Below are 230,686 nucleotides of genomic sequence, written 5' to 3'. Positions count from 1 at the left end.
ATTAGCATGAATCATATACATTAAGGCATCACTAAATCTACCTTTTATTTTAGATACAAAGTTTTCTTGAGTATTAAACCATTGAGAGATATGTTTAGTATCTTGTGAATAATTAAATCTTAAATATATATGCCAATGAGGGGATTTAATATCTCCAATTTTTTTACCATTCAATTGAGCTTCTTTTTCATTTTGATAAATATCTTTATCGTGAAGAATAAAAGCATAATTTTGAATGGCTTTTTTTTTAGCTTCTAAAATATTTTCAATTTTTGATTGATTAATTAAATTACTATTAATAACAAGTTCGCATATTCGTAATTTCATTTTATTAGATTCCTTTTAATATTTTTTAATTATTGACTCTCCAACCTACTCCTTTATCGTCTAACACGACAAAGGCGGTTGGTTCGTTCTCGCTACTCCTTTATCGTCTAACACGACAAAGGCGCGAAAAGTAAATTATAAAAAGTGGACAGATTTACCTTTTGGTATAGAGTTACCCCCCCTAAAGAAAAAAATAAAGAATTTATATATATAAAAAAATGTTAAAATAAAAATATCGAAAAATATAAAATGTTAGGTAAAAAAATATGAATAAATTTAATGAACTTTCAAAAATTTATGACTTAGAATCATTTAAAGATAACGAAATTAAAAAAGAAATAATAATTTTTTTTGAAAAACAAAACGATCAAACATATCCTAAAAATCTCATCATAGAATATCGTTCAAGAATAGGAGTTCGTTCTTTGTGCAACAGTATAATGAATAAATTTAATTTATCTTATAATATAATTTTAGGAGGAAATATTAATAGTTCTTTTTTTAAAAGCCAATATTATAATAATAATAAAAATATAAATATATTTTTTCATGAAGATAAAGAATTAATTAAAAATAATTTTTTAGAAAAAATACTAAATAGAGAAGATTTTATAATCAAACCTCTATATGAACAATCAAAAATAATTAGTATGCAAGAAAAATTAAATATTTTTTTATGTGATTTTTAACCATTTCTTCATAATATTAAAAATATTAAAATTATTAATTATGTAAACAAAAAAATGTAAATTTATTAAAATTGATTATGAAAAAATAGCGAATTTGGGTATAAAAAAACCAACCCCTAAATCCCCAAAGGGGACTTTATAGGAGGAGGGTAAGAGTTAATTTGGTTGTACTTCGGCTGGCCGCCTAGTTCGCTACGCTCGTCTTTGAATACTAATCATATTATATAATAATTTAATAAATATATTTTAAAATTAATTTTTAATGCATTTTTTAGTTATAATTATTTTTGGAATTAATAAAAAATATTAAGATAATTGGTGTTAATAATGCAAAAATTAAAGAAAAAAATAAGATTATTATAAAATATGATTTCTCACATTAAAACTATTAATAAAAAAATAGTTTTTCAATTGGTTAAACAATTTGTTAAAGACCTAAATTTAACTACCATTTTAAAAACAATTCGTATTAATCGAAGTACTTATTATTATTGGCTAAAAATTGAAAAAAAGTTAAAATTAAAAGAAACAAAATATTTTTTGCAACAACAACGTATTCAAACTTTATGTTTACAACATGAATATTTTTACGGTCATCGTAAAATTACTGATTTATACCAAGAAATTTTTAATGAATTTATTACTAAGAAAAAAGTTTATCTTGTCATGAAAGAAAATAATATTTGTTGTAAGTTAAGGCCTAAAAAAAATAAATATTATTATAAAAATTTAAAATCTAACCTCAAAGTAATCCCAAATTTAATTAATCAAAACTTTACTACCTCCCAACCCATGCAAAAACTATTTACCGAAGTTACTTATTTTCCCACTCCCCAAGGATTTATTTATTTTTCGTGTATTATTGATTCTTTTAATAATCAAATTATTGCCTCCCACACTTCAAACCGACAAAATAAAGAATTAATTTTAAATACAATCAAAAAAATTCCTACTTTAAAAAACCCTTGTATTATTCATTCTGACCAAGGTAAAGTTTATCAATCTCTAAAAGTACAAAAAAAATTAACTAAAAAAGGGTTTTTAATTAGTATGTCTCGCAAAGCAAACCCACGTGATAACGCTGTCATTGAAAATCTTTTGGCCAGATGAAAAGTATTTTATTCAACCAACATCCTTTTTTATTTCAAAAAACCTCAACTAAAATCAAAAAAATTATCAATCAATTTCCTTCTTTTTGGAATAATAAATGGTTATTAACTAAATTAAATAATTTATCACCCTTACAGTATTTGCAAAATAGATAATATTTGTTAATAATATATAAACTTATAACCTTTGGAAAAAGGTTGTTTTTTTTCATACATTTTTTTCTACCAAAAACAATAAATTCCGCATTATTGTGTAAAAAAATTTAATCTATGTCTTTTTCATGGTGAGTTTTTTGTTATTTTGCCCTAACTATATAGTGTAAGGATAAATATTAAAAAAATATCTTTTGAAACTAGCAAATTATTAAAAAACATTAGACACTTTTTAAGTTTAATGAAATTATTTGTTAATTTGAAAAGATATGAAATTATCTATTTAATTTTAAGTCTTAAAGAGTAATTTTGAAATAAAAAAATGTCTAAAAAAACGGAACAGCGCAATCTTCATTTTCGCTGTCTCTTAAATAATGTGTTTCAGATATTTTTATATTATTTTCATCATATTCGGCATCATAAGTTTCATCATTTTCCCAATCTACTTTTTTTATCATCTTCTATTGTATAACGTCTTTGTTTTTTTATATTGTTATTTTCATCTTGTTCCAAGACTTCTTTTTAGAATCATCTACAAATGTAATTACCACATTATCATCCTTATTACCAAAGGAATCCAAAGGTACAAAGCCACCATCATCTTCAGAATTCACATCCATAGAAGCATCGCCATCTGCAAGAACCACATTCATAGAACTATCATCATCTTCGGAACTTGAACTATAACTGGTTGTCTTTTTGCTTCCATCTGAATTAAAAAATGTTTGTTTTGTCATTTCATTATCTTGATATTCTTTATTCCAAGTTTCTTTATGTTCCCAATAAATATCATCTTCTGAGGTTTTAAAATGTCTTTGTTTTAATGTATGTCCACTATTATCATCTAAAGTTCTATTCCAAGTATTAGGGCTTTTCCAATTTATTTCTTTATTGTCATTGAGGTAACTTCTTTTATTTAATTTATAAGGTCTATTATTAATAATTTTTAATTCTATATCATAAGTTTTATCGTGATTCCAATTAACTATTTTTTTATATTCTTTGCTATTTGATGTGTAATGCCTTTCAGTTAATATATATTCTTCAGCTTGAACTTCTTCTGCAAAGTTGCCATCATAATACGTTTTATCCCAAGTTTTATCGCGATCCCAATTAACTTGTTTGTTATCTTCGTCGCTGCCTTCTTTAAAATATCTTTTTGAAATTTGTTTATTATTAGAATCATAAACTTTATCCCAAGTATTAGGATTTCCCCAGTCTACTTGTTTTTCTTCGCCTTCATTATGAGGTTTATATGTTCTACTGGATGAAGTGTATGTTTGTGTTTCCTTATTAGTTGTTGCAAAAACATAAGTAATTTTTAATATAAAAAATAATAAAGAAATTAATAAATATAATTTAGATACTTTTAAATAAAATTATTTTTTTCTTTTTGCATTATTCATTTTTATAATATAGATCCTTTTTTATTTTATGTTTTTTAAAAAAAATAAAAATAATTGTAATCATTAAAACTAAAAAAATTAAATAATAATATATATTTTTTTAAAACCAAAAAGTAAATATTGAAATGAAAAAATAATTGTTATTTTGTATGTACATTTTTACATTTTTTTAACCCCATCTTTTTACAAATTTGCCACAGCAGTTCAAAAAAATAAAAAACTTGCTATTAATGTCATTTTATCACAAAAAAACAAGTTTTTGCTCACTAATCTGTATATCATGAGTGTTTTCCTTGCAATTTTATATATAAAAAAAGAGACTTCAAAAGTCTCTTTTTGGGATTATTTAATTTTTTTAAAAATATTTTTACTTTTTTTGTCAATCGATTTTTTCTAAATTGCGTTCTGCCTGGGTTTTGGTTAAGTAGTTAGGAACTAATAAATGGCAATTGGAAACAATTTTTGCAAATTGTTTGATGGTGCAAAAATCTATTTTGATAGTAGTTGGTTCAATTAATAAATGATTAGGAAAAGATTGCAAGAAACTGCTTTCAAATCTATCTTCGTTTAAGTAAATGTGGTTTTCTTTGAGGCTTAAAGCAAAAAAAGCATTACTTCTAGCATCAATTAAAGGAGTAAGTGAAGCATAAGAATAACCACTAGATAAAAGTAATAGACTGCTTATTTGGTATAAAGGGATTTGTAAGTTGAAGGCTAACATTTTGGCTGTAAGAACTGCTACACGAGTGCCAGTATAAGAACCAGGCCCCACACCAACTATTAAAGCATCTAAGTTGGTTAGACCTAAATTATTTTCTTGTAAGACACTTTCAATTAAAGGAATCATGCAAGGAACATAATCGTTTTTGCCAAGGCGGGATTTGAAAGTAGTAATTTTTCCTTGGATAACTAAAATAACTATTTGGCTTTTGGTGGCAGTATCTAGAATTAAAATGTTTTTGTGATTCATTGTCGTATCGCTTTCAAAAGTTTGGTTAGAGATTTGCAAAAAAATTTAAAGGTTGTTTTTGGAATAAGTATTTTGCATATCATTTTGATCCACTTTTATTTTTATTATCAAGGTTGCTATTTTGATAGATAGTAATTTTTCTTTGAATTTCATTTAAAAATGTCATTTCTACTAAAAAAGCAAAATCAGGAAAAAGGTAACTGCAATTTTGAAAATATTCTACTATAACAAAATCTTGATAAGTAAGGTCTTCTAATAGTTCTTCTAAAAATTCAGTCTCAAGGTCTGTGCTATATAAATCAAGATGATAAATAGTGTGCAATTTGTTCTTGTAGGTTTTAGAAATGACAAAAGTAGGACTACAAACATTTTGATGGATGACAAAACTTTTAATAAAACCCTTAGTAAAGATAGTTTTTCCACAACCCAAAGAGCCTTGTAATAAAATGATTGTTTTGCTTTGTTTTTCTTTGGGAGTGTTTTTTTTTTGATTGATGAGTTTTTTTCCTAAATTGTAACCTAATATTTGGGTTTCTTTTGGGGTATTAGTAATTGTTTCTAAATATATTTTGGTTTTCATATGCGTTTAGACCTTTAATTATGAGATTAAAATAATATGATAAGACCTTTGTTCTTTTTTCTTTGGTGTTTTGTCTTTTGTTGTTGGTTTAAAATTAATTTTCTACGCCATCTACATCAAGTACTTCTTTTTTGACAACTGCTACTGAAACTGCTTTATGACCTGTTTTTAATTTGATGATGCGCGTTCCTTGGGTAGCTTTGTTTTTGGTTTTGGTAATTTGGTCAATTGCTACTCTTACTACTTGTCCTTTGTCAGAAGAAACAATAAGATCATCTGTAGGAAGGACAACTTGTAGGGTAATAAGTCTTCCTTTTTGGTCGTTTACTTTGATAGTTTTAGAGCCTTTGCCACTACGCGCTTGAATGCGGTATTGATTGACATTGGTGATTTTCCCAAAGCCGTTTTCAGTCATTACTAAAATGTTTTGTTCTTTGGAATCAGTGTCAAATAAAGCAGCTCCTACTAAGAATTCATCACTTCCAAGACGCATTCCAATTACACCCATGCTGTTGCGACTAATACTTTTAATTTTGGTTTCACAAAAACAAATAGCATTGCCATTGTTAGATGCTAGAATGATATTTTTAGTGCCTGTGGTTTTGTTTACTGTAAGGACTTCATCGTTTTCTTTTAACCTAATTGCAATAAGACCTCTTTTGGAAATGTGGCTGTATTCTTTGAGAGGTGTTTTTTTGACTATGCCTTTTTTGGTAGCAAAGAATAAGTAATCTTGGGATTGATCAAAGTTTTTAACACTGGTAAAAGAAGTTAAAAATTCGTCTTTTTCGAATGGTAAGAAATTAACAAGATGGCTTCCTTTGGATTGTCTTTGACCTAAAGGAATTTCGTAGCCTTTGAGTTGATAGACTTTGCCTTTGTTAGTAAAAAATAAGTGATAATCGTGAGTAGAAGTAATTGCTAGATGTTCAATAAAGTCTTCTTCGTAGATTTTCATACCAGAAACGCCTTGCCCACCTCTTTTTTGTTGTTTGTAAGTATCAATATCCATGCTTTTGATGTAGCCTTTGTTAGTAATTGTAATAATGATAGTTTTTTCTTCGATTAAGTCTTCGTCTTCAAAGTTTAGGGGAGCATCAAAATTGAGGGTAGTTTTTCTGTCATCTTGGTATTTTTTCTTCATTTCTAGAAGTTCTTTTTCTAAAATGCGTTCTTTTTTCTTTTGGGAATCAATGATACTTTGGCATTCTAAAATTTCTTGATTGAGGTTTTTTTCTTCAGTGATAAGTTTTTGAGTTTCTTGGTTAGCAAGTCTTTGGAGGCTCATTTCTAAAATGGCTTTGCTTTGTATTTCATCAAAATTGTACCTTTGCATTAATTTGCTTTGGGCTTCTTTGACATCTGTAGAAGTTTTGATGAGTTTAATAGCAGTTTCGATGTCTTCTAAAATAGTGATAAGAGCTGTTACTAAATGTTTTCTTGCGCTTGCTTTTTTGAGTTCAAAGCTTTTTTGGCGGTTAATAACTTCGATGCGGAAATTGAAAAAAGCTTCTAAGATTTGTTTTAAAGAAACTAATTGGGGAGTTTTTCCAACTAAGGCAACCATATTGATACCAAAAGAAATTCTTAATTGGGAATGTTTGTAAAGCTTGTTAAGAATAATTTTACTGTTTGCGTCTCTTTTAAGTTCGATTACAATTTTCATTCCTTTGCGACTGGATTCGTCTCTAAGGTCTGTGATTCCTTCTACTATTTTGTTTTTAACTAGAAAAGCAATTTTTTCAATTAGATCAGTTTTTTTGACTTGATAAGGAATTTCTGTAACAATGATTGAAGTTTTTCCTCTTTCTTCCGAAACGTGACTTTTAGCCTTTAAGATAACAGCTCCTTGTCCGGTGTGATAAGCGCTTTTTAAACTTTGTAAGCCTAAAAGTTCGCCACCAGTAGGAAAATCAGGTCCTTTGATGTGTTGCATTAATTCATCAATGGAAACGTCTTTATTATTAATGTAGTTAATTAAACCATCAATGACTTCGCCTAAATTATGAGTAGGGATTTTGGTTGCCATTCCTACTGCAATTCCTGTAGCTCCGTTAATTAATAAGTTGGGAAGAGCTGTTGGAAGTACTAATGGTTCTTTTTCAGTACCATCGTAATTATCAACAAAATCAATTGTGTCTTTGTCAATGTTTTTGATTAGTTCCATTGCCATTTTTGCCATTTTAACTTCAGTATAACGCATAGCTGCTGCTTTGTCGCCATCAATTGAACCAAAGTTTCCATGACCGTCTACTAAAGGATAACGGTAACTAAAATCTTGAGCCATTCTTACCATTGCATCATAAATGCTTGGGCCTCCATGAGGATGGTATTTACCCATAATATCCCCAACTACACGAGCTGCTTTTTTGTAGCTTGCGTGACTGTAGACGCCTAATTCTTTCATACTATATAAAATACGTCTTTGGACTGGTTTTAAGCCATCTTTAATGTCTGGTAAAGCTCTTGATACAATTACGCTCATTGCATAACTTAAGAAGGATTTTTTCATCTCCTCGCTTAAGTTTACTTCTTGAATGTTGCCATGATCGTGGTCTTTGTTGTTGTTGGCTTCATTGTTTTGAGTTTTTTGGTCGCTCATTTTTAACCTCTTTTTAAATATATATTAGTTGTTATTTAATGTTATAGTTTGTTAGTTTTAGTTGTATAAAATAATTATTTATAATTAAACGTCTAAATCAGCTTCTAAGGCTTTTTCTAAGATGAAGTTTTTTCTTGGTAAGACTTTTTCTCCCATTAACATGTTAAAAGTTTGGTCTGCTTCCATTAAGGCTTCTTCATCACTTAAAGCATTAAGGGCATTTTTGAGGCTTGCTTTGAGAAGAGTACGAGTTTCTGGGTCCATAGTTGTTTCCCAAAGTTGATTAGGATTCATTTCTCCAAGTCCTTTGTATCTTTGGAAACCATCTTTTAAGTTGTTTTTAGTTGCAAAAGTTTGTTTGGCTTTTTCATCATAAAAATATTTTGGAGCGCCTTTTCCTTTTTGGTATTTGTATAAAGGAGGACGAGCAAAATAGATGTAGCCTTTTTCAATTAATTTACGGAAATGTCTGAAAAAGAAAGTTAATAGTAAAGTTCTTATGTGAGCTCCATCAACATCGGCATCTGTCATAATGATAATTTTGTGATAACGGATTTTATCCATATTAAAGTCTTTGCCTTTACCAATGTTAATTCCTGCACCAATTGCTTGTATTAAGGATTTAATTTCTTTATTGGTAAGAATTTTGGCATCTAGACTTTTTTCTACATTAAGGACTTTACCACGTAAAGGAAGGATAGCTTGAAAACGTGAGTCTCTTCCTTGTTTAGCAGAACCGCCCGCTGAATCTCCTTCGACAATGTAGAGTTCAGAAATATGAGGGTCTTTACTTCTACAATCAGCTAATTTGGAGGCAAAACCTAAAGAATCAAGGGGTTTGTTTCTTACTACTTCACGAGCACGTTTAGCAGCTAGACGGGCATTTGCAGAAAGAAGACATTTATCAATTATTTTTCTTGAATCTTGGGGATGTTCTAATAAATATTTTTCTAAAAATTCGCCAAATAATTGGGATGTAATTTGTCTTACTTCAGTATTTGCTAGTTTGGCTTTAGTTTGTCCTTCAAATTGAGGGTCTTGATGTTTTAAAGAAATAATAACAGTAATTCCTTCTAAGATGTCTTCACTTAATAAATGTTCGTCTTTTTTTAAAAGATTGAATTCCTTAGCATATTTAGAAATAACACGGTTTAGGGCTAGTTTAAAGCCTTCTTCGTGAGTTCCTCCTTCATGAGTAGGAATATTGTTAACAAAAGAAAAGATTTTTTGGCTTTGGGTGTAGTTAGGAATAGCATCTTTGCCTTCTTTTTCTTCTATTTCGTTTCCTTGTGCATCTTTTTTAGGGGGACGAATTTTGGTAGTGTATTCAAAGACAATTTCAAAAACTAGTTTTTGGGATTCTTTTTCCAGATAAAAAATTTCGTGAAAAGGAGTTTGTTTGTGACTAGTGTTAATAAAATCTAGGTAGTCTTGCAAACCTTTTTCATGGTAAAAGTTAAAAACAATTTCTTTTTCGTATCTTTTGTCAGCAATGTTTAATTTAAGACCTTTGTTTAAAAAAGATAATTGTTGCATTCTTTCTTTGAGAGTATCAAAGTTATAAATGGTAGTTTCTTGGAAAATTTCAGGGTCTGCTAAAAATTGGATAGTAGTTCCTCGTTTGTTAGTTTTTCCAATTACTTCCAAAGGCGAAACTGCAATTCCTTTTTCGTATTTTTGAAAATAGATTTGCTTATTGAGATGAATTTCTACAGTAAACCAAGTAGAAAGAGCATTTACCACAGAGGCTCCTACACCATGAAGTCCTCCTGAAACTTTGTAAGAAGAACTGTCAAATTTTCCTCCAGCATGAAGAGTAGTTAGAATTGTTTCTACTGCTGGTTTTCCTGTTTTGGGGTGAATATCAACTGGGATTCCTCTACCGTTGTCAGAAACACTAATAATTTCTCCAGGTAGGATTTCTAAAGTAATGTTGTTAGCGTGTCCTGCTAAAGCTTCATCAATGGAATTATCAACGATTTCCCAGACTAAATGATGAAGTCCTTTTTGAGCGGTTGAACCAATATACATTCCTGGTCGTTTGCGAACTGCTTCCAAACCTTCTAAAATTTGAATACTATCGGCATTGTAATTTTTCAAAAGAATAGCTCCTTTTTTGTAAATTTATAAAATATTAAAAATAGATTAAAGAATAAAGAATAAAAATAAAATTGTAAAACATGAAAAACATGTAAAAAGATAAATAAAAAAACTTTGCAAATAGCAAAATATTAATTATGAAAAACATTTACCAATTATTTTTTTAATTCATTATTTTTGGTAAAACATTTATTATTGTTTTTGATAATTTGGATAAAAAGATGATATTTTATACAACTTAATCACAACATATTATAACATAAAAACTAGTTATTTTGTGGTTTTTACAATTATTGAGTAAAAACATACTCTAAATTGGCTGAGGTGTTCCATTTTTTTAGACACTTTTTTATTTCAACATTACTCTTTAAGACTTAAAATTAAATAGATAATTTCATATCTTTTCAAACTAACAAATAATTTCATTAAACTTAAAAAGTGTCTAATGTTTTTTCATAATTTGCTAGTTTCAAAAGATATTTTTTTTTAATATTTTATCCCTACACTATATATATAGGTCGAAAAAACGAAAAAGTTGCTATAAAAACGACATGGGTTTCATTTTTTTACACAATAATGGGGAATTTTTGATTTTAGGTCGGTTATGCTATATAATAACAGGGTTAAATGGCAAAATGCTCACCATAAACACTAGCGATTTTGTCTGGAAGAGACAAAAAAATGAAAAAAAGTTGTCAAAAATAGATCAAAAAATCTCCCTTAAAAATAAAAAAAATGACCCCTCAAATGAGGGGGTCTAAATTAGTTTTAAAAAAATGATCCGTTTTAATTTATGCCAAAATTGTAAAAATTAAAAGTAAGTTTTTCCTAAGTTTTTGAGGACTGCTTTATCAAGAAATTGAATTTAAAAGGGGGGTCTAAATTAGATTTAGGGTTTTATTTACCCTAATTGGAATTAAATCAAAGCAAGAGGGGCAAAATAATGCGTTTAAGAGCATTCCTGATTTAGGGGGGTATTTTAAAATAGTCAGTAGAAGAAATTATAATTATAATGTTTGTTGTAAAAATTAATCTTAATGGGTGTGTGTTTAATTTATTAGATCGATGAGTTAAAAAATACAATTTTATTTTATTTTTTTTAAAAATTCTTGAAAACGATGGATATTGAATAAAACATTGGTTTCCGTTAAGGTTTTTTTCCAACAAAGATGCGTTTTTTTTCAAACCTGGACTTTCTATCACATAAATAAATTGAATATTTTTGAATTTATTGATAGTTTTACTAAATTCTACCAAACGCTTTAATTCGCTATTAATTTTGGAGCCTGAAGTGTTAAAAAAACTACATTCTAAAAGATAATTTATATTATTATGTTTAAAAACAAAATCCACTCTTTTTGTTTCTTTTAATTCAAAACCTTTTAAAATGTCTGTTAAAAGAACTTCTTCTTGGAAATTGAAATTATTTGTTTTTAAAAGAGTTTTAATTAAATTAGGCAACAAAACTCCTGATTTATTTTTTCTTGAGTTAGAATCCAACCCCACCAAAACCCCAAAAATATAATCTTTAATATTTTGATTAAAATTTGAATTTACAAAAACATTAGTTAGAAGTTTTGATTCTTTAATAAAATTAATGACAACTTCTTTATCTTGGTGGTCAAAAGTAATTTCTTCATTTTGGTTTATAAAATGATTAACTTTTTCCCACGAAACATAATCCTTTAAAAAATAAGATGTAGATTTTAACTCTTTGAAAAACAATAAATTATTTATTTGTTTAATTTGGTCATCTCTTAATGTAAAATTCGTAATAATTGTTTCGTAGGTTTTATTTTTCCGATTGCAGCTTTGGGAATTGATAAAACGATTAACAGGAATTCTTATAAAATTAAAATCTTTGTATAAGTGGTTAATTAATTGAGTGTCGTGATTAGTTAAAACCCATTTAACTCCTCTTAAATGAGCTGCTTTTAAAGATTCAAACAAATCTTTTTGGTTTGTTTGATTAAAAGGGGATGCATTATAGCTGTTAAAAGTTTGAGTATCTGAATCATAAGGAGGATCACAAAACAATAAATCATTAATTTGTGTTTGAGCAACTATTGTTGCGTAATCTTGGTTTTGGATTTTAATTTCATTCTTTTTTAAGAATAATGTGATATTTTTTAAGATTAGATTCGTTAATGATAGTTGATAAACAAACATCATTTTTTCCATTAAACGGAGAGTTAAATTGATTTTTAGAATTAACACGATAAAGACCATTAAAACGAGTTTTATTAAGAAAAATAAAGCGAGCAGTTTTTGAAATATTATCCAACGAAGAGGTTTTTTTGGTCGCGCAATTGATAATAAAAATCTTTTTTTTCTAATTTTAAACGTTTAATATATGTTTTTAATAAATTAACAACATCACGAGATTGTGATTTTAAAGTATGCCAAGCAGTTATCAATTCTTCATTAATATCAGACAAAACAGCTTTTTGAGGTTCCAAACTAAAAAAAACACTCCCGCCTCCTAAAAAAAGTTCAAAATAAGTTTCATATTTAACATTCATAACAACTTTCAAAAAAAGGCCAAAGTTGGGGTTCCACCCGCCCATTTGACAAATGGTTTTAGTTTTAATGTATTTGACATTTTGATAACCTCTTTCTTGTTTTTTAACTATTTTTCTACAACTTAAAATTTTAAGATAAATAGAGGCATTTACCCTACTTAATTAAAATTATTTATATAAACTATCCTAATTATACCTCAAATCATAACAATAACATGAAAATTTTGATTAACTCTTTAATAAAATATATTATTAACATCCAAAGTTGCGTTTTAATTTATACACTTTTTAATACTTCCTTAATTAACATCACATAATCAGGGTTTATTTCAATACCAATATAATTTAGATTTTTCTTTTTAGCAACTAAACATTCTGAACCCGAACCAGTAAAAGGAATTAAAACATTACCTTTTTGATTTTCATAATCACTGAATCAATTAATTTAGTAGTTAACATTTGGGGTTTTTGAGTAGGATGAATAATAGTTTGATGAGGTTTTTGATGATTTTTTAGTTCTTTAGAACTAAAAATTTTACAATCACAAGTTTTACATAAAAAGAACCGTTCTTTTAATCCTGCACCACCTGCTAAAGCAGGAACTTTAATGATATCACGTGTGAGAGCTCCTTTTTCGTTTACGCGATACAAAGTTTCAGAATTACCAAAACGTCCTAAAGTACCAATTCTTTTTTTTCCATCACACTTCAAAAAATTGTAGGTATAAGGTTCTCTAATTTGATCGATATTAATTTCAGGTTTTTTGTTATTCCAAAGACATAAAATTGATTCATAAGAACGTTGCCAAAAATTACAAGAAGGCATGTTTTTATTAGTATAATGCCAAGCTAAAATTCTTTTTTTTCGTAAGGAAATTGAGCCGCAACCCGAGCTAAAATTTCGGGATAATCATACATATAAAAAATACCATCTGGAGTCAATAATTTAAGGCATTGTTGAATCCAATCCAAAGACCATTTTAAATACCCATCTATTTCTAACAAATCGCGGTTATTACCAAAATTTTTACCAATAATATTATAAGGTGGGTCAGCGATAACAATATTGAATTTAATATTTTGAAGTTGTGGTAAAAACTCACAAACATCGCCTAAAATAATATGAGAAAAAGAATCAATTTTATCAATAAATTCGTTTTATTTGTTAAAATATTATTTTGAAATTTTACTATATCGATATGTGGATATTCAATTTCAAGTTGAGTAATTATTTTTTTTTTAAGTCTGTATCGTAATTTTTAGGAATAGATTGTTGTTTTTCCCAACGTTTGATAGTACCTTTATGAACTTGGAGGCAATTTAAGATAAAATCTATTCCTTTGATTTTTTTGATACTTAAAAATGCATCAAAAGAAGTCATATTTTTCATTTTTTTACCCTTCTTTCTTCTTAAATATTGTATCATAGTTTGTTTCTATTTCTGATTTGAATTATATTAGTTTAAAAAATGACCCCTCAAATGAAGGGGATATTTTTTTTATTTTTTTCACTTTTTTTATCTCTTCTGTCATCATTTCGCTAGTGTTTATGGTCGGGTTTTGTCATTTAACCCTGTTATTATATGGCATAAATAGCCAAAAGTGGAGAATTCCGCATTATTGTGTAAAAAAATTTAATCCATGTCGTTTTGTATGCAACTTTTTCGTTTTTTTGCCCTATATATAGTGTAGGGATAAAATATTTAAAAAAATATCTTTTGAAACTAGCAAATTATGAAAAACATTAGACACTTTTTAGTGTAATGAAAACTACTTTGTTAGTTTGAAAAGATATGAAATTATCTATTTAATTTTAAGTCTTAAAGAGTAATTTTGAAATAAAAAAATGTCTAAAAAAACGGAACACTTCAGAACAAACAAAATATTATAATGAGAATTTTTTAAAACCAGCTACCCAAGATTATATACAAATAAAACAATCAAATAATTCTAATGGTGATAAAAAAACTGAAATTACTTTTTGGCAAAAAGTTTGGGAAACATTACCAACTTATAAAAAACCGTTTGTTTTTTTCTTTTATGGTGGCTATTGATAGTATTATTTTAGGATTTTTAATTACTTTGCTTTTTGTTAAAATTAAGATTTATGCAGAAAAACAAAATAAAAAAAATAATTCTTTATTAGCTTTTTATCTTTATAAAGGGCTATCTAAATTAATTGATAAGTTATTTATTTTTCTAAATGCTGTTCCTATTATGGTTCAAGCATTGTTATGTTGGAATTTATTATCCTTATTTGGTTATTTAAAAAAATCCTCCTTATCCTTTTTTAGCTATTCCTTTTATTACTACTTTATTAGTTATTTCTCTAAATACTATTGCTAATTTAACTAATTTATTCATGCATAATATTAAAATGTTGGATAAAGGACAAATTGAGGCTGCTTATTTATTAGGAATGAATCAAAAACAAGTCTTTAAATATATTTTATTTGAACAAGGATTACAAAGAACTAAACCTTTTATTTGGCAACAATTTATTCTAAATATTAAAGATACTGCATTATTTTCTGTTGTTGGATTTATGGGCTTTATTTGGCAAGCAGATAGAAATAAAGTATTTGATTATGATCAAATTACTCCTTATTTTATTGTAAGTATCATTTATTTATTTTTAGTAAGAATTACAAATTATTTAGATAAAAAAACTAAAAAGAAAATGATATAATAAGAAAAAAGCATTTTTTAACATTTTAATAAATATTTATTTTACTTCTTTTATAAATTAAAATCAAAAAACCACCAAACAACCAAACAACCAAACCACACAACCAACAAAATAATTAACTTTTACTATTAAGAAAGTATTTAAAAATAAGGAGATATTAAAATTGAGAATTATACCTTATGAACTTTATCCTTATGCCTCTGATCTTGCTTTATGTGCTTTAAGAAAAGAATTTGGTATGTATGATCATTGTTTAAATACTTGCAAAAATAATAAAGCTATGCAACCGTTTTTAGATATGAAAAGAAATTATTTTTATTTATCATTTGATTTATGGGTATTAGAGATGCAACAAAGAAAGCATTATATTAATAGTTTTCATTTGTTTTATGCCAATAAACACAAATATTGCCTTATTAACACTGATTTTATCTTGATATTGGAGTGTTGTATTCAATGGGAAATAAAAGGATTTATGCCTTACAACACTTCTTTATCTTGGTTTTTGGTGGCATTAAAATGTTTAGAACAACAACAACAAGTAGCCAAATCCCAAACCAACCCCCATCCCAACTTTGTACCAACTCCATCCACTAATTATTATCTAGATTTTTGTATCTATCAAAAGTTATTATTGTGGTACAAACAAACCTTTATGCAAGCGAACGAAAAAGGGAACCTCAAACCTAAACAACTCAATATGGAAGAAGTAAAAAGTTATTTCCAAACACAATTAAAACGAATATAGACTTTCAAATAACAACAATCCATCAATGGATTGTTTTTTTATTTTTAAGGTTTTTTATTTGTTTAAAGAAACGCAACGCAACAGTTAGACAACAACAAAACGAACAAAACGCTTTTAGTGGTTCTCAAAGTTTTATTTAAAAATATACCATCTCCTTTTTGATCTTTTTTTAATAACAAATTTTTCATCGATATCCCAAAACATTTACAAAAAAATATAATTTTACACAAAATTTAACAAAAGTATTTTTTTATTTGCCAAATCCTAAAATGTTTGTTATAATATTATAGTAATTATGTTGTGCGTTTTTGAAGCGCAATTTCGACAGACCAAATTTGCCGGAATTCAATCTTAAAACCATCCAAACATTTGCCATTTATTTAGCAATTATTTTGCCAAATTTCAATTATTTTTTTAATTTTGAAAAAAAAGCAACAAAACATTTGCTATTTGTTTTTTTATGTGATATAATAAAAAAGGTATTGCGATTTTATTTGCTTTGAAAACATTTTTTGAAAGCAAAAACAACAACTTTTAATTATTTTTTAATTATTTGTAACTTGCTAAATTGCATATTTTGATTGTTTATTCTTAATTTATTTTTTCACAATTTTTTACCAAAACTACCTTAATCTTTGAAAACTGAAGATGATAATTAACGAATATTTTTAATTATTTTTTAACACCTTAAAATTGACACCAAAAAGCAATTTTTGATGCATCAATTTTGTAACATACGAAGAGTTTGATCCTGGCTCAGGATTAACGCTGGCGGCGTGCCTAATACATGCAAGTCGAACGGAAGTTTAAGCAATTAAACTTTAGTGGCGAACGGGTGAGTAACGCGTAAGCAATCTGCCCCTAAGACGAGGATAACAGTTGGAAACGACTGCTAAGACTGGATAGGAGACAAGAAGGCATCTTCTTGTTTTTAAAAGACCTAGCAATAGGTATGCTTAGGTAGGAGCTTGCGTCACATTAGTTAGTTGGTGGGGTAAAGGCCTACCAAGACTATGATGTGTAGCCGGGCTGAGAGGTTGAACGGCCACATTGGGACTGAGACACGGCCCAAACTCCTACGGGAGGCAGCAGTAGGGAATTTTCGGCAATGGAGGAAACTCTGACCGAGCAACGCCGCGTGAACGATGAAGTATTTCGGTACGTAAAGTTCTTTTATTAGGGAAGAATAAATGATGGAAAAATCATTCTGACGGTACCTAATGAATAAGCCCCGGCTAACTATGTGCCAGCAGCCGCGGTAATACATAGGGGGCAAGCGTTATCCGGAATTATTGGGCGTAAAGGGTGCGTAGGCGGTTAAATAAGTTTGTGGTCTAAGTGCAATGCTCAACATTGTGATGCTATAAAAACTGTTTAGCTAGAGTAAGATAGAGGCAAGTGGAATTCCATGTGTAGTGGTAAAATGCGTAAATATATGGAGGAACACCAGTAGCGAAGGCGGCTTGCTGGGTCTTTACTGACGCTGAGGCACGAAAGCGTGGGGAGCAAACAGGATTAGATACCCTGGTAGTCCACGCCGTAAACGATGAGTACTAAACGTTGGGTAAAACCAGTGTTGAAGTTAACACATTAAGTACTCCGCCTGAGTAGTACGTACGCAAGTATGAAACTTAAAGGAATTGACGGGACTCCGCACAAGCGGTGGATCATGTTGTTTAATTCGAAGGTACCCGAAAAACCTCACCAGGTCTTGACATGCTTCTGCAAAGCTGTAGAAACACAGTGGAGGTTATCAGTTGCACAGGTGGTGCATGGTTGTCGTCAGCTCGTGTCGTGAGATGTTGGGTTAAGTCCCGCAACGAGCGCAACCCTTATTGTTAGTTACCAGCACGTAATGGTGGGGACTTTAGCAAGACTGCCAGTGATAAATTGGAGGAAGGTGGGGACGACGTCAAATCATCATGCCCCTTATGACCTGGGCTACAAACGTGATACAATGGCTGTTACAAAGGGTAGCTGAAGCGCAAGTTTTTGGCGAATCTCAAAAAAACAGTCTCAGTTCGGATTGAAGTCTGCAACTCGACTTCATGAAGTTGGAATCGCTAGTAATCGCGAATCAGCATGTCGCGGTGAATACGTTCTCGGGGTTTGTACACACCGCCCGTCAAACCACGAAAGTTGGCAATACCCAAAGCCGGTGGCCTAACTTCGCAAGAAGAGGGAACCGTCTAAGGTAGGGTCGATGATTGGGGTTAAGTCGTAACAAGGTATCCCTACCGGAAGGTGGGGATGGATCACCTCCTTTCTAAGGAAACAATTATCATCTTCAGTTTTGAGAGACTTAAGAAAGTTTTTCATTTTAACTTGCTTGCAAATTGTATTTGCAACATTTTAATCTTTTTAAGATTAAGGGCCTATAGCTCAGTTGGTTAGAGCACACGCCTGATAAGCGTGAGGTCGGTGGTTCAAGTCCATTTAGGCCCACCATAACCACAAATAAGGCAAAATCTTAAAAAAGCTCTTTGAAAAGTAGATAAACGAAGGTTAAAAAATCAAAGGAACTAAGGGCGCACAGTGGATGCCTTGGCACTAAGAGCCGATGAAGGACGCAATTAACGGCGAAACGCCACGGGAAGCTGTAAATAAGTGAAGATCCGTGGGTCTCCGAATGGGGAAACCCATTACATTGAAGATGTAATATTCTTCTAATACGATTTATCTTGTTAGAAGAAAGGAAACGCGGCGAACTGAAATATCTAAGTAACCGCAGGAAAAGAAAGTAATAACGATTCTGGTAGTAGTGACGAGCGAACCCGGAACAGCCTGATACCATTTCTAGTTACAAAATTTTAACGAAGTAGAAGCTTTTGGAAAGAAGCACCAAAGAAGGTGACAGTCCCGTAAACGTAAGTTAAAATCTAGGGTATCAATAAGTACGGCGAGACACGAGAAATCTTGTCGGAAGATGGGAGGACCATCTCCTAAGGCTAAATACTTCTTAGTGACCGATAGTGAACTAGTACCGTGAGGGAAAGGTGAAAAGAACCCCGAAAGGGGAGTGAAATAGATCCTGAAACTGTGTGCCTACAATTAGTCAAAGCACGTTAATGTGTGATGGCTTGCCTTTTGCAGAATGAACCGGCGAGTTATGATATGGAGCAAGGTTAAGTTTTAAGGAACGGAGCCGTAGCGAAAGCGAGTCTTAATAGGGCGTTTATAGTTGCATGTCATAGACCCGAAACTGAAGTGAGCTAGCCATGAGCAGGTTGAAGTTTAGGTAAAACTAAATGGAGGACCGAACCAGGACACGTTGAAAAGTGTTTGGATGACTTGTGGCTAGGGGTGAAATTCCAATCGAACTCAGAGATAGCTGGTTCTCCCCGAAATAGCTTTAGGGCTAGCGTTGATTTAGTAATTTGGTGAAGGTAGAGCACTGAATGAGTAAGGGCTCCACCTCGGGGTACCGAACTCAATCAAACTCCGAATGTTACCAAATAAAATTAGCAGTCAGACTGTGGGTGATAAGGTCCATGGTCAAAAGGGAAATAGCCCAGACCGTCAGCTAAGGTCCCAAAATTGATGTTAAGTGGCAAAGGAAGTGAAGACGTTTAAACAACTAGGAGGTTGGCTTAGAAGCAGCCATCCTTTAAAGAGTGCGTAATAGCTCACTAGTCGAATGACTCTGCGCCGAAAATGTACCGGGGCTAAAACATCATACCGAAGCTACGGATTCAAATAACTTCTTAGTTATTTGAATGGTAGGGGAAGCGTTCTGACATCAGTGAAGCCATAGCGGAAGCAGTGGTGGAGAGGTCAGAAGTGAGAATGCCGGTGTAAGTAACGAAAAGATAGGTGAGAATCCTATCCGTCAAAAACCCAAGGTTTCCAGGGCCAGGTTCGTCCTCCCTGGGTTAGTCGGGTCCTAAGGTGAGGGAGAAATCCGTAATCGATGGCAAGCAGGCTGAGATTCCTGCACTAGTTAATCAACTGACGGAGGGACAAAGCAGGCTAAACACGCCCCTTATTGGATTGGGGTAGAAAAACTAAGTCTGAGAAGACAGGCAAATCCGTTTTCTCATTTAAAGACAAGGTTTGAAAGTAAAGTGATTGATGTCATACTTTCAAGAAAAGCTTCTAGGGCTAATTGATTAACTACCCGTACCGCAAACCGACACAGGTGGGTAGGTAGAGTATACTAAGACGCGCGAGCAAACTCTTGTTAAGGAACTCGGCAAAATTACTCCGTAACTTAGGGATAAGGAGAGCTTTTATTAAAACTAAAAGCCGCAGAGAATAGGCCCAAGCGACTGTTTATCAAAAACATAGGTCTCTGCTAAACCGCAAGGTGATGTATAGGGGCTGATGCCTGCCCGGTGCTGGAAGATTAAAAGGAGATGTCAGGCAACGAAGCATCGAATTGAAGTCCCAGTAAACGGCGGCCGTAACTATAACGGTCCTAAGGTAGCGAAATTCCTTGTCGGGTAAGTTCCGACCCGCACGAAAGGCATAACGATTTGGGCGCTGTCTCAACAAGAGCCTCGGTGAAATCAAATTACCGGTGAAAATGCCGGTTACCCGCGACAGGACGAAAAGACCCCATGGAGCTTTACTGCAACTTAATATTGAAATTGGAAATAAGATGTACAGGATAGGTGGGAAACTGTGAGAGAAAAACGCTAGTTTTTCTGGAGTTATCCTTGGGATACCACCCTTGTTATTTTTAGTTTCTAACCTGCACATGTGTAATGTGAGGGACAGTGTTTGGTGGGCAGTTTGACTGGGGCGGTCGCCTCCTAAAGAGTAACGGAGGCGTTCGAAGGTTCCTTCAAAATGGTTGGAAATCATTTGTAGAGCATAAAGGCACAAGGGAGCTTGACTGCAAGACTTACAAGTCGAGCAGGGACGAAAGTCGGACTTAGTGATCTTACGGTACCGAATGGAAGGGCCGTGACTCAACGGATAAAAGCTACCCTGGGGATAACAGGCTTATCGCTTCCAAGCGTTCACAGCGACGAAGCGGTTTGGCACCTCGATGTCGGCTCATCGCATCCTGGAGCTGGAGAAGGTTCCAAGGGTTGGGCTGTTCGCCCATTAAAGCGGAACGCGAGCTGGGTTCAGAACGTCGTGAGACAGTTCGGTCTCTATCCGTCGTGGGCGTTGGAAATTTGAAAGGAACTGTCCCTAGTATGAGAAGACCGGGATGGATATACCGCTGGTGTTTCAGTTGGTTCGCCAGAGCCACAGCTGAGTAGCTATGTATAGAAGGGATAAACACTGAAAGCATCTAAGTGTGAAGCCTCCCTTAAGATGAGATTTCCCTATGAGGTCCCTGAAAGACTATCAGGTTGATAGGCTAGAGGTGTAAGAAGAGTGATCTTTTCAGCTGACTAGTACTAATAGACCCATTGACTTTGATTTTTTAAATACCAACGTTTATCTAGTTTTGAAAGATCCTTGGTGCATAAAACTAAGGGGCAACACCTGTTCCCATCCCGAACACAGCAGTTAAGTCCTTAGTACTGACAATAGTTCTTTATTGAGCGAAGATAGGGAGTGCCAAGGTTTGCTTTATAAAAAAGAATAAAAAAGAGGATTAGCTCAGTTGGGAGAGCGTCTGCCTTACAAGCAGAATGTCGTGGGTTCAAGTCCCTCATCCTCTACCAAATAATTACTATCTTTTTTATTCTTTTTTTATAGAAAAACAATAATTTTATTGCCAAAATAGCTCAATAGGTAGAGCAACTGATTTGTAATCAGTAGGTTACGGGTTCGATTCCTGTTTTTGGCACCACTTTATTGTCCCGTTAGCTCAGCTGGTAGAGCACTTGACTTTTAATCAAGGTGTCGAAGGTTCGACTCCTTCACGGGATACCACTTTTTATTAATCTTTTTTTTCTTTTTTTATTTTTATACAAAATACGAAAAATGTTTATATGTTTGCCTGGATGGTGGAATCGGTAGACACGTGGGACTTAAAATCCCATGGTTTATAGCCGTGTCGGTTCAAGTCCGACTCCAGGTACCATTTTGGGGCTTTAGCTCAGCTGGAAGAGCATCTGTCTTGCACACAGAAGGTCAGCGGTTCGATCCCGCTAAGCTCCACCATAAAAACATTAACATTAATATATTAATCTTAAAATGATGGCGGTGTAGCTCAGCTGGCGAGAGTGTACGGTTCATACCCGTGAGGTCGAGGGTTCGAATCCCTCTGCCGCTACCATGGACCTGTAGCTCAGCTGGTCAGAGCTACCGGCTCATAACCGGTTGGTCGTAGGTTCAAATCCTACCGGGTCCACCATTTTTTTTTGGAGGAATACCCAAGTCCGGTTGAAGGGGTCAGTCTTGAAAACTGAGAGGTCCGAAAGGACGCGGGGGTTCGAATCCCTCTTCCTCCGCCATCAATTAAATATTATATCGCGGGGTAGAGCAGTTTGGTAGCTCGTCGGGCTCATAATCCGAAGGTCATAGGTTCGAATCCTATCCCCGCAACCAAAATTGGTCCGGTGGTGTAGTGGTTAACATGCTTGCCTGTCACGCAGGAGATCGCGGGTTCAAGTCCCGTCCGGACCGCCATAGGCTCTGTAGCTCAGTCGGTAGAGCAGTGGCCTGAAGAGCCTCGTGTCGACAGTTCGATTCTGTCCGGAGCCACCATATTATTTTCTGATTTTATTTTTTTAACTATATCTTTCTTAAGCCAAATAAACAAATGAGTAGCCCCAAAAAGGCTACTTTTATCTTTTTATATTGTCTTTTATTAAATATTATAACTATTTTAAAATTATTTCCATATGAGACTACAGAATATAAAATTAAAACCACCTTTTGGGGTGGTTTTTTTATTAATATAAATTATAAATACAACTTAAAATTAACATTCGTCTACATTTTTGATTTGTTCCAAATGTCCTAAAAGTTCATTTTTTATTTTATCTATTTGTTTGATTTTTTTTCTATTATTTCTTTAGTCTTAGTTTCTTTGGTTTGTTTTTCTAAATTTTCCAAATATGAAGGAAAATCTTGTAGATAAAAAAGCAGATCATTTTTGCTTCCCATATAATATGGATTTGCATTCAAGACACAACTAAAATTATTAATTTCTTCTTGCTTTTGTATTAGAAAGTTATATAAATGGGTTACATATAGTTTCGGTTTTACACATCATTACAAAACAATTATTAGTAGCAAAAATAGGTTCATTGTGATAAACAAATATTTTTTGGTTTCCTCCTCTTGTAATTGTTACGCTATAAGAGCCTGTATTATATTTATTACAATATTCCTTTTTTTTCCTTTTCCTCCATGGGTCCATAAGTATTTGCCAGATGGTTCAGGTTTTTGATTTTCTCCGTGAATATTTTTAATTGTAAAATATTTTTGCAAAGAAATGTTACTTAAAAAAACATTTAATATATTGTTCAAAAAAAATTCTAAATCTTTGGTTTTAATATTTTTACCTTTTTTATTTAAGTTTTTTAATTTTTTAATGCCTTTTTGATTTTTTTGTAATAATTTATATAAAGTTTGATATTCTAAATCTTTTATATTTTTTGTATTTATAATAAAACAATTACTCAATGCCCAAAAAGTTTTTTTCGTGATAATGAACATATCCGCTATCTCTTCCTATGGTTATAGTTCCTGCGTTTTGATTTGCTCTTTCACTTTTACCTTTTGAATATGTTTTTGTTTTTTTATTTCCTCCCATTATTGGGTATTTACCATTTGGACTTTTAGGAGGTTTTTTCTCTCCAGAATCAATTTTTATGAATTTATTTTTTTATATTTGTTTTATTAGAAGACATTTTTTACCTCTCTTTTATGATTGAACTTTTTATAAATATATCTACATTATTAAATATTTTATCTTTTTTTATCTTTATTTTATTAAAGCAAAATATTTAATAATATTTATATACTTTTTTAAATTACACTTTCACTATTAATATTATATAAACAAATGGAAAAATAAAATTATTTTTTTGTACATAATTTTATTTTCTATCACTTATTTTTTCTATTTTTTTCAATAACAAAGAAACTAATAACACCAAAACTAAATAAACAAAGACAGGCACTATTAAAGCCAATATTTTTGCATTTGTACTTGCAACAGATGCGTTTACTGTGCTTCCTGCATTATAAAGTTCATTTATGCCAATAACTCCAAAAACACTACTATCTTTGATATTAACAATAAATTCATTAGAAATTCTTAATAAAGATTTACGGACAACTTGGGGACACACAACCTTTTTAAAGGTTTGTGTTTGTGTCATCCCCAAAGATAATGATGCTTCAATTTGTCCAGAGTCAAAAAATTCCATATTTTTAATCATAACTTCAGCAAGATAAGCAGCTGAGTTAAAAATAATTACAAATAAACCAGATTGCAATGGAGTTAACCATTTAAAATAACCAGTTCCTTTGAGTCCGAAATGAAAAAACATTGCTTGCAACATCATAGGAATACTTTTAATAATAAAAATATAAACATTAATGCTTTTATCAAGTATTTTAAAGAAATATTGTTTTTTTAAACTCATTTTTGTATGTTTATTAAGAGTTATGATTCCTTTAATATAAAGCACACATAAAGATACTATAAAAGCTCCTATGGTACCAAAGAAAGCAATTTTAAATGTGGTTTCAAAGCCTTCTTTATATAATGGATAATATATTTTTAATAATTTTTTTAATAAATTAAACCAATTAAAAATATTTGACATTATTATAAATTAGCATTTTCATCTTTTGCATATTGAACAGCTTTTAATTTTAATGCTTGAGTTTTTTGGTTATCTTGTGTAAAATGTAGTTCTTCTAATGCTTTATTGACCTCTTTTGTTAATTTTTCATTTTCTTTTTTGATTGCTATATGTGATTGTTTGGTGTTTTGGAAAGTTTGGCATTCTTCTTTTGTAAGTTGAGGGTTTGAGTCATAATATTCTTTGATTTTTTCCATTAATTGGTTATCGATGTTTGGAACTGATTTTGCTAATTTTGGATTTTTTGATATAAATAATTCTGCAAAATCAGATTCTACAATATAACCATCAATTGTTTTTGCTGGCAATCCTAAATTAAAAGCATTTAAATCTTGTAATTCTTGAGGATGATCGCTTATCATTTTTGCTTTTTTTCGTGTGCAGAATCTTTTTGGTAAGCTATTTTTTTTCTTTTAAATCTGCAAGATAGTTTACTTCCAAATCTTTGTGTAAGATAACTTTAACTGATCCAAAATGATAAGGGTCTGAAAAAGCAACTGTTTCTTCTCTTTCAGGGGTTTTGGTATGTCCTGCAATAACTAAATCTACTTCATTACTTGTTAAAGCATTAAATAATCCATCAAAATTTATTTTTTTAATAATTATTTTTTTACTTAACTTTTTAGCTAATTTTTTAGCAATTGCTACATTATAACCACAAGCAAATCCATTTTTTGTTCCTTGAATAGGATGTATTTGGTCTTTGTATTGTTCGTTGTTTCCCATAGTAACCCATTCTAAAGGAGCGTATTCAAGTTCCATTCCTACTACTAAATCGCCATTTAATGCAATTTCTTCGGTTGGGGTGGTTTGAGTAGTTGTTTTATTTTTTGTTAGTTGCGACCATACAATTCCTCCTATTATGCCTAAAATTACAAAAGTACCAACAACTAAACTAATAATTAAATTTTTATTCTGTTTCATTTTATTGCCTCTTTTGGGATTATATTTTTTTATTAATAAAAGTTTTTGTAATTAAAAAAATTATACTTATAATATTTATTTAGTCAATTATAAAATTATCACTTTTGTTATTTGCTCGTTTTTATTAAAACGCCTTATTTAATATTTTTTTTGATTATAGTTTTTCTTTTTGGCTTGCCTATTTTAAATTTATTATTTTTGAATCATTTGTATTTATTAAAAGAAGCATCTTTGAGAAAAGTTTTTAATTTATCACTTTGAGGGTTGCTAAGGATTTGTTGTGTAGTTCCTTCTTCTAAAATTATGCCATCTGCCATAAAAACAATTCTATCAGAAATTTTTTGAGCAAATGCAATTTCATGAGTTACTAAAATAATAGTTATTTTTTCATGAGTTAAATTAGTCATAATATCAAGAACTTCTTTATTTAATTGTGGATCCAAAGAAGCGGTAGGTTCATCAAATAAAATTATTTCTGGATTCATACATAAGGCTCTTGCAATTGCAACCCGTTGTTTTTGTCCTCCTGAAAGTGTTTGAATGCTTTGAGATGCTACATCTAAGAGTCCTACTTTTTGTAATTTTTTGCGTGCTATTGTTTGTGCTTCTTCTTTGCTTTTTTTAAATACTTCTGTGAGTGCCAAAGTGCAATTATTCAAGACATTTTTGTGGGCAAATAAATTGAAATGTTGAAAAACCATGCCAATTTTTTTTCTTAAATTATACACATTATATTTTGGATTTAAGATATTTGTGCCTTCAAATAAAATAGTGCCAAAATCAGGTTCTTCCAATAAATTAAGACATCTTAAAAGAGAAGATTTACCAGCTCCTGAAGGCCCTATTAAAGTAATAATTTCGTTTTGTTTGATTTTTAAATTAATGTCTTTTAAAACAACTTTAGTGCCATATTTTTTTTGGAGATTTGTAATTTCGATGATATTATGCATTTTTATTACCTAATTTGGTTTCTAATTTTTTTAAAAGATAAGAAGAGATGAAAATTAAAATTATATATATTAAAGATGCGTTGATTAAAAAACCAAAATTATTTGATGTTCTATAATTGTTTTTGCTAAAAGTAAAAATATCTACAACTGTAATTACATAAAAAACACAAATATCTTTGATATTTAGAATAAATTCATTGATAATTCGCAGTAAAGATTGATGGATTACTTGAGGACATATAACGCGTTTAAAAGCTTGCTTGCGAGTCATTCCTAAAGCTAGGGATGCCTCAATTTGACCAGGGTCAAAAAAGGACATATTTTTAATCATAAATTCTGCTAACATAGCGCAAGAATTAAAAATAAGGATAAATAGTGCGGCTTGAAAAGGTTCTAACCATTCAAAATAACCAGTTCTTCTAAGTCCATAAAAAACAAGCATTGCTTGTAACATTATAGGGACACTTTTAACAAAAAAGATATAAAAATATAAGATAATATCTATTGTTTTGTAAAAATATCTCTCATAAAATCTTATTCGTTTCTTTTTTCTGATTCCTTTGATATAAAGGAGCCATAAAGATAACAAAAAAGCCCCTAATGTTCCTAAAAAAAGCAAGGCTTATAGTAGTACAAATTACATTCCAATATGAGGGTAGATTATTTATAAATAAATTATAGCAGTTTTTCATAGGATCGTTCCACAGTTTCTTCCTTTATTGTATTTTTTGATATAATTTTATACAATTTTACTTAAATTATTTGTTATTTTCTTTGGTTTTGATGTAAGATAATAAATTTCATAATATTTTTTAAAATTCACTTTGTGAATTAGTTAATTTAATAGTTATTGAATTTATTAATGTTTTTCAAAAGAAAAAATATTTCATTTAAGTTTTAATGTCTTTATTATAACACATTATTTGTTTGGTGATGGTGTTTTTTTACATAATTATTGTTTTTTGATATTTTTGTGAAATGAAATTGATAAAATAAAAACCATTTACGCGAATGCTGTAAATGGTTGTTTTCAATAATTTAATTTATAATTTTAATATTTTTTTATGAAGTTTTAGATGGCCAAAGACTCTTTACTGTATCTTGTATCCAACTTGCAAAAAGTTTATCATTTAATTGTTCTACTAAAATAAGACAAGATTCTTCTACATTGTCTAAAAGTGTTTTAGCTTCTTTAAAAATCATTGTTAATATACTTATTAAATTTGCTTTTGTACTAACATCATCATCATATGTACATCTATCAAAACTGTCTACTTCTACATCTTCCCAATAATCAACTCCTAGAACGCTAGAATATAGAAACTCTACAATTGTTCCAACTTCACTTTGAGATTTAGGATTTTTGTCTTTTAAATATAATTTCATTTTGTAAGCCACACAAGAACATGATAATGATGTTTTTGTATTTAAAGAATCTTGAACGTTTTGAACTAAATCATAATCTGTTACCTCTAATTTTAGTTCTTGTGATTGTGGTGATTCAGATACAGGAGTTGTTTTTTCTTTTGGATCTTTTTTGTCATCTGCAAAAGCACTTGGAATAAATGCTGATAAGAAACATGAAATAAACACAAATGTAATTACTATCAAGAAAATTAAATAATTGTTTTTAACTGATTTTTTTAACAATTATAAAACCTCCTAATTAAAATATACAAACTTTAAAGTAATGAGGTGTTCCAAAAGTTTAGACACTTTTTTGTTTTTTAAAAATTCTTTAAGGCTAACTATTAAGTTAGTCTTTTTTTCTTTTCAAGACTAAAATAATTTCATATCTTTTCTAAAAACGTTTTTAGGAAGGAATAAAATGTTAAGAGAAGAATTATTTAAAGATTTTTTAAAAAATAAAAAGAATTTAGCAATTCGCGATCAATTAATCGAAATGCATTTACCATTAGTAAAAAAAATAGTTAAAAAATTTAAATATTTCCCTAAAGCACTTCAAAGAGAGGATTTATACCAAGAAGGGGTTTTAGGATTAATCAAAGCTTTAAATAATTACCAAGATTTAGGTTATGATTTTATTGTCTATGCTACCCCGACAATTAAAGGTGAAATCACAGAACTTATTAGAGGCCTACAAACTACTTCAACTTCCAGAGAGGTTTTTCGAAAAGAAAAACAAGTAAGTAATATTCCTTTTGAAGAAACACAACCTCAAACTATTAATATCAACATTCTAAACCCCCATCAAATTTGGTTAAAGCAAGTTAATCATGAATTGTTTATTCAAAAAATTAAATCCATTTTAAATACCCAAGAATTCGAGATTATTAGATTAAATTTTGGGATTCCTTTAAAAAACCAAAACCAATACCCTCAAATTGAGTATTCCAACAAAGACATAGGTAAAATGTTGAATTTATCTTCAAGGCAAGTAGAAATTACCAAAACCAAAGCAATTAATAAATTAAAAAAAATAATAAAAAGGAAATAAATAATATGAATTATCAAAAAAATACAACCACTTATTATAATGCTGATGGTAAAAAAATTTGTGGTATTCACGAACATGACCCTGATACATGGAATTTTATTAAAACAACATGGTTTAATAAAGATGGCAAAACAATTGACTGCATTACTGAATATGATCCCATAACAGAAGAAACAATCAAGGAGACCTATTACAATTCTGACGGAACAATTGAAAAAATTAAAACTTTTTAATCAATATAGAAACTAAACCCCTTTTTAAGGGGTATTTTTTATACCCAAATTAAAAAAAGGAGTTAGAAAGATGATTGAAGCCGAACGCGCTTTGTTGGGGGTTGTCCTTTTAAACCCCGAAACAATTTCTTTAGTTTTTAATGAAATTACAGAAACTGACTTTTACAGTCCTCATCATAAAAATATTTTTAAAGCCATGAAAATATTACATCAAAATAATAAAGAAATTGATTATGCTTCTATAAGTGCTATTTTAGAAAATGAAAAATTATTAAAACAAATAGGAGGAATTAATTATTTAAATGAATTATCTGATTTGATGCCTTCTCCACATCACTTAGAAACATACATTGATTTAATTAAAGAAACATCTTTAAAAAGAGAAATTGGCGGTATTGTTGCTAAATTATCCCAAATTGCAAGAAGCAAAATAACTCCCCAAGAGATTTTAGAATTAATAGAAACAAATACTGCAAAATTAAGAAAAAAACTCACTCCCAAGTTTAAAGATTTAAAAAGTTGTGTTTCTAAAGTAATCAAAGACATTTTGGAAAACCACAATAAAAATAATTTAGTTGGAGTTAAAACAGGATTTAATAATATAGATGATTTAATTGGAGGTTTTAAACCAGGACAATTAAATATTTTAGCCGCAAGAACTGGAATGGGTAAAACTGCCTTTATGTTAAATTTGGCTGTCAATATTGCTAAAGTTTTTCAAAATATCCCTAAAAAACATAATATTTTGATATTTAGTTTAGAAATGACATCTGAAGAACTAATTAAACGTTTAATCAGTTGTGAATCTCAGATTAGTATCAAAAAAATGGAACAGCAACAATTAACTCGCGAAGAAAAGTTGCAATTATTGCAAACAGAAGAAAAATTAACTGAATTGAATATTTTAATTGATGATGACAGAAATACCAAAATAGAAGAAGTTAAAAGAAAATGCCGTCAATTAAAATTTCACCAAGGACTTGATATAGTTTTCATTGATTATCTACACCTTTTAAGAGATGACCAATTTCTGAATTTAAATCAAGCAATTGGGATTATTACTCGTGAATTGAAAAAATTAGCAATGGAATTACAAATTCCTATTATTGCGTTAAGCCAAATGAACCGCGCAACTTTAATGAGAGAATCTAAAACCCCTAATCTTTCAGATTTAAGAGATTCAGGTTCAATCGAACAAGATGCCGATATGGTTATGTTTTTGCATCGCGAAAGTTATTATGAAAAAGATCAATTTACAAATGTTGTAGAAGATTTTACCCAATTTATTGTTGCTAAAAATAGGGCAGGTAAATTAGGCCAATGTTACTTTAATTTTGATAAAGAAATCCAAAGAATTGAGGAAAAATAATGTTAATTTCAGATAAAATTTTATCCCAACTCAAACCTGATAATTACTTTAAATATCCTTTTAATCAATATATGCAATTTAATCATCAAAGTTTGAATCATTATTTTCAAATTACCAAATCAACTTCCCAAAAGCAAAAAGTACTGCGTGGTAAAATCAATGAATATCTAATTTTAATTTATTTTCGGCATTATGGAATCACCAAACAATATCCTCAAACATATTTATTTTTTATTCCTGATATCAAATTTGATTTAGTATTGTTTACCCAAAACAAACGAATTGTTGCTTTTAATTTTAAAACTTGTCTCCGTGAACGTTATAAACAAGCCATCATTGAAGCCCAACAATTAAAAAAATTAGACACACGTTTTGAATATTACTTATTAACTAATAATGCTATCGAATCCCAAAGGCTCAACAATAAAATTAAAAACGGCAAAGTCCAAGGAATTGATAAAGTAATTGATTGTTTTTCTCAAAAAGCTAATATCTTTGTAAATACCTTATTCCAAAGACAATTTATTTCTTTTAAAGATATTAATTTAATCAAAAATACGAAAGGAAATATTAAGAATGGTTAATAAATTAATTGTTTTTGAAGGAATCGATGGTTGTGGGAAAACCACTTTAATAAATAAATTAAAAAAATCTTTAATTAATAAAGGACATAAAGTCAAAGTTTTTCAAGGTTTAGGAAGTAGTTCTATTGGAAAGGAAATAAGAAATTTATTTTTATATCAAATAAAAACAAGCCCTAAAAGTAAATATTTTCTTAGTTTCGCCAATATGATTCAGACCCAAGATGAGTTGATAATGCCCGCTTTACTAAGTGGTTTTATTGTTATAGTTGACCGTTGGTATGATTCTACTTTAGCATATCAAAGCAATGCTAATTATATTGATTATGAAGATGAAATAACTTCCAAAATCATAAGTCGTTTCTTAATTAAACCAGCATTAACTTTCTATCTAGATATTGACCCCCAAAACAGCTTACAACGAAAACAAACACAACCTAATCATAAATTAGACATCATCGAACAAAAACCCTTAAAATATTTTGAAAATGTTCGCCAAAATTATTTAAATCAACATAAATATTGCAATAATCCCAATTGCAAACATCAAAATTGCAACAGTTTTTTAATTAATGCAACAAACTCACAACAAGGAAATTTAGAACAAATAATTCAAACATTAATTACTAAAAAAATATTATAAACAAATAAGGAGAATAATTAAAATGATTTTAAAATCGAAAAATATTTCAATAATATTGACTTTAACATATTTAGGATTTATAATAACAAATTTAATGACTCTGTTTTTTGATTTTAATTTAGGAATTAAAGCAAACATTACAATTAGTCTTGTTTCTGATATTGTTTTTTTAATATACATTTGGTTAAAGGAGTTTCAAAATGCAAATTAATTGGATTGGAACCAAAAAGAAAATGATGCCGCAATTGTTATGTCAAATTCCAACAAATTATAATAATTATTTTGAGCCTTTTTTAGGTGGTGGGGCTTTATTCCAAACTATTACACCCCCAACCGCAATTTTGAATGATAACGACAATAATTTAATGGAACTTTGGCAAAATATGTTAGCCAAACCAGAATTGTTTTGTAATTGTGTGCGTAAATTTGAAGACACAATATATACAAATAAAGATCAAAAGACGCAAAAAAAAACATTTAAACTTTTCGTAGATAGATTTAACAAAAGTAATTTTGGAGTTTTCAAAAGTGCTCTTTTTTATACTTTATTAAAATATGCTTTTCGGGGCATTTTCCGTTATCGTCCTGATGGAACCATTCATTTATCATACGGATTTAAGTCGCGAATTAAAAAACCTATTATTGATTTTTTAGAATTACAAAGAATAAAAACTAATGTTAAAAATTTAAAATTGTTAAATGGTGATTTTGGAAGTGTCATCACCCAAGCCCAAAGCAATGATTTTATTTTCATTGATCCCCCTTATTACCGCGAAGGTATTAAAGATAAAGATTTTTACCAACACCCTTTTACATTTGAAGATCATATAAGGCTTTATAAATATTTAAAAGAGGCAAATCATCGCAATGTAAAATGGTTGTATACTAATTACAATTCAGCAAAAATAATTAAATTGTTTGAGGATTTTAACATTCAAACAATTAAAACCACTACCAGTCATGCTTTAACCTCACAAAGAGGGTTGCAAGAAGTTATTATCAAAAATTATTAAAAAAAATCGTAAGGAGAATATTAAAATGTGAGCGATGCTATGACTGAAATTTACCGCGGTACTTATTTCAAAAACCGCAGCCAATTAAAACTCAAAATAAAAAATAATAAAAAATTAAATAACAAGGAGAAAAAGAAAAATGAATAAAAAAGAATTAATCAAAGAAGTTGCAAAGCAACTAAAAACTTCAGTTGTGAAAACTGAAGAATTTTACAATTCATTTGAAAATGCCCTCATGAAAGCTATCACATCAAATGAAGAAGTGGTTTTATCCTCTAAAATTGGCAAATTCATCTTAAAAACTAGAAAAGCCCACACAACCCCCGAAACTAAATTCATCATCAATAAACAAACAGGCAAAAAAACAGGAAAAAGAACTGGTAAAAACTTAAAAATACCCGCAAAAACGGTTGTTAGTTTTAAAATGTCAAAATCACTTAAAGATAAAGTCAAAACCCTTAAATTAAAATAAAAAGGAGATAAAAACATGAGTGATGGAATGACAGAAGCATGCAATGAAATTTATTTTAAATCCCAAAACAAACTAAACAAAAAAATAATCAACAAATACCGACATCCAAAAGGAAAATGGGTTAATTTATATTATCCCAACAAAATTGTACCAAACAAAAAGAAAACATTTAAAAACAAACGAATCAAAGTTATTAAAAATTATTCAGAAAGGTAAAAAAATATGTGGTTATTTCCAATATTTGCAACAATTATCAATTTTATTCTAAATTATACCAAAGGATTTAGCACTACCGAAATACTTGAACGAAGAATGGATGGAATCCAAACAACGCTTTTCACTATTCTTATTGTTTCTGGGTTCAAACCTATTTTTAAATTAATTACAAACACTTTAATTTTCATCAAAAATATGATTTTAGGTATCTTTTTCCCCAACAAAAAACTACAAAATTTAGAAATTAAAAGTGCCAGACAAGAATACCTAGAACAACAATTATTACAAAAAATAGATAAAATCAATGCAAATCAAGAAAAACTCCAATCCCAAATAGAAGTACAAAAAGTCAAAGTTGCTAATTGGAAAGAGAAAAAAAGAAGAAAAAAACAACTTAAATCAAAAAACACCAATCCAATTAATGAAAAGGAGGAAGAAAATGAATGATCTAAATTTCTCTATTGGATTTATCGTTGGCGCTCTATTTACAACTTCTTTAATGTTTATCATTAAAAAAATATTTTTTAATTCAATTTCATCGCCAGAAATCAATAAAAAAAATGAGCCAAAAAAAGAAAATAAAACTAAAAGTTTATTTTCAATTATTACAAATCCAAATAACGAATCAAAAGAAAAAAACAATCCAATTAATGAAAAGGAGGATGGAAATGAATAACAAAAATTTATTTTATATCAATTTAATAATACTTATTTTAACAGCATCCATAATTGGGTATCTTTTTCATAAACACTATCCTCATTTATATTATTACAAAAACCCATAAAAGCAAAAGAAAGGAAATTTAATTTAAAATGAGAAAAATCCAAAAAAAAGTTATTAACAAAAAAAATATTCGAACTAAAAGATATTTTTTCAATCTCTTTTTACTTTTAATAATGATAATTTTAATTATAGGAGGAGTTAGTTATTACTTTATTAGAAAAAATAATAATCCTATTTGTGAAAATATTGTCAACAACCAAACTCCACCATCAACAGGGACCGAAAACAACGATAACAAAGTTAACGATTCAAAAACTCCACCACCAAATAAAGAAGATAAAGAACAAGAACCAACTAAAGAAGTTAAACCAAAACATGAATAATAAAAAAAGAAAGGAAAAAATATGAAATTAAAAAAAATTTATTTAACTTTTTTGGGTGTTTGTATTTTGGTAGTTTTGGGTTTATGGATTTACGGTTTTCTTTCCCAAACTTCCAAACAAAACGATTTGCCGCAAAATAATTCGTTAACACCTCAAAAAAAACAAGAATTAGATGAAATATCAAAATATCTCGAAGAATTAAAAAAAACTAATGAAGCACAAATCGAAGAACAAAGAAAAAACCTTCAACAAATACAACATTTAGACCAACAAATTAAATTAAATTTAGATATAATAAGTGATTGCAATATAGAAGTCCAAACCTTAACAACAAAAAAAGAAACAAAAGAAACTAATCTTAAAAACAAAGACTTAAAAGAAGAAAATAAAACCAAATTACAAGAAGAAATTAACTCTTTAACCCAAAAACTCCAAGAAAATAAAGATAAAAAAGAATCTATTAATAAAAAAACTTTAGACTTAATCGAACAAAAAAAACAATTATTAACTACAAAAAATAATAACCAAGAAAAAATTAAAACTATTACTTCTCAAATCACCAAAACTAGTAAAAATTTATTTATTAATGAAAAACTTCAAAGTTTGAAAGAAGCAATGGTTTTGAATAACGCCAATAAAAACATCATTAAAGATTTAATGATTCAAAACAAAGATAATGTTGAAGAATTCCAAAATTTAAAAAGTTATGATTTGTTTTTAGACGGTCAATTGATCCAATTTGATAAACAAATTAAACAAATGCAAGAAGAAATCAAAGCTTTACAAAATAACACTTCTTATCAAGGTGAAAAAAAGAAAGTTATGTTTTCTGATGTCTATGGAATGAAACAAGAAAAAGAAGAGTTAGAAGATTTAATAGAATATTTTAAAGACGACAATGCTTCTATGGTTAATTTTGACAAATTAATTCCTAGAGGATATTTATTATATGGTCCTCCTGGCACTGGAAAAAGTTTTTTAATTAAAGCTTTATGCAATGAATTAGGAATACACTATATTGAATTAGAACCATCAAGATTTGATAAGACTTACGTTGGTGAAGGCAACGAAGAATTAGAAAAAATATGGCAAGAAGCAGAAAATCATGATAAAACTATTATATTTATTGATGAAATTAGTGGACTTGCCAATCGCGCAGATAACCAATCTAACAAAACAAGTATTAATATTATTAATAATTTATTAACTAAATTAGATGGCTTTAAAAGAAGTAATAAAAAAATTGTCTTAATGGGAGCAACTAACCATTTAGACAAAATTGATAGTGCTTTAAGAAGTAGATTTAGCAAAGAAATTAAAATTGATTTATTAAAAGATGATGAAATTGAAGGCTTTTTACAATTTTTAGTAGCTGATTATCAAATTAGTTATCATACTTATCTTCATTTGAAAGAAATTGCTAATAGATGCAAAGGCAAAAGCTATTCTACTAGAAACTTAAAAGAAAAAATAATTGATAGTGCTTATATTAAAGCCAAAAAATACAAACGTAAAAACCCTAATCATGAAGTTATGTTAGCTTCTGATTTAGATGAAGCTATAAACACTTTCCAAAATATTAAAGTTTCTGAAACAACTAAAGAAGCTAGAAGAAAAGAATGTGAAGATCAATATGTAGAATGGAAAAAAGGTTTATTAAAATACTTAAAACCACCCAAAGATAACACCCAAGTAAAAATCAAATACACCTTCTATGGCTTAGATGGTTTAGGCAAGGGACAACACCAAGAATATGAACCAACTGACATCCCACCTTTTTACAAAAATCCTTTCAATAAATGGAAATATAAAAACGACCAAATTGATTATTTTGAAACTTTTAGCGACCAACGTAAACGCGAAGATTCACAATTCATAGTATCATTAATCCCACGCACAACCAATCACACTATAGAAATCCAATATAAGGGACCAAAATGGTTATTTGAAGAAGATAAAGATTTTTACATAGATGAATTTAAATGTGATGAATTTGAAAGTATTGAAAACTTTGATGGTAAAATTAGATACAAAAACTACTATCTTCACTTCAACCCAGTCAAACAATACATTACCCTTTATACCAAGAAATTTAATACTAAAAATGATGAAAATAAATAAAAATTAGAAAGAGAGAGAATAACATGGCTAAAAAAATAATTAAATCAAAAAAACCAAAAAAACAATCAAAACTTCAAAAAAATGTTGTTAAAAAAAATAAAATAACTAAACCTTCAAAAACTATCATCAAAAAAATTATCAACCAACCAACTCCAAAAATTACTTCCCCCCAAAAGGTTATTATTACAAAACCAAAAAAAACAGTTAAAAAAACAACCACCAAACCAACTATAATTAAAAAAACTTCAACAAGAATTACTAAAACAACCCCAAAAACTACAAAACCAATTCCCAAAACCACCCCACCACAACCTACAAAAATAATTGTAGAAACTCAACAAAAACATGATAATTGGTTTAAAAGAATCCTCAAATCAATTAGAAATACTATTTTTGTTATATTACCACTTATTTTAATAATAGTTGCTTTATGGTTTATTATTGCTAATTTCTTCCCTGAAGCGGCTGCTAAAATAGACCCAGTTATTAAAGGCGCTTGGGAAAATGCTAAAAATTTAGCTAATTGGCTAAATGAAAAAGGAACAAATTTTTTAAAATGGTTAGGATGCTTACCAAAAGTTGCTAGTTTGATATTTAGTGGTATTATTATCACAATTGGCCTTATTTTAGGGCTAGCTTGTTTTGGTATTCCAGTGATAGGACCCTTTATAGGGAGCACAATATTAATTGCAACAGCTATTTATACAGGAATAATTGTTGGGGATAATCAAACAACCCCTAAAGAAGACTCCCCGCCAAAACCCTTAGTAGAAGTTTATGATCTAGATGCTATTAAAAAAGAAGAAGAAGCGAAACTAAAACAAGAATTAAAAGAATACGCAACCGAATTGCAAAAACAAGGTAAATCATCAGAAGAAAATGAAAAACAAACCAACAATAAAAAAGAAGAACTATTACAAGATCTTCAAAAAAAAAAAAAATAAATCAACCGAATTAAATGATGAAACCCTAACTCCTCAGCCAACTTTAAAACAACCAATTCATAAACAAAACCTAATTACCAATAAAACAAATACCAAAAGTTTATTAAATCCCAACATTCAACAACAAGTAGATGAAATATTACAACAAGAAAAAGAAAAACAAAAGATTTTACAACAAGAAAAAGAATATTTAAACCTCAATTTTCAAGCGCAACAATTAGAAAAAGCATCCCTTGAAGATAAAATAATAAATTTAGAAGCCAACATTAAATCTAAAGAAACAACATTACAAGAAACTAAAGATTTATCTGATGAAGAAAAAGCTAAATTACAAGAAGAAATTGCATCAATTAAAAATAATCTTAAAAATCAAAAAGATCTAATAATAAAAAAAGATAATGAATTAGTTGCATCAAAAGAAAAAATATCAATTTTAGAAAAACAATTGGCTTCTAATATTCAAGATGTAGAACAATTAAAAGCAGAAATTACCAAAAAACAACAACAATTAGAAGAAAAAGAACAAAAATTAAGCGAACAAAAAGACTTATCAGCAAACGAAGTTAAGCAATTAAATGAAGAAATTAATAATTTAAAAAATAACATCGAACAAAAACAAGTAAATTATCAAGCTCATTTATTAATTAAAGAAGAAGAAATCAAACAATTACAAGAAAACGAAAAAAACTTAAAAGAACAATTAACTAAAAAACAAGAAGAAACCAAAAACCTAAGAGAACAACATGTGAAAACTTTGGAAGAAATCCAAAGACAAATTACAAATTACAAAAAAACCGTTTCTGAACTTGAAAACGAAACCTTGAAACTAAAAGAACAAATTGAAAAAAATAAAGAAAACGCTAAACAATTACAACAAGAATTATTAAATAAACAAACACAAATAAACACTATTAATCAAGAATTAGTTAACCTTTCAAATCAACAAACCTCTTTACAACAAGAATTAAGTAACCTAACTCAAACTTATGATGAATGGCAAACAACTTGCGACCTCAAAGCTAATCAGGATATTAATGAAGATAGGATTAAAGATGAAGCAATATACTATTCTCCTGTCCCTTTTGCAGTTGAAATAACCCCAACTGTAAAACTAGACAGAAATAATCAACAAATACCAATAGGCAAGACACGAACAATAGAAAGTCTACCAATAGAAATTAATGGAGTCACTTTTTATTATATAAGACCTTGTTTTACTTCAGATAAAATATACTTCATCGATAAAAACAGGAGCGTTTGGAGTAATTATATCGATAAATTGATAGGTGGAAATCGTTGGCAATTAAAGTTTAATCAAAATGTAAGCACCACCCCTCCACCAAATAAACTCAATAATTATCAATCTGTATTGCAACAAAAAACAAACAATTTGAATGAAATTACACAAAAATTATCAAATAAGCAACAAGAATTAAATAAATATCAACAAGAAATAAATGATTTAATTAATAACCAACAGCCTGATGATATTTTACAACAGGAATTAAATAATAAAGAAACTCATATTAAAACTTTAAAAGGCGAAATGCAACAACTAGAAATCCAAGAACAAGGTTTTAGAAGTGAAATTGATACTTTAAAATTAGAAAATAAAAACCTAAAAGAAAAATATAATAATTATTTAAACAAAATCAAACAAGAACTTGATGCAACTAAAACCGAAAACAAACAACTAGAAAAAGAAATGCAAGAGATACAAGATGAATTAGTTAAAAACGGTAATGCTGATAAAACATTAGTTAAACAACTAAACGAAAAACAATCTAAAATCAAAGAGCTAAATGGTAAAATTAATAACTTAGAAACCAATGAGGAACAATTACAAACAATCATCAAACAAAAAGATGAAGAAATAAATAAACTACAACAAACTATCCAACTTCAAGCCCAAGAAATTCAAAGATTAACAATTGAATTGGAACGTCAAATAGATCTTTTCGCCGAACGAGGTAAAAAGATTTTACAATTAGAAGGAACAATTAAAGCCTTAGAAGATGCCAATAGTGGCTTAAGTGGAACTAATAAAGAATTACAACACCAAATTGATAAGTTAAAAAACGAATTAGAAACCGAAAAATTAGCACATAAAGATACCAAAATAACATTGGGAAACCAAATAACTGACTTAAATTCCAAAATATCTGATTTAGACAATAAAAAAGAACAATTAAAAGATTCCTCAATAACTTGGGGAACAACTGTAGATAGCACAATAACAGCAGCAAACATCGGAGGAGCTACATACTCAGGAGCTAAATCAGGAGCTATAATTGGAAGTGCACTTTTACCTGGTCTCGGAACGGCTGCAGGTGGTTTTTTGGGAGGCATAATTGGTGGCGGAACTGCTATAGCTACTAAATGGGACACAGTTAAAAGGTGGTGGCCTTGGTAAATGTTAACAATAAAGCTATCTAATTTAGTATTTGTGATAAAATAAGTTTGTTAGTTTTTGTATTATTTAGTAATTAGTAAAAAATTAAAAAAAGGAAATTAATTATGTATATTATAGGAATAATAGTTATTTTAAGTTTAATTGGGGGGTTATTTGTGGTGGCTCCTTTATGGATATATTTTATCTCAAAAAATGTCAATAATAAATTAAATAACTTAGAAAATATAAAAAAACAAATTGAAATTAATCAAGAAAAATTAAATCAAAAAATAACTGAATTATCAAATAATAAAGTTTTATCACCACAAGATAAAACTTTATTACAAATTGAAATAAATTCAATCCAAACTGAATTAAACCAACAACAAACAGATTTATCTCAAATTCAGTTTTCACTCGGCAAATTAAAAATAAAAAACTTTAAAAAAACAAATCCTAAAAAAATTATAATTATATATTATGGTATTGTGCTAAGTATATTTGCTATTTTTGGTGGTTTTATATTTTTAGACAATAAATACGACATAACAAACTCCAAACCTAAAATTTATCCCATCCCTGATAAAACAACTGAAGTAAAAGAAGAATATTTTTACGGTCATCAAATTCATGAACGATACCCAATTGACAAAAAATACCCCATACCTTCAAATGAAAAACCATATTTAGGAGCTGATGGAAAAACATGGTATTTATATAAAAATTCAACTGAAACTCTTAAAGGTATCCCAATGATTGTCATAAAATACACCTTCTATGGCTTAGATGGTTTAGGCAAGGGACAACACCAAGAATATGAACCAACTGACATCCCACCTTTTTACAAAAATCCTTTCAATAAATGGAAATATAAAAACGACCAAATTGATTATTTTGAAACTTTTAGCGACCAACGTAAACGCGAAGATTCACAATTCATAGTATCATTAATCCCACGCACAACCAATCACACTTTAGAAATCCAATATAAAGGGCCAAAATGGTTATTTGAAGAAGATAAAGATTTTTACATAGATGAATTTAAATGTGATGAATTTGAAAGTATTGAAAACTTTGATGGTAAAATTAGATACAAAAACTACTATCTTCACTTCAACCCAGTCAAACAATACATTACCCTTTATACCAAGAAATTTAATACTAAAAATGATGAAAATAAATAATAATTAAGACCAACTATAAAGTTGGTCTTTTTCATTAATTTGAATGAAATGTGATATCTTCTTAAATAAACAATCTAAATTTTAATTTTAAAATACCACCCCTAAATCAGGAATGCTCTTAAACGCATTATTTTGCCCCTCTCGCTGCGTTTAAATCAATCCTAGGGTAATAACCCTAGGATTGATTTAGACCCCCTTTAAATTCAATTTAGCCTCTAAGTGACCTTCAAAAACCCTTGTAAATACGTACTTTTATTTTTTACAATTTTGACATAAATTAAAACGAATCATTTTTTAACCTAATTTAGACCCCCTCATTTGAGGGGTCATTTTTTTATTTTTAAGGGAGATTTTTTTGATCGTTTTTTGACAACTTTTTTTCATTTTTTCGGCCTAACTATATAGTGTAGGGATAAAATATTTAAAAAAATATATTAAAATATATAATATAAAGAATAAGAAAGGAAATAAATATGAAAACATCAAACATTCCCAACAAAAACCAAATTAACGTTTTTGATGTTGCTCTTTACATTGTTAAAAATAATCCTCATCCAACTACTAAAATGAAACTAAATAAAATGATTTATTACGCTCACGCAAAATATTTAGTACAAACAAAAAAACCTCTTGTAAAAGAACAAATCCAAGCTTGGATTTATGGTCCTGTTTTTCCTGAATTGTGCGCACAAGTGAAAGAATTTACTTATAAACCGTTAAATCCCGATTCTTTATCAATGGGAGATGAAACTAAAATAAATGCCACTCAAAAACAAATCCTTGATGATATTATTTCATTATACGGCAATAAAGAAGCCAGTTTTTTAACTCAACAAACTCACGAAGAAGACCCATGGAAAAACATATATTATATCAATTCCGATTGGTCTAAAAACATTATTAAAAACAAAGATATTTTAGAATATTTTTCTAAAAATACTAAACACATTTGTTAATATGGAACAAACAGTTAATATTTTTTTTCGTTATCGATTCGATCAAAATTTAACAGATATTTCAAGTTTTAAAACAATAAAAGGTTTTAAACAATTTTTAGAAAAAGTTATCTCTCCTTTAAATAAATATATTGAGTATACATGGTATCAAATCAAAAAAACACATAATAAAGGTCCTAGATATCATGTAGTCCAACCTAGCACCCTTTCTCGAAAAGGGTTTGCTCGTGTTGTTAATCTTTCTGAAGATGAACTTATTTTCCAAATATCTCTTAATTTGCAAGAACGTGTTTATGGTATAACTGTTGGTGAATATTTTGTTATTATCGCCTATGATCCAAACCATAAAGGAAATACAAAGAAAAAATAATTAACCAACCCAAACTCGATCAAATGATAAATAATATTAAAAAAATAGAAAAGCAATTAAGAAACATAAAAAAATATGTTAAAATATATAATATAAAGAGGGTTCAAATACTTTAGAACAAACAACTCATTTAATCACTATCGTTAGCATCCACAAGAAGAAGTTTCAAACATCTTAATGAAGGTGATTATAATGGAAAAAATAATTACAAAAAAGATACCCCCTAAATCAGGAATGCTCTTAAACGCCCCTGATTTTGGATTTCTCCCTTTTGGGACCCTCAGATAACCCAGTAAAAGCCTCACTTTCAATTTGAGCATTTTGAGGTTAATTTAAAACGGATCGTTTTTTTAAAACTAATTTAGACCCCCCCCTCATTTGAGGGGGTATTTTTTTATTTTTTTTCACTTTTTTTTATTTTTTATCTCTTATGTCATCATTTCGCTAATGTTTATGGTCGGGCTTTTGTCATTTAACCTTATTAGAAACATATATCATTAATATTATTTTATTTAATATTAAATAAAATAATATTAATGATACTAATTAAATATAAAAACCCTTAATAGGTTTTTATATTTAATTAGTATATATAAATTTATTATAATATATCACAATTTATAATGTTTAGATAAAGTATATTGTCTAACCAGGTGCCCGCCAAATTATTAAATTTGGCGGGCAAATTAAAAACCCCCTAAATCCCCAAAGGGGACTTTATAGGAGGAGGGTAAGAGTTAATTTGGCTGTACTTCGGCGGCCGCCTAGTTCGCTCTGCTCGTCTTAGAATACTAATCATATTATATAATAATTTAATTAATACAATATTTACAAATAAATATTATAAAATTTAAAATATAGAAGGATGCTAAATATGATATAATTGATATATATATTATAACTTATTATTATACAAATAAAAAAATAAAGGAGTTGAGATTATGAAAAACAAAAACCAAATCAATGTTTTTGATGTGGCAAATTATATTATTGAAAACAATCCACATAAAACCACTCATATGAAATTACACAAAATGATTTATTATGCTTATGCTAAATATTTAGTAAAATGTGGTTCACTTGATAGTTTTAAAGATTCTTTTAGAGCTTGGGTGTATGGTCCAGTTTTACCTGAATTATATAAAGAATTTAAAGAATTTACTTATTTACCTATTAATAAGCTATCCCCAAAAGGAAACATTAAAAAAATAAATACTTCGGTTGATTGGAAAAATGTTATTGATAGTATTATTGAATTGTATGGTAGTGCAACTGGCAATGAATTATCAGATTTAACTCATCAAGAATTACCATGGCAGCTGGGTTATAATAGCGGTGGTAGTTGGGATGAAAATGTTATTTCAGATGAAATTATTTATAAATATTTTAAAAACAATTTAAATAGGATTCAAAAATAAAATGGTTTGATAGGTTTGGCGGCAAAAAATTTATTTATTCTTTTGATAAAGAATTGACTATATTATCTTATTTTAAGAAAATGAAAATTAAAAACTTATTTGAAGAGGTTTTATTTCCTCTAAATTATCACATTTCACACAAGAATTTTTCTGATGTTTTTAATAATAAAAATCATTTTCATAAAGTGAAAAGTGAAAATTTAAAAAATCATTTTAGTGATATTTTATCTAAAGCAAACGATAATGATGTTTATCAATTAGGACTCGGTAAACAAAAGCGTCTACTTGGAATTATTATCAATTATGTTTTTCATATTATTGGATTAGACTCAGAACATATAATTTAAACAATTTCTATTTTTATATTTTTCAACATATAAATTAACTCCTTTCTCTTGGTGCTTTGACACTTTCCAAAAGAATTATTCAACATCTTAATGAAGGTGATTATAATTGAAAAAATAATTACAAAAAAGATACCCCCTAAATCCCAAATGCCTCTTAAACGCATTATTTTGCCCCTCTCGCTTTGATTTAAATACAATTAGGGTAATAACCCTAGTCTTAATTTATACCCCCTTTAAATTCAATTTGTTGATAAAGCAGTCCTCAAAACCCTAGGAAAACACTTACTTTTAATTTTTACAATTTTGACATAAATTAAAACGAATCATTTTTTAACCTAATTTAGACCCCCTCATTTGAGGGGTATTTTTTTATTTTTGAGGAAGATTTTTTTGATCGTTTTTTGACAACTTTTTTTCATTTTTTTGTCTCTTCCAGGAAAAATCGCTAGTGTTTATGGTGGCGATATTGCCCTTTAACCCTGTTATTATATAGCATAACCGACCTAAAATTAAAAACTCCGCATTATTGTGTAAAAAAATTTAACCCATGTCGTTTTATAGGAGAGTTTTTCGTTTTTTCGGCCTATATATATAATGGTATGTTTCTAATAAGGTTAAACCCGTGGGAAAACCTAAACACCAATTCAAAAAGCCCTCTAAGGCTGTTTTGAATTGGGTTGTGATAGATAATACTTAATTCGGGTTTAACCTTATTAGAAACATATATCATTAATATTATTTTATTTAATATTAAATAAAATAATATTAATGATACTAATTAAATATAAAAACCTATTAAGGGTTTTTATATTTAATTAGTATATATAAATTTATTATATTATATCACAATTTATAATGTTTAGATAAAGTATATTGTCTAACCAGGTGCCCGTCAAATTATTAAATTTGGCGGGCAAATTAAAAACCCCCTAAATCCCCAAAGGGGACTTTATAGGAGGGTGTAATAGATTAATTGTAATATTCCTCGGCTGGCCGCCTAGTTCGCTCTGCTCGTCTTAGAATACTAATCATATTATATAATAATTTAATTAATACAATATTTACAAATAAATATTATAAAATTTAAAATATAGAAGGATGCTAAATATGATATAATTGATATATATATTATAACTTATTATTATACAAATAAAAAAATAAAGGAGTTGAGATTATGAAAAACAAAAACCAAATCAATGTTTTTGATGTGGCAAATTATATTATTGAAAACAATCCACATAAAACCACTCATATGAAATTACACAAAATGATTTATTATGCTTATGCTAAATATTTAGTAAAATGTGGTTCACTTGATAGTTTTAAAGATTCTTTTAGAGCTTGGGTGTATGGTCCAGTTTTACCTGAATTATATAAAGAATTTAAAGAATTTACTTATTTACCTATTAATAAGCTATCCCCAAAAGGAAACATTAAAAAAATAAATACTTCGGTTGATTGGAAAAATGTTATTGATAGTATTATTGAATTGTATGGTAGTGCAACTGGCAATGAATTATCAGATTTAACTCATCAAGAATTACCATGGCAGCTGGGTTATAATAGCGGTGGTAGTTGGGATGAAAATGTTATTTCAGATGAAATTATTTATAAATATTTTAAAAACAATTTAAATAGGATTCAAAAATAAAATGGTTTGATAGGTTTGGCGGCAAAAAATTTATTTATTCTTTTGATAAAGAATTGACTATATTATCTTATTTTAAGAAAATGAAAATTAAAAACTTATTTGAAGAGGTTTTATTTCCTCTAAATTATCACATTTCACACAAGAATTTTTCTGATGTTTTTAATAATAAAAATCATTTTCATAAAGTGAAAAGTGAAAATTTAAAAAATCATTTTAGTGATATTTTATCTAAAGCAAACGATAATGATGTTTATCAATTAGGACTCGGTAAACAAAAGCGTCTACTTGGAATTATTATCAATTATGTTTTTCATATTATTGGATTAGACTCAGAACATATAATTTAAACAATTTCTATTTTTATATTTTTCAACATATAAATTAACTCCTTTCTCTTGGTGCTTTGACACTTTCCAAAAGAATTATTCAACATCTTAATGAAGGTGATTATAATTGAAAAAATAATTACAAAAAAGATACCCCCTAAATCCCAAATGCCTCTTAAACGCATTATTTTGCCCCTCTCGCTTTGATTTAAATACAATTAGGGTAATAACCCTAGTCTTAATTTATACCCCCTTTAAATTCAATTTGTTGATAAAGCAGTCCTCAAAACCCTAGGAAAACACTTACTTTTAATTTTTACAATTTTGACATAAATTAAAACGAATCATTTTTTAACCTAATTTAGACCCCCTCATTTGAGGGGTATTTTTTTATTTTTGAGGAAGATTTTTTTGATCGTTTTTTGACAACTTTTTTTCATTTTTTTGTCTCTTCCAGGAAAAATCGCTAGTGTTTATGGTGGCGATATTGCCCTTTAACCCTGTTATTATATAGCATAACCGACCTAAAATTAAAAACTCCGCATTATTGTGTAAAAAAATTTAACCCATGTCGTTTTATAGGAGAGTTTTTCGTTTTTTCGGCCTATATATATAATGGTATGTTTCTAATAAGGTTAAACCCGTGGGAAAACCTAAACACCAATTCAAAAAGCCCTCTAAGGCTGTTTTGAATTGGGTTGTGATAGATAATACTTAATTCGGGTTTAACCTTATTAGAAACATATATCATTAATATTATTTTATTTAATATTAAATAAAATAATATTAATGATACTAATTAAATATAAAAACCTATTAAGGGTTTTTATATTTAATTAGTATATATAAATTTATTATATTATATCACAATTTATAATGTTTAGATAAAGTATATTGTCTAACCAGGTGCCCGTCAAATTATTAAATTTGGCGGGCAAATTAAAAACCCCCTAAATCCCCAAAGGGGACTTTATAGGAGGGTGTAATAGATTAATTGTAATATTCCTCGGCTGGCCGCCTAGTTCGCTACGCTCGTCTTTGAATACTGATCATATTATATAATAATTTAATAAATATATTTTAAAATTAATTTTTAATGCATTTTTGAGTTATAATTGTTTTTGTAATTAAAAAAATATTAAGATAATTGGTGTTAATAATGCAAAAATTAAAACAAAAAATTAAATTATTACAAAATATGATTTTCCATATTCAAACCATTAATAAAAAAATTGTTTTTAAACTGGTTAAACAATTTGTCAAAGATCTCAATTTAACTACTATTTTAAAAACAATTCGTATTAATCGCAGTACTTATTATTATTGGTTAAAAATTAAAGAAAAAATAAAATTAAAACAAGAAAAATATCTTTTGCAACAACAACGTATTCAAACTTTATGTTTGCAACATGAATATTTTTACGGTCATCGCAAAATTACTGATTTATACCAAGAAATTTTTAACGAATTTATTACTAAGAAAAAAGTTTATCTTATCATGAAAGAAAATAATATTTGTTGTAAGTTAAGACCTAAGAAAAATAAATATTATTATCATAAAAATTTAAAATCTAACCTCAAAGTAGTCCCAAATTTAATTAATCAAAACTTTAATACCTCCCAGCCCATGAAAAAACTATTTACCGATATTACTTATTTTCCCACTCCCCAAGGATTTATTTATTTTTCGTGTATTATTGATTCTTTTAATAATCAAATTATTGCCTCCCACACTTCAAACCGACAAAATAAAGAATTAATTTTAAATACAATCAAAAAAATTCCCACTTTAAAAACCCCTTGTATTATTCATTCAGACCAAGGTAAAGTTTATCAATCTCTAAAAGTACAAAAAGTTTTAACTAAAAAAGGGTTTTTAATTAGCATGTCTCGTAAAGCAACCCCACGTGATAACGCTGTCATTGAAAATCTTTTTGGCCAGATGAAAAGTATTTTATCCAACCAACATCCCCTTTTATTCCAAAAAACCTCAACTAAAATCAAAAAAATTATCAATCAATTCCCTTCTTTTTGGAATAATAAATGGATTTTAACTAAATTAAACAATTTATCTCCTTTGAAATACTTTCAAACTTTTAGATAAATATTTAATTATGGATATATAAACTTATAACCTTTGAAAAAGGTTGTTTTGTCATGCATTTTTTTCTACCCAAAACAATAAATTCCGCATTATTGTGTAAAAAAATGAAACCCATGTCGTTTTATAGGTGAGTTTTTCGTTTTTTCGGCCTATATATATAGTGTAGGGATAAAATATTTTAAAAAATATCTTTTGAAACTAGCAAATTATGAAAAAACATTAGACACTTTTTAAGTGTAATGAAATTACTTTGTTAGTTTGAAAAGATATGGAATTATGCCTTTAATATTGGTTCTTAAAGGGTTTTTTTAAAACCAAAAGTTGTATTAAAAAAAGGAACACCTCATAAATATCATCCTGTAGGTTTATTATATCATAATTTAAATGTTTTGTATCTAAAAAACCGTTTTAAAATGCCCTGAATTCATTATTCTTTTAATATTTAATTAATTTTTAATCGAGATTTAGTTTGTTAAAATTGCATAAAATGCAGTGATTTTATTATAATATTACATTTTTTAACTTTAATTTGTGTTATAATTAGCATGAGAATAAATACATTTTTTGATGATTCTACAAAGATGATTTTTAAAATTTATTTATTTTCTATTTTTGTATTTGCCTTTTTAATTTTTTAAATTTTATTTCAATGTTAAGTTGGAAATAAAATCATATAAAGAAAGCAGGTGATATATAAATTATGGTAAAACTCAAAAAACATAAAGCAAAACTGTTAATATTTGCTGGCTTTTGGGCTATTTTGCTATTTTTAAATCACAATTATTTAATTTTTGCTGACCAAGATGATGATATTGAAAACGTGATAACTCTAATTGAAACTAAAGAGAATCAAACAGAACAAATAAAAATACAATGTCAAGATTTATTGCAAAAGGGCGAGAAAGATGCCTAATTTCTTAGTAAATTAACCACTTACAACTGCAATTAGTAATGCAGTACAACATATTTTTGGTCTATTTTGTGAAAGCAAGATAGATTATAGCAGAAAATAAAAGCAAAAAAAACGAGGAACTGTTTATCGTTTGGATTTGCGAGTTGAAAATAGTCATGGAAAAGCTTTGCAATAAGCCTAAGAGAAAAAACGGGCAGTAGCTATAAGGGAAAACAGTTGATACCTTATATTTTAGGGCAGTTTATATATTTTTTGCGTATATAAAATTTACTAACACTTATTGATTTAAGTGGCAAGCAAAATTGCTAAACCTAAAACCACCACAACCACATAATTTTTTTATTTTTGTATATTAATTGTGGTTATCTCTCCTAAAACTATTAAGGTAAGAAATTAGAGTAACTTCTATCTTCCTAAAAGTTATTTGCTAAAAGAAAGTTATTTGATAAAAGTATAAAAGCATCTAAAATAAACTTAAGTGTTTAGGCTCAAGGAAAAAGCAGAATCGTAGTAGTCGTAAGAAATTCAAAGCTTAGCTGGAATGCATAAGTGGACTGACTTACCAAGGAATTTGGGAAAACCAAATACAAGGCGAAAGAAGAAATATATTTTATATAAACGCTGTATGCTTGGAAACTTGCTTGTACGGTGTTGTGCGAGGCTCAAAAAAACCTAATTATTAGCTATAATAATTAAGGCGTTTTGTTTCTATCGCGATAATTACTCAAATCAAAACTGAAATTAATAAATTAGCAGTTAATAATCAAACAGAAATTCAAAAATATTTAAATGATCCCATTTTTATAAATATCCTAGAATTAATTAAAAAAAAAGAAGTAGGAGCCCAACAACAAGTAATTGATTATTTGGAACAAATATATAATTGGGTACAAAAATTAAATACAGATGTTAATAGTATTTTAACATCATTTAAAATATTGACATCAAAAACATTAAAATTTAAAGAAGTTTCTAAAGAGTACGATAATGTTTTAGACAAAATTACAAATATTTTTTCATATATGAAATCAATATCCACATTAAATGATAAAATATATGAACAAGATTCACAAAGCAATGTTTCTGATGAATCATCTAATTTAGATGCAAAAGTACAAGAAGCTTTAGAACAATTGGGTGGAATTAACAAATTAAAAGATCAAAAAGTTCATGTAGATCAATTAAATACTCAATTTAATATTTTAAAAGATCAAAATCCTTTAACTCCTTCAGGTGGTTCCGGTTCTTCTGATGCTTCTGGTGGTGATTCTGATACTTCTCAAAATAATAATTCTAATGTAACCAATAGTTTTTTATTTTTTTTCTTTGTAATATTTATTTTATTATTTGTTGTTTTGATATTGTATTTTATTTTTCAAAATTTTGCAAACACAAAATAACAATTAGTTTTTTAAAATTATAAATATTATTTTTACTAAAATCAAGACTAAATTTCCCAAAACTAAATATTTATGATAATATAAAGACCAACTTCAAAGTTGGTCTTTTTTTATTTTGGGGCTTTTTCAAGGAACAAAACTAGTTTAGTATTTTGTAACAATATAATGGATTGTTTCTGAAATTTCTTCTTTTTCGTTGTATTTATCTATGTAATCAATATCAATGCCGTTTTTAAGATAGTAAGTATGAGAAATCTTTTTTCCATTTTGAAGGCTATATTTAGCTTCATTGTCTATTTTGTTATTGTCTTGGTAATAAATTATTTTTGTTATTTTTTTAGTATTTTGATCAAGATATATGACACAAAATAAAGTCCCTTGTTGTGTAAAGTGTTTTATTTGGAGGCATTTTTTAGTTTGGGGGTTGTATTTTTCAATGAAATTAATAGTTTTTTGATTTGGGTAAAAAGTAGTTTTTTTGATTAAATTGTTTGTTATTGAATCGTATATATTTATCATTTGGGTATTTTCGTTTGAGTTTGTAACAATTAAATTATTTTCGTTTGAAATTAATTTATTTTGGTTAACTATTTCATTATTATTTTCTTTATTTGGTTTATTTTCTTGGATAATCGGATTTGGTAGTTTTGTTGATTCTTTTTTTTGAGTAAATATTTTATCTTTGTGTTCTTTGTTATATAAAATAAAACTACTTAAAAACATTATAATAACCATTAAAATAAGGCACAATATGTGAATTAATTGCCATTTATGCTTTTTTTGTTTGTGTTTGTCTTTGTGTTCTTTGGGAGTTGTTGTGTCTTTTTGGTCTTTTGTTTCTTTTTTTACAAATTTCATAAAATTACTTTTCTTTTTTGTTATAACTTATCAAACCCCATTTATGCTACAACTTATTTATAAAATTATAAATTATAAAATTGCTAAATTACCAAATTATCATTGCTAAATCTTTAAATCTTAAAACAAAAAGCACAAATCATAGATTACAAATAAGTACTCTTATTATACAACATATATTGTTATTTGCATTAATATTTTTAAAATTACTCAATATTTTAATATTTTAGCAGTTTTTATTTGTAAATTGATGGAAAAATACAAATATTTAAAATAAATAAGCATATTTGTTGTTTTTTTTTTTTTTTTGATGTTAAAATATAGTTAATTAACAATTTGTTTTTTCCTTTTTTGTTATTTGTTAAAAATTAGATTAAAAATATTATTTGTAATTGTATATTTATAAATTAATAGATATAAGTATATTTATAAGTAATTTTATAATTATAATTAATATTTGCAAATCGTTAAGTTATTAATGCTTAATATACAACAAAAATAAAAGAAAGGATTTTTTTTATGTAAAAGTAATAATTTCACTATATTAATTTACAAACTGGCTTGCATAATATCTAAGTTTTTCCAAATGCTGCAAAAATAGCTAAATTGAGCTTTATAAGTTTTTAAATATTTTAAATTGTTTATCTTTTGGAAACTGATCATCATATTAAAAATTTATTATTTTTACATTTTGACAATAAAAAACAATTTCTTATTTAGGATAAGAAGAAAGGCAGTTGTTTTAAAAGTGACACAACAAAAACAAAAAACAATTATTATGTCTAGTTGTAATTATATCTGGATTTTTATTTGTATTATTAGCTATTCTTATTATTGATCCTTTTGGATGGTTTAAAAAAACAAAAACACTACCTCAAACTCATTTAGAAACTACATATAATCCCCCATATCCTTTTGTTGCACCAGAAACATTTAGTCTGGATTATGATAAATTAAATGTAGAACAAACTATTAATAAAGTCAATGATATTTTAGAAGAAACATCATTAGAAGAAAATAATATAAAAATAATTAAATTAGATAATGAAATAATTAAAAATAACTTTAATGAAATTCCTAAAAATAAATTAGAAACTGATTATTTGGAAAGAAAAAGAAAAGATTATATTGAAGATAAACAAGCTCAAAATAAAGAAAAGATAGAGAATTTAACAACAGAAAAGAATCAAAAAGTAAATAATAAAGACGAATTACATAATCAAATAATTCCTTTGAAAAATCAAGAATTAGAAGCAAAAAGCAAAAAAACACAATTAGAAAACAATTTAGAAACTTTAAAAAATAACAATACTACTTTGCAAGGACAAATTACAAATTTGGGAAATTAAATCCAAAACGAACCAAATTCTACATCAAAAAATTACTCAGAAAGCAATTTAGAAGAAATAAGAAGGAATAATAGTGATATTCAAGAACGAATTGGAAATATATAAAGCGCCGTTCAATCTAATCAAACTCAAATCAATAATATTACAAATAACGAACTTCCCCCAATTCAAACTCAAATTACAAATGTTCAAGAAAACTTAAGTCCTTTAGTGAAAGAACACAAACATTTAATAGAAGAAATAAAAGAATTAGAATCACAAATAAAATGTTTAAATAAATTTAATAAAAAACTTGAATCTTTTGATATATACCAATATAGCGAAAAACCCCAAAACCATTTTAAAAAATGTCAAACTTGTCAACAATGGAAAAATTGCATAGACAGCGAATTTAAAACAACTTTTTATCCTATGGTTAAAAAAGAAAGAGATGCTTTATTATTTCAAGTAACCCTTATTAAAACTAAATATCTTTTATTAGCTATTAAAAAAATAAGTAAATATTACTTTGAATTAAAACATTTATTAGACTATAAAAAAGAAGAAATAAAAAAAATTGTTTTGCAGGCCAAAATTCTATTTTATATTTAGAAACTACTTTTTATCAAACTCAACATCATCTTATTTCTTTAATGTCAATGTTAAAAGGAATTGAAAAAGCAAATAAAGAAAAAAACCTTCTTTTGAATATGATGATTTATTTTCTAAAACAGTTAGATTTTTAAATATAATTGATTCTCTTTCAAAAGATGAATCACTTAAACATCAATTTGAAAAAGAAGAACCAAACCTACAAAGTAAAAACTTGCAAAACGATAAACTCGATAAATTGTTGCAAGACAGAGCAAATGACCGTTATTTACCACCAATTAGAAATCCACAATAACAAAATGCATTTATAAATAAATTCAAACAAATCTTTATGGATGAAGAATTTCAAGAAGACGAATCTAAACCCGAACCTGCATTTATACAAACTTTTAAAAAAAATCAATTTTTTAATAAAAATAAATCTGAATCTTGAGGTGTTCCGTTTTTTTAGACACTTTTTTATTTCAAAATTACTCTTTAAGACTTAAAATTAAATAGATAATTTCTTATCTTTTCAAACTAACAAATAATTTCATTAAACTTAAAAAGTGTCTAATGTTTTTTCATAATTTGCTAGTTTCAAAAGATATTTTTTTTAATATTTTATCCCTACACTATATATATAGGTCGAAAAAATGAAAAACTCTCCTATAAAACGACATGGGGTTCATTTTTTTACACAATAATGCGGAATTTGTGATTTTTATAGAAAAAAATGTACAACAAAACAACCTTTTTCCAAAGGTTATAATTTTATATATCCATAATTAAATATTTATCTAAAAGTTTGAAAGTATTGCAAAGGAGATAAATTGTTTAATTTAGTTAATAACCATTTATTATTCCAAAAAGAAGGGAATTGGTTGATAATTTTTTTGATTTTACTTGGTGTTTTTTGGAATAAAAAGGGATGTTGGTTGAATAAAATACTTTTCATCTGGCCAAAAAGATTTTCAATGACAGCGTTATCACGTGGGGTTGCTTTACGAGACATACTAATTAAAAACCCTTTTTTAGTTAAAACTTTTTGTACTTTTAGAGATTGATAAACTTTACCTTGGTCTGAATGAATAATACAAGGGTTTTTTAAAGTAGGGATTTTTTTGATTGTATTTAAAATTAATTCTTTATTTTGTCGGTTTGAAGTGTGGGAGGCAATAATTTGATTATTAAAAGAATCAATAATACAGGAAAAATAAATAAATCCTTGGGGAGTGGGAAAATAAGTAATATCGGTAAATAGTTTTTTCATGGGTTGGGAGGTAGTAAAGTTTTGATTAATTAAATTTGGGACTACTTTGAGGTTAGATTCTAAATTTTTATAATAATATTTATTTTTTTTAGGCCTTAACTTAAAACAAATATTATTTTCTTTCATGATAAGATAAACTTTTTTCTTAGTAATAAATTCATTAAAAATTTCTTGGTATAAATCAGTAATTTTACGATGACCGTAAAAATATTCATGTTGTAAACATAAAGTTTGAATACGTTGTTGTTGCAAAATATGCTTTGTTTCTTTTAATTTTAACTTTTTTTCAATTTTTAGCCAATAATAATAAGTACTTCGATTAATACGAATTGTTTTTAAAATGGTAGTTAAATTTAGGTCTTTTGCAAATTGTTTAACCAGTTTAAAAACTATTTTTTTATTAATAGTTTGAATGTGAGAAACCATATTTTGTAATAATTTTATTTTTTTCTTTAATTTTTGCATCATTAACCCCAATTATCTTAATATTTTTTATTCATTACAAAAATAATTATAACTAAAAAATGCATTAAAAATTAATTTTAAAATATATTTATTAAATTATTATATAATATGATTAGTATTCTAAGACGAGCAGAGCGAAGTAGGCGGCCAGCCGAAGTACACTACAATTAACTATTACCCTTGTCCTATGAAGTCCCCTTTGGGGATTTAGGGGTTTTTTAATTTGACCGTTAAATTTTTTAATTTGACGGGCACATGGTTAGATAATATATTTTATCTAAACATTATATGTCATGATATAATATAATAAATTTATTATTTATAATTAAATATAAAAACCTATCAAGGGTTTTTATATTTAATTATTATCATTAATATTATTATATTTAATATTAATGATAAATCTTTCTTATTAGGTTAAACCCGAATTAAGTATTATCTATCACAACCCAATTCAAAACAGCCTTGGAGGGCTTTTTGAATTGGTGTTTAGGTTTACCCACGGGTTTAACCTAATAAGAAAGATGTACATTATATATATAGGTCGAAAAAATGAAAAACTCTCCTATAAAACGACATGGGGTTCATTTTTTTACACAATAATGCGGAGTTTTTGATTTTAGGTCGGTTATGCCAGATAATAACAGGGTTAAATGGTAATATAACTATCATAAACACTAGCGATTTTTCCTGAAAGAGACAAAAAAATGAAAAAAAGTTGTCAAAAAACGATCAAAAAAATCTCCCTTAAAAATAAAAAAATGACCCCTCATTTGAGGGGGTCTAAATTAGGTTAAAAAAATGATTCGTTTTAATTTATGTCAAAATTGGAAAAAATAAAAGTAAGTGTTTTCCTAGGGTTTTGAGGACTGCTTTTTCATTAAATTGAATTTAAAGGGGGCATAAATTAAGACTAGGGTTTTATAATTCACCCTAATTGGAATTAAATCAAAGCGAGAGGGGCAAAATAATGCGTTTAAGAGGCATTTGGGATTTTGTAGCTTTCATTTTTTAACCACTTTTAGGTTCTGCTTAATCCGCCATTCTTTCGTTTGGTTGACCGACCGCATGACCTCACGGAATAATCAAGTCCGTGGCAGTTGGTTAGGCTGCTGTAATTAAGCGTGTATTTGCTCCCAATTTGTAATAATAGTTCCGTAGATGTCGTTTTTTCAATCTCGGGGTTGATATTAATAATATAAATATTTTTTTAATTCACTGTTTTTTTAAAATCTTTCTTAGATTACGATGCTTATAAACTAATTTTTGAATTGTATCATAAGTTAAATTACTAATTTGCAAAAACTTATAAAGATGTTTCAAAGCAATTTGATTTAAATTTTTGTTAGATTCACAAAAATTATATTTATGAAAAGGATCATATAAAAAAACATTAAAATACCAAATATCTTGTTGTTTAATAAAATAACCAATAACTCGTTGACATTTATCAATACTTATTTTAAAAATATTTTGTTCAGAAAGAAGATCTTTAATATCGTTTGTTAAATTACAAAATTTTTTTATTTTACTTAAAGGTTCTTTTAACAATTTACAATGTTTGGTTTTTTTAATTTCATCAAACGTTTTGTTATTAAAAAATTTTAAAAGTTTATTTTTTAATTTATCAAAATCTAAACAAAAACATTTGTTAACAAAATATATCATTTGGATTTTTTCAATATTTTCTTGAATTGCTTTGATTTTTATCATAATTTAAATTGCATTGCCCTTTTTAGAATAATATTTTAAAATAACTTCATTCGTAATAGAATTTAAATTCCAATCTTTTGAGATAAAACAATTACACCATGGTGATAGATCTTTATGAGTTAATTTAACTAAAAAACTTGAAGTTCGGCTTCCATATCGCTTTAATATATGATTTATTATTTTTTTTGTTCAGAAGTAAAACAATCTTCTTTAAAATTTTCTTTTATTTGATCACTTTTTTGAAATCCAGAAGTATAAGATAAAGTTTTTAAATATAACTTTGGGGAAACAGGACCATACTCCCATGCTTCGAAATCATTAGGAAATAATTCTTTTTTATAATCTACATAATACTTACAATAAACTAAAAAAACCAACTTTTGAAGTTTCATTTTAGTATAATCACTTTTATTTTGATAATTAATAATATATTGTGCTACATCTAGGATATCAATTTGAATTTGTTTTTGCATTGCTTGCCCCTTTTTATAATAATTTTGCATATTGGTATTATAACACAATTGTTTAATTAACCCTAATTCTTTTTTTAATTTATTAAGTTGCTTCAATAGTTTTTTAATTTGATATTTCATTTCATTCTCCTTACTTTATTTTTTGATGAACTTTTTTTGTTGTAATCATTTTTTGGGTATTAAATAAAAAAAGGTTCCTCTTAAAGGAACCTTTTTATGGTATTAAATGTGTTTGGTGTTTTTTAAAAATAGTTTTATTCAATTACAAAATATAATTATAATGTTTGTTGTAAAAATTAATCTTAATGGGTGTGTGTTTAATTTATTAGATCGATGAGTTAAAAAATACAATTTTGTTTTATTTTTTTTAAAAATTCTTGAAAACGATGGATATTGAATAAAACATTGGTTTCCGTTAAGGTTTTTTCCAACAAAGATGTGTTTTTTTTCAAACCTGGACCTTCTATCACATAAATAAATTGAATATTTTTAAATTTATTGATAGTTTTACTAAATTCTACCAAACGTTTTAATTCGCTATTAATTTTGGAGCCTGAAGTGTTAAAAAAACTACATTCTAAAAGATAATTTATATTATTATGTTTAATTGATGTTTCTACTTCTTCTTGAATAAAATTAAATTTTTCACAAAATTTTTTAATTTTATTTAAAGTTTTTTTATCTTTAATATTGAAATTTTCCAAATTTTGTTTTAATTGTTCTTTATATTTTGTTTTATAATTTATATCTTTTTCATAAATGCTATCCTCATTTATATTATTACAACAATCAATAAAAGCCTTTGTTAAAATATTTCTAGCTAAATGAAAATCTAACCTACGTCTACGTTGATTATCTTTGTTATTTCCTTTGAATGGAGACAACAAAACATCCTTAGTTTGTGTTCTAAATATATTTAAAATTTGATTTGCGTTAATAATTATTTTTTCAATTTTTGAATCATCTAAATATTTAAATTCTTCACTGTTAACTATAGTAATCGCACGAGACGAAGTTTTTATATTTGAAATATTATATTTTAATTTATTTTTATGAATGAATTTAATTTTTTTTTCAGGATTTGTGGAATCTACACCCAACAACGCAATAAATCCATTAACATCGTTAAATCGTAATTTTTTTAAAAACTCACTTTTTTCTTTAACAAAAATTTTTAATTTTTTTAATTCTTGTAAAGAACCAATTTTATCGTCATTTTTATAAATAATTTGTTTTTCTAATTTGGTGCCATTAAAACAAACAATACAAATAGGTACGGTAGTATCTTCAAAAGGATTGGGTTCAATGATAATAATTCTGTTAACATTGGTTTTATCAAATTTTGAATTAATAAAAGTTTCTGGGACAATTGCAAAACCTGGTTGATTTGTGGATATCATCTTACTTAAAGCTAATAAATAAAGATCATCAAAATTAGATGTTTTAAAATAGTCTTTATAAGTTTGTGTATATTTTTTACGATAACAACTATTCTTTGCTAAATACGGAGGATTTGTTGATATAAAATATTTATGTTTTTTTTTCATAAGGTATATTTTTTAAAGAATCATTCATTTTATATTTAACAAATTTCTTATCAATGTCATACCCTATAAAATTTAAATTATTAATTTTATTTTTAAAATAATATTTTAAAAAATTTAAAATATCCCCTTCGCCAGCGAAGGGATCTAAGATAATATGATTTTCTTTTAAATTATCAAAAATAAATTCTTCTAATGGTTTTGTGAACCAATTTTGTTTTTTAGTAAAAAATTGACCGAATTGAATTTTATTTTTCATTTTTTTACCCTTCTTTCTTCTTAAATATTGCATCATAGTTTGGTTCATTTTTAACTTATAACTCCTTATTTTTATTTATCCCTCAGTTGGTGTGATTTCATAGAGGGAGTTTAGTTTAGAAATAATTTAATTTTTGCATCATTAACCCCAATTATCTTAATATTTTTTTTGATTTTAACAAAAAACCCCCAAAATGAAAAAAGACCTTCGTTATAAGGTCTTAATACCAATTAATATATATCCATTGATGTTTCTTGGGTGGTGGTATAGTATCTAAATGATGGTTATATGTGCGAGCGCATTCATTGCCGTCAATATACCAATTATCAAAGAAAAATCCCCCAACATATTTATAATAATGGGTGTTACCATTTTCATCATAAATGGTTCGGGAAAAACGTCCAAATTTATTTCGGACTTCGTCGCCTGTATAATAATTGCCAGATATAATGCAACATTGCTTTAACCAATTAATATATTCAGAACTATAATTATTGAAAATACGTTCTTTGGCTTTTTCATCTTTACAAGAAATAATAAATTTTTCCTTTTTGGTTTCAAAAATATTTTGAAATTGGAGAAGTTCACACGATATAGTCTCTTTTCTATTTGGAGATGTTGACAATACCACTTTCATGCTACCAGTTTGGCGTATAAATTCACCTTCATAATCAAATAAATTATTATCTCTTTTCCATGTTCGAATGGCTTGGTAAGGATCAATAGCATCAGGTAATTCGATGCTTTTAATTCTTTTTTGGGTGTTAAAAGTGAAAAGATAAACATTTTTAGCACCATTTGATAATTTCAGCAAATCTTCAATGGTATAAGTTAGTTGGGGGAGGAGGCGGATTCCATCATCGAAATATACAGCCTCAATTTTAAAACCATACCAATCATCTGATGGCAAAGGTGCTACCAAACCCGTATCAGGGGTTATGTTATAACAACCTAATTTAATTAGTTTGGGTTGGTTGATAATTTGGTTTTTGATTAAGTAATTATTAATCGCTTCTTCTTTACTTTGGTCAACAAAGAGATTGATGTTGATTAATTCCACATTGACCTTTTCTTCCTGAGTTTTTTGTTGAGCATCCCAAAATACGAAAGCTTCTTCGATAGCGATTTCGTATTTTAAGAGATCTTCTAAAGTGTATTTATTATCAAAAGAAGGATATTTAATATTAAAGGGATTAGAGCGGGGTTTAAAATAGACATCCATGAGTCCTTCTGGCGGATCTTTTAGGAACCACCAGAAGTAACCTTCGGCATAATCATTGTAGGCAGGTTCTGGTAAATCACGTTCATCAAATTCAATGTTGAAATATTTTAGGATTTCAGGGATACTTTTTTTGGATAAAACGCTGATATCATACCTTTTCATTTTAGGTTGGAAGGTTAACCATTCTTGTTGGAGGGTTTGGTAATCTGCTAATTTAATTTTGGTTTCGTTTTGATTATGAAAAAAAGAAGAATGAGCATTGATGGAAAGGACAAAATTGAAATTAATAATTAATAACATAATTATTAATTTTTTAGATACAGGGAATTTTAATTACTTTAGACATTATTTAATAACCTCCTAATTCTTTTTTAATTATTCTTGCCTGACAAATGGTAAAAAGGGATAAAAAAAAGACTCTTGTTTAAAGAAGTCTTGTTATTTGGATGAGTAAGTATGGTTAAATAAAAAAACCCCTTTTGGAAAGGGGTTTTTTATAAAAAAGATAATTTTTATGTTGATAATATTTTTAGTTATTTTCATCATTTAAATTGTTTAAAAGGTTTTTATAAGTTTTTAATTGTTCTTTTTGATTATCAATTAATTGTTTGTAATTTTCTTTTAATTTTAAGAGATTTTCTTTTTGATTATCAGTGATACTTCCTTGTAATTCTTTATCTATGTTTGTTATTTTGGTTGCATTATCATAAATTTTCTGTTTTAAATTAATTATGTTTTCTTCAATAGTAAAGTTCTGATTAACAGGTTGCCTGCTACTAGTTTCTGGAAGTTTTGGATCCGTTGCCATAACTGGATTAATATTGATGAAAGCGAATAATCCTAAAAAACTCATTAAAAATAATGGTAAAAGATGTAATTTATTTTTTATTTGCATCATTTTAACTTATAACTCCTTATTTATTTATTTATTCTTCTAATTGCTTTTTTTTTGCAAAATTATTATTTATAATATTTATTTAATTGAAAAAAATTGTTTATCTAAGTCATGGAATTTAACGCGTTTTTCTTCTTCTTGTTTTAATAAATCTTGTGGATTTTGTCTCATGTTTATTGAGGTTATAATTTTTTTTCTAATTTCTTTTAATTCATAAATTAATTTTCCTTGTTGTTCAGTAATTTGAATTAACGAACCTAATTTCATGGATAATGAAAATAATATTTGATAGGATTCTGGATTTATATTTTTATTCATATTTTGAATCTTTAAAACTACATTTTTCCATGTTCCAGCGAGTTGCCAATTTCGTTCATTAATAAAAACTGATTGCGTTTCTAAAAAAAAATCACAAGAATTATTTAAAATGTAATTATTATTTTGCGATGAAGAACTATTATCATCCATTGCCATGACTTGATGATTGTTAGTAATTAAAAATAATCCTAAAAAACGAATAAAACTATTTTAAATAAAAGTAAATGTTTTTTAATTTAAACATTAATTCATAACTCCTTTAATTTTTTTATTTCTCAGCTGAGGTGATGTCGTAAAGTTTTTGAAGGTCGGTGATTGTTTGGTTTTGATAATCTTTTTGAGATTTATCATAATTGTGTTTTATTGAATATTTTAGTTTGAATTGAGATAACACAAAAGACTCTCTTTATGAGAGTCTATTAAAATTTTAGTTTTCTTCTGGAATTGTATTTAAATCTAATTTTCGTTTTTTATTGTTATTATTTGTTTGTTGTTGGTTTATGTTAAAAGATAAGAAATTTTCTATTTCTTTTATGGAAGCATTTTTTAAATGAGGGTATTTTTGTTTTAGTTGTTTGATATTTTCTTGACTTTTTTTTACTAATTTAAAAAAATTATTAATTTCTTGATCGCTCGGTTCATCATTTAAAATTTGTTTTCCTTTGTTGTTTTCCATTGCCATGACTTGATGATTGTTAGCAATTAAAAATAATCCCAAAACCAAAAACAAAACTATTTTAAATAAAAGTAAATGTTTTTTTAATTTAAACATTAATTCATAACTCCTTTAATTTTTTTATTTCTCAGCTGAGGCGATGTCGTAAAGTTTTTGAAGGTCGGTGATTGTTTGGTTTTGATAATCTTTTTGAGATTTATCATAATTGTGTTTTATTGAATATTTTAGTTTGAATTGAGATAACACAAAAGACTCTCTTTATGAGAGTCTATTAAAATTTTAGTTTTCTTCTGGAATTGTATTTAAATCTAATTTTCGTTTTTTATTGTTATTATTTGTTTGTTGTTGGTTTATGTTAAAAGATAAGAAATTTTCTATTTCTTTTATGGAAGCATTTTTTAAATGAGGGTATTTTTGTTTTAGTTGTTTGATATTTTCTTGACTTTTTTTTACTAATTTAAAAAAATTATTAATTTCTTGATCGCTCGGTTCATCATTTAAAATTTGTTTTCCTTTGTTGTTTTCCATTGCCATGACTTGATGATTGTTAGCAATTAAAAATAATCCCAAAACCAAAAACAAAACTATTTTAAATAAAAGTAAATGTTTTTTTAATTTAAACATTAATTCATAACTCCTTTAATTTTTTTATTTCTCAGTTGAGGTGATATTATAGAGGGATTTAAGGGAGGAGATGGTTTGTTTTTGATCATCTTTTTGAGATTTATCATAATCTCGTTGTAATGAATCTCTTAGTTTTATAGCGTTAGATAGCATATCTTCATACTTTTTTTGGGCGGCTTCTAATTTGCCGATTTCAATTTTAACTTGTCTAATTTGTTTGATTATTTCAATTTCTTCGTCTTGTAATTTAGATATTTCAGCTTGTAATTTATCAATTTCAGGATTATTATAAATTGATATTCCTTGAGTTTGCAGTTGTGATTTTTTATTTTGTAATTGTGATTTTACTTGATTGATTTCTTGTACTTTGTCATCGTGTTTTTTTTGTAAATTAGTTTGTTGAGTTTTTAATGAAGGAAATTTATCTTTAATTTCTTTAATTTCGTGATTATAATTATCACATTTTTGTTGGTATTCATCGATGTTTTTTTGATCTTTTTTTATAAATCCTAAAATTTGTTCCCAAGATTTTCTAATTTTATCAATTTCTATTTTTTCTTCTTGGGAAAGATTATTTGGTAATAAAGATTTGTCATCAGTTTCTGAAAGAACATAAGCTTCAACTTGGTTGAAATGAGATTGAGTTGTTTTAAATTTAAGTTTTGGAGGTTCGGTTTCGCGTTGGGGTCTTGAAGGTGTTGATTGATTAAATTCATGTTTTAATGATGGTGATTTTCCTAATTCTCGTTCTTTTTTAATATCGTTAGTTCTTTGGTAAAGACAAATTAATAATAACAATCCAAGAAGTGAAATAATCGCGATAGTTACTAAACATTTTTTAAAAAAATTATTATTCATAAATTTCATTTCCTTTCCGATAATAGTGATTATTATCAAATATTGAAATATGAATATATCACTATTATACAATTTTATATATTAAATGTCCAATAAAAAAGTTATTAGGTTAAATTTAATGATTATTAATTAGTAATTGGTTGACAAAATTTAGCATATCGTTTTTCTTTTTGTTTTTCTTCGTAGCGTTTTTGAGCGCGAGCGTAACTAGGATTTTTTTGTTTTAATTCTTCTTTTGCGGTTTCGATTTCTTCGTTTTTTTGTTCTAGTTGTTGTTTTAAATTAACGTGTTTTTTAAATAAATTTTCTGGATTCGAAACTTCTTTTAGTTTGTTTGTTAAATCTTCGGTTATGGTTGTGTATTCTTTGATTACAGATTCGTCTTGTTGTTTAAATTCAGTTAATTGGTTTTTCTCTGTTTGTATTTCTTTCTTTAAATTTACAGTTTCTTGACGAGTTTCATATTCTTCTTTTTTCTTTTTATAGTCTTTGTAATCGGCATCAAGTTTGTCTTTATCTCGGTCAATACGCGAACAAATAGAGTCATAAGTTTCTTTTGACATCATTTTAGGTGTTCCATCTTCATTAACAAATAGGTCTTTGGCTAAATTAATTACTCGATGAGTTTCGTGAATTATTAATCCTGCTTTTGCTATGCCTCCAGCTACTTTTTTAGTTATACCACCGCCAGTTGCTGTTAGCGCGATACGTCCTCCAAAGGCATCTAAATAAAGTTCTGCACCTTGAAAAAGCGCGTCTCGAAGGTTGCCAAAACTAAATTCGTGTTTTTTATCCCAGTCATCAAGAGCAGTTTTGGCTGTTTCTGCACCTTGGCGTAAAATTTCTAATTGTTTTCTTTCTATTTCGATAGTTGCTGTTTTGACATCGATTTCATCAATGTTTTTTTGAATTTCAGCTCTACGATCCTCCTCGTTTTTGATTTTAGTGAAAAGTTGTTGTTCGCCTGATGTTAATTCATTAAAATCGCGTTGTATTGACTCTTTTAGTTTGATAGCGTTAGATAGCATATCTTCATACTTTTTTTGGGCGGCTTCTAATTTGCCGATTTCAATTTTAACTTGTCTAATTTGTTTGATTATTTCAATTTCTTCGTCTTGTAATTTAGATATTTCAGCTTGTAATCTTATTTTGTCATCGGGGGATGCTAATTTTTCTTCTTCTTGTTTTTGTTTAATTTCTTTTTCTTTGGCTTCTTTGTCTTGTTCTAATTGTAAAAGTTTACCTTTTAGGATAGCGATATTACCTGTATTATCTTTTAATTGTTCTTTTAGTTCTTTAATTTTTCCTTCGTTTTTATCTAAGGCTTCTTTTATTTTTTCTTTTTGCTCTTGGGTTATTTCTTTGGCTTTATATAATTCTTTTAATTCGGTTTCAACTTTGTTTAATTCTTTTTCCCAGTCGCCTTTAAGGCCGTGATAATTATTAATTGTTTCATCGTATTTGTCAATTGCTTTATCGATTTGGTCGATTAATTGATTGGCGTATTTACTTGATGGTTCTTTTGGTTGATGGAAAAAACAAAAATAAATGAAACCTAATATTGTTATAAAAATTAAAAATATTAGTAAATAACCTTTCCAGGTTAGAGGTTGTTTTGTTGTAGTATTTTCGAGGTTTTTTGTGGTTGTTTTAGTATTTTGATATTGATTAATTTTTCTTTTAATAAAGAAAAAAGAACCAACAAGTGTAGGAACTATTAAAATCCAAGGTAAATACGATTTAAAGGTAAAATAATTTTTAATTAAATCTAATGGTGTTAACATATAATTAACACCTCCTTTCTTTTGGTTTTTTGTTTTTAGTTATTTATTATTTTTCTTTATGTTTGTTTTGTAAAAATAAGCCACTTTTTAAAGTGGCTGTAGTTTATTATGTTCCTGTAGGTGGTGAATTTATTGGTTTGTTTAGGTTTGTGATATTTTCTTCGATTTGGTCTAATATATCACTATTTTGAGGAACAATCATTTGATAAGCTTGTTTTAGATCATCTTTGTTAACAGACTCTCTTTTATTTTCTTTCGTTCCTCTATTTCGTGCGAAAATACTTACTGTTGTTTTTAGTATGTTTTCTAAGGTTCGATTAGCTTTTAAGAATTGTTGATTGTATGGCGTTCTTTCCAAGGCTTCATTGATAACTGTAAATAAATATTGTTTAGCTTCGTCGCTATAAGGGTTTTTGCGTTTTTCAATTAAAAATTCTAAGAATTGTTTTCTTTCTTCTTTATTTCCTGGTTTTACTTCAATGTTGTAAGTAAAACGTGATTTAATTGCTTCGTCAATTTGTTCTTCGTGATTTGTTGCACCAATAATAAAAATTGGTTTATCAGGGTCGTTTTCAAATGATGTCATTTCAGTTTTGAATTGATTTACTACATTAGCGATTTCGGATCCTGTTTCTAATGAACTTAAATCAGTAAAAATAGTTTCACATTCATCTAAAAAGATAATGGCACCATTGTTTTTTTCAGCTTCTTCTCTAGCTGCTTCAAATAAATCTTTAACCATTTGTGGAGCTAAGCCTTTATATTTTTGTGAAAATAAAGAGCTACTTACTTCAAAGAATGGGAGATTGGTTTCTTTAGCTAAAGCTCTCGCAAGAGTAGTTTTCCCTGTTCCTGGAACTCCGTATAACAAGATACCTAATGGAGGTTCCACGTCACCAATACCTTGGTAGTTTTCAGGGTTTTTTAAATAATCAATAAATCCTTGAACTGCTTTTAATTCTTCTTTAAACCCAATTAATTTGTCAAAACCTATAAATTTTTGAGAGTCAGCAGGTTGAAAAACAACTCCTTCTGCTTTTAATTGTTTTGGGTTTGTTGAAGAATTATTATCAATTTCTTCAGTTTGTTCTTTCTTTTTGGTTTCTGCTTGTTGTAATTCTTGCTTTAATATATTTTTTTGTTCTTCACTTAAAGTTTGGGTGGCTTCTAATTTTTTTTTAAAAGAAATAATTTGTTTTTCGGTTTGACTTAAAGTTTGGTGATGAATCCAGACATAAGTTGCTAACCAAAATAAAAGAAACAAAATGATGATTGTCATTGCTTTTAAGAAAAGTGGTTGGGTGGAAGTTTGTTTTTTGTTTTTCATAATTTATTTCCTTTCTAAAATAAGACTAAGTTTTCTTAACTTAGTCTTATTTTTTTATTTAAGCTAAATTTGTAATTTTGTTTTTTAGAGTGGTGCCACTACCGCTAAATGTGTTTCCATTTTTATCCACTAATTCATAGTCAAGAACTAAGGTTAATTGTGGATTTGTTGCTTGAACAAAGTCGTTTTGTTCTAATTTAATTTGAATATTGATATTGCATTTGCCATCATTATCGATAACCATTTGTTTGCGATTGGTGTCATCATAGAGTGTGTTATTATTTTTAACTTCTAAGTTAAAGAGTGGTTCAGGATTTAAAAAAGTGTTATGAGTGTCATATTTTGGAGTTATTTTTAGATATAAAGGAACACTAATGTCAAATCCATTTGTTTTCAAAATGGCTTGATGATTGATAGTCACTGTGTGATGAAATTTATTTGGATTTAAATTAGGCATAGGCAAAGGGATAAGGGTTTTATCTTCATTATTACCGCTTACTCTATTTACTTCAAATAAAGGGGCATCATTTTTACTCATTAATTTAATGTTTTCTTGTCTTTGGCGTGAGAAATAATTATTAAGAGCCACGCAAGAACTAATTGCAAAACAAGAACAAATTAAAATTGTCAGGACAATTATAATTTTGTTATTTTGATTTTGGTTTGTTTTTTTCATGATTATTTACCTCCTAAGGTTGATTTAATGATATCAATTAAATTATTTATACCTGTGGTTAACCAAGGGATTTGTTTTTGGTAATAAATAACGTTGACATGTAAAATAAAATATAAAACGATAGTTAAAAATTGAAATGTTTTTAATAAATTGACTTTGTTGTTATTGGAAGTTGTTTGAGTTGGTTGTTTTTCTGGGGTGGTTGGTACTTTTACTACCATTGTTTTGCTTGGTGGACTTGATTTTGAATTTATTACTTTTTTATTTTTTAATTCGGTTGATTTTTTATTTGTTTTTTTGGTTTTTATTATTTTTTTGATCATGTTTTTTCTCCTTTGTATTAATTATTTATTTCTTTGTTACTTTCTAAATTGTTTTTTTCTTTTGATTCGTTATTTGGATTTGGAATAATTGAAAATGATTTTTTGGGTTTACTTTCTTTTTGTGTTTCATTTTTTTGATTGATTTCTGGCAATGGTACAAAATTAAAAAATATTTTTTTAATGATAAACATTAAAGAAGTTGTAAATAGAGCGCCAACGATAAATCCAATAGAGAAATTTAGATCATTCATTTTCATCCTCCTTGTTTATAATTGAATTGGTGTTTTTTTGATTTAAGTTGTTTTTTCTTCTTTTTTTCTCTTTCCAATTAGCAACTTTGACTTTTTGTACTTTTATTTGGGATTGGAGTTTTTCTTGGGTTTCATTGATTTTATCTATTTTTTGTAATAATTTTTGCTCTAAATATTCTTGTCTGGCATTTTGGATTTCTAAGTTTTGTAGTTTTTTGTTGGGGAAAAAGATAGCCAAAATTATATCTTTGATGAAAATTAAAGTGTTTGTAATTAATTTAAAAATAGGTTTGAACCCAGAAACAATAAGAATAGTGAAAATTGTTGTTTGGATTCCATCCATTCTTCGTTCAAGTATTTCGGTAGTGCTAAATCCTTTGGTATAATTTAATATAAAATTGCTAATTATTGTAAATATTGAAAAAATCCACATATTTTTTTACCTTTCTTAATAATTTTTAAGAATTTTTCTTTGTTTTTTAAACGATTTCTTTTTGTTTTTAAAAGTTTTATTGGGGTGGTCTAAATTAAGCCATTTGCCTTTGGGTTGGCGGTATTTGTTGATTTTTTTCTTGGTTATTGGTTTGCTACAGTCTTTGAAATAAGTCCCACGGTATGCTTCTGTCATTCCATCACTCATGTTTTTATCTCCTTTTTATTCTAATTTAAGGGTTTTGACTTTATCTTTGAGGTTTTTTGATGATTTGAAAGTTACCACAGTTTTTGAAGGGATTTTGATTTCCTTACCTGTTTGGGGGTTTCGTCCCACGCGTGCATTGCGGGATTTGAGGACGAATTTACCAAGTTGGGGTGATAAAACTACCTCTTCGTTGGATGTGATTGATTTAATTAAGGTATTTTCAAATGAATTGTAAAATTCTTCGGTTTTTGCAACTGAAGTTTTTAGTTGCTTTGCAACTTCTTTGATTAATTCTTTCTTAGTCATTGTTTTGTTGTCTCCTTATTATTTAATTTTTTAATTATTTTCTTTCTTTTAATAATTTTTGATAATAATTTCTTGTAACCCTCCTTTTCGGGTTAAAAAATGATTAGTAGTGGTTTTAATTGTTTGAATATTAAAATCCTCAAACAATTTAATTATTTTTGGTGAATTAAAATTAGTATACAACCACTTTACATTGCGATGATGCGCACTTTTTAGTGTTTTATAAAGCCTTATATGGTCGTCAAATGTAAAAGGGTGTTGGTAAAAAACTTTATTTTTAATACCTTCGTGGTAATAAGGAGGATCAACGAAAATAAAATCATTGCTTTGGCTTGGGTGATGACGCTTCCAAAATCATCATTTAACAATTTTAAATTTTTAACATTAGTTTTTATTCTTTGTAATTCTAACAAATCAATAATAGGTTTTTGGTATCGCGATCTAAACCCGTATGATAAATGAATGGTTCCATCAGAACGATATCTGTGGATGCTCCGAAAGGAATATTTTAATAAAGTATAAAAAAGGGCACTTTTGGAAACACCAAAATTACTTTTATTAAATCTATCTACGAAAAGTTTAAATGATTCTTTTTGCGTCTTTTGATCTTTATTTATATATATTGTATCTTCAAATTTACACACACAATTACAAAACAATTCTGATTTGGCTAACATATTTTGCCAAAGTTCTATTAAATTAATATCATTATCATTCAAAATTGCTTTTGTAGGTTTAAGAGTTTGAAATAATACTCCACTCCCAAGGAAGGGTTCATAATAATTATTGTAATTTGTGGGAATGTTATTTAATAGTTGAGGCAACATTTTCTTTTTACAACCTATCCAGTTAATTTTCATTTTTTAAACTCCTTTAACCAAATATATATTAAAAAAACAATATCAGAAACAAGGCTTATTGCAGTGTTTGCTTTAATTCCTAAATTGAAATCAAAAAATAAAGTCATTAAATTTGTTATTATAAAACCTAAATATGTTAAAGACAATATTATTAAAATATTTTTTGGTTTTAAAATCATTTTAATTATTCTCCTTTTTGTTTATAATATTTTTTTATTAATTAAAGTTTTAATTATTTGGGTTAAATTATCTTTTTGTGAGTTGGTTGCATTAATTAAAAAATACTTGCAATTTTGGTGTTTACAATTTACATCATTACAGTATTTATGTTGATTTAAATAATTTTGACGAACATTTTCAAAATAAATTAGTGGTTTTTGTTCGATTAAGTCTAATTTATGATGGGGGATTGATTGTTTTCGGTGTAATCCAATTTGGGGGTCAATATCTAGATAGAAAGTTAAATGAGGTTTGAGTAAATATTTATTAATAATTTTTGATGTTATTTCATCATCATCTATGGAATTACTATTGCTTTGATAAGCTAAAGTAGAATCATACCAACGGTCAACTATAACAAGATGGCCACTAAGTAGATTAGGTATTATTAATTCATCTTGGGTTTGCATCATGTTGGAAAAACTAAGAAAATATTTAGTTTTTGTACTTGTTTTTTTTGGTATAAAAACAAATTTCTTATTTCGTTTCCAATAGAACTACTTCCTAAACCTTGGTAAACTTTTACTTTTTGTCCTTTATTAATTAAAGATTTTTTTAATTTATTAATCAAAGTAGTTTTGCCACTTCCATCTAGCCCTTCAAAAACTATTAATTTATTCCACATTTAAATTATTTCCTTTCGTATTTTTGATTAAATTAATATCTTTAAAAGATATAAATTGTCTTTGGAATAAGGTATTTACAAAGATATTAGCTTTTTGAGAAAAACAATCAATTACTTGATCAATTCCTTGGACTTTGCCGTTTTTAATTTTATTGTTGAGCCTTTGGGATTCGATAGCATCATTTGTTAATAAGTAATATTCAAAACGCGTATCGAGTTTTTTAGTTGTTGAGCTTCGATGATAGCTTGTTTGTAACGTTCACGGAGGCAAGTTTTAAAATTAAAGGCAACAATTCGTTTGTTTTGGGTAAACAATACTAAATCAAATTTGATATCAGGAATAAAAAATAAATATGTTTGGGGATATTGTTTGGTGATTCCACGATGTCGAAAATAAATTAAAATTAGATATTCGTTAATTTTACCACGCAGTACTTTTTGCTTTTGGAAAGTTGATTTGGTAATTTGAAAATAATGATTTAAACTTTGATGATTTAATTGCATATATCGATTAAAAGGGTATTTAAAGTAATTATCAGGTTTAATGTGGGATAAAATATTTTTTGAAATTAACATTAATTTTCCTCGATTCTTTGGATTTCTTTATCAAAATTAAAATTGCATTGTCCTAATTTACCTGCCCTATTTTTAGCAACAATAAATTGGGTAAAATCTTCTACATTATTTGCAAATGGATCTTTTTCATAATAACTTTCGCGATGCAAAAACATAACCATATCGGCGTCTTGTTCAATTGAACCTGAATCTCTTAAATCTGAAAGATTAGGGAGTTTAGATTCTCTCATTAAAGTTGCGCGGTTCATTTGGCTTAAAGCAATAATAGGAATTTGTAATTCCATCGCTAACTTTTTCAATTCACGAGTAATAATCCCAATTGCTTGATTTAGATTGAGGATTTGATCGCCTCTTAAAAGGTGTAGATAATCAATGAAAACTATATCAAGTCCTTGGTGAAATTTTAATTGACGGCATTTTCTTTTAACTTCTTCTATTTTGGTATTTCTGTCATCATCAATTAAAATATTCAATTCAGTTAAACTTTCTTCTGTTTGCAATAATTGTAACTTTTCTTCACGAGTTAATTGTTGTTGTTCCATTTTTTTTGATACTAATCTGAGATTCACAACTAATTAAACGTTTGATTAATTCTTCAGATGTCATTTCTAAACTAAAAATCAAAATATTATGTTTTTTAGGAATATTTTGAAAAACTTTAGCAATATTGACAGCCAAATTTAACATAAAAGCAGTTTTTCCCATTCCTGTTCTTGCGGCTAAAATATTTAATTGTCCTGGTTTAAAACCTCCAATTAAATCATCTATATTATTAAATCCTGTTTTAACTCCAACTAAATTATTTTTATTGTGGTTTTCCAAAATGTCTTTGATTACTTTAGAAACACAACTTTTTAAATCTTTAAACTTGGGAGTGAGTTTTTTTCTTAATTTTGCAGTATTTGTTTCTATTAATTCTAAAATCTCTTGTGGAGCTATTTTGCTTCTTGCAATTTGGGATAATTTAGCAATAATACCGCCAATTTCTCTTTTTAAAGATGTTTCTTTAATTAAATCAATGTATGTTTCTAAGTGCCGAGGAGAAGGCATCAAATCAGATAATTCATTTAAATAATTAATTCCTCCTATTTGTTTTAATAATTTTTCATTTTCTAAAATAGCACTTACTGAAGAATAATCAATTTCTTTATTATTTTGATGTAATATTTTCATGGCTTTAAAAATATTTTTATGATGAGGATTGTAAAAGTCAGTTTCTGTAATTTCATTAAAAACTAAAGAAATTGTTTCGGGGTTTAAAAGTAAAACCCCCAACAAAGCACGTTCTGCTTCAATCATCTTTCTAACTCCTTTTTTTAATTTGGGTATAAAAAATACCCCTTAAAAAAGGGGTTTAGTTTCTATATTGATTAAAAAGTTTGTACCATTTTAATTGTACCGTCAGAATTGTATAAGGTATACTTGGTTCTATTCTCTATTTGGGGGTCGTACTCGATGATGGAGTCAATTGTTTTACCATCTTTTTTGTAAGCGATATACTTGATTTCATTACCTGTTTGGGGGTTGTATTCGGTGATGTAGCTGATTTTACCGTTAGAATAGTATAAGGTCTTCTTGATTAAGTTCCTAGTTTTGGAATCGTACTCGGTGATGGAGTAGATTGTTTTACCGTCATAACTGTATATGGTATCTTTGGTTCTATTCTCTGTTTGGGGTCGTACTCGATGATGCGGTCAATTGTACCGTCTGGGTTGTACCAGGTTGTTTTAATAAAATTCCATGTATCAGAGGCATGTTCATGAATACCACAAATTTTTTTACCATCAACATTATAATAAGTAGTTGTATTTTTTTGATAATTCATATTATTTATTTCCTTTTTATTATTTTTTTTAATTTATTAATTGCTTTGCTTTTGGTGGTTTCTACTTGCCTTGAAGATAAATGCAACATTTTGCCTATATTTTTGTTGGAATACTCAATTTGAGGGTATTGGTTTTGGTTTTTTAAAGGAATCCCAAAACTTAATCTAATAATTTCAAATTCTTGTTTATTTAAAATGGATTTGATTTTTTGAATAAACAATTCGTGATTAACTTGGTTTAACCAAATTTGATGAGGGGTTAGATTGTTGATATTAATAGTTTGAGGTTGCGTTTCTTCAAAAGGAATATTACTTACTTGTTTTTCTTTCCGAAAAACATGTATGGAAGTAGAAGTAGCTTGTAGACCTCTAATAAGTTCTGTGATTCCACCTTTAATTGTTGGGGTAGCATAGACAATAAAATCACATCCTAAATCTTGGTAATTATTTAAAGCTTTGATTAGACCTAAAATTCCTTCTTGGTATAAATCTTCTCTTTGAAGTGCTTTAGGGAAATATTTAAATTGTTTAACTATTTTTTTTACTAATGGTAAATGCATTTCGATTAATTGATCGCGAATTGTTAAATTGTTTTTACTTTTTGAAAAATCTTTAAATAATTTTTGTCTTAACATTTTATTCCTTTCTAAAAATATTTTTAGAAAAGATAAGAAATTTTTTTAGTCTTGAAAAGAAAAAAAGACTAACTTAATAGTTAGTCTTAAAAAATTTTTAAAAAGTAAAAAGTTGTCCAAAGTTTTGGAACACCTCAACATCATTATCGTTTGCTTTAGATAAAATATCACTAAAATGATTTTTTAAATTTTCACTTTTCACTTTATGAAAATGATTTTTATTATTAAAAACATCAGAAAAATTCTTGTGTGAAATGTGATAATTTAGAGGAAATAAAACCTCTTCAAATAAGTTTTTAATTTTCATTTTCTTAAAATAAGATAATATAGTCAATTCTTTATCAAAAGAATAAATAAATTTTTTGCCGCCAAACCTATCAACCATTTTATTTTTGAATCCTATTTAAATTGTTTTTAAAATATTTATAAATAATTTCATCTGAAATAACATTTTCATCCCAACTACCACCGCTATTATAACCCAGCTGCCATGGTAATTCTTGATGAGTTAAATCTGATAATTCATTGCCAGTTGCACTACCATACAATTCAATAATACTATCAATAACATTTTTCCAATCAACCGAAGTATTTATTTTTTTAATGTTTCCTTTTGGGGATAGCTTATTAATAGGTAAATAAGTAAATTCTTTAAATTCTTTATATAATTCAGGTAAAACTGGACCATACACCCAAGCTCTAAAAGAATCTTTAAAACTATCAAGTGAACCACATTTTACTAAATATTTAGCATAAGCATAATAAATCATTTTGTGTAATTTCATATGAGTGGTTTTATGTGGATTGTTTTCAATAATATAATTTGCCACATCAAAAACATTGATTTGGTTTTTGTTTTTCATAATCTCAACTCCTTTATTTTTTTATTTGTATAATAATAAGTTATAATATATATATCAATTATATCATATTTAGCATCCTTCTATATTTTAAATTTTATAATATTTATTTGTAAATATTGTATTAATTAAATTATTATATAATATGATTAGTATTCTAAGACGAGCGTAGCGAACTAGGCGGCCAGCCGAAGTACAGCCAAATTAACTCTTACCCTCCTCCTATAAAGTCCCCTTTGGGGATTTAGGGGTTTTTAATATGTCCGTCAAATTTAAAAATTTGACGGGCACCTGGTTAGACAATATACTTTATCTAAACATTATAAATTGTGATATATTATAATAAATTTATATATACTAATTAAATATAAAAACCTATTAAGGGTTTTTATATTTAATTAGTATCATTAATATTATTTTATTTAATATTAAATAAAATAATATTAATGATATATGTTTCTAATAAGGTTAAATGACAAAAACCCGACCATAAACACTAGCGAATTTGTCTGGAAGAGACAAAAAAATGGAAAAAAGTTGTCAAAAAACGATCAAAAAATAACCCTTAAAAAATAAAAAGATACCCCCTCATTTGAGGGGGTCTAAATTAGGTTAAAAAAATGATTCGTTTTAATTTATGCCAAAATTGTAAAAAATAAAAGTAAGTGTTTTCCTAGGGTTTTGAGGACTGCTTTATCAACAAATTGAATTTAATAGGGGGTATAAATTAAGACTAGGGTAATTACCCTAATTGTAATTAAATCAAAGCGAGAGGGGCAAAATAACGCGTTTAAAGGGCATTCCTGATTTGGGGGGGTATTTTAAAATTAAAATTTTGATTGTTTATTTAAGAAGATATCACATTTCATTCAAATTAATGAAAAAGACCAACTTTATAGTTGGTCTTAATTATTATTTATTTTCATCATTTTTAGTATTAAATTTCTTGGTATAAAGGGTAATGTATTGTTTGACTGGGTTGAAGTGAAGGTAGTAGTTTTTGTACTTAAAATCATCCTTAAAGTTTTTAATACTTTCAAATTCACGACATTTAAATTCATCTATATAAAAATCTTTATCTTCTTCAATTAACCATTTTGGTCCTTCGTAGTTAAGTTCTATAGTGTGGTCGGTTGGGTCAGGGAGTAATGATACTTTGAATTGTGAATCTCTGCGTTTATGTTGGGTGAAAAAAGAGCCAAAATGATCGATTTGGGAGTTTTTATATTTCCATTTATTGAAAGGATTTTTGTAAAAAGGTGGGATGTCAGTTGGTTCATATTCTTGGTGTTGTCCCTTGCCTAAACCATCTAAGCCATAGAAGGTGTATTTTATGACAATCATTGGGATACCTTTAAGAGTTTCAGTTGAATTTTTATATAAATACCATGTTTTTCCATCAGCTCCTAAATATGGTTTTTCATTTGAAGGTATGGGGTATTTTTTGTCAATTGGGTATCGTTCATGAATTTGATGACCGTAAAAATATTCTTCTTTTACTTCAGTTGTTTTATCGGGGATGGGATAAATTTTAGGTTTGGAGTTTGTTATGTCGTATTTATTGTCTAAAAATATAAAACCACCAAAAATAGCAAATATACTTAGCATAATACCATAATATATAATTATAATTTTTTTAGGATTTGTTTTTTTAAAGTTTTTTATTTTTAATTTGCCGAGTGAAAACTGAATTTGAGATAAATCTGTTTGTTGTTGGTTTAATTCAGTTTGGATTGAATTTATTTCAGTTTGTAATTTTGTTTTATCTTGGGGTGATAAAATTTTATTATTTGATAATTCAGTTATTTTTTGATTTAATTTTTCTTGATTAATTTCAATTTGTTTTTTTATATTTTCTAAGTTATTTATTTTATTATTGACATTTTTTGAGATAAAATATATCCACAAAGGAGCCACCACAAATGACCCCCCAATTAAACTTAAAATAACTATTATTCCTATAATATACATAATTAATTTCCTTTTTTCATTTTTTTACTAATTACTAAATAATACAAAAACTAACAAACTTATTTTATCACAAATACTAAATTAGATAGCTTTATTGTTAATATTTACCAAGGCCACCACCTTTTAACTGTGTCCCACTTAGTAGCTATAGCAGTTCCTCCACCAATTATGCCTCCCAAAAAACCACCTGCAGCCGTTCCGAGACCAGGTAAAAGTGCACTTCCAATTATAGCTCCTGATTTAGCTCCTGAGTATGTAGCTCCTCCGATGTTTGCTGCTGTTATTGTACTATCTACAGTTGTTCCCCAAGTTTCTGAGGATTTGTCTAATTGAACTTTGTTTTTTTCTAACTTAGATACTTCGGAGTTTAATTCAGTTATTTCTTTGCCCAAAGTTATTTTGGTGTTTTTATGTGCTAATTTTTCGGTTTCTAATTCGTTTTTTAACTTATCAATTTGGTGTTGTAATTCTTTATTAGTTCCACTTAAGCCACTATTGGCATCTTCTAAGGCTTTAATTGTTCCTTCTAATTGTAAAATCTTTTTACCTCGTTCGGCGAAAAGATCTATTTGACGTTCCAATTCAATTGTTAATCTTTGAATTTCTTGGGCTTGAAGTTGGATAGTTTGTTGTAGTTTATTTATTTCTTCATCTTTTTGTTTGATGATTGTTTGTAATTGTTCCTCATTGGTTTCTAAGTTATTAATTTTACCATTTAGCTCTTTGATTTTAGATTGTTTTTCGTTTAGTTGTTTAACTAATGTTTTATCAGCGTTGCCGTTTTTAACTAATTCATCTTGTATCTCTTGCATTTCTTTTTCTAGTTGTTTGTTTTCGGTTTTAGTTGCATCAAGTTTTTGTTTGATTTTATTTAAATCATTAGTATATTTTTCTTTTAGGTTTTTATTTTCTAATTTTAAAGTATCAATTTCACTTCTAAAACCTTGTTCTTTGATTTCTAGTTGTTGCATTTCGCCTTTTAAAGTTTTAATATGAGTTTCTTTATTATTTAATTCCTGTTGCAAAGTATCATCAGGCTGTTGGTTATTAATTAAATCATTTATTTCTTGTTGATAAATATTTAATTCGTATTTCTTATGTTCTAATTTTTCCTCAATTTCATTCAAATTTTTCTTTTTTTGGAGCAATAACAATTTATAATTATTGAGTTTATTTGGTGGTGGGGTGGTACTTACATTTTGATTAAACTTAAATCGCCAACGGGTTCCAGCTACCAATTTATTTCTATAATTATCCCAATCGTTCCTGTTTTTATCGGTGAAGTATATTCTCTTTGAAGTAAAGCAAGGTCTTATATAATAAAAAGTGGCTCCATTAATTTCTATTGGTTGACTTTTTATTGTTCGTGGAGGGCCTATTTGTTCTTGTTGTTTATCTCTTTCGGTTAATTCAACTTCAAAAGGGACAGGGGAATAGTATATTGCTTCATCTTTAATCCTATCTTCATTAATATCCTGATTAGCTTTGATTTCGCAAGTTGTTTGCCATTCATCATAAGTTTGAGTTAGGTTGCTTAATTCTTGTTGTAAAGAGGTTTGTTGATTTGAAAGGTTAACTAATTCTTGATTAATAGTGTTTATTTTTGTTTGTTTATTTAATAATTCTTGTTGTAATTGTTTAGCGTTTTCTTTATTTTTTTCAATTTGTTCTTTTAGTTTCAAGGTTTCGTTTTCAAGTTCAGAAACGGTTTTTTTGTAATTTGTAATTTGTCTTTGGATTTCTTCCAAAGTTTTCACATGTTGTTCTCTTAGGTTTTTGGTTTCTTCTTGTTTTTTAGTTAATTGTTCTTTTAAGTTTTTTTCGTTTTCTTGTAATTGTTTGATTTCTTCTTCTTTAATTGATAAATGAGCTTGATAATTTACTTGTTTTTGTTCGATGTTATTTTTTAAATTATTAATTTCTTCATTTAATTGCTTAACTTCGTTTGCTGATAAGTCTTTTTGTTCGCTTAATTTTTGTTCTTTTTCTTCTAATTGTTGTTGTTTTTTGGTAATTTCTGCTTTTAATTGTTCTACATCTTGAATATTAGAAGCCAATTGTTTTTCTAAAATTGATATTTTTTCTTTTGATGCAACTAATTCATTATCTTTTTTTATTATTAGATCTTTTTGATTTTTAAGATTATTTTTAATTGATGCAATTTCTTCTTGTAATTTAGCTTTTTCTTCATCAGATAAATCTTTAGTTTCTTGTAATGTTGTTTCTTTAGATTTAATGTTGGCTTCTAAATTTATTATTTTATCTTCAAGGGATGCTTTTTCTAATTGTTGCGCTTGAAAATTGATGTTTAAATATTCTTTTTCTTGTTGTAAAATCTTTTGTTTTTCTTTTTCTTGTTGTAATATTTCATCTACTTGTTGTTGAATGTTGGGATTTAATAAACTTTTGGTATTTGTTTTATTGGTAATTAGGTTTTGTTTATGAATTGGTTGTTTTAAAGTTGGCTGAGGAGTTAGGGTTTCATCATTTAATTCAGTTGATTTGTTGTTTTTTTTTTTTTTGAAGATCTTGTAATAGTTCTTCTTTTTTATTTTTGGTTTGTTTTTCGATTTCTTCTGATGATTTACCTTGTTTTTGCAATTCGGTTGCATATTCTTTTAATTCTTGTTTTAGTTTTTCTTCTTGTTCTTTTTTAATAGCATCTAGATCATAAACTTCTACTAAGGGTTTTGGTGGGGAGTCTTCTTTAGGGGTTGTTTGATTATCCCCACCAATTATTCCTGTATAAATAGCTGTTGCAATTAATATTGTGCTCCCTATAAAGGGTCCTATCACTGGAATACCAAAACAAGCTAGCCCTAAAATCAGGCCAATTGTGATAATAATACCACTAAATATCAAACTAGCAACTTTTGGTAAGCATCCTAACCATTTTAGAAAATTTGTTCCTTTTTCATTTAGCCAATTAGCTAAATTTTTAGCATTTTCCCAAGCGCCTTTAATAACTGGGTCTATTTTAGCAGCCGCTTCAGGGAAAAAATTAATAATAATAAACCATAAAGCAACTGCGATTAAAATAAAAGGTAATATAACAAAAATAGTATTTCTAATTGAATTGAGGATTCTTTTAAACCAATGTTCTTGTTTTTCTTTAACAAAAATTTCTAATTTTGGGTTGGTTAGGTTTTTATTTATCTTTTTAATAAGATTCTTTTTTATTTTTGGTTTTGAAATAATAACCTTTTGGGAGGAAGTAATTTTTGGAGTTGGTTGGTTTATAGTTTTTTTGATGATAGTTTTTGAAGGTTTAGTTATTTTATTTTTTTTAACAACATTTTTTTGAAGTTTGGATTGTTTTTTTGGTTTTTTTGATTTAATTATTTTTTTAGCCATGTTATTCTCTCTCTTTCTAATTTTTATTTATTTTCATCATTTTTAGTATTAAATTTCTTGGTATAAAGGGTAATGTATTGTTTGACTGGGTTGAAGTGAAGGTAGTAGTTTTTGTACTTAAAATCATCCTTAAAGTTTTTAATACTTTCAAATTCACGACATTTAAATTCATCTATATAAAAATCTTTATCTTCTTCAATTAACCATTTTGGTCCTTCGTAGTTAAGTTCTATAGTGTGGTCGGTTGGGTCAGGGAGTAATGATACTTTGAATTGTGAATCTCTGCGTTTATGTTGGGTGAAAAAAGAGCCAAAATGATCGATTTGGGAGTTTTTATATTTCCATTTATTGAAAGGATTTTTGTAAAAAGGTGGGATGTCAGTTGGTTCATATTCTTGGTGTTGTCCCTTGCCTAAACCATCTAAGCCATAGAAGGTGTATTTTATATTAATTTGAGTGTTATCTTTGGTAGGTTTTAAGTATTTTAACAACCCTTGTTTCCATTCTACATATTGATTTTCACATTCTTTTCTTCTAGCTTCTTTAGTTGTTTCAGAAACTTTAATATTTTGGAAAAGATTAATAGCTTCATCTAAATCAGAAGCTAACATAACTTCATGATTAGGATTTTTACGTTTGTATTTTTTGGCTTTAATATAAGCACTATCAATTATTTTTTCTTTTAAGTTTCTAGTAGAATAGCTTTTGCCTTTGCATCTATTAGCAATTTCTTTCAAATGAAGATAAGTATGATAACTAATTTGATAATCAGATACTAAAAATTGTAAAAAGCCTTCAATTTCATCATCTTTTAATAAATCAATTTTAATTTCTTTGCTAAATCTACTTCTTAAGGCACTATCAATTTTGTCTAAATGATTGGTAGCGCCCATTAAGACAATTTTTTTATTACTTCTTTTAAAGCCATCTAATTTAGTTAATAAATTATTAATAATATTAATACTTGTTTTGTTAGATTGGTTATCTTCGCGATTGGCAAGTCCGCTAATTTCATCAATAAAAATAATAGTTTTATCATGATTTTCTGCTTCTTGCCATATTTTTTCTAATTCTTCGTTGCCTTCACCAACGTAAGTCTTATCAAATCTTGATGGTTCTAATTCAATATAGTGTATTCCTAATTCATTGCATAAAGCTTGAATTAACAAACTTTTTCCAGTGCCAGGAGGACCATATAATAAATATCCTCTAGGAATTAATTTATCAAAATTAACCATAGAAGTGTTGTCGTCTTGAAAATATTCTATTAAATCTTCTAACTCTTCTTTTTCTTGTTTCATTCCATAAACATCAGAAAACATAACTTTCTTTTTTTCACCTTGATAAGAAGTGTTATTTTGTAAAGCTTTGATTTCTTCTTGCAGTTGTTTGATTTGTTTATCAAATTGGATTAATTGACCGTCTAAAAACAAATCATAACTTTTTAAATTTTGGAATTCTTCAACATTATCTTTGTTTTGAATCATTAAATCTTTAATGATGTTTTTATTAGCGTTATTCAAAACCATTGCTTCTTCCAAAATCTGAAGTTTTTCATTAATAAATAAATTTTTACTAGTTTTGGTGATTTGAGAAGTAATAGTTTTAATTTTTTCTTGGTTGTTATTTTTTGTAGTTAATAATTGTTTTTTTTGTTCGATTAAGTCTAAAGTTTTTTTATTAATAGATTCTTTTTTATCTTTATTTTCTTGGAGTTTTTGGGTTAAAGAGTTAATTTCTTCTTGTAATTTGGTTTTATCTTCTTCTTTTAAGTCTTTGTTTTTAAGATTAGTTTCTTTTGTTTCTTTTTTTGTTGTTAAGGTTTGGACTTCTATATTGCAATCACTTATTATATCTAAATTTAATTTAATTTGTTGGTCTAAATGTTGTATTTGTTGAAGGTTTTTTCTTTGTTCTTTGATTTGTGCTTCATTAGTTTTTTTTAATTCTTCGAGATATTTTGATATTTCATCTAATTCTTGTTTTTTTTGAGGTGTTAACGAATTATTTTGCGGCAAATCGTTTTGTTTGGAAGTTTGGGAAAGAAAACCGTAAATCCATAAACCCAAAACCGCTAAAATACAAACACCCAAAAAAGTTAAATAAATTTTTTTTAATTTCATATTTTTTCCTTTCTTTTTTTATTATTCATGTTTTGGTTTAACTTCTTTAGTTGGTTCTTGTTCTTTTAGTTTTAACTTTTGTTCTAGTTTTTTGGTAATTGCTGCTTTGAATTCTGCGATTTCTTTTTGTTGTTTGATTATTTCTTCTTCATGTTTGATTATTTCTTCTTGGAATTCTTTGAAGTCTTCTGCATCTAATTTATCTTCTTCAGCTTCTATTTGTTTTATAATAGAATTATATGTTTTTTCTTCTTCTTCTTTATCTTCTTTATTTGGTGGTGGAGTTTTTGAATCGTTAACTTTGTTATCATTGTTTTCGGTTCCTGTTAATGGTGGGGTTTGGTTGTTGACAATATTTTCACAAATAGGATTATTATTTTTTCTAATAAAGTAATAACTAACTCCTCCTATAATTAAAATTATCATTATTAAAAGTAAAAAGAGATTGAAAAAATATCTTTTAGTTCGAATATTTTTTTTGTTAATAACTTTTTTTTGGATTTTTCTCATTTTAAATTAAATTTCCTTTCTTTTGCTTTTATGGGTTTTTGTAATAATATAAATGAGGATAGTGTTTATGAAAAAGATACCCAATTATGGATGCTGTTAAAATAAGTATTATTAAATTGATATAAAATAAATTTTTGTTATTCATTTCCATCCTCCTTTTCATTAATTGGATTGTTTTTTTCTTTTGATTCGTTATTTGGATTTGTAATAATTGAAAATAAACTTTTAGTTTTATTTTCTTTTTTTGGCTCATTTTTTTTATTGATTTCTGGCGATGAAATTGAATTAAAAAATATTTTTTTAATGATAAACATTAAAGAAGTTGTAAATAGAGCGCCAACGATAAATCCAATAGAGAAATTTAGATCATTCATTTTCTTCCTCCTTTTCATTAATTGGATTGGTGTTTTTTGATTTAAGTTGTTTTTTTCTTCTTTTTTTCTCTTTCCAATTAGCAACTTTGACTTTTTGTACTTCTATTTGGGATTGGAGTTTTTCTTGATTTGCATTGATTTTATCTATTTTTTGTAATAATTGTTGTTCTAGGTATTCTTGTCTGGCACTTTTAATTTCTAAATTTTGTAGTTTTTTGTTGGGGAAAAAGATACCTAAAATCATATTTTTGATGAAAATTAAAGTGTTTGTAATTAATTTAAAAATAGGTTTGAACCCAGAAACAATAAGAATAGTGAAAAGCGTTGTTTGGATTCCATCCATTCTTCGTTCAAGTATTTCGGTAGTGCTAAATCCTTTGGTATAATTTAGAATAAAATTGATAATTGTTGCAAATATTGGAAATAACCACATATTTTTTTACCTTTCTGAATAATTTTTAATAACTTTGATTCGTTTGTTTTTAAATGTTTTCTTTTTGTTTGGTACAGTTTTGTTGGGATAATATAAATTAACCCATTTTCCTTTTGGATGTCGGTATTTGTTGATTATTTTTTTGTTTAGTTTGTTTTGGGATTTAAAATAAATTTCATTGCATGCTTCTGTCATTCCATCACTCATGTTTTTATCTCCTTTTTATTTTAATTTAAGGGTTTTGACTTTATCTTTAAGTGATTTTGACATTTTAAAACTAACAACCGTTTTTGCGGGTATTTTTAAGTTTTTACCAGTTCTTTTTCCTGTTTTTTTGCCTGTTTGTTTATTGATGATGAATTTAGTTTCGGGGGTTGTGTGGGCTTTTCTAGTTTTTAAGATGAATTTGCCAATTTTAGAGGATAAAACCACTTCTTCATTTGATGTGATAGCTTTCATGAGGGCATTTTCAAATGAATTGTAAAATTCTTCAGTTTTCACAACTGAAGTTTTTAGTTGCTTTGCAACTTCTTTGATTAATTCTTTTTTATTCATTTTTCTTTTTCTCCTTGTTATTTAATTTTTTATTATTTTTTATTTTGAGTTTTAATTGGCTGCGGTTTTTGAAATAAGTACCGCGGTAAATTTCAGTCATAGCATCGCTCACATTTTAATATTCTCCTTACGATTTTTTTTAATAATTTTTGATAATAACTTCTTGCAACCCTCTTTGTGAGGTTAAAGCATGACTGGTAGTGGTTTTAATTGTTTGAATGTTAAAATCCTCAAACAATTTAATTATTTTTGCTGAATTGTAATTAGTATACAACCATTTTACATTGCGATGATTTGCCTCTTTTAAATATTTATAAAGCCTTATATGATCTTCAAATGTAAAAGGGTGTTGGTAAAAATCTTTATCTTTAATACCTTCGCGGTAATAAGGGGGATCAATGAAAATAAAATCATTGCTTTGGGCTTGGGTGATGACACTTCCAAAATCACCATTTAACAATTTTAAATTTTTAACATTAGTTTTTATTCTTTGTAATTCTAAAAAATCAATAATAGGTTTTTTAATTCGCGACTTAAATCCGTATGATAAATGAATGGTTCCATCAGGACGATAACGGAAAATGCCCCGAAAAGCATATTTTAATAAAGTATAAAAAAGAGCACTTTTGAAAACTCCAAAATTACTTTTGTTAAATCTATCTACGAAAAGTTTAAATGTTTTTTTTTGCGTCTTTTGATCTTTATTTGTATATATTGTGTCTTCAAATTTACGCACACAATTACAAAACAATTCTGGTTTGGCTAACATATTTTGCCAAAGTTCCATTAAATTATTGTCGTTATCATTCAAAATTGCGGTTGGGGGTGTAATAGTTTGGAATAAAGCCCCACCACCTAAAAAAGGCTCAAAATAATTGTTATAATTTGTTGGAATTTGACATAACAATTGCGGCATCATTTTCTTTTTGGTTCCAATCCAATTAATTTGCATTTTGAAACTCCTTTAACCAAATGTATATTAAAAAAACAATATCAGAAACAAGACTAATTGTAATGTTTGCTTTAATTCCTAAATTAAAATCAAAAAACAGAGTCATTAAATTTGTTATTATAAATCCTAAATATGTTAAAGTCAATATTATTGAAATATTTTTCGATTTTAAAATCATTTTAATTATTCTCCTTATTTGTTTATAATATTTTTTTAGTAATTAATGTTTGAATTATTTGTTCTAAATTTCCTTGTTGTGAGTTTGTTGCATTAATTAAAAAACTGTTGCAATTTTGATGTTTGCAATTGGGATTATTGCAATATTTATGTTGATTTAAATAATTTTGGCGAACATTTTCAAAATATTTTAAGGGTTTTTGTTCGATGATGTCTAATTTATGATTAGGTTGTGTTTGTTTTCGTTGTAAGCTGTTTTGGGGGTCAATATCTAAATAAAAAGTTAATGCTGGTTTAATTAAGAAACGACTTATGATTTTGGAAGTTATTTCATCTTCATAATCAATATAATTAGCATTGCTTTGATATGCTAAAGTAGAATCATACCAACGGTCAACTATAACAATAAAACCACTTAGTAAAGCGGGCATTATCAACTCATCTTGGGTCTGAATCATATTGGCGAAACTAAGAAAATATTTACTTTTAGGGCTTGTTTTTATTTGATATAAAAATAAATTTCTTATTTCCTTTCCAATAGAACTACTTCCTAAACCTTGAAAAACTTTGACTTTATGTCCTTTATTAATTAAAGATTTTTTTAATTTATTTATTAAAGTGGTTTTCCCACAACCATCGATTCCTTCAAAAACAATTAATTTATTAACCATTCTTAATATTTCCTTTCGTATTTTTGATTAAATTAATATCTTTAAAAGAAATAAATTGTCTTTGGAATAAGGTATTTACAAAGATATTAGCTTTTTGAGAAAAACAATCAATTACTTTATCAATTCCTTGGACTTTGCCGTTTTTAATTTTATTGTTGAGCCTTTGGGATTCGATAGCATTATTAGTTAATAAGTAATATTCAAAACGTGTGTCTAATTTTTTTAATTGTTGGGCTTCAATGATGGCTTGTTTATAACGTTCACGGAGACAAGTTTTAAAATTAAAAGCAACAATTCGTTTGTTTTGGGTAAACAATACTAAATCAAATTTGATATCAGGAATAAAAAATAAATATGTTTGAGGATATTGTTTGGTGATTCCATAATGCCGAAAATAAATTAAAATTAGATATTCATTGATTTTACCACGCAGTACTTTTTGCTTTTGGGAAGTTGATTTGGTAATTTGAAAATAATGATTCAAACTTTGGTGATTAAATTGCATATATTGATTAAAAGGATATTTAAAGTAATTATCAGGTTTGAGTTGGGATAAAATTTTATCTGAAATTAACATTATTTTTCCTCAATTCTTTGGATTTCTTTATCAAAATTAAAGTAACATTGGCCTAATTTACCTGCCCTATTTTTAGCAACAATAAATTGGGTAAAATCTTCTACAACATTTGTAAATTGATCTTTTTCATAATAACTTTCGCGATGCAAAAACATAACCATATCGGCATCTTGTTCGATTGAACCTGAATCTCTTAAATCTGAAAGATTAGGGGTTTTAGATTCTCTCATTAAAGTTGCGCGGTTCATTTGGCTTAACGCAATAATAGGAATTTGTAATTCCATTGCTAATTTTTTCAATTCACGAGTAATAATCCCAATTGCTTGATTTAAATTCAGAAATTGGTCATCTCTTAAAAGGTGTAGATAATCAATGAAAACTATATCAAGTCCTTGGTGAAATTTTAATTGACGGCATTTTCTTTTAACTTCTTCTATTTTGGTATTTCTGTCATCATCAATTAAAATATTCAATTCAGTTAATTTTTCTTCTGTTTGCAATAATTGCAACTTTTCTTCGCGAGTTAATTGTTGCTGTTCCATTTTTTTGATACTAATCTGAGATTCACAACTGATTAAACGTTTAATTAGTTCTTCAGATGTCATTTCTAAACTAAATATCAAAATATTATGTTTTTTAGGGATATTTTGAAAAACTTTAGCAATATTGACAGCCAAATTTAACATAAAGGCAGTTTTACCCATTCCAGTTCTTGCGGCTAAAATATTTAATTGTCCTGGTTTAAAACCTCCAATTAAATCATCTATATTATTAAATCCTGTTTTAACTCCAACTAAATTATTTTTATTGTGGTTTTCCAAAATGTCTTTGATTACTTTAGAAACACAACTTTTTAAATCTTTAAACTTGGGAGTGAGTTTTTTTCTTAATTTTGCAGTATTTGTTTCTATTAATTCTAAAATCTCTTGGGGAGTTATTTTGCTTCTTGCAATTTGGGATAATTTAGCAACAATACCGCCAATTTCTCTTTTTAAAGATGTTTCTTTAATTAAATCAATGTATGTTTCTAAGTGATGTGGAGAAGGCATCAAATCAGATAATTCATTTAAATAATTAATTCCTCCTATTTGTTTTAATAATTTTTCATTTTCTAAAATAGCACTTATAGAAGCATAATCAATTTCTTTATTATTTTGATGTAATATTTTCATGGCTTTAAAAATATTTTTATGATGAGGACTGTAAAAGTCAGTTTCTGTAATTTCATTAAAAACTAAAGAAATTGTTTCGGGGTTTAAAAGGACAACCCCCAACAAAGCGCGTTCGGCTTCAATCATCTTTCTAACTCCTTTTTTTAATTTGGGTATAAAAAATACCCCTTAAAAAGGGGTTTAGTTTCTATATTGATTAAAAAGTTTTAATTTTTTCAATTGTTCCGTCAGAATTGTAATAGGTCTCCTTGATTGTTTCTTCTGTTATGGGATCATATTCAGTAATGCAGTCAATTGTTTTGCCATCTTTATTAAACCATGTTGTTTTAATAAAATTCCATGTATCAGGGTCATGTTCGTGAATACCACAAATTTTTTTACCATCAGCATTATAATAAGTGGTTGTATTTTTTTGATAATTCATATTATTTATTTCCTTTTTATTATTTTTTTTAATTTATTAATTGCTTTGGTTTTGGTAATTTCTACTTGCCTTGAAGATAAATTCAACATTTTACCTATGTCTTTGTTGGAATACTCAATTTGAGGGTATTGGTTTTGGTTTTTTAAAGGAATCCCAAAACTTAATCTAATAATCTCGAATTCTTGGGTATTTAAAATGGATTTAATTTTTTGAATAAACAATTCATGATTAACTTGCTTTAACCAAATTTGATGGGGGTTTAGAATGTTGATATTAATAGTTTGAGGTTGTGTTTCTTCAAAAGGAATATTACTTACTTGTTTTTCTTTTCGAAAAACCTCTCTGGAAGTTGAAGTAGTTTGTAGGCCTCTAATAAGTTCTGTGATTTCACCTTTAATTGTCGGGGTAGCATAGACAATAAAATCATAACCTAAATCTTGGTAATTATTTAAAGCTTTGATTAATCCTAAAACCCCTTCTTGGTATAAATCCTCTCTTTGAAGTGCTTTAGGGAAATATTTAAATTTTTTAACTATTTTTTTTACTAATGGTAAATGCATTTCGATTAATTGATCGCGAATTGCTAAATTCTTTTTATTTTTTAAAAAATCTTTAAATAATTCTTCTCTTAACATTTTATTCCTTCCTAAAAACGTTTTTAGAAAAGATATGAAATTATTTTAGTCTTGAAAAGAAAAAAAGACTAACTTAATAGTTAGCCTTAAAGAATTTTTAAAAAACAAAAAAGTGTCTAAACTTTTGGAACACCTCACTCTTTTTAAAGATGTTTCTTTAATTAAATCAATGTATGTTTCTAAATGTCGAGGAGAAGGCATCAAATCAGATAATTCATTTAAATAATCAATTCCTCCTATTTGTTTTAATAATTTTTCATTTTCTAAAATAGCACTTACTGAAGAATAATCAATTTTTTTATTATTTTGATGTAATATTTTCATGGCTTTAAAAATATTTTTATGATGAGGACTGTAAAAGTCAGTTTCTGTAATTTCATTAAAAACTAAAGAAATTGTTTCGGGGTTTAAAAGGACAACCCCCAACAAAGCGCGTTCTGCTTCAATCATCTTTCTAACTCCTTTTTTTAATTTGGGTATAAAAAATACCCCTTCAAAAAAGGGGTTTAGTTTCTATATTGATTAAAAAGTTTGTACCTTTTCAATTGTTCCGTCAGAATTGTAATAGGTCTCCTTGATTGTTTCTTCTGTTATGGGATCATATTCAGTAATGCAGTCAATTGTTTTGCCATCTTTATTAAACCAGGTTGTTTTAATAAAATTCCATGTATCAGGGTCATGTTCGTGAATACCACAAATTTTTTTACCATCAACATTATAATAAGTAGTTGTATTTTTTTTAGAATTCATATTATTTATTTCCTTTTTATTATTTTTTTTAATTTATTAATTGCTTTGTTTTTGATAATCTCTACTTTTCTTGAAGATAAATTCAACATTTTACCTATGTCTTTGTTGGAATACTCAATTTGAGGGTATTGGTTTTGGTTTTTTAAAGGAATCCCAAAATTTAATCTAATAATTTCGAATTCCTGGGTATTTAAAATGGATTTAATTTTCTGAATAAACAATTCGTGATTAACTTGGTTTAACCAAATTGGATGGGGGTTTAGATTGTTGATATTAATAGTTTGAGGTTGTGTTTCTTCAAAAGGAATATTACTTACTTGTTTTTCTTTTCGAAAAATCTTTATGGGAGTTGAAGTAGTTTGTAGGCCTCTAATAAGTTCTGTGATTTCACCTTTAATTGTCGGGGTAGCATAGACAATAAAATCATAACCTAAATCTTGGTAATTATTTAAAGCTTTGATTAATCCTAAAACCCCTTCTTGGTATAAATCCTCTCTTTGAAGTGCTTTAGGGAAATATTTAAATTGTTTAACTATTTTTTTTACTAATGGTAAATGCATTTCGATTAATTGATCGCGAATTGCTAAATTCTTTTTATTTTTTAAAAAATCTTTAAATAATTCTTCTCTTAACATTTTATTCCTTCCTAAAAACGTTTTTAGAAAAGATATGAAATTATTTTAGTCTTGAAAAGAAAAAAGACTAACTTAATAGTTAGCCTTAAAGAATTTTTAAAAAACAAAAAAAGTGTCTAAACTTTTGGAACACCTCAATATCTTTTATTATTATTAAAGAAAATTTTTAAGAAAGGTAAATAACCATGCAAATCAAACTATCACAACACACCAAATTATGGTACCAACATCGAAAAAAATACATCAACGCTTCCGAAGTTGCTTCGATAACAGGTTTAGATCCCTTTCGTTCCATGGAACAATTAGTTCATGATAAACTCTTTGGCACCACTTTTACCGCTAATCAATATATACGCTTCATGGACAAAAATGGAACCCATCGCTCGCCATTTTTTCATACAAAAAACCAATTTAATTTTTGAAGACACCATTTTTACTGATGATCAAGTTAACCTTTTTTTCGCCTCTTTAGATGGCTACAATGAACAACATCGAGCTGTTTTAGAAATTAAATGTCCTTTTGTGAATGAAAACCAAGAAGTTTCATCCACTTGGACTAGTTTTTTAACTCACCCTCAGTTAGAAAATATCCCCAAATACTACTGGGCCCAAGTTCAATGTCAACTTTATTGTAGTCAAGCTAATTTAGTTTATTTTTTAGTTTATTTTAACAATCAAAGTTATCATGTAGTGCGGATTTATCAAGATAAAACATTTATCACTAAAATGATTCAAGCTAGTCAAAAATACTTAGCACTTTTAACTAAAGCCAAAGACGAATTAGAAAAAACAACTTATTTAAAACAATTAAGTAAAATTAAATAATTAATACTTTGAGACCTTCAATTTGAAGGTCTTTTTTTATGCCCAAATATAAAAATCAAAGGAGAAAAGAAATGATGAAATTAATCGTTTTCGAAGGACTTGACGGGAGTGGGAAAACTTTCTCTTATTCACGCCCTTCAACCCCAATTAAAAACCCCCTCATCAACTGTATCAAGGCTTAGGGAGTAGTTCACTTGGGAAGGAAATTAGAAATTTATTTTTAAATTTTCAACAAGTAGATGATCTCACTCGTTTTTATTTAAGTCTGGCTAATATGGCTCAAATCCAAGCGGAATTATTTAAAAATCATCAATTAATTATCTTAGACCGTTGGTTACCATCTACTTATGCTTATCAATTATTTCCTTTTTCCAAGGAAAAGAAACAACTTTTCCCTTTAAAAAAGATCTTTAAGTTGAATCATGAAACTATCTTAAAAAAACCTGATTTATTAATTTATTTAGATATTGAACCTCTGAGGTGTTCCGTTTTTTAATACAACTTTTGGTTTTAAAAAAACCCTTTAAGAACCAATATTAAAGGCATAATTCCATATCTTTTCAAACTAACAAAATAATTTCATTACACTTAAAAAGTGTCTAATGTTTTTTAATAATTTGCTAGTTTCAAAAGATATTTTTTAAAATATTTTACCCCTACACTATATATATAGGCCGAAAAAACGAAAAACTCACCTATAAAACGACATGGATTAAATTTTTTTACACAATAATGCGGAGTTTATTATTTTGGGTAGAAAAAAATGCATGACAAAACAACCTTTTTCAAAGGTTATAAGTTTATATATCCATAATTAAATATTTATCTAAAAGTTTGAAAGTATTTCAAAGGAGATAAATTGTTTAATTTAGTTAAAATCCATTTATTATTCCAAAAAGAAGGGAATTGGTTGATAATTTTTTTGATTTTAGTTGAGGTTTTTTGGAATAAAAAGGGATGTTGGTTGAATAAAATACTTTTCATCTGGCCAAAAAGATTTTCAATGACAGCGTTATCACGTGGGGTGGCTTTACGAGACATGCTAATTAAAAAACCTTTTTTAGTTAAAACTTTTTGTACTTTTAGAGATTGATAAACTTTACCTTGGTCTGAATGAATAATACAAGGGTTTTTTAAAGTAGGAATTTTTTTGATTGTATTTAAAATTAATTCTTTATTTTGTCGGTTTGAAGTGTGGGAGGCAATAATTTGATTATTAAAAGAATCAACAATACACGAAAAATAAATAAATCCTTGGGGAGTGGGAAAATAAGTAATATCGGTAAATAGTTTTTTCATGGGCTGGGAGGTAGTAAAGTTTTGATTAATTAAATTTGGGACTACTTTGAGGTTAGATTTTAAATTTTTATGATAATAATATTTATTTTTCTTAGGTCTTAACTTACAACAAATATTATTTTCTTTCATGATAAGATAAACTTTTTTCTTAGTAATAAATTCGTTAAAAATTTCTTGGTATAAATCAGTAATTTTACGATGACCGTAAAAATATTCATGTTTCAAACATAAAGTTTGAATTCGGTGCTGTTGCAAAAGATATTTTTCTTGTTTTAATTTTATTTTTTCTTTAACTTTCAACCAATAATAATAAGTACTTCTTTTGATTTGGATAGTTTTTAAAATGGTAGTAAGGTTTAAGTCATTTTCAAATTTTTTAATTAAATTAAAAACTATTTTTTTATTAATAGTTTGAATGTGAGAAATCATATTTTGTAATAATTTAATTTTTTGTAATAATTTTTGCATCTTAACACCAATTATCTTAATATTTTTTATTAATTACAAAAACAATTATAACTCAAAAAATGTATTAAAAGTTAATTTTAAAATATATTAATTAAATTACTATATAATATGATTAGTATTCAAAGACGAGCGTAGCGAACTAGGCGGCCAGCCGAGGAATATTACAATTAATCTATTACACCCTCCTATAAAGTCCCCTTTGGGGATTTAGGGGTTTTTAATATGTCCGTCAAATTTAAAAATTTGACGGGCACCTGGTTAGACAATATACTTTATCTAAACATTATAAATTGTGATATATTATAATAAATTTATATATACTAATTAAATATAAAAACCCTTAATAGGTTTTTATATTTAATTAGTATCATTAATATTATTTTATTTAATATTAAATAAAATAATATTAATGATATATGTTTCTAATAAGGTTAAACCCGAATTAAGTATTATTTATCACAACCCAATTCAAAACAGCCTTGGAGGGCTTTTTGAATTGGTGTTTAGGTTTTCCCACGGGTTTAACCTTATTAGAAACATACCATTATATATATAGGCCGAAAAAACGAAAAACTCTCCTATAAAACGACATGGATTAAATTTTTTTACACAATAATGCGGAGTTTATTATTTTGGGTCGGTTATGCTATATAATAACAGGGTTAAAGGGTAATATCGCCACCATAAACACTAGCGATTTTTCCTGGAAGAGACAAAAAATGAAAAAAAGTTGTCAAAAAAACGATCAAAAAATAACCCTTAAAAATAAAAAAAATATCCCCTCAAATGAGGGGGTCTAAATTAGGTTAAAAAAATGATTCGTTTTAATTTATGCCAAAATTGTAAAAATTAAAAGTACGTATTTACAAGGGTTTTTGAAGGTCAATTTGAGGCTAAATCAAATTTAAGGGGGGTCTAAATCAATCCTAGGGTAATTACCCTAATTGTAATTAAATCAAAGCGAGAGGGGCAAAATAATGCGTTTAAGAGGCATTCCTGATTTGGGGGGTATTTTAAAATTAAAATTTTGATTGTTTATTTAAGAAGATATCACATTTCATTCAAATTAATGAAAAAGACCAACTTTATAGTTGGTCTTAATTATTATTTATTTATTATCTTGTTTAGTATTAAATTTCTTGGTATAAAGGGTAATGTATTGTTTGACTGGGTTGAAGTGAAGATAGTAGTTTTTGTATCTAAATTTACCATCAAAGTTTTCAATACTTTCAAATTCACGACATTTAAATTCATCTATATAAAAATCTTTATCTTCTTCAAGCAACCATTTTGGCCCTTCGTAGTTGAGTTCTATAGTGTGGTTGGTTGAGGCATGGAGTAATGATACTATGAATTGTGAATCTTCGCGTTTATGTTCGTAGAAAAAAGAGTCAAAATGATCAATTTGGTAGTTTTTATATTTCCATTTATTGAAAGGATTTTTGTAAAAAGGTGGGATGTCAGTTGGTTCATATTCTTGGTGTTGTCCCTTGCCTAAACCATCTAACCCATAGAAGGTGTATTTTATGACAATCATTGGGATACCTTTAAGTTTTTCAGCTGAATTTTTATATAAATACCATGTTTTTCCATCAGCTCCTAAATATGGTTTTTCATTTGAAGGTATGGGGTATTTTTTGTCAATTGGGTATCCTTCATGAATTTGATGACCGTAAAAATATTCTTCTTTTACTTCAGTTGTTTTATCGGGGATGGGATAAATTTTAGGTTTGGAGTTTGTTATGTCGTATTTATTGTCTAAAAATATAAAACCACCAAAAATAGCAAATATACTTAGCATAATACCACAATATATAATTATAATTTTTTTAGGATTTGTTTTTTTAAAGTTTTTTATTTTTAATTTGCCGAGTGAAAACTGAATTTGAGATAAATCTGTTTGTTGTTGGTTTAATTCAGTTTGGATTGAATTTATTTCAGTTTGTAATAAAGTTTTATCTTGGGGTGATAAAACTTTATTATTTGATAATTTAGTTATTTTTTGATTTAGTTTTTCTTGATTAATTTCAATTTGTTTTTTTATATTTTCTAAGTTATTTAATTTATTATTGACATTTTTTGAGATAAAATATATCCACAAAGGCGCCACCACAAATACCCCCCCAATTAAACTTAAAATAACTATTATTCCTATAATATACATAATTAATTTCCTTTTTTCATTTTTTTACTAATTACTAAATAATACAAAAACTAACAAACTTATTTTATCACAAATACTAAATTAGATAGCTTTATTGTTAATATTTACCAAGGCCACCACCTTTTAACTGTGTCCCACTTAGTAGCTATAGCAGTTCCGCCACCAATTATGCCTCCAATAAAACCACCTGCAGCCGTTCCGAGACCAGGTAAAAGTGCACTTCCAATTATAGCTCCTGATTTAGCTCCTGAGTATGTAGCTCCTCCGATGTTTGCTGCTGTTATTGTGCTATCTACAGTTTGCCCCCAATTTTGAGAGGATTCGTTCAATTGATTTTCTTTTTCTTTTAAATTAGATATTTGGGAATTTAAGTCAGTTATTTTTTTTTCCAAAGTTATTTTGGTCTTTTTATGTGCTAATTTTTCGGTTTCTAATTCGTTTTTTAACTTATCAATTTGGTGTTGTAATTCTTTGTTGCTTCCACTTAAGCCACTATTGGCATCTTCTAAGGCTTTAATTGTTCCTTCTAATTGTAAAATCTTTTTACCTTGTTCCACAAATAAATCTATTTGGCGTTCTAATTGAACTGTTAATCTTTGAATTTCTTGGGCTTGAAGTTGGATAGTTTGTTGTAGTTGATTTATTTCTTCATCTTTTTGTTTGATGATTGTTTGTAATTGTGCCTCATTGGTTTCTAAGTTATTAATTTTACCATTTAGCTCTTTGATTTTAGATTGTTTTGTGTTTAGTTGTTTAACTAATGTTTTATCAGCGTTACCGTTTTTAACCAATTCATCTTGAATTTCTTTGATTTCTTTTTCTAGTTGTTTGTTTTCAGTTTTAGTTGCATCAAGTTCTTGTTTGATTTTGTTTAAATCATTATTATATTTTTCTTTTAGGTTTTGATTTTCTAATTTTAAAGTATCAATTTCACTTCTAAAACCTTGTTCTTTGATTTCTAGTTGTTGCATTTCGTCTTTTAAAGTTTTAATATGAGTTTCTTTATTATTTAATTCCTGTTGTAAAATATCATCAGGCTGTTGGTTATTAATTAAATCATTTATTTCTTGTTGATAATTATCTAATTTGTATTTCTTATTTGATAACTTTTCTTTAATTTCATTCAAATTTTTTCTTTTTTGGTGCAATACAGATTGATAATTATTGAGTTTATTTGGTGGTGGGGTGGTGCTTACATTTTGATTAAACTTAAATTGCCAACGATTCCCACCTACCAATTTATCGATATAATTACTCCAATCGCTCTTGTTTTTATCGTTGAAGTATACTCTTTTTGAAGTAAAGGAAGGTCTTATATAATAAAAAGTGGCTCCATTAATTTCTATTGGTTGACTTTCTATTGTTCGTGGAGCGCCTATTGGTATTTGTTGATTATTTCTGTCTAGTTTTACAGTTGGGGTTATTTCAACTGCAAAAGGGACAGGAGAATAGTATATTGCTTCATTTTTAATCCTATCTTCATTAATATCCTGATTAGCTTTGAGGTCGCAAGTTGTTTGCCATTCATCATAAGTTTGAGTTAGATTACTTAATTCTTGTTGTAAAGAGGTTTGTTGATTTGAAAGGTTAACTAATTCTTGATTAATAGTGTTTATTTGTGTTTGTTTATTTAATAATTTTTGTTGTAATTGTTTTGCGTTTTCTTTATTTTTTTCAATTTGTTCTTTTAGTTTCAAGGTTTCGTTTTCAAGTTCAAAAACGGTTTTTTTGTAATTTGTAATTTGTCTTTGGATTTCTTCCAAAGTTTTTACATGTTGTTCTCTTAGGTTTTTGGTTTCTTCTTCTTTTTCAGTTAATTGTTCTTTTAAGTTTTTTTCGTTTTCTTGTAATTGTTTGATTTCTTCTTCTTTAATTAATAAATGAGCTTGATAATTTACTTGTTTTTGTTCGATGTTATTTTTTAAATTATTAATTTCTTCATTTAATTGCTTAACTTCGTTTGCTGATAAGTCTTTTTGTTCGCTTAATTTTTGTTCTTTTTCTTCTAATTGTTGTTGTTTTTTGGTAATTTCTGCTTTTAATTGTTCTACATCTTGAATATTAGAAGCCAATTGTTTTTCTAAAATTGATATTTTTTCTTTTGATGCAACTAATTCATTATCTTTTTTTATTATTAGATCTTTTTGATTTTTAAGATTATTTTTAATTGATGCAATTTCTTCTTGTAATTTAGCTTTTTCTTCATCAGATAAATCTTTAGTTTCTTGTAATGTTGTTTCTTTAGATTTAATGTTGGCTTCTAAATTTATTATTTTATCTTCAAGGGATGCTTTTTCTAATTGTTGCGCTTGAAAATTGAGGTTTAAATATTCTTTTTCTTGTTGTAAAATCTTTTGTTTTTCTTTTTCTTGTTGTAATATTTCATCTACTTGTTGTTGAATGTTGGGATTTAATAAACTTTTGGTATTTGTTTTATTGGTAATTAGGTTTTGTTTATGAATTGGTTGTTTTAAAGTTGGCTGAGGAGTTAGGGTTTCATCATTTAATTCAGTTGATTTGTTTTTTTTTTTTTGAAGATCTTGTAATAGTTCTTCTTTTTTATTTTTGGTTTGTTTTTCGATTTCTTCTGATGATTTACCTTGTTTTTGCAATTCGGTTGCATATTCTTTTAATTCTTGTTTTAGTTTTTCTTCTTGTTCTTTTTTAATAGCATCTAGATCATAAACTTCTACTAAGGGTTTTGGTGGGGAGTCTTCTTTAGGGGTTGTTTGATTATCCCCACCAATTATTCCTGTATAAATAGCTGTTGCAATTAATATTGAGATCCCTATAAAGGGTCCTATCACTGGAATACCAAAACAAGCTAGCCCTAAAATAAGGCCAATTGTGATAATAATACCACTAAATATCAAACTAGCAACTTTTGGTAAGCATCCTAACCATTTTAAAAAATTTGTTCCTTTTTCATTTAGCCAATTAGCTAAATTTTTAGCATTTTCCCAAGCGCCTTTAATAACTGGGTCTATTTTAGCAGCCACTTCAGGGAAAAAAATAGTAATAATAAACCATAAAGCAACTATTATTAAAATAAGTGGTAATATAACAAAAATAGTATTTCTAATTGATTTGAGGATTCTTTTAAACCAATGTTCTTGTTTTTGTTGAGTTTCTACAATTATTTTTGTAGGCTGTGGGGGGGGTGGGTTTGGTAATTGGTTTTGTAGTTTTTGGGGTTGTTTTAGTAATTCTTGTTGAAGTTTTTTTAATTATAGTTGGTTTGGTGGTTGTTTTTTTAACTGTTTTTTTTGGTTTTTTCTTTTTTCGAGGGATAACTTTTTTAGAAGTTATCGCCTTTGGTTTGGTTTTTTTGGTTTTAATTATTTTTTTAGCCATGTTATTCTCTCTCTTTCTAATTTTTATTTATTTTCATCATTTTTAGTATTAAATTTCTTGGTATAAAGGGTAATGTATTGTTTGACTGGGTTGAAGTGAAGGTAGTAGTTTTTGTATCTAAATTTACCATCAAAGTTTTCAATACTTTCAAATTCACGACATTTAAATTCATCTATATAAAAATCTTTATCTTCTTCAAGCAACCATTTTGGCCCTTCGTAGTTGAGTTCTATAGTGTGGTTGGTTGAGGCATGGAGTAATGATACTATGAATTGTGAATCTTCGCGTTTATGTTCGTAGAAAAAAGAGTCAAAATGATCAATTTGGTAGTTTTTATATTTCCATTTATTGAAAGGATTTTTGTAAAAAGGTGGGATGTCAGTTGGTTCATATTCTTGGTGTTGTCCCTTGCCTAAACCATCTAACCCATAGAAGGTGTATTTGATGTTTACTTGAGTGTTATCTTTGGGTGGTTTTAAGTATTTTAACAAACCTTGTTTCCATTCTACATATTGATTTTCACATTCTTTTCTTCTAGCTTCTTTAGTTGTTTCAGAAACTTTAATATTTTGGAAAGTGTTTATAGCTTCATCTAAATCAGAAGCTAACATAACTTCATGATTAGGGTTTTTACGTTTGTATTTTTTGGCTTTAATATAAGCACTATCAATTATTTTTTCTTTTAGGTTTCTAGTAGAATAGTTTTTGCCTTTGCATCTATTAGCAATTTCTTTCAAATGAAGATAAGTATGATAACTAATTTGATAATCGGCTACTAAAAATTGTAAAAAGCCTTCAATTTCATCATCTTTTAATAAATCAATTTTAATTTCTTTGCTAAATCTACTTCTTAAAGCGCTATCAATTTTGTCTAAATGGTTAGTTGCTCCCATTAAGACAATTTTTTTATTACTTCTTTTAAAGCCATCTAATTTAGTTAATAAATTATTAATAATATTAATACTTGTTTTGTTAGATTGGTTATCTTCGCGATTGGCAAGTCCGCTAATTTCATCAATAAAAATAATAGTTTTATCATGATTTTCTGCTTCTTGCCATATTTTTTCTAATTCTTCGTTGCCTTCACCAACGTAAGTCTTATCAAATCTTGATGGTTCTAATTCAATATAGTGTATTCCTAATTCATTGCATAAAGCTTTAATTAAAAAACTTTTTCCAGTGCCAGGAGGACCATATAATAAATATCCTCTAGGAATTAATTTATCAAAATTAACCATAGAAGTGTTGTCGTCTTGAAAATATTCTATTAAATCTTCTAACTCTTCTTTTTCTTGTTTCATTCCATAAACATCAGAAAACATAACTTTCTTTTTTTCACCTTGATAAGAAGTGTTATTTTGTAAAGCTTTGATTTCTTCTTGCAGTTGTTTGATTTGTTTATCAAATTGGATTAATTGACCGTCTAAAAACAAATCATAACTTTTTAAATTTTGGAATTCTTCAACATTATCTTTGTTTTGAATCATTAAATCTTTAATGATGTTTTTATTAGCGTTATTCAAAACCATTGCTTCTTCCAAAATCTGAAGTTTTTCATTAATAAATAAATTTTTACTAGTTTTGGTGATTTGAGAAGTAATAGTTTTAATTTTTTCTTGGTTATTAGTTTTTGTAGTTAATAATTGTTTTTTTTGTTCGATTAAGTCTAAAGTTTTTTTATTAATAGATTCTTTTTTATCTTTATTTTCTTGGAGTTTTTGGGTTAAAGAGTTAATTTCTTCTTGTAATTTGGTTTTATCTTCTTCTTTTAAGTCTTTGTTTTTAAGATTAGTTTCTTTTGTTTCTTTTTTTGTTGTTAAGTTTTTTTCTTCTATATTGCAATCACTTATTATATCTAAATTTAATTTAATTTGTTGGTCTAAATGTTGTATTTGTTGAAGGTTTTTTCTTTGTTCTTCGATTTGTGTTTCATTAGTTTTTTTTAATTCTTCGAGATATTTTGATATTTCATCTAATTCTTGTTTTTTTTGAGGTGTTAACGAATTATTTTGCGGCAAATCGTTTTGTTTGGAAGTTTGGGAAAGAAAACCGTAAATCCATAAACCCAAAACCGCTAAAATACAAACACCCAAAAAAGTTAAATAAATTTTTTTTAATTTCATATTTTTCCTTTCTTTTTTTATTATTCATGTTTTGGTTTAACTTCTTTAGTTGGTTCTTGTTCTTTATCTTCTTTATTTGGTGGTGGAGTTTTTGAATCGTTAATTTTGTTATCATTGTTTTCGGTTCCTGTTGATGGTGGAGTTTGGTTGTTGACAATATTTTCACAAATAGGATTATTATTTTTTCTAATAAAGTAATAACTAACTCCTCCTATAATTAAAATTATCATTATTAAAAGTAAAAAGAGATTGAAAAAATATCTTTTAGTTCGAATATTTTTTTTGTTAATAACTTTTTTTTGGATTTTTCTCATTTTAAATTAAATTTCCTTTCTTTTGTTTTTTTCTTCTGTTTTTTCTAAATTATCTATAATTTAGTTAATTTTTTTATCTATTTTATTAAATTTTTCTTTTAATTTCTTGTTTTAATTCATCTACTTTCTTTTAAAGAATGAATTATTATTATTTAAAATTACGATTTAACAAAGATACCCAATTATGGATGCTGTTAAAATAAGTATTATTAAATTGATATAAAATAAATTTTTGTTATTCATTTCCATCCTCCTTTTCATTAATTGGATTGTTTTTTTCTTTTGATTCGTTATTTGGATTTGTAATAATTGAAAATAAACTTTTAGTTTTATTTTCTTTTTTTGACTCATTTTTTTTATTGATTTCTGGCGATGAAATTGAATTAAAAAATATTTTTTTAATGATAAACATTAAAGAAGTTGTAAATAGAGCGCCAACGATAAATCCAATAGAGAAATTTAGATCATTCATTTTCTTCCTCCTTTTCATTAATTGGATTGGGGTTTTTTGATTTAAGTTGTTTTTTTCTTCTTTTTTTCTCTTTCCAATTAGCAACTTTGACTTTTTGTACTTCTATTTGGGATTGGAGTTTTTCTTGGGTTTCATTGATTTTATCTATTTTTTGTAATAATTTTTGCTCTAAATATTCTTGTCTGGCATTTTGGATTTCTAAGTTTTGTAGTTTTTTGTTGGGGAAAAAGATACCTAAAATCATATTTTTGATGAAAATTAAAGTGTTTGTAATTAATTTAAAAATAGGTTTGAACCCAGAAACAATAAGAATAGTGAAAAGCGTTGTTTGGATTCCATCCATTCTTCGTTCAAGTATTTCGGTAGTGCTAAATCCTTTGGTATAATTTAGAATAAAATTGATAATTGTTGCAAATATTGGAAATAACCACATATTTTTTTACCTTTCTGAATAATTTTTAATAACTTTGATTCGTTTGTTTTTAAATGTTTTCTTTTTGTTTGGTACAGTTTTGTTGGGATAATATAAATTAACCCATTTTCCTTTTGGATGTCGGTATTTGTTGATTATTTTTTTGTTTAGTTTGTTTTGGGATTTAAAATAAATTTCATTGCATGCTTCTGTCATTCCATCACTCATGTTTTTATCTCCTTTTTATTTTAATTTAAGGGTTTTGACTTTATCTTTAAGTGATTTTGACATTTTAAAACTAACAACCGTTTTTGCGGGTATTTTTAAGTTTTTACCAGTTCTTTTTCCTGTTTTTTTGCCTGTTTGTTTATTGATGATGAATTTAGTTTCGGGGGTTGTGTGGGCTTTTCTAGTTTTTAAGATGAATTTGCCAATTTTAGAGGATAAAACCACTTCTTCATTTGATGTGATAGCTTTCATGAGGGCATTTTCAAATGAATTGTAAAATTCTTCAGTTTTCACAACTGAAGTTTTTAGTTGCTTTGCAACTTCTTTGATTAATTCTTTTTTATTCATTTTTCTTTTTCTCCTTGTTATTTAATTTTTTATTATTTTTTATTTTGAGTTTTAATTGGCTGCGGTTTTTGAAATAAGTACCGCGGTAAATTTCAGTCATAGCATCGCTCACATTTTAATATTCTCCTTACGATTTTTTTTAATAATTTTTGATAATAACTTCTTGCAACCCTCTTTGTGAGGTTAAAGCATGACTGGTAGTGGTTTTAATTGTTTGAATGTTAAAATCCTCAAACAATTTAATTATTTTTGCTGAATTGTAATTAGTATACAACCATTTTACATTGCGATGATTTGCCTCTTTTAAATATTTATAAAGCCTTATATGATCTTCAAATGTAAAAGGGTGTTGGTAAAAATCTTTATCTTTAATACCTTCGCGGTAATAAGGGGGATCAATGAAAATAAAATCATTGCTTTGGGCTTGGGTGATGACACTTCCAAAATCACCATTTAACAATTTTAAATTTTTAACATTAGTTTTTATTCTTTGTAATTCTAAAAAATCAATAATAGGTTTTTTAATTCGCGACTTAAATCCGTATGATAAATGAATGGTTCCATCAGGACGATAACGGAAAATGCCCCGAAAAGCATATTTTAATAAAGTATAAAAAAGAGCACTTTTGAAAACTCCAAAATTACTTTTGTTAAATCTATCTACGAAAAGTTTAAATGTTTTTTTTTGCGTCTTTTGATCTTTATTTGTATATATTGTGTCTTCAAATTTACGCACACAATTACAAAACAATTCTGGTTTGGCTAACATATTTTGCCAAAGTTCCATTAAATTATTGTCGTTATCATTCAAAATTGCGGTTGGGGGTGTAATAGTTTGGAATAAAGCCCCACCACCTAAAAAAGGCTCAAAATAATTGTTATAATTTGTTGGAATTTGACATAACAATTGCGGCATCATTTTCTTTTTGGTTCCAATCCAATTAATTTGCATTTTGAAACTCCTTTAACCAAATGTATATTAAAAAAACAATATCAGAAACAAGACTAATTGTAATGTTTGCTTTAATTCCTAAATTAAAATCAAAAAACAGAGTCATTAAATTTGTTATTATAAATCCTAAATATGTTAAAGTCAATATTATTGAAATATTTTTCGATTTTAAAATCATTTTAATTATTCTCCTTATTTGTTTATAATATTTTTTTAGTAATTAATGTTTGAATTATTTGTTCTAAATTTCCTTGTTGTGAGTTTGTTGCATTAATTAAAAAACTGTTGCAATTTTGATGTTTGCAATTGGGATTATTGCAATATTTATGTTGATTTAAATAATTTTGGCGAACATTTTCAAAATATTTTAAGGGTTTTTGTTCGATGATGTCTAATTTATGATTAGGTTGTGTTTGTTTTCGTTGTAAGCTGTTTTGGGGGTCAATATCTAAATAAAAAGTTAATGCTGGTTTAATTAAGAAACGACTTATGATTTTGGAAGTTATTTCATCTTCATAATCAATATAATTAGCATTGCTTTGATATGCTAAAGTAGAATCATACCAACGGTCAACTATAACAATAAAACCACTTAGTAAAGCGGGCATTATCAACTCATCTTGGGTCTGAATCATATTGGCGAAACTAAGAAAATATTTACTTTTAGGGCTTGTTTTTATTTGATATAAAAATAAATTTCTTATTTCCTTTCCAATAGAACTACTTCCTAAACCTTGAAAAACTTTGACTTTATGTCCTTTATTAATTAAAGATTTTTTTAATTTATTTATTAAAGTGGTTTTCCCACAACCATCGATTCCTTCAAAAACAATTAATTTATTAACCATTCTTAATATTTCCTTTCGTATTTTTGATTAAATTAATATCTTTAAAAGAAATAAATTGTCTTTGGAATAAGGTATTTACAAAGATATTAGCTTTTTGAGAAAAACAATCAATTACTTTATCAATTCCTTGGACTTTGCCGTTTTTAATTTTATTGTTGAGCCTTTGGGATTCGATAGCATTATTAGTTAATAAGTAATATTCAAAACGTGTGTCTAATTTTTTTAATTGTTGGGCTTCAATGATGGCTTGTTTATAACGTTCACGGAGACAAGTTTTAAAATTAAAAGCAACAATTCGTTTGTTTTGGGTAAACAATACTAAATCAAATTTGATATCAGGAATAAAAAATAAATATGTTTGAGGATATTGTTTGGTGATTCCATAATGCCGAAAATAAATTAAAATTAGATATTCATTGATTTTACCACGCAGTACTTTTTGCTTTTGGGAAGTTGATTTGGTAATTTGAAAATAATGATTCAAACTTTGATGATTAAATTGCATATATTGATTAAAAGGATATTTAAAGTAATTATCAGGTTTGAGTTGGGATAAAATTTTATCTGAAATTAACATTATTTTTCCTCAATTCTTTGGATTTCTTTATCAAAATTAAAATAACATTGGCCTAATTTACCTGCCCTATTTTTAGCAACAATAAATTGGGTAAAATCTTCTACAACATTTGTAAATTGATCTTTTTCATAATAACTTTCGCGATGCAAAAACATAACCATATCGGCATCTTGTTCGATTGAACCTGAATCTCTTAAATCTGAAAGATTAGGGGTTTTAGATTCTCTCATTAAAGTTGCGCGGTTCATTTGGCTTAACGCAATAATAGGAATTTGTAATTCCATTGCTAATTTTTTCAATTCACGAGTAATAATCCCAATTGCTTGATTTAAATTCAGAAATTGGTCATCTCTTAAAAGGTGTAGATAATCAATGAAAACTATATCAAGTCCTTGGTGAAATTTTAATTGACGGCATTTTCTTTTAACTTCTTCTATTTTGGTATTTCTGTCATCATCAATTAAAATATTCAATTCAGTTAATTTTTCTTCTGTTTGCAATAATTGCAACTTTTCTTCGCGAGTTAATTGTTGCTGTTCCATTTTTTTGATACTAATCTGAGATTCACAACTGATTAAACGTTTAATTAGTTCTTCAGATGTCATTTCTAAACTAAATATCAAAATATTATGTTTTTTAGGGATATTTTGAAAAACTTTAGCAATATTGACAGCCAAATTTAACATAAAGGCAGTTTTACCCATTCCAGTTCTTGCGGCTAAAATATTTAATTGTCCTGGTTTAAAACCTCCAATTAAATCATCTATATTATTAAATCCTGTTTTAACTCCAACTAAATTATTTTTATTGTGGTTTTCCAAAATGTCTTTGATTACTTTAGAAACACAACTTTTTAAATCTTTAAACTTGGGAGTGAGTTTTTTTCTTAATTTTGCAGTATTTGTTTCTATTAATTCTAAAATCTCTTGGGGAGTTATTTTGCTTCTTGCAATTTGGGATAATTTAGCAACAATACCGCCAATTTCTCTTTTTAAAGATGTTTCTTTAATTAAATCAATGTATGTTTCTAAGTGATGTGGAGAAGGCATCAAATCAGATAATTCATTTAAATAATTAATTCCTCCTATTTGTTTTAATAATTTTTCATTTTCTAAAATAGCACTTATAGAAGCATAATCAATTTCTTTATTATTTTGATGTAAGATTTTCATGGCTTTAAAAATATATTTATGATGAGGACTGTAAAAGTCAGTTTCTGTAATTTCATTAAAAACTAAAGAAATTGTTTCGGGGTTTAAAAGGACAACCCCCAACAAAGCGCGTTCGGCTTCAATCATCTTTCTAACTCCTTTTTTTAATTTGGGTATAAAAAATACCCCTTAAAAAGGGGTTTAGTTTCTATATTGATTAAAAAGTTTTAATTTTTTCAATTGTTCCGTCAGAATTGTAATAGGTCTCCTTGATTGTTTCTTCTGTTATGGGATTATATTCAGTAATGCAGTCAATTGTTTTGCCATCTTTATTAAACCATGTTGTTTTAATAAAATTCCATGTATCAGGGTCATGTTCGTGAATACCACAAATTTTTTTACCATCAGCATTATAATAAGTGGTTGTATTTTTTTGATAATTCATATTATTTATTTCCTTTTTATTATTTTTTTTAATTTATTAATTGCTTTGGTTTTGGTAATTTCTACTTGCCTTGAAGATAAATTCAACATTTTACCTATGTCTTTGTTGGAATACTCAATTTGAGGGTATTGGTTTTGGTTTTTTAAAGGAATCCCAAAACTTAATCTAATAATCTCGAATTCTTGGGTATTTAAAATGGATTTAATTTTTTGAATAAACAATTCATGATTAACTTGCTTTAACCAAATTTGATGGGGGTTTAGAATGTTGATATTAATAGTTTGAGGTTGTGTTTCTTCAAAAGGAATATTACTTACTTGTTTTTCTTTTCGAAAAACCTCTCTGGAAGTTGAAGTAGTTTGTAGGCCTCTAATAAGTTCTGTGATTTCACCTTTAATTGTCGGGGTAGCATAGACAATAAAATCATAACCTAAATCTTGGTAATTATTTAAAGCTTTGATTAATCCTAAAACCCCTTCTTGGTATAAATCCTCTCTTTGAAGTGCTTTAGGGAAATATTTAAATTGTTTAACTATTTTTTTTACTAATGGTAAATGCATTTCGATTAATTGATCGCGAATTGCTAAATTCTTTTTATTTTTTAAAAAATCTTTAAATAATTTTTGTCTTAACATTTTATTCCTTCCTAAAAACATTTTTAGAAAAGATATGAAATTATTTTAGTCTTGAAAAGAAAAAAGACTAACTTAATAGTTAGCCTTAAAGAATTTTTAAAAAACAAAAAAAGTGTCTAAACTTTTGGAACACCTCACTCTTATCGGAAGAACTAGAAAGAAAAAACAAAAAACCATCAAAGAGATCTCATTGAAAGACAATCATTAACTTATTTTCAAACCGTTCGCCAAGGATACAATCATTATCTCACTCATTATACTAGTGGAGTTAATAAATTAATTTTAAATGGAAGTGATTCTATCAAATCCAATGTCAAAAAAATTATTAAACAAATAGGAGCACTATCAAATGGCGATCATAATTAAGAAAAAATGTCAAAACGGCAATAACTACTTCTATTTTTCTAATGGAAAAATCAAAACCATTCATAAAGATGGTACCATTACCTGGAAAACAAAAAGAATTTTTAAAACTAAAAAAACCAACAAAAGACCTTAATTTAAAGGTCTTTTTTTATTTAAAGAAAGGAATATCAAATGTTAAATAACCAAGATTTTATGAATATTCAACAATTTAATACTAATATCCAAACTGTGGAAATCTTAAAATGTTTTTTAACAAAGACACCTTTAATCTTTCTATTAACGAATATATGAAAACCAATCACCAACAATTAAACCATTATTTTAACCAAAATAACATCAACTCTCAAAATCAAAAAGTAATCCGTGGTAAAATCAATGAATATCTTATTTTACTCTATTTGCAAAACCAAGGTATTATTCATTTATATCCTCAAGCTTATTTATTCTTCATCCCCGACATTAAATTTGATTTAGTGTTGTTTACGAAAAATAAACGGATTATCGCTTTTAATTTTAAAACATGTCTGCGTGATCGCTATAAACAAGCCATGGTAGAAGGGCAACAATTAAAAAAACTCGATACTCGTTTTGAATTTTATTTATTAACCAACAAAGAACCAGAAACTCAGAGATTAAATAATAAAATCAATCAAGGAAAAGTCCAAGGTATTAATCAAGTAATTAACTTATTTTCCAATTCAGCCAACAATTTCTTACAAAACTTAATTACCCGTCAATTCATCGCTTTTTCTAACATTAACATCATTAAAAAAGAAAAAAAGGAGTTAATATAAAATGTTAACCAACGAACAAAAAGCGTTAAAACAATTAATAAATTATATCGAACAAGGCCAATGGGAAAAGTTAAACCTTTATTGTCAAATCATCAACCCCAAAACCCTACTTGACCCCAACAACACAAAAATATTTAAAACCTTAAAATATTTAACTTTAAACCAGACAAATACTCATCCCTTTGATAAAATCAAATCTCAAACTGAGATCATCAAAGAATTACTCGCTTATCTTCGAACTCATTTTCCCCAAGATCATTTTACGAAAGAATCATTATCTTTTTTAAGTAATGATTTGAGTAAAGAAAATAACCTTGATTTTTTAGCTAACTTAAAACATACCTATACCCAAGAAAAACTGTTCCAACAACTCTTAAAAATTATTAGTCCTTCTTTTGAAAACAAAGATCCTTATCATAAACATCTATACTACCAAGAAATCTTTGATAAATTAAGAAAATTTATGGCTTTGATTCCGCATCAATCAGATAAAACCTTATTAAATTTAAATCAAATGGCTTCTTGTAACCCTGAATTTTTTGAAACTGATAACCAAGCCAAACAAAAAATCCAAGAAGAATATTGCCGCTTATTAGAAACTTTCAAAGGCTTAAATCAAGCCACGAAAGGCTTTAAAAAAAGGTCAAATCATTACCATTGGTGGCTATACTGGTTTAGGAAAAACCACCTTTGTCTACAATCTTCTTTTAGATATCACCAAAACTAAGTATCAAGAAACTCATCATCACCCTCATCTCTTAGTTTTTTCTTATGAAATGACAATGGAGGAAAATTTAAGTCATTTATTAGCCCACCAAACTCAAATTCCCTTAGATGTTATTTTAGCTAAAAATTGGGAAGACTCAAACATCACTCAACATACCTACATGGAAAGGATGAATGACGCTCAACAATTCTTTTCCCAGCTTAACTTATCCTTTAGTTATGATCAAAGTAAAAAAATAGATTATATCATTGATTTAGTTTATCGCCTTCATTTAGAACAAAAAGTAGAAATCATCGTCATTGACTACCTTCAAATTACTAAAGCGTCCAATCATTTAGAAAATGACCGTCTATCCATTGATGAAATTATGACGAAACTCAAACAATTAGCCATGGAATTAAACATCGTTATTATCATTTTATCTCAATTTTCCAGAGATACATACAGTAATTTTCAAGGGAAATCCCCTGAAATCACCGCTTTAAAAGGAAGTGGTGGAATTGAAACTAACTCAGATATCGTCTTAATGATGTCTGAATTCCAACCCAAACTATCCAAAGACCAAGACAAACCCTTAAATATCTATAATCAAAATTGTAATCAATTATATTTAGCATCAAAAAACAACGAATCTCAAAAAATCATTGAATTATCTATTAAAAAGAATCGCAGTGGTACCAAAAAGAATTTAGTTTATCACTTTGAAATGACCACGCAAACCTTCCAAGAAATCGGTTATATTTTGCCTTATTCATTAGAAAGTTATTAAGGAGTTCATCAATGAATTATCAAGATAAAATAAAATACATTCAAACCCATTTCCCCATGTCGGTTTTATTAAAAAAATTAAATATAATACCACTAAATTTTAACATCAACCACCGTTTCCCTTGTCCCATTCATCAAGGAAAAAATCCTACTTTTTGTCATTTCACTTCTACTAACAAAATTCATTGTTGGAAATGTGTTCGCGATTACGATCTGATTGATGTTTATATGACTATCCGTCAAATTAAATCTTTTTCTAAAGCGATTCAAAGAATAGAAGGATTTATGAATTCTTTCGAATTTAAAACCTTAATCCAACAAGAAAAAGAAACAACGAAAATAACTACGAACCCTTTTCAACAGTTATATCATTCAATGAAACCAAAACCACCAATTGACGAAAAGGAAATTAATATCAAAAAGAAACAATTATTTAAAAAAATCTCACCCTTATTCAACCAAATTCGCGATTATTATCATTATTTATTAATTTCCAACCGAAAAAATGAAAGCCAACCAGGATTAACTTATTTAACTCAAAAAAGAAACTCACTTTAGAAACCATCAAAGAATTTCAACTAGGTTATGCCCCCTTATCTGATAAACCTTTATCTTTTCGGTTAGTAAATTACTGTCAAAAGAAAAATATTAAGATCGATCAATTATTAGAATATGATTTTATCCAAGAAAAAACTAATCAACAAAGAAAAAAATATTATCATGATACTTTCCATGGTTCTATTATTATCCCCATTGAAAATGGTTATCATCAAACTTTTCATTTTTATCAAAACCATTTTCGCGAAGTTTCTTATTTTCAACCTAAATATCAAGCTTTAACTAATTTCAGTCAAACCCCCACCTTTCATTTTAGTTATCGGTTTTTTGAAGCGTTACCTTTTATCAAACAAACCAAAACCATCATCATTCATGAAGGCTTTTTTGATGTCATTATTTGTTGGCAAAACAAAATTAAAAACGTGGTTGGTCTCATTTGTGTCGCTCAATTACTTTCTAAATCACAATTAGAAATTCTCAAAAAAGAAAAGATTAAAGTGATTATCGCCTTAGATATTGATGAAACAGGACGAAAACGCAGTGAAGTGTTAGGATTACAACTTAAAGAAGAAAATATTATTTACGAAATTAGATGTATTTTACCACCTTATGATAAAACTTGTAAAGATGTCGATGATTTATTATGTCAATACGGGAAAGAAGCATATCAAAAATGTTTTTAGATCCATACATTACTTATGAAGAGGCCAAAAATAAAATCATCGTCGATTTAGCGATTCATTTCTTTGGCGAAGACAAAGTTGAAGTAATTAATTAAATTATTTTTTTACACCAAAATATATAACATCTACACATATAAAAACATTAATACACTCTCATAAAAGTATATATAAACTTAAATTTAACTATTTAGGGTTTTTATTTTTATAACAAAAAACCAAATTAAGGAGAAAAGAAATGAAAAAAGACACTAGCCAAGAAATTAGAATCGGAGGTTGGAACGCGAAAACCACCCCTAATGATTTAACTCAAATTAAAAACTTTTTAAAAATATTAAAAGAAGATTTAATCAATCTCACTATTATCTCTCATTCCAAAAAGAAAAATACTTACCAAGAAGCTAATTGCCGTACCAAAAACCAAACTCTCTTCGTCGATCATCAAATCTTAGAAGAAATGAAACAAACCAAAATCACCTTAATTAATGATAATTTCTCTTCTAGTAATAGTAAACTATTACTTTCTGATTTAACCCCTCTTAAAAGCTAAAATAACCCCCTTAAACATCTATTTAATATCTTCCAAATCAATTATAAAAATGAATTCAAAAATATCATCAAAGAATTAATTGGAAAAATTGATGTCAATAAGTTAGAAACTTTACAGTTATATCAATTAGACCCTCAAAAGCTAGATAAATATCATAAACCTATGAAAACTAACTATAAGAAGAGGTTAAACATCATCTATTATCGAAAAGAAGATTTAAAATATCTTCAATTCTTTTTGACAAAAAATAAACAAGGTTATCGGGTGAAAAAACTACATCCTATGTATAAATATTTAATAAAAAAAGAAAACTAACAACTTTACTAACAACTTTACTAACAGTTTTATAACAGTTTGACTTTGAAAATAATCTATATAAACATTAACTCATTTAAGGAGTGATATTTGATATTTTATATCGATAATGATACTCGATATTTGATATTATCGCATTATCATTTTTCATATCATTATTATATCGATATCATAAAAACCTCTTTTGAGGTAATTTTATTTTTTTAATTTATTTCAATCATTAAATCAACTTTAATTTTTAAATTAACTGCCTTACCAAGTATTGATTATTATATATGAAACAAAAAGATGAACGCGCTGAAGCACTTATTGATCAAATAAAAAATCTTTTAGAGTTATAATAGCTGATATATTTAAAATAATTTATAAAGATAATTGGTGTTAAGATGCAAAAATTAAAACAAAAAATTAAATTATTACAAAAAATGATTGAAAAGGTTAAAAAACTGATAAAAAGATTGTTTTTCATTTAGTCAACCAATTCAATCAAACCCTGAATTTAACCACCATTTTAAAAACAATTCAAATTAAAAGAAGTACTTATTATTATTGGTTGAAAATAAAAGCTAAACTAAAAGAAAAAGAAGAAAAATACCTGTTACAACAAAAACGGATTAAAGCTTTATGTTTCCATTATCAATATTTTTACGGTCATCGAAAAATCACTGATTTATACCAAAAAACCTTTAACGAATTCATCACCAAGAAAAAAGTTTATCTCATCATGAAAAAAAACGACATTAGTTGTCTTTTAAGAATCAAAAAAAATTTACTTACCATAATTTAAAAAATAATCTCCAAATAATTCCTAATTTAATCAATCAAGATTTTATGGCAACCAAACCCCTCCAAAAACTCTTTACTGATATTACTTATTTTAAAACGAATCAAGGTTTTCTCTATTTTTCTTGTATCATCGACTCTTTTAACAATCAAATAATTGCTTCACATGTTTCAAACCAACAAAATAAAGATTTAGTTTTAAAAACTATTAAAAAATTACCTTCATTAAAAGAACCTTGTATCATTCACTCCGATCAAGGAAAAGTTTATCAATCACTCAAAATTCAACAAACTTTAACAAAAAAAGGTTTTTTAATCAGCATCTCCCGAAAAGCCACCCTCGTGATAACGCAGTCATTGAGAACTTTTTCGGCCAAATGAAAACGATCTTACAACATCAAAATCCTTTTTTATTTCAAAAATCTCCTAACAAAATGAAAAAATTAATCAATCAATTTCCTCAATTTTGGAATAATAAGTGGATTTTAAGCAAATTAAACCATTCAACCCCATCTCAATATATTCAAAATTTGAGATAAATTTTTAGTTGAATTAATATAAAATTAATATAACCTTGAAAAAGGTTACTTTAGTACGCTTTTTTACCTAAAAATAGTAAAATTTAAAAAAAATATCATTTTCTTTCATTTTGTTGACTATTTTTTAACTTTTTTTACCTAACTATATAGTGAAGGGTTAAAATATTAAAAAAATATCTTTTGAAACTAAAGAATTATCAAAAAAAGTTTAGACACTTTTTAATTCAACAAAATATTTCCTTAGTTTGAAAAGATAGGAAATTATCTATTAACTTTTAGTCTTAAAGAACAATTTTAAAAATTAAATTTGTTTAAAAAAAGGAAACAGCTCAAATATACCAAGAACAAAAAGAAACTATTCAAAAATATCAAACTTTTTATTACAAGAATTAGAAACCCAAAAAAAGATATTACTAATCGTTTTAAAGGTAGAAAACCTTATGAAATTTATTTACAACAAGAAAATCTCTTACAAACACAATTACAACAAGGAATTAATGAATTAATCAATACTTATGTTACTGAACCATTACAACTTTTAGAAACGTCCAAAAATAAGGTTCAAACAGAAATTACCAAGATTAAAAATTTTATCCAAGAAACTCCAATTGATAATCTTAATACAACTTCTTTAAAAAAAGATTTTGATGCTTTTAATAATAATTATTGTACCAAAAGAGAAGTATTTACCGAACAACAAGCCCAAACTAAACAAGAAGTAGATCAAAATTTAGCTGAATTAAAAGCTAAAATAGAAGACTTAATTATTAAATATCAAGCTCTTTTGCGAGAATCAGAAGAGATGAAAACCAAATTTAATAACTTAGAACCACATAATGAATTAAATGGGGTTTTTGCAACTCCTTTAACAAAAACTAAATTTTTAAGTCTCTTAAAAAAATTACAAGACTCAGAAATATATAAAGAACTACACTACAATCAATTAATTACTAAACCAGAAACTAATTTTAAACAAAGCAGTAATGCTTATTTTTATATTCAAACTATATTACGTTTATTAACAGCACATAACACAAATATAAATACTTTTATTCAAAATTTAGAACAAGTAAAAATGCCAAAAGTACCCATTTTTGATGCAATAAACAAAGAAAATGAAAGAATAATTGAAGAAGAATATCAAAGTTATAAAGAAGCTATTAATACTTTTTTTCAAGAAATCCAAACTCCAGAACAAATTACCCAAGAAGACAAAAATCTTTTTAAAGGCCAAAACACTTGGCTTAATAATGTTATGCAAAATCTACACACTAACTTATCTCAGAAAGCCCACAAAAGTAAAGAAGACCAAAACTACATTAAAAAATGACTTTAGAACATCATTATATTAATTTTAAAAGTAGACATGATGAAATTTTGAGTCTTTTGGAAGCTTTATTTCCTAATGTGAAAAAACAAACTCGAACAGAAAAAGATATTTTACAATTAAATAATCAAAATATAGAATCAATAAACCAAAATCAAAGAGCACAAAACAACAAGGACTGTGAAATTTCAGCAGAGCAAACATCAGTTCAACAAAAAAACAAGCCAAACAACAAGAACAAGAAAAAATAAGAAATGCAATACAACAAATACAAGAAACAAAAGAAACATTTCCAGAACCCTTAATTTTAGAACCCCAAGGACAAGAATTTCCTCCAGTTTTCAATAATCCTGAATTATATCCTAATCTAGAACAAATTTTAGCATCTTATGAAAGTCATCTCAACGAACTAAACATTCAATTAGAAAGACTAAAACAAGGTTTAAAAGACATAATCCAAACATATGCAACTAAAATTATTAAATTTATTAGTAACACTTTCTTTTGAATCACTTCAAGCACATAATAAAACTTTTAATTGGGTTAATAATTCTTTTCAAAATTTTGAACACACAGAACAAGTCAGAAGACAAATAAATGATTGGCTAAATCAGAGGGGAGGTTATCGTTATGAATAAAACCAATGATTATCAAAAATTAGATAATAAGTTGTCAAATCAATTAATCCATATTTGGCTTTGGGGTTTAATTGGAATTAATGTTTTATTTATAACTGTTATTTATCTTGGTAATCACACTAAAATTAAAAACTTTTTGAAATATGATCTATGGGGTTTTTTAAAAGAAAAACAATTAGAAGAAGAAGAAATAACAAGTTATCATGAAGCAGGACATACTTCTTGCAAAGTTTTAAAATCTGATCCCAAAACAGAAACACTCCTTAATTTTGGAGGAACTGCTGCTAAAAATATTTTAGCCAAAAACCATCAAATGAAACGTTTACAAGTAGGAAAAGGCTCTGGTTCTGACCATAATAGTGCTAAACATAACTTAAATAAATTCTCTCCTTATCCTCAAAAAGATTTTAATGCCTTTTTACAAAAAAACAGAACATTTATTACAAAATAATAAAGATGCCTTAGATGAAATAGCCCGTAAATTATTAATTAAAAAAACTTTATCTCAAAAAGATTTAGATGAAATTACTAAAAAATATCCTTAAAAGTTACAATAAATAAGATTTATAATTTTCTAATAATAAAATGTTTGAAATAAAAAAGTCCTTTTGTTGAAGGGCTTCCTTTTTGAGTTATTATAATATTTTTGCACTTTTTACAACTAATATAAAAGTCAATATTTTTGAATAATCAAGTATTTTTAGTAGCTCAAATTAACAAATTACTAAAAATTGCCTTTTTCAAATTACAAAACAACAAAAAAATAAAAAAAAGTTAGCAAAAAATAACATAATATTAAAAAAAATGCTAAAATAAAATAGTAAGTATAATTTTTTTTAGTTTTGTCATCTTTTATTTTGGTTGTTAAAGCCCTATTTCACTAAACTTTTAATTTTAAAAGTTTACTTTCATTTGTAAAGTTTGCTTTAAAAAAAAAATTAAAACCATAAATTGTGCCATCCAACAAATACAGAAATAAAAGTTATCCAAAAAAATATTGGGAGGAAAAATATTAGCAAAATTTTAGCCATCAATTAAACAACTATTTATGATAAATCAAATAATAATTTGAAATATTTTTTACAAAAAACTTATTATTTGCATTTTCATTTATTTGCTATCTATGCTATCTACACTTTTTACTAATTTTACCAAAAATATTTATTTCTTAATTCAAAAATAACTTTTTGACAATATTAACAATATTAAAATTAAAAAAGCTAAAATTAAAAAAATAAATTAAAAAAGAAAGAATGGAAAAAGGTTTTTTAAATGAGCAACTATATCAACAAATTGCGCCAAAAAATTGGGAAAGACCCTTTATTTTCTCCTGGGGCTTCCGTTATTGTTTATGAAAATAATAAATATTTATTGCAATTCCGCAAAGATTTTAATGTTTGGGGACTTCATGGTGGAGCAATGGAATTAGGAGAAACTGGAGCTGATGTTTGCGTAAGAGAACTAGAAGAAGAAACAGGTCTTAAAGCTTTAGAAATTCATCCCTTTCGTACCTATTGTGGAAAACATTTTGTTATCAATTATCCTAACGGAGATGTTGTCTATCCAGTTGTTATGGCTTTTGTAGTAACTAAAACACAAGGGAAATTAAGCCCACAAGATGATGAAGTTGCTGAACTAAAATGGTTTGATGAGGCCTCTTTGCCAATGGATGCTATGATGGAAATTGACAAAACCTTTTTAAAAGATTTTTTACAACACAAAAACCAAACCCAACCTCAAACATACAAAACTAAATTTTGTCAGGCAAAATGTCTTTGCTAAGAAAAAAATTAAAATATATTCCAAATTATTACATTCAAAATAATTATAAATTGAAATAATTTTTAATCCAAATTATTAAAAAATTCTCTAGGTAGCATTTATTGTTCAAATTTTTAAATCAATTTTTAAAACCACAAAATAAATTGTTTTAACTAAAAAAAGACTATCTAATGGCGGTAGTCTTTTTTCATTTTTTCCTAGCGCGCTTTTTGCTTTTTTCACCACCACCAAATCCGCAAATAAAGCCACAAACAGCAAAAAATAATTAAATGATGTCAACAAACCACTAAATATATGTTAAAATAAATAATAATGGGATTGCAAATAAGGGCTTTTGCTACCCAAAATACCACCCCAATTATTTTCATTTTCCCCTCCAATTACTTTGGTTTCCCCCTAAAATTGTTAATTTTTGTTTTTTCACTCAGGTTTTTGATAAAAATTAACATTATTTTATTTTCATTGCACTTTCACCTCACTTCATTTTATTTTCATTTTTTAATATTGAACCAAAGTAAGAATTATTGAAATACGAACCAACAACCCGCAATTACAAATTCAAAAACTAAAAAATATAAAGGATTAAAACAATTATGTTAAATTTTTTAAAAAAAATATTTAATTCTTCCAAAAAAGCTTTAAGAAAAGCTAGAACCATAGCTAATAAAGTACAAAATTTAGAAGCCCAAATGGCTTTATTAGATGACAAAGATTTTGCCACAAAAACCGCAGAATTAAAAAAACTCTTTCAAGAAGGAAAAACCCTTAACCAACTGCTGCCCGAAGCCTATGCTCTTGCCAAAGAAGCTACCAAAAGAGTAACAGGACTTACTCCTTATTACGTTCAAATTTTGGGCGCTGTAATTTTGCATCAAGGAAATATTTCTGAGATGAAAACTGGGGAAGGAAAAACCCTTACTGCCATCATGCCTGCTTATCTTAACGCTTTAAGTGGTAACCCTGTTCACATTGTTACAGTCAATGAATACCTAGCTAAAAGAGAATTTGAAGGTAGCATCGGTGATGTTTTTCGCTTTTTGGGAATGACAGTAGGACTTAATACAAAAGACAAAGACCACGCACAAAAACAACAAGCCTATTTATGTGATATTCTCTACACTACTAACAGTGAATTAGGGTTTGATTATTTAAGAGACAACATGGAAATTGAAGCTTCCAATTTGGTAATGAAACGCCCTTACAGTTATGCTATTGTTGATGAAGTAGACTCTATTTTAATTGATGAGGCAAGAACGCCTTTAATTATTTCCCAAAATGTCAAAGAAACTAAGAATTTATACAAAGAAGCACAACGTTTTGTCCGCACCCTTAAAAATAGCCATTATCTTATTGAATTAGAAACTAAAACAATTGAACTTACCGAAGAAGGAATTACCAAAGCTGAAAACTTTTTCCAAATTGATAATTTATACAACGTAGAACACGCCTCTTTGCTCCACCATGTCAAAAACGCCCTTAAAGCAGCTTTTACGATGCACAAAGACAAAGATTACTTAGTTGATTACAAAGATGGACAAGTTCTAATTATTGATCAATTTACTGGACGTGCTTTGCCAGGACGCCAATTTAGCGACGGTCTTCACCAAGCATTAGAAGCCAAAGAAGGAGTATTAATTAAAGAAGAAACTTCCATTGGAGCTACTATTACTTATCAAAATTTTTTCCGTCTTTATCACAAATTATCAGGGATGACAGGAACTGCCAAAACCGAAGAAGATGAATTTAGAGACATTTATAACATGGAAGTTATCGAAATTCCTACCAATGTTCCTATGATAAGAATTGACGAGCCCGATTTTATTTTTGTTTCTTTAAAAGAAAAATACGACGCTTTAATTGAAGAAATAACTTCTCGCCACAAAAAAAGACAACCCATTTTAATTGGGACAACTACAGTAGAAGTTTCTGAAATTATTTCTAAAAAATTAAAAAAACATTCCATTAAACACGAAATTCTAAATGCCAAAAACCACTCTAAAGAAGCAGACATCATTGCTAAGGCAGGACTTAAAAATGCAGTTACTATTGCTACTAATATGGCAGGACGTGGAACTGATATTCGTTTAGGCGAAGGGGTTAAAGAATTAGGCGGACTTGCTGTTTTAGGTACTGAAAGACACGAATCACGAAGAATTGATAACCAATTAAGAGGACGTGCTGGACGTCAAGGCGACCCTGGTTATTCACGTTTTTTTATTTCTAGCGAAGATGAACTTGCCCAAAGATTTGGTGGCACTAGAATAGAAAAAATTATTTCTTTGCTCCAAAAAATAAGCGATTCCGAAACTAAAACTTCATCTAAAATGGTGACTAAATTTTTTACCAAAATACAAAAAAAAGTAGAATCTTCCAATTTTGACTATCGTAAATACCTCTTAAAATATGATGATATTTTACGTATTCAAAGAGAAATTATCTATAACCAAAGAAAAGGAATTCTAGTTAGCAATAGAGTAGAACAAATCGTTCAAGATTTAATGCAAAAGACCCTTAATAAAGCTATTTTGCCACATTTTACTAACAACCCTACCCAATGTCAAACCCAAACTTTAATTACTTTTTTAGAAAATAAATTTTTTCCTAAACAAACCTTTGATTTAGAAGAAGTACAAGAATTATGCAACAACCCTAAAACAAACTCCCTTGATTCTTTTCAACAACATTTATTGCAAAAAGTAAAAGCCACTTTACAATCTCAAAAAGATTTTTTTGAAAAAGACCCTGATAAAGCTCAATATTTTGCAAAAGGTCTTAAATGGATTACATTAAAAATAATTGATAATTACTACCAACGCCACATCAATGAAATGAGTTCTTTAAGACAAGGAATTGGATTTGTAAGTTACGGACAACAAGATTCTTTTATTGAATATCAAAAAGAAGGACAAGTTTTATTCAATAACATGATTGCAAAAATTGCAAACGGCATTACTGCTACTATTTTAAAGTTTTCTTTCGCAGATAGTTTTCAAACGCCTCCCAAACAAAAAGTTTTTTTAAACAATGATTCAAGCGATGATGAATCTTCTAAAAAAAGAAGAACTAGAAAAGTAAGAACTTCTAAAAAACCTTGGAATTAATTTGTGGAAAAATACGAAATTAATCAAATTTTACAAAACTTGCATCAAAACCTTCAAGATTTAAAACAAGCCCTTGATTTAAAAAAAACCAATCAAACAATTGAAAAATTAAATTGCGCCATGCAAAAAGAAGATTTTTGGCAAGAACCCCAAAAAGCTGTTACAATAAGCCAACAATTCAACGACTTGCAAGAGAAAAAAACTACTTTAGAAACTTTAGAACAAAATTATTTGGATCTAGAAACTTTATTTAATTTAAATGAAAGCCCAAATGAAACTTCTGCTTTATTAGAAGAAGAATTAAAAAACCTTACTAAAGCTGTTTTTGATTTCAAAATTAAAATTTTTTTGAATCAACCTTATGATATTAAAAATGCTATTTTATTATTCCATCCAGGAGCAGGAGGCACCGAATCGCAAGATTGGTGCGAAATGCTTTTCCGTATGTATCAAAAATATGCTCAAAAAAAGAATTTTAAAACCGAAATTCTTGATTATCAACCAGGTGAAGGAGCAGGAATCAAATCAGCTACCTTATTAATTAAAGGAACTTATTCTTATGGTTATCTAAAAGCGGAAAAAGGAGTTCATCGTTTGGTAAGAATTTCTCCTTTTGATGCTAATTCCAAAAGACATACTTCTTTTGTAGCTTGCGATGTTTTGCCAGAAATTAATGAAGAAATCAAAATTAATTTAAAAACAGAAGATCTTAAAATTGATGTTTTTAGAAGTAGTGGTGCAGGCGGACAACACGTAAATACTACTGATTCAGCAGTAAGAATAACTCATTTGCCAACAGGATTAGTAGTGGGTTGTCAAAATGAACGTAGTCAGATCAAAAACAAAGAAAAAGCTTTGCAAATGCTAAAAACCAAGTTATTTCAATTAGCATCCAAACAACAAAAAGAAGAAAATGCTAAAAAATTTCAAAGCGACCAAAAAGAAAATGGTTGGGGTTCTCAAATTAGAAGCTATGTTTTTCATCCTTACAAAATGGTTAAAGATCACCGCACTAATCAAGAAATTTTTCAATTAGAACAAGTAATGGATGGAAACATCGACGAATTTATCAATGGATATTTAACCAAAATACCTATTAGTTCTCCTCATGAATAAAAAATAAAAATACAAAGTTAATTATGTTTTTAATCAATAACCAATATAAAAAAAATAATTATAGGAAAAGCCAAGATAAAAAGGCATTTCAAAGAATAAATAATTTCCCAAAGTATTTGTTTTGGGTTTTCTTTTTGTCTTGTCTTAGAACAATTTTAATATAAAACAACAAAGCGCACTATTTTTCATTAAAATCACTCCCTTTATTATTTATTTTTGTTGATTTTTAAACATTTTTTAATGTACTGAAATGTCTTTCACCTTAATTAAAATCTTCAAAAGATTTTATTTTTTAAGAATTCATCAAAAAACATTTTTCTCATCTTTTTTATCAAAAACACTTGACAATTCAGTTATTTTATGTGATAATATTTAGGATGAACTTTTTAATTTGCGATTAAACGATTAATAAAAAAATAGAAAGTGGGTTTTTATTATGGCAATAAAAATGCGTTTACAACGTTTCGGAGTGCATAAAAGACCTTTTTACAGAGTAGTTGCAAGCGAATCTAAAAATGCTAGAGATGGTAAATTTTTAGAAATTTTAGGAACTTATGACACTATTTTAGATATTGTTGAATTAGATCACAACAAAGTACAAAAATGGTTATCCAATGGCGCTCAACCAACTAAAACAGTCAAAAAAGTATTTAAAAAAAGTAAATTTGTTGCAAAAACTAACACTAAAGTTGAAAAATAATTTTTTTCTCAATTTCAAAAATAAATGAAAGCGCCTTTAACGGTTAAAAAACTAAATTTTATGATTATTGAAATTATCACTATTTTTCCGCTTTTTTTTAAAAGTTTTTGTGAAACTTCCATTATTAAAAGAGCTTTAGAACAAAAAAAAGTTCAAATAAAACTTCATGATTTAAGAACTTATAGCAAAAATAAACATAATCAAGTAGATGATAGCGTTTATGGAGGAGGAGTTGGAATGTTGCTTTCTTTCCCTCCTTTTTTTGATTGTCTACAAAAAATAAAAACTCCCCAAAGCAAAGTTATTTTATTATCTCCTCAAGGACAAATTTTTAATCAAATGCATGCCACTAATTTTGCTCAAAAAGAAACTCATTTAATTATTTTATGCGGTAATTATGAAGGGGTTGATGCAAGAATATTGCAATATATTGATGCAGAAATTTCCATAGGTGATTATGTTTTGACAGGAGGAGAAATCGCCGCTACTGTTTTGGTTGATGCAATTACAAGACTGCTTCCAGAAGTTATCAAAGAACAATCTTATCTTGAAGATTCCCATCAAAAAGGTTTGCTTAAATATCCTCAATATACCCGCCCGCAAAGTTATTTGAATCACGAAGTGCCTGCTGTTTTGTTATCTGGAAACCATGCCAAAATAAGATGTTGGCGCCAAAAAGAAAGCTTGAAGGCAACTTTACAAAAAAGACCTGATCTTTTGGAAAATAAAAAATTAACTTTAGAACAAACCAAACTTGTAACAGAAATTAAACAAGAATTACAAAAATAATTCAAGAATTATTTATTTGAATTCAACAAAGGAGCAAAATTATGTCTCAATTAAAAGGACAAAATTTAATAGAATCAGTTAACCAGCACCAACTTAAAGATGTCCCTTTTTTCAAACCTGGTGATACAGTTAAAGTATTTATCAAAATTGATGAAGGAAACCGCAAAAGGGTTCAAATTTTTGAAGGTTTAGTTATTAAACGCCAAGGAAGATTAGTTACAGAAACTTTTACTGTAAGAAAAATATTTGCTGGTGTAGGAATTGAATTAACTTTCCCAGTACATTCGCCTACTAACGAGAAAATAGAAGTAGTTCGTCGTGGTATTGTTCGTCGCGCCAAATTGCATTATGTTCGCAACCTTTCTTCTAAAGCTTCTCGTATTAAAGAACAAAGATAAATTGTTTTTTTTGTTTAAAGAAATACATTTTTTATAATAAAAAACTTTTAATAACATTTTTTAAATATATCCCCCCCTTTTTTTTAATAAACAAAATTTAGAAAATTATTAAAAACAACCCTATTTTAATGATTTTTCTCAAAACCAAGAAAATTATTTCTAAAAATAAAATAGGAGCCCAAAATGTCTTTTTATGAAGAATTAAAATGGCGTAATTTAATTAAAGATTGTAGTAACGAAACACAAGTTAAAGAATTATTAGAAAACAACCAAGTCAAGTTTTACTGTGGGATTGATCCTACTTCTCATTCTTTAACAGTGGGTCATTTAGTTCAAATAACAATGATTTTATTAATGCAAAGACAAGGACATCTACCCGTTATTTTAGTAGGTGGGGCTACAGGTTTAATAGGAGATCCCAAAGAAACTGAAGAAAGAAAATTATTATCTTTAGAAAATTCATTGCAAAATGCTAAAAGTATTGAATGTCAACTTAAAAACATATTGTTAAACAAACAAGTAGAATTTGTTAATAATTATCAATGGCTTTCTCAAATAGATATCATTTCTTTCCTCAGAAACTACGGAAAACTTTTTAACATTAACTATATGCTTTCCAAACACACAGTAGCCAAAAGACTTGCTTCTGGTATCTCTTTTACTGAATTTTCTTATATGATTTTACAATCTTTAGATTTTCATCATTTATACAAAAATCATAAAGTTAGATTACAATTAGGCGGTTCTGATCAGTGGGGAAATATCACAAGCGGACTAGAACTCATCAGAAAATTAGAAAAAAAATCCGATGCCCTAGGAATTAGTACTCCTCTTTTGTTAAATTCAGATGGAACGAAATTTGGCAAAAGCGAAAAAGGGGTTTTATGGGTAAATCCTTCAATGACTTTCCCTTATGAAATTTATCAATATTTTTTAAATGTTTCTGATAAAGAAGTAATCAATTATCTAAAAATGCTTACTTTAATTCCCAAGCAAGAAATTTTGGAATTAGAAAAAAACACCTTGGAAAACCCCCAACAAAGATTAGCTCAAAAAGCTCTTACCCAAAACATTATTACTTTAATTCATTCCTCAGATATTTTGCAAGAATGTATAAAAACTAACCAAATTTTATTTTCTAATGCTAAAAAAGAATCTTTCCAAGAAAAAGATTTTATTTTATTGCAAAAAACTTTGTTTTGTCATTCCACAAAAGAAGATATTTTATTAGTTGATGCTTTAGTTCAAACAAAACTGGCAACTTCTAAAAGTGAAGCTCGTGAATTTATCAAAGACAACACTATTAAATTATTTAATCAAAAAATCAAATCCCTTGATTTTGTAATAACCAAAAAAAACACTTTATTTGATAAATATGTCCTTTTGAAAAAAGGCAAAAAAAACAACGCTTTAATAGTCTTTTAATTATTAATAACTTTTTATTTATTTTATTAATTCATTTATGAAAAAATATGTCTTAACAAATTAAGAGGTTTCCAAAATGCAAAATAATCCTTTTCGCTGTCTTTTCCCAATTTTCAAAACCAACCCCAAGATTGTTTACTTTGATAATGCTGCTACTTCTTTAAAACCTCAAAAAGTAATAGATGAATTGACTAGATTTTATAACACAAATGGACTCAATACCAAATCTTTTGGCGTTTTGTCTCATCAAAACACTTTACTAATGAACGAAACAAGAATTAAAACAGCTAATTTTATTAATTCCAAATCAGAAGAAATTATTTTTACTAAAGGAACTACTGATTCTTTAAATATATTAGCTCAAAGCTTAGGAGAAACCCTTCAAGAAGGTGACGAAATTATTACATCAGAATTAGAACATAATTCTTCCGTGCTTCCTTGGTTTAAACAAGCCAAACTAAAAAAAGCAAAATTAATCTTTGTTCCCCTAAACGAACAGAATCAAATAACTGTAGAAAATTTTGCTAAGGTTTTAACAAACAAAACTAAAATAGTTGTTTTAACTCATGTTTCTAATTTACTAGGGTACGAAACTCCCGTTAAAGAAATAACAACTTTAGCTCACAAAAACAACGCTTTAGTTATTTTAGATTCTGCCCAATCATCAAGTCACCTACCCATAGATGTTAAATTTTTAGATGTAGATTTTTTAGCATTTTCATCCCACAAATTATACGGTCCTTTTGGAATAGGGATTTTGTTTGGCAAAAATCATTTATTAGAACAATTACAACCTCCTTCATTTGGAGGAACTTCCATTAAAGAATTTTCTTTAAAACATTTTTTACTCAACGAAGGTCATAATAAATTTGAATCAGGAACTCCTAATATTTCAGGAATTCTTGCTTTTAAAAAAGCTTTGGAATTTGTGGAAGAAATTGGTTTTGAAAACATCCAAAAACATGAAAAAAAGATTTATCAAAATATAATGAAAGAATTAAAACAAATTCCTAAAATCACAATTTATAATCCTCAAGCTTTTTCTAATATCATTACTTTTAACTTTAATCAAATTCATGCCCATGATGCAGAAGCTTTTTTAGCTCAAGAAAATATTTATGTAAGAACTGGTAGATGTTGTGCTTTTTTAGCTACTCAAAAACTAAAACAAACAAGTATAATTAGAGTTTCTATAGGCATTCACAACAATCAAGAAGACGTTGATATTTTAATTAAAAACTTAAAAAAAACGCAAACTTTTTTCTCCAAATTTAATAAATAACTCAAGGTATTAAAATGTTAGAAATAAATAAATTATATCGTGATTTAATCATTAAACATTATCAAGAACCTCAAAATTGGGGACTTTCCCAAGACCCTGATTTTATAAACATAACTAATAAAAATGTTTCTTGTGGTGATTCTATTTCATTACAAATCAAAATCTCAAATCAAAAATTAATAGATATTAAATACGAAACTCAAGCTTGTGCTATTTGTCGCGCTTCAGCAAGTTTGATGTCTATACATCTTAAGAATCTAGAAATTCAACAAACATTAGAAAAAATAAATCATTTTTTAGCTATGATTAATAATCAAATATATGATGAAACTCAACTTGACAAAGAATTACTATTATTTAAACATTTTATTAATTTTCCTGGAAGAGTCGCTTGTATAAGTCTTCCTTGGAAAGCTTTACAACAAGTAATTAAAGCCCACATCAAAAAAAGTTATTAAATAAAAAAGACAACCCTAAAAAGGTTGTCTTTTTTATTTATAAATATTATACATCAAAATCTTGAAATACCTAATTTTTTTCGTACCTGTTGGATTTTTTTCTCTGCAATCAAGGAAGCTTTTTGGGCTCCTTTATTTAAAATATCATCCAATTTTGCACTATTAATTAATTGATAAAATTTTTGTTGCAAAGGTACAACAAAATTAATTATTTCTTCACCGACTTTATTTTTTAACTCTTTGTAATTACTTTTTTGAAAAAGTTTTTCACTTTCAAAAATACTAATTTGCTTTAAAGAAGCATAAATGGTTAAAAGATTAGAAATTCCAGGTTTATTTTCTGGATCATATTTAATTATTTTTTGGGAATCTGTAACAGTTTGGCCAATTTTACTTTTAATTATTTGAGGATCATCCAAAAGTAAAATATAGCTTTTAGGATTTTCCGTATAACTTTTACTCATTTTTTTCAAAGGGTTTTGCAAAGATTTTATTTTCGAACCCAAAGGATTAAAAAAAGGTTCCGGAACAACAAAAGTATTACCATATAAATTGTTAAATCTTGTAGCCAAGTTTTTAGTTAATTCTAAATGTTGTTTTTGATCTTTGCCAATAGGCACTAAATTTGCATCATACATCAAAATATCAGCTGCCATCAATGTGGGGTAAGTAAATAAAGAAGTCCTTATTCCTTCTGCATTAATTTTGTTTTTTTCCTTATATTGAATCATTCTTTGTAGTTCAGAAAAATAAGAATTGCATTCCAAGAGATAACCCAAATAAGTATGTTGTGTTACTTCAGATTGAACAAACAAATTTATTTTTTCAGGGTCAAGCCCTGATGCCAAATAAAGAGCTGCTATTTTTTTGATTTGTTGTTTTAGTGTTTGGGGTTCTTGATAAAAAGTAAGGGCGTGCAAGTCAGCTATAAAAAGATAAAAATCAAAATTTTTTAAGTTTTGTTGCAAATATAGCAAAGGTTTTAAAACCCCAATATAATTTCCTAAAGTAAGATCGCCCGTTGGTTTGATCCCTGACACTAATCTTTTATTTGGTATCAATTTTATCACCTCCTTTTTTATTTTTTTGCAAAATGATTTATTATAGCAAAGTCATCTTTAATATTTTTGTGGATTTAACCAAATTTATTTATTATTTGTTTTTTTAATTTCATTCATCTTCTAAAGAATCTAAAAGGTTTTCTTGTTTTGCTTTGGCTAAAATGGTTTTATTAATTTTAGAACGAGTGGCAAAATCAGCTTTAGTAAATGGTTTTTCTTGGCGCGCCTCTACAATTTTATTAGCAGCAATCAAACCTAGACCATCAAGCGAAAGCAGTGGCATCCTTAAAAAACCACCATCTTCTATTTTTAAAACACTAACATCTGATTTATTAAAATCAACAGTTAAAAATTTAAAACCACGATGTACCATTTCTTCGGCAATTTTTAAAGTATTTATTAAAGCATCTTCTTTGGCTTTGATTTTTTTACTTTTTTTCAATTCTGCAAGCTTATTTAATTTTTCTTTAATAATTTTTATATCGTTACTAATCATGGTTTGGTGGTCGAATTGTTCTGTTCTTTTAGAAAAATAACCACTATAAAAAGCTAATGGTGCATGCATTTTAAACCACGCAATCCTCAAAGCCATAATAACATAAGCAGTGGCGTGCGCTTTAGGGAATAAATATTTAATTTTAGCAGCAGAATCAATATACCAAGCTTCTACTTTGTCTTTCATTTCTTGTTTGTATTTGTTCCATGTTTGAAAATCATCTTGGGGTTTGCCTTTACGGATAAATTCCATAATATCAAAAGCTTTTAAAGGATCAAACCCTTTTTCTTGTAATTGTAACATAATATCATCACGACAACCAATTATATCATCAAAAGAAATTGTTTTATTTTTGTATTTTTCAAATTCGCCTGTTTTGTTGATAGCATCTCTGGCGTTTTGGTTCCAAACATCAGTTCCATGTGAAAGTCCTGAGATTTTTACTAAAGCAGCAAAATTAATTTTAATTGCTTGTTTTTGTGAATTTTGTTTAGCGGTTGTTAAATCTTTTAACATTTGTTTGACAAAAATAGTTCCAAATTCAGGAATACCCAAAGAATCAATAGTGATTTTATTTCCTGGATTTACAGAAGAATCAATTTTGAATTCGTTGGAAAACAATTTATAAACTTCGGGATCATCTACAGGAATATCTTGGGCTCTTGTGAAAGGGAAAATTATTCGATTTTCTTTAACATAATCCATCAAAAATTTAATCATCATAGGATCATCATGTCCTAAAATGTCTAATTTAAAAAGATTTTGCTCAAAGGAATGATAATCAAAATGAGTGGTTTTCCAATTGGTGTCATTAGCTGGATATTGGACAGGAGTTACTTCATAAATACTGCGATCGGGCGGCACAACAACAATTCCTCCTGGATGCTGCCCATTAGAACGTTTAACTCCTTCGATTTTGTTGGCAATTTGGGCTACTTTTTGTTTGCGCCATTGTTTTTGTTTTTCTTCTACAAAACCCATCGTATAACCATAAGCGTTTCTTTGGGCAACAGTCTGGATGGTTCCTGCTCTAAAAGCGTGTTTTTCTCCTAATAATTCTTTAATGTAATTGTGGGCTTGGCTTTGGTAATCACCTGCAAAATTTAGATCAATATCAGGAGTTTTGTTGCCTTCAAAGCCTAGAAAAGTTTCAAAAGGAATGTCATGACCGTCTTTTTTGAACTGAGTGTCGCATTTGGGACAAGGCATGTTTGGCAAATCGTATCCTGAAAAAACCTTATCAAGTTCGTTGTGGTATTTTTCTTCTTCTGGGTTGTAATATTGTTCTTTTTCTTGTGGTTTTAATTGGACAATAGTGTAGTTGCATTGTGGACAATAATAATGTGGTTTTAACGGATTTACTTCGGTAATTTTTAACATAGTTGCTACTAAAGAAGAACCAATCGAACCACGTGAGCCTACTAAATAACCTTTTTCCAAAGAATTTTTAACTAATAAATGTGATAAATAATAAATAGGAGCAATATTTTGATTAGATTTTTCGTTTTTTGTCTCTTCGATAATACTTTTTAACTCTTGATCCAATCTTTCTTTAATTAAAGGGTGGGGAGTTGCGCCGTACATTTGTTTAACTTTTGTATCAACCAAACGCTTAATTTCTTCTTTGATGCTTGGTATTTGTAAGTTGGCTTTGAAAGCGTTGTCTTTGAAAGAAAATAGTTCCGAAGAAAAAGCTTTGATTTTTTCAATTTTGGAATTAAGCAAATGAGTATTTTCAATTACAATTTCATAAATTAATTTTTCATCTTGTAAAAAGGCAAATGCATCTATCATTTCTTGGGTGGTCAAAAGGTGATTTTCTGGCAAGTTTTTATTTTCGTATCTAGATAATTTGTGTAAGCCGCCTCCTACCATTTTGGCACTAATATAAATTTCGCGATAATCTTTTTCCCAAGGATGAATATAATGAACGTCCCCAGTGGCAATTACTATTTTTGCTTGTTTTTGGGATTCTTTTATGATGGTTTTGAGAGTAGTTTCAATGATTTGAAGCCCGTTTTTGCCTAAATCATGAATTAAATGTTTATAAGCTTGGGGAGGTTGCACTTCGATGTAATCGTAAAAAGAAATAGCTTTTTCCAATTTGGAAATGTTTTGATTGAGAGCTATTTTAAAAATATTGCTATTCATGCAACCACTACCCACTAAAAGACCTTGTCTTAAATTAGCTAAATTAGATTTTAAAACACGAGGGCTTTTGTTAAAATCCTTAGTTAAAGCGTTGCTTAAAAGTTCAAAAAGATTGCGATAACCGGTTTGATTAGCCACTAAAATATTGATGTGATAGGGTCTTTCGTATTTGGGATCGATTTTTTCTTGTAAGTCAAAAAAAGTAATTACTTGTTCGTCTTTGGGATCTTTGTTTGGATCTGCCAATTGATCAATCATTTTGATAAAAACTTCTGCTGTGGCAGTGGCATCCGCAAGTGCACGGTGATGGTCTTCTAATTTGATTTTGAAAAAAGTTGCCAATCTTTTTAAAGAAAAATATTTTAAAAGATTACTGAAATAACGTTGAGACAATGCCATGGTATCAATAATGGGTTGTGGTTCCAAAGATATTTTGAGTTCTTTTGCTTTTTCTTTTAAAAAATTAATATCAAAAGAAGCGTTGTGAGCCACTAAAACACAGTCTTTGGCAAAAGCTAAAAATTGTGGTAAAACTTGGTCAATTGTTTGTTGTCCTTTAAGCATTTCATCCGTAATATTGGTAATATCGGTGATAGTTTTGGTTAATTTTTGTTGCGGGTCGATAAATTTTTGAAACTCGCCTATTTTGTTTCCGTTTTTAATTTTTACTCCAGCGATTTCAATAATTTTGTCACGAACATTAGATAATCCAGTAGTTTCCAAGTCAAAAACCACATAAGTAGCTTCTTTTAAAACAAAATCTTTTTCTAAATTATCTTCTTTTTGATTGGTGATATAAATAGGTTTTTCTTCAATAAAATCAACTTCCACTCCATAAATAGGTTTGATTTTTTTATTTTTGGCATGTTCGTTAATTTCAGGGTAAGCATAAATGCCGTCATGATCCGTAAAAGCAATCGCTTCGTGTCCCCATGATTCTGCTATTTGTAAATATTCTTTGGCACTGTTAATGGCGTCTAAATTAGACATTTTAGTGTGAGTGTGAAATTCAATTCTTTTTTTGCCTTGAAAACCCAAGTCTTGGCCGATTAATGAAGGCGAAATTGAATCTGATTCTAGGGTTTCGTATTGTGTCATCATTAAATGAACATCGTCCCAAGCACTATAATTAATTCGAGCTGTGATTCTAAATAATTGTCCAGTTTGGTAATTGGCTTTTAAAAATTGTTCTTTTTCATCTTTGGACACTTTTTTTTGAATTAAAATAGCATCTTTATTTTCGATAGAAAAATCATTGTCGTTTTCTTCTATAACAAATTTTAAATAAGAATACTGAAAATTAGCTTCTTTGATAGGATGAGCCAAAAAACCTTCAACAATTACATAAGTATTGGGATTTTGACGGTTGAATTCTTCCAGCTCTTGTTTATTTTTAGGAAGATCTTTTATTTTTGTATCTTTAGTTGTCATTTTAGAATTGCTATTATAAGCTCCTTTATTATGAATATATGCTTTTGCTTGGGGTGTTGTTTTTGCTTGTTTTGTTTGATCGGTTTGAGAAGTTGGATTTGATTTGTTATTTGGATTTTTTTCTTGATTTTGTTCGTTGGAGTTGGTTTGATGATTCGGATTTTGTTGCAATTCTTCGATTTCAATATTTGTGGATTTTTTTCTATTGATATCAATTTTTCTATCTGTTGATAAGATAAATTCATTTTTAAAACCATAAAATTTAGAAAAAAAATCTTGAAGAAGTCCCATTTTTTTATTTAAACATTTAAATGCATTAGGATTTACAAAAATGATAAATTTGCCGTTTTGAAAATTTACTTGGTGATTTTGAATTGCAAAATAATCTAAATCATGATATTTTTTTATTAAACTGGCTTGGGTTATAATATAATTAAAATAACTTTCTGCCAAAGATTCTAGATAATCCCAATTTTCAAAATCGATGTGGTATTCAATTTGGGGCAAATTAGGCTTGGTTTGCGCTTGGTTTTTCCATAAAATAGTTAATTCTTGGAGTAATTGTTCTAAAAAAAATGCTAAATCACAAACTAAAGGTAAATGTTTAAATGTGATTTGTAAAACCCATTTTTGGCTTTTTTGGCAAACTGATATTTTTTTTACTTGAGGATTTTGAAAATATTTTTTGCAAAAACCTTTTTGTTCGATAAATTGTTTAAATGAATGAGTAGACACAATAAATACCACCTAATAGTTGATTGGGAAAAGAGGCAAGAAATCAAAATTGTTGTTTCAAATCGTTTTTTTAAAAAATAAAACAAATAAAAAAACACATGAAATTCATGCAATTTTTTATTTGTTATTTCTTTTCATAGATGCAATTATAAATAAAAATAAATTAATGGTACTGATGGTCGGACTCGAACCGACATGAGTATTGCTCGCTTGATTTTGAGTCAAGTGCGTCTACCATTCCGCCACATCAGCTTTTTGTTTTAAATGATAAAAATATCATACTTATATATTATATCAGTTTTATTTTGATTTTTGTTTTTTTTCTCAAAATCATAAACCAAAATAATATTTACATGCCCGCCACCCAAAAAAAGACCACATTAGCTAATGGCCTTTTATCAGGTTTCGGTGTTAAAACTTTGAAAAATTATTTATTTATGAAGGATATTTTTAGTAAATATTTTGTTTAATAAATTAGTAATAACAATGATACTTAAGTAAAAACCAGTTATCATAGCAAAAGGCAAGATCGGATTAAAAGTCACTCCAGTATTATTTTTTTAGCTACTAAAGTTAACTCAGAGACGCCTATCATAGCAAAAAAAGAACTATCTTTAATGTTTGTGATGAATTGTTGGATAATAAAAGGCACTGATCTTTTTAAAGCTTGGGGAAAAACAATAGAGAAAAAAACTTGTCTTTGGCTTATTCCCAAACTCAATGCCGCTTCAATTTGTCCTTTATCTAAAAATTTGATATTCTGCATTAAAATTACATTAATGTTTGCTAAAGAATTAAGAATCAAAACCAAAAATCCTGCATTAAGAGAAGTAATAACGCCTTTATTACAAAGGTTTCCAATGCCATAATAAACAAGCATTGCTTGGTCTGCTGTTGGCATCGTTTTTAAAATGAAAAATAAAATATCAAAGATCCAACTTATTCCTTTGCTAATTTTTAATATATAAGGATTATTGGATTGGGCAATTTTTCATTAAGGTGCATAAAATAGCTAATAAAAAGCCTAAAAAAAGACCATCAATAGCCAAAATTAAAGTAGTTTTAAGCCCTTCTTTATAAGATGGAAAAGTTTTCTAATTTGTGACCAAGTATTATTTTTTGCTAGATTAATTGTTCTTGATGGTTTTCAAAAATATCGTCTACCCATTTTTTGGTTATTTTTTCTATGTTTGTAATTTGTTTTTTTGTTTTTGCAATTTCATTTATTAAGTTTTGTTTTTCATTATCACTTAAAATTGATTTATTTTGTTCTAATGGATTTGTAAGTTCCTTAAGTTTTGCTTTTAGTGTGTCAATATCTGTGATTTTTCCTAATTGTTATATTTGTTTTGTTGTTATTTTTATTTCTTCATTTTCATGTGTAATTTGTGTTTCTGGATTTGCTAATCTTTCTAATTTGTTTCCCAAGCTATTAAGTTTATTTTTTAAATCTATAATATCTAGGAATTTGCCTTCTTATTGTTTTACTAATCCCAATTCTAATAATACGGTATTTATCTTTTCTTGTAAATTTGGTATTCTTCTATCTTTATCATTTTTTTAGGCAAAAACATTCCCAACCCTCGAATATTGTAGGCGATTAAAGAACCATTAAAAAAAAATACCAACTTTTAAGTTGGTTTCCTTATTGTTTCTAAATACTAAAAAATATTTTTCTTATTAAATAATAAAAAAGGAGATTAAAATGGCGAGAAATTACAGACGTTCTTATTTCAGTAAAAAATCTTTTAGAAGAAATAAATTAACTTTAGGCAGTTTTTTACATATTGGATTTTACCTACATTAGGCATTGTTATTCCTTTTATTGTTTATTTTACTTCAAAAGGTTATTTATCAATAGCTAAATAATAAAAAGGAGGATAAAAAATGACTTTAAGACAAATATTAATTTTAATTGCTCTTGGTTGTATTTTTATATTTGCAGCTTATAAACTTGGTTTTATTGTTCCTGATGCAACTAAAATTACATGGATTAAATAATGAGTGTTTTTTTAAAAAAACACTCATTAAGGGATAATATATGAATAAATTCATTTAAAATTAAGGATTTTTTTAAAATGGATAAAAAACAAAAAATAAAAAAAGAATTTTACGAACATTGTCAATGTTGCGGAACTGATTTGGGAATAAATATAAATGATGTTTATTTGAATTTATTTGGTGTAATAATGGCTTTAATGATTTTAATTAGTTTTGGAATTTTTGTATTATTTGTTTTTTTGAGTTTATTTTCATTTTTTCAAATTAATCATGAAATTTTTACAACTCTCATTTATATTTTTGTTATTGGTATTCTTTCATTTTGTTTAATAGCTCACTTTATGCCTAAATTACTTTTTGAAAAATTAGATTATGAAAAGGTTGAAAAGAATAAAGGAAAATTAGATGAAAAAATATAATCTATTTGATAATTTTATTTGTTTATTGATGGGCGCGATTATTGGTATTTTTTTATATATTAATTTTTTTTATCAAAAATAATAAAGAATTAGAAACAATTCAAAAAGATAATAAAATAGTTGAAATAATAAAGAAATTAAAAAGGCAATAATTTTATAGAAAGGAATAATTGATGGATATACAACAAACAATTATTAATATTGTTGAATCTAAAGTATTTATTTCTTTTACTTCTTTTATCTTTGGTATTTTTATTTATTGGATTTATTTTTATATTAAAGAATTGAAAAGTAAATATGATTTTAGTGATGAATTACGAGATATAGTAAACCATTATCTTAAAAAAGGTAAAATTAGTATTAGTGAATATGGTGCCTTAGTTAGATTAATGGCACATATGGGAAATTACTTAGGTATATATAGAAAACATGTTGAAATAATGATTAAAGAATTTGGAGAACATGGAGGACTTAATTTTTTTGAGGGTATTTTTGATGAAAAAGATAATAATCAAGAAAATAAAGAAAATAATAATTTAGATGAAATTTTAAAAGAGAATTTAAAATTAAAAAATCAATTAAATAATATAAAAAATCCTTTAATTGTGGAATCTATTGATGATAATGAAAATGATTTTTAGTTTTAATTTTTTAAAATATTTAATTTCCTTTGATTTTAAAGATTTTTTTATTTATTATATAGTATTTTTTATAGTATTTTTTTTACTAAATCATCTTTTTTATTTGGTTTTAATGTTGGTTGGAATAATAATTTTTTAATTATTTTTAATATGATAAAAAAAGCAATTGTTTTTATATGGGAACAATTAACAACTTTAATTTATCCTTTAAAATTATTTAGTTCATTGTTTGATTTTTTAATGCAAATATTAAAAATTTTTATTGATGTTTTTGGTAGTATTATAGGTTATATTAAAAGTTCTATAACAAGTCTTACCGGTCAAAAATTAATGGACCCTGAAAGTATGTGGGAAAAATTAAAAGAAATAGCAAAGATAATTTTTAGTGTTGCTGTTTGTGGTTCTGTTATTTATTTTTTTAAAGAAGTTAATAGTTTTCTTTTAAACTCTTTCATTAAAATAGGTGATTTGTTGTTTAAAATTGTTTTAAGAATATTAGATATCATTTCAATTGTTTTAAAATTATTTTTATTTTTGTTTAAAAAGGTTATAATAATATTGAGTTTCTTTTTATCATTTTTTATTAATTTCCTATATTTATGGGTATTTGAAAATGCTAAAAAATTTCTTTAATTATTTTTGATAATAGAAAAGAGGTTTAAAAATGTCAAGTTGTAGAATAGGCAATAAACATTATAAAATGATTCCTTTTTTTAATTACTACCGGAACATTAATTTTTTTTGTTTTTTGGATAGGTGGGCTTGCTTATAAATATCATTTAGAAACCGAAGAAAGACGTAAATTACAAGAAGTAGATATTAAAGCAAAAGCAAGAGAGTTAAATGACGATATATATAATGAAAAAAAACTTAAAAAAGAAAACGAATATATGAAAGATACTCCTTATGGGTTTGTAAGAGAAAATGGAGAAAAAGAATATTATAATTTATTTACTCGCAAATTAGTTAAAAAAATTGATAAAGATGATACAATTTGGGAATATGATAAAAATAATGGTCTTTTGTTGAAAAAAAACTGATAAATATAATAATGTTGAAGAGTACGGTTCACACGGTAAATTAATCAAAAAAACCTTATCAGATGGCGTTTGGATGGAATATAATCCTATTAATTCAAAATTAATCAAACGTAAAAATATTGATGGTTCTATTGAAGAATTTTATGATAGTCAAGAAAATTTTAAAGAAATAGATAAAAACGGTAAAGTTAAATTTTTCAAAACTAAACTTTATAAAAATATTTCAGATTTTAAGAAAATATTTATTAATGACAAAAATTTAGAAACTTCTTTTTTAAAATCTCGTATTTTTAATTTAAAAGATTTAAAAGCTTCTGGATATACTTCAGAACAATTAATATCTGTTGGATATAGTTTGCAAGATTTAAAAGATGCTGGATATATTAGTATAAAAGAATTTGAAAATCTTGGATATAATTTAGATAAATTAGAAAGATCTGGATATAATTTGTATGAATTAAAATCTATGGGATATATTAGTATTCAACAAATAATAAATGTTTGGCCTTCAATATGATTTGAATAAATTAAGAATTGCTGGATATATAAATTTTTAGATAATAAATAATAGTATCCAAAGACGAGCAGAGCGAACTAGGCGGCCAGCCGAGGAATATTACAATTAATATATTACACCCCTCCTATAAAGTCCCCTCTGGGGATTTAGGGGGTTTTTAATATTATAAAGGAGAACAAGATGTTATTGAATTTATCAAAAGAACAAAAAGATATTATCAATTCAGATGCTTCTTGCATGTATATACATGGTGGAGCTGGTTCTGGCAAAACTACTATTTTAATTGAAAAATTAAGACAAAAAGAAAAACCTTTAATTTTGTTAGCTACTAATGCTACTAAAAACATTATTTATGATAAATTATTTTCATCATTAAAAGAAGATTATCCTTCTTATAATGATGATGAATTAGAAAAATATTTAAAAGATAATTATGAAATTAGAACATTTCATAGTTTTGCTTATTCTTGTTATTTAAAATATAATATTTTTAATGAAACAGCAAAACAACGAAAATTTATTGATGATGAAACTAAATTAAATATTTTAAAACTGATTTTAAAAGAAAATCAAGATTTAAAATTGTATTTTAAAGAACAAAGAAAATATTCATTTAGAAAGCTTTTACAGGAATTAAATAATTTAATACGTTTAACTTTTCAAAAAGAAAACTGTTATTCATTTATTAAAATTGATGATAAAGTTTTAAAAAAATCTTTTGAATTGTTATTAAATTTGTATTATGAAAAATTAAATTATTATAATTTAATAACTTTTGATGGTTTATTAATTGAAACTAGTGATTTTATTGAATTTGTTGAAAGAAATAATGGTTTAATTTATAATCGTCCTGTTTTTATTGATGAATTTCAAGATTTAAATTATTTTTATTATTTTATTATAAAAGAACTTTTATTTAATAAACCAAATTCTTTATATTGTTTTGGTGATTATACTCAAAATATTTATAGCTCTTTTGGTTCTAGTGAACGTATTTTGGAACTTTTTGTAAAAGATTTTATACCTCAAAAACATTTTTTAAATTTTAATTATCGTTCTAAAGACATTAATATTGTTAAAGCAGCTAATGAATTAATTGATAATAAGGAATATTTACAATTATCTTTTAGTGAAAAAAAATATAGAGATTTTATAAATTTTTCTTTTTTTGATAATTTTTATCAACAAGTTAATTATTTGTGTGAAAAAATTAAAAATTCTTTAATTTATTCTACAACTTTTCTTTGCTGTAGTAATGGTGAATTACAAAAACTTAAAGATGAGTTTGAAAAAACCAAATTCCTTTTACTATATCCGATAATAATAGTAAAGAAAATGAAATTGTTTTGTCAACGATACATGGATATAAAGGATATAAAAATGAATGTGTTTATTTAATTGGTTGGCAAAACCGAAATGAATCACAAGATAAAGTTCTAGAAAAGAAAATAATTTATACTGCAATAACTCGTGCTAAACATGATATTGAAATTTTAACTTTAAATGATTCTTCTATTTTTATAGATTATTTTTATTCCTTAATAAAAAAAGAATTAATTTCTGATGATTTTACAAAAGGATTAAACGATAAAATTTTTGATTTAGATTATTTAAAAATTTGTTTACCTAATTCAAAAGATATAGAAATTTATGATGAATTATCTACTACTATTAAAATTTATAATGAAAAAGTTAACCAATTAGAAAACAACATAAATTTAATCAAATTACTGAATCTTATTATAAGAAATGTTATTTAAAATTATGTGTTTTATTTAAGGAAATTTCTAAAAATATTTATAAAGTACAAAAAAAGATAATGGTTATGAGACTCGTTTAAAAGGGTTTAATTATTCTATGTTTGAACCTTTGGAACGAATTAAATGTTATAAAAAACATTTAAAAGAAAAAAAAGAAGAAAGGTATTTGTCATTAAGTGATGATGATTTGAAATTGGATTATTCTTTAAAAAAACAATTAAAAGAAATTAAATTGCAGGAAATTAAACCAAAATCAAAAATTTTAAGGCATTATCGAGATTCTTCACAAAATGCTAAGGATAAACTTTTATATAATTTCAAAGATTCTAAAAAAATATCTTTTATTACTTTGACAGCTCCTTATTATGATTTACAAGGTAAAACTATAAAATATACTCATGAACCTGATATTATGGGGCAAGTAAGGAAACGTTTTATTCGTTTAGTGAGAAAAAAATATTTATCAAATTTATTTCAACAATTCTCTCAAAAAGATTTGGTTTATTCCAAAATGCAAGATTTTCGTTATTTTTGGTCTTTGGAAACTACTAAATTAGGAGCTATTCATTATCATATGATTTTTAATATTGATGTTTTAAATTCTTTTGGTGGATATTCTCGTTATTTGTGTACTGATAAAGATTATGCTTTGGGTTTAAAAAACCGACCTATTAAAGGAAATAAGAGTATTTTTTATGATGATTATTTAATGCATAAAATAGATGAAAAAGGTAATATTAAAATACCTCAAAATTATTATGAGAAAAAGAATGTTAAAGTTTCAAAAATTACTTTGCTTTGGGCTAATGCTTATGCATCTGTTATGAATAAAAATAATATAAAACATTATAAAAATTTAAATCCAATTAGTCAAAACGTTCAAATTTTTAGACCATCAAAAACAAATCTTTTATTTGAAAAAATTGAAATTAGTAAATGTAAAGTTTTTATAAAGTTACTTTTGATAAAAAAGATTATGTTAATAAAGTTGTTTCATATGTTAGTAAATATGTTTCTAAAAACGATAAACAAATTGAATTAAATTCTAATAAAGGAATTGATTTTTATAGTCGTCATTTGTTTGGATTTTCTCGTACATGTTTTACTTGTCCTCAAGAATCTTTTTTGGCATTATTGCCTTATGATATAATTAAAGAAATAGAATTAAGTTCATTTCCAATGGTTAATTTTAATTTTTCTAATATATTTGAATGGAATATTAAACAAATAATTAATGGAAGAAATATTAAAATTCCACATAATTTAACTTTATTGTTTAAATCTTATATGACTCCAAACCAAGTTCAAAATTATAATTATTTTAGTTTAAATTTATCTAGTATTCAACCAAAAAATTATTTTCTTAATAAGAATTTTAAAAAATATTTTAAATTACAAAAAATTAAATTAAAACTTAAAAAAGATTATGAAAAAAAAGATATTAAAATATTAAATAAAGTTGAATGTCAATATTGGTATAGATATCTTGAAAATAATTATATTCAAAGTTTTCAACTTTCTCCTTAATTTAATTTGATTAAATTATTTTAAATTCAATATTTTTAATTAATTTTGCTGTCTAATTATTAGACGGCTTTTGTTGTTGGAAAAAAATAAATAAAATTATTTATAAATTTTAAAAACTTAAAAAAATTTTAAATTATTGAAATTATTAATGCTATAATATAAGTAATAAGAAAAAGATTTTTTTAAAAGAAACAATATTTAAAAAAAACTCAGTAATCGCCTACAAAAAAAACCTTGAGGGCAAGCAGAATGACTTAAATTTTTGGAATTCATGTTAAAAAAAGCTAAATTATTATCTGAGGCACAAGCCCATCTAGCTATAAAACTATCTTTTACAAAAATATCGGTTTTCTTTTGTGAAACATCCTGAAAGCATGCAGGAGGACTACTTAATTCGTTGTTTTTTTAACAAGTGGCTGTGATTCTTGCATATTTGTTTGTGCTACTATTTTTTCAATTACTGGGATTGCAGCAGTATTTTGGAATGTTACAAATTGAATTGGTTCGTTTGAAGTTGCTATTTTTTTTAATTCATCGCAAAAACCTTCAAAATTTATTTCTTCTTTTTGGATTAAACCTTCAAATCTTTTGTCATTCCTTCTTACTATCATGCTAGTTTGGGCTTGGATATAAGCCTTAGAATGATCAAGTTTTTTGCTTCTTTCTTCTGTAATGCTCATGCATGTAATTGCTACATCAATTTTTTCTTGGTTTAAAGCAGCTAAAACTCCTTCAAAATCTAAAACATTGATTTCTAATTCCAAATTTAGTTTATCAGCTATTTTTTTTGATTAAACTTATCTCAAACCCTGCTATATTTTCTTTATTTTGGCTTTCAAAGAATCTGATGTACGATTTAATACCCCAAAAACATTAGGAGCAGAATCTTTAGTTGTTACCACTATTAATTTGGGTTTGAATGATTTTTTTGCTTGGTGAATGTTAATTCCAAAAACTTGGAAATGCAACCAAATTAGAATCATAAAACTAATTAATAATGTAGAAATTTTAAATATCTTTATATTTTTTTTACTTTTGAAAACGTTTTTAAAAAATTTTGATAAAACATTGAAAAAAAAATACCGTTTTGTATTCATGTTTTTTACATCCTTTTTTACTGTTAATTTTGATAATTAAATAAATTAAATGATAAAAGTTAATTGTAATAAATAAAAAATGATAAAAAATAAAAAATGATAGTAATGATAGTTTTAGTCTGTTTTTTATAATAATTTTTTGATTGTTTTGTTCTTTTTTGGATTGTATTTGTCTTTTTTGTGTCTTTGTTTCTTTGGTTTTCTTTTTTAAATATTTTGCTATTTATATATGCTAAAATTGATATAAGTATTTAGTCTTGTATCTAAAAAACATTAACGTCCATCGTTATCTCCTAATATAATTAAAATTTGAGTTGTAAACAATAATAAAAACAATAAAGTTGATACAAATATGTAGTTTTATATTTGAAATTAACATTCATTGCTTTTATCTCCTGACGTTTTTGATATTTGGAATATTTATTTGGGAAAAATTAAATATTTACACTTATTTTTATTATAAACAAAAATAGCTAAAAATCGTATAAAAAAAGACCACATTATTAATGGTCTTTCTTATAGTGTTGATTTTTTAAATATTTCATTATGCTTTTGGTTGTAATAATTTAATATTTTTTTCTAATAATTTGTTTGATAAATTAGTAATGCTGATAATGATTAAGTAAAAACAAGATATTGTAACAAAAGGTAGAATCGGATTAAATGTAGAGCCCATATTGCTTTGTGCTTGCCAAGAAAGTTCGGCAACTCCTATAATGGCAAAAAAAGAACTATCCTTAATGTTTGTGATGAATTGTTGGATAATAAAAGGCACTGATCTTTTTAAAGCTTGGGGGAAGATAATAGAGAAAAAAACTTGCTTTTGGTTCATCCCTAAAGAATGAGCGGCTTCAATTTGTCCTTTATCTAAGAATTTAATATTTTGCATTAAAATTACAGTAATGTTTGCTAAAGAATTAAGTACTAAAACAAAAAGACCTGCATACAAACGTTTAATTTCAAAAAGATCTTTGCAAAGATAACCAATACCATAAAAAACAAGCATTGCTTGGGCAGCTACAGGAATTCCTTTTAAAATAAAAAATAAAGTATCTAAAAAATAAGTTGTTCCTTTGTTAATATTTAATATTATTTTATTATGGGATTGAGAGTTTTTAATTAAAGTATATGAAGTTGCAAATAAAAAACCAATAATAAGACCATCAATAGCTAAAATTAAAGTGGTTTTGAGTCCTTCTAGATAAGATGGAAAAGTTTCTTTGATTTGATGCCAAGTAGTGCTTTTAGACAGCATGTCTTTGTGGTTGTCAAAAACTGTTTTTAATCTTGTTTCTGATTCACTTTCTATTTTTTTTATTTGATTGTCTATTTGTTTGTATTTATCGTTGTCTTTTGTGAAATTTTTACGTTTTTCCTTTAAATCTATAATGTCTTGTAAACTTTGGTTTTCATCTTTTATAACTAATTTTAAATCGCATAAAATTTTATCCATTTTTTCTTTTAATTCTAGGCTTCGGTTTTCTTTTTCTCCTTTAGGCAAAAATATCCCTAAACCTTGAGGAGAAACAGAATATTTTGAATCATCTGAGGTCATATCAAAATATACTAAGTCATCTTCTTTTTGACAAGCACATCTAGCCAAATAACTATCTATTACAAAAATATCTGATTTTCCTTGTAAAACATCTTGAAAACATGCAGGAGGACTAGTTAATTCTTTGTTTTTTTTAACATGTGATTTGATATCATCTTTTTTTGTTATTTCATCTTCAATCATTTTGATTGCAGCAGTGCTAGTAACTGTTACAAATTTAATTGGTTTTTGAGGTGCACCTTTTTCTTTTAATTTTTGGCAAAAATCCTTATATTCTATTTTTTTATTTTCAACTATTTCTTTGAATCTGTCATCTTTTTTTCTTACTACCATGCTTGTTGCAGTTTGTGTGTATGCTTTAGAAACTATGAAATTTTCTTTTCTTTGGTCTGTAATACTTAAAGTTGTAATTGCCAAATCTACAGTTCCTTGCTCTAAGGCAGTTAGAACTCCTGCAAAATCAAAGACATGAATTTCTAAATCATACTCTAATCTTTCAGCTACATCCTTGATTAAATCTATATCGAATCCTGCTATATATTCGCCATTTGTAGCTTTTATAGCGTTTTTTTGATTTGTAGCTTTAAAAGTATTGGGAATAGAACTATTAGTCATTGCTACTTTTAAAGTTTTGGAATATTTTTGAAGATTTTGTTTTTTTGTTTTGGTTGAAAAATGCCATCCAAATACTGAAAAATGCAACCATACCAACAATATAGAGCTAATTGATAATGTAATAATTTTTAATATTTTTATATTATTTTTCTTTTGGAAAATATTTTTTAAAAATGAGTTTTTATTAATTAAATTAATGAAATTGTTAACTTCCTTTTCTATTCTTTTTCTTTTATTTTTTCAATTTAATATTTTTTTTCTAACATTTTGCTTAAAAAACCAGTCATACTAATAATTATTAAATAAAAACAAGATATCATTACAAAAGGCAAGATTGGATTTAAGGTAGCTCCCATATTGCTTTGTGCTTGCCAAGAAAGTTCGGCAACTCCTATAATGGCAAAAAAAGAACTATCCTTAATGTTTGTGATTAATTGTTGCAAAATAAAAGGAACTGACCTTTTTAAAGTTTGAGGAAAGACAATAGAGAGAAAAACTTGCTTTTGGTTCATCCCCAAAGAATGAGCAGCTTCAATTTGTCCTTTATCTAAGAATTTAATATTTTGCATTAAAATCATTGTAATACTTGCTAAAGAATTAAGTATTAAAACAAAAATTCCTGCGTGTAAAGGATTAAAATTTCCTTTAAAAAGAAAAGTAATACTGTAATAAATAAGCATTGCTTGAGCGGCTACAGGAATGCCCTTTAAGACAAAAAACAAAGCATTTATGGAAGTATTTAATATTTTTATTATAGCAACTATCAAGAAATTATTTTTGTGATAATCTAATTTTATATTTTTAATTAAAGTGCATATAATAGCTAATAAAAAGCCAACAATAAGACTATCAATAGCTAAAATTAAAGTAGTTTTGAGTCCTTTTAGATAAGATGGAATGGTTTTTTTGGCTTGGATGAAAATCTTTTTTGTTGGTAATTCAATTGTTTCTTTGTTTTCATTAAAGACTTTATCTAGTCGTTTTTTTACTTTTTTTTCTATTTCTTCTATTTTATTTTTATCTTCTGAACTAACTTCTTCTTTGCTAGTTTCTTTTAATTCATGATTTTTTTTCTTTAAGTCTATGATGTCTTGGAATTCGCCTTTTTCATCTTTTTTAACTAAATCCAATTTTACCAACGCTGCATTTATCTTTTCTTGTAAATTTGGTATTCTTCTATCTTCATCATTTTTTTTAGGAAAAAATATTCCTAAACCTTGGGGACAAGTAGAATGTTCTAAGTTATCAGAATGCACATCAAAATATGTCAAATCTTGATTTATTTCATAAGCCCATCTAGCTAAACAATTATCTGTTATAAACATATCTGATTTTCCTTGTAAAATATCAGTAAAACATGCAGATGAACTTGTTAATTCTTTATTTTTGATGACATATTCTTTTTCTTTATTAGTATCTGATTTGATTTTTTCAATTACTGGGATTGCAACAGTATTTAGAAATGTTATAAATTTAATGGGTTTTTCTTTTCCTAAATCTTTTAATTTTTGGCAAAATTCATTATAATTTATTTTTATTTCTTTGTTATTGTTTGGCTCTTGTTGTTTTCTTAAATTATCCAATAAATCATCAAATCTTTTGTTTCTTACTACTATGCTGGTTCCAGTTTGCATATAGGCTTTAGAAACATCGTATTTTTCTTTTCTTTTGTCTGTAATACTCAAAGACGCAACTGCGATGTCAATTGTTTCTTGTTCTAAGGCATTAAGAAGTCCTGCAAAATCAAAGACATGAAATTCTAATTCTAAATCTAGTTTATCAGCTATATTATTGATTAAATCAATATCAAAACCCGCTATATATTCACCGTTTACAGCTTTTTTGGCCTTCTTTCCCTCATTTTGTTCTAAAACTTTAAAAACATTAGGAGCAGAATTGTTGTTAACTCCTACTTTTAAAATGGTTTTCTTTTTAGAATTATTTTTTATATGGAAATATCCAAATATTGATAAATTCAGCCATATTAAAAATAAAAAACTAATTAATAATGCAGTAATTTTTAACATTTGGGTTTTATTGGTATTTTGGAAAATGTTTTTAAAAAAATGTTTTTTATCAATGAAAATAATCACTTCCTTCTTTTAATTATTGGGGGGTTGTTTGGGTTTTCTTTTTTTTAGTTTTTTAGTTTTGGATTTGTGGATTTGATTTTCCAAACCAAAATAAAAATATTTAATTTTAACAAAATAAAAAAAGTCTTTGCAGGCTTTTCTTTGGGATTTAATTGTTTTATGAAAATAAGGTATTTTTTAAAAATTACTACATATTTTCTAAAAAAGGAACCCCTAAAATTCTTAAACTTTCTTTAAGAGTGATAAAAACTGCTTGGATTAATAAAAGATTAGTGTTTGTAGTGGTTTTATCATCTGTTAAAATCTTTTCTTGTGAATATAAAAAGTTAACATTTTGAGTTATTTTTAACATATATCTTGCCAAAATACTTGGCATATTGTCTTTTTTGGCTTTTTGCAAAATTAAAGGAAACTGGTCTAATAATTTTACTAAAATAAAATAATGGTCTTTTTGATAAATGGTTTTGTCAATTAAGTTTGTGTCTAGTTTTTCTTTGTTTAAAAGGGAATTTAGACGTGCTGCTGTGTATTGAAGATAAGGTCCTGTTTGTCCTTTAAATTGTAAAATAGTTTCTAAATTAAAATCAATATCTAGATGCCTATCGTTTTTAAGGTCGTTAAAAATGATTGCTCCTACAGCGATTTTGCGTGCAATTTGGTTAAGATTTGATAAATGAGGATTTTTTTCTTCAATGATTTTTTGGGCTAAAATAGTAGCTTGATTAATTACTTCAATTAAGGTAGTAAATTTGTGATGTCTAGTAGAAATTTTTTTGCCATCCATCAAAACTAAACCAAAATTAATGTGTTTTATTTTAGTGTCACAGTATCCCATTTTTTCAATTATTTGGGCTAATTGTTTAAAGTAAAGTTTTTGTTCGTTGCCTACAACATATAAAACATTTTGACAATTAAAAGTGTTAAAACGATATTTAAAAGTAGTTAGATCTCTTGTTAAATACAAGGTGCTGCCATTAGTTTTTTTCACTAAACCAGGAGGTAAATTATCAAGTTCTATAAGCAAAACTTGGTCTTCTTCTTTTAAAAGTTTTTTTTGTTCTAATTCTTCAAAAAGAGGAGCGATTTTGTCATTATAAAAAGATTCTCCCAAGAAAAAATCAAATGAAATCCCCAAAATATCATAAATTTTGCAAAATTCTTGTAAAGACACTTCGCGGAACCATTTCCACAAATCGAGATATTTTTGGTTTTGTTGTTCTAATTGTAAAAAAGCAAAATTGGCTTGTTCGTTTAATTCAGGATTGGTTTTGGCTTGTTGATGAAAAAAAACATATAATTTTTGTAGTTCGTTAATTGGGTCTTTTAGGATTTTTTCTTTGTTGCCCCATTTTTGATAAGCTACAATCATTTTACCAAATTGGGTTCCCCAGTCTCCTAAGTGATTGATTCCTACTACCTCAAAACCTAATTTTTGATAAATATTTTTGAGAGCGTTTCCAATAATAGTAGAACGCAGATGACCAACAGAAAAGTTTTTAGCAATATTAGGAGAAGAATAATCAATAACTATGATTTGATTTTGATTGGGAAAATTGCCATAATTAGCTTGTAATTCGTTGATTTTGAGTAATATTTCGTAAGCTAATGAAGCTCTTTTAAGTTTGATATTTAAAAAACCGTTTAAAAACATTAATTCTTGGATTTCGTTTATTGTGACAAGGTTTTTTTTGATATTTTCAAAAATAATATGAGGGTTAGTTTTGGTTTTTTTGGCATAAGCAAACAAAGGTAAAGAAAAATCAAATTTGTCATTTTCCAGTTGTTCTTGTAAAATTAATTCTTCTAATAAAACTTTTTGGATTGCATTTTGGATTTTGCTTTTGGTGGTTTGTAAATTCATGATTGCAGTTCCTTTCTTTTTGGATTGTAAAATAAAAAATGATTCCTGAATGATGACAATAAATGATAAAATAATGAAATTATTAAAAACTTTTTACCTAAAATTTGTCTCGTTAATTTTTTGATAAACATTTTTGATAAACATTTTTGATATTTTAAGATATATAAACATATTTTATAAAACTGTTATAGCATTTTTTATAATTTTTGTTTGAAAAAAGTTAAGATACTTATTTTGGTATTTGTAAATTAGATAGAAAAATATTAAGAATTGCAAAAAAATTTTTATTGTTGGGTTTGGTTTGGATTAATTTTAGTAATAAAATGTTTTTAAATGCATTTATGCATTTTTTTATTCATAAATTTTTATTAAAAAATATTAAAAAATAGCCTAAATGTTAAAAAGTACTCTTTTTATATTTTGGTATTCCTAATTAAAATTAAAAAAACAACCCTTTAATTTGCAAAAGAGTTGTTAAATAATAAATTATTTTTTTAATTAGAAAGTAAATATTTTATCTAGTTTGGTAAGGTTAGTTAATATTTCTTAAAAAATCAACTTTTAAACCAAATTTTAATATTAAAATTAATAAAATAATACCAATAATTATTTTGATGATACTATGTAAAAAGAAAAAAAATAATCCGATGATAAAAGCAATAATTATCATTTGATAATTGGGATTTAATGTGTTCCAAAAAGAAAATGTATTGCTTATAATTTGTTTTTTATCGATGATTTTAAAACCTTACTAATAATTGTATTTTTCGATGTTCAACATTATTAAAATGCTATATTAAAAGTCTAAAATAGTTTTAGAAAATATTTTAATAAACAATAAACACCAATATTAATTATAAGTGATTTTGGATTTTTTCGAACTTGTTTTAATGATTATTTTGTTTTTTTAAAATAATTTTTTTAATTCGTGGTTAAAAGCTTTGGCTTTAATCATTTCAATTTCGCGTTTATAAGGTGCTTTTTCATTGATATAGGGAGTTTCTAAAATTTTAGGGATACAAGCAAAAGCACGATGATAGATAATTTTGAGTAAAGTTTCAAACCCGATTTTGCCAAAACCGATGTTTTCATGGCGGTCTTTGTGACTATTACATTCGTTTTTAGAGTCGTTAATATGAATTACAGAGATATTTTGAAATCCCAAAATGGAATCTATCTTTTCGATAATTTCTTCTAAGTTTTCTTTTAAATCATAGCCAGCATCAAAAAGATGACAAGTATCAAGACAAAAAGAAACTCTTGTGTTGTTTTTAACTTGGGTTCTTATTTGTTGCAATTCTTCTAGTTTTTTCCCAATTTCAGTTCCCTTGCCTGCCATAGTTTCTAAGGCAACTTGGGTTTTTAAATGTTTAGTTTTTTCAAAAATTAAATCAAGGCTTTGAGCAATTAAACTAATTCCTTCTTGGGGGTTTGTTTTGAGATAGTTTCCTGGATGTAAAACCATTTTATTAATTTTCATTGCTGCAAAACGTTCTAATTCTTGGGATAAAAAATCAATTGCAAAAGCCCTTTTAGTCTCGTCGGGATTAGCAAGATTGATAATATAAGGAGCGTGCCCTACCAAATTATTTAAAGATAAATTGTTGTTTTGGACAATTTCTAAGGCTTCTTTAATTTTTAATTCTTCGGTTTTGGTTCTTATTGTATTTTGTGGAGCACCGCTATAAACCATCAAAGCATTAGCACCATAAGAAATGGCAGTTTGGATGGCTCCTTGAAAATTATGTGGTTTTTTCATAGCAACATGGCTTCCCAAAAATAACATGATAAAAGCTCCTTTATTGGTTTGTTTTTTTGATTTATTAGTTATAAATTAGTTTAGTTTTTTCTTGATAATTAGTTTTGTAATTCGTTAATTTATTTTTTGATGGTTTTTGTGATTTGTATTTGGCTTTTGGTTTGAATTTTGTTTGCAAAAAAGTACTTTTGCTTTTGGGGGATTGGTTTTCTTTTTGGTTCTTTTTCTTATAATTGGGTTTTACTTGTTTGCTTTTAGTTTTTTTGTTGTTGTTTGTTTTTTGGACTGTGTTTTGAGTTTTATTTGGTGTTTCCAAAGTAGAATCTTTATTATTTTCTTTTTTAGGAAGTTTGGATTCTTTGGTAAATTTGTTTTGTTTGAAAAATTGTTTTTGGCTAGATTGGTTGTAATTGTTTTTTTGGTTAGTTTGATTGTTTTGATTTTTTTGAATGTTTTTGGTATTTTTATTGTTTTTATTTGGCTTATCAGTTTTGGTAGTTGTAATAGTTTTGTAATTTTGAGTTCTTATAAAACCATCTTTATTTAAAGAGGCTTGATGAAAAGCAATTCCTAATTGAATTAATTTATTAATTTTGTCTTTTTGTTTAATGTCTTGGGGGTCGTACAAAACAATGATTTCACCTTTTTTGCCCATTCTTGATGTTCTACCACTTCTGTGGAAAAAAAATTCAAGGTGTGAAGGTAAGTTGTAGTGAATAACACAAGAAGCATCAAAATCAATTCCTCTAGCTGCAAGATCTGATGCAATTACGTACTGATATTTTAATTTATGAATAGCTTTAAGGCTTTGTTTTCTTTGTTTAACTGATAAAGCAGAGTTGTAATTAAGCAATTTGAGACTGTCATTTTGTAAAGTTTGAAATACTAATTCTTGTTCTTTTTTTTCATTGACAAATACGAGTGCTAAATAAGGATTAAGGACTTTGGTAAGATGAATTAAGGTCTGCATTCTGCTTGTAGTTGTTTCTAATAAATAAAAAGTACGATTAAGATTACTTTGTTTATAAACATCAATAAAAGTAGATTTACCAAAATAACGATTAATAAAAGGTTTTAATTGTTCGGTAATGGTAGCTGAAAATAATAAAATTTTGGCTTTAAGATGATTAATTAAAGGGTCTAGGGAAGTTAAAAATACCTCATCAAACATCATATCAGCTTCATCAAGGACTAAATAAGATACATATTTTAAGTTAATTTTTTTGAATTTAAACGCGTATTCTAATAACTTATCGGGAGTTGCAATAATTAATGAAGGTTGTTTTTTTTCAAAAGTAGCAATTGCTTTTTGTTTATCCATTCCTCCGTAAAGAATTTTGGTAAAATTAGTTTTTTCAATTTGTTTAAACATTTCCCATACTTGAAATACTAAATCATTGGTAGGGACTAAAATAATTGCTTGAGTAAATGGTTTTTGGAAATCAATTTTACTTAATATCGGTAAAAGATAAGCATGGGTTTTGCCTGTTCCTGTAGGAGCAATTCCTACTAGATTACCTGGTTTTTCAAATTGTGAAAAGACTTCTTTTTGGATGGGAGTTAAAGTTTGGAATTGAAGTTGTAATATTTTTTTTTGAATATAGTTGTGCAAGTTAAAAACCTCCTTAAATCATATATATTATACCAGTATTTTGGTAATTTGGAAGTATTTTAGTAATAAATTAATTTTGTTGCAATAAATTGTTGAAAAAAACTTATTTCCAGTTAAAATATAAGTAAGTCTTTGACTTGATTATAAATTATAATGACATATATTAAGGAAAGAAAATAGGGTAATGAAAACAAATAAAAATAATAAGAATAATGATAATAAGAAAAAGAAAAAACAAAAAAATAATGATTTAAAACAAAGTAAGAAATATAATAATAAAACTAAATTAACCAAAGATAATAAAAATGTTAAATCAAATAAAAAAGGTTTTAACTTTAGTTTTTCTAATTTATTATCTTGGGGCGTTGTTGTTTGTTTGTGTTCAATTCCTTTATATTATATATCTGCTACTGTTTGGGAACAAATAAAGAAATAATTAAAATTTAATCTAAGATATAAAAAAAACTATTTTCTTAATGAAAATAGTTTTTATCTTTATATATGGATTGTTTAGTTAATCAATTGTTATTTAGTATTTTTGTCTAATTCTTCTTTTCCTTTGGGAGATAATTCTTTGTATATTACATTATAAAGATTTTGTTGTTCTTTTAAGGCATAATCTAATTTTATCTTGTCTCTTTTAATTTCAGTTTCTAGATTATTTTTTGCCTTAATTGCTTTTTGTTTTGCAGCTAACTCGGCTTCGATTTTATTTTGTAATTCCTTTTCTGGTGTTATTCCCCTCATTTGTTGCTGATATAAATTAAAATTTTTAATATGTTCATCATATTCCTTTTGATATTGTTCTATTTTGGGGTCTTTTTCTTTAGTAGCAAGTTTTCTTTGTAATTCTTCAATTTTTCTTTGATAATCTTCAATCTCTTTTTTTATTTCTTTTAATTCATTAATTTTGTTGCGGTCCAAGCTTGTTTAGTTATTTTCTGATTCATTTTTTCCTTTATCAATGAATGATTTATCTTTATCTATGTTGTTAATTAAGTCATTATTGTGTTTAATTTCATCATCTATTTTAATCATTTCTGGTAATTGTTGGTTTTGAAAAGTTGCAGCTTTAATTCGCTCTAAGGCTTCATCAATCTGTTGGTTATATTCGTTATATGCTTTTGGTGATAATTTATTTTTTAGTTTAGGTAGTAAAAAAGATTGCATTATGTGTTTCACGAAGTTTAAACCGTCTTCTTGGGTTGGTTCAATTCCTTTTCTTTCGATTTCTTGTTTTATGTCATCCATTTTATTTTTAATATCTAAAAGTGCATTTGCCATATAGTGTTCAAATTCAAATTTAGAATTCAGTTGTCTAAATAAATGAAACAGTTAGTTATTGCTTCCTGTTGTGCTTGTAGTTGTTTTGCTTGTGTCTTCTTTGGCAGGTTCTTGTTTATATTTTAAAACCCAACAAATACCTAAAATTAATCCTAACATTAATACTGTAAATGCTACTGTTAATATTATAAAATTTTTATTATTTTTTTGTTGTAAATGCATTTTCAATTCCTTTTTATTTAATTTATTAGTTATATTGAATTAAGTAATTGCTCTTTTTCTCTAAGTTTTCCCAATTCTTCTAAAATATCATTAACTTCTTTTATTAATCTTTCTTGAAGTTCTTTTATTTCTTTTGCTTTTTTACCGTCTGAATTTGATATTGCAGTTTCGAAATCATTTTCAGAATCTTTTAATGGTTTTTTAATTTGTGATAATCTTAGTTGTAATGATATTTGTTGGGAATTAATTTGTTCTAGCATAAGTTGTTTTTTTTGTCATTTTCGGTCTGCCTGATATCATTTCATTATTGTGTTCAATTTCATCATCTATTTGACCTATTAATTTTTTTGCATATTCATTTGACTCTTCTACTTTTTTACTTTGTGTTTTGTTTTTTGCAACTCTTTGATTGATGTAAATATAAAACAAATAACAAAAAATACAATTGCAATTACAACTACAGGTTTATTTACTTTTTTTATCTTTAATAAATGGATTCCAAAAAAACATTCCTTTACTCTCCTTTGAGTTTTCAGGGAATAAAAAATTCCCTTACCTTTATTTTACTCTTTTTTTTGCAAGTTTTTTGCTCATTTTCCATTACTTTTCTCATCTTTTATATCATTTTCTTATCTTTTCTTACTTTTTGCTAATCTTTTTTGTTATAATTAACAAAGAAATTATTATTTATAAATAATATATATAAGCCGATATAAATATAAAGGAATATATTAAAGGAATTAAAATGAAAACCAATAAACATCAATTTATTAAAGTTCGCGGAGCTCGTCAAAATAATTTAAAAAATATTAATATTGATATTCCCAAAAATAAATTAGTTATAATAACAGGATTATCAGGTTCTGGCAAATCTTCTTTAGCTTTTGATACTTTATATCAAGAAGGAAAAAGAAGGTATGTAGAATCATTAAGTGCTTATGCTAGACAATTTTTAGGTAGTTTTGAAAAACCTGATGTAGATAGTATTGAAGGTTTGAGTCCTTCTATTAGTATTGACCAAAAAACAACTTCTAATAATTCTCGCTCTACTGTGGGAACTATTACAGAAATATATGATTATTTAAGATTAATTTATGCCAATATTGCAGTTCCTTTTCATCCTGAAAAAAATATTGTCTTAGAAAAACAAACCAAAGAACAAATGATTACTAAAACTAATCAAATATTTTCCAATCAACTAATATTAATTCTTGCTCCTATAATTGAAAGAAAAAAAGGTACCCATCAAAAAACCTTAGAAACTCTTGCCAAAGATGGTTTTAATAGAGTAATGATTAATGATACTATTTATTTAATGGATTATATTCCTTCTTTATCAAAAAATCAATATCATAATATTTATGTAGTAATTGATCGTTTTGAAGTTAATTCAGATAATCAAACTCGTCTTTTTGAAGCCTTAGAACAAGCTCTAAATTTAGCTCAAGGAAAAGTTTTTATTATGAATTATCAAAGTAAAAATAGTAATGATAGTAATAAGAATGAAAACAACAATAAAAACCATCAAATATTAAAACTAAATTGCAATTATCATTTAGAAGGCATGAATTTTGATATTCCCTTGCGCGAATCAAGACTTTTTTCATTTAATACTCCTTTAGGAGCTTGCCAAAGTTGTAAAGGGATTGGAAAAACAGCAGAAATTGATTGCGATATGATTCTAGATTATGAAAAACCATTAAATAAAGGTGCAATTTTAATTTTTAAAAGTAATAATGAATATAATAATTTTGCTAGCAAAGAACAAGAATTAAAAGCTGTATGCAATCATTATCAAATTGATATGTCTGTTCCTTTAAAAAAAATAGATCCCCAAAAACTAAATATTATTCTTTATGGTTCACCTGACCAAATTCCTTTAACGCCTCCTTTGCGTTTTTCTCGTTTTTCCAAAAAAACTACCACCAAAACTCCTAAATATGATTTTTTTGAAGGTATAGCTTCTATGCTTAAAAGACGTTTTGAAGAAACAACCAGCGAATGGCTCAAAAAATGGCTTTCTAGTTGTATGATGGAAAAAAAATGCAAAACATGCCAAGGACAAAGACTTAATCAAGGGGCTTTACTTTTTAAAATTAATAATAAAAATATTTATGAAATAACTGATTTATCAATTGAACAAACCCTTGCTTTTTTCCAAAATTTAGAATTGTCCAACGAAGAGACAAAAATTATTAATTTAGCTCTCAAAGAAGTTATTAATCGTCTTACTTTTTTACAAGAAATTGGGTTAGGGTATCTTTCTTTATCGCGCAGTGGAGCAACTCTTTCGGGAGGAGAAGCACAAAGAATTAGACTTGCTACTCAAATTGGCTCCCAACTTTCAGGAGTACTTTATGTCCTTGATGAACCTTCCATTGGATTGCACCAAAAAGACAACGATCTTTTAATTAAATCACTTCAAAAAATACGAGATTTAGGCAATTCTTTAATTGTAGTAGAACACGATCATGATACAATGCTTGCCTCTGATTATTTAATTGATATTGGTCCTCAAGCAGGCATTTTGGGAGGGAAAGTACAAGCTTTTGGCACACCCCAAGAAGTAATGCAAAACAAAAACAGCCTTACAGGAAAATACTTATCTAAACAAATCCAAATTACATTTCCCAAAAATAGAAGAAAAGGCAATAAAGATCATATTTTAGTTACCAAAGCTTCTAAAAATAATCTTAAATCAATTGATGTTTGCTTTCCTATGCAACAATTAATTGTAGTTACAGGCGTTTCTGGTTCGGGAAAATCTACTTTAGTAAATGATGTTTTACTTGATTGTTTACAACAAAAATACGGCAAAAAAAACAAAACTCAACAAAAAGATTTTAGTCATTTAGTAAACGATTTTAACAAAGTCAAAAAAATAGTTGAAATTTCACAAGACCCAATTGGTAAAACTCCTCGCAGTAATCCCCTTACTTATACTGGTGTTTTTGATGAAATTAGAGAACTTTACTCCAAAACTAAAGAAGCCCAAATGAAAGGTTATCAAAAAGGGCGTTTTTCTTTTAACGTTAAAGGCGGTAGATGTGAGGCTTGTAGTGGCGATGGAGTTAAAAAAATATCTATGCATTTTTTACCAGATGTCTATGTTATGTGCGAAGCTTGTAAAGGAACTCGTTATCAAAAAGAAACTTTAAGCATCAAATACAAAGATAAAACTATTGCAGATATTCTTGCTATGAGTGTTGAAGAAGGGGTTTTATTTTTCCAAAATCATCCCAAAATTAAACATCAATTAGAAATTTTACAAAATGTAGGGCTTGGCTACATTAAATTAGGACAGTCCTCGCCAACTTTATCCGGAGGAGAAGCCCAACGAGTTAAATTAGCAAGCGAACTACACAAAAAAGTTATTCCAGGTGCTTTGTATATTTTAGATGAACCTACCACAGGACTTCATTCAGAAGATGTTAGACAATTGCTTAAAGTTCTTCATCAAATGACAGATCAAAAAGCTACTATTGTTGTAATTGAACATAATTTAGATGTAATTAAAAATGCTGATTATATCATTGATTTAGGTCCTGAAGGAGGAGTTTGTGGCGGATATGTAGTTGCAACAGGAACCCCAGAACAAGTAAGCCAAAATGAAAAAAGTTATACTGGTAAATATTTAAAAAAGTTTCTTAAAGAAGAAAAATAAATCCAAAATTTAAAGATGCAATCAAACTTTTAATTTAGATAAATCCAAACTAACTACATCCTAAACATTGGACTAATTAAAATCAATTTAACAATTTAAAAACTAATATTAAAAAAAATTGCAAAATGGGCAAAAACAAAACCGCTTTTAAACTCACACCAACCAAACAATTTTAGGAAATATTTTATCCTTCTACAAAAAAAATATTTTAATTGCAACCTCACCAAAAAACCATTTAATCAGAAAGCAAAAATTACTAATAATTTCAAGAAATATTTAGTTATTGTGGTATAATAAAAAGTAGGAAAGAAAAGTAATTTACACAATTACAAAATTTATAAATGACAATTATTTTTCTACCACAAAATATTTATAAAAAAGATTAAATGAATTAAAAAAAGCTAAAAAAATTAAACTAAATAAACCCGCGAACCCGAAAAAACAACTTTTAATTTAGTTAAAAAACTTAATTATAAATTAGTTGCCAAATTGTAAAACAAAAATGCAAAAACCCAACTTGTTTCCCCAAAAAAACAATTAACACTAATTTAATTGGAATTTGCTTATATAATCAATATATAAATGAAAAAACTCATAATTATTTGCAACTATTTGCACCAATTAAACCAAATACCCCCCCCAACAACAATATTTTTTAGTTTTTATTGATGCTTCATAATCAAAATAAATAACACACCAAAACATAAAACAAACCCCAACAAACCAAAAAGGAAAAGGTATTAAAAATGGAAATTAAAAAAATCAACGATCAAAAAGTACAATATTTTTTTGAAGTTTCTTCAAAGGAATTAGAAACCCAACTGGCTAGTGCTTATGCAAAAATTAAACCAAAAGTAGAAATTAAAGGTTTTAGAAAAGGGCACGTTCCAAGAAAAATTTTTGAAAATCGTTTCGGTAAAGACAATTTATACTCCGATGCATTAGAAAATATCGTGCAAACCAAATATCAAGAAGTCCTACAAAAAAAAGATTTCGAAAGTATGGGAATGCCTCAAGTAATTGATTTAGACGAAAAAAAACTTAAAGATAATCAAAATTTTACTTTCGGACTGGAATTTATCGTTAAACCTAAAGTTACTTTAAAAAAATATTTAGGGTTAGAAATTACAAAAGACGATCTTGAAGTAACAGATTGTGAAGTGGAAGAAAAAATAAATTCCTTATTAGAAAAACAAACAACTTTGGAACCCAAAACCCAAAACGACTTTTTGGAATTAACAGACATTGCTATTTTTGATTTTGAAGGCTTTGTTGATGACAAACCTTTTGAAGGTGGCACTGCCAAAGATTTTAGTTTAGAAATTGGCTCTGGTCAATTTGTACCTGGTTTTGAAGACCAAATGTTAGGTATGAAACGAGGACAAACCAAAGACATTAATATCACTTTTCCAAGCGATTACCACCAAAAAAGTTTAGCTAATCAAAAAGCTGTTTTTAAAGTAACTCTACACCAAATCAAAACTAAAAAAATACCTCAACTAACAGATAATTTTGTAAAATCACTTAAACTTGCCAATGCTTCAACCGTAGAAGAATTAAAAAACAACACTAAACAAACTCTTTTAGCTCAAAAAAAACACAAAGACAAAGAAAACGTTGAAAAACAAGTAATAGAACAATTAGTTAAAAATTCCGAATTAGAAATTCCTCAAGAAATTGTTTCCCAAGAACAAATCCGCCTCCAAAAAGAATTTGAAGCACAATTAAAACAACAAAATTTAACTTTGGAACAATACAAACAATATTTAGGTATTGATGATGAAAAAATGGAAAAAGAATTCAGCCAACAAGCACAAAAAAACCTCCAATATCAACTTATTATGGAACAAGTTGCAGCCCAAGAAAAACTAACTATTTCCCAAGAAAAAATCGAACAAAAATACCAAAACTTAAGTAATCATTACAAAGTTCCAGTTAATCAAATCAAACAAAACCTTCCTGAAAAAAACCTAAAACATTCTCTTTTGATGGATGAAGCCTTAGAACTTGTTATTAATAAAGCTGTTGTTGCTAAATAAAATTTATCACCCCACCAAAAAATCACTCCACAACTTAAAAATGAAAAAGTTTAAAAGTTAAAAAAATATCGAAAGGATGAAAATATATGAAAACCAAAAGCAAAAAATTAAAATCCGATCTTTCTATGGATGCATTTAAAGATATTTTTCAAGAAATTCCTGAACAACTTCCAGTTGTAGTTATCAGCGAAGTAATGCCTATTCCAAATGTTGATTTTCGTATTGAAGTATCAGACAATTCTTATTTAAAAGCTTTAAAAGAGTCAGAAACTAAAGCAAATTCTTTTGTTATTCTTTTAACTCAAAAAGATTTATCACACAACAAACCCAAACTAACTAACCTTCAACGTTACGGTGTATTGGCACAAATAATTACCAAAGTAAAAATCCCTCACGGCGATTTTAAAGTGAGATTTCGCATTTTACAAAGAATAAAAATTGATAAATTTTTGCAAAAAGAACCTTTTTTAAAAGCCTCATATGAAAAAGTCAACACCATTTATGGAAACGTTGAAGAAGAAAAAGCCTTAATCAAGCTAGTTATAGAAAAAATTATGGACAAACCTTTTCAACTGCTTGTTCAAAACACCAATAATTTTTTAGATATCATCAAAACAGAACCAGAAACAGAAAATATCACTGATATCATTGTTTTTAATTTAAAAATCGATGATTTAGATAAATATAAATACCTTAAAGAAGCTCACCTTAATAAAAGAATTTTTTATATTCTTCAAGACATCCAAAGTTTACTTATAGGACTTGATTTAGAACAAAAAATCAATGAAAAAGTAAAACAAAGTATTGATGAAAACCAAAAAGAATTTTATTTAAGAGAAAAAATGAAAGCGATTCAACTAGAATTAGGGGACAAAACCAAAAAGGAAGAAGAAATTGCAGAATTGCGCAATAAAATCAAAAAAACTCCTTTACCTCCTGAAATCAAAAAAAAAGCTTTACAAGAATTATCACGTTACCAATCATCATCATCTTTAATGGCAGAATCTTTTGTAATTAAAAATTATCTTGATTTTTTACTGGAAATACCTTGGGGCAAAACCAGCCAAGATGAAAACGATTTAGTTGCCATTGAAAAATCCTTAAATAACCAACATTACGGACTTGAAAAAGTCAAAGAACGTATTTTAGAATATGCAGCAGTCAAAATAATGACTAAGAAAAACCCTCAAAATATTTTATGTCTTGTAGGTCCTCCAGGAGTGGGGAAAACCTCACTTGCTTCTTCTATTGCCAAAGCTTTAGGACGCCAATTTGTCAGACAATCCTTAGGCGGTTTAAAAGAAGAATCAGAAATTAGAGGCCACAGAAGAACTTATATTGGAGCTATGCCTGGACGCATTCTTGCAGGCATTAGAGACGCCAAAACAGTTAATCCTGTCTTTTTATTAGACGAAATTGACAAACTAGTAGCCAATTATAACTTTGATCCTGCATCAGCTTTATTAGAAGTCCTTGACCCACAACAAAATATTAATTTTATGGATCATTTTTTATCCGAACCATTTGATTTATCCCAAGTATTATTTATCACCACTGCCAATTACCTTGACAATGTTCCCGAAGCTTTAAAAGACCGTATGGAAATTATCGAAGTAAGTTCTTACACTGAAAAAGATAAAATTAACATCGCTTCTAAATATCTTTTAAAAAAACAACTCAAAAATCACGGAATCATTGACACAAATTTAGTTATTGACAATGATACTATCCTTTATTTAATTAGACATTACACCAAAGAAGCAGGAGTAAGAGAGTTAGATAGAATCCTTGCAGAACTAGCTAGAAAAACAGTTAAAGAATGTTTAATTACCAAAAAAGAACAAGTAATTATTACTCCTCAAAACGTTACTAAATACTTAGGTAAAGAAAAATACCTATATCTTTTAGATGAACAAAAAGAAAAAATAGGCTCCACTAACGGACTTGCCTATACTTATTTTGGAGGCGATTTGCTTCCAGTAGAAGTTACTTATTACAAAGGTAAAGGACAATTAGTCCTTACAGGTAAATTAGGAGAAGTCCTTAAAGAAAGTGCTTATACTGCTTTAAGTTTCATCAAATCTAACTGTCAAAATTTAGGAATTGATGCCAATATTTTTGCAGAAAACGATTTTCACATTCATCTTCCAGAAACAGCCATTCCTAAAGATGGTCCTTCAGCTGGAATTACTATTGCTACTTCCCTTGTCTCTGCAATTACCCAAAAATATGTTAAAAAAGGTTTGGGAATGACAGGAGAAATTACTTTACGAGGCAATATTTTAGCTATCGGAGGCTTAAAAGAAAAAGCTATTGCTGCTAATCGTAGCGGCCTTGACACTATTTTTATTCCTCAAGAAAATATCAAAGATATTGAAGATATTCCTCAAGAAGTAAGAACTAAATTAAATATTATTCCTGTATCAAACATTTCTGATGTTTTTTCGCAAGTATTTGTTTGATTAAGATATAAAAAACACCATCTTAAAGATGGTGTTTTTTGTTTTTTATACATAATTAAAAAGTTTTCAAAACTTCAATTATTATTTTAATATTTATTTTTTTCGATAAAAATTACAAAAGAATAAAGGGGCAAAAAATCATTTACAAAGAAAAATTTACTTTCCTCCAATATTTAAATCCCCTACATAAACGCTAGAACTACCAAATCCTGAAGTTTGAAATTCAAAATCATTAGCAATGGTGTCTACATTTTTAAGAATATCAAAAAAATTACCAGAAACAACAATCATTTTAACAGGAGTTGTAACTTTACCTTTTTCAATTCTAAAACCACTAGCTTGTAGGCTAAAATCTCCACTAACAGTTTTAATTCCTGCATGCATCCCTACTAAATCGGCAATATAAATACCATTTTGAATAGGTTCAATCATTTCTGAAAAACTTTTTTTGCCAGGCACCAAATAACAATTAATCATAGAAGTACTGCCATCAAAACCGTTTCCAGTTGGAGCTTGTTTAAAAATGCGAGCAGTTTTTAAGTTGTGGATAAATCCTTGAAAAACTCCTTTAGTAATAATGGGTTTGGTTTGGCAAGCTACTCCTTCATCATCAAATTTTTCTTTAAAATAAGCCCCATCGTTTAAAGGATCATCAATAATGCTAACTTTTTCAGAAGCAATTAAACAATTAATTTTATCTTTTAATTTAGTTAAGTTGCGATAAGCACTTGTACCAGTAAAAATATCGCTGAAACTTTCCAAAAGGTCTGCAAACATTTCATTAGAAAAAACAACTGGATATTTTTGAGATACCAAAGATTTAGCTCCTAATTTTTTTTCGCCCATCTCAACAATTTCAGTGCCTAATTTAACAGGATTGAAGGTTACAAAATCCTTAGCTAAAATACTTTTACCATAACTTTCAATTTCGCCTTCTTTTTGAAAAACCGCAGAAGCATACAAATAAGCAAAGCTGTTTTGGTGCGATAAATTGAGCCCTTTGGAATTTAATAATGTTTTTTTATGACAAACTTCTTGGTAAATAATGCCATTAGTAGCTTGCAAATGGGAACTTTGCAACATTGTTTTTTCTAACTGCAACAACAAATTTTGTTTTTGTTCTAATGGAACTTGTCCAAAATCAAAGTTATTTTCCAATACTTCAGGATAACTGGAAGATCCTTCAAAAATAAGAGCAGGTTCTTTAGAAGTAATTGTTTGGCAATTTTCTTTGAGGGTTTCAAAAGCATTATCAAAAGCGCTGTCAGTTAATTGTTCTAAAGCAATAGAAGTTTTTTTATTGGCAAAAATACCTCTTATAACTACAGAAGCAACATCGCTCCAAACACAAGCATCTATTTTGCCTTTATCCAAAGATAGTTTAAAAGTTTGACTTTCATGAATTGCAATTTCTAATGCTTCAAAACCTTGTTGCATTCCTTTTTCTAACCATTTTTGATAATTGTTAGGAGTGGGGTTTGTGTGAGTGGTTTGGCTTTGGGGCTTTGGGGTTTTTGTTACGTCGTTTATCATTTTTGATTTCCTCCTACAATCATTTCTTTTACTCTAATAGTGGGTTGTCCTACATCAACTGGTAGAGAACCAGAACAAGAACCACACATTCCTTGACCTAAAACTAAATCATTGGCAACACGGTCAATTTTAAATAAAATATCTGCTCCATGACCAATTAACATCGCTCCTTTAACGTGGGTTGTTAATTTACCATTTTCAATTAAATAACCTTCATTAACTACAAAATTAAATTCTCCAGTAGCAGGAACAACTGTTCCACCACCTAGACTTTTAGCATAAAGACCGTAAGGAGTATCTGCAATAATTTGTTCGGGCGTTTCTGTGCCTTTTTCGATGTAGGTGGAATTCATGCGCGAAGTAGGAGAGTATTTATAAGATTGTCTACGTGAAGAACCGGTAGATTGCATCTTCATTTTGCGTCCGTTTCTAAAATCAATTAAATAACCTTTAAGGATACCTTTTTCAATTAAAAGATTTTTTTGGGTGGGATTTCCCTCGTCATCAAAATTAAGACTGCCCCAAGACGCTTTAATAGTTCCATCATCATAAGCAGTTACAACTTCAGAAGCAACTTTTTGATTTAATTTATTACAAAAAGGAGAAAGGCCTTTAGCAACTGCAGTAGCTTCAAGGGGATGCCCGCAAGCCTCATGGAAAATAACGCCTCCAAAACCATGATTAATTACAACTGGCATAGTTTGAGGTTTTAAAGATTTAGCATCTAATAAAGCAACTGCTTGTTTTGCTACTTGTTTGGCAATTGTTTCTAAATCAATTACATCCAAGAATTCCAATCCCATTGCACGTCCAGGACCTTCAAAGGCTTCTTGCATTTCTTGTCCTCTTTGTGCAACTCCTACAAGCCCACATCTAATATAATTGCGTGTGTCATTTTGATAAACTCCTAAAGTATTAGCAATTAAAACATGTTGTTCTTTTTGGCTTAAAGAGGTGATGGATTGAATAATTTGAGGATCATAATTTTGAATAATAGCAGATAATTTAAGTAATTTTTGGGCTTTTTGTTCTTGAGTCATGCTGTTATAAGGTTTTTGGATAGTATTTTTTAGGGGTTTTTCGGTTTGCAAGGCAATAACTTTATTTGCTTTTCCTTGAAAAGATTTTTTTAATTTTAAAAGCAAGGATAAAACATTTTGATAATCAGTTTTATTGGTATAACCATAAACTTCATCAAAGCCTTTTAATAAGCGAATTCCTACTCCAAAAGTATTAGAAGTATCAGCATAAACTACATCTTTGCCAATTACTTTAAGGGTATGAGAATAAGCATTTTCAAAAAATAATTCTGCAAAATCAACTCCCTTATCTAAAGATAAATTTAGAATTTTTTGAATATCTTCTTTATTTAACATCAAATAATATTCTCCTTTATATTGTTTGTAAATCTCTTTTATTTTATCATTTTTTTAAGCTTTTTAAGCATATTATATAAAAGTTTTCCAAATGAATTTATTATTGTTTTGTTAATTTGTTTGTTTTTATATGTTTATAATAAAATACACAATTAAAGAGCAGTATATAAAAGCATAAAAACGCTGAAATAAGTATTTTTAATTCGTTTATTGCATTTCATCATCAAAATATTAACTTAAAAAACTTGATATAATATAAATATTTATTTTTAAAATCATTATAATATTATAAAAAGAAAAGAGGCAAGTAAATGTTTAGAATCAAATTTATTATTTTTAAACCAGAATTAGATAAACAAGGAAGAAAGCAAATAGATTTTTGGAAAACTCAAATTAGAAATATTTTTAATTTCCTTTTCTTTTTGGTAATTTTGTTATCTTCGGGGTTTATTTCATTTCATATAGATAGTATTTTAAAACAAAATACCACATTACACCCTTTAATGAAAAATTTTCTTATTATGGTGAAATTATTTTTTTGGATATGTGCACTTTATCCCTTCCATTTGTTTTTTTGCTCTTTTTTTGATGGGTGTAGATAATATGAAAGGAAGAACATTTAGCCAATTCATTTTAAGTAAAATATATTCAAAACCACAAATTGCTCCTAATGGTAAAAATAATCAATCCAAAAATAATACAAATACCCCCAAAAAATAACAAAAATAAATATAAATGTCAACAATAAATAAAACAAAAACTCCTTATATATTATAAGGAGTTTTTCAATATTCTTTTATATCTTTGAAACAAATCATTATTTAGTAGCAAGAATAGCAAGAAAGGCTTTTTGAGGTAATTGCACTTTTCCTAATGTTTTCATTTTCTTTTTACCTTTTTTTTGTTTCTCTAATAATTTCTTTTTACGAGTAACATCGCCTCCATAAAGTTTAGCTGTTACATCTTTACGCATAGCTTTGATAGTTTGTCTGGCAATAATTTTTTTACCCAAAGCTGCTTGAATAGGAATTTCAAACATTTGTTTAGGAATAAACTCTTTTAAAGTCTCACAAATAGCCTTTCCTCTTTCATAGGCAAAATCATGATGAACAATTAAAGATAGAGCATCAACAATTTCTCCATTTAATAAAATATCCATTTTTTGTAATTTAGAAACACGATATTTATCTATTTCATAATCAAAAGAAGCATAGCCTTTGGTTAATGATTTTAACTTATCAAAATAACTATAAATAATTTCTGAAAAAGGCAACAAATAATTAATCATTACTCTTTGACTATCAATATATTCAATATTTTGAAGGGCTCCTCTTTTGTTTTGGGAAAGCTCCATTACTTTACCAATATAGATTTCAGGACACATAATAGTAGCTTTAATGAAGGGTTCTTCAATGCGGTCAATCATTTGAGTGGATGGAAGTTTGGAAGGATTATCAACTAAAAGTTTTTCTCCTTTGATAGAATAAACATGATAAATAACAGAAGGAGCAGTAGCAATTACTTCTACTCCAAATTCGCGACTAATTCTTTCTTGAATAATTTCCATATGCAAAAGTCCCAAAAACCCAGTTCTAAAACCAAGTCCCAAAGCATTAGAACTTTCAGGTTCAAAAATTAAGGAAGAATCGTTGAGTTTTAGTTTTTCCAAAGCTTCTTTAAGGATGTCATATTTATTGGTTTCGACAGGATAAAGTCCACAAAAAACTACTGAATTCATTTGTTTGTATCCCGGTAAAGGTAGCAAAGCTTGATTGGGTTGCGAAGTAATGGTGTCTCCAACTCTTACATGATTAATACTTTTAATAGCAGCAGTAAGATAACCTACATCACCTGGTGCCAAAAAATCTTTTACAATTTGTTTGGGATTATAAACTCCTACTTCAACTACTTCATAAACACTATTACTTGCCATAAAACGAATTTGATCGCCTTTTTTAACTGTGCCATTGACGATTCTAATGGAAGGCACAACTCCTTTATAAGAATCAAAATAAGAATCAAAAATTAAGGCTTGCAAGGAATTTTGAATGTCTCCTTGAGGAGGTGATATTCTAGTTACTATTTGTTCCAAAATATCAATGACTCCAAGCCCTGTTTTTCCACTTGCAATTAAGGCTTGTTCAGGGTCAAGTCCCAAAGTTTCTTTAATTTCTTCTTTAACTTTAGGAACATCTGCGCTTGGCAAATCCACTTTATTCAAAACAGGAATAAGGGTTAAATTGTTATCAACAGCTAAATAAACGTTGGCAAGAGTTTGGGCTTGAATGCCTTGGGCAGCATCAATAATTAAAAGAGCACCTTCGCAAGCTGCCAAAGAACGCGATACTTCATAACTAAAATCAACGTGTCCCGGTGTGTCAATCAAATGCATAATATAATTTTTGCCATCTTTGGACTTGTAGTTAATTTCTACAGCATTTAATTTAATAGTAATTCCGCGCTCGCGTTCTAAGTCCATGGAATCCAAAATTTGTTCTTTCATTATTCTTTTGTCAATTGTGCCTGTAAATTCTAAAATACGGTCGGCCAAAGTTGATTTACCGTGGTCAATGTGGGCGATAATGGAAAAATTACGTATGCTTTTTTGCCTTTCTTTTAATTGTTCTATGTTCATTTTTTGTTTATTTCCTTTATATTTTGGTTGGTTGGTTTTAGTTTGTTTTTGTGGGTTTTAATGTGGTTTGTGCTTGGTAGAATTAATTTTTATGATTTTTATTGGTTTTTAATTATGAAATGATATTTTATAGTTATTATTTTTTTGATTATTGGGTTTGGTAGTTTGTTAAGGTTGTTTTATTCTTTTTTAAGTTTTTAAAAATAACTATTATAAATCATTGTAAAGTTAAATTATTTAATATCTAATTCAAAAGTTATTATAACAAAAAAATAGTTTCTAGGTGCAAAATTAGTGTTTTTTGTAATTTTAAAGTTATTAAAGTTATAAATTATGTTAAAATCCAATTAAATCACATTTTTATTTTGACAAAAAAATTATAAAATAAGAATAAATAAGTAGTATAGCAAGCAAAATTATAATAAATAATTAGCAAAAAAGACCAACTTAAAGTCGATCTTAATTTGTTTTTAATTTGAAAATATGGCAAGTTTTAAATATTTTGAAAAGTATTGGAACTAACTAAATAATTTATTGTTCAGTTTCTTTGGAATTTTTTGAAGGTGCATTGGGGATGAATTTATCTATAAATTCTTCGGTAAGCATTAAGGCATTTTGAGGGCTTATAGGTTTGTTAAGTGTAGGATGGTATTTTTCCTTACCTGGTTTAAATAAATGATATTCTTTGTAAATGTTAGTCATTTTTGGGCTTCTCCAAAAAAAAATAAATATTTTGGCTTTCATTTTTCATTTGTAAAATATCATCTAAAGTGTATTTGTTCCAATCACTTATATCAAACTTATCAAAAGGAGATTTAAAATAAATCCCTACTAAATCTAAAGGAGGAGTTTTGATTCCTGTCATAACGCTATATAAAAAATCGCCTGCAAGATCTTGTCCATTAAAGGAAGGGGAACAAGCTACCCAACCATCATATTGAGGTTGTATTTTGTAGATAATTTTATGCATTAAAGTAGGTTTTAGATTTTCCATATAAACATGGGTTTCAGAATTTTTAAGTGTGCCATCTTGCATAAATTCACTATCAGGCACTATAAAATGATAATGTTTTTTTGTCATTTACTGTTTGAATATAAAGAGGTAGTGTTTCTTTTTCTTGGTGTAATTCTTGTGTTTTTGGTTTTGTCAAATTGGGAGTTTTGACGAAATTTTGTTGATTGGGTTTTTGGGTTTGGTTATTAGTTAATTGTATTTTTTCTGATGATCTAAAGGTTGAATGTCTTTTTTTGTAAACTTAATATTAATAACAATAATACTAATATTATTGATGAAATAACACATAAAAAAGACACTAATTTATATTTTTGATTAAATAATTTAATATTCAAAATATTTGTTTCCTTAATAAAAAATAAAATAATAGGGTTAAATGAATATTAAATAATTATTTTATTGTAGTTTTTTTATCTGCTCAAGCTAAAGTTTTTTGAATGTTTCTGTAATTAAAAAGATTTAAGGAGGATATCTATATTTTTTTAATTTGGCAAGTTTGTTTTTTGCTACTGTTATCAAATCAAAAAAATTATTATAAAAATGAGCCATTAATTATGCTTTCTAAAGAAAAAAGAATTTTCACTAAACTTGTTATTTTAAAAGTTTTTTAAAACGATCTAAAATTGGTGTTTTGTTTTTGCTGAGATGTTAATTATTTTATTGTTGTTGTTTTTATTTTTTTGGTATAGAATTATTGTAAATTTTTCATAATTATTTAAGGTATGCTATCAAATAAAATAAAAAAAGACCTTTCAATTAGAAAATTCTTTAAAAAATTATTTATTATTTGGGTAGTTTTTCAATTCAATTAGGTAATAAGTTTTTTTATACATTTGTAATTGTTGATATATTTGATCTAATAATTTATTGTTGAATTTATGTTGTTTTTCATCGTTTAAATTGCAGAATTGTTTGGTAAGTTCTATTGCCTCGTCGATTATAATGGCATGATAAATGTTTGTTTCTAACAATTCATAAGTAGCTAAGCGAATGATTGCTCTGTCTACTTTGTTAAGGCGATTTATTTTATAATCATATAAACTTTTTGTGATGATTTCATCAATAAATTTAAGCTTGGTGATGATTTTTTGAAAAAAAGTAAAAATGGGATTGGGATTTGTTTGTGACAAAGTCAAATTATTTTGGTAAAAATCATATTGATATAATAATTTCATCACTTCAATTCGTAATAACTGTGATTCTTTTTTATTTTGAGGATGTTTCATGGTAAATTATTTTAATGTTTGAGTAAGGTTATTTTGTACTTTTTCCCAGTCTAAGACACTAAAAAAAGCTTCAATATAATCAACTCTACGATTTTGATAACTTAAATAATAAGCATGTTCCCAAACATCTAGACCCAAAAGAGGAGTCCCTTGGTTTAGAACTACATCTTGATTAGGAGTAAAAGTAATTGCAAGTTTTTGTTGTGGAGTTAATACAAGCCAAGCCCAACCGCTTCCAAAAATGGTTTTAGCAGCATTAGCAAATTTGTCTTTGAAAGAATCTATAGAACCAAATTCGCAGTCAATCATTTCTTTTAATAATCCTTGAGGAATATTGCCATTATTTACTTTTAGAATTCTCCAAAAAAAAGAATGATTAAAATGTCCGCCACCATTATTTCTAACTGTTTGTCTAATATCTTGTGGTACTAACGATAAATCAGTTAGCATTTGTTCCAAAGATAAATTTAGTTGAGGGTGTTTTTTGAGAGCATCATTAAGGTTATTAATGTATGTTTGATGGTGTTTGAGATGATGTAATTGCATAGTTTGAGTATCAAAAAAAGGTTCTAAAGCATCATATTGATAAGGAAGAGAAAGTAGAGTAAAGTTCATTTGTTTGCTCCTTTAATGGTTAATGAAAATATTTTTTGGGGGTGTAGTGTTGGAATGAGGGGTTAATTGTGATAAAATGGAATAAAAAACACTGTTTGTAATTATAACAAACAATGTTTTATTGTGTTTTTGTCTTTTGTGTTTTTTTATCTAATTTATTTTGTCGCACATTTGGTAGTTTGCAAATAGTTATTGTGATTTAACTTCTAAAGCCTTAAGTCCTGCTAAATTGAGTAATCCCCAAGGTTTGTTGAAATGGGGTTGGAAGAAAAAGTCAACAAAAGCAAGTTGTTCTACTGTCATTTGGTTTTGAATACAAACACTTAAAGTATTCATTTTTTCAGTTAAATCAACGCGAGAAACAATTTGTCCTCCCAAAATTTTACGAGTTTCTTTGTCAAAAACAAGCTTTAACATTACAGCATCATAATCAGGCATAAATTCAGGTCTATTAGCATCTTTGATTGTAACAGTACCATAGTTTTTACCTAAAGCTTTGGCTACATTTTCAGTAAGTCCTGTTGAAGAAATACTCAAATCAATAATTTTAATGCCACTTGTTCCTTGAGTTCCTAAATATTTTAAGCAAGGTTTTTCAATGTTAAGTCCTACAAGTGTTCCCATTCTAATAGCATTAGTTGCTAAAGGCATGTATTTTACTTCTTGGGTAGGGTTGTAATAAACGTTAACACAATCGCCACAAGCATAAACATCAGGGTCTGAAGTTTGCATATATTCGTTAACAACTAAAGCACCATTAAAGGATGTTTCGAGATGATGAGCAAATAATTGAGTGTTGGGTTTAAAGCTGATACACATAATTACCATTTCGGTCTCAAAGGTGTTTTTATCAGTTTTTACATGAGTCACTAAGCCGTCCTTAGTTTGGAATCCTGCTATTTTTTGTCCTAATGCTAGTGTAACTCCGTGGTCAGTTAAGGTTTTTTGAGCTACATCTGTAAATTCTTTGTCTAAATATTTAGACATAATTCTATCTTCTGCGTCTACTAAAACTACTTCTTTTTTTTGTACCGCAAATGCTTCAGCTAACTCAATTCCGATATAGCCAGCGCCTACTACTGTGATTTTATTAACGTTTTTGCTGTAATTAATAATATCTTTGGCATGATCAAAGTTTTTAGACATTAAAACATTTTTGCAATCAATTCCTTTAATAGGAGGAATAACAGGCCAAGAACCAGTTGCAATTACTAATTTATCGTAGTTGTCTTTAAACTGTTTGCCAGTTTCTAAACTTTGAACTAAAACTTCTTTTTTGTCAAAATCTAGTTTTAATACTTCATGTTTAAGTTTGGTACAAACATCCATACTTACCAGTTCATCAGGATTTGAATAAAAAAGTCCTAGACTGTCTTTGATAACTCCTCCAACATACAAGGCAATTCCACAAGAAAGAAAAGAGATATTATCGTTTCTTTCATATACAACAACATCAGCTTGGGGATTGTTTTTTTTAATTGTTTTTACTGCAGCAGTTCCTGCATGAGTACAACCAACAACGATAACTTTCATATTTTTGTTATTAACTCCTTTTTTTTATTTAATTTTATTTTTGCTATACACTTTTAATTATACCTAAAAAACACTTGACAAAATAAATAAAATTGTAGGATAATCAAAAAAATAAAACGAATTTGATTATGACGTGCTTTGTGGCAACTTTTTTACAATAACAAGGGCTAAGGCGTAATTATCGGTGTGAGTGATAGAAATTAAAATGGGGTTGAAAAAAGTGTTGCATGTGTTGTTTTTCACATAAGGAGCGCCGTTTTTGTCGTTAAGAATAGACCAATTGCAATAGTTTTGGCAAGTAGGGTCGATTTTTTGGGGTGTTTGAAAAGCTTTAAAAAGAGCTTCTTTAGAAGCCCACCTTCCTGCTAAAAAGGTAAGTTGGCTTTGGGGATTTTGAATAATTTGATAAATTTGGTGTTCTTCTGAGGATAAAATCCTTGCTGCTAAAATCTCTTTGCCTATTTTTTTAATTTTTTTAATTTCAACTAAATCTATGCCAATATTTTCCATATTTATTTTTTTTCCTTAGATGATGCCAAAATTTGGGGAGTTTCAATTTCACAAGCTAGTTTTTTGATTTTTTGAAAATAATAATTTAGTCCTGATTTAGTGATTTGTTGCTTGTGTTTGTGGTAATATTTTTGAGTTAATTCTTGTAAACTTGCATCAGGGTTTTCTTTTCTTAATAACATAATTTGCAATAATTTAGGTTCAAGGTTGGGAAGTTGTTTTTGGGATTTTTCATTTTTGGGATTTTTCATTTTTAAGTTCGTGTTTTTGGGTTTTAGATTTGGGGTTTGAAAGTGTTTTTCAATCAAATTAATTTGTTGTAATTGTAAATTGGCAGAAGTAAGAATTTTTTTTTCATTTGAAATTTCAAAATTAATAGAGGATTTAATAATGTGGTTTAAGTCTTTTTGAATTATTGTTTTTTCGTATTGAAAAACTATTTCCAAAGCGCCGATTAACCTTAAAAAATCAATAATCATTTGAGATTCTTTCAAATAAACTAAAAAACCTTTTTTGTGATTAATTTGTTTGGCGTTAAGGTTGAAATGAAGCATCAAAGTTTTAATTAATTCAATTTTGTGGCGGTCTTTGTGAAAAAATTCTAGATGATAATTAGTTTTTTTGGGGTCGTTTACAAAACCTATGCATAAAAAAATACCTCTTAAAAATGCTTTTTTGGCTTTTTGGCTTTTGAGCAAAGGTAAAAAATCGCTTGGAGTTTGAGTAAAAAAATGATGTTTTTCTAAAATTAAGGGAATGTCTTTTTCAATTCCTACATGAATGCTTTTTAAATGTGGTAAATTATATTCTTTGCTAGTCATCAAAAAAGAGTTGGTATTAGGATAAAAAGTTTTGATTAAAATAAGGAAACGCCTAGCAATTTTGATACTTTTGGTTTGGAACCACAATAAAGTTTTTTGGTGTTTTTTTTCTAATTCACAGCCAAAATGTAATAAAGCTGTCAATTCAAAAAAATTTTCTATGGGTAAGAATTTTTGACAAGCAATTTCTTCTTTAATTTTAATGTTAAAAGACATTGGCACCTTCTTGGATTTTTTTATTTGTTTTGGGGGTTTGGGGTTCAGTGAGGAGTTTTAGGCAAAATAACGGTGATTTTTTATAATTTAATTTGGCTATTTTCTATAATTTGTTGTAATTCTTTTTCTTCGATAATAGGAATTTGGGCTTTTTGGGCTTTGGTTAGTTTAGAACCAGCATTGATGCCAACTATTAAATAATTGGTTTGTAAAGATAAACTGTTAGTTATAATTGCTCCCATTTGTTCTAAGATTTGTTGGATTTGAAGACGGGAATATTTTTGGAGAGTTCCTGTTAAAACAATTTTTTTGTTGGTAAAAATAGTTTGGGTAGTTGGATTTTGGGGGTTAGTGCTTTGAAAAGAAACTCCTAGTGTTTGGAGTTTGGAAACCTCTTCTAAATTACAAGAATTGGAAAAGTATTGTTGGATGCTTTGGGCAATTTTGATTCCTATTTCTCTTATTTGAGTAATTAATTCTGGTGTGGCTTGTTGGAGGTTTTCGATAGTTTGAAAATGTTTTGTCAAAACTTGAGATACTTTTTTGCCAATATGTTTGATCCCCAAAGCAAATAAAACATCTTCAAATCCTTTTTGCTTGCTTGCTTCGATAGCATCCAAAATGTTAGTAATTTTTTTAGCGCCAAAGCCTGGCATTTCTTGCAAAATATGCTTGTGTTTTTTTAATAAATAAAGGTCAGAAGGTTTGGCAATTAGGTTTTTATCAAAAAAAGCAATGATGGTCTGTTCTCCTAAAACGTTGATATCCATAGCATTTTTGGATACAAAATGAATGAGTTTCTGGATTTTTTGCTCGCGACAATTTGGGTTGAGGCAAAAATAATCAACTTCACCTGGTTGTTTTTCTAAAATTGTTTGACAAGCAGGACATTTTTCAATCATTAAAGTGGGTTTTTGCAAATCAGTTCTTTTACTTTTGATAACTTCTAAAATTTCAGGAATAACCGAGCCTGCTTTATGAACTATGACATGGTCTTTTATTCTGATATCTTTTTTGCAAATGTAGTCATAATTATGTAAAACCACTTTTGAGACCAAACTTCCATCTACCATAACAGGCATAATTTTGCAAACTGGAGTTATAACACCAGTGCGTCCCACTTGAAAAATGATGTTTTGAACTATGCTTTGGCTTGTAATAGTTGCAAATTTGTAAGCAGTTGCCCATCTGGGAGCTTTGGCAGTGGCACCAATTAAAGAATGAAAGGCAAGCTCGTTAATTTTAATGACAATTCCATCAGTATCGTAGGTAAGTTGTTCCTTAATGGTTTTGTATTTTTCAATTACACTAAGCAAATTTTCAAAATTAGAGACGCAATAATAATGGGGATTTGTGGTAAATCCTAAAACAGTTAAAAAATCCAAAGTCTCTTTTTGGGTAGGTTTAGTCAAATAAGGATCTGAAATGCCATAGACAAAAATAGACAAATTTCTTTGAGCCACAATTGCTGAATTAAGTTGTCTTAAAGTTCCTGAAGCAGCATTTCTGGGATTGGAAAAAAGGGGTTTGTTTTCTTGTTTTCTTTGGGCGTTGAGTTTTTCAAAAGCGGGATGGGATAAATAAATTTCTCCCCTAACTTCTAAATCGAGATCTTCTTTTAATCTTAAAGGAATGGTTTTAATGGTCTGGGCATTTTTGGTAATGTCTTCTCCCCAAATGCCGTTTCCTCTTGTTAAAGCTTGCACTAAAATGCCTTTTTGATATTTTAAACTTATAGCTACGCCGTCAATTTTTAATTCAGTTAACAAAGAAAAAGTAGGAATTTTTTTGACAATACGGTCATAAAAAGCTTTGAGTTCTTCAAGATTAAAAACATTTCCCAAAGACATCATTGGAGTTTTGTGCTTAATGGTGCTAAATTTTTTTTCTACAAAACCACCAATTTTTAAAGTGGGGCTATAAGGAAGTTTGAACTGGGGATAGCGGATTTCTAAATTGATTAGTTCTTTGAGTAAAGCATCGTATTGTTGGTCGCTTAGATCGGGATTGCTTAGATTATAGTATTGGTAATTGGCTTTGGTGAGTTGTTTTACCAAGGATTTAATTTTTTGTTTAATTAGATCAAAATTTTGCATTGCTTTGCACCTTTTTTATAAATAAAAATGTTTTTGGGGTTGAGAGTTTTTGATTTAGGATTTTTGAGTTTAGGTTTGATTTTTTTAGGTTTTGGTTTTGGTGTTTGTTTTTTTAAAATATTTTGTGTTGATGCTGTTTATTTTTCTTTTTTGAAATTAAATTTATTTTCTGTTCCATTAATAAGGCGCAAAATATTAGAATAATGTTTAGCTATAATAATTAAGGTAGCAAAATTGATCGAAAAGTAAAATAATTCTGTTTTTGGAATCTGATTTTTAATTGGTCCCAAAGTTCCAAAATTGCCACAATACAAATAATTTAGCCATAAAAAAACATTAACTAAAGTGCTTGCAATAATTGAAGCTAACGAAGCATAACCAAAAAGTCTTAAAAAAATAGCAAAAAAAATGATACCAGAAATGCCAATCAAAGGATTAAAAGCAGTGATAATACCTACCGAAGTTGCAATTGCCTTCCCGCCTTTGAATTTATTGAATAAAGAAAACATGTGTCCTAAAATAGGAGATATTGCCAAAAGGGAGATTTTTATTGCGGGGTTTGGTTGTAAAAAAGTTTTTGTGGATGGTTCTGTTAGCCAAAATTTTGAGAAATGCAAACAAATTGTAAGTGGCACAAATCCTTTGCAAAAATCTAACAAAAATACTAATATTCCCCATTTTTTTCCCAAAACTCTCAAAGCATTAGTTGCTCCAATATTTCCAGAACCTGTGTTGCGTAAATCTTTTTGTTGCACCAATTTTCCAATAACTAAACCTGTAGGAATTGACCCCAAAATATAAAAAAACAAGAATAAGAATAAAAACGATAAGTTTTCCATTTTGCACCTTCATTTCATTTAATGTTTCAAAACTTTATCATTTATTTAATGAATTATTAAGTTGCGATTATTGTTGTAATTATTAGTTGTGTTTGTTGTTAATTTAGTTTTTTTGTTTCATAAAAAATTTAATAATTATGCGTTTATAAAATAAATAATTTACTATATAATTTTACCACAAACCTTACTTTTCTTTTAATATAATGAGGTTTTTGATTGTCAAAATTAAATAAAATTGTCAGATAAACAAAAAACCCCCAAACTGCATAAACAGTTTGAGACTAAAATTATTCATTCTTTACTGGGGGCAAATTATTGGAGCGTTTCAGTTAAGTTGGTCTTAAATGTTATATTAAAATATTAAGTTGTCTAAATAAACGAAACAGTTAGTATTTTAATAATAAAAAATGTTATAATATATTTGATAATTTTGATAAATTGGATTAAAGGAGTTTTTTGAAAACAAAAACAAAATAAGAAACACAAATGCAAACTTTGAAAAAATAATCTTTTGCTGTTTAAATTGTTGTCTTTCCAAAATTACAAATACTAACTTAAAAAATTTTAAAACGATGCAATATTAAAATTATTTTAACTAAATATAATAATCAAATTGAAATTAACAAAATATTAGGAGCTTTTTATGGATTTTTTAAAAATTAAAAGTGTGCGCCAATTTTGCGCCAATCATGAAATACCAAATGATATTTTAGAAGCAATTTTGGCTACAGTTTTCCAAGCGCCCTCTGCTTTTAATTTGCAACCATGGCGTTTTTTTGTTTTTAAAGGCGAAAAGAGCAAACAAAAAATAGCTCCTTTTTTATATGGCAACAAAACTCAATTAGAAACTTGTTCTACTATGATTTTGTTGTGTTGCGATGCTCAAAAAAGTGCCTTAGCTGAAAAAATTTATCAACAAGAAGTTTTACAAAAACAAATATCTGATGCAACCAAATTACAAGTAATTACAAAAATTGATTATTATTACAAACAAATTTCCCAAGTAAAACTGCAAAATGAGTTATTTTTAGAAGGTGGCATCGGAGCGTTGCAATTGATGTTAGCTGCTAAAAAATATGATTATGATGTTTGCCCTATGGGAGGATTTAACGCAAAAAAAATCAATGAAGGATTAAATATTGATGTTCGATATTTGCCTGTATTATTAGTTGCTATTGGGAAATCAAAAGAAAAACCCAAAAATAAAGCTTTTCGAATGGATTGCAAAGATTTTACTTTTTGGATGTAGTTGAAGTTGTAAAAAATAACTGCGTTCAAATACTAAAAAAATAAAATATTTCCAAAAATAACATTATGACTGACTTAAAAGTTGGTCTTTTTTATTAAAAAGGCATTTTTTTTAATCAATAATTTAATCGTTAATTTCCATGACTTGAGGCAATTTTGCTAAATTAACTTGTTTATATAAAACAGATAAACATTGCAATTCTTTTTTCTGTGATAACAAAGTATTTTGAACAACTTTATTAAGATAAAAAACAGCATGAGCCAAAGCATTTTTAATATTTCTTTCATATTTCAAATAAAAACCCAGAAAAAGACTAGCAAATAAATCTCCTGTACCTGCAATATCAATGCTTTTTTCTTTGTTGTGAGCCTGCACCAAATATTTTTTTGTAGCATTTGATGCAAACACTTGAAAATATTTTTCATCTTGAAAATTAATACTTGTAATAATTACAATTTTAACTCTTAAATTATGGAAATGCTTTGCTACTTTAATAGCATCCGAGACATTATTTATTTTAATACCAGACAAAAATTCAGCTTCAAATTGATTAGGAGTAATAATATCTGCTTGCAAATTATTTTTAAAAAAAGAAGTTATTTCAGGATTAACAAAACATCTGTTATTGCCCATTACAGGGTCACATAAATATAAAATATCAGGGTTCGTTCGTTTAAATCTTGCAACAATTTCCAAAACAGCTTCGCAAATATCTAAAGATCCCATATATCCTGTTAAAATAGCTTGACACTGTTTTTCTACTCCAAGAGCAAAAAGACCTTCTACCAAATCAACTATATTTTGTTTGTTAAAAATTTGTCCTTGCCACTTTTGATAACCTGTATGATTGGAAAATTGAACTGTATTGATAGGCCAAACATCGAAATTCATATTTTGCAAAGGATAAACTGCTGCTTTATTTCCAACATAGCCATATACTACATGAGATTGGATAGAAAGAATACTTTTGGGTTTGGTGGGTATATTCATTTTGGAACTCTCCTTTATTTGGTTGGTATTTGGTTGTTTTTAAAGTCTTTTAGTTTTGATTTTTTCATTTTACTATTTTATAATCTAAAACTATACTTCTATTCTAAATCAAAAATAAACTTATTTTGCAATTTATTTATGAATTATTATTTTAGTTTGGAAAAAATCAGTTTATTATCAAAAATACTTCAATTTTTTTTAATCATTTCAAAAAAAGAATGGTAATTTTGATATAATAAAGTTAATGAAAACAAACGAAAAATAAATAAAAAAAGAAGCAAAATAAAAAAACGCCAAAACCAAACCAGAAAATAAAACCACCCTTAAATTGGGTAAAAAATCAAAAAAACAATTCAATAAACGGAAGTAATTTAAAATGTCAATTCTTTTAGAAAAAATAAAAACTTTACCGCCCAATCCTGGTTGTTATCTTTTCCAAAACAAAAATGATACCATCATTTATGTTGGCAAAGCCAAAAATTTAAAAAAACGCGTCCAAAGTTATTTTACCAAAAGCAACAACTTAAAAACAACGATGCTAATTGAAGAAACCCAAGATTTTTTCTACATTATTACTAACAACGAACAAGAAGCCTTCATTTTGGAAGCTAACTTAATCAAAAAACACACTCCTAAATATAATTTCAAACTTTTGGATGACAAAACTTACCCTTATATTGAAATTACTAAAGAAAAGCACCCACAATTAAAAATTTCGCGATTCAAACAAATTCCTCCAGGAAAAATAATTTTTGGTCCTTATCCCAATCTTAAAAACACCAAAGAAACATTAAAATTGTTGCATCTTTTGTATCCTTTAAGAAAATGTCCGTTAGCATCAAAAAAACCGTGTCTTCATTTTCACATCAATCAATGCCTCGGTGCTTGCGCAGGAAAAACAATTAATTATAAACCCAACATTGAGGCAATTAATAAATTTTTAAAAGGAAATATCAAAGATATTTTAAAAAAATTACACCATTTAATGCAAACAGCTAGCGAAAAAATGTTTTATGAAAATGCCCAAGAATACCGAGATATTATCTATGCAATCAAACAGACTACCAAAAAACAACTTATCAGCAATCAAAAACTCAAAAATTGCGATATTTTTGCCTATGCATTTAATCAAGACCAAATATCAATTCAAATTTTAAAAATGCGCCAAGGAAATATCGTTGATTCTTATCATAGCGTTTTTTCATATGTGGGCTTTGTGTGGGAAAACATTTTAACTTATCTTAATTGTTATTATCAAAAAAACCTTAAACCAGACATAATTATTACAGGCAAAAGCCAAGATGAAACTATTTTGCAACAAATGATAACTAACCAAACTTTATTGGAACAAATCTTGCAAACCAAAGTAAATATTGCTCATAAAGGAGACAAAAAGAAACTTTATTTGCTAGCCTTAAAAAACGCCCAAAATGATTTAGCTAACAATAATTTAATCTATCAATCCAAAGACCAAAAAATCCAAGAATCCTTAGACAAATTGGCAATTATTTTTAATAAAGATATTAAAAGAATTGATTTTTTTGATAATTCTCAACTATTTGGACAAGCCTTTGTGGCAGCAAGAATTGTATTTAATCATTTTGAATTTGACAAAAAACTTTATCGAACTTTTCACATTAAAGGCAAATTTCCTAACGAATATCAAGCTTTCGAAGAAACACTTACACGTTGTTATAACAAAGACAAGGAAGTTAAAAATGATTCACCAGATTTAATTTTGGTTGATGGCAGTTTAGGACAGTTAAGACAAAGCCAAAAAACTTTAAAGAAACTAGGCTATGAAATTCCTTTAGGAGCATTGCAAAAAAATAACAAACATCAATTAACTCATCTTGTAACTTTGCAAGAAAAATTAATGTTGGAACAAAGCCCTAATTTATTTTATTTTTTAAAAAGTTTAAGCGAAGAAGTCCATCGTTTCACTGTTGCTTTTCACCGCAAAACCAAAAACAAACTAGATTATAAAACTACTTTATCAAATATAAAAGGAGTTGGCGCTGTTAGAAAAAAAGCCATCTTAAATCATTTTGAAAGTTTAGAAGCCATCAAAAAAGCCACTTTGCAAGATTTTCAAAAAATAGGAATTAATCAAAAGTTGTTTTTGTTAATTAAAAAGAGTTTATAAAAGTGGGCAAATAGACATTTATTAAAAATATTGATAAAAACATGGACAAAAATTTTGGAACACAGAAAAACAACCATCTAAATATTTTGAAATTAAAAACCAAAAATCACCAAAATAAAAAAACAAACGCAAGGAGCAACAAATGAGTTTAACAAATTTATTTAAATTGCAAAGTTCTTTAAAACCAAGTGGCGACCAACCCCAAGCAATTCAAAAATTGGTTAATAATTTTAAACAAGGTTTACAAGAACAAATTCTTTTGGGAGCTACTGGCACTGGAAAAACTTTTACCATTGCAAATATTATTCAACATTTACAACAAAAAACTTTGGTTATTGCTCACAACAAAACATTAGCAGGACAACTCTACAACGAATTAAAAGCCATGTTTCCCAACAATCGCGTAGAATATTTTATTTCTTATTATGATTACTACCAACCAGAAGCATATGTAGCATCAAGCGACACTTACATTGAAAAAGACTCCAAAATCAACGATGAAATTGATCAGTTGCGTCATAGTGCCGCAGGTTCATTACTTAACCGCGATGATGTAATTGTAGTTGCTTCGGTTTCGTGCATTTATGGAGTAGGCGACCTTAAAGATTATCAAAAATCAACACTACATTTACAAATTGGAGATAAGTACGAAAGGCAAGCATTAATTAACAAGTTGATAGAATTAAAATATCAAAGAAATGAAATTAATTTTCAAAGAGGAGCTTTTCGAGTAAGAGGTGACATTATAGAAATTATTGCCTCATCTAGCAAAGAAATTGGTATCCGCATTATTTTTTTTGGCAATGAAATTGAAAATATTCAAAATTTTGATGTTTTAAATGGCAAAGCAATTACGAATCTTAAATTAATTACTCTTTTTCCTGCTAGTCTATATGCTACAAATACCCAAAAATTACAAGAAAGTATCAAAAGAATTCGCCAAGAATTAAAGGAACAAATTAGTCATTTTGAAAAAACTAACCAACTTTTAGCAGCTCAAAAAATTAAAATGCGCACTTTACATGATTTAGAAATGTTAGAACAAATAGGCAATTGCAATGGTGTTGAAAATTATTCAAGACATTTAGCACTCAAAGAAAAAGGCGAGGCACCATCAACTTTAATTGATTTTTTTGGAAATGAATTTTTAACCATTATTGACGAATCTCATGTAACTATTCCCCAAATTAAAGGAATGTATTTTGGTGATTTTTCTCGTAAAACCAACTTAGTAAATTTCGGTTTCAGACTACCAAGTGCCCTTGATAACAGACCTTTAAAATTCCATGAATTCCAAGCCAAAATGAATAAAGTTATCTATCTTTCAGCTACTCCTGGCAACTATGAATTAACTAAAAAAATCCCCATTGTAGAACAAATTATAAGACCTACTTTTGTCCTTGATCCAGAACTTGAAATAAGACCAACCCACAACCAAATGGATGACCTTTACTTTGAAATTAAACACCAAACTAAAAATAATCAAAGAATTTTGATAACTACTTTAACTATTAATATGAGCGAGGACCTAACTGCTTATTTAAAAAATTTATGCATCAAAGTAGCTTATTTACACAGTGAAATTAAATCTTTACAAAGACTTGAAATTTTAAAAGATCTAAGGTTGGGAAAATACGATTGTTTGGTGGGAGTTAATCTTTTGAGGGAGGGACTTGACTTACCTGAAGTAGCTTTAGTAGCTATTTTGGATGCTGACAAACAAGGTTTTTTAAGAAACGAAAGAAGCCTTATCCAAACTATTGGAAGAGCAGCTAGAAACATTACAGGCAAAGCTATTATGTATGCTGATTGTATTTCTCCTGCTATGCAAATTGCTATTGAAGAAACTAATCGTAGAAGAAAAATCCAACAACAATACAACGAAACAATGAAAGTAACACCAACTGCTCTTAACAAAACTATTTTAGAAACAATTTCAATCAAACAAAAAGAAAGTGCCCAAAATGAAAATGAAAATGGTAAAGTTAAGGGACAAAAAAAGTTGCAAACACATACAAATATTACAGCTAAAAATAAAGAAATTAAACGTTTACAAAAAATGATGAAAGAAGCTGCTAAAACCCTTGATTTTGAAAAAGCAGCTACATTAAGAGATTTGATTTTGGAGTTAGAGAAAAAAGGCAAAAAAGATTAATATGAGTCTACATAACTGATAAATGATATAATATTACTGGAAAAAACATTTATAATACTTTATAATACTTTATAATACTTTAAAAGGGGATTTTATTATGATTTTGATTCAAATTAATCGCATCTGCGACCTTAAACCTTATTTTTATTACGCCCTAGAACAATACGCCCTTAATCATTTATTAAAGCAAAAACCTGAAAAAAACTTCTTTTTTATTTGGAAAATCAAAGGAGTTGTAGTTGGGAAAAATCAAATAATTGAAAACGAAGTTAATTTAGATTACCTCAAAGAACATAAAATTCATTTATTTAGAAGACCTACTGGCGGAGGATGTGTTTATAATGATCCTCAAACTCCTCTTTTTAGCATTATTGCCAAAAAAGAAAAAAATTTCAGTTTTAAACCTTTTTTAGCTAAAATTGTCGTTGCATTACAAAAATTAGGACTTAATGTTGAATTTAGTGGCAGAAACGACATTTTACTAGAAGGCAAAAAAATTTCTGGAAATGCCTTTATGCAAAACCAAAATGGCATGGTAACTCATGGAACACTTCTTTATAATTGCGATTTTCAAACTATGATAAACACAATTACTCCAAACGACCAAAAATTAATTTCTAAAGGAATTGCAAGTGTACGTTCCCGAGTAACTAACCTCAAAGGCTATCTTCCAGATATGTCACAAGAAAAGTTAATGCAGTATTTAACTGAGGCTTTAACTGACCAAACTTATGTACTTAGTGACCAAGAAATAAAATCAATAGAAAAAGATTCTCTCAAATTTGCTTCCAATGAATTTTTATTTTTAACCCAACCCCATCACACCCAAATACTTAAAAAACGTTTTTCTTGGGGAGGATTAGAAATTTTTTTAGATATTAGATTTGGTTTAATTGAAAAAATGACTTTGATTGGAGATTTCTTTCACAAAGAAGATAATTTAGAACAATTTAGCAAACTTTTTGAAGGAATAACTTATCAAACTGAAAAAATACAAGAAGTTTTGGAAAAAACAAACATAGGTTTTTATATTTTGGATGCTACTAATGATGATTTTTTAAGCTTACTTAAAGAAGGTATTTTAGAAGAAAAACTTAAAAATTTAAATTATTAGCAATTACTAAAATAGTTCTAAATTGAAAAATTTTTATATAGACTATCAAAAAAAGATAAACAACGAAAAAACTACACAAAAAACTAGCAAAATAAAATATGAAAATAAAATCGAAGGTATATTTATGTTAAATAATCAAAAAAATGTTTTAAGAAAAATCATTGCCATTTCTTTCTTATTATTTTTGGCTTTTGGTTTGGAACTTCTTTCTCGTTATACTATTAATGCAACAATCCCTTGCAATTATGCTTTTTTTCGCATTGAATTAATTTTTATCATTTTAATAGGTTATCTTTTTGGACCTAAATACGGATTTTGGGCTAGTTTATTTTATCTTTTAATTCATTATGTTTTGGAATTTTCTTTTATGGAAGTGTTATTACACCATACACACGAAAATCATAATCACAGTCATGACCACGAAAACGAACATGCAAGCAAAGCCCTTATTTTCCTTTACAGATTTTTTCTTCCCTATATTGTCTGCTCTTTTTCGGGCTTATTTTATCAAAAAAACTTAAATCATCTCACCAAAAAAACACCTATTATAATAACTTTAGTATTAATTAGTGTAGTTCAAATTATTTCAAGCATTTTATTTATTAATTTATTACAAGAAAACTTTGCCAAAAAAACTTTTTTAAAGTGGTTCATCCCAAGTCCTTCTTATTCTTGGTCGCTTAATCTTATTTATAGTTTTTCATCAGTTATTGTAAGTAATACCATCATAGGAGCTTTATTTTATTTAATTAATTTACGTCTTAAAGATAATATGGAATTTTTATATGGTTTTTCCAAGGAAAATTAAATTTTGGAAAATCTTTTTTTCAACCCAAACAACATAAATTTTTGTGCGCTATTCACTTTTATTAATTTAATTACACACAAATTTAATTAAAATAATTTTTTTATAACCTTTTCTTTTATAAATTTCATCATGGAGACTTACTTAGTGTTTTTCAAACTTTTTAACAAAAACAAAATTATTATCTGCTTTATTTTGCCATTATCTTTAATTTTATTATTTTTAATTAGTCTAGAATTATCATATTTTTGGATAGAAAAAAATCAATTAAAAAACGCTTCTTTAATAAATATATACGAACTATTTGCAAAATTTAAAGCCAACGAAATTAAAAAAATTCATTATACTTATAAAAGCCAATACAGCATTTGGAACAAAGAACATTATTTAATCCAAGCAGAAAGTTTTGATAATCAAAAATATTATTGTAAAATGGCAGCCTCCAATTATGATTATTTAGTATATGCTTTTCATTCATATAAAGATGTTTTGGTAGAAGTCAAAGAAAATATCCAATTTAATTTTTTAGAATTATATTTCAAATTTATAAGTTATCTTTTTTCTTTTATTTTTGGATTTTATATTTTAATTCATCTTAAACAAATGTTATCAAACAAAATAAATAAATTTAATACAAACATTGATTCTTCCAAAGACAAAATAACTTTTGCAGATGTAGCAGGTCTTGAAGAAGAAAAAAAAGAAATCCAAGAATTAATAGATTTCTTAAAACATCCTCAAAAATATTATAAAATGGGCTTTGCAATTCCTAAAGGAGTATTATTAGAAGGACCTCCAGGAACAGGAAAAACCTTACTTGCAAAAGCATTAGCTAATGAGGTCAAAATTCCTTTTTATGCTGTTTCTGGTTCTGAATTTGTCGAAGTTTATGTAGGCGTTGGAGCTTCTAGAATAAGAGATTTATTTCAAAAAGCCAAAAGCACTACTCCTTGCATTATTTTTATTGATGAAATAGATGCTTTAGGAGCCAAAAGAAAAAACAACTCCATCATAGAATCACGAGAACACGACCAATCCCTAAACCAACTTTTATTAGAAATGGATGGTTTTTTTAAACTTTCACAAATCATCATTATTGCTGCTACTAATAGAATAGATATACTAGATCCTGCTTTGATTCGTCCAGGTAGATTTGACCGTAAAATCAAAATTAATTTACCTAATCTAAAAGCTAGAGAAACTATTCTAAAAGTTCATGCTAAAAATAAAAATATTTCTTTGGATGTTGATTTTTACAAATTAGCTTTAATTACTGAAGGTGCATCAGGTGCCCAACTTGCAGCCATTCTCAATGAGGCTTTAATTTTGGCTATCAGAAATAACAAAGACCAAATCAATAAACATTTTTTAGAACAAGCAATTAAACGCATATTAAATTAATATTGCCAAATCCCTAAAATATAAAAAAGTTAACTTAAAATAAGTTAACTTTTTATTTTATAAAATGATATTATTTTGTAACATCAGTATCAGCAAAAATAAAAACTTTGGTTGGTAAAATTGCACTAGAAACAAAAATTTGATTTTTAGTATCTTGAATTTCTTCTACACCATCTCCAATAATGTGTTTTTCACGTAAAAATGGCAAAAAGCGATATTCAACAAACCTAATCTTATTTTGTTTAATTACTGTGGCAAGGTTTTTATTTAGTTCTTGCAATTGTTCTTGAGAAAAAATACTCAAAGGCAAAGTAGAAACTATCCCTTTTATTTGTTTTATTTGAGTTTCATCAATTTGCTTCTTTAACAATTCAATAAAATTACAAGCATCTCCTTCGATAACTGTTAAACCTGGAAATTTATTTATCAAAACATTACATAATTCTTTATCATATTCCAAAGCAATAACATTTTGGGCTCCAAACTTTTGTACTAAATATTTAGTAACATTACCACTGCCTGCTCCTAGTTCCAAAATTTTTTCACCTGTTTTTAAACCTGTGTCTTGTTTTCCTTCAAATTCAAGCACTAAATTACTTAATTGTTTAGCAATATCTTGTGATTCAGGAAAAAGAGAAGAACCCATTTGTTGAGGGTAAAACACCAATTCTTTGGCATGATTCCAATCACTTGTTTCCCTAGGAATAACACAAATCAAAAATGCTCCTAGCACTAAAAGTGCACCTTTATAAAAAGGATGAATTTTTATTTTTTGCACTCCGATTAAACCCATTGCCAAAAGCAAAAAAGAGACAAAAAGTTTAAAATAAGCTACTGTTAAATTGTTTTGGTAATAAGGATTAATAAAATGCGATTTCAAATCCGCTTTAAAACCAAAAATAATAGCAGATAACAAAAAATAGCAAAAAGGATGAACAAAAACTATCCATACTTTTTTCCAACCCAAAAAAGTAATTGGTCGTTTCCACACATAAAAACAATAAATCAAAGGGGCAAAAACATATTGCAAATAATAAGGAATTAGCTGCATTTGCCAATTTGCAGAAATAAAATGCTGTTTGTGGTCTTCAATAAAATCACAAAAAACCAAACTTATAATTAAAATATTTACCAAAGCAACAAAACTTAATATTTGATAAAATTTAGTAGTTCTATATTTAGTTAAAGCAATTATTGCAACTACCAAAATTAAAAAAATACTTTGTCTTGTATAATGAAAAATATTTTTACAATAAGCAAATGAGTCTAGATGCGTTTGCAAACAACTATCAAAAAGCCCCCAAATTAAAATTATTGAAGAAAAAATCACTAACAATAACGAGCTTAAATTTTTTTTAATTTTAATAAAATGAATTGAAAAAAATGAAGAATTAAAAAATTTGTAAAAAGATGTGATTTTCACTTTTGATACCTTCACTTTTTGTTTTTTGTATGATTATAATTATTTGTTTTTGACTCAAAAAAGAAAAAAATTAAATTAATAAAAAATCGAAATAAATTAATAAAAAATGTTAAATTAAAATTATTTTGTTATTTTAAAACAACAATTAAATTATATCATTTTTTAAAACAATCCTTTTTATAATTATCAACAATTAAAAAATAATATTTTTAGCTTTTGCAAAACCAAAATAAGTCAAAAAAATAACGAAAAAATGCAAAAAAAAATAACGAAAAGCCATAAAAAAATGTTAAAATTAAGTTTGATCGGTTTTTTCATTTTATACACATGTTAGATATCAATTATATATCACAAATCAAAATTAATTCAAAACGCATTTTAATAAACTAATTATTATTTGTATCACAAAAGAACAAATCAAAGACCAAATTAATATCAAATATCACCCCAAATTTCACCCAATTAAAGGAGTTTTTATAATGACATCTTTTGAAATTAGACAAATGTGGCTCAAATTTTTTGCAAGCAAAAACCATCACATCGCAAAATCATCTTCTTTGATACCACGAAACGAAGCTAACTTATTATGGGTTAATGCAGGCATTACCCCTTTAAAAAAATATTTTGATGGCACACAAACACCTCCTTTTAGACGCATTACTAACGTGCAAAAATGTATTCGTACCAACGACATCAAAAACGTAGGAAAAACCTCGCGCCATCATACTTTTTTTGAAATGTTAGGCAATTTTTCTATCGGAAATTATTTTAAAAAAGAAGCTATCCACTACGCCTTTGAGTTGTTAACTTCGCCTAAATGGTTTGCTTTTCCCTTAGAAAAACTCTACATCACTTATTTTTTTCAAGACCAAGATACTTATCAATATTGGCTTGACTTAGGAGTAGAAAAAAACCACCTTATTCCTTTAAAGAGCAATTTTTGGCAAATAGGTCCTGGTCCTTCTGGTCCTTGCACCGAGATTTTTTTTGATAGAGGAAAAACTTTTGACCCTCGCAACAAAGAACTAATTATCCAAGATTTAGAAAACGACCGCTTTATCGAAATTTGGAATATTGTTTTTTCTCAATATAATTGCGACCCTAAATTACCTATCGAAAAATATCAAGAACTACCAAGCAAAAACATTGATACTGGGGCTGGTTTAGAACGTTTAGCCTGTATTTTGCAAAACACCAAAACCAATTTTGAAACAGACCTTTTCTTTCCTTTAATAAAAGCTTTGGAAAAAAAGACACAAATCAAATACACAGGACAAGAAAGTTTTAAAATTATTGCAGATCACTTAAAAACTTTGGTTTTTGCAATCAATGACGGAGCAGTCCTTACTAACGAAAAAAGGGGCTATGTCTTAAAAAAATTATTACGAAGAGCTGCTAACGAAGGCAAAAAACTAGGTTTAGACAAACCTTTTTTACATCAATTAGTGCCTCCAACAGTTGCAATGATGAAAGTTTTTTACAAAGAACTATGTACCAACAAAGAAATGATTGCCAAAGTGCTATTGCAACAAGAAAATATTTTTGAACAAACTCTCAAAACTGCCGAAAAAACTTTTTTACAACATCTCACCCAAAACACTTTATCAGGACAAAACTTTTTCAAATTATACGACACTTACGGCATTCCTGAAGATTTAATTTTGGATTATGCTAAAAAGAAAAACATTACAATAGACTACCAAAAATTCCAAGAATTACTCCACGACCACCAAAATTTAAGTAAACAAAATCAAACATCGCAAACACACATGAATAAGCAAGAAGAAGCATTTCTCCAATTTTTAACTCCCAGCGCATTTATAGGTTATACAAATTTTACTTGCAAAACCAAAGTAATCAAAGTTTTTGACAAAGGAATAGTGCTTGAAAAAACACCTTTTTATGCTAATATGGGAGGACAAATAGAAGATGAAGGTTGGATTGACAACACCAAAGTTACCAAAATAACTAAACTACCAAACGGACAAATTTTGCACGAAGTTCAAGGCAACTTTTGCGAAGGTCAAGAAGTTTATGCCTGCATTGAAAAGACTAAACGTAATCAAATTTCTTATCATCACACAGCAACACATCTTTTAGAAGCAGTTTTGCAAAAACAATTAGGCAGCCACCTCAAAAAACAAGGTTCATCAGTGGGATTTAGCTCTTTACGTTATGATTTTAATCATTTTGAAAAAATTACTCCCCAAACTTTATTACAAATAGAAAAAGAAGTAAACCAACTAATTCAAAAAAGTGTTCCAGTCAAAATTGAACAACTTTCAATCCCAGACGCCCAAAAAAAATACACCACTCTTCTAGAACAAAATCAAAAAGCCAAATACAAAGACAAAGTAAGAATCGTAAGTATTGATACTTTTTCAGTGGATTTATGCGGAGGAACACATGCCACAAATACTAAAGATTTAGAACATTTTACTATTTTGTCATGCGAAAGCATTAGCTCTGGTATCTACCGCATTGAGGCAGTTTGTAATAACAATTGCCAAGAAAGTCTCAACGCCAAATTAGTTCCTTACCAAAACGACTTGCACCAACTAACCCAAAAAGCAAAATCCTTACAAACGCAAAACCTCATTTTTGATGTTAAAAATTTTCCTCCAATAACCCAAAGTTATCAAGATATTCTCAATTATCAAAAACATATCAAAGCACAACAACAAGCCTTAGTTCTTTTTGAAAAAAAAGTTTTAGAATATCATCAAAAAAATATGGTACAAGCAGAATCTAATTTTGTACCACCACAAATTACCAAAAAAATGATGTTAACCATTGAAGAAGAAAAACCTTTAGAAGTTCTCAAATTTTTTATGAATCATATTTTTGATAAATACCATTTAGAAGTTTTATTTTTATCTTATGTGCAACCTGAAAAAATTGTTTTTTTATGCAAAAGCAAAACTCTACATGCAGGTAATTTGATTAAAGAAGCTGTATCCTTGGTTTGTGGTTCTGGTGGTGGCAATGCTAGTTTAGCTCAAGGGGGCACCAAAAAAACTAAAAATTTAGAACAAGTGCTTAATTTTGTAAAAACCAAATTAGAAATAAATTAAACTGTTTAAAAAATTTATAATAAAAAAATCCTAAAGGAAAAAATTCCTAAAATTATTAAAAATAATCAAAATTCCTAAAAATTCCTAAAAATTGTTAAAAGGTGTTCGAAATGACAAAAAACAACAAAATAAAAAAGAAAAAAATAATCAAAGCAGAAGAAAAATTAAAATTAAACCCTTTTGAAACCCCAAACCCACTATTTTTCAAATCTTTTAAACAATTATTAATAAAATTATTTGCCCAAAAACACAAAAAAATTGATAAAATGAAGTTGAACCAAAACCAAGAAAAAAAGAATAATTTTTATCATTTAAACCATTTTTTTGACAAATGAGAATGTTTTATTATGTTAAACTGCCAAAATAATGCATCTTTGGGGTTGGATTTAGGTGAAAAAACTTTAGGTATCGCTTTATCACAAACAGGAATTATTGCCCAAAACCTCAAAACTATTTTTTTTGCCACCCACAAATACGATCGATTGATTGCACCTTTACAAGAAATCATTTCTCAATATCAAATTAAAACAATTGTTTTGGGATACCCCAAACACATGAACAACGACATAGGAATTAAAGCCAAAATAAGTAGTGATTTTAAAAAAACGCTAGAAAACAAGTTTGAGCAAGTAAAAGTAATTTTATGGGATGAACGTTTATCTACCGTACAAGCACTCCAAATGTTAAAAACCAATAACAAAAAAAAGGGCAAAATTTTGCAAATGAAAGACGAAATTGCAGCAACCATCATTTTACAAAATTATCTCGATTATATCAAATTACACCCAAACAAAGAGCATTGAAATGTTTGGTTTTAACAAAGAAAAAAACTTACAAAAATTAAAAAAATACGCCCAAGAAAACAAAATCCCCATTATCCAAGACCAAGGATTAGCTTTGTTACTTGATGTAATTTCACAAAACAAAATCACAAATATTTTAGAAATCGGAACTGCCATTGGATATAGCGCTTTGGCTATGAGCTCTCTTAGCACTAAAATTGATACTTTAGAAAGAGATTTTATAAATTATAATTTAGCTAAAAACTTTTTAAAAGAAACTCCCTATCGCATAAATGTAATTTGGGCAGAGGCGTTAATTTATCCTACTTGCAATTTAAAAAAATATGATTTAATTTTTATTGATGCTGCCAAAGCCCAATATCAAAAGTTATTTTGCAAATATGCTCCTTTACTCAAAAAACAAGGCATTATCGTTTTTGATAACCTTAATTTAAGTTGTTTTAAAAAAGCCAAAACGACTAAAAATAATCAAGGAATTTTCAAAAAAATGCATAATTTTCAAACTTTTTTAACAAATCACCCAGATTTTTGCACCACTTTTCAAGATGTAGGTGATGGGTTGATTATTTCTTATCTCAAAAAATAATTTAGGAATTTTGAAAAACCATCAAAAAATAAAAAAAGAAGGTCTTTTATTTATGAATAATAAAATTTATGAACTTACCCAATCAGGAATAGAAAAATTAAAAAAAGAATTAACTTTTTTAAAAGAAGTTAAAAGAAAAGAAAATTTAGAAGCTTTAAAAGAAGCGCGCGAACAAGGAGATTTATCCGAAAACGCTGATTATGATGCTGCTAGAAACGAACAAGCTTTAATAGAACATCGCATCTCAGAAATCCAAAATATTTTAAAAAATGTCCGCGTAGTTAAAGTTTCCAAAGAAAGAGAAGTAAGTATTGGCAAAAAAGTATCTTTGGAGCTTTTACACACCAAACAACAACAAGAAATTGAATTAGTAAGCACCTTGGAAGCAGATCCTTTTACCAACAAAATTTCGATTGAATCTCCTTTAGGACAAAATATCAAAGGGCACCAAATAGGAGATGTTGTTTTTGTTACCGGCGAAACTGGAAACACTTTTAGAGTCAAAATTGTAGATGTCCAATAAAATGACTTGCCCCAACAAACTTTTCATTCCTCAACACTATTTTCCTTGTGTCTTGCAAATTCCTTTTGAGTTGTTTCAAAAACAAGGCATTAAAGCGTTAATTTTTGATCTAGACAATACTTTAATTGAATGCAACAAAGATATTTTAGATGAACAAATTAAAAACCTTTTAACTAAATTATCTCTTATTTTCAAAGTCGTTATTCTTTCTAATGCCTCTAAAAAACGCCTCCACAAAGTTTTAAAAAATGATTTTACTTTTATATATTTAAATTTATTAAAAAAAAAACCATCCCCTACAGCTTTTCAAAAAGCATGCCAACTTCTCAAATTGGAACCCACACAAATGTTGATGATAGGAGACCAACTTCAAACAGATATCAAAGGAGCTAATCAAGCAGGTTTTTGTTCTTTATTGGTAAAACCCCTAAATCGCTTTCAAGAAAGCGCGTTTACCAAATTCAATCGTTTTTATCGTGAAAAAAAGTTTTTAACCAATCTCAAAAAACAAGATTATCACCTTTGGAAAGAAAAATTTCAAGACTTTGAAGGAAAATGAAAATAATATGTTGTTACACAAAATTCGTCAAGCTGTCGAAACTAAATTAAAAAACTATCCTTTGCGGTTAGAACACACTATAAGAGTTTATCGCACTGCTACCAAAATGGCAAGACATTATAACAAACCTTTGTTGCCTATTCAAATTGCAGCTTTATTTCATGATTACACCAAAAACGACACCTTAGAACAACAAAAACCCTATCTTACTCAAGCCAATATCCAAAAATACAGCAAAACGCCTGCTATTTTTCACGCTCTATCTGCTGCAAACATCTTAAAAAAAGAATTTGGCATCACAAATGTCACTATTCTTAATGCCATCAAAAAACATGTTTGGGGTGATAAAAAAATGAATTATTGCGATAAAATTGTATTTTTAAGTGACAAATTAGAACCTCAACGAAATTTTTCCCAAATAAAATATTTTCAAAAGCTAGCCTACTTTAACCTCAATCAAGCCGTATATGAACTTCTTAAAAGTAATTTTGATTATTTCAGCCAAAAAGGATCCCCTTTGCCTTACAATTACCAAGAAATTTTATCCTCTTTGAAAAACTCCATCAAAAGAAAAATATTTTCATGACAAAGACAACAATTATCATCGGAGGAAAATTCAAAGGACACAAAATCAAACTAGTGCCATCACCTCACACCAAAGCCACTAGCTCTTTGGTCAAAGAATCTCTTTTTAATACTTTTGGAGCCTCAGTCCAAAACAAAATCTTTTTAGATTTATTTGCAGGCAACGGTTCTTATGGTTTTGAGGCTTTAAGCAGAGATGCTAAACAAGCCTATTTTGTGGATGCTTCATTAAAAGCTTTTCAAACCTTAAAAGAAAACCACCAAAAATTAAAACTGGATTTAGAACAAAGCATTATTTTTTATGGCCATTTTATTCAAGCTTTAAAAAAATTCCAAAAAGCCAACTTGATTTTTGATTTTATTATTTTAGACCCTCCTTATTTTAAAGATTTTTATTTACCTGCTTTTGAATATTTAGACAAATTAACACATCAAAATAGCATTATTATTTGTGAATTACATCGCAAAATTGTTTTGCCTACACAAATTAAAGAATTTGTTTTACAAAAAGAAAAACAATACGGTAATAAAAAAATTCAATTTTATCAAAAAATTTAGACTTTCACCAAGGAAAAAACAAAAAAGAAAAATAAAAAAGGAGTTCAAAATGAACAATATTTGGTTATATGTAAATCCAATTATAGGATTTTTATTAGGCGGGGTTTTAGGAGCTTTTTTAATGTTTCATGGGTTTAAAAAACATTTACAACAAAATCCTCCCATCAGTGAAAAACAAATCAAAGAAATGTTTCGCCAAATGGGTCGTACCCCTTCTGAAAAACAAATTCGTCAAATTATGAACAGCATGAAACAAGGCAAATAAAATAATGTTTGAAAGTATCTTTTTTAAATTTATTTTTATTGTTTTTATTTGTCTTTTAGTTATTTTTATAATGAATTATTTTTATCGTAAAAATGTTAAAAACAAAATTATAAATTATTTATTGTCTTGTAGCAATTTAGAACAAGAAATATTAAAAAGTTTTTTGCAAAATCCTCACAAAACTTTTTCCTTGACAAAAGATGCCAACATTACCAAAAATTTATTACAATTGAATATCATTTTTTTAAAAGAAATAGTTTCGGATGCTAAATATAATAATTATGTTTTTAACCCTTTAATAAAAAAAATTATTCACAAAAATAAAAATTTAAAAAAAATTTACCATGAATAATTTTGATCATTTAAACATTTATAATTTCAAAGTTATATAATAAAAAAACACCTTTAAAAGGTGTTTTTTTATTATATCATGAAAAATTTTTATTCTGTAATCAATTCATTGTAATTTGCAACTTTAACAGAAACATTTTCATCAGCACTAATTAAACGAGAAATAGGGCATCTTTTATGAGTTGCATCTGCGATTATTTCAGTTTGTTCCAGCGTCATATCTTGAATTCCTAAAATAGCAGTAGGTTTAAAATAAAAACCTTTATCATCTTTTTGCATTTCTAAAGTTACTTTTACTTTTAAATCTTTATTTGTATAGACTTGTTCTGCTAAAATCTTTTTAGAAGTTTTATAAAAACAAATTGCCCAAGAAAGACAAAATAAATCAACAGGTCCTGATTGTTTGTTACTTGGTTCTAAAGCTGAAACTAATTTTTTAGTGATGCCTTCTTTTTCTTCAAAAAAACATAAATCATCTAAATGGGGATTAAAATAAGCAGTTGTTTTAAAAATAATCATATTATAAAACCTTTCTTTATTAAAAAAATATTTCTTTTTTTATGCATTTCTTTAAGCATCTATTTTATTATAACATCAAAATAAGTTAAAATATAATTATTTTGATTAAAACTAGAGTTGATAATATTTTGCACATCAATAGCTACTTGATGCATATTTGTATTGCAATAATGATCGTATTTTAAAGGAGGATGAATAATTATTTCTACTACTTTTTTTTGCCAAAAACGCTTATTTTTGATTTGACTGGCTCCTTTGATAGTTAAAGGCAAAATAGAAGATTTACTTTTGCAAGCAATTTTAAAAGCTCCTCCTAAAAGTGGCATTGCTTGTTCGTTATTTCTATCTTTAATGCCTCCCTCAGGAAAAACTACCATTGCCATACCATTTTTAACTTTAGGCACTGCCTTTATTAAATTTTGGGCAGTTTTTCTGATATCATCCCTTGAGATTACCATACAATCCAAAGATAAAAAAGCTAATTTTAAAAACCATGCAGTTCCAAAAAAACAATTAAAATTTTGTTTGGGAGCAAATGATAAAGTTCTTGGAATAACACTTGTAATAACAAAAGGATCGGTGTATGACTTGTGATTGGCATAAATAACAACGTTTTCTTTTGAAGGGATTAAATGAGGATTTCGAACTACTACTTTAATTCTTAAAAAACGGTTGACAAAACGCGACAAACTACGCGAAACAAATCCTTTAAAATAATGATTATGGGGCAAAAAAGTCATTAAAACGAGGCAAAAAACCAAAATTATAAACGTTATTAAAAAAGCAAACAACAAGCCCAAAATTAAATTAACTGGCAGTTTGTAGCAAAAAGAAAAATCAACTAGCATAGTTTTGGAAGTTTGCAAAAAAACAAATGTTAGCCAAACGAAAACAAAAATAAAAGTTAACATTTGGGCGTATCTAATTTCTTTTGATAAACGGCAAAAATTAATTGTGGGTGAATTTCTTTTTGGATTAATTGGTATTGTGATAAGTCAATTTTGGGAAAAAAAACATTTCCTTGATGTCTTTGTAAAATGTGGGTGATGTATAAAGTTGTTACCCAAGGTAAGGTTTGTTGATAGATTTTTCCTCCGCCAATAATAAAAATATCTTGGACAGCATCACTTGCCATGAAGGATTGCAAATCAGAAACAACAGTACAATTAGGCAATTCCAAATCATGTTTTAAAGATGCTACATAAGTTTTTTTAAAATTAAAGGGCTTATTTTTGAAATAATTTTTTAAGGATTTATAAGTTTCATACCCCATTAAAACATTTTGATTAAGGGTAATTTTTTTAAAATATTGTAAATCTTGGGAATAATGCCAAGGTAGTTTGTTGTCTTTGCCAATCAAATAATTGCCGTCAAAGGCAGTAATTAAATTAATCATACAGCAATATCGCCTTTCAAAATGCCATCACATTGATAATTTTGCAAAGTAAAATCACTAAATTTAAAATCATCAATATTTTTGATGTCAGGATTTAAAATCATTTGAGGTAATTTTTTAGGAGTTCTTTGAATTTGGGTCTGAACTTGTGCAAGGTGATTGGAATAAATGTGGGCATCTCCTAAAGTATGGATAAATTCGTAAGGTTGTAAGTTAGTTACTTGTGCGACCATCATAAGTAATAAAGAATAAGAAGCGATATTAAAAGGTATTCCCAAAAAAACATCTCCACTACGTTGATATAATTGCAAGGAGAGTTTGCCTTGATGAACGTAGAATTGAATTAAGACATGACAAGGTGGCAATGCCATTTGGTTTAATAAGGGCGGATTCCAAGAATTAAGAATCAAACGCCTGGAATTGGGATTGGTTTTGATTTCAGAAATTAAAAATTTGATTTGATCAACGCCATTAAAATCGCGCCATTGTTTACCATAAACAGGACCTAAATTACCGTGCTTTATGGCAAAAAGAGGATCATTTTTAATTTTTTCTACAAATTCTTTTAATGTTTCATTTTGAAAAAAAGCTGATTGTTTATATTTTTGATAAGGCCATTCATTCCAAATATTAACATTGTTTTGTACCAAATAACAAATATTAGTATCCCCTTTTAAAAACCATAAAAGTTCGTGGATAATTGATCTAAGATTCATTTTTTTAGTAGTTAACAAAGGAAAACCTTCTTCAAGATTAAAACGCATTTGGTAGCCAAAAACACTTTTGGTACCTGTATTAGTGCGGTCGTTTCTAAAACTGCCTTTTTGCAAAATAAAACGACATAAATCTAAATAAGTATTCATAATTGTATAACTCCTTGTTTTTTAATTGAATAAATGTTTGATGTTTATCGGGACAAAAGATATAAAACTTCTGTGTAAATGGCAGTTAAGGTAATTAATTGGTCAATTGAAATAGATTCATCCACTTGATGAGCTAAAGACTTTTGATTGGGGAAAACAGGTCCGAAAGGAACTAAATTAGGGGCACATTTAGCATAAGTTCTACCACCACTACACAAAGGCGCAGTTAAAAAATCATGAGTATGTTTTTGATAAATATTTACTAAAGTTGTTATTAATTCGCTATTGGGATTGATATACATAATAGGATAATGAAAATCAGTTTTTAAAAGAAATTGATTCTTTTTGGCTGCTTTTTTCAATTGAAAAAGGGTTTTTTCAAATGTAATTCCTTTAGGATATCTTAAATTAAGAGTAAAAAAGCTTGTTGTTTTTCTAATATCAAAAAACCTGATTGACAAGTTAAACTTGTGGTTTTTTCATCCAAGTGAAAAATTCCTATTTTATGACCATCTAAGCTATCTACTAAATAATCGTTAAAAAAAATTACTAAATTATTAGTAATGCCTAACGCTTTGAGAACTTTCATCAAATCATAAAGGGCGTGTTTGCCTCTTTCTGGAGTCGAACCGTGTACTGATTTTCCATAAAAAGTTATTTTTAACAAATATCCTTGCGGTTCTAAAGTGGCTTTAGTATCGTTTTTAGGCAAACAATTATTAAATAAAGTTTTATAAGAGGGATCAAATTTTAGAACTGCTTGTGCCAAATCAGGAACTACATTTGTTGCTTTACCACTTTTAATACTTATAATTCTGTCATCCAATACCACACCTTGCAAAGAAAAATCACAAAGACCTTTTTCACAGTAAACAGCAGGAAAACGACTATCAGGAACAAAAACAGACACAGGCACTTCAGGCAATTTAGTAAAATAATGTTTCATACAACGAAATCCAGTTTCTTCATCCACACCCAAAATTAATTTAATCCTTTTTGATAAAGGCAATTTGAGTTCTTTCAAGATTTTTAAAGCAAAATAAGCAGCAATTGTAGGTCCTTTATTATCTTGTGCACCTCTTGCCATAAATTTTTTCATTGGCAATAAAACCTTTATAAGGGTGATGAGTCCAACCAGTTCCTGCTGGCACTACATCCAAATGACCAATCATACCAACCCATTCTTTTTGGTTGCCGTATTCAATATGACCAACGTATCCTTCTAAATTCAGGGTTTTAAAGCCGCTTTGGGAGCCTAAATCAAGCATAAAATCAAGGGCTTGTTGGTTTCCTTCGCCAAAAGGAGCGCCTGTTCTATTAGAATCAAAGGTGGTAAGTTCAGCGTTAATTTTTAATAATGTTTGCAAAGCCTCAATTAAGGCGTCTTTTCTTTTTAAAACCTCTTTTTTAAAATCAATCATTTTTTTTTATAACCCCTTTAAAACTTTGGATGGATAATTTTTTATGTTTTTGTATCAAAATAATCCAAATAATTATAAACACAAGTAATGGAAAAATGAACTTTTAAATTTTTGTGAAATATAGAGATAAATTTTTAATTTTTTGAAGTTTTTGCAAGTAGCAAAGTTGGATGCCAAATGTCTGGTTTTAAAAACAATAGGTTGTTAATTTTATTTTGCTAATTCATATAAAGCTTCTGTGTAAATGGCAGTTAAGGTAATTAATTTATCAATTGAAATAGATTCATTTTTTTGATGAATTAAAGAAACTTCATCGACAAAAGTAGGTCCAAAAGGTACTAAATTAGGGGCGCATTTTGCAAAAGAACCACCACCCACACACATAGGTTTGGAAACTAAATCATTAGTATGTTTTTGATAAACTTTTAATAATGTTTGCATTAATTCACTTTTAGGATCAACATACATAATGGGATGATGAAGGGTAGTTTTGAGGCAAAAATGTTGGCTCTTGGCTGCTTTTTCCAATTGAAAAAGGATTTTTTCAAATGTAATTCCTTTAGGATATCTTAAATTAAGAGTGAAAAAAGCTTGATTATTTTCTAATTTTAAAACTCCAGAAAAACAAACCAAATTATAAGTTTCTTCATCAAAGTGATTAATGCCTAATTTTTTTCCATCCAAACTATCTACCAAATATTGATCAAAAAAATCAACCAAAGTATTTGTAATTCCCAATGCTTTAAGAACTTTCATCAAATCATAAAGGGCATTTTTTCCTGTTTCAGGAGTCGAACCATGCGCAGAAACGCCGTGAACTTCAAGCTTTAACAAATCGCCTTGTGGTTCTAAAGTGGCTTTGATGCTGTTGGTTTTAACAAAATTATGAAATAAATCTGAGTAGTTAGGATCAAATTTTAGAACTGCTTGTGCCCAATCAGGAACAACATTAGAGGCTTGCCCGCTTTGAATACTTACAATTCTATTATCTAAAACTGTGCCTTCAAAAGTAAAATCCCCAATTCCTTTTTCGCAATAAATAGCAGGAAAATGGCTGTCAGGAACAAAACCAGATACAGGTAATTCAGGGACTTGTTTAAAATAGTGTTTCATACAACGAAATCCAGTTTCTTCATCGACACCCAAAATTAATTTAATTCTTTTGGAAAACGGCAAATTTAGTTCGTGCAATATTTTCAAAGCCCAGAAAGCTGCCATTGTAGGACCTTTATCATCTTGAGTTCCTCTGCCATAAAGCGTGCCATCAACAATTAAAGCCGCATAAGGTGGATAGCCCCAACCAGTTCCTGCTGGCACTACATCCAAATGACCAATCATACCAACCCATTCTTTTTGGTTTCCGTATTCAATATGACCAGCGTATCCTTCTAAATTCAGGGTTTTAAAGCCGCTTCGGGAGCCTAAATCAAGCATAAAATCAAGGGCTTGTTGATTTCCTTCGCCAAAAGGAGCGCCTGTTCTATTAGAATCAAAGGTGGTAAGTTCAGTGTTAATTTTTAATAATGTTTGCAAAGCCTCAATTAAGGCGTCTTTTCTTTTTAAAACCTCTTTTTTAAAATCAATCATTTTCTAACCTCTTTTTTATTATTTTTATTTTTTTTGTTAATTTTGTTAATTTTAATTTTTTTGTTTGTTGCTTGTGTTGTTTTTTGTTTGTATATTTTGTTGGAAACACTTGCAAAATCAAAAACACAAACACAAAATAAAATGTAAGCGTAGATAAGGTATTTTTTTAATTTCGGTCATAATAATCAATATTAATCTATATAATAAAGCAGATATTTGAGCAAAAATAAGAGGGAAAGGCGAAAAACAAAATATTAATTCTACATTTATTTTTATACTTTATCTACATCTTAATACTTAAATTTTAACATTATTTTAGCATTTAAAAGAAGAAAAATATTTTTTTTATAAAAAATAAAAAAGTGTTTCTTTTTCGTTTTGATTCAGTTATAATATTAGTGGATTTTAAAGGAATTCGAGAAATTTTCAAAAACCGCTAGTAATAAATTCGTTTAAAATTCTTTAGTTCATCTTAAACTTTTTGCATTTTACAAATTTGTACATTTGGATTTTGCAAAGATTAAGATATTAGAAAGCAAAAATAAAATCATTGAAAAATATTTACCAAAAACAACCTTGTTTAAAACAAAGGTTTATTTATTGTTTAAGTGCATTATTACTTTTGATCTTATTTGTAATAAGTTTTAATTACACTTTAAAAGCTGCTCCAACAGAACCAATAGATATCAGCACTATTGAAAAAAATATAGGATCTTTTGAAAGTGCACCAAATGAAAAAAAAATCATTGAAAAAATTGTAAAAAATCAAAAAAATATAAGTGGTCTTGCTATTGGAGACGATTTAGAAGTTGTTTCGATAAACAATAACAAAGCAACTGTCAAAGCAAAAGAAAATTCTAAAAAAATTAAAGGTCAAGTAGAGGTTATTTTTAATGTAAAAGAAGACCTAAATGTTTTAATTCAAAATAAAGCTTTAGGGGATATAGAATTAAATAAAATTCACAGTGAAGCATTGATTTCTAATGAGGATTTATTAAATGCCATTGAAAGTAAAAATAATGGTTTAGTAATTACAAAAGAAGATATTTATTTTCCTAAAAAAGATCGCTCAAAAGGTTATATAACCATTGAAGCATTGGATAAATCTCCTAAATATAAAGGAAAAGCTAAATTAACTTATCAAATTAAAAAAATAAATAAAGAAGAGTTTATTGCGGAAGTTAAAAAAAAATATAATATTCCATTTGACTCAACCATAAAACAAAATCAATTAGATGAAACAATTGAAAATGTAATTGCAGAAGAAGTAGGAAACCCAGATTCAACTAAAGACTTAGTTATGCAAAAAGTTCAAGAAGCAGTCGCACTTTTATTAAATGATGGCAATACTTTATCTGAAACATTAACAACTTCTATGCCCAATGAAGAAGAGTTGCAAAACAACTCACAAACAATATTATCTCCTAAAATAACAAGCGAAAAAACAGATAATAACAAAAATACAAATTATGGATTTTATATTGTTATTGCTTGCATTATATTAATTTCCATCACTTTTTTAAGTTTGCTTTTTGTTATTTTTAAAAAAAGAAATACTCATTCATAATTAAAAAATATCAAAGAGGTTTATAGCCTCTTTTTTATTTTATATTTATAAATTTATAAAAAATAAAATAGAAATGTTGGAAAAAAAGATAAGTGAAAATACCATCTTTTAAAAAAAACATAATTATTGTAATAATAATCTTTTCTATACTTTTAATAATATTTGGTTGGTTAGGATGGCAAAATAACTTTTTTGCTTTAGAAGCTTCACAAAATTCTACTAAAAATACTTCTTTATCCTCTAAAAATTTTAATTATAATGATTTACAAGATTTACCAAAAAACCAAAATGAAAAAATCGAAAAACAAGCTCCAGAAGCAAAAGAAAACAATTTAGATAATCCCAATCAAAAAGGAAAAAAAACATTGTATCCACAAATAACAGAAATTGAAGAAAATGAAGAAATAAAAGAAACACCCAAATACAGACCAAAAGCAACTCCCAAACCTAACCCAAACAACAACACACAAACTATCAAAAAAAATCCTCATTTACAAAAAGCCAAAAATAAAAGAAAAGTGGTGCAAAAAAAACTAGTTTACCAAAACCAAAAAATTATTGATTTAAAAGAACAAATCTTACTTTTGGAAAATGAAAAAAACAAACCCAAAGAACTAGATAATCAATTTAGTGATCAAATTAAACCTCAATTGGAATCTCAAATCCAAGGAATGAACATTTATAATGTATATTTAGGGAAAAAAAGCGATAAAGATATGGCATTAGAATGGTTACGAAAAAACTTTTCTAATCAACATTATCAAATTAACTTTTCTTATGGTTTGTATAATTCTCAAATTATCCAATCCACAGTTTTTTTTGATTCACGAATCAAAGAACCACCACCCCAAAACCTTTTATTAGTTTATTTTGATGGAGGCACAAGAGATAAAGCTAATAATTGTTATTCTTTGGAGGCATTAAAAACTTTAGGTAATGGTGCTCAAAATATGTATATTCTTTGGCAAGATGAAAGTCCTTTTAATGACAAAAACTTTATTCAAAACAACTTTTGCACTGACCTTATTTATGAAAAAGGATCTTTTTTAGGTGGACCTTCTTATTTGAATGTCAAACACATTGCTTTAAAAAATATTAACACCAATGAAATTATTGCCACTTTTCCTGTTAAATGTAAAATTGAAGTGCCTTGTTCACTTGATGGACTAGATTTAGAGTTAAAATTTCCTTTTTATAACTACAAAATAGAAGGTTTATTATCAAATACTCATATCAAAAGTCTTAGAAAAATTAATGTATATTCTAAACACACAGGACAATCAAAAACACTTTATTACAAAATTTAAAAAAAAACAGTAGATTGAATTTGCAATCTACTGTTTTTTTAATATAAAATATGAGGTAATAACTACCTAAATTATAATTTGAATGTTTTTTTGATGTATGCTTGGTTCGTTGTTATTTAATGTTATTATTTAAAATAAAGCATCCCATCTTTAACAACAAGACAATTACTACTTTGATTTTGGGTAAGTTCTTCCAATTTAGTTTGTAATTTGGTTTCAGAAACAAAAGGACAAACCCCAAAATTTAGTACTAAACGACGAGCTTCTTGTTCAGTTTTAACTAAAGCCAAAACAGGAACGGATGGATGAAATTTAGAAACATTATAAGCATCTTTTAAGTCATAGACAACAATTGCTTTAACATCGGTGCGTAAAGCCAATTCCACAGCACTTAATAAAAGGTTTCCTTTGGAGTTTTTAGGTTGGTATACTTGTGATAAAGCTTGATAATTAACTACTTTTTCAGCTTGATAATTAATTTTTTTCATATAAGTTACTGCTTCTACAGGATATTCACCTGAAGCACTTTCGCCCGACAGCATAGTAAAGGTGGTGCCTTCTCTAACTGCATTAAAGACATCAGAAGTTTCAGCTTTGGTTGGACGCGGATTTCTTTGCATAGATTCTAACATTTGAGTAGCTACTACAACTGGTTTGCCGTATTCTAAACATTTAGTAATCATACGTGTTTGGTAAAGTGGTACTAATTCACAATCAACTTCTATTCCTAAATCACCTCTTGCAACCATAATACCGTCTGATTCTTGAATGATTTCTTCTAAATTATCAACACCTTCTTGATTTTCTATTTTAGAAATAATTTGGATGTTGGAATTTCCTTGTTCTTGTAAAATTTTTCTAATATCTTTGACATCTTGAGCTCTTCTAACAAATGAAGCAGCAATATAATCAAAATCTTGTTGGGCAGCAAAAACAATATCTTGATAATCTTTAGGAGAAATAAAATCCATTTCTAAATTAACTTTAGGAACATTTACACCTCTACGAGATTTGATGGAGTGAGTATTTTTGGCTTTAGTAACTAATTGTTGTTTGACTTCGTCTTTGCCTACAACTTCCAAAGATAAGTATCCATCATCAATATTAACCATATCGCCAACTTTTAATTCATTGTATAAATTAGAATAACTAACTGAAAAAAGTTTAGCATTACCTAAAACTTCTGTCATAGATATTTTTACTTCAGAATCTTTTTGAATTGTTACTACACCATCAAATTCGTGAGTTCTAATTTCAGGTCCTTTAGTATCTAACATAAGTCCTGTGTGTTTGTCTAATTTATCGCTAATAGTTTTAATGGTTTTCATTAAAAGTTTAGTTTGTTCGTATTGAGCGTGAGAAAAATTAAATCTTGCTACATTCAAACCTGTTTGAATTAAGGCTTGTAAAATGTTTTTATCATAAGAAGCAGGTCCTAAGGTACAAATTATTTTAGTTTTGTTCATGAATAACTACATCCTTTTTTGTTTTTTAAAATATAAAAATGATTGTCAAAATTAGTTAAATTATGACATTATGACATATAAAAAAATTTAAATAAGAAATAAGCCAAAGTATAGATAATAGGTCCAATAATTCTAGTAGCAATCATAATAAAAGGTAATAAATTGTCTCTTTTACTTATTGACATTATTCCTAAATGTCCAGTTCCTCCTACACTTAAAGCACCTAAACCAGCTGTAAGAGATGTTTCAAAAGGATAAAAACCCAAATCTTTAGCAAGAACAAAGGATACTAAAACAACTACCAATAAAGCAGTTAAAACCATAGTTAAAACAGGTATTTGTTTTATTCCTCCCATTAATTGTTGCCATTTAACTGTCATTCCCAAACCTGCTAAAATAGGAGTAGTGAAATTTTTAGATATTACTTGTCCTGCTTGAGAAATATGACTTTGATTTTCTTGTGATAATAAATTAAAAACTCTAATCAAAATTAAGAAAAGAATAAAATAAACTAACGATTCTAAATAACCCCATAATAATTTATTTAAAAGACCACTTAAACTAAATAATACAAAAATCATCGTTAAACCCATACCAATATTTTTATATTCTAAAGGAGATTTTTTCTCTGTTGGTTTGGGTGTAAGTTTATTGTTTTTGTATTCTAATTTTCCTTTACCACTAAATTTAGTTTTATCAAAAATAACATACATTAAGCCAGCAAATAAAATACTTAAACATCTAGCCATAATTAAAGGCACTATAATTGCTGTTCTAATAGTTTTTTGATCTAATTGAGGAAAAGCATCTTTATAAATACCATTTGCAAAACCATTAATACCTAAATTAGTTCCTCCATTTGTTAACGGAACAGCTACATAAAAAATAGAGTCTAAAAAGGAACCTTGAGTGCTAAACCCTTCTGGTTTTTGATAATTAAATAAGAATCCTACAAAACCAACACTTAAAATAGCTACTAAACAAACAATTAATGTTAAAGGAAGAAACTTAGAAAGCGATCTTTTTAATAAATTTCTATCAACACTTAAAATACTTCCAGCAATAACACAAGTTATAAAAAAGTTAGCAAAATCAGATCCTAAATGATTATTTGGTGTTTTGGTACTGAAAAAATTTTCATTACATTTGTCTGCTAAATCTTGCGGTATCCATCCTTTATAAACTAAATAAGAAGGAACAAAAATACAAAGCAAAAATCCTAATCCTATTTTATTTAAATAAGGGACACTATCGCCAATAAAATTAAGACCATATCCTAAGACAAAAATAATAAATAAAGGGGTTAAAAGAGGGTGATATAATTTTTTTATTCCCCATTCTTTAACTGCAAAAAGATGTAAAGCACAAACAGCTACAAAAAAAAGAAACATTAAAGGGTGAAACCCAAAAATCTTTATTTGTTTGTCTTTTTTCATTATAATTTACTCCGATACTACACAAAAAAATAAAATAACTAATAAATTTATAAATATGATGTAATATAAATAATAAAGTTATAAATAAATGGTTAATAAATTGTTTTTTTGTGATTTTTTATTTTCAAAATTATTAGCTAAATAAGTAATCAAAATCACTTAAATAATTAATTATGGTATTCTTAAATAATAAAGTTAATGATTAAACTAGTTTTTTAATTAAACTATTTCCTGTCATTTCTTGAGGTTTTTTAATTTCTAATAAATCTAGCATTGTGGGTGCAACATCACATAAAGATCCCGGTTTTAAGACAACATTTTTATCTGTAACGATGAAAGGAACTAAATTAGTGGTATGAGCTGTGTGTGGATTTCCTTGGTTATCTGTCATTTGTTCGGCATTTCCATGATCTGCTACAATACAGGCTTTGCCTTTAACTGCAAAAATGGCATTTAAAACTTCTTTAAGACAGCTGTCTACTGTTTGAATCGCTTTAATGGTAGCATCTAAAAAACCAGTATGTCCTACCATATCAGGATTTGCAAAATTAAGAATTAAAGTATCGTATTTACCAGATAAAATAGCAGTTTTAGCATGGGTGGTAATTTCTAAAGCACTCATTTCGGGTTTAAGATCATAAGTTTTTACTTTGGGAGAAGGAATTAAGATTCTATCTGCATTTTTTAATTGCAGTTCCTTGCCACCATCAAAGAAAAAAGTTACATGAGGATATTTTTCAGTTTCTGCAATTCTTAGTTGGTGCATTCCTAAATTGGCAATTACTTCACCATAAATATTTTTTAGAGTTATTTTTTCAAAAGCAACTACACTTTTAACTTGAACGCTGTATTTAGTCATTGTTACTAAAAAAAGATTATTTAATAATTTAGTACCGCAAAAATTGGTTTTACCCTCAGAACAAAAAGCATTAGTAGCACAAGGATTAGATAGAGCAGTTGCAAGACGCATGGCGCGGTCAGGACGAAAATTAACAAAAATAACTGCATCATTATCATTAATTAAACCATTTGGATTGGTAATAAAAGGAGTGATAAATTCATCTGTAATGCCTTGATTATAAAAATTTTGTATAGTGTTTTCTAATGGCAAGTCAATAACAGGAGCTTGTTTGGATGTAAGCATATTATAGACTAAATTAATGCGGTCCCAATTGTTATCACGGTCAAGAGCATAATATCTACCAACAACAGAAGCAATATTAAAGCCATAATCAAGAAGGTCTTTGATGTAGTTAATACCTGAATGAGGACTTGTGTCTCTTCCATCAGTAAAAGCGTGTAAAAAGGTGTTGTTTGCTAAATTGTTTTCTTTTAATAAATCAAATAAAGCTTTAAAATGATCTAAATGAGAATGAATTCCTCCATCAGAGATAAGTCCTAAAAGATGCATTTTACTGTTGTTTTTTTTAACATGTTTGATGGCTTGAAGAAATTGTTTGTTGGTGAAAAAAGATTTATCACGAATAGCTTTATTAATTTGAGTAAGCGATTGATAAACAACTCTTCCTGCTCCTAAATTAAGGTGTCCTACTTCACTATTTCCCATTTGACCTTGGGGAAGACCCACTTCTTCACCTGAGGCTTTAAGAGTGGTATTGGGAAAGTTTTTTAAAAGATAATCTAGATAGGGAGTCTTTGCCAAATGAAAAGCGTTATTTTCTTTTTGGTCGGTTAAGCCTAAGCCATCTAAAATAATTAATCCTACAAATTTTTTAGTCATATTCCCAAACTCCTTACCTCAAAAGAACATCTTAAACGATGGTTTTGTCAATAATAATGTTATTTTGTTTTTGTATTGTTTGTATTATTAAATCACTTTTGTTTTGTGTTTAATTGGGATTTATTTTTTCAAATTATAAAAAGTTTTTAATCCTAAAAAAGGAGCTTCTACTAATTGGTCTTCAATTCTTAATAATTGATTGTATTTTGCCATACGATCAGTACGTGAACAAGAACCAGTTTTAATTTGACCCGCATTAGTAGCAACAGCTAAATCAGCAATAGTTGTGTCTTCGGTTTCGCCACTACGGTGAGAAATAACAGCGGTGTAAGAAGCTTTTTTTGCCATTTCAATTGTTTCTAGGGTTTCTGTTAGAGTTCCTATTTGATTTAATTTAATTAAAATAGAGTTCCCTATTTTGTTTTCAATTCCTTGAGCTAATTTTTGGGTGTTAGTAACAAATAGGTCATCCCCTACTAATTGGATTTGGTTACCTAATTTTTGGGTTAAGTATTTCCATCCATCCCAATCATTTTCATCAAGTCCGTCTTCGATTGAAATAATTGGATATTTAGCAACTAAAGTTTCGTAATAATGAACTAATTCTTGGCTACTAAAAGCTTTGTTATTTTCAGATGCAAGAACGTATTTTTGAAGTTTTTTGTCATAAAACTCGGAAGCTGCAACGTCCATTCCTAAAAAAATGTCTTTTCCTGGCTCGTATCCTGCACTTTTTATAGCTTCCAAAATGATTTGTAAGGCTTCTTCGTTAGAATTAAGGTCGGGTGCATATCCGCCTTCGTCTCCTACTGTAGTTGGAAGTCCTTTTTGTTTTAAGATTTTTCCTAAATGGTGAAAAACTTCAGCCCCATAACGTAAAGCTTCTTTAAAAGATGTTGTTCCAGTTGGTAAAATCATAAACTCTTGAAAATCAACACTGTTAGAAGCATGAGCTCCACCGTTGATAACATTCATCATAGGAACTGGCATTTGTTTAGGTAAAACGCCTCCTACATATTGATAAAACTCAAGATTTAAGTAGTTAGCTGCAGCTTTAGCACAAGCCAAAGAAACACCTAAAATAGCGTTAGCTCCTAAATTAGATTTGTTAGGAGTTCCGTCAAGTTTAATTAATAATTTATCAATTAAAGTTTGTTCTAAGACAGAATAACCTTCTAATTCTGGTTGAATAACTTCAGTAACATTTTTAACAGCTTGCAAAACGCCTTTACCTAAAAATCTTTTGGCATCCCCATCCCTCAATTCAACTGCTTCGTATTGTCCGGTAGAAGCTCCTGAAGGAACAATAGCTCTTCCAAACGCTCCTGATTCTGTATAAACTTCTACTTCTAATGTAGGATTTCCTCTGGAATCTAGCACTTCGCGCGCTAAAATACTTTCAATATATGGCATAATTAATACTCCTTTTTTAAATTGGCTTTTAATTATAAAATGAAAAATAAAATAACTTTTGTTTGTGGGACAAATAGTTAAATTTACTAACCATAAATATTATAATGGTTTTTTTGCTAAAAAATGTATTTTAATGTGTAATAAATGAATATTTTTGTAATAATTGCAATTATGACTTTAATAAAGCAAACATTTTTTGTTTGTATATTTCTACTCCGGGTTGATTAAAAGGGTTAATTCCTAACAACAAACCTGACATTGCACAAGCTTTTTGGAAAAAATACTCTAAATATCCAAAATGATATGCATCCAAAGTAGGAATGACAATTTCTAAATTAGGAACTTTGCCTTCAATGTGGGCTTGTTTAGTGGCTTGAAGAATTTTTTGATTAATTTGTGAATAAGTTTTTCCAGCTACATAATTAAGATTATCAAGTTCGTTTGGAATGTGAGGAACAACGCAATCATCTTTTGTTGATGTAACATTTAAAACTGTTTCAAAAAGCATTTTGGTGCCTTCTTGGATAAATTGCCCTAAGGAATGTAGATCAGTAGAATTGTTGGTGGCTCCTACAAAAAGCCCTTTTTCTTCTTTGCCCTCAGATTCAGCAAATAATTGTTTCCACCATTCCGAAAAAGAAAGGAGATGCGGTTCGTAACTTACCAATAGTTCCATTTTTTTGTTTTGTTGGGTGTGAAGCAAATACCTTGCTAAAGCGTACTGATAGGCTTGATTTTGAAAAAGGTCTTCTTGAAAAGTGTCCTGATAAGCTTGCAAAGCGCCTTTCATCATTGAGACAACATCTAAATTAGCAAAAACAAAAGGAAGGATGCCTACGCTTGTAAAAACACTAAATCTTCCACCCACAGAATCAGGAATAACAAATGTTTGATAACCTTCTTTAAGGGCTAAATTTAACAAAACGCCTTTTTGGCTGTCAGTGGTTACAAAAATACGATTTTTGGCAAGTTGTTTGCCGTATTTTTCTTCTATTTCTTTTTTTAAGATTCTAAAAGCAAGGGCTGGTTCCAAAGTGATACCTGATTTTGAAATAACATTAATTGCCCAATTTTTGTCTTTAAGATAATGGAGCAAATTAGTTAAGTAATTGCCTGATACTTGATGACCTGCAAAAAGAATTTCTGGCTTAGTTTTTTTAAAGGGCGTTTGCAAAAATTCAATTCCTGCTTTGGCGCCCAAATAAGAGCCTCCAATGCCAATTACTACTAAAACATCTAAATTGGGGTGGGAATTTTTTAGTTGTTTCATTTTTTCAAGTTCTTGGAAATCAAAATGTAAGGGTAGTTCTAACCAACCCAAATATTTTTCTTTTAGTTGTTGGTCTTGATGTAATTTTTGGTTTATGACTTTGATTTGAGGGGCAAAAGTTTGGGCATAATTGTGCCAATCTAAAAAATTATAAATCCCTTCAAGGTTTAATTTCAACATTGTGTAATTTTACTCCTTTTATTATTTATTATTTGGTGCTTTGTTATAATTTATTAAATATTTTATTCTCATTTATTAAATGTTTAAATATTTTTAAATGTTTTTCAGTATTGTATTAATTTTTATTTAATAATTTTGGTTTGTAAAGCATTATTTTTATTTTTCTTAAAACGCGGGGTTTGGTTGGTTTTTTTTGACGCAAAAAAGATACAAATAAATAAGTAGTTGTCAAAAAGACAATAATATTGCTTCCAAAAGTACTTAAACCACATTGAGTAGCATCAGGAATTGAAACATCTTTTAATTGGGGCAAAATGTCATGCAAAAACCATAAAATAGTTATTCTTAAAACAACTCTTAAAAGATTAATTACAAAAATAAGATTAGCATTTTTCTTATAAGATGCGACATAACCCATCATTAAAGTAGTCCATACAGAAAAAAAACAAAGAAGTTTGTTCCCAATTAAGGATTTCTTTAAAGGATGTTATTTCTTGTGTGGTAAAAACTTTTTCAGGTTTTAAGGCACGCAATAATTGTTCACCACAAAATTGATTTATAAATACTCCAATAATTCCTATAATAAGAGTAATTACAACAACATTTTTAAAGATTTTAAAAGTTTTGCTATTGCTTTGAAAAGTAACACTTTGAGATACCATAGCAGATTGACTATCTTCAAAAGAATTAGAAATAGCATAAAAAAATACCATTAACTGCCATAACAAATCCAAAAATATCTACTAAGTTTTCTTGATCTTTGGTAAAATAACTGTCTATCATAGCAATAATAATGAGTTTACCAATTTCATAAGTAGATTTGGCAATAATTAATGTTACTGCTAATTTCAGGATAGTTTTTACTGTGCGTTTAGAAAAGACTAGGTTTTTAAATTGCAACTTAAAAATATTTTTAGAACTAAACATACAATAAAAAGTTACCAAAGTAAACAATAAATTAGCAATTAAATCAGCTAGGGCTAAATCAATTAAATTAACTTGGTTTTGTTTGATTGCTTTAAAAGCAAAAGAAATACTAATTCTTGTAATAATAAGACAAATATTAAGGATTAAGACAAATCTAGTTTTTTCCTTGGCGCGTTCTAATCCAATAAAAACTGCATTCATAGTAATAGCTACAAAAGTAATTAAAATAAGATAATAATATGTAAGTCCATTTTGGCTATGATAACTTTTATTTAAAAATATATCTCCAAATGGAGCTGGTAAAAGGACACCTAAACCCAAAACCACTAAAAAGAATAAAGAAGAAATAATTGCCAATAAAAAAGCTAGGGTAGCGTATTGTTTGGCTTTAGTAAAATTCTTTTTTTGTATTCTCTAGCTAATAAAATAACACCTGCTCCACCTAAAGCTATAGCAACACTTTGCAAATTTTTTTTAATTTGTGCCATATAAGAGATGGTTTTATCTAAATTGGTGCTGGAATTGGGTTGGTTCCTAATAATATAAAAATCAATGGATACGGATAATTGTTGAAATAACAAATAAATAGCAATGGGAAAAGTAAGAATAATTAAATTGATCCAAATAGGTCTTTTAAATGATTTGGGGTTTGGTTGGCAGGTTTGGAAGGGTGTGGCAAATGATTTTTTCAGTAGACATAAATATACTCCGTTTTATTTTTTTAGTATTTATATCAAAATCAATTGTAATTTATTTGGGGTTTGGGATTTGGAAGTACAAAAATTAATTTTGATAAATAAAATATTTTATTCTACAATCATTTTACAACAATTTAGCTAATACATTAAATAATTCATTTTTTTCATAAGTTTTTTCAAAAAGATCACCAAAAGTAGTGTAATGCAAATTAAGTCCGCAAGTGCCAACAGCACAATTAAAAATGTTTTGTTGCAATAAAGAAACGGCATAACTTCCCATTCTAAAAGCAAGGACTAGATCTTCTGCAGTTGGTTTACCACCTCTTTGAATGTGTCCTAAAACTTGGGCTCTAGTTTCGAAACCACTGTAATTTTCTACCTCTTTGGCTAAACTTGCAACATCAAAAATATGTTCAGTGACAACTACAATAGCATATCTTTGGTTTGCTTGGCGCAAAGATTTAATTTTTTGGCAAATAGTTTTTTGGGATAAAAGATTTTCGCGAGTAACAATAACGTCTGCTCCTGCAGCAAGTCCACCAAATAAAGCCAAATCCCCTTTGTGGCGTCCCATCACTTCAATAATACTGCATCGGTTGTGAGAAACAGAAGTATCGCGCAATTTTTCGATGGCATCTACAATATTATTGAGAGCAGTGCTAAATCCAATAGTAAAATCAGTGGCACAAATATCATTGTCAATGGTGGCTGGTAGTCCTACGCATTTGATGCCAAGTTCGTGCAATTTGGATGCTCCTTTATAAGAACCATCACCACCAATTACAACTAATTTATCAATTCCTAAAGTTTTTAAATTTTGGGCGCATTGCTTGCGAACATCTAAATTATTTTGAAAATCTAAAAAACGAGCAGTTCCCAAAAAAGTACCAGACACATTAAGAACACGAGGAAATGTTTGAGGTTTTAAGATTTCGATTTGGTTATTAAAAAGTCCTAAATAACCATCTTTTACGCCGAAAACTTCAAATCCTTGTTTAGCGCTTTCAAAAACTACAGCACGAATAGCTGCATTCATTCCAGGAGCATCGCCGCCTGAAGTTAACACAGCAATTTTTTTGTTTTCTTTTGTTGTTGTTTTTGCTTTTTGGTTTTCATTTTTCATTTTAAAATTAAGTCTCCTTTATATTTTTGAAATATTGTAAATATTGTTAAATGATTAGTTTGATGAATGTTTTTTTAATAAATCCGCGTGCGCGAGCCAAAATTAAAATAAATGAAATAAATAGTTGTTAAATGCTAATAAGTAAAAAAATAGTGTACTTGAAAAAGTTCCAAAGCGTTTAAAAAAAATAATAAAATATAATATGATTAGTTTGGTTTTTGTTTTAACTGTCTTTTTTGTGTCTTTATCCAAATTATAAATTATTATTTTAAGTAAATTTTTAGGTATTTCAAAAACTAACTAATCTTTTTTTATGAAAATTTTTATGAAAAAACTTTTTATGCTAGTCTTAGAATTTTTTGATTTATTAACAGCTACATTTAAATTGTATACGATTTAATCAAATATTGCAATTAAAACGTATTATTTTTGTTCTTTTTGTAAAAATTTTGTGATATTGGGGGCTTTTTCGCAAAATAAAACAAAATATTGCAACAAATATTTATTGGCTAAAATAAATAAAACAATTGAAAAAATAAGTTTGCAAAAAAATAATGAAGTTGTTTTTTTGGAATAATTTTATTAGCTTTTTGGATTTGGATTTCCTTTTTTTAGTTTTTTTTATCTTTGGGAGTAGCAAAAATATTAACACTTATTTTTTTATATGTTATACTTAAAGAGTAGTTAAGAAAACAATTTGCAGTTATTTTAGATTTAATAAGCATTTTTTTTGTTATGTTTTTCATCAAATGCTTGCTAAAAGAAAACAAAAACTTTAACCAATTAAACCTAAAATCTTTTTTTTGAAAACCTTTAAAAATCCTTAATTAAAAATCCTTAAAATAAAGGCAAAAATGTTTTTTTGAAAAATAATTAATTTTTACCTTGACAAAAAAGATACAAACAAACACTTTTAAAACTGCAAAAAATAACTGCCATTTGTTTTTTTAAATTTATACTTTTTTGCACAACAAATGCAATAAAAATAAATATAATAATTTATAAATTTATTTCAATTAATTTCAAATCAAAAGGAAGGTTTTTTAAATAAATGACGAAAAACAAAGTAATTAATAAAAAAGATAAAATAAGTAGGCTTGTTTTGGAGGGAAACTTATTAAAAGCTTTATGGATTATTTCTTTGCCTATTATTGTTTTTAATGTTTTTAAAGCTTGTTTCGGTAGTGTTGATACTTTTTTTGGAGCTGGTCTAGAAGGAGCAACCCAAAGCTACATTCAATTTTCCAAATCCGCTCAAACCATTGTAGAAGCAGTAGGAGTTTGTTTAGGAATTACAGGAGTTGCATTAATTTCGCGCGAAGTGGGTAAAAATAAAAATGTCAAATCTTTAAAAGCTCGTAAAATAGCATCTAGCGTTTTTGTTTTGTTATTCATAGTAAGTTTGGTTGTAGCTTGTGTTATGATTGGTTTTTCCAGCCCTATTTGTAGTCTTTTTTTAAAGGAAAAAGTAATTAACGGAGTACCAAAGGCAATAACAACTGAGGAAAAAAATCTTTGCATTAACGCTTTTAGATTACAAATGTTGGGCACTATTTTAGCTGCTATTAATGTTTTCTTTTTAGGAATTGAAAGAATTTTGGGAAAACTTAAAAAAATTTTGGTTCTAAACTGTATTATGATGGGTTTAAAAATTGGATTAAGTACTTTATGTTTTGGCATCAAAGTCATTGGTTTAGAAGCGTTGTGTCCCAATGTTTTAGGGTTGCAAACAGCTTCATGTCTTGCTTATTTATTTATTACAATAGTTGCTTTTTTCACTCTTTTTAACAAAAAAAATCCTTTATTTTTAAGTTTAGGCGATTTTTCTTTTAAAACTTTTTTCCAAGACAAAAAATTACTTAAAACTATTTTGAAATTAAGTATTACTTTAACAATAGGCAAATTTATTTATGAAGGCGGAAGAATGTTTACCTTATTTATGGTAGATAGCACATTTGATAAACCATTTTTAGCTGGAACTCCTTTCGAATTTAAAGGTTTGGGCGGCTTAGGTGCAATTGGAGTTGCTGATAGCATTATTACTTTTTTTGCTCAAATATCGTTTTCGTTAAAAGAAGGACAATTAATGATTGTTTCTGAAAACTTAGGGAACAAAAATAACAAAAGAGCAATTAAAACTTTAATGCTTGTCTCATTTTGTTGTTTTTTAGTATTTGCAGTTACTTATTTAATTTGTGCTCCTAAAGAATATTGTGGGCTTGGTTTTGGTGATGATTTATGCTTATTTTTTAAAAATTTAGGCAAAGAAAAAAAAGACCAAATGACATTAGATATGTTTCATGCAAAAAACCCAGAATTTAAGTCCTTTGTGTTGGGTGCTCTTTTAACAACTGGTCTATTAACTACTCAATTAGAAGTTTTTTCTACTTTCTTAATTGCAGCTAAACAACCTAAATATGATTTGTTGTTAAGTTTTGGTCGTGTTTTTCTTTTCAGAATACCTGCCCTTTATTTCTTTAGAAATGTTTGGTTTGGAAATGAAGAAAAAACAAGCATTAAAATAAATAATGCATATGGATTTGCCAATTTCAGTGCTAATTTCATTATGTTAATGTTTATGGTTTTTGTATGTGTTAGTTTTGTATATAAATTAAAAAAGGAAAAGCAACCAAAAAGTTTTAAATAAATTCATAAATTAAAAAAAGACTATCGATTGATAGTCTTTTTTGTTATATAAATGACTTGAAAATATTGTAAATATGAAATAAATTTTTTATGTTTTTCATCGAAAAAACTTAAGTTTTTTTAATTTTAACAATATTTTTACATTCAGGAAAGCGACTGCAACCTAAAAAATTACCATAGCGTCCTTTTTTGATGAGTAAAGGGGCATTGCATAAATTACATTTTTGTTCGGTTTGCATAGAAGGATTTGTTTCTACAGAACTTGATTTTTCTTTTAAAGAAACAATATTTTTACATTCAGGAAAGCGACTGCAACCTAAAAAATTACCATAGCGTCCTTTTTTGATGAGTAAAGGGGCATTGCATAAATTACATTTTTGTTCGGTTTCGATATCTTTTGGTTTTTCTAATTTTTGATCGGCTATTTGATAAAGTTGTTTGAAAGCATCATAAAATTCTTGCAATAATTCTTTATTATTAACTAATCCTGAAGAGATTTTATCTAAATTTTCTTCCATTTTGGCAGTATATTTAACATCAATAATTTGTTTGAAAAACAATTCTAAGTTTTTAGCAGTCAAAATTCCTTGTTCGGTAGGAACAAAACGTTTTTCTACTAAATCAACATAAATTCTTTTTTTGAGGGTAAAAATGATTTGAGAGTAAGTAGAAGGCCTTCCAATATTTAGTTTTTCTAAAGTTTTAATCAAAGTGGATTCAGAAAAGCGTGCTGGAGGATTAGTAAATTTTTGTAAATTTTGGATTTCTTGAGGCAAATAAGTTTCATTTAATTTAAAGGAAGGAATAATTTTGTCTTTGGTGCCATCTTGCAAAATTTTTTGATAGCCATCGAAAGTTTTTATCAAACCTTCAGTTAAAAAAATATGGTTTGCAACTTCAAAAAAAACTTGGGTTTTTTGAAATATGGCAGGTGTCATTAAAGAAGCCAAAGTTCTTTGATAAATAAGTTTATAGAGTTTATTTTCGTATTTATCAAGATGAGGGGCTAGGCTTTCGGGCGTTTTGGATAAATCAGTGGGCCTTATAGCTTCGTGAGCGTCTTGCGACTGAGCTTTTTTATTGGTTTTGCAAGTACCTAAATATTCTTTGCCATATTGTGTTTTAATTAATTTTTGAGCATCTTTAACAAAGCTGTCTGCAAGTCTTTGCGAATCTGTTCTCATATAAGTAATTAACCCTATAGATTCACCTAAAATATCAACTCCTTCATAAAGTTTTTGAGCAACTCTCATAACTTGATTAGAAGTTATATTTAGGCTGTTGATGGCTTCTTGTTGCAGGGTAGATGTAATAAAGGGTGGTTTGGGTGATTGTTTGGCTTCTTTTTGTTTTAATTCTTTAACTAAAAAGGGTTTATCTGTTATTTGTTGGACAATTTTAAAAGCTTCTTTGGCTTTGGTTTTGCCTTTGTAAGGATTTTGGTATTCTGCTTGAAAATCTTTAAAAAAAGCAGTAATAATATAGTATTCTTCAGGGACAAAAGCTTTTATTTTTTCTTCTAAATCAACAATTAATTTAAGGGCAACTGATTGCACTCTTCCTGCTGATTGTGATTTGAGTCTCCTTACCAAACGCGACAGTTTAAACCCAATAATGCGGTCTAGCATTCTGCGAGTTTCTTGTGAAAACACTAATAGTTCATCGATTTTGCGAGGTTGTTGCAAAGCTTTTAAGACTGCTTCTTTGGTAATTTCTCGAAAAACAATTCTATTAGTTTTTTGGGGGTCTAAATTAAGAATTTGTGATAAATGCCAAGCAATTGCTTCTCCTTCGCGATCAGGATCGGTTGCTAATAGCACTTCTTTGCCTTTAGTTTTTTGGATAAGAGTTTCTACGATATTGTCTTTTTCTTTGATAATGCTGTATTTAGGAATAAATCCTTTTTCGATGTCAATTCCCATTCTGTCTTTGCCTTTTAGCGACAAATCTCTAATATGACCTTTGGAAGATAAAATTAAAAATTCGTCATTTAAAAAACGGCTTAAAGTTTTGGTTTTAGCAGGAGATTCTACTATAATAACTTTTGATTTCATTTTTTGGGCTCCCTCAATTAAAAGATATGGTTAGTTTGGGTAATTAATTGTTTTGCGTTTCTATTTTTTGGTTTGGTGGTTGGTTGGGTTTTAGAAAAGTTTTTCAAAGAGAGATAAAACATCTAAGTCAAAATTTAATTTCCCTAAGTTACCTTGCCTTATTTCTTGCAATAACATTTGATAAACTCTAGATTGATCAACTTTTTGATTTTTAGTATAAATATTTCTTTTTTGTCCGATAATATCAACTAAATTAGGGTTAGATAAATCATTTTGGTCTAAATTGAAGCGTTTTTGCAAATTGGCACCATAATGTTTTATAAGATAGCAAAGTGCGTGAATGCCTAATTTTTCTAAAGGTAAAATGGAATCTTTAAAGCAGCCTGCAAGTGCTAATGCCAAGCTTATGCGAGGATCAGAAAAATTGTGCCACAAAACTCCTGGAGTATCCAAAAACTGGATATTGGGTTTAGCAATGTCAATCCATTGAATGCTTTTTGTAGTGCCTGCTAAATTAGCTGTTTTTAAAACTTTTTTTTGGGCAAAACTGTTAATTAAAGTTGATTTGCCAACATTGGGAGTTCCTACAATCATAGCTTTAATGTTGGGAGTTTGGGTTGCTATTCTTCTAGATTTAAAAAGGGGATTTTTGGCTTTGATTGTTGTTAAAGCTTTTTGATATATTTCTTGAAGTTTAGGGGATTTGATAGCATCAATTGTTAAAACAGGAATTTGTTTTTTGTGATAATTAGCGATAAAATTATTGATTTTACAAGGATCAGTTAAAGAAAATTTATTTAGCAAAATAAGGAGGGGTTTTTGGCGTTGGTTAATTAAAGAAAAAATTTGAGAATTGAGGCTTGAAAGAGGAATTCTTGCATCCAAAATTACTAAAACAATATCAACCAAAGATAAATTATTTTTAATTTGGTCAAAAGTTTTTTTCATATGACCAGGAAACCAATTAAATGTTTTCATTGTTAAACCTATTTCTTTTGTTAAGTAAATTACTCTTTTTCGCTTTGATCTGCACTTACTTTAGAGATAGTATCTAAAACTTTTTGTAGATCTTTTTCGAGGTCTTCTTCAGTTTCAAAAATCTTTTTACTATAAATTTTATAAACTTCTTCGCCTGTAATTGCAATCAAAGAAACTCCTATTTGATGATAAATAAGTTCTAAGGGTTTTTCAAAAATTATTTTTTTAAACCAATGAAAAGGATTGAAAAAATTTCTGATATTATTAAAATTATTAGTTACTTTAGCAACTTTTTGATACTTTTGAATCATGTTTTTTTTAACAACCATTTCTCTAATTACAAAGATTCTTTTTAAAGTCATTTTGCGAAACATTCTCAAAATTGTGTTTTGAAATACTTTGTCAACTCTTTGATTTATGTAAAACATCAAAATAAGACTTTCATCAATGGTAAGTTCCAGATAGGGATATTTGGAGTTGGGATAAAATTGGCTTGAGATTTCTAAAATTAATTCTTGGATAGAAGTTATCAAAAAATGCCCAAAATTGCCTTTATCTTTTTTCATTTTTTCTTTGAAATCTTTTTTCTTAGCTTCAATTAATTTAATTATTTCTTGTTGACTAACATCTGTTTTTTCTAGTCTATGAGCTGCTAAAGTTTTTTTCACACTACACAAAGAAAGAAGACAATAAATAAAAGAACTTAAAATAACACCAGAAAGAATACCCATAAAGAAAGTATTAAAAAAAGCAAATTGTTTTGTTATGTTGAAAAATTTTTCCCAAAAAGACACAATATCATCATCCTTTTTTTATTTTTTATAATTTTTATAAACGGATTCAAATCGCAAAACACTATATAAAGGCAAAATGTAGATGACATGAACTACCTATAATTATATAACAAACAAAGAAATTAACAAACACAATTTATAAAAATATATAAGAAAAGGGCTTAAATGTGGTGTATAAAACAAAAAAGCAGTTTAAAAATGCAAAAATAAGGTGTTTTATTTATTGTTGTCTCTTGATAAATAAAGTCCTGTTTCAGTATTGATAATAATTTTTTCTCCAATATTGATAAAAAGAGGAACTTTAATTACTAAACCTGTTTCTAAAGTGGCATCTTTTAAAGAATTAGTTTTGGTATCTCCTTTGGCTCCAGGTTCGGTGTAAGCTACTTTAATAGAGATTTTGTCAGGCAAACTGATACCTACAATTTCATCATTTTCATAAAAAATAATATCTACTAAAAGCCCTTCATAAAGATATTTAAGAAAATCTTTTAATTGATGTTTGTTAATTTCTAATTGTTCGTAATTTTGAGTATTCATAAAAATATAATTATCTTCCAAAGCATAAAGAAATTGCATCTTAATTTTAGTAATTAAGGCAGGCTGCACTTTGATACCAGCGTTAAAAGTGTAGTCAATGACACTACCTGTTCTTAGGTTTCTTAATTTGGTTCTTACAAATGCAGCACCTTTACCAGGTTTGACATGTAAAAATTCTAGGATTTGATAAATTTGGTTGTTGAATTTAATGGTTTGTCCAATTTTAAAATCGTTTGTATTAATCATATTTCTAATTACTTTCTTATTTTTTGGAATTGTTTTCGTTGGTTTAATTGTTTAATGTTTAATCAGTTTTTAAAAAATCGTTAATAAGGCAAATGGTGGTTTTTTCTAAATCAGGGGATAAGGCATCTAGAATGATGGGCTTAATTTGATTTTTAAACCAAGTTTTTTGGCGTTTGGCATATTGCATAGTTTTTTGAATAATTAAGGTTTTGGTTTGGTCTAAAGTTATTTTTCCTTCTAACAAAGCTTTAATTTCACGATAACCAATAATATTAAAATTGGCGTTTGGAAAATGAGTTTGAATTTGGTTAACTTCTTCTATAAAACCTTGTTTTAACATTTGTGCCAATCTTAAAATAACTCTTTTTTTCAAAATTTGTCTATCAATATCGAGATAAAAAATTAGCGAAGAATATAGAGGATTGTGTTTTTTATTTTTTTGTGACCTTAAAGTGCCTGCAAGTAAATCTTGATAAGCGCTTAGGATGCGACGAGGATTTTTTAAATCTAGGTTCGCAATTAATTGAGGATCTTTTTGTTTAATGAAATCAATCATATTTTCTATTGCAGGTAAAGAAGTAGGTGGCAAAAACAAAGATTTAGGAGTTAATTCATAATCAAAAAGAGCTGATTTAAGATAAAGCCCGCTACCACCCACAAATAAAGGAAGGGGCGTTTCTTCGATTTTTTTGCGGGCATCTTTTTGAAAATGATAAATACTGTAATTTGTTCCAGGAGCAAGAAAATCTAAAAGATGATGTTTAATTCCTTGGGCTTCTTCGAGAGTTATTTTAGCAGTTCCAATATCGTATTTTTGATACATTTGAAGAGAATCGCAATTAATTATTTCTAAATTAATTTTTTTAGCTATTTTAATAGAAAGGCTAGTTTTTCCTGAAGCGGTAGGACCTGTAATAGCGATTACTTTTTTCATAATTTTCCTTTATGAGGGTAGAAGTGTTTTGGGGTTATTAAATATTTTCCAAAATATAAAATCATTATAAATTTATATGGAAAAGTTATGTTTGGTATAATAATTTAATAATTTAAATAATTAAAAAACCAGAATAAAATAAAAAAATGCAAAGCGTTAAAAAACAAAAAAATTAAAGTGATACAGAAGATAATTTTGATTCTTTTTCGCTTAGTTTTCATAAAACAAATTTTATTTCATTCTGATAAATTAATCTTTTCAATAGTTTTGTGAGGTTTAAGAGTGACAAGTAAACCGTTTAATTGTCTTTTTCCTTCGGCATTAGGTCTTGAAACAACACGATTTCCTAAAAAAGATTGAATTATAGGTTCTTTTTCTTTACCAATGACGCCGTCCTTGGCTCCTGTCATTCCTGCATCAGAAATATAAAGAGTATTGTGGGGAAAAAGGCGTTCGTCGTTAGTTTGGACATGAGTGTGAGTGCCTACAATAGCATCAATTCTACCATCAAAATAATGAGTTAAAGCAATTTTTTCACTAGTGGCTTCGGCATGAAAATCCAAAAAAGAAAAATCATATTTAGCTTTATTTTGTTCCAAAACATTATCAATAGTTTTGAAAGGGCAATGCAATTTGGAGTTAATAAAAACACGTCCTAAAGCATTCATAACTAAAATTTTTTTATCTTCGCAATCAATAATTTTATAACCTTGCCCTAATTGTTGGGTGTCATTGATGGGACGAATTACATTTGATTTGTCAATAAAATTTTTAATTTGTTTATTTTTCCAAACATGGTTTCCCATAGTCATCAAATCAACACCTAATTTTTGTAATTTTTTATAAATTTTAAAACTTAAACCTTTGCCATTATCAGCGTTTTCAGCATTGGCAATAATGAGGTTAGGTTTGTAAGTTTCTTTTAAAAAACCCACTTTTTCGGCAAAATAACTAATTCCTGGGTTTCCGTAAATATCTCCGATAAACATTATTTTCATGAATTAATTATCTCCTTTGGTGGATTATAATTTAGCCATTTCCACAGCTCTGGTTTCTCTTATAACAGTAACTTTGATAACACCATTGTAACTAATGTCTTTTTCAATTTGTTCTTTAATGGTGCGGGCAGTTTGGAAAATAAAATTGTCTGCGATTTTGTCTGGTTCAACGATAACACGAATTTCGCGTCCAGCTTGAATAGCATAAGATTTGGCAACTCCTTCTGTTGCATTAGCAATAGTTTCTAATTTGGTTAGTCTTTGGATGTGGTTTTCTACTGATTCTTTTCTGGCTCCTGGTCTAGCGGAAGACAAGGTGTCTGCTATTGCAACTAAAACAGCGATAATTGATTGGGGTTCTTGGTCTTCATGATGAGAGGCAATAGCGTCGATAACTTCTTTTTTTTCTTTGTATTTGGAAGCAATAGAAACGCCAATTTCTACGTGGCTTCCTTCCATTTCGTGGTCTAGAGCTTTACCGATATCATGAAAAAGTCCTGCTCTTCTTGCAAGAATTTCGTTTTCGCCAATTTCAGAGGCAAGTTTACCAGCTAAAAAAGCTACTTCCAAAGAATGTTTCAAAACATTTTGACTGTAACTAATGCGGAAGTGCAGTTTTCCCAAAATTTTAATTAAGTCGGGGTGCACTTCGCCGATTTTAGTAATAAAAGCAGCTTCTTCGCCTATTTCTTTAATAAAATTGTCTACTTCTATGGTTGAAGTTTCTAAGGCTTTTTCGATGCGAGAAGGATGAATTCGCCCATCAGAGACCAAAAATTCTAAAGTTTTTTTGGCAATTTCTCTTCTAATCGGGTCAAAACTACTTAAAATAATGGTGCAAGGGGACTCATCAATAATTAAGTCTACTCCGGTTAAAACTTCCAAAGACTTAATATTTCTGCCTTGGCGCCCAATAATCCGTCCTTTCATATCTTCGTTAGGAATGTTAACAACGCTAATATTTTTTTCTCCTGTAATATCGCCAGCATATTTTTGCATGGCTAAAACTAAAAGAGTTTTGGCTTTTTTAGATGCTTCGCTTTTGGCTTTTTCTTCTTCTTGTTTAATATATGACATCATTTCATAAGTGGTTTGGTCTCTTGTTTCTTTCATTATGATTTGTCTGGCTTGATCTTGCGTTAAGGAAGCTATTTTTTCTAATTGTTGTTTTTGGGTGTTTAAAATTGTTTCTTGTTCTTTGATTTGTTGTTCTAGGTTTTTTTTAGTATGGCTAATTATTTGTTGTTCAGAATCTAAATGATCTTCTCTTTTATTGAGGCTCTCAGTTCTGTTGTTAAGCAATTCTTCACGACGATTATTTTTGGATTCTAAATAAACAATTGTGTTGGTTCTTTGTTCTAAATCCAGTTCTAATTTTTGTCTTAAAGAAGTTATTTCTATTTTAGCATTACGCATCATTTCTTGTTCGCGTTGTTGCAAATCTTTTTCTTTTTCTTTTAGTTTGTTGTCAAATGTTTGTTTTTTTTCTTCTAATTTCTTTTGATTAAAAAAAGAATAAAAAAAATAGCCGATAATTGATCCACAAATTAAAGCAAAGACAAGAAGGGAACAACCCATTATACAATGAGTTCGCCAATAATCACCTTTCATATCCTTGATACCTTTCTTTTGGGGGGGTTAACAAATGTAAAATCATTGTTTTACCTCTTTTTCTTTTTGAATTTAGTTTAATGATTTGTAATGCAAAACAAAAAATAAAAAAATAGGGGGGGTTAGATTTTTTGATGCAATTTTGTCATTAAAACGATAAATAAGTTTGTTTTTTAATATTGATAATTAATTTAGAATTAAATTTGAATGGGGCGGGTTGGAAGTTTTATTATTTTTTTTAATTTGTTCAGTACAAAATTTCATCGTGAAATGAAAAAATAAAAATGTATAAATTGGGGTTAAAAAAAATAATAAAGTTTGGTTTGCGAAAAAAAAATCAGCAAAAACCATGCAAAAAACAATGGTTCTGTGATGAATAGTGGCAAAAATAAAAAAACTGAAAAGCTAACCTTAAAAAGATTAGCTTTTGTAATGAAAAATATTTAATTATTATATATTATTATGTGCTAGCAAAATATTTGAATTTATTAATATAATTAATAATCAAGCTTTTCTTGGTGATTGGTTTTTATTTTGCGAAAGGCTTTTGCTAACGGTGCTTGATAATTTATTAGAAAAAGTTTCTAGTGATTGAGATACTTTCGGAGATTTTATAACTTTTTCAACAATTTCTCCTGATTTTTCAATAAATACATCTTTCCAAGATTTTTTTTCTAAAATCGAAGGGGCTGGGTTTGGGTTTTGTGTTTCATCAGAAAATTGCATTTGTTCAGTAACTTCATCAGAAGATGACCCTTGAGGAGATTCTTCTTCTAAAGAAAAAAATATAATAATAGGAATGGCAAGTAATATCACAATAAAAACGCTAGTAATAATGATTTGCTTGGAAGTAAATTTAAAAATAAAATGATATCCTTTGGTTGTTGAATAAAAATCATGCCAAAACTCAAAATATCAAAATAAAGAATAATAAAAAATATAAATTGGATTTGAATGCATAATTTTTTAATTTTAATTTGGATTTAAAAATATAGATAATTTTAATAATTTAATTAATGAAATATATAAGATACTAAATAAAAAAAATAGTATCCGTAAATATTATATAATAACTCAAAAAAGTATTTGCAAAATAATGTTAAAATAATGTCAAAAAGGAGTTAAAATAATGATTTAAAAATCTATCTTTTCATTTTTGATGTTGTTTTTGGAATTGTTATTTTCTTTTTTGCGAACTTCTAACAATTTTTGATAACGTTGCTCTAAGGTTTTTTCTTTTTTTTGAATATCTTCAATCACTTTGAGAACTTTTTCCAAAGCCGATTTCAAATCATAAATAAAGACTTTATCAAAATTTTTCATCGCTTGTAGCACATTTTCAATGCATTCAAGTTTTTCTTCGTTGTTTTGAACACTTTCGAAAATTTGAAAATAATAATCAACTGAATTAAGAATAGCAAGTAAAATGGAAGGACTTGTAATGATAACATTGCGTTTAAAAGCATATGATATTATTTCAGGATCGCAATTAATTTGGGCAAAAATACTTTCAGAAGGAATAAACATAATGGCATAAGGGCAGTTGTCTTCTTTGCTGACGTATTTTTGAACTTCTTTAATTCTTTCTTTAACGTGAAATAAAAAGCGACTCTTTAATTCTGTTTGGTTGAAAGTGGCGTTAATATAGGTTAGAAAATCTGTGGTAGGAAACTTCGAATCAATAGGAATTTGAACAAATTTACCATAACCTTTACACATCACATCAACTTTAAGACGATTGCCGTTATTGTTTGTTTTTTTCATTAAATATTGTTTTTCAAAAACTAATTTATCTTTAAAATGAGAAACATTTTCCAAAACGCGTGCCAACAAAAATTCTCCAGCTTGTCCTGTTTTATCGTTTTGGCACAATAATTTATGAATGTTTTGCACTTCTTGAAAACCACTTGCATTTTGTTCTCTTAAAACTTTTAAAGAATTTTCCAGATTAATTGTTAAATGTTGGCGAGTATCTTTAATTTCTTTAGTTAAACTATCTTGACTTTGATGAGTTAAATTGTTAATTTTATCATCCAAACGACAAATAACCCTAGATTCTGACTCTAAAAAAGCTTGTTTCACAAAATCTTGGATATTGACTTGCGTTTTTTTCGGTTTGGCAACAAAAAAATAAATAATGAAAGTTACACCACCCAAAATAAGAATCAAAATAACGGATAAAGTTAAGATTAATAAAAAAACAATTTGATCTTGAGGCATTTATTTTGTTATTCCTTTTTCTTTTTTTCTTTTTTAATGTCTTTTAGCTTTGGGATGCATTAAAGTTGATATAAAAAAATACAAAAAATAAAAAACAAAACAAAAATAAAAAAAGGGTTATTATTGAGATTTGTTCTTTAAATATTTTTAATATTTATTTCTTATTTGAAAAACAAATAACATACATAAAATAAAAAATTGTGAAAATGTTTGGGACAAAAAAAATAAATATTAAAAATAAATATAAATGCCTAAGTGCTAAATTACTAAATTAAGGGAAATGGTGCAAAAAATAAAAGATAAACTGGCGTTTGAGAAGGGATTCGAACCCCCGACCGACGGCTTAGAAGGCCGTTGCTCTATCCAGCTGAGCTACTCAAACAAACATACAACAAATATTATACTATAAAATCATTGTTTTGGACAAAAAAAAGCAATTAAAGTAGTGAAGATAGTTTCTTTATTTGAAACCTCAAAGAAAAAACGATCCAAAAGTCATTAAATATCTATTAAATAAAAAAAGTTTGCACAAATACATAAAAAAAGTATATAATAATAATGTTAATTTTTAATTTCTAAATAATTTCTAAATTAAAACAAAAAATACAAAATTTTTTAAAAATGTTTTCAAGAAAAAAATAATTTACAAATCACAAAAAAACATTAACGAAAGACAAGTATTTTTATCCAACAAAACTAAGGTAGCCTTTTCAAACCTTATCATTCAACAATAAGAAACGAATTTGGTCAGGTCTTGATTGAAGCAGCCATAAGTTATTTTTATTGTGTGGAAGATAGGGTTTGAAAAGGTTATTTTTAATATAAAAGACCCAAAAAACAATTTTTAAAACAACAATTCAATGCATAAAATTAAAAAAACAAAAAAATAAATTTTTATTAATGAATTTTGGCAAAAAAACTTTCGAAAAATAACAATTTCACAACTAAAAAATAAACGAAAAGGAGCAATCATATGAATTTTTCATTTTTTCAAAAAGAAAAAGAATTTAAATTATTAACTAATATTTACAACTCTTTAAAAGGAGAACCATTTTTAACCCAAGAAACAACATTAAAAGGAAAAGAAACCAAAGTAGAATTTTATTATTTGGATCAAAGCAAATATTATAGTACTCTTTTTCAATCACGCCAATTTGCTGTTTGGACTGCTGATAAAGGAGTGTGCCGCCTTTTGGTTGAAAAAAAATATTACGAAGAATTTGGAGCTTTTTATCAAAAAGATATAAACGATATGTGGCTATATTTTATATGGCAGATTTTCCAAAAAGAAGCTACTTTAATCAAAAAAATAAAATTGTTATTTATGGAAGTTTTAGTGCCTATTTTATTAAATTCTTTTTTTCTTAGTGGACAATTTTCTGTTTGGTTAAGAATTCCTGCTTTTGTTGTATTGATATCTTCTTGTTTTTCTATGAATTATTGGATGAAAAACCAACAAAAAAAATTACACATATTTAGAGATAAAAAATTACAAGAAACATTGGACAAAATCAAAGAAAAATTAGGAATAGAACTTTACGAATCATTAAAAGAAAAACAAAAACAATTCAATCCAACTTTTGTTGAACCCAAATCCGACCAAAATCCCAATGAAGACACCCCCAAAAACAAAGACAACACAATAGACGAAATAAACGAATTTAAATTAAACAAATGATAAATAAATGATTATAAAACCCAAAAAACAATCAAGAAAGGTACTCAAATGATCTACGATAGCATTGTTATTGGAGCAGGACATGCAGGTGTTGAAGCTGCTTTAATATTGGCAAAAAAACATAATACTTTACTCATTACAGGCTCCTTAAAACAAGTTGCTTCCTTACCTTGCAATCCTTCTATCGGAGGTCCTGCCAAAGGTGTTGTAGTACGTGAAATAGATGCTTTAGGTGGCGTTATGGCAAAAGCTGCAGATCTTGCACAAATTCATATCAAAATGCTTAACTCTTCCAAAGGTCCTGCAGTAAGAGCTTTGAGAGCTCAAATTGATAAATTAGAATATCCTCAAATTATTTTAGAAATATTACAAAAAACCCTCAATTTAACTCTATTGGAAGGGCTCGTAAACAATCTAGTCATCCAAAACAACCAAGTTCAAGGAGTCTGTCTTATTGATGGAACAAAAATTAATGCCAAAACTGTCATTATCACTACAGGAACTTATTTAGCAAGCCAAATTTTAATTGGAGATACCAAAAAATCCTCGGGACCTAATGGCGTTCCTACAACTTACGGTATCAGCACTCAATTAAAAGAATTAGGTTTTGAAGTTATTCGTTTAAAAACAGGCACACCACCAAGAGTTAAAAAAAACAGCATTGATTATAGCCAAACCAAAATACAAATGGGAGATAATTTAGAACAAATATTTAGTTTTGTTCCCCAAACAAATCAAAGACCCCAAGAACCATGTTTTTTAACTCACACCAACCAAACCACCCACCAAGTTATCCAAAAACATTTAAACCAATCAGCTATGTATGGAGGTTATGTTGAAGGCACAGGCCCTCGTTATTGCCCTTCTATCGAAGATAAAGTAGTAAGATTTTGTGATAAAAACAGTCATCAAATTTTTATTGAACCAGAAAGCCTATCTTTGGATGAAATGTATCTACAAGGACTTTCTACCAGCATGCCTCAAAACGTTCAACACGAAATCCTTAAAACTATTCCAGGATTACAAAACGCCCAAATCACTAAATATGCTTATGCTATCGAATACGATGCTTTTAATCCCAACCAACTCAAACACAGTTTAGAGACTAAAAAAATCCAAAATCTCTTTTTAGCAGGACAAATGAACGGCACCAGCGGTTATGAAGAAGCTGCTTGTCAAGGGCTTATGGCAGGAATTAATGCTTCTTTAAAACTCCAAAATAAACCTCCTTTTGTATTAAAAAGAAATGAAGCCTATATTGGTGTTTTGATCGATGATTTAATCACTAAGGGCGCCAAAGAACCGTACCGTCTTTTGACATCACGCGCGGAATTTCGTTTATTATTAAGACACGACAATGCCGATTTGCGCCTCAAAGATTACGGATATCAACTAGGTTTGATTGATGAAAAAGATTATAACAATTTTCAAAACAAAAAAGCTAAAATCAACCTTTTATTAGAAAAAAGCAAAAATTATGAAATTTTAGTTAATTCAGATAATCTATCTTATTTAAAACAACAAAAATCAGCTAGTCTTGGAGAAAAAACCACATTAGCACAACTACTAAAAAGACCAGAATTAAATTTTTGCACTTTACAACATTTTTTACAGGAAAAAGCAGATAAAACCATTTATGAACAAGTAGAAATACAAATCAAATACGAAGGTTATATTGCTAAAGCCCAAAAAGAAGCTCAAAAATTAGCAAGGTTAGAACAAAAAAAAATTCCTAGCAAAATCAATTACGCAGATATTAAAAATTTATCAAAAGAAGCTCAAGAAAAACTTGATTTAATCAAACCCCAAACTTTAGGACAAGCAACAAGAATATTAGGAGTTAATCAAGTTGATATTTCGATTTTATTAGTTTATTTGGAAAAACATCATGCTTTACTTTGAATCATTAAAAGACAAATTTGCATTCAACGAAAAGCAATTAAACAAGTTTGTTTTTTACTATGAATTTTTAAAACAAGAAAACCAAAAAATGAACCTTACTTCTCTAATATCTTTATCTGATGTTTGCTATAAACATTTTTATGATTCTTTAATTTTAAAAGAAATATTTAACTTTAATACTGTAACTAATCTTTGTGATGTTGGCTCGGGTGCTGGCTTTCCTAGCTTTCCTTTAAAAATTCTTTTTCCTCATTTAAAAATTGTAATCATTGAATCATCTTTAAAAAAAATCAATTTCTTAAAACAATTAGCAAGCCATTTGGAATTAGATAATATATGTTTTTTTCACCAAAGAGTAGAACAATATGACATAGCCCAAAATGGCAGTTATGATTGTGTTGTTGCTCGCGCTTTGGCTAGATTGGAACTTATCTTAAAATGGTGTGTTCCTTTAGTGAAAAAAAAGGGTTATTTTATTGCTATGAAAGGTAAAAACTTTCAACAAGAATTAGAAGCTAGCAAAAAGATAATTAAGCAAATAAGAGTTAAATTAGTTAGTGCAAAAACATTGGAATTACCAATGCAATTAGGAACAAGAACTAATTTATTATTCCAAACCGAATAAAAAAGGTAATATAATAAAAAAAAGATCACGAATATTCGTGATCTTTTTTATTTTCTTTCTTGACCAAATAACCTTAGCAAAATTAACATTATTCTTAAAAAAATTTCAATTAAAGTTGTTGCAAAAGCCAAAGAAACTTGCCATTCATATTTTTTAGGCATTCCTTGTTTAATCATTTGTTCGGTGTAATCAAAATGAAGTGCTAAAAACATAGATACAAATCCTAACATAATTAAACTAATAGGAAGAGTTAAAAAGCTATTGTAAATAATATTTTCAATTGTCCAAATGCCGCATAAAGACAACACTAAACGAACTATATAAGAAACCACCAAAGCAAAAGAACAATATAGCATAATTTGTCTAAATCTATTTGTTACTTTTATAAAACCTTTATAATAAGCATGGGACATTGCAACAAAGACGATAAAGGTTGCAAAAATAGCCATAAAGGCAATTTCAACTAAATTGGCATAAGCTAAATTTAGAACAACAAAAATAATTGATAAAATTATTCCTTCTATAAAAGAATAAATTAATCCACAAGCTTTAGAAATTTCAACTTGTTTTAATCCTGCAGAATAAATGCCATAATTTAAAAAACCTAACGCAATCATGGAAAAATAAATTGCATGAATATTTAGATTTTTTAATATCACGGGTTTTAGAATTGGGTAAAAAAACATTGAAGTGATTGCTGTAACACATAAAAGCAAAATTGTTTTTAAAGCAATTCCTTTACGAGTAGCAATATTATTATAAGTAGTTGTTTCAAATAAAGAAAGAAAGTTATTTTTAATTTGGGTAAACGAATTATTTACTTTATTGGATTCCATCTAAACCACCTTTTTAAATTTTTTTTTATTATTAAAATTAAATTTATTTTATTATTCTTATTATTTAAAAAAATATTTACATCTTTTTTAACTTGCTTAATAAACAAGCACATATATATTTTACCTTTTTTTAAAATTAATTGGAAGATATTTTGCTTTTTTATTGCAAAAAATGACAAAAAGTGGTATTTTTTTGGTTAGTGTTGTGAAATTTGATAATAAATAGCGTTTTTTTTGGCACACAACTAATTTTTTTATAAGTGTTTAAAATGTCATTATTGCCAAATTTGCATCTTTTAGTTGAGTTGGGTTAGATTTGTGGAGTTTTAAAAAGCGATAAAAAGGCAAAAGGGCAAAAAGGGGCAAAATACAAAATAAAAAATAGTTAAAAAAGATAAAACCCACATTATGTGGGTTTTATTTATTAATAAGGTTGGGTATAATGAATTTTTAGTTAAGAAGTTTGGAAACCGATCCTGCACCAACTGTTTTTCCACCTTCACGAATAGAAAATTTAGTTCCTTCTTCGATAGCAATTGGGTTGTTAAGGGTAACTACTAATTCAGTGTTGTCACCTGGCATTACCATTTTAACATCACCTTGTAATTCAACTACTCCTGTAATATCTGTAGTACGGAAATAGAATTGAGGACGGTATTGAGAGAAAAAGGCAGTGTGACGTCCTCCTTCTTCTTTAGTTAAAACATAAACTTGAGCAACAAATTTAGAATGAGGCTTAACAGAACCTGGTTTAGCTAAAACTTGTCCACGTTGTACGTCTTCACGGTTAATTCCACGTAATAAAGCTCCAACGTTGTCTCCTGCTTGAGCAAAATCTAGGTCTTTTTTAAACATTTCTACTGCAGTTACAATAGTTTTTCTAGTTTCTTTAAGTCCTACGATTTCTACTTCATCACCAGCTTTTAC

222 protein-coding genes, 14 tRNA genes, 3 rRNA genes, 1 other RNA gene and 11 pseudogenes (2 of these 251 only partly in view) are annotated in these 230,686 nt (G+C 27.6%); 105 read left to right on the top strand and 146 right to left on the bottom strand.

Annotated features, from left to right (window positions below; genetic code table 11):
- Window positions 1-327: the 5' portion of a Rep family protein gene (locus tag HGD80_RS01515; RefSeq protein ID WP_219475296.1), read on the bottom strand. Its footprint begins 804 nt before the window's first position; only the first 327 of its 1,131 coding nucleotides appear in the window; it begins with the start codon at window positions 325-327; its stop codon lies off the left edge, out of view.
- 266 nt (window positions 328-593) lie between these two features.
- On the opposite strand from HGD80_RS01515, the gene HGD80_RS01510 reads away from it, so the two are divergent.
- Together HGD80_RS01510 and HGD80_RS01505 are read left to right on the top strand one after the other, a co-directional pair.
- Window positions 594-1,016, top strand: coding sequence for a threonine synthase (locus HGD80_RS01510; protein ID WP_219475294.1), 423 nt, complete (start codon window positions 594-596; stop codon window positions 1,014-1,016).
- A 366-nt stretch (window positions 1,017-1,382) separates the two neighbouring features.
- Window positions 1,383-2,281 (top strand): annotated as a pseudogene (locus HGD80_RS01505) (IS3 family transposase).
- Between the two features lie 323 nt (window positions 2,282-2,604).
- Here HGD80_RS01505 and HGD80_RS05370 read toward each other — a convergent pair.
- The 12 genes and pseudogenes from HGD80_RS05370 to HGD80_RS01450 all read right to left on the bottom strand — a co-directional run bounded on the left by HGD80_RS05370 (window position 2,605) and on the right by HGD80_RS01450 (window position 13,883).
- Entirely contained in the window at window positions 2,605-2,736 is a 132-nt protein-coding gene (locus tag HGD80_RS05370) for a hypothetical protein (protein WP_264081097.1), read from the bottom strand.
- A gap of 27 nt (window positions 2,737-2,763) precedes the next feature.
- Window positions 2,764-3,015: a hypothetical protein gene (locus HGD80_RS01500; RefSeq protein WP_219475293.1), complete on the bottom strand. Its 252-nt coding sequence runs from the start codon at window positions 3,013-3,015 to the stop codon at window positions 2,764-2,766.
- 1,048 nt (window positions 3,016-4,063) lie between these two features.
- Window positions 4,064-4,654 carry a tRNA (adenosine(37)-N6)-threonylcarbamoyltransferase complex dimerization subunit type 1 TsaB gene (gene tsaB / locus HGD80_RS01495; RefSeq protein WP_219475291.1) on the bottom strand — a complete coding sequence of 197 codons (591 nt, stop codon included), beginning with the start codon at window positions 4,652-4,654 and terminating at the stop codon, window positions 4,064-4,066.
- Between the two features lie 79 nt (window positions 4,655-4,733).
- Complete coding sequence (gene tsaE / locus HGD80_RS01490; protein WP_219475289.1) at window positions 4,734-5,234, bottom strand: tRNA (adenosine(37)-N6)-threonylcarbamoyltransferase complex ATPase subunit type 1 TsaE; 501 nt, start codon at window positions 5,232-5,234, stop codon at window positions 4,734-4,736.
- 94 nt (window positions 5,235-5,328) lie between these two features.
- Complete coding sequence (gene gyrA / locus HGD80_RS01485) at window positions 5,329-7,836, bottom strand: DNA gyrase subunit A (RefSeq protein WP_219475287.1); 2,508 nt, start codon at window positions 7,834-7,836, stop codon at window positions 5,329-5,331.
- Window positions 7,837-7,920: 84 nt separating this feature from the next.
- Window positions 7,921-9,936 (bottom strand): DNA topoisomerase subunit B, encoded by a 2,016-nt coding sequence (locus HGD80_RS01480; protein ID WP_219475285.1) that lies wholly within the window; start codon window positions 9,934-9,936, stop codon window positions 7,921-7,923.
- A gap of 966 nt (window positions 9,937-10,902) precedes the next feature.
- Window positions 10,903-12,153, bottom strand: a complete 1,251-nt coding sequence (locus HGD80_RS01475; RefSeq protein WP_225904403.1) for a DpnII family type II restriction endonuclease — start codon at window positions 12,151-12,153, stop codon at window positions 10,903-10,905.
- A pseudogene (locus HGD80_RS05690) lies at window positions 12,035-12,458 on the bottom strand (Dam family site-specific DNA-(adenine-N6)-methyltransferase). The gene HGD80_RS01475 and the pseudogene HGD80_RS05690 overlap by 119 nt, the downstream one beginning before the upstream one ends.
- 277 nt (window positions 12,459-12,735) lie before the next feature.
- Window positions 12,736-12,858 (bottom strand): site-specific DNA-methyltransferase, encoded by a 123-nt coding sequence (locus tag HGD80_RS05360; protein WP_264081105.1) that lies wholly within the window; start codon window positions 12,856-12,858, stop codon window positions 12,736-12,738.
- Complete coding sequence (locus tag HGD80_RS05355; RefSeq protein ID WP_264081096.1) at window positions 12,858-13,283, bottom strand: site-specific DNA-methyltransferase; 426 nt, start codon at window positions 13,281-13,283, stop codon at window positions 12,858-12,860. Before HGD80_RS05355 ends, HGD80_RS05360 begins: the two co-directional genes overlap by 1 nt.
- A gap of 23 nt (window positions 13,284-13,306) precedes the next feature.
- The gene (locus HGD80_RS05685; RefSeq protein ID WP_425312573.1) at window positions 13,307-13,492 is read right to left on the bottom strand and encodes a hypothetical protein; all 186 of its coding nucleotides are present in this window, start codon (window positions 13,490-13,492) and stop codon (window positions 13,307-13,309) included.
- Between the two features lie 193 nt (window positions 13,493-13,685).
- The gene (locus HGD80_RS01450) at window positions 13,686-13,883 is read right to left on the bottom strand and encodes a hypothetical protein (protein WP_219475277.1); all 198 of its coding nucleotides are present in this window, start codon (window positions 13,881-13,883) and stop codon (window positions 13,686-13,688) included.
- A gap of 613 nt (window positions 13,884-14,496) precedes the next feature.
- On the opposite strand from HGD80_RS01450, the gene HGD80_RS01445 reads away from it, so the two are divergent.
- From HGD80_RS01445 to HGD80_RS01360, 18 genes are all read left to right on the top strand, one after another.
- Window positions 14,497-14,802, top strand: coding sequence for a hypothetical protein (locus HGD80_RS01445; RefSeq protein WP_219475274.1), 306 nt, complete (start codon window positions 14,497-14,499; stop codon window positions 14,800-14,802).
- A 16-nt stretch (window positions 14,803-14,818) separates the two neighbouring features.
- Window positions 14,819-15,145, top strand: coding sequence for an ABC transporter permease subunit (locus tag HGD80_RS01440; RefSeq protein ID WP_323802003.1), 327 nt, complete (start codon window positions 14,819-14,821; stop codon window positions 15,143-15,145).
- Between the two features lie 163 nt (window positions 15,146-15,308).
- On the top strand, window positions 15,309-15,893 hold the full coding sequence (locus tag HGD80_RS01435; protein ID WP_219475273.1) for a hypothetical protein: 585 nt from the start codon (window positions 15,309-15,311) through the stop codon (window positions 15,891-15,893).
- Window positions 15,894-16,626: 733 nt separating this feature from the next.
- Window positions 16,627-18,159 (top strand): 16S ribosomal RNA (locus HGD80_RS01430).
- A 105-nt stretch (window positions 18,160-18,264) separates the two neighbouring features.
- A tRNA-Ile gene (locus HGD80_RS01425) sits at window positions 18,265-18,341 on the top strand.
- 64 nt (window positions 18,342-18,405) lie between these two features.
- A 23S ribosomal RNA gene (locus HGD80_RS01420) occupies window positions 18,406-21,272 on the top strand.
- Window positions 21,273-21,307: 35 nt separating this feature from the next.
- Window positions 21,308-21,416: ribosomal RNA gene (rrf, locus tag HGD80_RS01415) — 5S ribosomal RNA — on the top strand.
- Together the 16S, 23S and 5S rRNA genes with 12 tRNA genes alongside form the textbook arrangement of a ribosomal RNA operon.
- 25 nt (window positions 21,417-21,441) lie before the next feature.
- Window positions 21,442-21,517: transfer RNA gene (locus tag HGD80_RS01410), tRNA-Val, on the top strand.
- A 52-nt stretch (window positions 21,518-21,569) separates the two neighbouring features.
- Window positions 21,570-21,645, top strand: a tRNA-Thr gene (locus HGD80_RS01405).
- Window positions 21,646-21,652: 7 nt separating this feature from the next.
- Window positions 21,653-21,728 (top strand) — tRNA-Lys (locus tag HGD80_RS01400).
- Between the two features lie 65 nt (window positions 21,729-21,793).
- A tRNA-Leu gene (locus tag HGD80_RS01395) sits at window positions 21,794-21,879 on the top strand.
- A gap of 4 nt (window positions 21,880-21,883) precedes the next feature.
- Window positions 21,884-21,959: transfer RNA gene (locus tag HGD80_RS01390), tRNA-Ala, on the top strand.
- 38 nt (window positions 21,960-21,997) lie between these two features.
- Window positions 21,998-22,074: transfer RNA gene (locus HGD80_RS01385), tRNA-Met, on the top strand.
- Window position 22,075: 1 nt separating this feature from the next.
- Window positions 22,076-22,152 (top strand) — tRNA-Ile (locus tag HGD80_RS01380).
- A gap of 9 nt (window positions 22,153-22,161) precedes the next feature.
- Window positions 22,162-22,252: transfer RNA gene (locus tag HGD80_RS01375), tRNA-Ser, on the top strand.
- A gap of 17 nt (window positions 22,253-22,269) precedes the next feature.
- A tRNA-Met gene (locus HGD80_RS01370) sits at window positions 22,270-22,346 on the top strand.
- 5 nt (window positions 22,347-22,351) lie between these two features.
- A tRNA-Asp gene (locus HGD80_RS01365) sits at window positions 22,352-22,427 on the top strand.
- A 2-nt stretch (window positions 22,428-22,429) separates the two neighbouring features.
- Window positions 22,430-22,505: transfer RNA gene (locus HGD80_RS01360), tRNA-Phe, on the top strand.
- A 279-nt stretch (window positions 22,506-22,784) separates the two neighbouring features.
- Here HGD80_RS01360 and HGD80_RS05350 read toward each other — a convergent pair.
- The 8 genes from HGD80_RS05350 to HGD80_RS01325 form a co-directional block, all read right to left on the bottom strand.
- Window positions 22,785-22,907: a hypothetical protein gene (locus HGD80_RS05350; RefSeq protein WP_264081095.1), complete on the bottom strand. Its 123-nt coding sequence runs from the start codon at window positions 22,905-22,907 to the stop codon at window positions 22,785-22,787.
- 186 nt (window positions 22,908-23,093) lie between these two features.
- Window positions 23,094-23,462, bottom strand: coding sequence for a hypothetical protein (locus tag HGD80_RS01355; RefSeq protein ID WP_219475271.1), 369 nt, complete (start codon window positions 23,460-23,462; stop codon window positions 23,094-23,096).
- 383 nt (window positions 23,463-23,845) lie between these two features.
- A complete protein-coding gene (locus HGD80_RS01350; RefSeq protein ID WP_219475268.1) occupies window positions 23,846-24,580 on the bottom strand; it encodes an ABC transporter permease subunit in 735 nt (244 codons plus the stop codon).
- Between the two features lie 2 nt (window positions 24,581-24,582).
- Entirely contained in the window at window positions 24,583-24,981 is a 399-nt protein-coding gene (locus tag HGD80_RS01345; RefSeq protein ID WP_219475267.1) for a hypothetical protein, read from the bottom strand.
- Window positions 24,982-25,018: 37 nt separating this feature from the next.
- Window positions 25,019-25,543, bottom strand: a complete 525-nt coding sequence (locus HGD80_RS01340) for a transporter substrate-binding domain-containing protein (RefSeq protein ID WP_219475265.1) — start codon at window positions 25,541-25,543, stop codon at window positions 25,019-25,021.
- Between the two features lie 203 nt (window positions 25,544-25,746).
- A complete protein-coding gene (locus HGD80_RS01335) occupies window positions 25,747-26,493 on the bottom strand; it encodes an amino acid ABC transporter ATP-binding protein (protein ID WP_219475263.1) in 747 nt (248 codons plus the stop codon).
- Entirely contained in the window at window positions 26,486-27,082 is a 597-nt protein-coding gene (locus HGD80_RS01330) for an ABC transporter permease subunit (RefSeq protein WP_225904402.1), read from the bottom strand. The genes HGD80_RS01335 and HGD80_RS01330 overlap by 8 nt, the downstream gene beginning before the upstream one ends.
- Before the next feature lie 473 nt (window positions 27,083-27,555).
- Entirely contained in the window at window positions 27,556-28,143 is a 588-nt protein-coding gene (locus tag HGD80_RS01325) for a hypothetical protein (protein WP_219475260.1), read from the bottom strand.
- A gap of 178 nt (window positions 28,144-28,321) precedes the next feature.
- On the opposite strand from HGD80_RS01325, the gene HGD80_RS01320 reads away from it, so the two are divergent.
- The 24 genes from HGD80_RS01320 to HGD80_RS01205 all read left to right on the top strand — a co-directional run bounded on the left by HGD80_RS01320 (window position 28,322) and on the right by HGD80_RS01205 (window position 50,711).
- Window positions 28,322-28,951 (top strand): sigma-70 family RNA polymerase sigma factor, encoded by a 630-nt coding sequence (locus HGD80_RS01320; RefSeq protein ID WP_219475258.1) that lies wholly within the window; start codon window positions 28,322-28,324, stop codon window positions 28,949-28,951.
- A 5-nt stretch (window positions 28,952-28,956) separates the two neighbouring features.
- On the top strand, window positions 28,957-29,184 hold the full coding sequence (locus tag HGD80_RS01315; protein WP_219474294.1) for a DUF2963 domain-containing protein: 228 nt from the start codon (window positions 28,957-28,959) through the stop codon (window positions 29,182-29,184).
- 70 nt (window positions 29,185-29,254) lie between these two features.
- Window positions 29,255-30,553 (top strand): replicative DNA helicase, encoded by a 1,299-nt coding sequence (gene dnaB / locus HGD80_RS01310; RefSeq protein ID WP_219475185.1) that lies wholly within the window; start codon window positions 29,255-29,257, stop codon window positions 30,551-30,553.
- A complete protein-coding gene (locus HGD80_RS01305; RefSeq protein WP_225904394.1) occupies window positions 30,553-31,137 on the top strand; it encodes a hypothetical protein in 585 nt (194 codons plus the stop codon). The genes dnaB (HGD80_RS01310) and HGD80_RS01305 overlap by 1 nt, the downstream gene beginning before the upstream one ends.
- Window positions 31,130-31,777: a dTMP kinase gene (tmk, locus tag HGD80_RS01300; RefSeq protein WP_219475160.1), complete on the top strand. Its 648-nt coding sequence runs from the start codon at window positions 31,130-31,132 to the stop codon at window positions 31,775-31,777. Before HGD80_RS01305 ends, tmk (HGD80_RS01300) begins: the two co-directional genes overlap by 8 nt.
- A 200-nt stretch (window positions 31,778-31,977) precedes the next feature.
- On the top strand, window positions 31,978-32,790 hold the full coding sequence (locus HGD80_RS01295; RefSeq protein ID WP_219475161.1) for a DNA adenine methylase: 813 nt from the start codon (window positions 31,978-31,980) through the stop codon (window positions 32,788-32,790).
- A 139-nt stretch (window positions 32,791-32,929) separates the two neighbouring features.
- Complete coding sequence (locus HGD80_RS01290) at window positions 32,930-33,262, top strand: HU family DNA-binding protein (RefSeq protein WP_219475164.1); 333 nt, start codon at window positions 32,930-32,932, stop codon at window positions 33,260-33,262.
- A gap of 15 nt (window positions 33,263-33,277) precedes the next feature.
- The gene (locus HGD80_RS01285; protein WP_219475256.1) at window positions 33,278-33,478 is read left to right on the top strand and encodes a hypothetical protein; all 201 of its coding nucleotides are present in this window, start codon (window positions 33,278-33,280) and stop codon (window positions 33,476-33,478) included.
- Window positions 33,479-33,484: 6 nt separating this feature from the next.
- Window positions 33,485-33,925 carry a hypothetical protein gene (locus HGD80_RS01280; protein ID WP_219475188.1) on the top strand — a complete coding sequence of 147 codons (441 nt, stop codon included), beginning with the start codon at window positions 33,485-33,487 and terminating at the stop codon, window positions 33,923-33,925.
- Window positions 33,918-34,154, top strand: coding sequence for a hypothetical protein (locus tag HGD80_RS01275; RefSeq protein ID WP_219475190.1), 237 nt, complete (start codon window positions 33,918-33,920; stop codon window positions 34,152-34,154). The genes HGD80_RS01280 and HGD80_RS01275 overlap by 8 nt, the downstream gene beginning before the upstream one ends.
- A gap of 137 nt (window positions 34,155-34,291) precedes the next feature.
- Window positions 34,292-34,585, top strand: coding sequence for a hypothetical protein (locus tag HGD80_RS01270; protein ID WP_219475254.1), 294 nt, complete (start codon window positions 34,292-34,294; stop codon window positions 34,583-34,585).
- Window positions 34,586-34,606: 21 nt separating this feature from the next.
- Window positions 34,607-36,706, top strand: a complete 2,100-nt coding sequence (locus HGD80_RS01265) for an AAA family ATPase (protein ID WP_219475251.1) — start codon at window positions 34,607-34,609, stop codon at window positions 36,704-36,706.
- 23 nt (window positions 36,707-36,729) lie between these two features.
- Window positions 36,730-37,650 (top strand): hypothetical protein, encoded by a 921-nt coding sequence (locus HGD80_RS01260; protein ID WP_219475250.1) that lies wholly within the window; start codon window positions 36,730-36,732, stop codon window positions 37,648-37,650.
- A complete protein-coding gene (locus HGD80_RS01255) occupies window positions 37,586-40,063 on the top strand; it encodes a hypothetical protein (protein ID WP_225904401.1) in 2,478 nt (825 codons plus the stop codon). Before HGD80_RS01260 ends, HGD80_RS01255 begins: the two co-directional genes overlap by 65 nt.
- A 104-nt stretch (window positions 40,064-40,167) precedes the next feature.
- Entirely contained in the window at window positions 40,168-41,226 is a 1,059-nt protein-coding gene (locus HGD80_RS01250; RefSeq protein WP_219475247.1) for a hypothetical protein, read from the top strand.
- Between the two features lie 473 nt (window positions 41,227-41,699).
- Complete coding sequence (locus HGD80_RS01245; RefSeq protein WP_219475245.1) at window positions 41,700-42,182, top strand: Panacea domain-containing protein; 483 nt, start codon at window positions 41,700-41,702, stop codon at window positions 42,180-42,182.
- A gap of 1 nt (window position 42,183) precedes the next feature.
- The gene (locus HGD80_RS04770; protein ID WP_225904400.1) at window positions 42,184-42,552 is read left to right on the top strand and encodes a hypothetical protein; all 369 of its coding nucleotides are present in this window, start codon (window positions 42,184-42,186) and stop codon (window positions 42,550-42,552) included.
- A 941-nt stretch (window positions 42,553-43,493) separates the two neighbouring features.
- A complete protein-coding gene (locus HGD80_RS01235) occupies window positions 43,494-43,970 on the top strand; it encodes a Panacea domain-containing protein (protein ID WP_219475203.1) in 477 nt (158 codons plus the stop codon).
- A gap of 80 nt (window positions 43,971-44,050) precedes the next feature.
- Entirely contained in the window at window positions 44,051-44,317 is a 267-nt protein-coding gene (locus HGD80_RS01230; RefSeq protein ID WP_219475243.1) for a hypothetical protein, read from the top strand.
- A 1,174-nt stretch (window positions 44,318-45,491) separates the two neighbouring features.
- Window positions 45,492-45,968 (top strand): Panacea domain-containing protein, encoded by a 477-nt coding sequence (locus HGD80_RS01225; RefSeq protein ID WP_219475203.1) that lies wholly within the window; start codon window positions 45,492-45,494, stop codon window positions 45,966-45,968.
- Between the two features lie 80 nt (window positions 45,969-46,048).
- Window positions 46,049-46,315, top strand: a complete 267-nt coding sequence (locus HGD80_RS01220) for a hypothetical protein (protein ID WP_219475243.1) — start codon at window positions 46,049-46,051, stop codon at window positions 46,313-46,315.
- A 1,138-nt stretch (window positions 46,316-47,453) separates the two neighbouring features.
- Window positions 47,454-48,398, top strand: a complete 945-nt coding sequence (locus tag HGD80_RS01215) for an IS3 family transposase (RefSeq protein WP_219475240.1) — start codon at window positions 47,454-47,456, stop codon at window positions 48,396-48,398.
- A 700-nt stretch (window positions 48,399-49,098) separates the two neighbouring features.
- A complete protein-coding gene (locus tag HGD80_RS01210; RefSeq protein ID WP_011160837.1) occupies window positions 49,099-49,311 on the top strand; it encodes a hypothetical protein in 213 nt (70 codons plus the stop codon).
- An 866-nt stretch (window positions 49,312-50,177) separates the two neighbouring features.
- Entirely contained in the window at window positions 50,178-50,711 is a 534-nt protein-coding gene (locus tag HGD80_RS01205; RefSeq protein WP_219475239.1) for a hypothetical protein, read from the top strand.
- Between the two features lie 144 nt (window positions 50,712-50,855).
- Here the strand turns inward: HGD80_RS01205 and HGD80_RS01200 are convergent, their stop codons facing one another.
- Window positions 50,856-51,569, bottom strand: a complete 714-nt coding sequence (locus HGD80_RS01200; RefSeq protein WP_225904399.1) for a DUF2963 domain-containing protein — start codon at window positions 51,567-51,569, stop codon at window positions 50,856-50,858.
- 1,103 nt (window positions 51,570-52,672) lie between these two features.
- On the opposite strand from HGD80_RS01200, the gene HGD80_RS01195 reads away from it, so the two are divergent.
- A complete protein-coding gene (locus HGD80_RS01195; RefSeq protein ID WP_219475236.1) occupies window positions 52,673-52,918 on the top strand; it encodes a hypothetical protein in 246 nt (81 codons plus the stop codon).
- 210 nt (window positions 52,919-53,128) lie between these two features.
- Window positions 53,129-53,509 carry a hypothetical protein gene (locus HGD80_RS01190; protein ID WP_219475234.1) on the top strand — a complete coding sequence of 127 codons (381 nt, stop codon included), beginning with the start codon at window positions 53,129-53,131 and terminating at the stop codon, window positions 53,507-53,509.
- Between the two features lie 775 nt (window positions 53,510-54,284).
- On the opposite strand, the gene HGD80_RS01185 is transcribed toward HGD80_RS01190, so the two are convergent.
- From HGD80_RS01185 to HGD80_RS00965, 49 genes and pseudogenes are all read right to left on the bottom strand, one after another.
- Window positions 54,285-55,226 (bottom strand): IS3 family transposase, encoded by a 942-nt coding sequence (locus tag HGD80_RS01185; protein ID WP_219475589.1) that lies wholly within the window; start codon window positions 55,224-55,226, stop codon window positions 54,285-54,287.
- Window positions 55,227-56,441: 1,215 nt separating this feature from the next.
- The gene (locus HGD80_RS01180) at window positions 56,442-56,939 is read right to left on the bottom strand and encodes a hypothetical protein (protein ID WP_219475232.1); all 498 of its coding nucleotides are present in this window, start codon (window positions 56,937-56,939) and stop codon (window positions 56,442-56,444) included.
- 176 nt (window positions 56,940-57,115) lie between these two features.
- The gene (locus tag HGD80_RS01175) at window positions 57,116-57,532 is read right to left on the bottom strand and encodes a Panacea domain-containing protein (protein ID WP_219475229.1); all 417 of its coding nucleotides are present in this window, start codon (window positions 57,530-57,532) and stop codon (window positions 57,116-57,118) included.
- 218 nt (window positions 57,533-57,750) lie between these two features.
- Window positions 57,751-58,959 carry a DpnII family type II restriction endonuclease gene (locus tag HGD80_RS01170; RefSeq protein WP_219475227.1) on the bottom strand — a complete coding sequence of 403 codons (1,209 nt, stop codon included), beginning with the start codon at window positions 58,957-58,959 and terminating at the stop codon, window positions 57,751-57,753.
- Window positions 58,943-59,263, bottom strand: a complete 321-nt coding sequence (locus HGD80_RS01165; protein ID WP_219475226.1) for a hypothetical protein — start codon at window positions 59,261-59,263, stop codon at window positions 58,943-58,945. Before HGD80_RS01165 ends, HGD80_RS01170 begins: the two co-directional genes overlap by 17 nt.
- 172 nt (window positions 59,264-59,435) lie before the next feature.
- The gene (locus HGD80_RS01160; RefSeq protein ID WP_219475224.1) at window positions 59,436-60,737 is read right to left on the bottom strand and encodes a hypothetical protein; all 1,302 of its coding nucleotides are present in this window, start codon (window positions 60,735-60,737) and stop codon (window positions 59,436-59,438) included.
- A 229-nt stretch (window positions 60,738-60,966) separates the two neighbouring features.
- A complete protein-coding gene (locus HGD80_RS01155; protein WP_121463809.1) occupies window positions 60,967-61,335 on the bottom strand; it encodes an SVM family protein in 369 nt (122 codons plus the stop codon).
- A 75-nt stretch (window positions 61,336-61,410) separates the two neighbouring features.
- Window positions 61,411-61,800, bottom strand: coding sequence for a hypothetical protein (locus HGD80_RS01150; RefSeq protein ID WP_264081094.1), 390 nt, complete (start codon window positions 61,798-61,800; stop codon window positions 61,411-61,413).
- A gap of 118 nt (window positions 61,801-61,918) precedes the next feature.
- Window positions 61,919-62,044 (bottom strand): hypothetical protein, encoded by a 126-nt coding sequence (locus HGD80_RS05345; protein ID WP_264081093.1) that lies wholly within the window; start codon window positions 62,042-62,044, stop codon window positions 61,919-61,921.
- A 33-nt stretch (window positions 62,045-62,077) separates the two neighbouring features.
- Window positions 62,078-62,422, bottom strand: a complete 345-nt coding sequence (locus HGD80_RS01145) for an SVM family protein (protein WP_219475223.1) — start codon at window positions 62,420-62,422, stop codon at window positions 62,078-62,080.
- A 24-nt stretch (window positions 62,423-62,446) separates the two neighbouring features.
- Complete coding sequence (locus tag HGD80_RS05340) at window positions 62,447-62,572, bottom strand: hypothetical protein (protein WP_264081092.1); 126 nt, start codon at window positions 62,570-62,572, stop codon at window positions 62,447-62,449.
- 33 nt (window positions 62,573-62,605) lie between these two features.
- Window positions 62,606-62,950, bottom strand: coding sequence for an SVM family protein (locus HGD80_RS01140; RefSeq protein ID WP_219475223.1), 345 nt, complete (start codon window positions 62,948-62,950; stop codon window positions 62,606-62,608).
- A 24-nt stretch (window positions 62,951-62,974) separates the two neighbouring features.
- Window positions 62,975-63,808 carry a coiled-coil domain-containing protein gene (locus HGD80_RS01135; RefSeq protein WP_219475221.1) on the bottom strand — a complete coding sequence of 278 codons (834 nt, stop codon included), beginning with the start codon at window positions 63,806-63,808 and terminating at the stop codon, window positions 62,975-62,977.
- A 125-nt stretch (window positions 63,809-63,933) separates the two neighbouring features.
- Window positions 63,934-65,592, bottom strand: coding sequence for a DNA double-strand break repair protein Rad50 (locus tag HGD80_RS01130; RefSeq protein WP_219475220.1), 1,659 nt, complete (start codon window positions 65,590-65,592; stop codon window positions 63,934-63,936).
- 106 nt (window positions 65,593-65,698) lie between these two features.
- On the bottom strand, window positions 65,699-66,919 hold the full coding sequence (locus HGD80_RS01125) for an AAA family ATPase (RefSeq protein WP_219475218.1): 1,221 nt from the start codon (window positions 66,917-66,919) through the stop codon (window positions 65,699-65,701).
- 58 nt (window positions 66,920-66,977) lie between these two features.
- Window positions 66,978-67,595: a hypothetical protein gene (locus tag HGD80_RS01120; protein WP_225904398.1), complete on the bottom strand. Its 618-nt coding sequence runs from the start codon at window positions 67,593-67,595 to the stop codon at window positions 66,978-66,980.
- A gap of 2 nt (window positions 67,596-67,597) precedes the next feature.
- On the bottom strand, window positions 67,598-67,918 hold the full coding sequence (locus HGD80_RS01115; protein ID WP_219475216.1) for a hypothetical protein: 321 nt from the start codon (window positions 67,916-67,918) through the stop codon (window positions 67,598-67,600).
- Between the two features lie 17 nt (window positions 67,919-67,935).
- A complete protein-coding gene (locus HGD80_RS01110; RefSeq protein ID WP_219475215.1) occupies window positions 67,936-68,169 on the bottom strand; it encodes a hypothetical protein in 234 nt (77 codons plus the stop codon).
- A complete protein-coding gene (locus HGD80_RS01105; protein WP_219475213.1) occupies window positions 68,162-68,602 on the bottom strand; it encodes a hypothetical protein in 441 nt (146 codons plus the stop codon). The genes HGD80_RS01110 and HGD80_RS01105 overlap by 8 nt, the downstream gene beginning before the upstream one ends.
- 15 nt (window positions 68,603-68,617) lie before the next feature.
- Entirely contained in the window at window positions 68,618-68,809 is a 192-nt protein-coding gene (locus HGD80_RS01100; RefSeq protein WP_219475211.1) for a hypothetical protein, read from the bottom strand.
- Between the two features lie 15 nt (window positions 68,810-68,824).
- Complete coding sequence (locus tag HGD80_RS01095) at window positions 68,825-69,115, bottom strand: HU family DNA-binding protein (RefSeq protein ID WP_219475210.1); 291 nt, start codon at window positions 69,113-69,115, stop codon at window positions 68,825-68,827.
- 48 nt (window positions 69,116-69,163) lie between these two features.
- Window positions 69,164-69,942: pseudogene (locus tag HGD80_RS01090) on the bottom strand (DNA adenine methylase).
- A gap of 233 nt (window positions 69,943-70,175) precedes the next feature.
- Window positions 70,176-70,819, bottom strand: a pseudogene (tmk, locus tag HGD80_RS01085) (dTMP kinase).
- Window positions 70,809-71,395: pseudogene (locus HGD80_RS01080) on the bottom strand (hypothetical protein). Before HGD80_RS01080 ends, tmk (HGD80_RS01085) begins: the two co-directional pseudogenes overlap by 11 nt.
- Entirely contained in the window at window positions 71,395-71,937 is a 543-nt protein-coding gene (locus tag HGD80_RS05590; RefSeq protein WP_318839885.1) for a DnaB-like helicase C-terminal domain-containing protein, read from the bottom strand. The pseudogene HGD80_RS01080 and the gene HGD80_RS05590 overlap by 1 nt, the downstream one beginning before the upstream one ends.
- Complete coding sequence (locus HGD80_RS05585) at window positions 71,912-72,694, bottom strand: replicative DNA helicase (protein WP_318839884.1); 783 nt, start codon at window positions 72,692-72,694, stop codon at window positions 71,912-71,914. The genes HGD80_RS05590 and HGD80_RS05585 overlap by 26 nt, the downstream gene beginning before the upstream one ends.
- A gap of 71 nt (window positions 72,695-72,765) precedes the next feature.
- Window positions 72,766-73,041 carry a DUF2963 domain-containing protein gene (locus HGD80_RS05335; RefSeq protein ID WP_264081103.1) on the bottom strand — a complete coding sequence of 92 codons (276 nt, stop codon included), beginning with the start codon at window positions 73,039-73,041 and terminating at the stop codon, window positions 72,766-72,768.
- Complete coding sequence (locus tag HGD80_RS05330; RefSeq protein WP_264081091.1) at window positions 72,975-73,220, bottom strand: DUF2963 domain-containing protein; 246 nt, start codon at window positions 73,218-73,220, stop codon at window positions 72,975-72,977. The genes HGD80_RS05335 and HGD80_RS05330 overlap by 67 nt, the downstream gene beginning before the upstream one ends.
- Before the next feature lie 5 nt (window positions 73,221-73,225).
- Complete coding sequence (locus tag HGD80_RS01065) at window positions 73,226-73,855, bottom strand: sigma-70 family RNA polymerase sigma factor (protein ID WP_219475208.1); 630 nt, start codon at window positions 73,853-73,855, stop codon at window positions 73,226-73,228.
- Window positions 73,856-73,952: 97 nt separating this feature from the next.
- Entirely contained in the window at window positions 73,953-74,240 is a 288-nt protein-coding gene (locus HGD80_RS01060; protein ID WP_219475205.1) for a hypothetical protein, read from the bottom strand.
- Window position 74,241: 1 nt separating this feature from the next.
- Window positions 74,242-74,718, bottom strand: a complete 477-nt coding sequence (locus HGD80_RS01055) for a Panacea domain-containing protein (RefSeq protein WP_219475203.1) — start codon at window positions 74,716-74,718, stop codon at window positions 74,242-74,244.
- A 909-nt stretch (window positions 74,719-75,627) separates the two neighbouring features.
- Window positions 75,628-76,686 (bottom strand): hypothetical protein, encoded by a 1,059-nt coding sequence (locus HGD80_RS01050; RefSeq protein WP_219475201.1) that lies wholly within the window; start codon window positions 76,684-76,686, stop codon window positions 75,628-75,630.
- Between the two features lie 104 nt (window positions 76,687-76,790).
- The gene (locus HGD80_RS01045) at window positions 76,791-79,298 is read right to left on the bottom strand and encodes a hypothetical protein (RefSeq protein WP_225904397.1); all 2,508 of its coding nucleotides are present in this window, start codon (window positions 79,296-79,298) and stop codon (window positions 76,791-76,793) included.
- Window positions 79,180-80,040, bottom strand: a complete 861-nt coding sequence (locus HGD80_RS01040; protein WP_219475198.1) for a hypothetical protein — start codon at window positions 80,038-80,040, stop codon at window positions 79,180-79,182. Before HGD80_RS01040 ends, HGD80_RS01045 begins: the two co-directional genes overlap by 119 nt.
- A gap of 23 nt (window positions 80,041-80,063) precedes the next feature.
- The gene (locus HGD80_RS01035) at window positions 80,064-82,163 is read right to left on the bottom strand and encodes an AAA family ATPase (RefSeq protein WP_219475195.1); all 2,100 of its coding nucleotides are present in this window, start codon (window positions 82,161-82,163) and stop codon (window positions 80,064-80,066) included.
- 21 nt (window positions 82,164-82,184) lie between these two features.
- Window positions 82,185-82,673, bottom strand: coding sequence for a hypothetical protein (locus HGD80_RS01030; protein ID WP_219475193.1), 489 nt, complete (start codon window positions 82,671-82,673; stop codon window positions 82,185-82,187).
- Window positions 82,674-82,810: 137 nt separating this feature from the next.
- A complete protein-coding gene (locus tag HGD80_RS01025) occupies window positions 82,811-83,047 on the bottom strand; it encodes a hypothetical protein (RefSeq protein WP_219475190.1) in 237 nt (78 codons plus the stop codon).
- Window positions 83,040-83,480, bottom strand: coding sequence for a hypothetical protein (locus HGD80_RS01020; protein WP_219475188.1), 441 nt, complete (start codon window positions 83,478-83,480; stop codon window positions 83,040-83,042). Before HGD80_RS01020 ends, HGD80_RS01025 begins: the two co-directional genes overlap by 8 nt.
- Window positions 83,481-83,486: 6 nt before the next feature.
- Window positions 83,487-83,687 carry a hypothetical protein gene (locus HGD80_RS01015; RefSeq protein WP_219475166.1) on the bottom strand — a complete coding sequence of 67 codons (201 nt, stop codon included), beginning with the start codon at window positions 83,685-83,687 and terminating at the stop codon, window positions 83,487-83,489.
- Window positions 83,688-83,702: 15 nt separating this feature from the next.
- A complete protein-coding gene (locus tag HGD80_RS01010) occupies window positions 83,703-84,035 on the bottom strand; it encodes an HU family DNA-binding protein (protein ID WP_219475164.1) in 333 nt (110 codons plus the stop codon).
- A 139-nt stretch (window positions 84,036-84,174) separates the two neighbouring features.
- Complete coding sequence (locus HGD80_RS01005) at window positions 84,175-84,987, bottom strand: DNA adenine methylase (protein WP_219475161.1); 813 nt, start codon at window positions 84,985-84,987, stop codon at window positions 84,175-84,177.
- A 200-nt stretch (window positions 84,988-85,187) separates the two neighbouring features.
- Window positions 85,188-85,835, bottom strand: a complete 648-nt coding sequence (gene tmk / locus HGD80_RS01000; protein ID WP_219475160.1) for a dTMP kinase — start codon at window positions 85,833-85,835, stop codon at window positions 85,188-85,190.
- Window positions 85,828-86,412: a hypothetical protein gene (locus tag HGD80_RS00995; protein ID WP_225904394.1), complete on the bottom strand. Its 585-nt coding sequence runs from the start codon at window positions 86,410-86,412 to the stop codon at window positions 85,828-85,830. Before HGD80_RS00995 ends, tmk (HGD80_RS01000) begins: the two co-directional genes overlap by 8 nt.
- On the bottom strand, window positions 86,412-87,710 hold the full coding sequence (gene dnaB, locus HGD80_RS00990) for a replicative DNA helicase (protein ID WP_219475185.1): 1,299 nt from the start codon (window positions 87,708-87,710) through the stop codon (window positions 86,412-86,414). Before dnaB (HGD80_RS00990) ends, HGD80_RS00995 begins: the two co-directional genes overlap by 1 nt.
- Window positions 87,711-87,780: 70 nt before the next feature.
- Entirely contained in the window at window positions 87,781-88,008 is a 228-nt protein-coding gene (locus tag HGD80_RS00985; RefSeq protein WP_219474294.1) for a DUF2963 domain-containing protein, read from the bottom strand.
- 5 nt (window positions 88,009-88,013) lie between these two features.
- Window positions 88,014-88,643 (bottom strand): sigma-70 family RNA polymerase sigma factor, encoded by a 630-nt coding sequence (locus HGD80_RS00980; protein WP_219475183.1) that lies wholly within the window; start codon window positions 88,641-88,643, stop codon window positions 88,014-88,016.
- 45 nt (window positions 88,644-88,688) lie between these two features.
- Entirely contained in the window at window positions 88,689-89,093 is a 405-nt protein-coding gene (locus tag HGD80_RS00975; RefSeq protein ID WP_219475180.1) for a DnaB-like helicase N-terminal domain-containing protein, read from the bottom strand.
- Window positions 89,094-89,165: 72 nt separating this feature from the next.
- Entirely contained in the window at window positions 89,166-89,393 is a 228-nt protein-coding gene (locus tag HGD80_RS00970) for a DUF2963 domain-containing protein (protein ID WP_219475178.1), read from the bottom strand.
- 5 nt (window positions 89,394-89,398) lie between these two features.
- Complete coding sequence (locus tag HGD80_RS00965; RefSeq protein WP_219475176.1) at window positions 89,399-90,028, bottom strand: sigma-70 family RNA polymerase sigma factor; 630 nt, start codon at window positions 90,026-90,028, stop codon at window positions 89,399-89,401.
- A 185-nt stretch (window positions 90,029-90,213) separates the two neighbouring features.
- On the opposite strand from HGD80_RS00965, the pseudogene HGD80_RS00960 reads away from it, so the two are divergent.
- The 3 genes and pseudogenes from HGD80_RS00960 (at window position 90,214) to HGD80_RS00955 (ending at window position 91,349) form a co-directional block, all read left to right on the top strand.
- Window positions 90,214-90,853: pseudogene (locus HGD80_RS00960) on the top strand (YqaJ viral recombinase family protein).
- A 38-nt stretch (window positions 90,854-90,891) separates the two neighbouring features.
- Complete coding sequence (locus tag HGD80_RS04765; RefSeq protein WP_225904396.1) at window positions 90,892-91,035, top strand: hypothetical protein; 144 nt, start codon at window positions 90,892-90,894, stop codon at window positions 91,033-91,035.
- On the top strand, window positions 91,020-91,349 hold the full coding sequence (locus HGD80_RS00955) for a thymidylate kinase (protein WP_225904439.1): 330 nt from the start codon (window positions 91,020-91,022) through the stop codon (window positions 91,347-91,349). The genes HGD80_RS04765 and HGD80_RS00955 overlap by 16 nt, the downstream gene beginning before the upstream one ends.
- 326 nt (window positions 91,350-91,675) lie before the next feature.
- Here HGD80_RS00955 and HGD80_RS00950 read toward each other — a convergent pair whose 3' ends face one another.
- From HGD80_RS00950 to HGD80_RS00875, 16 genes are all read right to left on the bottom strand, one after another.
- Entirely contained in the window at window positions 91,676-92,620 is a 945-nt protein-coding gene (locus HGD80_RS00950) for an IS3 family transposase (protein WP_219475175.1), read from the bottom strand.
- 1,108 nt (window positions 92,621-93,728) lie between these two features.
- Window positions 93,729-94,784, bottom strand: coding sequence for a hypothetical protein (locus HGD80_RS00945; protein ID WP_219475173.1), 1,056 nt, complete (start codon window positions 94,782-94,784; stop codon window positions 93,729-93,731).
- A 104-nt stretch (window positions 94,785-94,888) separates the two neighbouring features.
- On the bottom strand, window positions 94,889-97,783 hold the full coding sequence (locus HGD80_RS04760; protein ID WP_225904395.1) for a hypothetical protein: 2,895 nt from the start codon (window positions 97,781-97,783) through the stop codon (window positions 94,889-94,891).
- A 100-nt stretch (window positions 97,784-97,883) separates the two neighbouring features.
- Window positions 97,884-98,138, bottom strand: coding sequence for a hypothetical protein (locus tag HGD80_RS00935; protein WP_219475171.1), 255 nt, complete (start codon window positions 98,136-98,138; stop codon window positions 97,884-97,886).
- Window positions 98,139-98,161: 23 nt separating this feature from the next.
- Window positions 98,162-100,261 (bottom strand): AAA family ATPase, encoded by a 2,100-nt coding sequence (locus HGD80_RS00930; protein WP_219475170.1) that lies wholly within the window; start codon window positions 100,259-100,261, stop codon window positions 98,162-98,164.
- A 20-nt stretch (window positions 100,262-100,281) separates the two neighbouring features.
- Complete coding sequence (locus HGD80_RS00925) at window positions 100,282-100,575, bottom strand: hypothetical protein (protein WP_219475168.1); 294 nt, start codon at window positions 100,573-100,575, stop codon at window positions 100,282-100,284.
- Window positions 100,576-100,810: 235 nt separating this feature from the next.
- Window positions 100,811-101,047 carry a hypothetical protein gene (locus HGD80_RS00920; protein WP_219474312.1) on the bottom strand — a complete coding sequence of 79 codons (237 nt, stop codon included), beginning with the start codon at window positions 101,045-101,047 and terminating at the stop codon, window positions 100,811-100,813.
- Complete coding sequence (locus tag HGD80_RS00915) at window positions 101,040-101,480, bottom strand: hypothetical protein (RefSeq protein WP_219475167.1); 441 nt, start codon at window positions 101,478-101,480, stop codon at window positions 101,040-101,042. Before HGD80_RS00915 ends, HGD80_RS00920 begins: the two co-directional genes overlap by 8 nt.
- Window positions 101,481-101,486: 6 nt before the next feature.
- The gene (locus tag HGD80_RS00910) at window positions 101,487-101,687 is read right to left on the bottom strand and encodes a hypothetical protein (RefSeq protein WP_219475166.1); all 201 of its coding nucleotides are present in this window, start codon (window positions 101,685-101,687) and stop codon (window positions 101,487-101,489) included.
- 15 nt (window positions 101,688-101,702) lie between these two features.
- A complete protein-coding gene (locus HGD80_RS00905) occupies window positions 101,703-102,035 on the bottom strand; it encodes an HU family DNA-binding protein (protein ID WP_219475164.1) in 333 nt (110 codons plus the stop codon).
- Window positions 102,036-102,174: 139 nt separating this feature from the next.
- Entirely contained in the window at window positions 102,175-102,987 is an 813-nt protein-coding gene (locus tag HGD80_RS00900) for a DNA adenine methylase (protein WP_219475161.1), read from the bottom strand.
- 200 nt (window positions 102,988-103,187) lie between these two features.
- Window positions 103,188-103,835 carry a dTMP kinase gene (gene tmk / locus HGD80_RS00895; protein ID WP_219475160.1) on the bottom strand — a complete coding sequence of 216 codons (648 nt, stop codon included), beginning with the start codon at window positions 103,833-103,835 and terminating at the stop codon, window positions 103,188-103,190.
- The gene (locus tag HGD80_RS00890; RefSeq protein ID WP_225904394.1) at window positions 103,828-104,412 is read right to left on the bottom strand and encodes a hypothetical protein; all 585 of its coding nucleotides are present in this window, start codon (window positions 104,410-104,412) and stop codon (window positions 103,828-103,830) included. Before HGD80_RS00890 ends, tmk (HGD80_RS00895) begins: the two co-directional genes overlap by 8 nt.
- On the bottom strand, window positions 104,412-105,710 hold the full coding sequence (gene dnaB, locus HGD80_RS00885; protein ID WP_219475157.1) for a replicative DNA helicase: 1,299 nt from the start codon (window positions 105,708-105,710) through the stop codon (window positions 104,412-104,414). Before dnaB (HGD80_RS00885) ends, HGD80_RS00890 begins: the two co-directional genes overlap by 1 nt.
- Window positions 105,711-105,780: 70 nt before the next feature.
- Window positions 105,781-106,008, bottom strand: coding sequence for a DUF2963 domain-containing protein (locus tag HGD80_RS00880; protein ID WP_219475155.1), 228 nt, complete (start codon window positions 106,006-106,008; stop codon window positions 105,781-105,783).
- Window positions 106,009-106,013: 5 nt separating this feature from the next.
- Window positions 106,014-106,643: a sigma-70 family RNA polymerase sigma factor gene (locus HGD80_RS00875; protein ID WP_219475153.1), complete on the bottom strand. Its 630-nt coding sequence runs from the start codon at window positions 106,641-106,643 to the stop codon at window positions 106,014-106,016.
- Window positions 106,644-106,992: 349 nt separating this feature from the next.
- Here HGD80_RS00875 and HGD80_RS00870 point away from each other — a divergent pair, with 349 nt between their 5' ends.
- From HGD80_RS00870 to sufU, 20 genes and pseudogenes are all read left to right on the top strand, one after another.
- Window positions 106,993-107,142 carry a hypothetical protein gene (locus tag HGD80_RS00870; RefSeq protein ID WP_219475151.1) on the top strand — a complete coding sequence of 50 codons (150 nt, stop codon included), beginning with the start codon at window positions 106,993-106,995 and terminating at the stop codon, window positions 107,140-107,142.
- A 38-nt stretch (window positions 107,143-107,180) separates the two neighbouring features.
- A pseudogene (locus tag HGD80_RS00865) lies at window positions 107,181-107,803 on the top strand (hypothetical protein).
- 1 nt (window position 107,804) lies between these two features.
- Window positions 107,805-109,299: pseudogene (locus tag HGD80_RS00860) on the top strand (replicative DNA helicase).
- Window positions 109,300-109,310: 11 nt separating this feature from the next.
- A pseudogene (locus HGD80_RS00855) lies at window positions 109,311-110,634 on the top strand (toprim domain-containing protein).
- Window positions 110,635-110,774: 140 nt separating this feature from the next.
- Window positions 110,775-111,401: pseudogene (locus HGD80_RS05580) on the top strand (phase variable surface lipoprotein).
- A 386-nt stretch (window positions 111,402-111,787) separates the two neighbouring features.
- Window positions 111,788-112,723, top strand: a pseudogene (locus tag HGD80_RS00840) (IS3 family transposase).
- A 307-nt stretch (window positions 112,724-113,030) separates the two neighbouring features.
- Entirely contained in the window at window positions 113,031-114,053 is a 1,023-nt protein-coding gene (locus HGD80_RS00835; protein WP_219475143.1) for a hypothetical protein, read from the top strand.
- On the top strand, window positions 114,050-114,301 hold the full coding sequence (locus tag HGD80_RS00830) for a hypothetical protein (RefSeq protein ID WP_219475140.1): 252 nt from the start codon (window positions 114,050-114,052) through the stop codon (window positions 114,299-114,301). Before HGD80_RS00835 ends, HGD80_RS00830 begins: the two co-directional genes overlap by 4 nt.
- Window positions 114,302-114,514: 213 nt before the next feature.
- The gene (locus tag HGD80_RS00825; RefSeq protein ID WP_219475138.1) at window positions 114,515-114,688 is read left to right on the top strand and encodes a hypothetical protein; all 174 of its coding nucleotides are present in this window, start codon (window positions 114,515-114,517) and stop codon (window positions 114,686-114,688) included.
- Window positions 114,681-115,139 (top strand): hypothetical protein, encoded by a 459-nt coding sequence (locus tag HGD80_RS00820; RefSeq protein WP_219475136.1) that lies wholly within the window; start codon window positions 114,681-114,683, stop codon window positions 115,137-115,139. The genes HGD80_RS00825 and HGD80_RS00820 overlap by 8 nt, the downstream gene beginning before the upstream one ends.
- Window positions 115,099-115,233 carry a hypothetical protein gene (locus HGD80_RS05325; RefSeq protein WP_264081090.1) on the top strand — a complete coding sequence of 45 codons (135 nt, stop codon included), beginning with the start codon at window positions 115,099-115,101 and terminating at the stop codon, window positions 115,231-115,233. The genes HGD80_RS00820 and HGD80_RS05325 overlap by 41 nt, the downstream gene beginning before the upstream one ends.
- Before the next feature lie 727 nt (window positions 115,234-115,960).
- Complete coding sequence (locus HGD80_RS00815; protein ID WP_071345637.1) at window positions 115,961-116,470, top strand: NUDIX hydrolase; 510 nt, start codon at window positions 115,961-115,963, stop codon at window positions 116,468-116,470.
- Between the two features lie 593 nt (window positions 116,471-117,063).
- On the top strand, window positions 117,064-119,571 hold the full coding sequence (gene secA, locus HGD80_RS00810) for a preprotein translocase subunit SecA (RefSeq protein ID WP_219475134.1): 2,508 nt from the start codon (window positions 117,064-117,066) through the stop codon (window positions 119,569-119,571).
- Between the two features lie 3 nt (window positions 119,572-119,574).
- Window positions 119,575-120,687, top strand: a complete 1,113-nt coding sequence (gene prfB, locus HGD80_RS00805) for a peptide chain release factor 2 (protein ID WP_219475132.1) — start codon at window positions 119,575-119,577, stop codon at window positions 120,685-120,687.
- A 436-nt stretch (window positions 120,688-121,123) separates the two neighbouring features.
- A complete protein-coding gene (gene rpsP / locus HGD80_RS00800) occupies window positions 121,124-121,387 on the top strand; it encodes a 30S ribosomal protein S16 (protein WP_011160823.1) in 264 nt (87 codons plus the stop codon).
- A gap of 60 nt (window positions 121,388-121,447) precedes the next feature.
- Entirely contained in the window at window positions 121,448-122,176 is a 729-nt protein-coding gene (trmD, locus tag HGD80_RS00795) for a tRNA (guanosine(37)-N1)-methyltransferase TrmD (RefSeq protein WP_219475576.1), read from the top strand.
- A gap of 41 nt (window positions 122,177-122,217) precedes the next feature.
- Window positions 122,218-122,574 carry a 50S ribosomal protein L19 gene (rplS, locus tag HGD80_RS00790; protein WP_011160821.1) on the top strand — a complete coding sequence of 119 codons (357 nt, stop codon included), beginning with the start codon at window positions 122,218-122,220 and terminating at the stop codon, window positions 122,572-122,574.
- A 183-nt stretch (window positions 122,575-122,757) separates the two neighbouring features.
- Window positions 122,758-123,999, top strand: a complete 1,242-nt coding sequence (gene tyrS, locus HGD80_RS00785; RefSeq protein ID WP_219475130.1) for a tyrosine--tRNA ligase — start codon at window positions 122,758-122,760, stop codon at window positions 123,997-123,999.
- Between the two features lie 76 nt (window positions 124,000-124,075).
- Window positions 124,076-125,281: an aminotransferase class V-fold PLP-dependent enzyme gene (locus tag HGD80_RS00780; RefSeq protein ID WP_219475127.1), complete on the top strand. Its 1,206-nt coding sequence runs from the start codon at window positions 124,076-124,078 to the stop codon at window positions 125,279-125,281.
- A gap of 14 nt (window positions 125,282-125,295) precedes the next feature.
- Entirely contained in the window at window positions 125,296-125,739 is a 444-nt protein-coding gene (gene sufU, locus HGD80_RS00775; RefSeq protein ID WP_219475125.1) for a Fe-S cluster assembly sulfur transfer protein SufU, read from the top strand.
- A 53-nt stretch (window positions 125,740-125,792) separates the two neighbouring features.
- Here the strand turns inward: sufU and trpS are convergent, their stop codons facing one another.
- The 4 genes from trpS to HGD80_RS00755 all read right to left on the bottom strand — a co-directional run bounded on the left by trpS (window position 125,793) and on the right by HGD80_RS00755 (window position 132,514).
- Window positions 125,793-126,797: a tryptophan--tRNA ligase gene (trpS, locus tag HGD80_RS00770; RefSeq protein WP_219475574.1), complete on the bottom strand. Its 1,005-nt coding sequence runs from the start codon at window positions 126,795-126,797 to the stop codon at window positions 125,793-125,795.
- Window positions 126,798-126,909: 112 nt separating this feature from the next.
- On the bottom strand, window positions 126,910-131,613 hold the full coding sequence (locus tag HGD80_RS00765) for a PolC-type DNA polymerase III (RefSeq protein ID WP_225904392.1): 4,704 nt from the start codon (window positions 131,611-131,613) through the stop codon (window positions 126,910-126,912).
- Between the two features lie 167 nt (window positions 131,614-131,780).
- Window positions 131,781-131,865, bottom strand: a tRNA-Leu gene (locus tag HGD80_RS00760).
- A 289-nt stretch (window positions 131,866-132,154) separates the two neighbouring features.
- On the bottom strand, window positions 132,155-132,514 hold the full coding sequence (locus tag HGD80_RS00755; RefSeq protein ID WP_219475572.1) for an ABC transporter permease subunit: 360 nt from the start codon (window positions 132,512-132,514) through the stop codon (window positions 132,155-132,157).
- Between the two features lie 1,177 nt (window positions 132,515-133,691).
- Between HGD80_RS00755 and HGD80_RS00750 the strand changes: the two genes are divergently transcribed.
- From HGD80_RS00750 to HGD80_RS04730, 9 genes are all read left to right on the top strand, one after another.
- A complete protein-coding gene (locus HGD80_RS00750; protein ID WP_219475122.1) occupies window positions 133,692-134,033 on the top strand; it encodes a hypothetical protein in 342 nt (113 codons plus the stop codon).
- Window positions 134,034-134,206: 173 nt separating this feature from the next.
- On the top strand, window positions 134,207-134,674 hold the full coding sequence (locus HGD80_RS00745; protein ID WP_225904391.1) for a hypothetical protein: 468 nt from the start codon (window positions 134,207-134,209) through the stop codon (window positions 134,672-134,674).
- Between the two features lie 150 nt (window positions 134,675-134,824).
- Entirely contained in the window at window positions 134,825-135,307 is a 483-nt protein-coding gene (locus HGD80_RS00740) for a hypothetical protein (RefSeq protein ID WP_225904390.1), read from the top strand.
- Window positions 135,308-135,564: 257 nt separating this feature from the next.
- A complete protein-coding gene (locus HGD80_RS04755; RefSeq protein WP_225904389.1) occupies window positions 135,565-135,714 on the top strand; it encodes a hypothetical protein in 150 nt (49 codons plus the stop codon).
- A gap of 73 nt (window positions 135,715-135,787) precedes the next feature.
- Window positions 135,788-136,231, top strand: coding sequence for a DUF2963 domain-containing protein (locus HGD80_RS04750; protein WP_264081089.1), 444 nt, complete (start codon window positions 135,788-135,790; stop codon window positions 136,229-136,231).
- 180 nt (window positions 136,232-136,411) lie between these two features.
- Entirely contained in the window at window positions 136,412-137,629 is a 1,218-nt protein-coding gene (locus tag HGD80_RS04745; protein ID WP_225904388.1) for a UvrD-helicase domain-containing protein, read from the top strand.
- On the top strand, window positions 137,578-137,991 hold the full coding sequence (locus tag HGD80_RS04740; protein ID WP_225904387.1) for a hypothetical protein: 414 nt from the start codon (window positions 137,578-137,580) through the stop codon (window positions 137,989-137,991). The genes HGD80_RS04745 and HGD80_RS04740 overlap by 52 nt, the downstream gene beginning before the upstream one ends.
- Before the next feature lie 97 nt (window positions 137,992-138,088).
- Window positions 138,089-139,033, top strand: a complete 945-nt coding sequence (locus tag HGD80_RS04735; protein ID WP_225904386.1) for a rolling circle replication-associated protein — start codon at window positions 138,089-138,091, stop codon at window positions 139,031-139,033.
- 35 nt (window positions 139,034-139,068) lie between these two features.
- Window positions 139,069-139,518: a hypothetical protein gene (locus tag HGD80_RS04730; RefSeq protein ID WP_225904385.1), complete on the top strand. Its 450-nt coding sequence runs from the start codon at window positions 139,069-139,071 to the stop codon at window positions 139,516-139,518.
- Between the two features lie 389 nt (window positions 139,519-139,907).
- Here HGD80_RS04730 and HGD80_RS00725 read toward each other — a convergent pair whose 3' ends face one another.
- The 6 genes from HGD80_RS00725 to HGD80_RS00700 form a co-directional block, all read right to left on the bottom strand.
- Window positions 139,908-140,282, bottom strand: coding sequence for a substrate-binding periplasmic protein (locus HGD80_RS00725; protein WP_219475118.1), 375 nt, complete (start codon window positions 140,280-140,282; stop codon window positions 139,908-139,910).
- A gap of 877 nt (window positions 140,283-141,159) precedes the next feature.
- Complete coding sequence (locus HGD80_RS00720; RefSeq protein WP_225904384.1) at window positions 141,160-142,872, bottom strand: transporter substrate-binding domain-containing protein; 1,713 nt, start codon at window positions 142,870-142,872, stop codon at window positions 141,160-141,162.
- 158 nt (window positions 142,873-143,030) lie between these two features.
- The gene (locus HGD80_RS00715) at window positions 143,031-144,878 is read right to left on the bottom strand and encodes a transporter substrate-binding domain-containing protein (RefSeq protein WP_219475117.1); all 1,848 of its coding nucleotides are present in this window, start codon (window positions 144,876-144,878) and stop codon (window positions 143,031-143,033) included.
- 187 nt (window positions 144,879-145,065) lie between these two features.
- Window positions 145,066-146,739, bottom strand: coding sequence for an arginine--tRNA ligase (gene argS, locus HGD80_RS00710; RefSeq protein ID WP_219475115.1), 1,674 nt, complete (start codon window positions 146,737-146,739; stop codon window positions 145,066-145,068).
- 907 nt (window positions 146,740-147,646) lie between these two features.
- Complete coding sequence (locus tag HGD80_RS00705; protein WP_219475113.1) at window positions 147,647-148,525, bottom strand: deoxyribonuclease IV; 879 nt, start codon at window positions 148,523-148,525, stop codon at window positions 147,647-147,649.
- Window positions 148,526-148,562: 37 nt separating this feature from the next.
- Window positions 148,563-150,110 (bottom strand): DEAD/DEAH box helicase, encoded by a 1,548-nt coding sequence (locus tag HGD80_RS00700; protein ID WP_219475112.1) that lies wholly within the window; start codon window positions 150,108-150,110, stop codon window positions 148,563-148,565.
- A gap of 184 nt (window positions 150,111-150,294) precedes the next feature.
- Here HGD80_RS00700 and HGD80_RS00695 point away from each other — a divergent pair, with 184 nt between their 5' ends.
- Window positions 150,295-150,546 carry a hypothetical protein gene (locus HGD80_RS00695; RefSeq protein ID WP_219475110.1) on the top strand — a complete coding sequence of 84 codons (252 nt, stop codon included), beginning with the start codon at window positions 150,295-150,297 and terminating at the stop codon, window positions 150,544-150,546.
- An 89-nt stretch (window positions 150,547-150,635) separates the two neighbouring features.
- Here HGD80_RS00695 and HGD80_RS00690 read toward each other — a convergent pair whose 3' ends face one another.
- Genes HGD80_RS00690 through HGD80_RS00670 form a run of 5 tightly spaced genes read right to left on the bottom strand, consistent with a single transcriptional unit; the run spans window position 150,636 to window position 152,045 of the window.
- A complete protein-coding gene (locus HGD80_RS00690) occupies window positions 150,636-151,034 on the bottom strand; it encodes a hypothetical protein (protein ID WP_219475109.1) in 399 nt (132 codons plus the stop codon).
- A 6-nt stretch (window positions 151,035-151,040) separates the two neighbouring features.
- Complete coding sequence (locus HGD80_RS00685) at window positions 151,041-151,394, bottom strand: hypothetical protein (protein ID WP_219475106.1); 354 nt, start codon at window positions 151,392-151,394, stop codon at window positions 151,041-151,043.
- A 51-nt stretch (window positions 151,395-151,445) separates the two neighbouring features.
- On the bottom strand, window positions 151,446-151,616 hold the full coding sequence (locus tag HGD80_RS00680; protein ID WP_219475104.1) for a hypothetical protein: 171 nt from the start codon (window positions 151,614-151,616) through the stop codon (window positions 151,446-151,448).
- A 29-nt stretch (window positions 151,617-151,645) separates the two neighbouring features.
- The gene (locus tag HGD80_RS00675) at window positions 151,646-151,876 is read right to left on the bottom strand and encodes a hypothetical protein (protein ID WP_219475101.1); all 231 of its coding nucleotides are present in this window, start codon (window positions 151,874-151,876) and stop codon (window positions 151,646-151,648) included.
- On the bottom strand, window positions 151,860-152,045 hold the full coding sequence (locus HGD80_RS00670) for a hypothetical protein (RefSeq protein WP_219475099.1): 186 nt from the start codon (window positions 152,043-152,045) through the stop codon (window positions 151,860-151,862). The genes HGD80_RS00675 and HGD80_RS00670 overlap by 17 nt, the downstream gene beginning before the upstream one ends.
- 316 nt (window positions 152,046-152,361) lie before the next feature.
- Here HGD80_RS00670 and uvrA point away from each other — a divergent pair, with 316 nt between their 5' ends.
- The 3 genes from uvrA to lon all read left to right on the top strand — a co-directional run bounded on the left by uvrA (window position 152,362) and on the right by lon (window position 159,781).
- Window positions 152,362-155,280 (top strand): excinuclease ABC subunit UvrA, encoded by a 2,919-nt coding sequence (uvrA, locus tag HGD80_RS00665; RefSeq protein ID WP_219475096.1) that lies wholly within the window; start codon window positions 152,362-152,364, stop codon window positions 155,278-155,280.
- Window positions 155,281-156,026: 746 nt separating this feature from the next.
- On the top strand, window positions 156,027-157,319 hold the full coding sequence (gene tig, locus HGD80_RS00660) for a trigger factor (protein ID WP_219475095.1): 1,293 nt from the start codon (window positions 156,027-156,029) through the stop codon (window positions 157,317-157,319).
- 86 nt (window positions 157,320-157,405) lie between these two features.
- Window positions 157,406-159,781: an endopeptidase La gene (gene lon, locus HGD80_RS00655; RefSeq protein WP_219475092.1), complete on the top strand. Its 2,376-nt coding sequence runs from the start codon at window positions 157,406-157,408 to the stop codon at window positions 159,779-159,781.
- A gap of 156 nt (window positions 159,782-159,937) precedes the next feature.
- Here lon and HGD80_RS00650 read toward each other — a convergent pair whose 3' ends face one another.
- The 12 genes from HGD80_RS00650 to plsY form a co-directional block, all read right to left on the bottom strand.
- Complete coding sequence (locus HGD80_RS00650) at window positions 159,938-161,314, bottom strand: TldD/PmbA family protein (protein WP_219475091.1); 1,377 nt, start codon at window positions 161,312-161,314, stop codon at window positions 159,938-159,940.
- The gene (locus HGD80_RS00645) at window positions 161,311-162,690 is read right to left on the bottom strand and encodes a TldD/PmbA family protein (RefSeq protein ID WP_219475088.1); all 1,380 of its coding nucleotides are present in this window, start codon (window positions 162,688-162,690) and stop codon (window positions 161,311-161,313) included. Before HGD80_RS00645 ends, HGD80_RS00650 begins: the two co-directional genes overlap by 4 nt.
- 817 nt (window positions 162,691-163,507) lie before the next feature.
- A complete protein-coding gene (lepA, locus tag HGD80_RS00640) occupies window positions 163,508-165,325 on the bottom strand; it encodes a translation elongation factor 4 (protein WP_219475085.1) in 1,818 nt (605 codons plus the stop codon).
- 531 nt (window positions 165,326-165,856) lie between these two features.
- Window positions 165,857-166,027, bottom strand: coding sequence for a hypothetical protein (locus HGD80_RS04725; RefSeq protein WP_225904383.1), 171 nt, complete (start codon window positions 166,025-166,027; stop codon window positions 165,857-165,859).
- Window positions 166,020-166,406: a hypothetical protein gene (locus HGD80_RS04720; protein WP_225904382.1), complete on the bottom strand. Its 387-nt coding sequence runs from the start codon at window positions 166,404-166,406 to the stop codon at window positions 166,020-166,022. The genes HGD80_RS04725 and HGD80_RS04720 overlap by 8 nt, the downstream gene beginning before the upstream one ends.
- A gap of 710 nt (window positions 166,407-167,116) precedes the next feature.
- Complete coding sequence (locus HGD80_RS00630; RefSeq protein WP_219475084.1) at window positions 167,117-167,566, bottom strand: transcription antitermination protein NusB; 450 nt, start codon at window positions 167,564-167,566, stop codon at window positions 167,117-167,119.
- Between the two features lie 6 nt (window positions 167,567-167,572).
- Complete coding sequence (locus HGD80_RS00625) at window positions 167,573-168,181, bottom strand: superoxide dismutase (RefSeq protein WP_219475082.1); 609 nt, start codon at window positions 168,179-168,181, stop codon at window positions 167,573-167,575.
- A gap of 189 nt (window positions 168,182-168,370) precedes the next feature.
- On the bottom strand, window positions 168,371-169,714 hold the full coding sequence (locus tag HGD80_RS00620) for an FAD-dependent oxidoreductase (protein WP_219475080.1): 1,344 nt from the start codon (window positions 169,712-169,714) through the stop codon (window positions 168,371-168,373).
- Between the two features lie 126 nt (window positions 169,715-169,840).
- Window positions 169,841-170,224 (bottom strand): holo-ACP synthase, encoded by a 384-nt coding sequence (acpS, locus tag HGD80_RS00615; RefSeq protein WP_219475078.1) that lies wholly within the window; start codon window positions 170,222-170,224, stop codon window positions 169,841-169,843.
- A 2-nt stretch (window positions 170,225-170,226) separates the two neighbouring features.
- Window positions 170,227-171,261, bottom strand: coding sequence for a DNA-binding protein WhiA (gene whiA / locus HGD80_RS00610; RefSeq protein WP_219475075.1), 1,035 nt, complete (start codon window positions 171,259-171,261; stop codon window positions 170,227-170,229).
- 80 nt (window positions 171,262-171,341) lie between these two features.
- Window positions 171,342-173,357 (bottom strand): NAD-dependent DNA ligase LigA, encoded by a 2,016-nt coding sequence (gene ligA, locus HGD80_RS00605; protein ID WP_219475073.1) that lies wholly within the window; start codon window positions 173,355-173,357, stop codon window positions 171,342-171,344.
- Window positions 173,358-173,494: 137 nt separating this feature from the next.
- A complete protein-coding gene (gene plsY / locus HGD80_RS00600; protein WP_219475072.1) occupies window positions 173,495-174,196 on the bottom strand; it encodes a glycerol-3-phosphate 1-O-acyltransferase PlsY in 702 nt (233 codons plus the stop codon).
- Between the two features lie 643 nt (window positions 174,197-174,839).
- Here plsY and HGD80_RS00595 point away from each other — a divergent pair.
- Window positions 174,840-175,445, top strand: a complete 606-nt coding sequence (locus HGD80_RS00595) for a nitroreductase family protein (protein WP_219475070.1) — start codon at window positions 174,840-174,842, stop codon at window positions 175,443-175,445.
- Window positions 175,446-175,568: 123 nt separating this feature from the next.
- Here HGD80_RS00595 and pdxY read toward each other — a convergent pair whose 3' ends face one another.
- Window positions 175,569-176,435, bottom strand: coding sequence for a pyridoxal kinase (pdxY, locus tag HGD80_RS00590; RefSeq protein WP_219475068.1), 867 nt, complete (start codon window positions 176,433-176,435; stop codon window positions 175,569-175,571).
- Between the two features lie 376 nt (window positions 176,436-176,811).
- Between pdxY and uvrC the strand changes: the two genes are divergently transcribed.
- The 5 genes from uvrC (at window position 176,812) to HGD80_RS00565 (ending at window position 184,056) form a co-directional block, all read left to right on the top strand.
- A complete protein-coding gene (uvrC, locus tag HGD80_RS00585; protein WP_219475067.1) occupies window positions 176,812-178,581 on the top strand; it encodes an excinuclease ABC subunit UvrC in 1,770 nt (589 codons plus the stop codon).
- A gap of 142 nt (window positions 178,582-178,723) precedes the next feature.
- On the top strand, window positions 178,724-180,736 hold the full coding sequence (gene uvrB, locus HGD80_RS00580) for an excinuclease ABC subunit UvrB (protein ID WP_219475065.1): 2,013 nt from the start codon (window positions 178,724-178,726) through the stop codon (window positions 180,734-180,736).
- Window positions 180,737-180,833: 97 nt separating this feature from the next.
- Entirely contained in the window at window positions 180,834-181,850 is a 1,017-nt protein-coding gene (locus HGD80_RS00575; protein ID WP_219475064.1) for a lipoate--protein ligase, read from the top strand.
- Between the two features lie 22 nt (window positions 181,851-181,872).
- Window positions 181,873-182,658, top strand: coding sequence for a hypothetical protein (locus HGD80_RS00570; RefSeq protein ID WP_225904381.1), 786 nt, complete (start codon window positions 181,873-181,875; stop codon window positions 182,656-182,658).
- 144 nt (window positions 182,659-182,802) lie between these two features.
- On the top strand, window positions 182,803-184,056 hold the full coding sequence (locus HGD80_RS00565; RefSeq protein ID WP_225904380.1) for an AAA family ATPase: 1,254 nt from the start codon (window positions 182,803-182,805) through the stop codon (window positions 184,054-184,056).
- 70 nt (window positions 184,057-184,126) lie between these two features.
- On the opposite strand, the gene HGD80_RS00560 is transcribed toward HGD80_RS00565, so the two are convergent.
- Window positions 184,127-185,386 (bottom strand): rRNA adenine N-6-methyltransferase family protein, encoded by a 1,260-nt coding sequence (locus HGD80_RS00560; protein ID WP_225904379.1) that lies wholly within the window; start codon window positions 185,384-185,386, stop codon window positions 184,127-184,129.
- Window positions 185,387-185,958: 572 nt separating this feature from the next.
- On the opposite strand from HGD80_RS00560, the gene alaS reads away from it, so the two are divergent.
- The 10 genes from alaS (at window position 185,959) to HGD80_RS00510 (ending at window position 192,784) form a co-directional block, all read left to right on the top strand.
- Entirely contained in the window at window positions 185,959-188,553 is a 2,595-nt protein-coding gene (gene alaS / locus HGD80_RS00555; protein WP_219475058.1) for an alanine--tRNA ligase, read from the top strand.
- Window positions 188,554-188,663: 110 nt separating this feature from the next.
- Window positions 188,664-188,888 carry a hypothetical protein gene (locus HGD80_RS00550; protein WP_219475057.1) on the top strand — a complete coding sequence of 75 codons (225 nt, stop codon included), beginning with the start codon at window positions 188,664-188,666 and terminating at the stop codon, window positions 188,886-188,888.
- A 12-nt stretch (window positions 188,889-188,900) separates the two neighbouring features.
- Window positions 188,901-189,356 carry a Holliday junction resolvase RuvX gene (gene ruvX / locus HGD80_RS00545; protein ID WP_219475055.1) on the top strand — a complete coding sequence of 152 codons (456 nt, stop codon included), beginning with the start codon at window positions 188,901-188,903 and terminating at the stop codon, window positions 189,354-189,356.
- 1 nt (window position 189,357) lies between these two features.
- Window positions 189,358-189,942, top strand: coding sequence for an O-methyltransferase (locus HGD80_RS00540; protein WP_219475053.1), 585 nt, complete (start codon window positions 189,358-189,360; stop codon window positions 189,940-189,942).
- Between the two features lie 52 nt (window positions 189,943-189,994).
- Complete coding sequence (gene greA / locus HGD80_RS00535) at window positions 189,995-190,465, top strand: transcription elongation factor GreA (protein ID WP_219475051.1); 471 nt, start codon at window positions 189,995-189,997, stop codon at window positions 190,463-190,465.
- Window positions 190,455-191,024 (top strand): YqeG family HAD IIIA-type phosphatase, encoded by a 570-nt coding sequence (locus tag HGD80_RS00530; protein WP_219475050.1) that lies wholly within the window; start codon window positions 190,455-190,457, stop codon window positions 191,022-191,024. The genes greA and HGD80_RS00530 overlap by 11 nt, the downstream gene beginning before the upstream one ends.
- Before the next feature lie 7 nt (window positions 191,025-191,031).
- Window positions 191,032-191,610, top strand: a complete 579-nt coding sequence (gene yqeK / locus HGD80_RS00525) for a bis(5'-nucleosyl)-tetraphosphatase (symmetrical) YqeK (protein WP_219475047.1) — start codon at window positions 191,032-191,034, stop codon at window positions 191,608-191,610.
- The gene (rsmD, locus tag HGD80_RS00520; RefSeq protein WP_219475046.1) at window positions 191,607-192,167 is read left to right on the top strand and encodes a 16S rRNA (guanine(966)-N(2))-methyltransferase RsmD; all 561 of its coding nucleotides are present in this window, start codon (window positions 191,607-191,609) and stop codon (window positions 192,165-192,167) included. Before yqeK ends, rsmD begins: the two co-directional genes overlap by 4 nt.
- A 49-nt stretch (window positions 192,168-192,216) precedes the next feature.
- Window positions 192,217-192,432, top strand: coding sequence for a YneF family protein (locus HGD80_RS00515; RefSeq protein ID WP_219475044.1), 216 nt, complete (start codon window positions 192,217-192,219; stop codon window positions 192,430-192,432).
- Between the two features lie 4 nt (window positions 192,433-192,436).
- Window positions 192,437-192,784 (top strand): super-infection exclusion protein B, encoded by a 348-nt coding sequence (locus tag HGD80_RS00510; protein ID WP_219475041.1) that lies wholly within the window; start codon window positions 192,437-192,439, stop codon window positions 192,782-192,784.
- Window positions 192,785-192,873: 89 nt separating this feature from the next.
- Here HGD80_RS00510 and HGD80_RS00505 read toward each other — a convergent pair whose 3' ends face one another.
- From HGD80_RS00505 to pepV, 8 genes are all read right to left on the bottom strand, one after another.
- Window positions 192,874-193,302, bottom strand: a complete 429-nt coding sequence (locus HGD80_RS00505; RefSeq protein WP_219475038.1) for an OsmC family protein — start codon at window positions 193,300-193,302, stop codon at window positions 192,874-192,876.
- 59 nt (window positions 193,303-193,361) lie between these two features.
- Entirely contained in the window at window positions 193,362-194,213 is an 852-nt protein-coding gene (locus tag HGD80_RS00500) for a lysophospholipid acyltransferase family protein (RefSeq protein WP_219475035.1), read from the bottom strand.
- Window positions 194,207-194,698, bottom strand: a complete 492-nt coding sequence (locus HGD80_RS00495; RefSeq protein WP_219475033.1) for a dihydrofolate reductase — start codon at window positions 194,696-194,698, stop codon at window positions 194,207-194,209. The genes HGD80_RS00500 and HGD80_RS00495 overlap by 7 nt, the downstream gene beginning before the upstream one ends.
- Window positions 194,695-195,561: a thymidylate synthase gene (locus HGD80_RS00490; protein ID WP_219475030.1), complete on the bottom strand. Its 867-nt coding sequence runs from the start codon at window positions 195,559-195,561 to the stop codon at window positions 194,695-194,697. The genes HGD80_RS00495 and HGD80_RS00490 overlap by 4 nt, the downstream gene beginning before the upstream one ends.
- 44 nt (window positions 195,562-195,605) lie before the next feature.
- Window positions 195,606-195,923 (bottom strand): hypothetical protein, encoded by a 318-nt coding sequence (locus HGD80_RS04715; protein WP_225904378.1) that lies wholly within the window; start codon window positions 195,921-195,923, stop codon window positions 195,606-195,608.
- Between the two features lie 41 nt (window positions 195,924-195,964).
- A complete protein-coding gene (locus HGD80_RS04710) occupies window positions 195,965-196,660 on the bottom strand; it encodes a M20/M25/M40 family metallo-hydrolase (RefSeq protein ID WP_225904377.1) in 696 nt (231 codons plus the stop codon).
- Entirely contained in the window at window positions 196,626-196,982 is a 357-nt protein-coding gene (locus HGD80_RS04705) for a hypothetical protein (RefSeq protein WP_225904376.1), read from the bottom strand. The genes HGD80_RS04710 and HGD80_RS04705 overlap by 35 nt, the downstream gene beginning before the upstream one ends.
- Before the next feature lie 210 nt (window positions 196,983-197,192).
- Window positions 197,193-198,569: a dipeptidase PepV gene (pepV, locus tag HGD80_RS00480; protein WP_219475027.1), complete on the bottom strand. Its 1,377-nt coding sequence runs from the start codon at window positions 198,567-198,569 to the stop codon at window positions 197,193-197,195.
- Window positions 198,570-199,119: 550 nt separating this feature from the next.
- Between pepV and HGD80_RS00475 the strand changes: the two genes are divergently transcribed.
- Both HGD80_RS00475 and HGD80_RS00470 read left to right on the top strand, forming a co-directional pair.
- Window positions 199,120-200,136, top strand: a complete 1,017-nt coding sequence (locus HGD80_RS00475; RefSeq protein WP_225904375.1) for a hypothetical protein — start codon at window positions 199,120-199,122, stop codon at window positions 200,134-200,136.
- A gap of 92 nt (window positions 200,137-200,228) precedes the next feature.
- Complete coding sequence (locus HGD80_RS00470; RefSeq protein WP_219475025.1) at window positions 200,229-201,443, top strand: hypothetical protein; 1,215 nt, start codon at window positions 200,229-200,231, stop codon at window positions 201,441-201,443.
- 125 nt (window positions 201,444-201,568) lie between these two features.
- Here HGD80_RS00470 and pyk read toward each other — a convergent pair whose 3' ends face one another.
- The 10 genes from pyk to HGD80_RS00435 form a co-directional block, all read right to left on the bottom strand.
- Complete coding sequence (gene pyk / locus HGD80_RS00465) at window positions 201,569-202,909, bottom strand: pyruvate kinase (protein ID WP_219475023.1); 1,341 nt, start codon at window positions 202,907-202,909, stop codon at window positions 201,569-201,571.
- Window positions 202,910-202,977: 68 nt separating this feature from the next.
- On the bottom strand, window positions 202,978-204,345 hold the full coding sequence (locus tag HGD80_RS00460; RefSeq protein WP_219475020.1) for a 2-hydroxycarboxylate transporter family protein: 1,368 nt from the start codon (window positions 204,343-204,345) through the stop codon (window positions 202,978-202,980).
- A 202-nt stretch (window positions 204,346-204,547) separates the two neighbouring features.
- Entirely contained in the window at window positions 204,548-206,086 is a 1,539-nt protein-coding gene (gene gpmI / locus HGD80_RS00455) for a 2,3-bisphosphoglycerate-independent phosphoglycerate mutase (protein ID WP_219475019.1), read from the bottom strand.
- Between the two features lie 120 nt (window positions 206,087-206,206).
- Window positions 206,207-207,499, bottom strand: a complete 1,293-nt coding sequence (gene eno / locus HGD80_RS00450) for a phosphopyruvate hydratase (RefSeq protein ID WP_219475016.1) — start codon at window positions 207,497-207,499, stop codon at window positions 206,207-206,209.
- A gap of 169 nt (window positions 207,500-207,668) precedes the next feature.
- Entirely contained in the window at window positions 207,669-208,949 is a 1,281-nt protein-coding gene (locus tag HGD80_RS00445; RefSeq protein WP_219475013.1) for a glucose-6-phosphate isomerase, read from the bottom strand.
- Window positions 208,950-209,064: 115 nt separating this feature from the next.
- Complete coding sequence (locus HGD80_RS04700) at window positions 209,065-209,370, bottom strand: hypothetical protein (protein ID WP_225904374.1); 306 nt, start codon at window positions 209,368-209,370, stop codon at window positions 209,065-209,067.
- Complete coding sequence (locus HGD80_RS04695; protein WP_225904373.1) at window positions 209,345-209,662, bottom strand: hypothetical protein; 318 nt, start codon at window positions 209,660-209,662, stop codon at window positions 209,345-209,347. Before HGD80_RS04695 ends, HGD80_RS04700 begins: the two co-directional genes overlap by 26 nt.
- Complete coding sequence (locus HGD80_RS04690) at window positions 209,637-210,233, bottom strand: hypothetical protein (protein ID WP_225904372.1); 597 nt, start codon at window positions 210,231-210,233, stop codon at window positions 209,637-209,639. Before HGD80_RS04690 ends, HGD80_RS04695 begins: the two co-directional genes overlap by 26 nt.
- An 8-nt stretch (window positions 210,234-210,241) precedes the next feature.
- Complete coding sequence (locus HGD80_RS04685) at window positions 210,242-210,457, bottom strand: hypothetical protein (protein ID WP_225904371.1); 216 nt, start codon at window positions 210,455-210,457, stop codon at window positions 210,242-210,244.
- 241 nt (window positions 210,458-210,698) lie between these two features.
- Window positions 210,699-211,697: an ATP-dependent 6-phosphofructokinase gene (locus HGD80_RS00435; RefSeq protein WP_219475010.1), complete on the bottom strand. Its 999-nt coding sequence runs from the start codon at window positions 211,695-211,697 to the stop codon at window positions 210,699-210,701.
- Window positions 211,698-212,748: 1,051 nt separating this feature from the next.
- Between HGD80_RS00435 and HGD80_RS00430 the strand changes: the two genes are divergently transcribed.
- The gene (locus HGD80_RS00430) at window positions 212,749-214,344 is read left to right on the top strand and encodes a multidrug transporter (RefSeq protein WP_219475009.1); all 1,596 of its coding nucleotides are present in this window, start codon (window positions 212,749-212,751) and stop codon (window positions 214,342-214,344) included.
- Between the two features lie 109 nt (window positions 214,345-214,453).
- Here HGD80_RS00430 and topA read toward each other — a convergent pair whose 3' ends face one another.
- The 10 genes from topA to HGD80_RS00380 form a co-directional block, all read right to left on the bottom strand.
- A complete protein-coding gene (gene topA, locus HGD80_RS00425) occupies window positions 214,454-216,397 on the bottom strand; it encodes a type I DNA topoisomerase (protein ID WP_219475007.1) in 1,944 nt (647 codons plus the stop codon).
- 90 nt (window positions 216,398-216,487) lie between these two features.
- The gene (gene ylqF / locus HGD80_RS00420) at window positions 216,488-217,375 is read right to left on the bottom strand and encodes a ribosome biogenesis GTPase YlqF (protein ID WP_219475006.1); all 888 of its coding nucleotides are present in this window, start codon (window positions 217,373-217,375) and stop codon (window positions 216,488-216,490) included.
- Window positions 217,376-217,404: 29 nt separating this feature from the next.
- Window positions 217,405-218,169 (bottom strand): hypothetical protein, encoded by a 765-nt coding sequence (locus HGD80_RS00415; RefSeq protein WP_219475005.1) that lies wholly within the window; start codon window positions 218,167-218,169, stop codon window positions 217,405-217,407.
- Between the two features lie 216 nt (window positions 218,170-218,385).
- Complete coding sequence (gene efp, locus HGD80_RS00410; protein ID WP_219475003.1) at window positions 218,386-218,955, bottom strand: elongation factor P; 570 nt, start codon at window positions 218,953-218,955, stop codon at window positions 218,386-218,388.
- Window positions 218,956-219,013: 58 nt separating this feature from the next.
- A complete protein-coding gene (miaA, locus tag HGD80_RS00405) occupies window positions 219,014-219,889 on the bottom strand; it encodes a tRNA (adenosine(37)-N6)-dimethylallyltransferase MiaA (RefSeq protein WP_219475001.1) in 876 nt (291 codons plus the stop codon).
- Between the two features lie 236 nt (window positions 219,890-220,125).
- On the bottom strand, window positions 220,126-220,887 hold the full coding sequence (locus HGD80_RS00400; protein ID WP_034172400.1) for a TIGR00282 family metallophosphoesterase: 762 nt from the start codon (window positions 220,885-220,887) through the stop codon (window positions 220,126-220,128).
- A 24-nt stretch (window positions 220,888-220,911) separates the two neighbouring features.
- Complete coding sequence (gene rny / locus HGD80_RS00395; protein ID WP_219474999.1) at window positions 220,912-222,498, bottom strand: ribonuclease Y; 1,587 nt, start codon at window positions 222,496-222,498, stop codon at window positions 220,912-220,914.
- 504 nt (window positions 222,499-223,002) lie between these two features.
- Window positions 223,003-223,314 carry a hypothetical protein gene (locus tag HGD80_RS00390; RefSeq protein WP_219474998.1) on the bottom strand — a complete coding sequence of 104 codons (312 nt, stop codon included), beginning with the start codon at window positions 223,312-223,314 and terminating at the stop codon, window positions 223,003-223,005.
- A 318-nt stretch (window positions 223,315-223,632) separates the two neighbouring features.
- On the bottom strand, window positions 223,633-224,718 hold the full coding sequence (locus HGD80_RS00385; protein WP_219474996.1) for a DNA recombination protein RmuC: 1,086 nt from the start codon (window positions 224,716-224,718) through the stop codon (window positions 223,633-223,635).
- Between the two features lie 305 nt (window positions 224,719-225,023).
- Window positions 225,024-225,100 (bottom strand) — tRNA-Arg (locus HGD80_RS00380).
- A gap of 331 nt (window positions 225,101-225,431) precedes the next feature.
- On the opposite strand from HGD80_RS00380, the gene ffs reads away from it, so the two are divergent.
- The 4 genes from ffs to rsmG all read left to right on the top strand — a co-directional run bounded on the left by ffs (window position 225,432) and on the right by rsmG (window position 228,923).
- An RNA gene (gene ffs, locus HGD80_RS00375) (signal recognition particle sRNA small type) lies at window positions 225,432-225,523 on the top strand.
- Window positions 225,524-225,691: 168 nt separating this feature from the next.
- Window positions 225,692-226,396: a hypothetical protein gene (locus HGD80_RS00370; protein WP_219474995.1), complete on the top strand. Its 705-nt coding sequence runs from the start codon at window positions 225,692-225,694 to the stop codon at window positions 226,394-226,396.
- A gap of 48 nt (window positions 226,397-226,444) precedes the next feature.
- Entirely contained in the window at window positions 226,445-228,298 is a 1,854-nt protein-coding gene (gene mnmG, locus HGD80_RS00365) for a tRNA uridine-5-carboxymethylaminomethyl(34) synthesis enzyme MnmG (RefSeq protein ID WP_219474993.1), read from the top strand.
- Complete coding sequence (rsmG, locus tag HGD80_RS00360; protein ID WP_219474990.1) at window positions 228,285-228,923, top strand: 16S rRNA (guanine(527)-N(7))-methyltransferase RsmG; 639 nt, start codon at window positions 228,285-228,287, stop codon at window positions 228,921-228,923. The genes mnmG and rsmG overlap by 14 nt, the downstream gene beginning before the upstream one ends.
- Window positions 228,924-228,970: 47 nt before the next feature.
- On the opposite strand, the gene HGD80_RS00355 is transcribed toward rsmG, so the two are convergent.
- The gene (locus tag HGD80_RS00355; protein WP_219474988.1) at window positions 228,971-229,759 is read right to left on the bottom strand and encodes a Bax inhibitor-1/YccA family protein; all 789 of its coding nucleotides are present in this window, start codon (window positions 229,757-229,759) and stop codon (window positions 228,971-228,973) included.
- A gap of 450 nt (window positions 229,760-230,209) precedes the next feature.
- A protein-coding gene (gene tuf / locus HGD80_RS00350; protein WP_219474986.1) for an elongation factor Tu crosses the window boundary here: on the bottom strand, window positions 230,210-230,686 show its 3' end. It continues 708 nt past the right edge of the window; only the last 477 of its 1,185 coding nucleotides appear in the window; its start codon lies beyond the right edge, outside the window; its stop codon occupies window positions 230,210-230,212.

Source organism: Paulownia witches'-broom phytoplasma (assembly GCF_019396865.1).
GTDB classification, from domain to species: domain Bacteria; phylum Bacillota_I; class Bacilli_A; order Acholeplasmatales; family Acholeplasmataceae; genus Phytoplasma; species Phytoplasma asteris.
This window is presented reverse-complemented; position numbering and strand designations above follow the sequence as displayed.

Bases quoted from the DNA above. Each gene is read 5' to 3' on its own strand.
- HGD80_RS01510 (WP_219475294.1), top strand. From the start codon at position 594: ATGAATAAATTTAATGAACTTTCAAAAATTTATGACTTAGAATCATTT.
- HGD80_RS05370 (WP_264081097.1), bottom strand. From the start codon at position 2,736: ATGATAAAAAAAGTAGATTGGGAAAATGATGAAACTTATGATGCCGAA.
- HGD80_RS01500 (WP_219475293.1), bottom strand. From the start codon at position 3,015: ATGACAAAACAAACATTTTTTAATTCAGATGGAAGCAAAAAGACAACC.
- tsaB (WP_219475291.1), bottom strand. From the start codon at position 4,654: ATGAATCACAAAAACATTTTAATTCTAGATACTGCCACCAAAAGCCAA.
- tsaE (WP_219475289.1), bottom strand. From the start codon at position 5,234: ATGAAAACCAAAATATATTTAGAAACAATTACTAATACCCCAAAAGAA.
- gyrA (WP_219475287.1), bottom strand. From the start codon at position 7,836: ATGAGCGACCAAAAAACTCAAAACAATGAAGCCAACAACAACAAAGAC.
- HGD80_RS05355 (WP_264081096.1), bottom strand. From the start codon at position 13,283: ATGCCTTCTTGTAATTTTTGGCAACGTTCTTATGAATCAATTTTATGT.
- HGD80_RS01450 (WP_219475277.1), bottom strand. From the start codon at position 13,883: ATGATACAATATTTAAGAAGAAAGAAGGGTAAAAAAATGAAAAATATG.
- HGD80_RS01445 (WP_219475274.1), top strand. From the start codon at position 14,497: ATGGTGGCTATTGATAGTATTATTTTAGGATTTTTAATTACTTTGCTT.
- HGD80_RS01440 (WP_323802003.1), top strand. From the start codon at position 14,819: ATGCATAATATTAAAATGTTGGATAAAGGACAAATTGAGGCTGCTTAT.
- HGD80_RS05350 (WP_264081095.1), bottom strand. From the start codon at position 22,907: ATGGGAAGCAAAAATGATCTGCTTTTTTATCTACAAGATTTTCCTTCA.
- HGD80_RS01355 (WP_219475271.1), bottom strand. From the start codon at position 23,462: ATGTTCATTATCACGAAAAAAACTTTTTGGGCATTGAGTAATTGTTTT.
- HGD80_RS01350 (WP_219475268.1), bottom strand. From the start codon at position 24,580: ATGTCAAATATTTTTAATTGGTTTAATTTATTAAAAAAATTATTAAAA.
- HGD80_RS01345 (WP_219475267.1), bottom strand. From the start codon at position 24,981: ATGATAAGCGATCATCCTCAAGAATTACAAGATTTAAATGCTTTTAAT.
- HGD80_RS01340 (WP_219475265.1), bottom strand. From the start codon at position 25,543: ATGAAACAGAATAAAAATTTAATTATTAGTTTAGTTGTTGGTACTTTT.
- HGD80_RS01335 (WP_219475263.1), bottom strand. From the start codon at position 26,493: ATGCATAATATCATCGAAATTACAAATCTCCAAAAAAAATATGGCACT.
- HGD80_RS01320 (WP_219475258.1), top strand. From the start codon at position 28,322: ATGTTAAGAGAAGAATTATTTAAAGATTTTTTAAAAAATAAAAAGAAT.
- HGD80_RS01315 (WP_219474294.1), top strand. From the start codon at position 28,957: ATGAATTATCAAAAAAATACAACCACTTATTATAATGCTGATGGTAAA.
- dnaB (WP_219475185.1), top strand. From the start codon at position 29,255: ATGATTGAAGCCGAACGCGCTTTGTTGGGGGTTGTCCTTTTAAACCCC.
- HGD80_RS01305 (WP_225904394.1), top strand. From the start codon at position 30,553: ATGTTAATTTCAGATAAAATTTTATCCCAACTCAAACCTGATAATTAC.
- tmk (WP_219475160.1), top strand. From the start codon at position 31,130: ATGGTTAATAAATTAATTGTTTTTGAAGGAATCGATGGTTGTGGGAAA.
- HGD80_RS01295 (WP_219475161.1), top strand. From the start codon at position 31,978: ATGCAAATTAATTGGATTGGAACCAAAAAGAAAATGATGCCGCAATTG.
- HGD80_RS01290 (WP_219475164.1), top strand. From the start codon at position 32,930: ATGAATAAAAAAGAATTAATCAAAGAAGTTGCAAAGCAACTAAAAACT.
- HGD80_RS01285 (WP_219475256.1), top strand. From the start codon at position 33,278: ATGAGTGATGGAATGACAGAAGCATGCAATGAAATTTATTTTAAATCC.
- HGD80_RS01280 (WP_219475188.1), top strand. From the start codon at position 33,485: ATGTGGTTATTTCCAATATTTGCAACAATTATCAATTTTATTCTAAAT.
- HGD80_RS01275 (WP_219475190.1), top strand. From the start codon at position 33,918: ATGAATGATCTAAATTTCTCTATTGGATTTATCGTTGGCGCTCTATTT.
- HGD80_RS01270 (WP_219475254.1), top strand. From the start codon at position 34,292: ATGAGAAAAATCCAAAAAAAAGTTATTAACAAAAAAAATATTCGAACT.
- HGD80_RS01265 (WP_219475251.1), top strand. From the start codon at position 34,607: ATGAAATTAAAAAAAATTTATTTAACTTTTTTGGGTGTTTGTATTTTG.
- HGD80_RS01260 (WP_219475250.1), top strand. From the start codon at position 36,730: ATGGCTAAAAAAATAATTAAATCAAAAAAACCAAAAAAACAATCAAAA.
- HGD80_RS01255 (WP_225904401.1), top strand. From the start codon at position 37,586: ATGAAAAACAAACCAACAATAAAAAAGAAGAACTATTACAAGATCTTC.
- HGD80_RS01250 (WP_219475247.1), top strand. From the start codon at position 40,168: ATGTATATTATAGGAATAATAGTTATTTTAAGTTTAATTGGGGGGTTA.
- HGD80_RS01245 (WP_219475245.1), top strand. From the start codon at position 41,700: ATGAAAACATCAAACATTCCCAACAAAAACCAAATTAACGTTTTTGAT.
- HGD80_RS04770 (WP_225904400.1), top strand. From the start codon at position 42,184: ATGGAACAAACAGTTAATATTTTTTTTCGTTATCGATTCGATCAAAAT.
- HGD80_RS01235 (WP_219475203.1), top strand. From the start codon at position 43,494: ATGAAAAACAAAAACCAAATCAATGTTTTTGATGTGGCAAATTATATT.
- HGD80_RS01230 (WP_219475243.1), top strand. From the start codon at position 44,051: ATGAAAATTAAAAACTTATTTGAAGAGGTTTTATTTCCTCTAAATTAT.
- HGD80_RS01225 (WP_219475203.1), top strand. From the start codon at position 45,492: ATGAAAAACAAAAACCAAATCAATGTTTTTGATGTGGCAAATTATATT.
- HGD80_RS01220 (WP_219475243.1), top strand. From the start codon at position 46,049: ATGAAAATTAAAAACTTATTTGAAGAGGTTTTATTTCCTCTAAATTAT.
- HGD80_RS01215 (WP_219475240.1), top strand. From the start codon at position 47,454: ATGCAAAAATTAAAACAAAAAATTAAATTATTACAAAATATGATTTTC.
- HGD80_RS01210 (WP_011160837.1), top strand. From the start codon at position 49,099: ATGGTAAAACTCAAAAAACATAAAGCAAAACTGTTAATATTTGCTGGC.
- HGD80_RS01200 (WP_225904399.1), bottom strand. From the start codon at position 51,569: ATGAAATTTGTAAAAAAAGAAACAAAAGACCAAAAAGACACAACAACT.
- HGD80_RS01185 (WP_219475589.1), bottom strand. From the start codon at position 55,226: ATGCAAAAATTAAAGAAAAAAATAAAATTATTACAAAATATGGTTTCT.
- HGD80_RS01180 (WP_219475232.1), bottom strand. From the start codon at position 56,939: ATGATAAAAATCAAAGCAATTCAAGAAAATATTGAAAAAATCCAAATG.
- HGD80_RS01175 (WP_219475229.1), bottom strand. From the start codon at position 57,532: ATGAAATATCAAATTAAAAAACTATTGAAGCAACTTAATAAATTAAAA.
- HGD80_RS01170 (WP_219475227.1), bottom strand. From the start codon at position 58,959: ATGAAAAAAAAACATAAATATTTTATATCAACAAATCCTCCGTATTTA.
- HGD80_RS01165 (WP_219475226.1), bottom strand. From the start codon at position 59,263: ATGAACCAAACTATGATGCAATATTTAAGAAGAAAGAAGGGTAAAAAA.
- HGD80_RS01160 (WP_219475224.1), bottom strand. From the start codon at position 60,737: ATGTTATTAATTATTAATTTCAATTTTGTCCTTTCCATCAATGCTCAT.
- HGD80_RS01155 (WP_121463809.1), bottom strand. From the start codon at position 61,335: ATGATGCAAATAAAAAATAAATTACATCTTTTACCATTATTTTTAATG.
- HGD80_RS01150 (WP_264081094.1), bottom strand. From the start codon at position 61,800: ATGGATGATAATAGTTCTTCATCGCAAAATAATAATTACATTTTAAAT.
- HGD80_RS01145 (WP_219475223.1), bottom strand. From the start codon at position 62,422: ATGTTTAAATTAAAAAAACATTTACTTTTATTTAAAATAGTTTTGTTT.
- HGD80_RS01140 (WP_219475223.1), bottom strand. From the start codon at position 62,950: ATGTTTAAATTAAAAAAACATTTACTTTTATTTAAAATAGTTTTGTTT.
- HGD80_RS01135 (WP_219475221.1), bottom strand. From the start codon at position 63,808: ATGAATAATAATTTTTTTAAAAAATGTTTAGTAACTATCGCGATTATT.
- HGD80_RS01130 (WP_219475220.1), bottom strand. From the start codon at position 65,592: ATGTTAACACCATTAGATTTAATTAAAAATTATTTTACCTTTAAATCG.
- HGD80_RS01125 (WP_219475218.1), bottom strand. From the start codon at position 66,919: ATGAAAAACAAAAAACAAACTTCCACCCAACCACTTTTCTTAAAAGCA.
- HGD80_RS01120 (WP_225904398.1), bottom strand. From the start codon at position 67,595: ATGAAAAAAACAAACCAAAATCAAAATAACAAAATTATAATTGTCCTG.
- HGD80_RS01115 (WP_219475216.1), bottom strand. From the start codon at position 67,918: ATGATCAAAAAAATAATAAAAACCAAAAAAACAAATAAAAAATCAACC.
- HGD80_RS01110 (WP_219475215.1), bottom strand. From the start codon at position 68,169: ATGAATGATCTAAATTTCTCTATTGGATTTATCGTTGGCGCTCTATTT.
- HGD80_RS01105 (WP_219475213.1), bottom strand. From the start codon at position 68,602: ATGTGGATTTTTTCAATATTTACAATAATTAGCAATTTTATATTAAAT.
- HGD80_RS01100 (WP_219475211.1), bottom strand. From the start codon at position 68,809: ATGAGTGATGGAATGACAGAAGCATACCGTGGGACTTATTTCAAAGAC.
- HGD80_RS01095 (WP_219475210.1), bottom strand. From the start codon at position 69,115: ATGACTAAGAAAGAATTAATCAAAGAAGTTGCAAAGCAACTAAAAACT.
- HGD80_RS05590 (WP_318839885.1), bottom strand. From the start codon at position 71,937: ATGGAACAACAACAATTAACTCGTGAAGAAAAGTTACAATTATTGCAA.
- HGD80_RS05585 (WP_318839884.1), bottom strand. From the start codon at position 72,694: ATGATTGAAGCAGAACGTGCTTTGTTGGGGGTTTTACTTTTAAACCCC.
- HGD80_RS05330 (WP_264081091.1), bottom strand. From the start codon at position 73,220: ATGAATTATCAAAAAAATACAACTACTTATTATAATGTTGATGGTAAA.
- HGD80_RS01065 (WP_219475208.1), bottom strand. From the start codon at position 73,855: ATGTTAAGACAAAAATTATTTAAAGATTTTTCAAAAAGTAAAAACAAT.
- HGD80_RS01060 (WP_219475205.1), bottom strand. From the start codon at position 74,240: ATGGTTGATAGGTTTGGCGGCAAAAAATTTATTTATTCTTTTGATAAA.
- HGD80_RS01055 (WP_219475203.1), bottom strand. From the start codon at position 74,718: ATGAAAAACAAAAACCAAATCAATGTTTTTGATGTGGCAAATTATATT.
- HGD80_RS01050 (WP_219475201.1), bottom strand. From the start codon at position 76,686: ATGTATATTATAGGAATAATAGTTATTTTAAGTTTAATTGGGGGGTCA.
- HGD80_RS01045 (WP_225904397.1), bottom strand. From the start codon at position 79,298: ATGCAACCGAATTGCAAAAACAAGGTAAATCATCAGAAGAAATCGAAA.
- HGD80_RS01040 (WP_219475198.1), bottom strand. From the start codon at position 80,040: ATGGCTAAAAAAATAATTAAATCAAAAAAACCAAAAAAACAATCCAAA.
- HGD80_RS01035 (WP_219475195.1), bottom strand. From the start codon at position 82,163: ATGAAATTAAAAAAAATTTATTTAACTTTTTTGGGTGTTTGTATTTTA.
- HGD80_RS01030 (WP_219475193.1), bottom strand. From the start codon at position 82,673: ATGAGAAAAATCCAAAAAAAAGTTATTAACAAAAAAAATATTCGAACT.
- HGD80_RS01025 (WP_219475190.1), bottom strand. From the start codon at position 83,047: ATGAATGATCTAAATTTCTCTATTGGATTTATCGTTGGCGCTCTATTT.
- HGD80_RS01020 (WP_219475188.1), bottom strand. From the start codon at position 83,480: ATGTGGTTATTTCCAATATTTGCAACAATTATCAATTTTATTCTAAAT.
- HGD80_RS01015 (WP_219475166.1), bottom strand. From the start codon at position 83,687: ATGAGTGATGGAATGACAGAAGCATGCAATGAAATTTATTTTAAATCC.
- HGD80_RS01010 (WP_219475164.1), bottom strand. From the start codon at position 84,035: ATGAATAAAAAAGAATTAATCAAAGAAGTTGCAAAGCAACTAAAAACT.
- HGD80_RS01005 (WP_219475161.1), bottom strand. From the start codon at position 84,987: ATGCAAATTAATTGGATTGGAACCAAAAAGAAAATGATGCCGCAATTG.
- tmk (WP_219475160.1), bottom strand. From the start codon at position 85,835: ATGGTTAATAAATTAATTGTTTTTGAAGGAATCGATGGTTGTGGGAAA.
- HGD80_RS00995 (WP_225904394.1), bottom strand. From the start codon at position 86,412: ATGTTAATTTCAGATAAAATTTTATCCCAACTCAAACCTGATAATTAC.
- dnaB (WP_219475185.1), bottom strand. From the start codon at position 87,710: ATGATTGAAGCCGAACGCGCTTTGTTGGGGGTTGTCCTTTTAAACCCC.
- HGD80_RS00985 (WP_219474294.1), bottom strand. From the start codon at position 88,008: ATGAATTATCAAAAAAATACAACCACTTATTATAATGCTGATGGTAAA.
- HGD80_RS00980 (WP_219475183.1), bottom strand. From the start codon at position 88,643: ATGTTAAGAGAAGAATTATTTAAAGATTTTTTAAAAAATAAAAAGAAT.
- HGD80_RS00975 (WP_219475180.1), bottom strand. From the start codon at position 89,093: ATGATTGAAGCAGAACGCGCTTTGTTGGGGGTTGTCCTTTTAAACCCC.
- HGD80_RS00970 (WP_219475178.1), bottom strand. From the start codon at position 89,393: ATGAATTCTAAAAAAAATACAACTACTTATTATAATGTTGATGGTAAA.
- HGD80_RS00965 (WP_219475176.1), bottom strand. From the start codon at position 90,028: ATGTTAAGAGAAGAATTATTTAAAGATTTTTTAAAAAATAAAAAGAAT.
- HGD80_RS04765 (WP_225904396.1), top strand. From the start codon at position 90,892: ATGCCCAAATATAAAAATCAAAGGAGAAAAGAAATGATGAAATTAATC.
- HGD80_RS00950 (WP_219475175.1), bottom strand. From the start codon at position 92,620: ATGCAAAAATTATTACAAAAAATTAAATTATTACAAAATATGATTTCT.
- HGD80_RS00945 (WP_219475173.1), bottom strand. From the start codon at position 94,784: ATGTATATTATAGGAATAATAGTTATTTTAAGTTTAATTGGGGGGGTA.
- HGD80_RS00935 (WP_219475171.1), bottom strand. From the start codon at position 98,138: ATGGCTAAAAAAATAATTAAAACCAAAAAAACCAAACCAAAGGCGATA.
- HGD80_RS00930 (WP_219475170.1), bottom strand. From the start codon at position 100,261: ATGAAATTAAAAAAAATTTATTTAACTTTTTTGGGTGTTTGTATTTTA.
- HGD80_RS00925 (WP_219475168.1), bottom strand. From the start codon at position 100,575: ATGAGAAAAATCCAAAAAAAAGTTATTAACAAAAAAAATATTCGAACT.
- HGD80_RS00920 (WP_219474312.1), bottom strand. From the start codon at position 101,047: ATGAATGATCTAAATTTCTCTATTGGATTTATCGTTGGCGCTCTATTT.
- HGD80_RS00915 (WP_219475167.1), bottom strand. From the start codon at position 101,480: ATGTGGTTATTTCCAATATTTGCAACAATTATCAATTTTATTCTAAAT.
- HGD80_RS00910 (WP_219475166.1), bottom strand. From the start codon at position 101,687: ATGAGTGATGGAATGACAGAAGCATGCAATGAAATTTATTTTAAATCC.
- HGD80_RS00905 (WP_219475164.1), bottom strand. From the start codon at position 102,035: ATGAATAAAAAAGAATTAATCAAAGAAGTTGCAAAGCAACTAAAAACT.
- HGD80_RS00900 (WP_219475161.1), bottom strand. From the start codon at position 102,987: ATGCAAATTAATTGGATTGGAACCAAAAAGAAAATGATGCCGCAATTG.
- tmk (WP_219475160.1), bottom strand. From the start codon at position 103,835: ATGGTTAATAAATTAATTGTTTTTGAAGGAATCGATGGTTGTGGGAAA.
- HGD80_RS00890 (WP_225904394.1), bottom strand. From the start codon at position 104,412: ATGTTAATTTCAGATAAAATTTTATCCCAACTCAAACCTGATAATTAC.
- dnaB (WP_219475157.1), bottom strand. From the start codon at position 105,710: ATGATTGAAGCCGAACGCGCTTTGTTGGGGGTTGTCCTTTTAAACCCC.
- HGD80_RS00880 (WP_219475155.1), bottom strand. From the start codon at position 106,008: ATGAATTATCAAAAAAATACAACCACTTATTATAATGCTGATGGTAAA.
- HGD80_RS00875 (WP_219475153.1), bottom strand. From the start codon at position 106,643: ATGTTAAGACAAAAATTATTTAAAGATTTTTTAAAAAATAAAAAGAAT.
- HGD80_RS00870 (WP_219475151.1), top strand. From the start codon at position 106,993: ATGGCGATCATAATTAAGAAAAAATGTCAAAACGGCAATAACTACTTC.
- HGD80_RS00830 (WP_219475140.1), top strand. From the start codon at position 114,050: ATGACTTTAGAACATCATTATATTAATTTTAAAAGTAGACATGATGAA.
- HGD80_RS00825 (WP_219475138.1), top strand. From the start codon at position 114,515: ATGCAACTAAAATTATTAAATTTATTAGTAACACTTTCTTTTGAATCA.
- HGD80_RS00820 (WP_219475136.1), top strand. From the start codon at position 114,681: ATGAATAAAACCAATGATTATCAAAAATTAGATAATAAGTTGTCAAAT.
- HGD80_RS05325 (WP_264081090.1), top strand. From the start codon at position 115,099: ATGCCTTTTTACAAAAAAACAGAACATTTATTACAAAATAATAAAGAT.
- HGD80_RS00815 (WP_071345637.1), top strand. From the start codon at position 115,961: ATGAGCAACTATATCAACAAATTGCGCCAAAAAATTGGGAAAGACCCT.
- secA (WP_219475134.1), top strand. From the start codon at position 117,064: ATGTTAAATTTTTTAAAAAAAATATTTAATTCTTCCAAAAAAGCTTTA.
- rpsP (WP_011160823.1), top strand. From the start codon at position 121,124: ATGGCAATAAAAATGCGTTTACAACGTTTCGGAGTGCATAAAAGACCT.
- trmD (WP_219475576.1), top strand. From the start codon at position 121,448: ATGATTATTGAAATTATCACTATTTTTCCGCTTTTTTTTAAAAGTTTT.
- rplS (WP_011160821.1), top strand. From the start codon at position 122,218: ATGTCTCAATTAAAAGGACAAAATTTAATAGAATCAGTTAACCAGCAC.
- tyrS (WP_219475130.1), top strand. From the start codon at position 122,758: ATGTCTTTTTATGAAGAATTAAAATGGCGTAATTTAATTAAAGATTGT.
- HGD80_RS00780 (WP_219475127.1), top strand. From the start codon at position 124,076: ATGCAAAATAATCCTTTTCGCTGTCTTTTCCCAATTTTCAAAACCAAC.
- sufU (WP_219475125.1), top strand. From the start codon at position 125,296: ATGTTAGAAATAAATAAATTATATCGTGATTTAATCATTAAACATTAT.
- HGD80_RS00755 (WP_219475572.1), bottom strand. From the start codon at position 132,514: ATGCCAACAGCAGACCAAGCAATGCTTGTTTATTATGGCATTGGAAAC.
- HGD80_RS00750 (WP_219475122.1), top strand. From the start codon at position 133,692: ATGGATAAAAAACAAAAAATAAAAAAAGAATTTTACGAACATTGTCAA.
- HGD80_RS00745 (WP_225904391.1), top strand. From the start codon at position 134,207: ATGGATATACAACAAACAATTATTAATATTGTTGAATCTAAAGTATTT.
- HGD80_RS00740 (WP_225904390.1), top strand. From the start codon at position 134,825: ATGATAAAAAAAGCAATTGTTTTTATATGGGAACAATTAACAACTTTA.
- HGD80_RS04755 (WP_225904389.1), top strand. From the start codon at position 135,565: ATGAAAGATACTCCTTATGGGTTTGTAAGAGAAAATGGAGAAAAAGAA.
- HGD80_RS04750 (WP_264081089.1), top strand. From the start codon at position 135,788: ATGGAATATAATCCTATTAATTCAAAATTAATCAAACGTAAAAATATT.
- HGD80_RS04745 (WP_225904388.1), top strand. From the start codon at position 136,412: ATGTTATTGAATTTATCAAAAGAACAAAAAGATATTATCAATTCAGAT.
- HGD80_RS04735 (WP_225904386.1), top strand. From the start codon at position 138,089: ATGTTTGAACCTTTGGAACGAATTAAATGTTATAAAAAACATTTAAAA.
- argS (WP_219475115.1), bottom strand. From the start codon at position 146,739: ATGAATTTACAAACCACCAAAAGCAAAATCCAAAATGCAATCCAAAAA.
- HGD80_RS00705 (WP_219475113.1), bottom strand. From the start codon at position 148,525: ATGTTATTTTTGGGAAGCCATGTTGCTATGAAAAAACCACATAATTTT.
- HGD80_RS00695 (WP_219475110.1), top strand. From the start codon at position 150,295: ATGAAAACAAATAAAAATAATAAGAATAATGATAATAAGAAAAAGAAA.
- HGD80_RS00685 (WP_219475106.1), bottom strand. From the start codon at position 151,394: ATGGCAAATGCACTTTTAGATATTAAAAATAAAATGGATGACATAAAA.
- HGD80_RS00680 (WP_219475104.1), bottom strand. From the start codon at position 151,616: ATGCATTTACAACAAAAAAATAATAAAAATTTTATAATATTAACAGTA.
- HGD80_RS00675 (WP_219475101.1), bottom strand. From the start codon at position 151,876: ATGCTAGAACAAATTAATTCCCAACAAATATCATTACAACTAAGATTA.
- uvrA (WP_219475096.1), top strand. From the start codon at position 152,362: ATGAAAACCAATAAACATCAATTTATTAAAGTTCGCGGAGCTCGTCAA.
- tig (WP_219475095.1), top strand. From the start codon at position 156,027: ATGGAAATTAAAAAAATCAACGATCAAAAAGTACAATATTTTTTTGAA.
- lon (WP_219475092.1), top strand. From the start codon at position 157,406: ATGAAAACCAAAAGCAAAAAATTAAAATCCGATCTTTCTATGGATGCA.
- HGD80_RS00650 (WP_219475091.1), bottom strand. From the start codon at position 161,314: ATGATAAACGACGTAACAAAAACCCCAAAGCCCCAAAGCCAAACCACT.
- HGD80_RS00645 (WP_219475088.1), bottom strand. From the start codon at position 162,690: ATGTTAAATAAAGAAGATATTCAAAAAATTCTAAATTTATCTTTAGAT.
- lepA (WP_219475085.1), bottom strand. From the start codon at position 165,325: ATGAACATAGAACAATTAAAAGAAAGGCAAAAAAGCATACGTAATTTT.
- HGD80_RS04725 (WP_225904383.1), bottom strand. From the start codon at position 166,027: ATGACTAACATTTACAAAGAATATCATTTATTTAAACCAGGTAAGGAA.
- HGD80_RS04720 (WP_225904382.1), bottom strand. From the start codon at position 166,406: ATGACAAAAAAACATTATCATTTTATAGTGCCTGATAGTGAATTTATG.
- HGD80_RS00630 (WP_219475084.1), bottom strand. From the start codon at position 167,566: ATGAAACATCCTCAAAATAAAAAAGAATCACAGTTATTACGAATTGAA.
- HGD80_RS00625 (WP_219475082.1), bottom strand. From the start codon at position 168,181: ATGAACTTTACTCTACTTTCTCTTCCTTATCAATATGATGCTTTAGAA.
- HGD80_RS00620 (WP_219475080.1), bottom strand. From the start codon at position 169,714: ATGAAAGTTATCGTTGTTGGTTGTACTCATGCAGGAACTGCTGCAGTA.
- acpS (WP_219475078.1), bottom strand. From the start codon at position 170,224: ATGGAAAATATTGGCATAGATTTAGTTGAAATTAAAAAAATTAAAAAA.
- whiA (WP_219475075.1), bottom strand. From the start codon at position 171,261: ATGTCTTTTAACATTAAAATTAAAGAAGAAATTGCTTGTCAAAAATTC.
- ligA (WP_219475073.1), bottom strand. From the start codon at position 173,357: ATGCAAAATTTTGATCTAATTAAACAAAAAATTAAATCCTTGGTAAAA.
- plsY (WP_219475072.1), bottom strand. From the start codon at position 174,196: ATGGAAAACTTATCGTTTTTATTCTTATTCTTGTTTTTTTATATTTTG.
- HGD80_RS00595 (WP_219475070.1), top strand. From the start codon at position 174,840: ATGGATTTTTTAAAAATTAAAAGTGTGCGCCAATTTTGCGCCAATCAT.
- pdxY (WP_219475068.1), bottom strand. From the start codon at position 176,435: ATGAATATACCCACCAAACCCAAAAGTATTCTTTCTATCCAATCTCAT.
- uvrC (WP_219475067.1), top strand. From the start codon at position 176,812: ATGTCAATTCTTTTAGAAAAAATAAAAACTTTACCGCCCAATCCTGGT.
- uvrB (WP_219475065.1), top strand. From the start codon at position 178,724: ATGAGTTTAACAAATTTATTTAAATTGCAAAGTTCTTTAAAACCAAGT.
- HGD80_RS00575 (WP_219475064.1), top strand. From the start codon at position 180,834: ATGATTTTGATTCAAATTAATCGCATCTGCGACCTTAAACCTTATTTT.
- alaS (WP_219475058.1), top strand. From the start codon at position 185,959: ATGACATCTTTTGAAATTAGACAAATGTGGCTCAAATTTTTTGCAAGC.
- HGD80_RS00550 (WP_219475057.1), top strand. From the start codon at position 188,664: ATGACAAAAAACAACAAAATAAAAAAGAAAAAAATAATCAAAGCAGAA.
- ruvX (WP_219475055.1), top strand. From the start codon at position 188,901: ATGTTAAACTGCCAAAATAATGCATCTTTGGGGTTGGATTTAGGTGAA.
- HGD80_RS00540 (WP_219475053.1), top strand. From the start codon at position 189,358: ATGTTTGGTTTTAACAAAGAAAAAAACTTACAAAAATTAAAAAAATAC.
- greA (WP_219475051.1), top strand. From the start codon at position 189,995: ATGAATAATAAAATTTATGAACTTACCCAATCAGGAATAGAAAAATTA.
- HGD80_RS00530 (WP_219475050.1), top strand. From the start codon at position 190,455: ATGTCCAATAAAATGACTTGCCCCAACAAACTTTTCATTCCTCAACAC.
- yqeK (WP_219475047.1), top strand. From the start codon at position 191,032: ATGTTGTTACACAAAATTCGTCAAGCTGTCGAAACTAAATTAAAAAAC.
- rsmD (WP_219475046.1), top strand. From the start codon at position 191,607: ATGACAAAGACAACAATTATCATCGGAGGAAAATTCAAAGGACACAAA.
- HGD80_RS00515 (WP_219475044.1), top strand. From the start codon at position 192,217: ATGAACAATATTTGGTTATATGTAAATCCAATTATAGGATTTTTATTA.
- HGD80_RS00510 (WP_219475041.1), top strand. From the start codon at position 192,437: ATGTTTGAAAGTATCTTTTTTAAATTTATTTTTATTGTTTTTATTTGT.
- HGD80_RS00505 (WP_219475038.1), bottom strand. From the start codon at position 193,302: ATGATTATTTTTAAAACAACTGCTTATTTTAATCCCCATTTAGATGAT.
- HGD80_RS00500 (WP_219475035.1), bottom strand. From the start codon at position 194,213: ATGTTAACTTTTATTTTTGTTTTCGTTTGGCTAACATTTGTTTTTTTG.
- HGD80_RS00495 (WP_219475033.1), bottom strand. From the start codon at position 194,698: ATGATTAATTTAATTACTGCCTTTGACGGCAATTATTTGATTGGCAAA.
- HGD80_RS00490 (WP_219475030.1), bottom strand. From the start codon at position 195,561: ATGAATACTTATTTAGATTTATGTCGTTTTATTTTGCAAAAAGGCAGT.
- HGD80_RS04710 (WP_225904377.1), bottom strand. From the start codon at position 196,660: ATGAAAAAATTTATGGCAAGAGGTGCACAAGATAATAAAGGACCTACA.
- HGD80_RS04705 (WP_225904376.1), bottom strand. From the start codon at position 196,982: ATGATTGATTTTAAAAAAGAGGTTTTAAAAAGAAAAGACGCCTTAATT.
- pepV (WP_219475027.1), bottom strand. From the start codon at position 198,569: ATGATTGATTTTAAAAAAGAGGTTTTAAAAAGAAAAGACGCCTTAATT.
- pyk (WP_219475023.1), bottom strand. From the start codon at position 202,909: ATGAACAAAACTAAAATAATTTGTACCTTAGGACCTGCTTCTTATGAT.
- HGD80_RS00460 (WP_219475020.1), bottom strand. From the start codon at position 204,345: ATGAAAAAAGACAAACAAATAAAGATTTTTGGGTTTCACCCTTTAATG.
- gpmI (WP_219475019.1), bottom strand. From the start codon at position 206,086: ATGACTAAAAAATTTGTAGGATTAATTATTTTAGATGGCTTAGGCTTA.
- eno (WP_219475016.1), bottom strand. From the start codon at position 207,499: ATGCCATATATTGAAAGTATTTTAGCGCGCGAAGTGCTAGATTCCAGA.
- HGD80_RS00445 (WP_219475013.1), bottom strand. From the start codon at position 208,949: ATGTTGAAATTAAACCTTGAAGGGATTTATAATTTTTTAGATTGGCAC.
- HGD80_RS04700 (WP_225904374.1), bottom strand. From the start codon at position 209,370: ATGATGGGTTATGTCGCATCTTATAAGAAAAATGCTAATCTTATTTTT.
- HGD80_RS04695 (WP_225904373.1), bottom strand. From the start codon at position 209,662: ATGGTATTTTTTTATGCTATTTCTAATTCTTTTGAAGATAGTCAATCT.
- HGD80_RS00435 (WP_219475010.1), bottom strand. From the start codon at position 211,697: ATGAAAAATGAAAACCAAAAAGCAAAAACAACAACAAAAGAAAACAAA.
- HGD80_RS00430 (WP_219475009.1), top strand. From the start codon at position 212,749: ATGACGAAAAACAAAGTAATTAATAAAAAAGATAAAATAAGTAGGCTT.
- topA (WP_219475007.1), bottom strand. From the start codon at position 216,397: ATGAAATCAAAAGTTATTATAGTAGAATCTCCTGCTAAAACCAAAACT.
- ylqF (WP_219475006.1), bottom strand. From the start codon at position 217,375: ATGAAAACATTTAATTGGTTTCCTGGTCATATGAAAAAAACTTTTGAC.
- efp (WP_219475003.1), bottom strand. From the start codon at position 218,955: ATGATTAATACAAACGATTTTAAAATTGGACAAACCATTAAATTCAAC.
- miaA (WP_219475001.1), bottom strand. From the start codon at position 219,889: ATGAAAAAAGTAATCGCTATTACAGGTCCTACCGCTTCAGGAAAAACT.
- HGD80_RS00400 (WP_034172400.1), bottom strand. From the start codon at position 220,887: ATGAAAATAATGTTTATCGGAGATATTTACGGAAACCCAGGAATTAGT.
- rny (WP_219474999.1), bottom strand. From the start codon at position 222,498: ATGAAAGGTGATTATTGGCGAACTCATTGTATAATGGGTTGTTCCCTT.
- HGD80_RS00385 (WP_219474996.1), bottom strand. From the start codon at position 224,718: ATGCCTCAAGATCAAATTGTTTTTTTATTAATCTTAACTTTATCCGTT.
- HGD80_RS00370 (WP_219474995.1), top strand. From the start codon at position 225,692: ATGAATTTTTCATTTTTTCAAAAAGAAAAAGAATTTAAATTATTAACT.
- mnmG (WP_219474993.1), top strand. From the start codon at position 226,445: ATGATCTACGATAGCATTGTTATTGGAGCAGGACATGCAGGTGTTGAA.
- rsmG (WP_219474990.1), top strand. From the start codon at position 228,285: ATGCTTTACTTTGAATCATTAAAAGACAAATTTGCATTCAACGAAAAG.
- HGD80_RS00355 (WP_219474988.1), bottom strand. From the start codon at position 229,759: ATGGAATCCAATAAAGTAAATAATTCGTTTACCCAAATTAAAAATAAC.